Raw genomic sequence first — 198,811 nt, forward strand, 5'->3', positions numbered from 1 at the left:
GCCGCCTCTGACAACACAGTAGACTGTTGTTGGTAGGGTAAAGGTCACGGCGTAAACCCATCCATGGGGCCTTCGCTACGGCATCTATGCTGTAGAGAGTTTCCGAGGCGCACGAAGTCCTTCCTTCTAAACGTGCCATCGTACTCAGATAGTGATTAATCCCATCAGAAACGCGGCGTGAATCGATCAATGGAGCCTGTGCAGCTGCATCTATGCTGTGGGAGGTTGTAGATGGGGGATACTCCCTCTCTTGTAAATGCCAGCATCTACTATTGGTATAGTTGGGGATAACCCATCCATGAGGCCTCAGCCAAAGCACTTATACTGTCAAGAAGGTCATAACGGCAGGCCCATGTATCTGACAAATACGAGAATAAATCTCATTTGCATTGAGTCGCTGCGTAAAATCTGTATTATCTATCGCCTCGAAAGATTAAATAGCCATGAATAAGGAATAGCAAAACATTTATGCGCTTCTCATTAGGCAGTATTAGACAATGGCATTGGATAAGTGGGGCGTGGTGTCTTGTCGGCATATTACTGTTTTCCTTAACGGGTATAACCCTTAATCACGCTGCAGATATTCCTGCCAATAAAAAAGTGACTGAAATAGAAGCTACGTTGCCTGCATCTATAATAGATGACTTTGTGGCGTTGCCAGAGGGTGACGCTGTTATTCCTGATGTCTTGGTGGATTTCGTATCTGATAAGTATGGTGTTGCTATCCCTATTTCGGTGGTGGGTGAATGGGACGGTATTGAATATTATGCGTCGTGGCCTGGTCCGGGTACAGATAGTTGGGTGGCTGTAGATAGTGAACTTAAAATGGTCACTTTTGAAAGCGTGGATAGAGGATGGATTTCGTATTTCAACGATCTGCACAAAGGTAGAAATACGGGAGTAGTGTGGCCTTGGTTTATCGATATTTTTGCTGTTGCCTGCATTATTTTTAGTGTCACGGGTTTGCAGTTACTTATGCGACATGCACCCAGTAGAGCTTCAACTTGGCCTGTAACTGTTCTGGGCGTATTAATCCCATTTGTCATTTTGCTGTTATTTGTACATTAGCGGTTTTGGGGCGTGAACTTGAAAAGGAGTGAAAAAATGAAAGTGCGAAATGGTCTTGCGATAGCGTCTGGTGCGCTAGGGCTTATGTTAGCCTCGTCAGTCTCTATGGCTGCGCAGTCAGTAACGCTTGATATAGCCTTACCTCAGCTAGATGTGGCTGAGTATCATAAACCGTACGTGGCTGTATGGATTGAAAACAATAAGCGTAAATCGACTCAAGTGGCGGTGTGGTATGACGTCGATATGCGTGAGCACGAAGGTAAAGAGTGGCTTAAAGATCTTAGACAATGGTGGCGTCGTGGTGGTAGAAGTTTAGATTTACCTTTCGACGGTTTAACCAGCGCGACGAAAGGTCCTGGTACGCACCTCATCGATACTCAACTTAATAGCGCCTTAGCGAAGTTGAGTGACGGAGATTATACCCTTCGAGTAGAAGCATCACGTGAAGTGGGCGGCAGAGAAGTATTGTCTATTCCATTTAGTCTCCCTTTATCAGCGAAAATACTCCCCGTTACGGTGGAAGGCAAATCAGAAATTGGGCGCGTTTCATTGCGTCTGGAAGATGAATAAACTCTCAGAGAACATTATGAAAAAATTATCAATTACTACATCATTCGTTGCAATAGCCGCAACATTAGCAGTGTCATTTTCTGCCAGCGCTCACCGCGCATGGGTATTACCAAGTTCAACTGTACTATCGGGTGAGGAAGCGTACGTAACATTTGATGCCGCTATCTCAAATACTATCTTTCACCCAGATCATTTCGCAATGAATACTGACGACTTAGTCGTGACTGCACCAAACGGCGAAACAAAAGAGACTGAAAATAGCGCCCGTGGGAAATATCGCACCACTTTCGATGTAAAGCTGGAGCAGGAAGGCACTTATAAGATCACGTCTTTCAGTTCTGGTATACGTGCCTTTTGGAAAGATGACGAGGGTAAGCGCAAAATGTGGCCTGGTCGTGGTGAAGCTTATGTGGCTGAAGAGTTTGCTACATCAGTACCGAAAGAGGCAACAGATTTACGTATTACCCAAGGCTCTCGTCGAGTGGAAACCTTTGTAACCCTTGGTGAGCCTTCAGAAAAGGTATTTACACCAACTAACGAAGGCTTAGAGCTTATCCCAGTAACTCACCCGAATGATTTGTTTGCTACTGAAGCCGCTACCTTTACTTTGCTTATCGACGGCGAACCAGCAGTGGGTGCAGAGGTTGAAGTTGTTCGTGGTGGTATGCGTTACAGAAATGACCAAGAAACGATTTCGGTAACATCTAATGACGAAGGGCAGTTTGAAGTTACTTGGCCACAAGCAGGCATGTATTTTATCGAAATTGGTTATAAAGATGATAAAGCTGAAAAGCCAGCAACGGTAAGAACGGGAAGTTACTCAGGTACTTTCGAAGTGCTACCGCTATAAGCTTAAGCATTTACTGAGATACTTTAAAAGTACCATGACTGAAACTCACCGTTTACTTATTGCACTATCTAGCATCACGCTTTATGTGTTGTGGGTAGCGGTGATTTTTTATAGGAATAGGAAAAAGCGCTCCGTCACCGATCCTCTAACATACAATACACATGTAAATAGCCGCGATAGTAAAAATCAAACCCTTATTGTTTATGCCAGCCAAACCGGCACCGCAGAAAAGATTGCGCGGGCTAAAGCTGCAGCACTGGCTGAGCATGAAACGATTACTTTGGTTTCCATGGCGTCGTTAAACCTTTCGATGCTCGGCAATGTATCAAAGGCGCTGTTTGTAGTTAGCACTTATGGTGAGGGTGAGCCGCCAGATGCAGGCACTCGCTTTTATCATGCTTTGCAGCGAGCCAAAAAGAGTGGGGCCACACCTTTATCGAACTTGTCATACGAAGTTATCGGTTTGGGAAGTCGGGAATACAAACAGTTTTGCCGTTTTGCAGTGGCTCTTTATGAGAACGTAAGCTTACTGGGCGGCACGCCATTAACATCACTCACCACATTAGATAGTGGAAAAGGTGAACATTTAGTCCATCTTGATTCTTTAGCGACTGAATTATCTGAACAAATGCAACCTTGGGTATTAGAACACCGCAAACAGCTCAATCAAGACGATACCCGTGGTTTATATGCAATAACCTTAAAGCAGCCGCCATCAGCCCGTGAGGCTGGTAAAGTGCCACTAACTTGGGAAGCGGGGGATATCATTGATATCTACCCTGACATGACGCAAGGGTACCTTTCTTTACAAGAGCCCTCGAGCCGGAACTTAAAAGAGCCCTCGAGCCGGAACTTAAGAGAGCCTTCGAGCGAGAACTTAAAAGAGCTCTCGAGCGGACACTTAAAAGAACCCTCGAGCGGGCACCCAAGAAAACGAATAGGACGTTCGTACACCATTGCGTCGGCACCGCAAGAAAATGACTTGAAGCTGATAGTAAGAGAAGTACGAAAAGAGCATGGTGAACTAGGCTATGGCTCTGGTTTTTTAACGAGCAAATTGCCGATGAACCAGCCTGTTTATGCGCAAATACGTAAAAACACGAATGCGGTTATCACCGATACGCAGTGTCCATTAGTGCTTATAGCGGCCGGAAGCGGTATTGCAGGCGTTAGAGCGCAACTTGCTAAACGAGCCATGCTTAAAGATGGCGGCCCAGTGTGGATTTTTTACGGTGAACGAAGCCCAGAAAAAGATGACATTTTGCCCAAAGCACTATCTCCTTTTCACAATGCATCGTGTATTCATAAACGCTCTGTGATTTTTTCAAAGCCTTCTTTAGAGCCAAATATTGCACCAAATCAATATGTACAACACTTGATAGTAGAACAAGCTGATGCTTTGAAAGTATTCCTAGGTGTTAATGATAGTAGCGGTGTGAATTTTGAGGCTCGTCGCAACGCGCAAATTTATGTGTGCGGTCATTTTGAAGGAATGGGTAAGGGGGTTGATGCTGCCTTACAGGATGTACTTGGTAAACAGTACTACAGTATGCTTGTCGATAAAGGTCGTTATCACAGAGATCTTTATTAAAACTAAAAATCCGCTTATCACCGTCAACATCTCCTATGCGTTTATAACTATTAAAAGTTTACCTCCAAAATATACCTCCAAAATATGCCAGCCAATTGCGTCTTTAATAAACGCGTTACGAAAGTGTAGATAATACTATTGCGGATAGCTATGAGTAAAAATACACAGGGTTGATTGGTATAGAAGCATAAGGCATAACATAATGAGTTAACATTAAATTAACAAGCAAGTGTTATGGCTAAGATCCCACGAAGCAAATCCAATGACCAGAACTCCAGTGAGTACAGCACAGAGATGGCGGCAACTCGGCGTCAATTCGTGAAAGAAAAAACTGGCGCTGAAATGAATCATGTCGGTACATTTTCAATCGAGCCAGATACTTTGCCGGGCAATATAGAGCACTTCACCGGTGTCGCCCAAGTGCCTATTGGGTTAGCAGGTCCATTGATCATCGAGGGTGTAGATGCTCACGGGGAGTTTTATGTTCCAATGGCAACTACCGAAGGGACGCTAGTTGCCAGTTATAACAGGGGGATGCGGTTAACTGCTGAATCGGGGGGCGTTAAAACTACCGTTATTGATGATGCCATGCAGCGGGCTCCCGTATTTGTATTTGAAGATGCGCGCGCTGCACTAGCTTTCGGGAAGTGGGTAACTGACAACTTCGAACTAATTAAAGCCAAAGCAGAAGAAACGACTTCGGTAGGTAAGCTGCGTGATATCGAGCAGTATGCCGTATCAAAAATGCGTTGGTTACGTTTTAACTTTACCTGTGGCGATGCGGCAGGGCAGAACATGGTTAGCAAGGCCACGCGACATGCTTGCCAATGGATGCAAGCGCAACACATAGCTGGGCTTGAACACTTTGCCCTATCGGGTAATTTAGATACCGACAAAAAACACTCTTTTGTGAATTCGCTACATACCCGAGGTAAGCGCGTGGTGGCCGAGGCCACTATTCCTGCTGATTTAATGAAATCATTAATGCATTGCTCGCCTGAAGCGCTATTCAAGCAACGCCAGTTGTCTAACATGGGGGCATTTGTGGCAGGCAGCGTGAGCAATGGAGCCCACTTTGCCAATGGGATTACCGCACTGTTTATAGCCTGCGGCCAAGATGTCGCAAATGTAGCCGAATCATCAGCAGGGTATACCTACAGTGAAATTACGCCGAATGGCGATTATTATTTTTCTATTACTATCCCTTCACTCGTCGTAGCATCTTATGGCGGCGGTACAGGGTTAGCTACGCAGCGAGAGTGCTTAGAAACGCTAGGGTGTTATGGCAAAGGTGGCGTGAATAAGTTGGCTGAGATCATTGCTGCTACTGTATTATGCGGCGAGCTATCGTTAGGTGCGGCGGTAGTGGCAGATGAGTGGGTATCCAGTCATGATGAATATGGTCGCAATCGCCCATAGCTTTTTTCGTGCAAGCCACTCGCGTAACTATTAATAATAGTGATTATTGTTGAAAAGTAACAATATACGGGTGAGTCTATCGGTTATAACAATCTTGATAATATAAAAGCGTTTTACGCATGAACCTACTTACCTTTTCCTTCGCCTTTTTCATTTTGGTGGTATCAATGACCTTTTCGGCTTCTACATCTGGGGCTTCTACCCACAACACTGATACGGCCAGTGCGAGTAAACAAAAGGCCGATACAGTCAAAATCTCTAATGAATCTCCGTTAACCGTGCCAGCTAAAACGTTACCGCTGCCAAGTGCTTCAAGCGATGAACTTAAAAGCGCGATTTCTCAATACCCCATGCCGTCAGTTGATGAAGTCATTAACAACACGCCTCAATCTATAGAGCAGTGGCGTGAATTGATTCAAATAAGAAATGCAGATCAGAAAAAGAAAATCAAAAAAATGCGCAAGCAGTTTGATGTTGATGTGTCTTTGGAAAAAATTAATGGCGTACCGGTCAGGCGACTTACGCCAAAGACCATTGCCCCTGAATTTAAAAACAAGGTATTTATTGACGTACACGGTGGCGCTTACGTGTTTTTTTCCGGGCTGCCCAGCATAGAAGAAAGCTTGTTAATTGCCCATAGAGTGGGTATTACAGTGATTAGTATCGATTATAGCATGCCACCTCATGCGCCATTTCCAGCAGCACTTAACGATGTAGTGTCGGTTTATAGCAGCGTGGCTGCAGAACATGGCGCACAGAATCTTTTTATAGGTGGCACATCTGCAGGAGCAGGTTTAGTGCTTGCTGCCGTGCAAACGCTTATTGCTGACAAGCAACCGTTGCCAGCAGCAGTGTATGCGGGCACCCCTTGGGCTGATTTGACGAAAACCGGCGATACCCTTTATACCAATGAAGGTGTTGATCGTATTTTGGTGACATACCAAGGGTTTTTGGAAGCAGCGGCTAATCTATATGCTGGAAGCGAAAGCTTAACCCACTCCTCTATTTCCCCTCTTTATGGCAATTTTGATGGCTTCCCGCCTACGTTTTTAATATCTGGCACGCGAGATATGTTTCTAAGCGATACGGTGCGGGTGAATCGTAAGCTACGTGATGCACAAGTACGCACCCAGTTAGAGGTTTTCGAAGGGTTATCCCATGCCGATTACGTTGTTGCTTATGAAACCCCAGAATCTCACTCTGTATACCAAGAGCTTAAGCAATTTCTACTAAGCGTGTGTACTAAAAGTAGCGACTAACCGCCGATAATGACAGATAGCAACATAAACAGCCCGACATAGGTCGTGTCGTTATTGACTAAGCATCACAGGTAATGCGATACAAATACCAATCAGCACAACACACCAAGTAATGAGTGCCGCTATATTGGTTTTAGTGAGTACATCCTGGCGGGTGTTAATAAAGGGCTGTTTAACCTTTTTGTGACTAAGCCAATACACTCCCAGTGAAACACCAAGCGCGGTTGAAAAACCAATCACGTTCCACCAAAACCAAAATACATCTGGTTGGGCTAGCCACAGATAGATGTTTAAAAGCACGCCAGCAATAAGCCCAGTATTCACCTGCTTTGCCGAAAGGTGTTTTGTGCACACGCCTAGAAAGAATGTCGCAAGAATAGGCCCGTAACATACAGAGCCAATCTTATTGATGGCCTCAATAATAGTAGGGGCAATATCATCTACCACAAAGGACAAACCCAACGTAAGCAAACCCCAAAACATGCCAACATACTTAGCAACCTGAAGGGTACTCTCTGGTGACAGTGTTTTGCCCGCAACTCGACAATAATCTTCAACAGATACCGCCGCTAAGCTATTAATTGCTGAACTTAAAGAGGACATGGCCGCGGCTAAAATGGCTACTAACAACAAACCTAAAATTCCGTTTGGAAGGTAGTTAACTATAAAGATAGGCATCAGCCAATCGGGTTGGTCGTCAGGAATTTGAGCAAGAAATTCTGGGGTGGTCAGCGCTAATGTGCCAATGATTAACCCTGCAAAGCAGTAAATTAACGTGATAGGGAAACGTAAGAAGCTGGCAGCCATGATAATTTTCTTCAAATCAGCTAGGCTCTTGGCCGACAGCGAACGCTGGGCTTCTGATTGGTCGCAGCCGTAATACGAAGCGTATAACACGATGCCACCAAAAATCATGGGCAGCAGGCCGAAACCTTCACCATCAAACCCATAAGATGCGGTGTTTAATGTAGAGAGTCGTTCTGGCTGAACTTGCTCAAGAAAGCTTGTCCAACCGCCTATGTGATATAGCCCAAAGCCCAAACACACCAACGCCCCTGCGACTATCAATACCATTTGCACGGCGTCACCATACACAACGGCTTTCATGCCACCTTGTAAGGAGTAAATGAGGGTTATAACCCCAATTAACAGCACGCTTTGCCAGAACGCTAAGCCCATGGTGCTTTGCAGTATGATAGAAATCGCATAAATCATGACGGCGGTGGCAAAAGAACGGCTTATTTGAAACACCACGCTAATGAGCACCCGAGAAGAGCGGCCAAAGCGTTGCTCTAAAAAGTCATAGACGCTGACTACGCCTGAGCGATACAAGGTAGGCAAGATAAAATAGAGTAGGGCTAGCATGGCAAGGGGAAGGGCAAGCTCGTATGACAACCAAATAAGGCCACCATTTTCTCTTAGCCCCACAAAAGCAGGGGCCGAAATAAAGCTAACTGCAGATAGCTGCGTGGCCATAATGGAAAGGGAGAGAGGCTTCCAGCCCAGCTGCCGATTAGCAAGAAAGTAATCTTTTTTACTCACCTGTTTTCGAAACACAAACCCCATGATTAACAAACCCACGAGGTAGATAGCCACTACTGTGAAATCGACAAAGTTCATACACGCTCACCGTGCAGATGCGCTGCTACCTTTGAAGTGCGTTGTAACTCGAGTAAAGCCGAAGTGAGAGCACCTAATACAAGCGTGCTTACAGCGAAAAGATGGTTATAGTGGCGCGGCATAAATCTTCCCTGATAGTGAGCGTACGAGATCGTTACTATTCAGATACGTTACCACAGGGTTCAAGCATGTGCTAAAAAGTGTTCGAACCACACCACAGCGGTTCGAACACGTGAAGTTATGAGCCGAACATCACCACAAGTACAGCCACTACTGCACCTAATCCCGCTATTTTAAGCCCATTTTTATACATAGGCAGCTTAGGCATAAACATCAAAAATGCAGAGATGACGAAAAACAAAAGCGCAACGCCAAAGCTAATGTTCAACCAGAATAATGGGCTGTTATTCGTCGCCTTGTGAAGCTTAACCATTTTTGCCAGCACAAGAGGGTAGTCTTTACGAGTAATAGTAGCGACACCGTCTGTTTTGTTGTAGCTGCCCATATTTAACACAACTTGGCTGTCATTCTCTTCAACTACCTTTAAACCTTTTACCTTAATCTTCGAAGCTACCTGTTTTCCGTTCAAGTCTAGAGACAACTGACGAACTTCAGTTTTATCGAATTTCAGGAAATCGGTGGGGCGAAAAATGAGTAACACGCCACTGATAGCATAGATTGCCATTATGCCTGCTAAGAAAAAGCCTAACCATCGGTGATATTTACGGACGGCCATATGAAATTTTGGTGATGCCATAACTGCTTATTAATAGAATTATTTATTGATGAGCCTTTATAAACGAGACTGAGCGGTATTTGAAGGGTGTAGGTAAGATTAACGCTATATTTAGCAGCTATTTTCTTTAAGCCTGCTATTTTTGTTGTAAATGATTGGTAAAAGCCACAAAACTAGCATGGTACGAGCAGTGTAAAAAAGCTGCTACCACAATAGACTTTGGTCTAATATGGCGACGTGAAAAAGTAAATAATGTTTTAATGTTTAAATAAGCGTTTTTTAACGACAGAAAAGCGTTGTATATGCGTTCAAAAAAGAAATTGAATAATGCGGTGCAACATCGACACAGGACAATAATATGCAGTCAATAGCCATAGTATTACTCGGGATCGTGGGCATGCTCCTCGGGTGGTTCGTTTACTCGAAATTTATTGCCACGAAAATATTTAAACTAGACGATAACTTCACTACGCCTGCTCACGAGCTGCAGGATGGTAAAGATTTTGTACCTACTAATAAAGTGGTGCTCTGGGGGCATCACTTTACGTCAGTTGCTGGGGCTGCGCCAATTGTAGGGCCAGCTATCGCTGTGTACTGGGGCTGGGTGCCTGCCGTACTTTGGGTTATTTTCGGTACCATATTGTTTGCAGGTGTGCATGATATGGGGGCCTTGTGGGCGAGTGCGCGTCACAAGGGTAAATCGATGGGAGCTTTGTCTGAAAGTGTTATCGGCAAGCGTTCTCGTTCATTGTTTATGATTGTTATCTTTTTAGTACTGTTAATGGTTAATGCCGTGTTTGGCGTGGTGATAGCAAACTCGTTTGTCTCTCAGCCTAATGCGGTTTTCCCAGCCTGGACAGCCATTGCCGTAGCGCTTGTTATTGGCCAGCTATTAAAACGTAACTTTGGTTTAATTCCTCTTTGCCTTGTGGGTATCGTGGTGCTTTACGCCTCGGTTTATGCTGGTAGCTATATCCCGATTAGCTTGCCTGAAACCATGTTCGGTTTAGCTGACAAAGCGAACTGGATCGTTATCCTGTTTATTTACGCTGCCATTGCGTCTTTATTACCCGTGTGGATGTTGCTTCAACCCCGTGACTTTATTAACGGTATGCAGCTGTTGGTTGGCCTATTTTTACTTTATGGCGCGGTCTTCTTTGCTATGCCAGACATTACAGCGCCAGCTTTCAATACACAGACGGCCATGGACTCTCCTAGCTTAATTCCCTTATTGTTCGTCACTATAGCCTGCGGTGCAGTGTCAGGCTTTCATGGTATTGTGGCTTCAGGCACCAGCTCAAAGCAGTTAGACAAGGAAACTGATGTACGCTTCGTGGGTTATTTAGGGGCGATCGGTGAAGGTTCTTTGGCGTTAATTACCATTGTTGCGGTTAGTGGTGTGGCGTTTGCGGCCTCTCCAGAAGAGTGGCATGAAGTCTACAGTCACTTAGGTGCAGGTAGCGTAGGTGCGTTTATTAGCGGCGGCGCGGCGCTTATTCATCAAGGGTGGGGGCTGCAGGAAGCTTTCTCATCAACCATACTGGCGGTAATGGTCGTGTTGTTCGCGGGCACAACTATGGATTCTGGTGTTCGTCTTCAGCGCTACATTATTCAAGAGTGGGGCGATATTTATAAATTGTCAGCACTTAAAAATGGTGTGGTCGCCACTTTCTTAGCGGTTGCTTGTTGCTTACTGCTAGCGTTCGGCGCAGGTGGTTCTTCAGGCGGTGGCGGTATGATCATTTGGCCGCTGTTTGGCTCTACAAACCAAATACTGGCTAGTCTTACCTTGTTGGTTATTTCAGTCATGCTGATTAAGATGGGAAGACCAGCCCGTTACACATTAATACCCATGGTATTCGTTTTGGTCATGGCTTTCTTTGCTGGGCTAATTAAACTTAAAGAATATTATCTTGCTGAAAATTACCTATTAGTTTTCCTAGATGCTGTGGTGCTAGTGGTGTCTGTGTTGGTGATGCTCGAAGCATGGTCTGTTGTGGCTAAACTTCGTAGCGGACATCAAGACGAAGTGGGCGAGAAGGAATAGCAACAGCGGTAAAAATAGTAGCTAGCCGCTATCACAACATTGTTGAGCGCTAGCTTTATACAAAGCCGACGTAGAGCGTTATTCTCTGCGTCGGCTTTTTTGTAGGCAATCGGGTTATTCGATGAGGTGGATTACTTCTCGTTCATTCACGGTAGGCGCGTAAATTTGCTATCATACGCATTCGCCTGATTTGGTAGATTTACCGCCAAGTAAATTGGCACATTAAGCTGGAAGTCGGATAGCAAGTCGGCAAAGCAAATCAGCATGTGAAAAATATAAATGTTCAACGCGGTTCGTTTGGAGTGGTATGACTGACCTAATGCTATTAGTGCAAAATTTCATCAGCCTATTTATGGAGTCTGCTCCGTGGCTGTTACTTGGCCTGCTGGTGGCGGGTATTATGCACGAATTAGTGCCGGTCAGCTTTTTAGAGCGCCACATGGGAAGCAGCTCAACCGCCTCTATCACGAAAGCCGCGGTAATAGGTGCTCCATTACCTTTATGTTCTTGTGGCGTTATTCCCGCTGCGATAGGGCTGCGTAGAAGTGGCGCCTCTAAACCATCGACAATTTCATTTCTAGTTTCTACGCCTGAAACAGGGGTTGACAGTGTTTCTGTTTCTTACGCATTACTAGGCCCCCTGTACGCCATCGTTAGGCCAATAGCCGCTATTGCTAGCGCAATCTATGCTGGTCTTATGGTGAGATGGTTTGATGGCGCTAAGTCTCAGAAACCGGCACATTCACATACTCACTCTCATAAAGGCTCTCATCAGCACCCACATAAACACGCGGGCAGTGTATCTTGCTGTTCAAGTGAATCCTCTGTAGCTCCAGAGCAAGAAGAAGCCGCATCGTTGGATAAAGCGCAAACGAGTTGTTGTGCTAGTGAAAAGCCAACCACACGTTGTTGCGATGGCACGGCCACTACTCAGGGTGAATCAGTAAAACAAGCAAACAAACTTACCCAAGTGCTTCGTTATGCCTCGGGTAAATTGCTGGAAGATATTGTGGTATGGCTACTTATTGGCCTAGCCTTAGCCGCAGCCATCAAAACTTGGGTACCAACAGACTTTCTCACTCAATGGGGTGATGGGGTTATCGCTATGTTGGTCATGGCCATCATTGGCATTCCTATGTATATTTGCGCCACGGCATCTACGCCGCTTGCAGTGGGTTTTTTAGCTGCTGGGTTATCTCCTGGCGCGGTGCTGGTATTTCTCATGGCAGGGCCGGCTACTAATGTTTCTACCATGGGCATGATCAAACAAGAAATGGGTTTTAGAACCCTGTGTTTGTATTTGTTTAGTGTAATCACAGCCAGTATTGGGTTTGGCTATTTGCTTAATTACGCGGTGTCAGCATTGTCATTAGAAGGCTTAATTCATATGGAAAGCCAACTACACAGTCATGGTGCTAACATTCAAGCGCTCTATGCAGCGTGCGCTATTCTTCTTGCTGCACTAATGGCTCGATTGGGCGTTAAAAAAGTCAATGCTAGGTTGGCACAGCGTGAAGAAAACCATCAAGACTGTTGTGGTTAACACAAAGGTAATAATGGTTAGGTAATTTAGTATATGGATACCTGTATTTATGAGTAAATTACTCGGTATTCGTATTTAATTCACCTGCGCTCTTGTAAGTCCGGTTAAGGCTTGCATAATGGTCGTTTGCTTCATACTCCGATTATCGGAAAGGACTCATGTTTTTACTCATCGTTTATGTATTGATTGCCTTGGGCTTCTCTTTTTTATGCTCAATTGCTGAGGCAGTCATATTAAGTGTGTCCTCAGCCTATATCTCTGTTTTAGAAAAAGAGAATCGGCCTAGCGGCATATTGCTACGAAAGCAAACCGATAATATCAATACGCCGCTATCGGCAATTCTAACGTTGAATACCATTGCGCATACCATGGGTGCTGCTGGTGCGGGTGCACAGGCTGCTAGTGTGTTTGGCGAAGCATATTTAGGTGTGATTTCAGCGGTATTAACGCTGCTTATCTTGGTTTTTTCTGAAATAATTCCTAAAACCGTCGGTGCAACCTATTGGCGTGGATTAGCGCCAGTGACAGCCTATTTCCTCAAGTATCTAATTATAATTCTTAAACCTTTTGTGGTGATGTCTGAATTGCTTACCCGTGGTTTTAAAGATGACAGCCCACTTCGAGGGTTAAGTCGCGGAGAACTTCACGCCATGGCCGAGCTATCAGGTCAAGAAGGGCAGTTGGCCAACCACGAGGCGGTATTTTTACAAAGCTTGTTAAGCTTGCACGAATTAAAAGTAAAAGATGCCATAACACATCGTACAGTGTTGTTTTCAGTGGCAGAGTCGATGACGGTAGAAGTGTTTTTCCATAAACACGCGCATATTGAGTATTCACGAATTCCTGTTTATGAAGACAAAGATTCGGAAAACATCACCGGTTATGTCATGCGTTCAGATTTGCTTGTGGCGCAAGCGCGCGGGAATACCGATAAACCATTGTCAGAATATGCTAAAGACATGGTGACCATATTAGGCTCTATGCCTTTGTCGATAACCTTCGACCATTTTATCGATAAACATGTTCATATGCTTTTAGTGGTAGATGAGTATGGCGGGTTGGAAGGGGTGATTACTCTTGAAGATTTGCTAGAGCGCTTGCTGGGCGTAGATATTATTGATGAAAAAGACACAACGGTAAGTATGCGCAGATTGGCGAAAATGATGACGCGCCGCAAAGAACGAATGATGGTCAAAAACGTACCCGATGAGTCGCTCGATAAGTCGCTCGATAAGTCTAAATCTAATGGTAACGATGATTAGTTCTGTTCAGTCGATGCGGTAGGTAACTGCGAGCTGAAGCAGGTTTTCGTGGAAGGTTTCACTAGATACCGATGTAGCGTTTAAAAATCGTAGATTTTCTTGGCGGCCTCGATTCACTTGCCACTCGGCTGATATTGCTATTTTCGAGCTCATAGCATAAGTGTAATTAACGGTAATGGCTTCCCCTCTACTGTTGTTGGGGTCATCTATGGTGCTGTCGTTATCTATCACTTGATACCAATCTAAACGTGTAGAAAGTTGATGTGCTTCATGGGTATACGTTGCAGCAATGTAGGCCGCGTAAAAGTCGTTATTAACAATGTCTTCCCCCATCAAAGTGTCACCTATCAGCCCTTGCCCGAAAAAGGTGACATTGCGGTTACGCATATGACGAAGGGTTAATGCGTGAAATCGCGTGCGCCATGCGTATATTTTGTCAGGGTCGAAAATGAGTGGATTGGCGCGGTTGTCGTAATAATAATAACGTAACTCTGAACGGCGCTTATGGGCTAAATGCGCCCCCACGTAATAACCTGTTTTCGTATCAATTTCACGAAAGGGGTCTGTCCATGCTGGAGCACCGATCCCCGCTTCCGATACCACGCCAGGAATAGGAGTGAATTTTACTCTATCATTGTTCAGCGATTGCCTGTCGTGCAGCGCAAAGCCGCGCCATGATAACAAGGTGCCTGTGGTGTCGTTACCCTTAAATAGGCTCCCTATTACTTTCCATGACCAGTCACGTCTAACTTGCCTTCCGTTTTGTCTTAAGCTTGCCTCTACACCAAACGTTCTAAGCTCTTCGCCTATCCAGCTGTTAATGGCTGAATTAGATAAAAAGTGTGGTGACAGCCACCCCATGTCGGTGTTTTCAGCAGAAATTGCAGGGTAGAAAAAGCCGAGCTTAACTTCTGGTTTAATGGTGGATGCAGTGAGTGGTCGGTATTGAGTATAGAGTTGGCTAACCCCGAGTTTTTGTTCTCCATCGCTATATCCATTGGCCACAGCATGAAACTGCCAATTATCGCTTAACACTTTATTATACGCTAGCACCGCTTGAGATAACGCAACTGCGTTATTTTCAAAGCGCTGGTGGGAGGCGCCATTTGTTTGAAATGTGTCAGCATTATCTGCTGAAAGAATACTACCTCTAAGCAACAACCTTGTATCTGAAAAAGCGTGAAAATTGATGAAGCAAAAAACAACGAAAATACAACGGCTCAGCATTAATAATCACCGAAACCATCATCAAAATCATCATCGCTTGCTATCACTTTCGATAACGTTAGCGTGAAGTTTTTATCGCTGTTCAACTCAATTTCAGTTTCAATAAAGGGCGTTTCGTTTGGCGCGTTAGGGTGCCAAAACTCAACACTGTATTTGCCAGTGGGAAGTGAGATGTCAGCATTTCCGTCATCTGCGGTTTTTAAAAAATAAGGGCTATCAGCAATAACGATGTAACCTAGCATCCAATCGTGAATGTTGCAGCCAATATCCACAATTCCAGCTTGCTCAAAGAACAATGGTTCGGCAGTAAATTCTTTGTAGAGCTTTAGCTCAAACTGCTTGGTGGGTGAAAAAGAATAAACATGATGGAACACGTTATCGGCGTTAGGGAAGGTAACTTCTGTGTTCTTTTGTACTACAAGTACATGAGGGGCAAACTGCTTATTGATTTGATTCATAATCGCAGTTTTAGGTGTTGATTCTGCTTCTGAGTGGTTAGTTTCTGTGCTGGGTAAATCAAATAAGGGGGTGAAGATAACAACGCCGTCTTTAACCGGGGACTGCTCGGCGTCTAATAGCGTTATTGATGCGGTTACATTATTTGCTAGCGCATTAAATGGCGCCAGCATTGCAATAAAAGCTACAGAGGCAAGAGCGGCTAGCACAGCAAGCTTATTCACGTTTTTCGCCACGCGCTTAATCCAGCAAGTGTTAGGTGTAAAAAAGCACGTTCCACACATTATTTCATTCATCTAAGAGTAACCCTATCTTTTGCTAAAAGCTTTTTTTTCAGTCATATAGAGACCGGAGGTAAAGCTGGTTTATTTCACAGTATTCTAAGCGTCACATGTTAATGAGTTAGGAAAACGCTCAATAAAATACTATTGGCAAGATCGACACAGTCAAAACATACCTACAAGAATAACCTTGCGCAACGGGTAAGGTTTTGTCCAGTTTACACGATGGAGAATTTTCTAATGAGGTTGTGGTATACGTGATGAAGTTTATCGAGTTCTTCTCTGTTGGCTTTACCGCCTTGCACCAAAGACTGAATGCTTTGGTCTAGCTCATACAAGCTTTCACGAATAGTTTGGTCGCTAATCATGCTTTGCATCCACGTAATAGCGGCAATTCTCTCGCCGCGAGTTACCGGAGTAACCTTATGTAAACTTGAGGAAGGGTAGAGTACAGCGCTACCTAGGTTACCTTTGACTTTCTGCTCGCCGAACCCAGTCTGAATAACTAACTCTCCGCCTTCGTAATCGCTTGGGCTAGATAAAAACACCGTCATCGACATATCGCTACGCAAAACATCGGGGGTATTGGGAATGCGCATGATTGCGGCATCTACATGATAGCCGTAGGTTTGTGATTCACTGTAACGGTTGAAACAAGGAGGGAAAATGCGCTGAGGTAGCGCAGCAGAGACTACTTGCGGGTGGTTGCCGAGGCTTGCCAACAAGTTGTTGGCAAGGGCTTGAACCGTAGCGTGCTGCGCATCAGCTTGACCATTATTTTTAACCCCTGCTGCCATGCCCATTGCGGTCGCTTTTCCATCGTTAAATGGTACATCGGCTAAAGCAGCCCGATATTGCTCTACTTGGTCAGCGTCTAGTAGGTTATCAATAATGATCATTTTTTGCGTTTCTCTTTAAACTAACTTAGAACTCGTAGTTTACCGTACCGGTTACGTTACGGCCGTCACCAATGTACATGAAGGCACCAGAGCGATAAGCGGCAGTCCAGTATTCTTCATCGAACAAGTTACCGATATTAACACGGAACGTTAGTTTTTCAGACGCGTAGTAGTTCGCAAACAAGTTAAATACTTGATAGTCAGGAACGACAATTGAGTATTCACCCGTATCAGCATCGTAACCTGCCGCAGTGTCAGGTTGGCCACCAAACATTTCAGACTTGTACGTATAGTCACCACCAAAAGCGAACTTTTCATTGGGTTGATAACGCAGTTGTAAGTAGAAGCTTTCGTCAGCAAAGTTACTTAATGTAAGACCAATGTTAGATTCTGTGAATGAATCTAGTACTTCTGAGTCCATGAAGGCGGCTGAGGCTTGAACACTAAACTTCTCAGTAATATCACCGCTAACACCAAACTCAACACCTTCAACGCGGTTTTCACCCGTGTTTAATGTACCAATGGTTGAGTAGTCATCTTCACCGATACTTTCATGTACATCGCTTTTTGTAATACGGAAGATTGATGCATTTGCCATCAATTTTTCATCAAATAGCATCCATTTTGTGCCAATTTCGATGTTTTCAACATGCTCTGGATCAGCTTGCGCAGCTTGCTCAGGCGTACCACATAGTCCACCGTAACCACAGTTTGCGCCTAGGTCAGACTCGCCGCCATTAATGTTCGTTGCTGTGCTGTAAGAGGCGTAAACATTACCGTGTTCAGTAATGTCATATACTAAACCTAAGTGCCCGTTAAACAACTCATCAGAAAACTCATAAAGGTCGCTACTAGTTTGGTTGCTATAGTCGTAGCTATCCATACGTAGGCCAAAGAACACGTCTAACTTATCGGTTAACGCAAAGGTATCCATGGCGTAAATGGCATAGGTTTCAATATCGAAAAGGGCATCTTCATCACCACGTTCAATGGTTCTGTCCATTAATGACCCGATGTTATCGATAAGGTTTCCATCACCATCAAGGATACAATAGCTTTGTGATACGCCACGACGACCACCAATTGCACAGTTAGTATTTAGGTTTTCAATATCAAAAACACCGTTATCAACCGATTCATCGCTGTACTCAAAACCAAATACTAAACGGTGATCTAAGCCTGCAAATGACGTGTCCCAGAAAAGGTTAAATTGAGTCGTGAAGTAATCTACTTCTTGCCAGCCTTGGTGCGTGCTAAGTCGAAGTGTATCTACACCTGGTGCTGTTTCATCAGAATCATCACGGGTTGTTGCACTCATACCGGTCGTTACGTATTCGTTTTCAGTGTTACCTGCACGAGTCGCGTTATAAAAACGAACATTGTCGCTAATTTCGTATTCGGTACGGAAGGTAAAAGTGGTGACTTCTGAGTTTTGGAAGTCGTCATCTTGTGCATAAACAGGAATATCTTCTAACGGATAACCCGCGTCACGATCGTAGTAGCTCCCTAAGTCAGGCTTATCTTCTGCATTAAGGTAATAAACATCACCAATGAAAGACAGTCTGTCGTTAGGGTTTAGTACATAAGAAAGCTGAACACCATCACGTCCACGTTCAATGCCTTCGCGACCCGGCTTGTCTTCTTGAGACGTAAGTGCATTAACACGAATTGCACTGTTTTCCGTTAAGGTCTTATTCAAATCTACCGTTAAGCGCGTGTGCTCATCGGTACCAATGGCGGCATCAACACGACCAAAGTTATAGCTAGTAGAGGCTTTTTTCGTAATGCTGTTTACCGCACCGCCTGATGAACCGCGGCCAGCAAATGTTGAACTTGGGCCTTTAGTAATTTCAACACGTTCGGTGGCGAAACTTTCACGGGTAGTCATACCTGGGTCACGCAAACCATCAACAAAAACATCGCTGCGTGCTTCGTGGCCACGTATTACATAGCGATCACCAAAAGCATTACCATTCTCACCTGTACCAAGAGTTACACCGGCTTGCGCAGCAAGAATATCTTTAAGGTCAGTTTTACCACTTTCTTGAATTTGGTCTTGTGTAAGAACACTAATGGTTTGTGGTGTATCAACAAGGTCGGCTAAACGACGCGGGTCGCCAGACTTGTCATAGCGATAGATAGACTGCTGAACACCATGGATGCGAATTAGCTCAATTTCGTCTTGTTGCGCTTTACACTCCGCTTCGGTTTTATCTTTACAGATTTCAGTTTCTTGAGTTTGTGCAATTGCAGCGCCGTGTCCGAAAGCTAAGGCCGCAGCAATGGTTTGTGCACCCATCGTTAACGTTTTATTTTTCATTGTGTGTGTATTCCCTGTGTGTGTTTAGGAATCGAAGTGTATTCAAGTAGTAAATGAATGTAAATACTAATGAGAACAATTCTCACCCGTAATTTATTTTAGAGGTTTTTTAGAAAAACTTAAAGGACTGCGTTAAAAGGGGATATAACAGCAAAGGGACGGTGGTTTTCAAACCACCTCAAATAGCGTAGCGCATCAGATCTTTGGGAAGTTAACGGAAACAATCACTCCGCGTTTGTCATCTCGGTTGGCCAGGGCGAGCGTACCTTGATGAAAAGCGACAATAATGTCAGCGATATAAAGCCCCAAACCTAGATGTGGTGAACCTGCTGATTGCGCCGCCTCAGACTCAGGGCGAACCGATACCATTGATTGTACGAGTTGTTTTTTCATGCCTTCGGGCAATAGGGGCCCAGGGTTGCTCACAGTGAGGACAATTCTTTTGTCTTTGGTATAAACGGCTACATCTATGATGTCGTCGGGTTGACTAAAATCGACCGCGTTAGAAATAATTTTATCAAACATTTGCGCGATAAGGTCGGGGGCGCCCTTTAGCATCGCTGTGTCTTGTGAACAAGATAGTGAAAACTGCCTGTCTGTATAAGCATGTTGATACCCACCCACGCAGCCTTTAATTACGTCAATCATATTGAACGTGGTCACCTCTTCCTGCGCAATGGCTTGTTCTAATCGTGTGGCTTCACTCATGGCATTTAAAATAGAACTTAACCGGCTTATACCGGATTGGGCACGTTGAACGAAAACATCTTGTTGCGTATTCGCCTGAGCGCTAACTTGAGATAACGCATCAAGAGATGACTTCACTACGGCTATTGGGGTTCTAAGTTCATGGGAAAGCCGAGAAGCCATGTTCTCTAAATAGGAGTTATATTGCTGTAGTCGCAATAAAACATCAGAAAACGCTCGTGAAAGATCGCCAATTTCATCACCCTCTTTGGCAATAGGTAGTTTGCCTACAATTTTACCGTTAGCATCAATAATTGCCTCGGTGTTGTCTCGAAGCCGCCTAATACGATTTGATATTCTGCTAGCGAAAAGCAATAAACCTAGCGTGCCCAGTAACATTACTGCCAAAATAACGTGGAATAGCTGCTCTAAAGCCCGGTTTCTTAATGTGCGTATACCGTTAGTGGTTTGCTCCACCACCACTGCGCCCATTACCGCGCCCTCAATAAAGATAGGGTAAGCAGCAGACACTACCACGGCTTTGTTATCTGGCGTTAAGCGCCATAATGAATCCGGTTGACCATTAAGGGCTAAGCCTATATCTCGGCCAGCCAACGCATAAGCATCCTCTAGTTCATCCACAAAATCAGCCGGTGGCTTAGTGAGAATATGGTAATATAAGGGCAGTAGCCAATGGGTTTCTACCCAGCGCCATACCGGGTTTTCGCTTGCTTCTCTTTTGGCAGTATTTAGCCCTGAGGCCGTTTGTATATCGCCTGCTCGTGCCAATACCCGCTTGTGATTATCTATCACCCATACGCGTGAGTCGGCATATTTTAGCCCTGCTAATATGCGCTCAATTTCAGGTGACGGGGTTACCACCGTACCTAGTTCATCAATGTTGTTGGTGTTAGCGGTGCCAATGGCGTAGCGTTTTTGCCTAGTTACAGGGTCGTCCACATCGACAATGGCAAAGGCGAGAGCGCCAGAGGTCATGGAAAGGGGAAAGCGAAGTTCAATATTGTAGCCAGTAGCGGTTTCTTGCCAGCGACCTTGAATACTTAACGCATTTTCCACCGCGCGATTTGTTGTGCCCGATTCTGCTAATTTAAACGCATTTACCCAGCCACTTTCGTAAGGGGCTACTACGTATCGTGCTAATTGACCTGCTGGGGTTTGCATACCAATAAGTAAATGGTCACCCCGCTCCACACTTAAACTATTTGCCTGTCGCCATAACAAGGCGTCGTCACTAACGTTGAACATGGCATAGAGGAACTGATCGTATCGGCCTACCATATGCTCGAATGAGAGGCTAATCGCTTTATCTGTGCCTTTGTTCACGCTAGCTGCGCCCTGGTTTTCGTCGTTAGTATGAAGGTTAGTAAAGCGCTCAACAATTTCATTAGCGCCATAGTGGGTAAGCAAGTCGTCAACTTGTTGCCAATCGTTTAGTTCACCGTCAAGCTGAATAGGATAAGGAATGGGCGGGGCGTATAAATCAGTGCCCGGGCGTACGTCTTTTAAATAGGCAGACTCGCTGTCGAATAACGCAGGGCGTTCATGCAGCGCTGTTGCTACCGCCCTCGCCGTACCTATCATGGTTTGCTCTTGACCTGTGCGAAGGTATTGCTCTAGCTCCCATACGTAATTATAGCCAAGGTAGGGAATGGCAAAAAAGAACAGCGACAACACAAGCAGCTGTAAGCGTATGGAGAACCTTAACCGCATATTAGCAATACCCTACAACTGCCATCGATATCCCATACCGTAAACGGTATCTATGTGGTCGAATTGTGGGTCTAATTGAATGAATTTTTTACGCATACGTTTTATATGAGAAGTAATGGTGGTGTCGTCTACTACCATGCGCGACTCATCCATTAATTGTTGTCTGCTTTTAACGTGGCCTGGGTGTTTAATCAGCGCGTGTAGCATCCAAAATTCTGTCACTGTCAGGGCGACAGGTTCGCCGCTCCAACTTACTGTCATACGAGAGGCATCCACTTTTAACTCGCCTATACGAAGCTCGTCTTTTTGCTTGACAGGGGCTGACATTAAATCGCTTCGTCTGAAAAGCGCGGCGATACGGGCAAGTAGGTGAGCCATGCTGATATCTTTAGTTAAGTAGTCGTCAGCACCCATGCGAAGCCCGCTAATGGTATCTACGTCGTTGTCTCTGGCGGTAAAAAAGATTATAGGCAAGGTGGGCGACAAACCTCGCAACTGCTGACATAGCAAAAAACCGCCCTCCATTTCTTCTTTTAGACCAATATCAATGATGGCTAAATCTGGCAATGCTTCGTTAAACGCCTGAGTTGCCGAGGGTCGGTCTTCAAACGCATTAACCTTGTAGCCTTGCGCTCTTAGGGCAACAAGGTAGTTTTCTCTTATAGCGGCATCATCTTCTACTAGCGCAATTGTTTTAGGCATGGGATCTACTCTCAATCATTCTTGGCACTACTATACCTTGGCAAAAGCGCGCGTGCCTGAGTTCGACGCAAATTCCATAAAGTCGCCCGCTTTTCGCCATATTTGCCATTAAACAAAATAGCTTTTCCATTATTGTGCCCTGATATTGCCTTGTCTGCTTGGTTAACTATACCTGTGCTTGGGAAGACAGATTGACTCAAGTATGACTCACTTTGGTACGCCAACCCCTTGCACTGTGCCTAACCCCCAACTAGGTGCAGTGCTTTTTTATACCTCCCACCGTCGGTTCCGTCTTCTTTATCTCGTTCTCTTCTTATTTTTGCTTGGCCGCGAAAGTCCTTAGCACCCTGAATCGTCTGTGAAACAGTCGGTAAAAGACAGGGCAGAAATGTTCAATATCGATAAAAGAATGCATTGAGGCTTCAATAAAAAAATCGACAAAAACAGTAAAATAATCGGCAAGATAAGGAGAGTGGCAGGCAGATGGGATAATAAGTGTGACATAATTACCCCCTTTTATATTTCGTCTTTGAATTAGTGATAGCATGAGTGAAATGGGTGTTGAATACCCCTATTACGGCAAGGGTTGAATTACTAGCATATGCCAGCACTATGCTTAAAACACGCTTACGGTAGGTATACCGTCATAGTATTACCGTTGCCGGTGTATTATGGCAGATGGGTAGTCACGTCAACTGGCGGCAAACTGATTTAATAGATTATTTGATTTACAGGGCCCTCGAATTACAGGGCGCTCGATTTACAAAGCACTCGATTTACAAAGCACTCCATTTACGGAGGCATCAAATTACGAGCAACTTACGGGTAGCACATGAAAGCGTTGGATATATCAGGCTTAACCAAAACGTATAAAGGTGGCGTACAGGCACTTAAAGGCGTAGATCTCACTGTTGATAAAGGGGACTTTTTCGCTTTACTTGGGCCGAATGGCGCGGGTAAATCTACCACTATCGGTATTATCAGTTCTTTGGTTAATCAAACCGATGGCAAGGTATCGATTTTTGGTTACGACCTTCATACCCAAAAAGAGCAAGCCAAAGCATGTATTGGCCTAGTGCCACAGGAATTCAACTTCAATCAGTTTGAAACCGTGATGCAAATTGTGCTCAACCAAGCGGGTTATTATGGCGTGCCCCGAAATATTGCGAAAGAGCGGGCTCAGAAGTATTTAGCTCAGCTCGATTTATGGGAAAAACGCGATGCCAGAGCTCGCGAATTATCAGGTGGCATGAAACGCAGGCTAATGATTGCCCGCGCTCTTATGCACGAGCCTCGTTTATTAATACTTGATGAACCAACCGCTGGCGTAGATATAGAAATCCGTCGTTCAATGTGGGGCTTCTTAGAAGAGATTAACCGCCAAGGTATTACCATTATCTTAACGACACACTACCTAGAAGAAGCAGAAATGCTGTGCCGCAACATTGCCATTATTAACAAAGGCACCATTGTGGAAAACACCAGCATGAAGGCTTTATTGTCGAAGTTGAACACAGAAACCTTCGTACTGGACATTAACCTTGGTCAGCAAAAGCCGCTTTTGACAGGTTACGAAAGCCGTTTACTTGACGACCATACTTTGGAAGTCGATGTGGAAAAGGCAGAAGGGTTAAACCCTGTTTTTGCTCAATTAACCGAGCAGGGGGTACAAGTACTGAGTATGCGTAATAAATCAAACCGATTAGAAGAGTTGTTTGTGCGTTTGGTTGAAACGGCAAAGGCAGAGGGTTGAACATGAATTCACAAGCAAACACACAGTCGGAAGAAAAGATTGGCTGGTTCAAGCAAAACTATGTGGCGCTAACCACTATTTGGATAAAAGAGTGCACTCGCTTTTTACGCATTTGGATCCAAACCTTAGTGCCGCCCGCTATTACCATGAGTTTGTATTTCGTGATTTTCGGCAGCCTCATCGGTAACCGAATAGGCGAAATGGGCGGCTTTTCTTACATGGAGTTTATTGTTCCAGGTTTGATCATGATGTCGGTTATCACCAACTCATACGCAAATGTCTCGTCGTCTTTTTTCAGTGCGAAATTTCAGCGAAATATTGAAGAGTTATTGGTTTCTCCCGTGCCCACGTCAGTGATCATTCTAGGCTTTGTTGGGGGCGGTGTAGCAAGGGCTGTGCTAATTGGCATTATTGTTACTTTGGTATCGCTGTTCTTTGTTGATGTGCAAATACATCATATCGGTATCATTATTCTTACCGTACTACTGACCTCATCATTGTTTTCAACGGCAGGGCTAATTAACGCCATTTTTGCAAAAACTTTCGATGATATTAGTGTTGTACCCACCTTCGTATTAACGCCGTTAACCTACCTTGGCGGCGTATTCTATTCACTTAGCTTATTACCAGAGTTTTGGCAGTGGGTGAGCAAGGCCAACCCTGTTGTGTATATGGTGAATGGTTTCCGCTACGGGTTCTTAGGTGTTTCAGATGTTGACGTTACCTTATCGTTAGCACTACTAGTGGGCTTTAATATTGTGCTGTTCGCTGTTGCTTATTACCTACTGAAAACAGGCAAAGGAATACGTAGCTAATGGCTAGCGGCAACTCCCGAAGCATCACAACGAATCAAGAAGGTGTGCACGAAAAGCTCGATGATTTAGTAAAGCGTTATAAGTCGTCTGAAAATCAGCGCCCCATTGGCGAGCATACGCAGCTCGCCTTCAATGAAGCAACCGAATGGCTTGACGGGTTTACCGGCGATATTATTTTAGACTCTTGCTGTGGCGTGGGTGAAAGCACAGCAAATATTGCTAAAGCGAACCCTGATTGCCGTGTTATTGGCTTAGATAAATCGGCGCAGCGGGTGGACAAACATCAGCATTATTCAGCGGGGCAAGATAATTATCGGGTTATTCGCGCCGATGTGAATGACTTTTGGCGTTTGGTTAATAGGGCAAATTGGAAGGTAAGCCAGCATTGCTTGTTCTATCCAAACCCTTATCCGAAGAAAACCCAGGTGCAAAAGCGCTGGCATGGTAGTGCTGCCATGGCCGATTTAATGGCGATCACTCCGAATATTGAAGTGCGTAGTAATTGGTTGGTTTACTTAATGGAGTTTGCTCAAGCTGCTACGCATTACGGCTTGGTGTCGAATTTAACTGAAATTACGTCTGATAATGCCATGACCCCATTTGAACGCAAATATCGCGCTAGCGGCCAACACTGCTGGTCGCTTAATTGCTATTCAGAAGAGGCCGATGGCGGGGCGTAGAATAGTTGAGAACAGCTACCCGCGGCTAGTGATGGGGGGTATTCGGTTGCGGAGGGCTAAAGACATAACCTTGCGCGTACTGAATGGGCAGTTTGTTTACACTTTCAAGCAGTAAATCTGTTTCAATATGTTCTGCTACCACGCTAATAGCGCGCGCTTGGCACAGTTCGAGCAAATTATCGACGTAATCCTGCACCGCTTCGTCTTGTTCATAGTGGCTTATCAAGCCACCGGCTAACTTAATGCCTTTAATCGGCATATTTAATATTGCATTAATGTTGCCGGGGTTTTCACCCACATTATCTAAGAAAACGCCAAGCCCTGCCTCAGCGCTTCTCTCAACAAACGCTTGCATTAACGCTGGGTGGGTTAATGCACTGGCAGCACTTATCTCAATGCTGACTCTTTCTGGGTTTGGGTAATTTGTTAAATGGGAAAGTAGCGTGTCAGCCAGGTTGTCGTTTAGTAAATCTCGCGCGCTTATATTAATACTCCAAGGTACTTGTACATGGCGAAAGTAACGGGCACTTTGGCAGAACATGGCTTCGGTAAGTGCCTTAACGTGTTGCTCCCGTTCAATTAGGTAGAGAAATTCGCTAGGCAAAAAGGTTTTGTCTTCGGCAGTAATTAAACGCGCTAAGCACTCGTAACGCCACACACGCTTCGACCTTAAATCCATGATAGGTTGAAAGTAGGGTACGATATCATTAATAGACACGGTTTTACTTACGGCTCTTATTGGCACATTACAGCCTTTATTTTTATTCGTATGTATAGGCAAAATATAGCACTACCCGTCATAATTTGAGAAGTTTAGGTTACTTCACTGTATTGATAGTGAATTATCACCACAAAATATCTTGTACTGATACACGGTCAAATCATCGGGATACGCTTGGCGAAGTGGGCAATCTGAGGTAAAGTTCGTGACCCTGAAAGTATTATGATTGCTTTCAGCGTAAGCAACGAAGTTGGGTTGTATTTTCTTGAAAAAGAGTCATTTCAAAGTGAGGTCGGTTGAGTGGGTGAAGCGCAAGTTAGTCTAGAGCACTTGTTTAGGGTCTTTACCAAGCCTGAACACAAAGACTCAAAGATGGCTCAAATTGAACAGCATTTATCTGACAATATCTTAGATTTTTTGTCGCAGCACGTTGTTACCAAAAAAACCTCGCTAGAAGAAATTGAGAAAGACTTCTCAGATTCAAAAGTACCTGAATCGCCAGAGTTTGTTTCAACCCATGCTGAAAGCTTACTCGATAAATTGGTTGCCCATTCGGTAAATACCTATTCGCCTACGTTTATTGGTCATATGACCTCAGCGCTTCCCTATTTTCATTTGCCCCTGTCTAAGTTGATGGTGGGGCTTAATCAGAACCTAGTGAAAATAGAAACCTCAAAGGCATTCACGCCACTTGAGCGTCAAGTGCTAGGCATGATGCATAATCTCGTTTATGACGAATCGAAAGACTTCTACGATAGTCACTTACACAGCGCCAAACGCTCTTTAGGCGCCTTTTGTTCTGGTGGAACTATTGCCAATATTACCGCTTTGTGGGTCGCTAGAAATAAGATTTTGGGCCCGCAAGAGGGGTTTGCCGGTGTAGCAAAAGCAGGACTTGCTGCGGCTTATCGTTTCCACGATATTAATCATCTTGGCGTTATGTGTAGTAAGCGTGGGCACTACTCCTTATCAAAAGCGGTGGATGCGTTAGGGTTAGGTCGCGATCAATTATTATCATTACCTGCGCCGAATCAAACTCTCGACCCTGAAAAAGCACTCGCCGCGGGTAAACGTTATCAGGAAGAAGGCAATAAGTTACTGGCCATTGTTGGCGTTGGTGGTACTACGGAAACAGGGCATGTCGACCCGCTTAACGAATTGGCTGACGTAGCCAAAGAATTAGGATGCTGGTTCCATGTGGATGCCGCGTGGGGTGGGGCAACCTTGTTTTCATCGCAATATAAACACCGCTTGAAAGGCATTGAACGTGCTGACTCGGTCACAATTGATGCCCATAAACAAATGTATGTGCCAATGGGCGCAGGTATGGCGCTGTTCAAAAATCCTGAAGATGCCAATGCAGTGCGCCATCATGCACAATACATTCTGCGTGCAGGCTCTAAAGATTTAGGTGCGACTACGCTTGAAGGTTCGCGTAACGGCATGGCCATGATGGTATATTCTGCCATGCATATCTTTGGGCGCAGGGGCTATGAGCTATTAATCGACAGAAGCATCGAAAAAGCAGGCACCTTTGCCGATATGATTGCAAAGCACCCTGACTTTGAACTGACTACGTCACCTACACTCTCATTGCTAACGTATCGAGTTTGTCCCGCTGGCCTGCAAGAAAAGCTTAAACATGCGGATGAAGCCACTAAAGATAAGATTAACGAGAAGCTTGATAGGCTAACTGTAATTGTACAGAAGCAGCAACGGGAGGCAGGGAAGTCTTTTGTCTCTCGTACGCGCTTAGAAGCGCCAGAATACCCCACTAACTGTATTACTGTATTTAGGGTGGTGCTAGCGAACCCACTTACCAGCACACAGGATTTACGTAATATACTTAACGAGCAGCACGTCATTGCTACCGGCACTAAACTTTATAAAGAGTTGGTGAAGATGATAGAGACGATACCTGTTGCCTGATAAATCGGGCTGACTATTTAGGTTATTAGAAAGACGCATTACTAGCAGATAAAAACAGATACAAAAAAAGCCCCCGCATGTGAATACGGGGGCTTTTTTTGTGGTGGTAATTGATAACGTATGGTTTAAAGCGCGTTATCAATACCAGCGCCTATGTCTGAGCTTATACCTATGCTAACACCTATGCCTACACCGATACCTAAACGTGAATTTGGAGGTTATCGATAAGACGGGTGTTACCCAGAAACGCCGCCACTAAAATAACTAAGTGTGCATCGGTTTCTTTCGCAGGCTTTAGACTTTGAGCATTAACAATATGCACATAGTCATTTTTAAAGCCTGAGTCGGTTAGGATGTCTGCGAGGTCTGCCGCTAATGCGACATAGTTTCTTTCGCCTGCTTCTATACGGGCTTTCAGTGATGTCATTTCACTGTAAATAGTAGCCGCAGTATGACGTTGCTCATCAGTTAAATAACCGTTACGCGAGCTTAAGGCTAAGCCAGATACATCACGCTCGGTGGGGATGCCATGAATGGTTACGCCCATAGAAAGGTCGCGCACCATGGTGCGAATAACCTGCAATTGCTGAAAGTCTTTTTCCCCGAAAAAAGCATCATGGGGGTGAACCATATTAAATAATTTGCTCACTACCGTGGCTACACCGCGAAAATGCCCGGGACGACTTGCACCACATAGAATATCCGAAATGTCGGGTACTTCTACTACCGTTTGGTGTTCAACCCCGCCTGGATACATATCGCTAACGCTGGGTAAAAATACTGCATCAACACCCGCTTCAATAAGCTTGGCTTTGTCTTCTTCAATGGTACGTGGGTATGCATCTAAATCTTCATTAGCACCAAATTGCATAGGGTTAACAAAAATACTCACTACCACTCGGGAATTATGTGCCTTGGCGCGTTTAACGAGTTTTAAGTGCCCGTTGTGTAGGTTTCCCATTGTGGGAACAAACCCAACAGTGCTACCACTGAATTTCCATTCAGTAGTTAGTTTTCGTAATGACGCAATGTCGTCAACAACCTTCATATTTAAACCTCGTTACTCAAAGCTGTGCTCAGGGGACGGGAAGGCACCACTTTGTACTTCTGCAATATACTGCTGAACCGCCTTGCGCATATCGCCCGTCTCGGCAAGGTAGTTTTTTGAAAACTTAGGCATGTAGTTGGCACTAATACCAAACATGTCATGCATTACCAGTATCTGGCCATCTGTATCATTTCCAGCGCCAATACCAATTACCGGTATAGTCAATGCTTCGCTTACGGCTTTGCCTAATGAAGACGGTACGCACTCTAGCACGAGTAGCTGAATACCTGCAGCTTCAAGCGCTTTCGCTTCTGCTAGCAGTTTTTCTGCTTTGTCGGCTTCACGGCCCTGTATTTTAAATCCGCCAAAAACGTGGACCGACTGTGGCGTGAGCCCTAAATGACCACATACAGGCACGCCACGCAAATTCAAACCCTGAATGGTTTCGCATAACCAGCTACCGCCTTCCATTTTAATCATGCTCGCACCTGCTGCCATGAGCTTAGCTGCATTCATAAAAGTTTGTTCTGGTGTCGCGTAGGACATAAACGGCATATCTGCTAACACGAAGGCACGTTCGGTACCTTTCCTTACGCTGCGCGTATGGTACTCAATATCTTCGATGGTCACCGGTAAGGTGTCGCTTTCTCCCTGAAGGACCATACCTAGCGAATCGCCAATTAGTAAGGCATCAATACCTTGCTCATCAAACATTTTAGCAAAGCTGGCATCGTAAGCTGTTAGTGAGGTAATTTTTTCGCCGGCTTGCTTCTTCTTAAGCAAACCAGAAACAGTAATTTTCTTCATAGCAACCTTCCAGGGAAAGAGTAATGTGGCGAACTATACGGATTTTGAAGCTAAATGGAAGCGCGCAGGCGTTTAAGGCCATCAAGTGAGCATTTAGCAACCCAGTGAGAGATGGGTTTTCCGTCAGGCATGACCATAGTTTGAGCTATTTCAAAGAGAGGAACTAGCACAAACTCACGTTCAGACATGCCAATATGTGGCACGGTAAGATCAGGCGTAGAAATTGTTTGGCTACCGTAAAGTAAAATGTCCAAATCGAGCGTTCTTGCGCCCCATCGCTGCCCTTTACGTTCTCGACCAAAATCGTGTTCGGTACGCTGTAATGCACTTAGCAATTTATCTGGCGCTAGCGTAGTTTCAATTAGCGATACCGCGTTAATGTAATCCGGTTGGTCTTGCGGACCCATAGGCTTACTAGAATACAGTGATGAGCACGTAAGCACGCGAGTACCTTCAAGTAGACCCAGCGCAATAAAGGCGTCTTCAACATGTTGAACAGGGTCGCCTAGGTTGCTGCCAATACCAATATAAACGTGCTCTTTATGCATCAGTATTTCTCGATGCTGGACGGCGTTTACGCTTTCTTGGTTTGGGGCCATCACCTTCTTGGCGACGTAAGTCGTTTAACATTTTCTTTTGCTTACCAGGTTCGCCGTGCTGAAAATGCGTCCACCACTGGGCTAGCTCCAATAGGGCTCCGCCTTCAACTTGCCCGCGAACTAATAGAAAATCGTAACCGGCACGAAATTTAGGGTGGGTTAACAGCTGAAAGGCACGACGGCCAAAACGCTTAGGAAGGCGTTGCTGTAAAATCCAAATGTCTCGAATGACTGTGGAAAAACGCTTAGGGATCATAATGCGCTGGGTTTGCTTCGCAATCACTTCAGTTGATGCAAGGTTGAAAGCATCGTGGGCGCTTAGGCCAGACTCTGCCTGCATAATTTGCGCGCGTTCTTCTAACGGATACCAAAGTAATGCGGCATACAAAAATGCGGGTGTTACCCGTTGATCGTTATTAATTCTTTCATCAGTGTTTTGCAGTACTTTTCGTACAAACTGCATTTCACGGCTGTTTTCGTCTTCGATAAACGGCGCAAGTTGCGGGAATAAAGGTGCAATTAAGCCGTATTCTCGCAGCATCAAAAAGGTTTTCTCACCTTGACCAGATAAGAACAGCTTTAAGGTTTCTTCGAATAGTCGAGCGGCCGGAATATTATTTAGCAAGCTTGCGAGCTGCTTGATTGGTGCAGCAGTGTCGTCGCTTATACGCATTGAAAGCTTAGTCGCAAAACGCACGGCGCGAAGCATTCGAACTGGATCTTCACGATAACGAACTTCAGGGTCGCCAATTAAACGTACTTCACGCTTTTCAATTGCCTCTAGGCCATTCGCAAAGTCTTTTACCGTGAAATCAGCCACACTGTAGTACATGGCATTAAATGTGAAATCGCGGCGCTCGGCATCTTCTTCAATACTGCCAAAAACATTATCTCTGACCAGTTGCCCATGGGCATCTCGTTTCGACACTGCTTTGTTCTTCGGTACTTCTTTGGCCTCAGGCTCTTCGCTGTGATGGCCACGAAAAGTGGCTACTTCTATTACTTCACGACCAAATACAATGTGAGCGAGTCTGAAACGACGGCCAATTAAACGGCAATTTCTAAATAGCCCCTTAATTTGTTCCGGTGTGGCATTGGTGGCCACATCAAAGTCCTTTGGCTCATGTCCCATCAAAATATCGCGAACACAACCTCCGACCAAATAGGACTCGAAGCCTGCTCCGTTAAGGCGATACATGACTTTCAACGCATTAGGGCTCACGTCTTCGCGAGAGATGCCGTGCTCCCCACGAGTCATAACACGAGGCTCTAGTACATTGTCAGCGGTATGTTCCTTAGTAAAGGCTCGCTTAACAGAATTGAAAACACGATGAATGATGGTGAAGTCTCCGAAGGTTATAAAGGATGGCTATAATAAGTGGATTCGTGCTCGCCCACAATAATTTCGGCTATTTTAGGTACTAATTTCCTATCCCAGCGCGATATTGCCATAGTAAGCAGTTGTGTGGCATTTTCAAATTCGTTCGCGTGATAGTCACCTTGGCCTAAAAAAGACAGGCCATTAACGATATTTTCCAGCACATTCTTGTTGTTAATGGGGGCAGCATGATTTTGTTTACTCAACTTTCGCCCTGGCGTCACAGCCGCAACCGGAATATGCCCATATTGTGGCACATTGCAGCCTAATGAACGATAAATAGCGCGTTGGAGCGGGGTGACATTTAAAAGGTCGCTGCCTCTAATAATGTCTGTTACACCCTGATATTCATCGTCTAATGCTACTACAAAGTTATAGGCGAAAAGCCCATCGCTGCGTTTAATCACAACATCTTCTGGTGCTGCGCTTAATGGTGATACTTCGCCAGCGCTTATTGAGCCATCGTCGCTTCTGCTACTGCTTTTGTCTCTGTGTTGTTCCGCTTCGGCAAAGCTAGATGAAGTTAAATCAGTGGATGTTGAATGGGCTTTAGATATTGCCCCTGTTTTATCGACCCTGCCCATAATACCGTCATCGAAGGCACTTAAGTGGCAATCGAGTTTTAAACGAATTGCTAAGCCTCGGGTATTTGGCGCTGATTCGGACACTGCCTGAGCGGTTAGGCCTAGTTCTCGACAATAGTGATTATCGTGCCCGCCATTTGCTTTTATTTGCTTGCGAGTACAGGCACAAAAGTAGGCTGAGTTGTCTGCTAGCAGGCTATCAAGTTTTGCCTGATACCTTGCATGCTGCTGTTGTTGATATAAAACGGGACCATCCCAGTGAAGGCCATGGCATTCAAGAGTATGCAAAATATCGCTATCGACACCAGGTAAACATCGAGGTGCGTCAATGTCTTCCATTCTAACTAACCATTGCCCGTTAAAATAACGTGCATCGAGGTAGCTAGCGAGCGCGGTAACTAAAGAGCCGAAATGAAGTTGCCCTGACGGCGAAGGCGCGAAGCGGCCGACATATAGAGGTGAGGAGTCGATTTTAGAAGGCATTAATAGAAATACTGTTACACACCCCTATAGTAAACACTAAGAGGCGTGTAACTTACTACGAAGGTTTATTAACCCTGTAGTTGCTTTTCTTTGATTTCTGCCATGGTCTTACAGTCGATACATAAATCGGCGGTAGGACGAGCTTCTAAGCGACGAATACCGATTTCAATGCCACATTGGTCACAAAAACCAAAGTCATCTTCTTCAATACGCTTAAGCGTCTTCTCAATCTTCTTGATCAATTTACGTTCGCGGTCGCGAGTTCGTAATTCAAGACTGAACTCTTCTTCTTGCGCAGCGCGGTCTACCGGGTCTGGAAAGTTTGCTGCTTCGTCTTTCATGTGCGTAACGGTGCGGTCAACTTCTTCACGAAGTTGGTTGCGCCATGCTTTAAGCAGTAAACGGAAGTGCTCCATTTGCGGCTCGCCCATGTACTCTTCGTCAGCGGTAGCCTGGTACGGCTGCAATCCTGCTAGTGCTAATAGCCCTAGGGATTTTGTCTCTTTTCCTGTTGGCATCTGCCACATCTCCTACACTACGACATCCATCTTGTCCTGAATGAATCGATTAACTAAATCAAAGCCGTTCATTACAAGCAATTGCTCGTGTCTATGTAATTATTATGCTGATGATATTGATTATAAGTCAGCACTGTTACTAGTTTACGTATTTCACGTTCTTCCAGTAAAACAAGGCGCAAATATGAAGGCGAAATGAAAAAAATCAACCTATTTTTCACACGTTTACTGGTAGTGTTTGATTTATAACTATTTTTTGTTCATCAATTGAACAGCTTGCTGCGAGGAACTTAACTCCTGATGCGACCGCGGTATTTACGGCGTCGGCGTAAACAGGATCAATATCTCGCGCTACTTGTACAGAATGCACTCCCGTATGCTGAACACAAAATAATAAGCAGGTACTTATACCTTGTTGAGAGAGTTCTGCAAGTTCTAAACAATGTTTTGCACCTCTGGCGGTTACCGCATCAGGAAAATATCCTTGGTTTCCCCGCGCCAGAGTGACAGATTTCACTTCAACATACTCAAGAGCGTCATCTTGACCGCAGGCAAAGTCGAAACGACTATTACCGCCAGGCGGTGTTACTTCAGCTTTCCAATGATTAATATCAGAAAATGCAGACAAGACCTTGTTATTTAGTGCCTCTGCCACCAATTTATTAGCATTGTGAGTATTAATGCCAATGAAATCGCCTTCGAAGGTTTGGGCAAGCTCCCAAGTATATTTTAACTTTCGCTTAGGATTGTCTGACTCGCTCAAATAGACGGTGTAGCCGGGTTCGGCGCATCCTGTCATCGCCCCCGTATTAGGGCAATGTGCAGTCACTATTGAGCCGTCTTCAAGTTCTACGTCGGCAAGAAACCGTTTATAGCGTTTAATTAAGGTGCCACGTAGTAGTGATGGCGAAAAAAACATAACAATTGGCCTATAACGACATGAATTTACATGCATTGCGTTGCTAGAACTAAACATCTACCCCAGCAATGAAACGCAAAAATATATAAGGATTAAAACGTAATGGCAGAATTTACCGTAAGCTTATCCTCAGATAAAGCCAATAGTGCGTGGGGAGAAAATACTAAGCTCTCTTTTGCTGAAAATGGTGCAGTGATCCATCTATCTGATGGTGATAGCAGCCAGGCTGGAAAGAATGAACGTACCATTCAGCAAGTGGCGCGTAAGCTTGATGGGTTAAATATTCCCGAAGTGGCCTTAACAGGCGAGTGGACCAAAGAGCAACAATGGGCTTTCGCGTTAAGTTTTACCCGAGCGCGCAATCCTTCAACTATCAAATGGGCAGACAACGACGACAAGCAGTGGCTAGAGCAAAACTACGCTGCTTTACTATTTACTCGTCAGTTAGTGAACGATACGCCTGAAGATTTAAGCCCTGAAACCCTAGCTCAGCGTGCAGCAGTTTGGTTGTCTGAATTAGGTAAAGAGCATGTGTCTTATACCATGACAGTGGGTGAAGAATTAAAAGATGCTGGTTGGACAGGTATTTATAACGTGGGCAGAGGCAGTGAACGCCCGCCTGTGATGTTAGAGCTAGACTACAACCCAACGGGTGATCCTGATGCCCCTGTTGAAGCGGTTCTGGTTGGAAAAGGTATAACCTTCGACAGTGGTGGTTACAGCATTAAATCAAGTGAAGGTATGCTTGATATGAAATGCGATATGGGCGGCGCCGCTACCGTAACCGGTGCACTAGGCTTGGCCATTAGCCAAGGCATTAGTAAGCGTTTAAAGCTCATTTTATGCTGTGCAGAAAACCTAATTAGTGGGCATGCTTATAAATTGGGTGATGTACTTACCTATAAAAATGGTGTGACTGTTGAAGTCGTTAATACCGATGCGGAAGGACGTTTGGTATTGGCTGATGGGTTAATGGCAGCAACCGAAACGGGCGCGCCATTAATTATTGATGCAGCCACATTAACCGGGGCAGCAGTGGTGGCGCTAGGTTCTGATTACCACGCAGTATTTTCAATGGATGACCATGCCCGTTCGCAAATGCTAGCGGCGGCGACTGCTGAAAACGAACGTTTTTGGCCTCTACCGATTGAATCGTTTCATGCCGATCGTTGCCCATCTGCCTTTGCAGATACCGCAAACAGCCGACCAATGAAAGGCGGCGGTGGCGGCGGTGCCTCTAATGCGGCAGGCTTTTTATCACGGTTTGTAAACCCCGAAGGAAAAGGTTGGGTGCACTTAGATTTAGCGGCGGCTTATCATGGCGGCGCAACAGCAGAAATGCCAGTAGGTGCAACAGCCAAAGGAATTCGAAGCATTGCAAGAATGCTTCAAGACTTTAAATAAGTCGTAAACGGATGTCGCCACCCTAAGGTGGCGACATCACTTAATTCAGTTTATCTGTTCAGATAAATATTTGCGGGCAGTTAAATACCGCCTAAGCGCTCAGCAAGCACTTTGTAGCGCTCTACATCTGCGCTATCAAACAAGGCATTACCGTCAGTGTCTTTTTCTTTTGCCACCAATAGGCTTTCTCTTTCTAAGCGTTCTACTCTTACTTCCTGAACACCTAAATAGGCCGCTACTTCTTTTACAGTCATCAAACTCATTCTGCTGGTTCCCAACGTTATTTTTTAAATTTACTCTCGTTGTAAGCGCCGCTACCGCTGCGATACCTCGGTGCGCTCAATTATTGATGTACATAGTAATAATAAAATGACTCAATACAGAATTATGAGAATAGCTCAATTTTAAAGCTTTGCACTAGATGTATTTTTGTCCGTAACGTTTTCAAAGCGTTATAGTTAATATTTAAGCCTAAAATTGACAAATTACGAATGCTTTTTTGTACAATGCAGAAAATGATAGATATAAAAAGTATTCTTGCAGTCGGTGATACCCAGCAAGTTATTGGAGAATAAGAAAAAATGGATACTTGGTCAGCAGCCGTCATGTTATTCTTGATCATGGATCCTCTTGGCAATTTGCCTGTGTTCATGTCGGTTTTAAAGTTAATAGAGCCCCGAAGACGGCAAATGATTCTTATCAGAGAGTTACTGTTTGCTTTAGGAATTTTATTTTTATTCCTATTTAGTGGCCAGTCGGTATTAAATTTCCTCAATGTTGAACAAGAAACGGTTAGCATTGCTGGTGGTATTATCTTATTTTTGATTGCGCTTAAAATGATTTTTCCGTCAGCGGGTAACCCTAGCGGGCTCGCCGTTGGCGAAGAGCCGTTCTTGGTGCCGCTGGCTATTCCAATGATTGCAGGGCCCTCAACATTAGCGGCTCTCATTCTTCTGGCAAACCAAAACCCAGATCGTATGTCTGACTGGGCACTTGCGCTTGGCGCCGCATGGTTAATAAGTGCAGTAATTTTGATGTTTTCAAATGTGTTTCATAAGCTATTAGGCGAACGTGGTCTTATTGCTATGGAACGATTAATGGGGATGATCCTCGTCATGATAGCCATTCAAATGCTTCTTGATGGTGCTACTCAATACTTTATGCATGCCACCGGAGCTAATTAATGGCAAAGCAAAAACTTAATACATTTGGGCGTGTGCGCATGCTTGAAGGATACAAAGCAGTTGCGTTTAGCGCAGCCTTGCTTGAACGAATGATCCCTAATTACGAGCTGTTCTGTGACGTTACCGAATTTGGTGATAAAGAAGGTATTCGTAATTGTCTCAATCTTGTATGGGAGTCGGTTAAAGCACCTAAAAGTAAGTTCAATCTTGCAGTACAACTTGAAAAAGTGGAAGTGGCGACGCCCGATACTAGCGATTTTGATACCTATGGCGTGTATCCCGCGATTGATGCCGCAATTGGGTTGGCCGCTGTGCTTAATCTTATTGCCGGCGACGACCCACAAGGTGCGGTAGTTGTTAGTAAGCTTTCTCAAGGTAGCGTAGAAGCTTACTTGTTAGAAAGCGGCGAAGCCGATGATGAAACCGTAAAAGAGCACCCACTTATGGTGTTTGAAGTAGAAGTGCAAGAAGCATTGCTTGACTGTGTTGAAGCTGGAAAGTCACCTGCTAGCACGGCTGATGCGCTAAAAGCGATTGCGTTAGAAGAAGGTATTTCGAATATCGGTCTCGATTTGGCTTAATGTTCTCGTAGTAAGGGCTTAACGCGTTTATCGTGAGACAATGCAGTTTTATCACACAGCCTTTATCAAATAATAGCAAAGCGCCGATGTGCGCTTTTCTTTTATAATTTGCCAGTGGTCCGGCAGGGAAATAGGCGCGAGGTTCGCTTCGTGCTCTACGTATAACACACCGTCGTTTGACAATAAGTTATTAGTGGCAATAGCCGATAACGTTGGTGCTACCAACCCTTTGTGAAAAGGCGGATCGACAAACATTATATCGAAGCTTTTACCTGAAAAGGTAGGGAGTATTGCTAAGGCATCGCCCTGATGGACGCTAGCAGTTTGTGCATTATTAGCCGTCAATAACGCCAAATTCTTTTTTAACTGTGCACTTGCCGATTTATCTAATTCAATAAAATCACAAGAAAGGGCATAGCGTGACAGCGCTTCTAATCCCAAGCCCCCCGAGCCTGCAAATACATCTAAGCACTTTGCTTCATTCAAATAAGGCATAAGCCAATTGAATAAGGTTTCTTTATTTCGGTCGGTGGTGGGGCGTAAACCTTCTGCGTCGAGAACCGGTAGCTTTCTTCCCCGCCATTGACCGCTGATAATGCGAATATGTCCGCCTTTCGCTTTTGCGTGGGTAGAATAGGATTTTTTTGCAGTTGAAGATGCCCTGAGTGGGCGAGAAACTCGCTTCATAGTCGCTGACAATGGTATCATGGGGTTATTCAATATTCGGCAAGTGTAGCCGAAATTGCCCAGTATTTATAAGGATTTGTCTTAACAATGTCGAAACTTTTTGGCTGGTTCGGTAAGAACAAAAAAGCAAATAAGCAAAAAGCACAGGAAAACCAAGATCAAAAGTCAGTTGATCAAAACGCAGTTTTACCTGATGAATCACAAACTTCAGACGCCGAGCAGCCACCTAGCACTGCCGCGCCAGTGGTCAAAGACACTGCCGCGCCAGTGGTCAAAGACACTGCCGGTAGTGACCTATCGGAAGATGCCAATAGCGCTTCAATAGACCCTGCCCAGAGCGATTTAGCTGAAAGCGCAGCACCAGTAGCAAATGAGCCGGTGTCAGTACCTGTCGAGAAAGAAGACGCTGCGCCAGTGGGCGTGGTTCCTGACAAGTTAGATGCAGTTGAAATAGCCGATGAAGCTAGTTCGCCAGCGTCAGTAAATGATGGTGAAAATGCCGAGAAATCGCTTGAAACGCCATTTCAAGAACTTGAATCAAAGCAAGAAAGTGAAGCGCCTGCTGTTGAATTTCCAATTCAAACAGCTAGCGTTTTAGAAGCAGAAGCAGAAGCAGAAGCAGAAGCAGAAGCAGAAGCAGCCGACATTGCTAACGAGCCCGTTGTGGAAACTGCACCTGTAGTTGAGGCAGCACCAGCTCCAAAAGAGAAAAAATCACTATTCTCGCGCCTTAAAGAAAGCTTGTCTCGCACTAAAGCAAACTTAGGTAGCGGCCTAGTTAGCCTTTTCAAAGGCAAGGCAATTGATGATGAATTATACGAAGATTTAGAAACCCAATTATTGGTTGCTGATGTGGGAATGGATACCACGCAAAAAATCATTACCCACTTAACGGATAGTGCAAGCCGTAAAGATCTTAAAGACGCAGAAGCCTTGCTTGATATCCTGAAACAGCAAATGGCGGGCATGCTCTCGAAGGTTAACGAACCGCTGAGCGATGCCATTAACGCCCACAATAGCGATGAAGGCCCCTTCGTTATTCTCATGGTTGGTGTAAATGGGGTAGGTAAAACTACCACCATCGGTAAATTAGCTAAGCAGTTCCAGCAGCAGGGCAAAAAAGTAATGCTGGCAGCGGGTGATACCTTTAGGGCTGCTGCTGTAGAGCAATTGCAGGTATGGGGTGAGCGAAACAGTATTCCAGTTATTGCACAGCATACGGGCGCAGATAGTGCGTCAGTACTTTACGATGCGCTAGAAGCTGCAAAATCCCGCAAAACAGATATTCTTATCGCCGATACTGCAGGTCGCTTGCAGAACAAAGACAACTTGATGGAAGAGCTTGAGAAAGTGGTTCGCGTAATGAAAAAGCTGAACCCTAATGCCCCTCACGAAGTCATGCTTACCCTTGATGCGGGTACAGGGCAAAATGCTATTAGCCAAGCGAAGTTATTCAATCAAGCGGTTGGCTTAACTGGTATTACCCTTACCAAACTAGACGGTACCGCAAAAGGTGGTGTTATCTTCTCAATTGCGGATAAATTTGGTATACCTATCAGATATATAGGGGTTGGTGAAGGTATTGATGACTTACGCCAGTTCGACGGTCAAGAATTTATTGATGCGCTATTTAGCGAAATTGATAGCGGCGAGTAGACAGCATTAATAGCTAATTACGGGAATAGGGTAGTAGGGAACATGCATGATAAAGTTTGAGCAAGTAAGCAAAACCTACCCCGGTGGACAACGGGCGTTGAGTAAAGTCGATTTTCACATCGCCCCTGGAGAAATGGCTTTTCTTACCGGCCACTCTGGCGCAGGGAAAAGCACGCTGCTTAAACTTATCAGTATTATGGAACGCCCTACAGTAGGTCGTGTACTGATAAACGGTCATGACCTCAATGCTATTAGCCGAAGAGATATTGCCTACATTCGTCGCGATATAGGCATGATTTTCCAGAGCCATCAATTGTTGATGGACAAGTCGGTTTTCGACAATGTGGCGCTTCCACTTGTGATAGAAGGGTACACCCACAAAGAAATTGGCAAGCGTGTCGATGCCGCACTAGAAATGGTAGGGTTACGAGATAAAAGCCGCAACTTACCCATTATGTTATCAGGCGGCGAACAACAACGGGTTGGTATAGCACGCGCTGTTGTTAACAAGCCTCCCTTACTTCTTGCCGACGAGCCTACCGGAAACCTTGACCCGAAACTTTCTATGGAAATTATTCGCTTGTTTGAAGATTTCAACCAAGCCGGTGTATCTGTGTTCATCGCTACCCATGATTTAGGGCTAATTGCCCGAATGAAATATCGCACACTCACTTTAAAAGACGGCCAAATGATTACCGACGGGCTAACTGATGACTTAAATGGGAACTGGCAATGAGTATTCTATTTAAAGGTAGAAGCCAAGGCGCGTCGTCTAGGAAAATAGGGTTTGTACAATCTATTGTGATGTTCTTCGTAAGCCATATAAGGCAAGCCCTTTCAAGCTTAGGCGAATTATGGCGTCAGCCCGCGGCTTCACTGATGACTATTGGTGTGTTGGGCTTAAGTATTACCCTTCCTAGCACGCTTTACATTATGGTTAAAAATACCGAGAAAATTACCGCCGGGTGGGAACAAGCCTCAGAGATTTCTTTATTTTTGAAACCCGATATATCAGCCGCCAGTTCACAGCAATTGGTTGCTAGGTTAAATACTTGGGAAGAAATTGATTCTGTGGTGTTTATACCTGCAGATGATGCGTTAAAAGAGTTTCAGCATTTATCAGGGTTAGGAGATGCTATTGCGTATTTGCAAAGTAACCCGCTACCCGATGTTGTGTTAGTGACCCCCATTGATAAGCATGCCACACCGAATGCCGCTAAAACACTGCTCGATAAGCTAAAGCAGCAGCGTGAGGTTGATATAGGTAAGTTAGATATAGAATGGTTGGAGCGCTTGTATGCGGTTATTGATATTGCCAGCGACCTTGTCACCTTTATTGGCATTTTATTGTTCTTCGCTGTGGTGCTGATTATAGGTAACACTATTCGACTGAACATTCTTAATAAGCATGATGAAATAGTAGTGATGAAGCTAGTAGGGGCAACCGATGCCTTTATTCATCGTCCATTTCTATATACCGGTTTTTGGTACGGCTTACTAGGTGGGCTTATGGCTTGGTTTGCCGTTATAATAATTCTATGGTGGATGGATAGCAGTATTCAAACCTTTGCTGCTATGTATCAAAAAGACTTTAATATTACGGGCCTAACGGGAACGGCGTTATTAACGATGTTGGGGCTATCTATTACATTAGGGTTGCTTGGGTCGCTTATTTCAGTACAGCGTCATGTACGACAAATAGAACCCAAATAAGCGTTATCTTACTGTTTAGCTTTGATAGGCTTAGCTTTGAACAGGGGCGCGAGGGAAGTGCGTAGAAATAGCGCTTCTCACACCGTTACCCCACACAATGGCTTGATTGTAAAGGATATGAAGTTGCTTTTGATCGATATCCAGTACTTTTGCTTGTTTAATCACATTCATCCACAGCGCTCCTTCAAAAGCGCGTACTAGGCCCATGTAGCTGTTGAATTCTGCTGTCTTTCCTAAGATGGCGTCATTTATTTCTTCTGATAGCGGGAGTTGTTTAAGCACATCATCTATAGACTGATCTAATAACGCATCCAACAATGAAAATAACCCCACTAAAAAGCCGATAGGCGGGTTCGCTTTTAAGCCACGCTTTGCCGACAATAAATCGAAAAACTTGGCCCTAACCAAAGACATATGAATAATCTCTAACGGCTTATCATCACCTAAGTTGGTGAGGCTGAGTAGCGCGATAAACTTCTTCACCTCCACTTCACCCATATAATTAAGGGCGTGTTTAAGTGAGGTTATTTTATGGCGCTTATTAATCAGTGGGTTATTGATAAACTTAAGCAATAGGTAGCTTAGTGCAGCATCACGCTCAACAATTTGGCTCACTTTATCAATATCAAAATTATCGTTTGAGCACTCGCCGATAAGGTCGACGATGTTCATTTTAGAAGCCGGCAATTGGCGAAGTATGCGTGCTTCTGGCTGGGCAAAGAAATAGCCTTGGAAGAAATCAAACCCAAGATCCATGCTGGTCGCAAATTGGTCTTGCGTATCTACTTGTTCAGCTATGAGTTCAACGTTGGCATCTAGGAATCTTGGAATATTTTTCTCTATGTTTTCGAAACGAATTTGCGAGAGATCTACTTTTACGATATCAACAAGGGGTAGAATTTCATGCTTAGCACTAAGCATCATAGGGTCGTCAATAGCAATACGAAAGCCAAGGCGCTTTATGTGCTGACAAGCTTCTAACAAGCCCGTTTGAGCAAAAGGGTTGTCAGCCAATTCAACCACAACCGATTCTGGGTTCAGTGTGGTAGGGAAGCGAGAAATAATGGTTTCAGAGGAAAAGTTAATAAAAGAGGTCTTTTCACCGCTAATGTCATCTAGCCCTAATGGATGAAAGTGTTCAGAAATATATTGCGCTTTTTCAGGAGAGTGCTCGGGGTACGCGCCAGCCTTGCCATCTCGAAACAAAAGTTCGTAAGCAAATACATCCTTTGTTTTATCCAAAATCGGTTGGCGAGCGATAAATGCGAACATACAAGTTCCCTACTGGCACGTTGAACAATTATCAACGAATATTACTGTAATTTGCACCACCATAACATGCATTTACGAAAATCGCGTTAATTTGCGCATTACATTATGCAAGTCATATTAGTGAACGTACATTCCTGAATTACTTTTTCTCTACCTGCGCTGAAACATGTACGTGGTGAGCCCATTTCATCGCTTCATTATAGTAGCCATGAAGCAGAGTTTGCTGAATTTTGTATTTACCAGAAAACTTCTTAATACCTGCCCAGTTCGCCCGTTCAAAATACTTCGCTAAGGTAAGACAGTCTTTCAATACGCCAGGCTCACCACAAAGCGCGTCTTTTACATTATCGCTAATAGGTACCTTACTAACCAATTCGTCGATGTGTTGTTCCATCATGGCATCAAGCATAGATAAAAGACCGGTTAAAAAGCCGGTAAGTGGATTTTCGCTTTCTTTAAAAGAGATAAACACAAGCTCACAAAATTTTGCCCGTACAAGGGCCATCTGCATCAATTCTTGAGGCTGACCGTCATTTAAATTAGCCAATGCAAGTAACGCGATAAACTTCTTAACTTCAACTTCGCCCATAAAGTTAAGCGCATGCTTGAGGGATGTAATTTTATTTCGCTTATTAATAAGGGGATTATTGATGAAGCGTAATAGCAAATAGGTGAGGGATGGATCGCGCTCAATAATTCGATTTACTTGATCAAAATTTAGCTTGGGTTGGCTACTTAACGTGAGTAGTTCCATCATGGTAAGCGCGCTAGGGCCTAATTTGCGATGACGTACAATTTCTGGTTTAGCTAGGAAGTAACCTTGAAAATAGTCGAAACCCATTTCCTTAAACTTGTGAAATTCTTCGTAGGTTTCGATTTTTTCGGCCACAAGTTCGATATTGTGCGATTTGAAGCGTTTAACTAATGAGGGAATAGTTTCGTGAGCAATTTCAGTAATGTCTATTTTAACAATACTGGTAAAAGGAACGAAAGCGTCCCACTTATCTTCCATATCATAGTCATCAAGTGCAATGGGGTAACCTAACCCTCGTATGTGCTTGCATGCGGCAATAAGCGCGTCATCTACCTCAACGGTTTCAACAATCTCAATAACCACTTTACTTGCGTCTAATGAGGTAGGAAATCGGTACATCAAGGTATCGCGGTGAAAATTAATAAATGCTTTTTTATCACCTGTTATTTCTTCAATACCTAAGCTTAAATGCGTAGACGTTAAAATTTTTGAGGTCGCCTCATCGGGCGGAATATCTGGAAAGCAATTGTCTTCCCCTATTCGGAAAAGTAATTCGTAAGCGTAAACGTTCCTATTTACGTCGAATATGGGTTGTCTTGCTACGTATGCGAACATCGAGTGCCTCTTTGCTCTCGCCGCGTAAAAACGCGATTGAAGTCGGTAAAAAAATGAAAGTTTTTATTATTATTTTGTTATTTATTTTATTTTGTTATTTATTATAGCGCCGAGCGCTTTTAAGGCATAAATTTTATATCTCATTGTAAGTAAAAAAGCGATGCTAGCAATCGAAAAATTGTAATAGTCTGCGTATTCGAGAGCGGGTAAAGTAGTTTTGTTGATATATAACAAAAATACGACCGAATTTAAGTTTGATATAACTTTTTGAAAGATGAATGGCATGTTTTATATACATTTTGAATGTATAATGGGCATATACCGTGAATATCTGCTTCGATAAGCTGTTTCCTCTGGGTTCGCACTTATGTTTCTTTGAAGCTTCCGGTGATATTTATTGAGCGTTGTAGCGTAATGATAAATTCGTTTTGCAATGTTTGAGAAATTTGGAAAGAGATAGACACTAATTGAACTGTTTTTTGCAATTGTGGTCTTGATCTTTAGAAGATGGGTACTACATACCAATAACTGGTTTGGTTTCTCATCGCAATTAAGTCTCGCGCGGCTGATGTTACTTTGCTAATATCAAGTTGCAAAGAATGAGGTGAATAATGAGCAATAAATTGCAATCCCTAGCACTATCAGTTCCTCACAGCGGTAGCATTGAAGGCTACGTACAAGCTGTAAGTCGTATTGATATGCTAACTGCAGAAGAAGAGCGCGGATTAGCGGTGCGTCTTCGTGAAGATGAAGATTTAGAAGCAGCACGCAAGCTGGTTATGTCTCATCTACGCTTTGTTGTGCATATTGCAAAATCTTATTCAGGATATGGTTTGCCACAAGCTGACCTTATCCAAGAAGGTAATATTGGTCTAATGAAGGCAGTTAAGCGTTTCGACCCAACAGTGGGCGTTCGTTTGGTTTCTTTTGCCGTACATTGGATCAAAGCTGAAATTCATGAGTTCGTACTCAAGAACTGGCGTATTGTTAAAGTTGCTACCACAAAAGCGCAACGTAAATTGTTCTTCAACTTACGCAAAGCGAAAAAACGTCTTGGTTGGTTTACCCACGAAGAAGTGCAAACGGTAGCCAGCGAGCTGGGTGTGAGTACGAAAGAAGTGCTTCAAATGGAAGCGCGAATGAGCAGCCAAGATCAAGCATTCGATCTTTCTGCTGACGAGGACGAAACGGGCAACTTTGCACCGGTTCAATTTCTTGAAGATAAATCAACTGATGTTGAGATGGACGTTATTAATAACGATTGGGATACTAATGCGAGCAAGCGTTTGTACTCAGCCATTAAGACGCTAGATGACAGAAGCCAAGATATTATCGAGACTCGTTGGTTGGCTGACAGCAAAATTACACTTCAAGATCTTGCTGATAAGTACGAAGTATCTGCTGAACGTGTTCGTCAAATTGAAAAGAACGCGATGAAAAAGCTTCAAGCTGCCATGGTTGCGTAAGCAAGCGCCGCCCAAGCGTCTAAGCTAAACAAATATAATTGAAAAAAGCGCCTACTGGCGCTTTTTTTGTATGTGTCATTTACGAAAGTAAAAAACAGCGAATAATATACCTTTGCTCGTTAGGCCTCGGTTTGCTCTGGAAGCACCCAAAACACCCCTTCAAACTCTGCCACGGCATTATCGCCATCCAAGATATCTACGTTCAAAGCAAATCGTGCTTTCTCACCTTTTTCTAAAGGCTTAAATTTGCCCGATAAGGTTTCTATATTACAGATTGCACGAGGCTTCATAGTAATGGGCTTATGATAGTGAATATCGCCGTCGCCCAATACAATATCGCCTGTTAGCCCGCGCTCTTTTAGTTGTAAGTAAATCATTCCCCAACCAGTTAATGTGGCTAACGAAAAAATACTGCCGGCAAACATAGTGCCATGAACATTAATATTTTTATTAAGTGACGCTCGGGTTTCTAATGTTCTGCCTGTGTATTGGTATAATTTAATACCCATATGTTCTGTAATGGGAATGGTATCAGTCCAGGTTTGCTGTAATGATTTACACCATTTGGGATGCAGCACTAAGGTGTTATTTTCAGTTAGCTTTTTTACCATTTGCTGGCGTCTTAGCATGCCTAATTCGTTAGGCGCTTCACGTTCAACGACGAAGCCGCATGAACTAAAAAAGTCGATGGAAACTTCTCGGCTGTTGGTCACCGCGCGTATAGCACCCAATTCTTTCGCCACGTTCTCTAAAGCGTCCATTATCATCTGCCCAAGCCCTTTACGCAGATGATCAGGGTGTACGGCAATATGTCGAATTTGTGCTTCTTCAGCGGTATTTAAATGTACTCGTCCACAGGCAACAATGTCGCCTTTACCGTTCACTATGGTGCGGTGCTCTGCCACTTGTTCATATTCATCTTTCTCTGAACCAGGAGGAAAGTTCCATGGCTGGCGAAGGTGAGCCCAGCGAAAATGAAAATAGGCTTCGAATTCAGTATCGCTTTTAGGGGTTACAACCTTATACACAATAGAGAGGCCTCGTATGAAAGAATGAAAATCTATTTAACCTTACGCTTTTCAACTGCACAAGATTAATTCTAGTATGTTCATTATACCTGAAACTGGAATGTGGCGGGTCCGTCATTTACTAAAGCGACTTTCATTTCAGCACCGAATTGCCCAGTTTCCACCACAATGCCCTTTTGTCTAAGGGATTCTATAAATTGCAGATAAATAGCATTGCCATGTTCAGGTGTTGCTCCTCTAGAAAAGCCAGGACGATTACCCTTTTGCGTGTCGGCCACAAGAGTGAATTGGGACACCACTAATACTTTCCCCCCGATTTGCTCAACATTTAGGTTCATTTTTCCATCGCTGTCGGAAAAAATACGGTAGCGGCATAATTTGTTAGCAAGCTTTTCGATTTGTTCTGGGCCATCGTCTTTTTCAACGCCAAGCAGCACTAGCATACCTTGTTCAATTTCACCGATGATTTCATTGTTCACTGACACGCTAGCTTCAGACACTCGTTGAACCAACCCAATCATTACTTTTGCTCCTTTAAAAATCTTGCCATATCTCTGGTTGCGCGGCACAACGCATAAGCAATGCCCGGTTCAGACGTGCTATGGCCAGCATCAGGAATGATTTGAAGTTGGCTTCCCGGCCACGACTTATGTAATGATTCTGCCGCTTCAGTTTTACATATCATGTCATATCGACCATGAATGATAGTGCCAGGAATATCACTTATTTTATTTATATTATCAAGTATATAGCCTTCATCAATAAAGCATTTGTTGGTTAAGAAATGGCATTCAAGAGTGGCTAAGCTGGTGACAAGCGATAGGGGATATTGACTGGTGGAATCGCCAGTGCCAGGTGGTAAAGATACGCGAGAAAGTCGCTCTTCCCATTGATACCAGCGCTTTAACGCCGCATGGCGTTGTACCTCGTTATCGGCTTTCAATGTATTGAGATAATGCGTACAAATAGCAGCGGTACTTAGCGAACCGTCTATCCCTTTAACGAACTGGCGATAATATTCTGGAAAAAGCTGAGCGGCACCCCCTTGTGGCGACAAAAACCAGTCTCGGTCTTGTTGGCGTGCTAAAAATACGCCGCGAAGAATAAGGCCGCTGACATGATCAGCATACCTAAAAGCATAAAGAAGCGCTAAGGTTGAACCCCATGAGCCCCCAAACACTAACCAACTCGATACGTTGAGCTGGCGCCTTAATATTTCAATATCTTCTACATTTAGCCATGTATCGTTGTCTTTGATGCTGGCTAATGGTGTTGAACGACCACATCCCCTTTGCTCGAAACCGATAATACGGTATCGGTTACTGTCGAAGAAACATTTATAATTTGGCGGTAAACCAGCACCTGGACCACCATGAATAAAGAGTACTGGAATACCTTCAGGGTTGCCGCTCTGCTCGTAATATAGAGAGTGCCCACATCCCACCTCGATAAATCCATTTTGATAGCAGGTAACATCTGGGTAAAGTCGTTTCATTTTATTTCCGCGCGTTGTGCGGGTGCCTGTTTTAGTTTAGTTTATTCTTATGAAATACTACATAATCATATTCTGATAACAATTGCGAGGAAGTTTATATGTCAGGGCAAGGATCTGGCGGCAATGTGATTGCTGCAATCTGTAACTTTTTTATTCCAGGGTTAGGGCATTTAGTACAAGGGCGAATACTTGGCGCACTGTTTTATTTTATTGTGGTTGGAGTGAGCTATGCGCTTGCCGCAACCGTAGTATTAGCAATTGTATTTTGGCCACTTGGCGTTATTTTGCACATTATTTGTATTATTAGCGCGGCCCGCTATCGAGGGAGAGAGATGTTATGAGGCTAATAGCAACCGCTATTATTGCTATGTTGGTACTAACTGGCTGCCAATCTGCGTATTACGCGGCGTGGGAGAAAGTAGGCGTTGAGAAACGGGATATCCTTGTGGACCGTGTTGAAAACGCAAAAGAGTCGCAAGAAGACGCACAGGAAGAGTTTAGTTCTGCGCTGGAAGCTTTTAGTGCCGTGGTTGCCTTTGAAGGTGGCGAGTTAGAAGATGTTTATAACAAGCTTAACAGCGAGTATGAAAACAGCCTTTCTGCTGCCAATGATGTCACTGATCGTATCGATAAAGTTGAAAGTGTTGCAGAAGCACTTTTTGACGAATGGGAAGACGAGCTAGAAAAGTATCAAAATGCGTCGTTAAAACGCGAAAGCACTGAGAAGTTGCGTGATACAGAGCGCAGATACAGCGCGCTTATTAAAACCATGCGTAAAGCAGAAAGCAGAATGGCACCGGTATTAAGTGCGTTTCAAGACAATGTTTTATACTTAAAGCATAACTTGAATGCTAGCGCGATTGGCGCGTTGCAAGGTGAGCTTTCAACTATTCAAAATGATGTTGATCAACTCATTGAGCAAATGAATTCAGCTATAGCTGAATCTGATGCCTTCATTGCTGCCATGTCTAATTAATGAGTGCCCAACTAATAAGTGTGTCGCTTATCAGTCGTTAGCTTGTTTCTACTATTAACAAGCTAATACGATACTAAAAAGGCGTTGTAGTTTCGTTTCCTACAACGCCTTTTTTTATTCCTCTGGAATTTGCCTTGGCTCGGCTTCCGCTTTTCTATTTTCAAACGCTTGGCCCAGGCTACACGTAAACTCAGCGCCTAATAGCACTAAAATCCATGAGATATAGACCCACAAAAATAAGATAGGTACTACGGCTAGCGCACCGTATATCAACTCATAGGAGGGGAAATTAGTAATATAAAGGGCAAAGCCAGACTTCGTTAATTCGAACGCAACCGTCGCCAATATGGCACCTGAAATAGCGTGACGGGCAAAAACACGTCGGTTCGGAACTATCATGTACAAAATAAAGAAAGCCAGCATGGCAGCAAAGCTAGGTACAAGAGTAAGTAAAAACGTGCCTAACCCAGGGGTATATTCTTCGGCGAAAGCAGCTAGACCTGCTAAATAAGAACTAATTATCACGCTAGAGCCGATAAGCAAGGGCCCTAAGGTAATCACCATCCAGTAAATGGCAAAGGTATACACGATAGGACGATCGCTTTGTGTACGCCAAATACGGTTAAGGGTTTTATCAACGTTGGATATCAGCATTAGCGCCACAACAAGTAGCGATAGAATACCAATAGCGCCCATTTCTGAAGCGTTGCCAACAAAGTCAGACATATACTCATGAACTGTATCGCTAGCGGTAGGTACAAAATTATTAAAGATAAAGTATTCTAATTTACCTCTTACGGAAGCAAACGCAGGAAACGCCGACATGATGGTGAAAGTCACCATGATGAAAGGAACAAGAGAAAGTAGCGTAACGTAGGCTAGGTGGCCTGCGGAAATGGTAATATTGTCTTCACGGCAACGCTTGATGAAGATAGTGAAAAGATCGACAACTTGTGGTGCGAGCTTATGATAGATGGCTTTTACCCGATCCCAATTCACACTTTACTCCTAGTTATTACTCGCCTTGGCCATTCGCCGCTTACCTTGACCTTTTTACAGCGAAGGAAAGTGACAGCAAGGCAAACGAGTCGTTCAAATACCTGATAATAGGCAAATGGTATACTGGTCTGCCATATAGGAGCAAAGGTTTAATCGAAATTAACCTGCTCGCACACCTAGCATGTGGCAAATAGCGTAGCTCAACTCACTACGGTTAAGGGTGTAAAAATGAAAATGCTTCACGCCTTCTTTGGCAAGTACCTTAACCTGATCCATCGCGATGTTAGCACCAATGAGGTTCCGAGTAGCTTGATCGTCATCGTCAAGTCCATCGAACATTTTGTGTAAGAACCCAGGTACATGTACGTTGGTGAAACCGGCGAACTTTACCAAGGTCTGATAATTGGTTACCGGCAGTATGCCTGGCACCAAGTCTAGGTCGATACCTGCAGCTGCTGCTCGGTCACGAAAACGTAAAAATACACTGGTGTCAAAGAAAAACTGTGAAATTGCTTCGCTCGCACCGGCTTCTGCTTTGCGTTTAAGGTTTAGTAAGTCGAATTGGGCATTAGGCGCTTCAGGGTGTTTTTCAGGGTAAGCGGCCACTGAGATATCGAAATCGGCTACATCTTTTAGTAGCGCCACTAAATCAGAGGCGTACATTTCGGTATCTTTCACGCCTGGCGGTAAATCACCACGAAGAGCAACAATACGACGAATGCCAGAATCCCAGTAGTCTTGGGCAATCTGTCTAAGCTCGTCTCTGCTCGCATCAACACAAGTAAGGTGAGGCACGGCTGCAACGCCAGTTTGCTGCTGAATGCGTTTTACCACGTCATGAGTACGGTCACGCTCACCACTATTCGCGCCATAAGTTACCGACATATAGCTCGGTTTTAGCGGTGCTAAGCGCTCAACTGACTTCCACAAGGTTTGTTCCATTTTCTCTGATTTAGGCGGAAAAAACTCAAATGACACATCGATGTCACGCAGTTCCGAAAGGGACTGATTGAGTGCATCGACACCTTGTGCGTAAGAAACCATGGTAAAATTACTCTTTTATAGACGTTTAGACGTCTAAATTAAAGAATTTACGTCTAGACGTCAAGAGGTTTACACTGCTCAATTGACCTTTTCGTCAACTTGTTTAGAATTTCTCTTCATAACATAAATAAGATCAGACAGAGTTAGCATCATGGCAGAGTGGAACGGTAAGTATATTCATCCCTACGCAGAGCACGGTAAAAAGAGTGAACAGGTAAAGAAAGTCACCGTTTCTATTCCTATTAATGTGCTAAAAGCATTAACCGATGAACGTACGCGTAGGCAGATAAACAATTTACGTCATGCGACGAATTCAGAATTGTTATGTGAAGCGTTTCTTCATGCATTTACAGGTCAGCCGTTACCGGATGACGAAGATTTGAGAAAAGATAACCCTAATCGTGTACCTGCTGAGGCAAGGCGCATAATGGAAGATATGGGTATAGACGTTTCTATTGAGAACGAACAAGAAGATTAAAAAAACGGCAATGAAAATTGCCGTTTTTTTATAATCTTTACACTGAATTACACGCCAGTATATGCCTTATATTGCCTTCATTCGGCGCGGTTAGGCACTTCTGGAAGTCGTGCAACGCCAGATTCAATCGCCGCTTTTGACACTGCAGAGGCTATGCGTTCACAGAGGCGAGGGTCCATTGGTTTAGGAATAATGTATTCTTTGCCAAAGGTTAAGCTTTTGCTGTTGCTAGCCGCTAACACAGATTCTGGTACGGGCTCTTTGGTAATAGCACGAAGTGCTTCTACCGCGGCCACTTTCATTTCGTCGTTAATGGCCGTTGCGCGTACATCCAGCGCACCACGGAAAATGAACGGGAAACACAGCACATTGTTTACCTGATTAGGATAATCAGAACGCCCCGTAGCCATAATTAAATCATTTCGAACTTCATGAGCCAATTCAGGCTTAATTTCAGGATCGGGGTTTGAGCATGCAAAAACAATCGGGTTAGGGCTCATTAATGCTAGCGTTTCTGGCGGTAATACATCAGGCCCAGATACACCTACAAAAATATCCGCACCTTCCATCACATCTTCTAAGGTACGTTTATCAGTGTTATTAGCGAACAAGCGCTTGTGCTCGGTAAGGTCTTCACGGCGAGTGTGAATAACCCCTTTTCTGTCTAGCATGTAAATGCGTTCACGTTGCGCACCACATTTAATCAGTAATTCCATACAGGCAACGGCTGCCGCCCCTGCACCCATACAAACTATTTTAGCGCTCTCAATATTTTTACCCTGAATTTCAATGGCGTTCAACATGCCTGCGGCGGTAACAATAGCAGTACCATGTTGATCGTCATGGAATACTGGAATGCTGCAGCGCTTAATCAATTCTTGTTCTATTTCAAAGCATTCAGGGGCTTTAATATCTTCAAGGTTAATACCGCCAAAGGTATCTGCAATATTGGCAACGGTATTAATAAATTCTTCTGTTGTACGATGCTTTACTTCAATATCGATAGCATCAAGCCCTGCAAAGCGTTTAAACAGCAGTGCTTTACCTTCCATAACTGGTTTAGAAGCTAACGGCCCTAAATTACCCAAACCTAAAATAGCAGTTCCATTACTGATGACCGCTACCATGTTGCCTTTGGCAGTATATTTATAAGCATTATCAGGATCTTCAGCAATTTCTCGTACCGGCTCAGCTACCCCTGGACTGTAAGCCAGAGCAAGATCATCCACACTATCGGCTGGCTTTGAAAGCTCTACGCTGATTTTACCTGGCGTGGGTTTGGCATGATAATCTAGTGCACGTTGTCTGAAATCTGACATTAGTAAACATATCCTTCGATGTAGGGGTTAGGCAATCTTCGTTACCGTAAGGGCAATCTGCGTTCTAGCAGTAGAATGTCTTCGACTCTATCACAGGGTCATTTGAGTACATATCTGATCTGCCCTTTATATCTGTCAATTTAGGGCAGACTTGCTTGTATGACCAGTGACATCGTCGAATATTTGCCATTCATCATATTTATGACACCTGGCGAATTAATACATTATTTCTATTTTATAGCTGTGTGAATAGACGTGTGAATAGCCGTGTGTATAGAAAGTTATCAAATAGGTCTTTGCAAACAGGCACTAAGCCGACTGTTCAAGACGCTGGTGAGCGGAATAGGTATAATAATAAACATGAAGAAGAAGGCGTAACTTACCATGTCTGAAAAGAAACTGATTGAAGCGTTAACTACGGTGTGTGAGTGGGCAAAATCTGAGTCGGTTGGCTTTGAATGGCTTACGCATGAGGGTCACTGGCGCAGGCCAGAAATTATTGCGGTGTTTAAAACCGAAAAGCAAAAAAGCGAAGCACTTTCAACTAACTGGAACCAAGCATTCGAACATGAACTTGATAATGTATGCCCCGAATTGAAAGTGCACATCAAAGGAGTTCGCTACGACAGCGAGCAAGCATGCACTTTGCAAAGTAACGGCAACTGGGAACGACATCTAAAACGCCGGGCTTTTCACTAACAAAGCATTGCATTAGCCGAGCATTCCACTTCGCTGCTCTTTACTGGGCGAGCACGGTATTGGTTGAACCCAAATGAAGCGAGAATGAAAAGCGCAGATACGAAAAAATTCAAAACCCACTTACAAACTCCAGACACAAAAAAAGCGCCGATAGGCGCTTTTTTTAAAGAAACATCGTGTTTCTGAGTACTGAGCTTATTTAGCGCCCAAAGCACCGAAACGTTTCTTGAAGCGGTCAACACGACCACCGGTATCAACGTTACGTTGCTTACCAGTGTAGAATGGGTGACATGCAGAACATACGTCTAGGTTAATATCTTTACCTAGAGTAGAACGGATTTTCATTACGTTGCCGCAAGAACATGTTGCTGTCATTTCAGCGTATTCTGGGTGGATACCATCTTTCATTTTGGATTACCTTCAATATGAGGCCGTATCGCTATTTGGCCCGAAGCCAAACACCATACGCAACTTTAAATTCAATGACCAACCGCAGTAATTGCAGTCAGCCGCAAAAGAGCGGCGCATAATAAAGGAAGCAACTAAAGTGATCAAGCACTTTTTGTATGCGAAGTAAACAGGGGCGGCGTTAATCAAGCTCACGGGCTAAAATAAATTCCCTTCCCTTATTTGACATTATGTTTAAATGCCAGATCATTAGCGGTTCTGAATTTACGTTTACTCACTTTACGTTCATCAATTTTGGGGCATCAATTTTAATGGTATTCATTCAGGTGGCTGTACCTGTGCCGCTTCGCCAGCTATTTACCTATTCTCATACCGACACTTTACAACCGGGTGTGCGGGTAAAAGTGCCTTTCGGGCCACGTCAACTGGTAGGCATTGTGGTTGAATCCGGTGTAGACATAGATGATACCAGTAAGATAAAAGCCATTATTGAGGTGGTAGATAGCGCACCTGTTATCGACGAATCGCTAAGAAAAATGGCGCATTGGTTATGGCAGTATTACCACCATGCGCCTGGGGAAGTGATACATGCCATGCTTCCCGTACCACTTCGTAAAGGTGAGCCAGCCACGCCATCCCCCGCGCAATATATTCAAGTCACACCAGAAGGTGCTGATACCGATGTTAAAAGTTTAAGCCGTGCTCCAAAGCAAATGAGCTGCTTAAAAGCGGTTCAAACCACATCAATTATTGCTAGCGAAGCGCGTAAGCATTTTTCACCCGCAGTAGTGAAAGCGTTATTAGATAAAGCACTTATTGAGCTCGTAGACATTACGCCTGAACTTACTGCACAAGCGTGGTTGGATACCTTCGAAATTGGCGAAAAGCCCGTACCTGATAAAGAGCAAGGGGTCGCGATAGCGGCATTAAACCAGCAACATGGCACCTTTGCGATTAGCTTGCTTGAAGGGGTGACAGGTAGCGGTAAAACCGAAGTGTATCTGCAATCTATTGAACCTTTGCTTAAAGCCGGTAAACAAGTGCTTATTTTAGTGCCTGAAATTGGTTTAACGCCGCAAACCGTTTCGCGGTTTGAAAAGCGCTTCAATATTCCTGTAGGCGTATTGCACTCTCAATTAACAGACGCCGCGCGATTATCGGTATGGCAGCGGGCAAGGGCAGGCGAACTCGGTATTATCATTGGTACTCGCTCAGCGATTTTTACGCCCCTTAAAAACCCCGGCATGATCATCGTTGATGAAGAGCATGATGAGTCATTTAAACAACAAGACGGGCTTAGGTATCACGCCCGTGATTTAGCGGCTATGCGTGCCAAAGAGCACAGTATTCCTTTGTTGCTCGGCAGCGCTACCCCAGCGCTTGAAACGCTTAATAACGCGTTAAACGGCCGCTTTGCGCATTTGCAACTAACACGGCGCGCCGCAGGGGCGCAAAGTACCAAGCAGTATTTACTAGATGCCCGAGACCAACCTATTCATTACGGCATTTCAGAAGGCTTGCTGACAATTATGCGCCAGCATGTAAATGCAGGGAACCAGATTCTGGTTTTTGTGAATAGACGAGGTTATGCCCCTGCGCTTTTATGTCATCACTGTGGCACCACGGCAATGTGTAAGCGTTGTGATAGGCCTTATACCGTGCATAAAGGGCAAAACAGGCTGCAATGCCACCACTGTGGTGCTACCCGTTCAATGCCCAAAGAGTGTGAAGCTTGCCACAGCCATGAAATGGTAACGGCGGGGACGGGCACCGAGCAGGTAGAAGAAGGTTTAATGAAGCTCTTCCCCGATGCCAAACACGTGCGCATAGACAGTGATACGGTAAGAGGAAAAGACAAGCTACATCAAACCCTCGACGCTATTAACCGCCAAGAACACCAAATACTGGTAGGTACCCAAATTCTATCGAAAGGGCATCATTTTCCTCACGTTACATTGGTGGTGGTGTTAGATTGCGATGGGGCGCTATTTAGTGCTGACTTTCGAGCTCCTGAAAAGCTAGCGCAGCTCGTTACGCAGCTTGCAGGGCGAGCAGGGCGAGCCAGTAAACCCGGAGAAATGTGGCTGCAAACCCACAATCCTCACCACCCTTTATTACAAGATTTAGTGAACAACGGCTATGCCCACTTTGCTCGCCATGCGTTAATGGAACGAAAAGCGTCTGCATTGCCACCCTATATTAGTCAATTTGTGATTCGGGCAGAGGCAACCGAGAGCTCATCGGCCTATGCATTCCTGCAGCAGGCTAGGGGCGTGCTTTCAAACTCAAATACTGCAAACGCAAATTCTAAGGGCTTAGTACCGCAAATGAGTGGACCATTTCCCTGTTTAATTGAAAAACGACAAGGGCGTTTTCGCTTTATGCTGGTGTGCAGTCATGAAAAACGTGCGCCGTTACATAACGCATTGCGGCTAGCTCTGCCGTATTTACAAGGGTTACCGCAGGCGGCAAAAGTACGTTGGTCGGTAGATATCGACCCCACCGATTTCAGTTAGCACACAGGTTCCTATTACGGTAAAATCTTAACACTGATGTATACAAGTGTTTCAGGGTTGTGCACTATGTCTTCGTCTCATGGCATCACCCATCTAAAATAACGATAAGTAGTAGGAAAACTGCCGAATATGGCTCAACGCGATTATGTATCTCGTGGTAAAGCACCACAAAAAAAGAAGCCCGAAAATAAAAAGCGCGGTAAATCACAGGTGAAGAGTGGCCCCACTGCCTCATTCCCTATTGTTCGCCTTGTTATTGTGGTGATATTGCTTATCGGCTTTGCGGTTTTCTTATGGTCTATTAAAGATAACGCCAGCTCTGAGGTAGATACCGAAGTTGTACGCCCTGTAGCGCCTACCCAAGAAGCTTTGCCCGAATTGCCTAAAGAAGAGTGGGAGTATATTCGTACTCTGCCAGGGTATGAAGTGGAAGTAGACGTTGCCGAACAGGAAAAATCAGACAAACGTTACCTTATGCAGTGCGCGTCGTTCAGAACCCGCGCTCAAGCTGAAGAAATGAAAGCGAAAATTGCCTTTCAAGGTTTAGAAGCACTTATTCGTCAGAGTTCTGGCAGCAACGGCGAATGGTTCAGGGTTATTTTAGGGCCATTTGAATCGAAACGAGATGCAGAAAAAGCCAAGCACAGCCTTCGTAAAGTGAATATTGCGACCTGCCAAATTTGGTACTGGAATTTATAAGCGTAAACGCTTTTTGTTCACTATCTATTACTCATTATTCATTAATAAGGGCATTCACCGCATGATGTGGTGGATGCCTTATATTCACCTCATAATAACCATCTCATAATAGCCACCTCATACTCCTTTGTAGCGCTTAACGCTTTAATACGTACCCGTTGACTAAATACGTCTTCACTGCTTTTTCTTTTAACAGCCCCTTTTAGCTGCCCGTTTTAACTGCTCCCCTTGAAAACGAAAACCCTTCCCCCATTTCATAACAAAGTCTTTTTTCAGTTATCGCCCGAGTCTGCGATAGCGCCCACCTTAAACGGGGATTAAACGTGACAACGATTGTATCTGTAAGACGTGGAAATCAAGTTGTGATGGCTGGCGATGGTCAGGTGTCACTCGGCAATACCGTAATGAAAGGTAATGCACGTAAAGTGCGCCGCTTGTACCACGATAAAGTATTAGCTGGCTTTGCAGGCGGCACCGCCGATGCCTTCACCCTTTTTGAACGCTTTGAAGCAAAACTTGAAGCCCACCAAGGTCATTTGACCAAGGCGGCGGTCGAACTTGCCAAAGATTGGCGAACCGATCGCATGCTGCGCAAGCTAGAAGCCTTATTAGCCGTAGCCGATGAAACCGCGTCTTTCATCATTACCGGTAACGGCGACGTAGTTCAGCCAGAAAATGACCTGATTGCTATTGGTTCAGGCGGCAACTATGCCCAAGCTTCTGCTATTGCTTTGCTGGAAAACACCGAACTGACTGCAAAAGAAATTGCGGAGAAAAGTTTGACCATAGCCGGTGATATCTGCGTATTCACTAACCATAGTCAAACGGTAGACGTACTCGATTACTAAGTGGCTGTTTAACTAAAAATAAACAGCGACTTGTGCCTGCTATCGATGCAGTAGCACCAAAACAGAAAAGGGTTTATGCATGTCTGAAATGACACCTAGAGAAATTGTTCATGAGCTAGACCGACACATTATTGGTCAGCAAGATGCTAAACGTGCGGTATCGATTGCACTTCGAAACCGCTGGCGCCGTATGCAACTTGAACCAGAGTTGCGTCAAGAAGTAACGCCTAAAAATATTCTTATGATTGGCCCAACAGGTGTGGGTAAAACTGAAATTGCGCGCCGCTTGGCAAAATTAGCGCATGCGCCGTTCATTAAAGTTGAAGCCACTAAGTTCACCGAAGTGGGCTATGTGGGTAAAGAAGTAGAAACCATCATTCGCGACCTTGCTGACATTGCCGTGAAGATGACCAAAGAAACTGAAATGAAAAAGGTGAAATTCCGCGCTGAAGAAGCAGCGGAAGAGCGCATTCTTGACGTACTTATTCCTCCTCCTGAAGATGCATGGGGTAAGAAAGAAGACGTTGAAGATAGAGGCACACGCCAAGCGTTCCGTAAAAAGCTTCGCCAAGGCGATTTAGACGACAAAGAAATTGAAATTGATGTGGCACTTCCACAAGTAGGCGTAGAAATTATGGCGCCTCCTGGAATGGAAGAAATGACCAATCAGCTTCAAGGTATGTTCCAAAACTTGTCGGGTTCACAAAAGAAAAAGAAGAAGTTAAAAATTAAAGATGCACTGAAAATGCTGGTGGAAGAAGAAGCCGCACGTTTGGTGAATCAAGAAGACTTAAAAGAAAAAGCGATTGAGTCGGTTGAGCAACACGGCATTGTGTTCGTGGATGAGATTGACAAAATTTGTAAGCGTGAAGGCAATACGTCAGGCGATGTATCGCGTGAAGGTGTTCAGCGTGACTTACTACCCTTGGTAGAAGGGTCAACGGTATCGACCAAGCACGGCATGGTGAAAACAGACCATATTTTGTTTATCGCTTCTGGGGCGTTCCAAATGAGCAAGCCGTCAGATCTTATTCCTGAGCTTCAAGGTCGTTTGCCCATTCGCGTTGAGTTATCAGCCTTAGAAGTAGGTGACTTCAAACGTATTCTTACCGAGCCAAATGCGTCGCTTACCGAGCAATACAAAGCGCTTATGCTGACCGAAGGCGTGAATATCGATTTCGTGGAATCAGGCATTCAGCGTATTGCTGAAGCTGCATGGCGAGTGAACGAACGCACTGAGAACATTGGTGCGCGCCGTTTGCACACGGTACTTGAACGTCTAATGGAAGATATCTCGTTTGATGCGTCTGAAAAAAGCGGTGAGTCTTTCGTGATTGACGAAGATTACGTAAACAGCCACTTAGAGTCGCTTGTAGAAAACGAAGATCTATCGCGCTTCATTCTATAAAGCCCTAGGGCTAGTAACACAAAAGAGCCCATTTATTTAAATGCGCTCTTTTTTTATGTGGTTAATAATTTCACTAAACGGCCGGTAATATCAACACCAGTCTCGTTTTCAACAAACAAGAAGAAAGGGCAAGGGTTGGCTTCTAAGAAATAGTATTCACCCTTGGTATTTTTACGCCAATCGATAGCGCACCAATGCATGCCTAAGCCAGTGCATATCTTTCGTGATAAATCCTGCATTGGTTTAGGAAGGGGCGTCAGTAAAGGCCGTGCGTTTATATCTTCTCTGAAATCGAGGTTGTGAGAGTCTATTTGTACACTGACCACTTCATCGCCAAGTACGTAACTTCGAATATTTGTCCCTTCAATAAATGCCTGAAAAGTGACAGGGCGCTCTTTTAACAAAGCCTGTACTAAGCCGCGAGTATCATAGCCCTGTTGCACGAACTTCGCTGTTTCGCCGCCTTTAACGGGCTTATAGACCACCTCGCCTATGTTCGCACAAAACTGTAAAGCTACATCACTAGCGTTACCTATGTAGGTATATGGCACCTTAGCGCCTAGCTTTTTTGCCATTCGCAATTGAATCGGTTTGCAGTGATGGGCGCGAATGGCGTCAATACCATTAACCCACTTAGTTTCACTGAATAAAAACCAACATAACAAGGTGCTGGCATATTCCTGATCTAACCATTGTGAAGACACACTATCAGAGGGTTTCACCGAAGGGGGAATATATTGATGCCAATAGGCAGATGTGATGTCCGATAGAGGAATTCGAAACAGACCGTTGCGGGTAGGCTGGTTAAAATGTAACAGGCCATCATTAAAATCTGGGTCGTAGCTGAGCTGCCAGTGCTCACCAAAGTAGTTGGTATTGATAATACAGGGGTCGTTTTTATCGGCAATTAAGGTTTCAGCCACATGTAGAATTTGTGGGTCACTCTCGCTCCCTATTAATGCAATCTGCATTGAAATATCCTTTTTAAGTGGTAAAAGGAGGACTGCTTAACCTCCTTAATCTGCTATGACAATAAATCGGGTAACTGTCCGCCGTCCTCACCAATCGCTAGGGTGATGTAGACAGGTTGTTTAACAAAGCGAATGGGGTCTTTGTCTGCGTCTGCAGATACCCCAGACTTCCCGCCAGTGACTTGCAGTAGTTCTTGGGCTTTAAGGTGAAGGTCAGAGCCGTTCAATGTGTTTTTTTGCGTATTTTCTTGTGTATAGCTATGAATGTTATGTTGCATTTTTCGCTCCTTATATAAGCGTTTTAGTGTAGTTAAAAAGGGTAGCGGTTAGGCCAACCTTAGGGGGTGGTAAATCGATCGAAAGCAACTTGCGATGAGCGCGGTGCGGCTGCTTATTTTCAGTTTTTTGTAGATGTTGGCGCAGTGGAACTTAACGGTGCGTTCGCTAATAAATAGCTCTGCTGCTATCGCTTTATTCGACAAGCCCTCCATGATCTTTCGCGCAACCTGAAGCTCGCGTTTAGACAGGGTGTCGATAGGAAGGGCATTACTGTTTAAGTTATCTACATGCTTAACGATTTGTTGACGCTCAATATCGGTGAGCAAGGGTGTAGATTCTCTAACTTCGGGCGTTATCATTATGAATCTCCTAGTGGGGTATTATTATTTTCTTCTACTACTTCAGAAGCTGGGCTGTGCTGCAGAGTGCCGTCTACCAACTGATAGACAGTATCTGCAAGGGCAATCGTTTGAGGGCGATGGGCAACCATTATTCGGGTAATATTGAGCGCCTTTAAATGGGTATTGATAATGTGCTCGTTGTGAATATCTAAATGGCTACTCGCCTCATCAAGAAACAAGATGTCGGGCTCTCTGTATAGCGCTCGCGCAAGCAGTAGCCGTTGTTTCTGACCACCACTTAAGCTACTTCCCATATCGCCGACCAACGAGTGATATTGCATAGGCATGGCACAAATTTCGTCATGGATACAGGCTAATTGGGCGGCACGTATAACCTTTTCTTGATTCGGTATCTCATCGAAACAACTAATGTTTTCAGCCATAGAGCCAGAAAGGCACATGTCTTCTTGCAATACAGACGCAATGACTGGGGAATGATTTGATGAAATTGTATTGTGACTAACCGTTCCATCAAACGGTGCATACAGGCCCATCAGGCATTTAAGTAAGGTGCTTTTTCCACTGCCGCTTGCACCAACGATGGCAATTATTTCCCCTGCGCTAACCGATAAGTTGAGGTTTTCAAAAATACATTTACACCCCTCACCATAGCGATAACTAAGGTTGTGGGCTTTTAAGTGAATAACTGGTGTATTTGAAGCGATTTCATGGGAAGAGGTCGCACCTGAGACTGAAGGTACGTTTGTATAGGGGCTAGATTGTTGTGACAGTACTGTGGTTTCAGCAGGCTCTGTTAGTACAATATCGCTCAAACGAGAAAAGTGTACGGCCAGCATTCGCAATTCGATAAATTTCGACACTAGGCCGTCTACTGCGGCAGTGAATTTGGTTTTGTAAGCGATGAAGGCAAGCATCATTCCTACCGTCAGCATATTATCCATTACCAAAGATGCCGCAATAAAGATTACAACGATGTTTTCAATACCAAATAAAATCTGGTTTACCGCATCGCTTCCAATATTGAGTTTTCCCAGACTAATGTCTTTATTCAAAGTGGCGACTAACTTGTTTTGCCACTGACTATGGCGCTGGGATTCTTGATGGTAGACACGAATAGGCAGCATACCCCGAACACTTTCCATAAAGTGGCTTTGCTCGGTGGCGCCTAACGCAATTTTCTCTGTTGTGAGTCGCTTAGTGACAGGTATTAACGCGATGCGAAAAAGTAGATATATTGCCACTACTAGCACCACACACAATGTAAGCTTAACGGAATAAAGGGCCATCACGACGAGCGTGATAATGGCCAATACGCCATCGAGAAATGCAGTCACAAGCCCCGTAGTGAGGAACTCACGAATATGTGCGAGGGAACCAAATCGAGACACCACATCGCCCACGTGCCTTTTGGCGAAAAAATCCAGCGGTAGAGAGAGTAAATGTTGAAAGACGGAAGCCGACATTTGAAGTTGAAGCCTGCTTGATACAGCAAGGATCAGAAAGCGCCGCAACACTCTGGTGAAGATGCTTATCAGTAGCAAAAAAGTAAACCCAATAGCAAGCGCGGTTAATAATGCTTGGTTCCCTTGCAATAACACATCATCGACCACGGTTTGCACGTAATAAGGAGAGGCTAAAGCGAACAGTTGAAGTAATGCAGACAGCGCCAGCAAGGTCGCTAAATTACGTTTAAACCCTACCGTGCGAGTAAAGAAGTTTCTTAGCTTTAGTAAAGGCCTTGCGGGTGGTGGCGAAAAATTGTCTTTAGGCGTAATTTCTAACGCTATTCCCGTTAGGTGTTTACTCGCCTCATCAAAGGTGAAAGTGCGTTTGCCAATACTCGGGTCGTGTATGGTTAATCGCTCTTGCTTTACCTTAGTCAGCACAACAAAATGACGCATATCCCAATGTAGAATTGCTGGCAGGGTTAGTTGAGATAAATCTTGTGGCTCAACTTTTAGTGCGCGACATTGAAATGCCATTTGCTGCGCAATATCCATAATATCTTTAAGCGTGATACCGCGAAGTGAAACGCTAATGTGCTGGCGAAGGTGGGTCATATCCCGTTTGTCGCCATAATACTGCGCCACCATACTCACACAGGCCAAGCCACATTCAGCAGCTTCAGTTTGAAGCACTACCGGCACTTTGTTTTTAGGTGACAAAGCGCTGAGTACAGGTGAGGTAAATCCGTGAGCAATAGTCATAATTACAACCTTTTCGTGACGCTTAGCAGCGGCTCTAAAATCCATTCCAGTAAGCTACGCTGGCTAAGCGCTACGTCTGCTGAAAACGTCATTCCAGCCTTAAGCATGACCGGGTTTCCATAGGCAATAATGGCGTCGCTATTTACTCGAGCGGTAACCAAATAAGCCGGTTCGCTCACGGTTAAAGGCGCGTTCGCCCACTCACCTGGCAGTAAAATAGTTTCGGAGATGCTAGTTATCTGCCCTTCTTGCAAACCAAATTTCTGATAAGGAAAAGCATCGTATCGAATAGCGAGCTGTTGCCCATTAGCGATAAAGCCGGCGGCGCGCACGGGTACTAGCAATCGTGCTTCTATCGGAGAATTTTCTGGAAGTAAGCTGAGTAGTGGTCTGTTTTGATCGACCATTAACCCAGCGCTAGCTTGCAGGCTTGAAACCACACCATTTTGCGTTGCATAAAGAATGCGCTGCCGATCGCGATTTAATGTCAGCAACTGCTGATTGATATCACTTAGTTGGTTTTTGTGTACGGTACGCTCATTGGCTTGAATCTCGGGTAAACTGGCAATTTCATGTGTCAGCCGGCTTACTTCAGCTTCGCTTTTCAGGTTATTTCGCTCAGCTTGTTTCCATTGTTGCTGGCTACTTAAAAGCTCAAGCTTATAGCTATCGAAATCTGCGTTACTTACATGGCCAGCATTGCGTAACACTTCAAGTGACGTAAATTGATTGTGTGCTAACTGCCACTGTTGATAAGAAATCGCTAAAATATGGCGTATTGTTTCAGCATCTTTTTGCGCGTGTTGAAGTTGCTTTAATAACTGTGCATTGTTGCTTTTATGAATACTAATGGTGCGCGCCAACGAGTCACTTATCCGCTTTCTCTTAGCGAGAAGTTCTTGTTGTAGTTTTAGCTCTACGGTTTCGCCTTGTGGCTGCTGAACCCCGTATTCAATCGACAATAATGGCTCGCCTTTTTTTACTTTTTGGCCCTCGCTGACATACACTTGTGATATGCGGCCTTTTCGGGCGTCGGCGTACAACCTTAGTACGCCATGGGAGGGCTCTAACCATCCTTCTACAGTGGCTTTTCGGGCATAGCTACCCGTAGTGAGATATATCCCCACACCTACTATCCATAAAAGTAGTATTGCCGTTATCCCCATATGGGACGGTCGAGGCGTCATCAATAGATCGCCTTGAAATGGCGAGGTAGGCTGCATTGCCTGATGACGGAATAGTCCTTTTCTCATAACAGTTCATCCCATGAAATTAAAAAAATGGTATTCAGTTGCCATTTCCCTATGGACATAGCGCTTAATCAGCAATCGATGCTTTTTAAACAGCGAAAACCTGAATACCGACAAGTGGTCTTGGGTAAAGCCTTGACGATGTAAACGTTAGATGAAGGCGCTTCGGTATACCGAATAAAGCGAAGTCAGAGCGTTTGCTGCCCTTTATTCATAGGGTGTTGGCGCAAAATTTAATGAAGTTTTGATGAAATGGCTCAAATTTAAATGTGGATAAAAATTGATGGAAATGCAAAAGGTTAGTGATACTGTACAAAGGTTGTACTATAAAAAAGTAGTGTACTTAATTCACGCAGTGGCTTAACCAAAACGGAATAGGAACTCACATGTTTGTACCAAGTATTTTACTCAAGCAGCTATATACTCATGGAAGCCTAACCAAAACCGACAACGGCGTTTCCTTTGCACTTAAAAACCGTTTAAAAGATGCCACACTAAAAGAGCTGAAATGGATTTCATTTGATGGTGAGAAAGTCCCTAGTCACAAAATTTCTATTCAAAGTAGCAACGATAGCGATATCAGCTTCAAAGCACTTAACGGGGGGCATGCCATTTTCATTACGACAAGTCATTACCGTACACCTAGAACTAAATGAAGAAGTCAGCCCTGACAAACGTAAAATAGGTATTTGTTTTTCAGCGTCACCTTTTGGAAAGCTTAAATTTGAAGTAGAAGATAATGTGACTTCTCCTACCAATCGCTAGTTGCATATTCCCCGTGACGATCACGACGATTATGGCGATAAAATCATTAAGCAGCGTCAGTCATACTTTGAAAGTTTTACTGGCGCCAAAATCGATCATGTTGGCAAGTACTCGGTCGATCCAGACAAATTGAAAGGGAATATTGAGCATTTTATTGGTGTAGCTCAGGTACCCATTGGCATTGCAGGGCCATTAACTATTCACGGCGAACACGCGAAGGGCGATTTTGTTGTGCCAATGGCCACCACAGAAGGCACCTTGGTTGCCTCGTATAATCGGGGCATGAAGCTGCTTAATATGAGTGGTGGGGTAAAGGCTACGGTGGTAGATGATGCCATGCAGCGAGCTCCGGTTTTCATTTTTAGCGATGCCCGCGGGGCAAGAGATTTTGTTACTTGGGTAAACCAAAACATCAGCAAAATTCGCGAAGAGGCTGAAGCAACCTCTAGCATTGCCAAACTCACTTATATTGACCACTTCTTATCAAACAAATTTGCGTTTTTGCGTTTCAACTATTTAACCGGTGATGCGGCAGGGCAAAACATGGTGGGGCGGGCTACTTTTGCGGCGTGCGGGTGGATTCTAGATAATTACGAAGGGGTCGAGAACTTCTACTTAGAGTCTAACTTTGCCACCGATAAAAAAGCCTCACAAATAAATATTATGCGTACGCGTGGTAAACGAGTAACCGCAGAGGCCACGATAAAGCGCGAGCATTTACTGCAAATTATGCGAGTAGAGCCTAAGCAAATTGACTATCACGGCAGGGTTGCTGGGGTAGGCTCGTTTCTATCTGGGGTGAATAATACGGGTTTGCACTCGCCTAATGGTATTACCGCCATGTTTATTGCTACGGGGCAAGATGTTGCGAACGTAGCGGAATCATCGGCTGCTATCATGTATTCAGAGCTTACTGATGAAGGCGATTTGTATGTGTCTATCACCATTCCTTCGTTAATAGTGGCTACCTATGGTGGTGGCACTGGAATGGGCACTCAGCGTGAGTGCTTAGAACTTATCGATTGCTATGGCAAAAACAAGGTGTACAAATTCGCCGAAATCGTTGCCTCGGTAGCATTAGCGGGAGAAATCTCGTTAGCCTCAGCCATTAGCTCATCAGATTGGGTGTCGTCTCACGAACAATATGGACGCAACCGCTGAGGATGTTTTCCGCTCTAAGGGCAGAAAGCACCATGATAGACTCGCCGTAAACCCATCCATGGGGGCTCTGCCACCGCATCCATGCGGTGGAAGGTCTATCATGGTGCTTCCTAACCTCTGAGCTAAATCCGTGGTTGGCTTGAGGGGAGTGAAAGTCTATCGCCCCACGAGCCATACTCATCACCGACCATCGAAGACTTTTTAGAAGGGGAGGGGCTGCTTATTGTGTGCCCCACGCTTTTAATATAACCCTAGCTCCCAATAAACCCATCCATGGGCGTTCTGCCACCGCATTCGTGCGGTGGAAGGTTTGTCAGAGTGTTTCTACTCTCTGAGCTAAATCTACGGTTGGCTTGAGGGGAAGATGGGGGAGGTGGGAAACTAGGGGGATCTGTAAGCATAAAAAAGCCGGCGATTTACGCCGGCTTGATAAGTGCTAGTAACTCACTAGATTATTAGTGTTTCCAATGGAAGTGATGTGCTTTGGCATCAATGGCTTCCGCAGTGGTTCTTGGCATAAAGGTGGCGTTGTTTTCTTCGAAGAAGAAAGGGGAACGCTTGGTTTTACTGCCAACTTCGTTCATGGTGGCAGCTTCATATACGCGGCCGTTAAGTACGGTGAATTCCACATATTCACTGCGGCGTAAGTCTGCTAATACATCGCCGTCAATCACGACTAAATCAGCCAATTTACCTTTTTCAATACTGCCGATGTCGTTACCCATACCTAGATGCTTAGCGCCATCGATAGTACCGCCGCGTAATGCTTCCCATGCGGTGAAACCGCCTTGTTGCATTATCCACAGTTCCCAGTGGGCGGCTAAGCCTTCACGTTGCCCATGAGCGCCAATATGTACACTAACCCCATTATCGCGAAGCTCTTTGGCGTAGCTAGCTACGTTTTGGTGGTTGTATTGATTATCAGGCGCGGTAGGACGTCTTATAGAACGGCCATGCAACATGGTGGCTGGGGTGTAGCGAAGTAAGCGTGGGTTCTTCCAAACTTCGGTACGGTCGTACCAATATTCTTCACCCATCATACCGCCGTAAGAAACCACAAATGTAGGTGTGTAACCAAACTCGGTGGCTTTCCATAGCTGGGTTACATCACTATAACCGCGCTCTATAGGTAAGCTGTGTTCTAGTCCTGTATGGCCATCAACCAACATGGTTAGGTTTTGTTGTAACTTACCGCCACCCTCAGGCACGACCATCATGTCTTGGTTTTTCGACGCCCATAACACTTGTTGGCGTTGATCGCGTCGTGGTTGGTTGTAGCTTTTCACCGAAATTGCGCCGCTTTCTTTTAAGCGTTCTACGTGGAAGTACGCATCTTCGTAGTTATTGATGATGGCTTTGTAGCCTAGGCCTTCTGCGCCGTACAAAATAGTACCGGTAGAGTAAATACGCGGTGCCACTATGTCGCCTTTACGCTGAAGTTCAGAGGCGGCAAAAATCTCTGTGGTATCGTTTGATGGGTCATGAATGGTGGTAACACCAAAGGCCACATTCGAGTATTGGCTCCAGTTTTTATCTGGAATAATCTCATTCCTGCCTTGTGCGCCATGAGCATGAGTATCAACTAACCCGGGAATAATGGTTTTGCCACTGGCATCTATTTGCATAGCGCCTTCAGGAATAGCAATATCTCCGCGCTTGCCCACAGCTTCAATACGATTATCTTTAATGATAATAACGCCGTCTTCAATCACTTCTTGGGTGTTGTCGGCATCACGCATGGTCACGACCTTTCCACCAATTAAGGCTTTGTAACCGCTTGGTTTATCGGCATCGGTAGTGAACGATAAATTAATACCATCGGCCACAGGGTCGGGCAGGGTTTCTGGCGCGCCATCTACAAACGCAAAAGCTTCTTTAAGCGAGCGACTGTAGAACGTGGGGCCATTAAACCAGCTCACCGTTTCATTATTGGGCGACCATGTTAAGTACTCACCGGCTTTAGATGAAAGCTGAGTAACCGGCAGTGAAGTCATGTTAGGGCCAATAGTTACTTTCTTACCATTTTCCACAAACGGGGTGACGAAGGTTTTAAATTGGTAAACGAAAGCTACCCATTTTTTATCATGTGAAAGTTTGTACTCACTTACATCATCAGCGCCGTATAAATGCGTTCGCTTATCGTTTCCTTGCAAGTTAACACTTGAAAGTTGTGTTTCTCGATACGGCGTGCCGCCTACCGATTCGGTGAAATACACCCGTGAATTGTCGCCTGCAAAGTGTGGGTTAATACCCCCATCAGACACTTTCTTTTCGGTTTTTCTATCAAGGTCTGCTACATAAATACCAGGGTCCACCGAGTATTTAGGGTCAAGTAAATAGCCGCCAGTAAACTTGCGGTACACCACCTTTTCACGATCACTTGAGAACGATGGTTCTATATAATGGCCAGGTTGCTTGGTAATCACTTTACCTTTACCGCCACGGGCAGAAACAATGCGTACTGACCCTAATTCATCATCATTCCACGTGGTGTAAACAATGGCTTTACCGTCGTTAGAAAAACGCGGGTAATATTCGCCATGGTCATTTTGCTTAGTCAGGCGTTTCATCTTGCCCGACTTTACGTCTTTAACGTAAAGCTTTCCTAATGCTTGAAACAAGAGTGTCTTACCGTCAGGCGACATTTGCGACCAGCGAATCATGTTTACATCAAATTCATCCGGTGCCACATCTACATCAAAACGAAGTGCATCCGCATATTGAAGGGTAGCTTCTACGTTAATGTTAATATCTGAGATAGTCTTATCGTCGATATTGATGCTATGGAAAGTACCACCTGTCCAATACACAATGGCTGATGAATCTGGCATCCAGTCGAAGTAGGCGAAGTAACCTTCAGAGCCAAAACCTTCTTGCATGTCACGTTCAAGTTCTGTGGTAAGCGGTGTTTCTTCACCGGTTTTAATATCTTTTAAAAACAGAGCGGTTTTTTCTTTTACCCGGCGAACAAACGCAACGTATTTACCATCCGGAGATGGTGTAGGCACCACTGCACCGCCGGTGCCACTGATGTAACGGCTTTCATCACCATTTTCACGGTCGAATCGGGTAATAGCGAATATGCCACCTAAAGGATCACGGTTATAGTCGAAACGACTCCCAGGCACTGTGTTCTCTGTGAAGTAAATATATTTACCGTCGTGAGAAAAAACGGGGTCAGCTATGTTTTGCTGGTCTTTTTTACCATGATTACGGGCTTTAATTTGCAAGCCGTCGCCACCGGTATTGTGATACATCCAAATTTCACCTGCAGGAATGCTGCGGCTAGACATAATGCCTTTGGATACCAGCAAGTATTCACCATCGGGGCTCCATTTAGGAGAGTGAATAAGGTTGTTCTTTTCTTTGGTCACTTGGCGCAGGTTTTCACCATTGCTGTCCATTATCCAAAGATTATTAATGCCATCGCGGTCAGAAATAAACGCAATCTTTGAACCATCCGGTGAAATATTTGGGTGTATGTTCCATGCGAAATCTTGCGTGATCGGTGTGGCATCGCCGCCATCAATATTTACTTTGTAAATATCACCTAGCATATCGAACACCATATACTTACCATTCGGGGCTATATCCAAGCTAGACCAAGTGGTTTCGGTGGTGTTGATTGTAACTTCATTAAGTGCAAATGGCGGGTTACTAACATCCCATTTTTCTTCATTAATCGTTGCATCTTTTTTAATGTCGTCAGCTGCATGCGTAGAGTAGGTGGTGCTTAAGCCCAAGGCGCTCACAAGTGTGACGGCTAATAAGCTTTTTGTTGTTTTTATCATAATGAGTTTCCAATTGCTTGAAATGCGTTTTCTGTCTATTGATGAGTATGCCCGTGAGCGTCCCACCTAATTGTAAATTTGTAATTGTAAATTTGTCGTTAACTTTAACCTGAAATGGCGGGTTCTACCTTTCGTATGAGATTTCACGTATAAATCTAACGACCAAACTACAGTTTTACCACCCACCCGTCTATTTATCCATCACTCACGATGATGCTTGTCTATAAGATGGATAAACGCTAATTTTGCAACAAGCTGTTAACAAAATTTAGTGTGGGTGCTGTACATGGTTAATTCAGAGCAAAACGTGGCCAATTCAAAGCAAAGCGGGGTCAGCCCAAAACAAGAACTCCATTATTCAACCTGTACGCTGTGCGAAGCGATGTGCGGCATTGAAGTTGCCACACAGGGCAAGCGCATACTATCCATCAAGGGAGATAAAGATAACCCTTTTAGTGCCGGCCACATATGCCCCAAAGCCAGTGCCCTGAAAGATTTATATGATGATCCAGATAGACTAAAACGACCGGTCAAAAAGGTAGGTGACGAGTGGCAGGAAATACCGTGGAGTGAGGCCTTTGATTACGTTGCTGAAAAACTTCACCATATACAGTCTACATATGGAAAAGATGCCGTTGGCGTCTATCTTGGTAATCCGAATGCCCACAACATGGGGGCTATTTTGTTCGGCCCTTATTTTTATCGCGCACTTGAGTCACACAATAGATACTCTGCCACCTCGGTGGATCAGCTCCCTCATCATATTGTTAGTCGTAGGCTGTTTGGGCATATGTCGCAAATTCCTATTCCAGATATCGATCACACCCAACACTTTGTGATTATCGGTGGCAACCCCCTTGCTTCCAATGGCAGCATCATGACCGTGCCCAACGTTAAAAAGCGCTTGAAAGACGTACAAAAACGCGGCGGTAAAGTTGTGGTCATCGACCCTAAACGAACAGACACTGCTGATTTAAGCTGCGAGCATCACTTTATTCGCCCCGGCAGTGATGTATTGCTATTACTTGCTATGTTGCATGTAGTCTTTGATAAGCAATTGCACAATGCAGAAGCGCTCTTACCTTACGCCGAAGAACTGCTTGAAGTTGAAGGCTACGTAAGAGACTTTTCTCCCGAAAAAGTTAGCGAACAAACCGGTATTGAAGCGTCACAGGTAATCCAATTGGTTACCGATTTTTGCGAAGCTGAATCGGCTGTATGTTACGGACGCATGGGCGCGAGTGTGCAAGCATTTGGCACACTCACTCAATATCTCATCATGCTGTTTAACATGTTGACCGGAAACTTAGATAGACAAGGGGGGATGATGTTTACCCAGCCTGCTGCCGATATTTTACCGGTATCAAGCAGGGGCAGCATGTCAGGCTATAGTTCACGGGTAAGGGGTCTACCCGCTTTTGCTGGGGAATACCCTGTGGCGTGTTTAGCAGAAGAAATATTAACGCCTGGTGAAGGCCAAATTAAAGCCATGGTCATAGGTGCTGGAAATCCAGTGGTGACTACGCCTAATACCGAGCAGCTGGAGCGTGCGTTTTCACAACTCGATTTTATTGTGTCTGTGGACTTCTACATTTCTGAAACTTCTCGGCATGCAGATATTATATTACCTCCCGTTACGCCATTAGAGCGGGATCACTATGATGTGGTTTTTCATAATTTTGCGGTAAGAAACTACGCTACCTATTCTGAGGCAGTGGTAGACATAGACGATGATCAATTAACAGATTGGCAAATATACCTATCGCTGGCAGAGCGCCTAGATAAATTAAATGGCAAAAGTACCGCGCACTATCAAACACTATGGCAAAAACAGCCAAAAGGTGTGATAGACGATTTATTAAAAAGCGGTCAATACGGGGCCCATGCTAGTGCAAATATCAGTGCCAAGGAAAATGCTAACGGCATTGGTAATGAAGGCGACAACTTGTCGCTAGATAAGCTGAAAGCGCATCCACATGGCATCGACCTTGGGCCATTACAACCTGCACTGCCTGACGCTATTTTTCATGAGAATAAAAAAATAGACTTAAATTTTAATTACTTTATGTCAGATATTGCCCGCGTGAAGACGCATTTTTTCGACCAGAAGCGTAACGAAAATAAAATAGTATTGATTGGCAGGCGCCATATTAAAACGAACAATTCTTGGTTACATAATAGCCCTAGAATGGTGAAGGGAAACAATCGTTGTACGCTACAGTTACACCCCATAGATGCCGCTGAATATGATGTAAACGAAGGCGATAGGGTTAAAGTCACGTCAAGAGTGGGAGAGTTATTCGTAGAGGCAGAAATTACTGATTCTATTATGCCAGGCGTGGTCTCTATTCCCCATGGTTGGGGGCATAATAAGAAGGGAATAAAGCTGGGTGTCGCTAGCCAATACCCTGGCGTTAATACCAATATACTGACAGACGAAATGCAGGTAGATACTTTGTCGGGTAATAGTGTGTTAAACGGTGTGCCTGTTTCGTTAGAAAGAATGTAAAAGAAAGGCGATAATCAAAAAATTGATTATCGCCTTACATTCTATAAGTACGTTAAAAGTGCGCTAGCGTTTTACTAAGCTTGGCTAACCTAAGCGTAGTTGGACGACCTAGGTCATCGTAACGTATTCTTCAGCACTAGTAGGGTGAATGGCCACACATGCATCAAAATCGGCTTTGGTCGCGCCCATTTTTATGGCTACTGCAAAGCCTTGTAGAATTTCATCCATACCATGGCCAATACCGTGAAGGCCAACCACTTTTTCATCTTCGCCTGCACACACCAATTTCATTTTGGTCATTTGACGATGACGAGTTACTGCAGTGTACATAGAGGCGAAACTTGATGAGTACACTTTAACCTTATCCTCACCATATTCTGCAATGGCTTCAGGTTCAGTTAAACCCATGGTGCCAATAGGCGGGTGGCTAAACACGACGGTGGGGATCATGGTGTAATCCATGTGCGCGTCTTCTTGGCCGTTGAATAAACGTTCGCTCAGTAAGCGACCTGCTTTTACTGCCACAGGCGTCAATTCGGCTTCACCAGTAATATCACCCACAGCATAGATGTTCTTGGCCGTGGTGTTTTGGTACTTATCTACTTTCACGGTGCCATTTTCGGCAAGCTCTACATCGGTATTTTCAATCGCTATCACATCGGTGGATGGTTCGCGGCCAATGGCCCAAATTAGGCAGTCTGCTTCAAGGACTTCACCATTTGTAAGATGAATTGAAAGTTGCTTACCTTCACCACGTTCTACTTTTTCAACGCTGGTGTGGTTATGTAATGTGCAGCCTTCAGCGTGAATCATATCAACCAAGGTTTCATGGATGATAGGGTCGAAATGGCGAAGTGGTGCTTGCTTGCGAACAACTAAGTGAGTCTCTGTACCCAAACTATGCAGTACGCCAGCAAGCTCAACGCCAATGTAACCTGCACCTACTACAACCGCTTTTTTAGGTTGTTCTTTTAGTGCAAAGAAGCCATCTGAGTTAATACCGTGCTGAGCGCCAGGAATATCAGGTATGACAGGGCGGCCGCCGGTAGCAATAGTAATATGGTCTGCGGTATAGGTTTCACCATCGACTTCAATAGTGTTGTTATCAACAAACTTCGCGAAACCGCGAATAAGCGTTACGTCATTCGCGGTTAACGAGCGGTCATAGGATGCATGAATACGTTCAATATAGGCTTGGCGGCTGGCAATTAGGCTATCCCAGCTGAAGTGATTTACAGTGATATCAAAACCATATTCTGGTGCGTAGCGGTGAATAGCTTCGGCAACTTGTGCGCCGTACCACATGGCTTTTTTAGGCACACAGCCTACGTTAACGCAGGTGCCGCCAATATCTTTAGCTTCAATAATGGCTGCTTTTTTACCATGCTTGGCGGCACGGTTTGCAGACGCAATGCCGCCACTCCCGCCGCCTATGCAGATATAATCAAAATGTTTCATGTTAACCGCCTTATTATCCGTTAGGCCTAAAATTGTCATTTATTGTGACACGAAATTGAAGGAATACACACTGTATACGCGTTTAAGAGACCGAGGTGCAAGGTAGAAGATTTCATTATCGTGGGTATCTGTTACAAAAAAACAAAGAAGCACTAATTGCCTTAGTGCTTCTTTATTCCAGTTTTATGAGTACTGCCACAGATACACTTAAGATCACGTGTCTTGAGGCGCAGCCCCTTCTTCGGTTTCATCTAACGGCGTATCTGGCTCAATCAAAATACTGAATGCACGACGACGCTCTTCTTCAAATTGAGTCAGCTTTTGAATAGTGGCGTCGGTGAAAATATGCCCTTCAGGCAGTATAAGAATATGGCTGTCATTATATAAATTTTTAGCCAATACCATACCTGCTTTTAGCTGAGAGGCTTTCATCGTGTTGTAAATATATTTTGACGTGCTCACGTCGTCGTCTGCAAGTAAGAAGGATAGAATTTCACCGTCATACCGTGTGTTGGTATGCTTTTTCATTTCGGCTTTGGCATCCCGCGGTGTCATCTCTTCACCGCTCATGCGGCCAGTGACTAAGCGCCAGTAATCTCTAGCTATTGAGACTATACGGGCACCTATGGGAATTTCTTTTGCCACCACATTACGGGGGCCAGCACCGTTATAATGCTCGAATTGAAATTCAATCATGTCTGACACTGGCTGTAACTCAGTGGCTGGCGCGAGCATTAGCGCAGCTTGTTTAGTTTGATCTAAGTAGTTCTGTTGTTGTTGATACTTAAGCTTCGAGAACGGGGCTAGAAAATCGTCGGTATTTAGCCCTAGCAAACCCAGCTCACAGATTAAACCCGCATAGCTAATGCGTTTAACTTCTTCGGGAGGGAGTTGAAGATACTTCGCTAACTTAGCGGCAAGTTCGCTCACTTCAATGGCAAACTTTCCATCTATGTTCGGGTTAATGCTAATAACATTAAACAGTACTTGTTCCATTGCAAGATTATGTTTTTCAATCTTGTTCAGTGCCGCTTTAATCTGGCGAGTACGCTTATGTACCATTTGCTCAAGCGACGTGTTCACTTCTTTTAATTTACGATTTTGCAGACGTGTTAATTTTTGCAACCGAGTATTTTCATTTTTTAATTTTACGCGTTCTAACCCATCTTCAATGGCAGATATAAGCTCTTTGTTGTCCCAGGGCTTTTGCAAATAACGATGAATTTTTCCCTCGTTAACCGCTTTAATAGTAGATTCTATATCGGCATAACCGGTTAGCACCAACCGATAACTTTCAGGGTACAACTCTGCAACTTGCTGCAGTAATTCAGCGCCAGACATCTGTGGCATCTTCATGTCGGAAATGATCACATGAACCTCATTTTCTTTCATGATCTCTAGCGCTTTTGCGCCACTGTCAGCCAGCAATAAGTTGACCTTTAAAGAAAAGAGCGCGCGCTTAATGGCGCGAAGAATATTAGGTTCATCGTCGACAAATAAAACAGTGTACACGTCGGCGTTTTGGTCAGTGGTATCATTCATAGTGAATCGTCCTGAAAAGAATCTTCGGCGTTGTCATCTAACGGGTTATGTATTGGTAGGCATAACGTGAAACAGCTTCCTTCCCCATCTTTACTTGATGCATGGAGCGTACCGCCGTGCTCTTGAGCAATGCCGAAAGAAATAGAAAGTCCAAGTCCGGTGCCTTGGCCTTCTGGTTTAGTAGTAAAGAACGGATTAAATAATTTATCTAGATGGCTCGATTCAATACCGCAACCAGTGTCTTGTATACTTAGTTCAACGTTACCATCGAATTCACGCGTCGTAATGGTAATGGTGCCCTGTACGCCGGTGCTTTCGATGGCTTGGCCTGCATTAATAAGCAGGTTGGTCACCACTTGCGAAATTTTACCCATGTTCATCATGATATGGGGAATCGACCCTAAATGGGTTTCTACGCTGCATATGTATTTTAGCTGGTTGTTCACCATCGCTAGGGTGGTTCGAACGCAATCATTTAGGTTGTAAGATTGCATCTCATCACTGTCTACGCGCGAGAACAGTTTTAGCCCTTTAACTATTTCGGCCACCCGAATCAAACCGTCTTTCGAATCGGTGATGAGTTCAGAGATGTCGCTGTTGATAAATTCCATGTCTTGCTGCTGTATAATATTGCGCAGCTGTTTTATCGCTTCATCCTGATGGATAGCGGTGTCTTTTAAGAGCACATCATTAAGCTGTTGGAATATCATTTGATAGGTTGCTACATACTCACTGAGGGTATGCATATTACTATTCACAAACCCTATCGGGTTATTGATTTCGTGCGCTACACCCGCGGCCAATTGGCCAACTGATGCCATTTTTTCTGCTTGTAACAATTGAACCTGTGCTTCTTTTAGGTCTTTATTTGCTTCTTCAAGCTGGAAGTTTTTTTGATTTAACAACGAGGTACGCTGTTTTACTTTCACCTCCAACAAGCTATTTAGTTCTTTAAGTTCACCTTCAACGCGCTCGCGATGAATATTTTCGTCTTTTAAAAGCTCAACCAATTGATTGAAGGCTTCAGCCAGTTCGCTGAGTTCATCTTTGCCGCGCACTTTTACAGAGATGTTCTGGTAATTTTTATCTTTAACCGCCGCCCCTAAATGCCTAGCACCTGCACGTAGCTGCTTTAGCTGCGACATTAGGTAAGACCCAAGCAAGAATGAGCACAATGCAATAAGGCCCAGTTCTATGGCGGCAAGTGTTAATGTCCAAGTGCGTACCCGTTTTACCGACTGATTAATAGAATCAACATCAAGGCCTATTTCTACTCTGCCAAATAAGGTCTCGCCAACTTTAATATCAGCAGCGGTATCGTATATACCATCCACTGCACTCATTACATCGCTGTCTAGCTGAAAGGGGTGATTGAGCGCCTCTGGCTCACCTTTTTCCACATATACATTGTTGTTGTTATCGAGAACCCGAACATAACTGATATTAGGGTTTGAAAGCATTTCAGTTGCATCTGCCTCTAGCGAAGCGAGGTCGTAGCTTAAAAAAGCATTTTTTGCGGTGGACACAAACAGGTTGGTAGTAGTTTGAGCAGACGTATCAACACTGGTGTCGACTAAGTCATTTAATAGTTTAAATACGGTTGTGATAAGAATTAAAAACAAAATGGCAGCAATAAGTGCCACCCCAACAATAGTTTTGGTTCGTAGCGATAACGAGAGCAACGCTTCTTTTTTCACAATTGCGGCCTTGCTAATGAGGTAATGCCCAAGGCTCGTATGTCGTCCCAATCTTCATCTGCAGACGACATAAAGCCTTTAAAGCCAATATTTTTCAATAGCTGATGATTGTCTTTATCCTCTGACAGAGTAAGCAACGCATTCAATAGTGCCTCTCGCTGAGTGTCAGTTATTCGAGGGTGAGTTGCTACAGCATGAGGGGTGTAACCATCACTTTCCCATAAAATACGAAGGGCGCTTTGAGTACTGTCATCAATGTTATTGAAGGTTCTTATTATGCCGCCACCAGCGTTAAAAAAGCCGCGTTGCACATTAAGGTACACCGAGTCATGAGAATGTACATAACGTGGCGTAAAAAGAATGCCCTGCTGTTTCAAATATGCTCTAGGGATAATGGTGGCAGCGAATGCAGCAGGAGAGGGAAAGGCTATTTCTTTACCGTTAAGATCGTCAAGTGACGTAATAGTGCTATTGGCATTCACAACAATAATGCCTTTAATTCGCTTATCTTTTTGACGGGCCAGCGCGCGATAGCCAACCGAATCATGAAATACCACAAAGTGGTAAGGGTTCATGTAGGCAATGTCGTACTCACTCTCGGCCAGCCTTTGTTCGAAGGTAGGAATATCTTTGGCTGTTTTAAACACCACATCAATATCGGCATGTTCAGAGATATAGTTGATAAGGGGCTGCCAGGTTTCAGCGAGTTTCTTTGCAGACTGTTGAGGCACTATGCCAAGCGTTAACGTATTGCATGTACCAAAAGAGGCGAATAATGCGAGCGCTAAGAAAACACAAGTACGACGTGCAGCTTGAAACATTGATTTTTCCACTATGATTCACCCCAAACTCATTCATTTAAAGGCCCTAATAAAAAAACTGGCCAAGCTTACTTATAATGAACTTACTCAATCATGAACTTTTCGATGGTTTCGATAAGTTCGCTATTGGTAAATGGTTTTGAAAGTACTGCATTTGCGCCAAGTTCCATTGCCCGTTCTAGACTAATGTCGTCAAGAGCAGAGATGACAAGAATCTTTAAGTTTTTGTATTTAGGCTGTTCTCGAACAAACTGGATAACGCTGTAACCATCCATGCCAGGCATACTTAAATCGAGGGTCATCAACTTTGAATTATATTGGCTCAACATAATGCCAGCTTGAAACCCACCCGTAGCAATATGGCTTTCAAATCCACCCCGGCGTGCCACCCTTTGAATTGACTTTGCCACTGGCATTTCATCATCAACAATAAGGATGGAAGGTGAAATCTCACTTTGGAGGTCTTCAGGAATAGGGATGTTATGATGTTCAAGAAAGGAAACAAAGTCTGATACTAGCACGCGATTATTGCCGCGACCTGGCAGCTTAAACCCTTTGAGTTTTCCGCTTTCTATCCAGCGGATCACTGTACGAAGGTTTACATCACAATAAGTTGCGATTTCGCCTGATGTTAATGTCTTCATTGTTCAATTCCTATTGCCAACTTGTAACGTTATAGCACCGAATAGGGTTGTTCACAATTTAGACAAAAGTAGTGAATGTGACATTTGTGACACTTTTTTTTGGCGCTTTTAGCTGCCAAATTAGTGAGTTACTTGATTCACACAGCGCGTAAAAAAAGAAAGAATTAGTCAAAATTTGATCTGCACGCTTACCATTTACAGTAATCCTAGTATAGAACCTAGAAATATCCCTGTTGTGTTGAACATTTACAGTGCTTGTTTTTATTACGATCAACCCCAACATAACTTGCTATATGAACTGAAAAGAGTAGACGGATTATGACGACCCCAGCAATTGAATTGGTAGATGGCTTGCCTTTATTTTCATCTATTAAGCCCGCACAAATAAAGCCCGCCATCGAGAAAGCGATAGCTAAATGTAAGCTAGAAATTGATGAGGTGGTTGCATCTAAAGATTACTCTTATGCGAACTTAGTATTGCGTTTAGAAGAGGTAGACGACAATTTAAGTAAGATGTGGTCACCGGTTTCTCATATGAATTCAGTGGTGAGTAGTGACGAACTGCGAGAAGCTCATGATGCTTGCTTACCTTTGCTTTCAGAATACGGCACTTGGGTAGGTCAGCACGAAGGCTTATACAACGCTTATGTGGCGATTAAAGCTTCAGACGAATATGCCAACCTTGATGAGCAGCGTCAGAAAGTTATTGATAATGCTATTCGCGATTTCACCTTAAGTGGCGTGGCACTGCCTAGTGAGGAAAAGAAACGCTATGCAGATATTCAAGCGAAGTTAAGCGAACTGTCATCTACATTTTCAAATAATGTGATGGACGCCACCATGGGGTGGAGCAAACACGTTACCGATGAATCTATGCTAGCGGGTATGCCAGAATCTGCCCGCGATGCAGCTGCACAAGCGGCACATCAAAAAGACTTACAAGGCTGGCTATTCACATTAGATATTCCTTCTTACTTACCGGTTATGCTTTATGCTGACAATGCAGCGCTACGAGAAGAAATGTATCGCGCTTATGCGACGAAGGCGTCAGATCAAGGCCCCAACGCAGGTAAGTGGGACAACACCAACATTATTCAACAAACACTGGCCCTTCGCAGTGAAATTGCACAATTGCTCGGTTTTAGTAGTTATTCTGAACGTTCCCTTGCCACCAAAATGGCCGAATCGACTGATCAAGTTACCGGCTTTTTACGTGATTTGGCTGCTAAATCGAAGCCGCAGGCAGAAAAAGAGTTAGAAGAAGTACGAGCATACGCGAAAGATACCCACGGGGTAACAGAGCTTAACGCGTGGGACTTACCTTACTACAGTGAGAAGCTGAAACAGGAAAAGTACACCATTTCAGATGAAATGCTGCGTCCGTATTTTCCTGAAGACAGAGTTTTGTCGGGTTTGTTCGAAGTGGTGCATAGATTGTATGGCCTTAAAATCATTGAACAGCCAGGCATTGATACATGGCATAAAGATGTACGTTACTTCACTATTACCGATAGTGCAGATGCGCTGCGCGGTAGTTTTTACCTAGACTTATACGCTCGCGCTAAAAAGCGGGGTGGTGCGTGGATGGATGAGTGCCGTGTTCGCCGAGAAAAGTTAGACGGAGAATTACAGTTACCTGTGGCGTATCTCACTTGTAACTTTAATGCCCCAGTAGGGGATAAGCCTGCCTTATTCACGCACGATGAAGTGGTTACCCTTTTCCATGAATTCGGACACGGCATACACCACATGCTAACTAAAATGTCGGTGGCTGGTGTATCTGGTATTAATGGTGTGCCGTGGGATGCCGTAGAACTACCGAGTCAGTTTTTAGAAAACTGGTGCTGGGAAGAAGATGCACTTAACTTTATCTCGGGTCACTATGAGACGGGGGCACCCTTACCCGCTGATTTACTTGACAGAATGTTAGCTGCCAGAGATTACCAAGCCGCTATGCAAATGGTGCGTCAGCTGGAATTCAGTTTGTTTGATTTCTTATTGCATAGCGAGTCTGGCGACAATGTTGATGTACAAGCCATTCTTAACAGCGTGCGCGCTGAAGTCGCTGTTAATACACCTCCAGCATTTAACCGTTTTCAGCATAGCTTTGGGCATATTTTTGCTGGTGGTTATGCAGCAGGCTATTACAGCTATAAATGGGCAGAAGTGTTATCTGCCGACGCTTACAGTAAGTTTGAAGAAGACGGTATTTTTAACCAAGACACGGGTAAAGCATTTTTGGAAAATATACTTGAAATGGGTGGTAGCCGTGCGCCTATGGATTTATTCGTTGCCTTTAGAGGCAGGGAGCCAAACGTAGATGCCTTACTTCGCCATAGCGGCATTCGTGGCTAATTAGCATTAGGGTAGATAACCATGGGAATAGAATCTTTCTCCACCATTTACCAACGGGCATGTAAGCGAAAAGGTGGTGAAAAGGCGCTTGAAAGCATGCTTTCAGCGCCGCTTTCCTCTGAGCTCGTTGCCAAAATACCGGACGATCGGTTTTTAGCAGCCATGACGAAGCAAGTGTTTCAGTCAGGCTTTGTGTGGCGCGTTATCGAGAAAAAGTGGCCTGAGTTTGAAACCGTGTTCTTTGGTTTTGATATCGAAAAAGTGCTGCTGATGCCTGATGAGATGCTAGAACAAAAAGCGTCTGATAAACGTATAGTGCGTAATTACAAAAAAGTAATGACCGTTCGCGATAATGCCATGTTCATTAAAGACATTAGCCGTGAGCACGGCAGCTTCGGTCAGTTTGTGGCTAGGTTCGACGCCAGTAATATTACCGAATTGTGGACCACGTTAAAGAGACGTGGGTCGAGACTCGGCGGGAACACCGGCCCCTACATGCTGCGGGCGTTAGGCGTAGATACCTTCTTGTTTTCACGAGATGTTGAAGACTACTTAAGAAAGAACGATATTATCGATGGTGGCCTCACTAGCAAGAAAAGCTTAAGCGCTGCAAATGCGGCTTTTGCACAGTGGCATCAAGAAAGTGGCCGCACGTTACAAGAAATAAGCGTTATTATTGCGTTTAGTTGGGGCACAAACCAGTATTTAGCATAAGGTAAATACTGTTGCTAGGCGCTACAATCCGATACACTTCAGCCTTTACTATGAATCACTAATGCAGGAATGCCATGAGCGACAACCATAACTACACATCGCCCACTGAGGCATCGGATGCACCTACTACTCATTTCGGCTTTAAGCAGGTTGAGAAAAATCAAAAAGCGTCCTTAGTGGCCAATGTATTCGATTCTGTTGCCGCTAAATACGATGTCATGAACGATTTAATGTCGATGGGTGTGCACCGTTTATGGAAGCGCTTTGCCATTGATTGTTCAGGTGTGCGTGCAGGGCAAAAAGTGCTTGATATCGCTGGTGGTACTGGCGATTTAACCGCAAAATTCTCTCGTCTTGTTGGCCCTACGGGCAACGTAACCTTGGCCGACATTAACTTATCGATGCTGAAAGTTGGCCGCGATAAACTAAGAGATCGCGGACTAGTTAGCAATATCGATTACGTTCAAGCAGATGCAGAGGCGTTGCCTTTTCCTGATAACCATTTCGATGTAGTGACCATGGCTTTTGGTCTTCGAAACGTGACCGAGAAGCAAAATGCACTTAATTCAATTTACCGTGTGTTAAAGCCAGGCGGCCGACTGTTAGTGTTGGAGTTTTCAAAACCAACATCAGAGCAATTAAGTAAGCTTTACGACACGTATTCGTTCCATATATTGCCAAAAATGGGGCAGCTAGTGGCCAACGATGCCGAGAGTTATCAATACTTGGCAGAGAGTATTCGTATGCACCCTGATCAAGAGACCTTAAAAGGTATGTTCGAAACCGCGGGGTTTGACCAGTGTGACTACCAAAACTTAACCGGTGGAATTGTAGCACTGCACCGAGGCTATAAGTTTTAATGCCCACGTCAGCATTGGTAAGTGCCGTTATTGAAACGGCTGCGAATAAAATTTTAGCGTTAGATCCAGACAGCGTTGCCAGAATGGCTTCGCTGAAAGGCGCGCGGCTTATTGCTTATGTAGACCCCTTGCCATTTGCTGTAGTGCTTGTATTTTCTGAGCAGGTAGACGTGCTGACCCTACATGAGCCGTTCGAAGACACAATAGCTACGCTAAATCATAAAGACTGCTGTATTAAAACATCCTTAGATACCTTGCCTGAATTAAAGCACACCAATCAGCTAACCCGTCTTATTCAACAAAAAAAATTACAGGTTGAGGGCGAACTTGCTGTGGCTCAGCAGGTTAGCGGTTTGTTTCAGCAGCTAGATATAGATGTAGAAGAACTTCTGGCTGCCAAAACCAATGATGTGGTTGCCCATCAAACGATGAGCTGGTTTAGTGCTATTAAACGTAAAGCTACGGGTGCCCTGTCTGAGTTTAATAAAGTCGCTAGCAATGCCTTGATAGAAGAAAAGCAAATAGCAGCGCCCAAATTAGCGGTATTACATTTTAGTGATGAAGTGAACGCATTACGTGACGATGTAGCGCGATTAGATGCCCGCTTACTTCAGCTAGAACAAAAATCAATTTAAGAGACAAGCATGCGCATTGTTAGGTTGTATAAGATAAATAAGGTGTTGTTAGAGCATGGGTTAGACGACCTTATCCCTGCGAAATGGCTACCATGGTACGCACGCCTTATGCGTCACAGCATCTTTTGGATCCGTAATAAACACAAAGATAAGACTGCCGGTGAGCGCATTACGCTCGCACTGCAAAGCCTTGGCCCGGTTTTTATCAAGTTTGGCCAAATGCTATCGACCCGCAGAGACTTGCTCCATCCTGCTATTGCTAATGAACTTGCTCGGCTGCAAGACAAAGTGCCTCCGTTTTCGTCAGAAGCGGCACAACAGATTATTAAAACCTCCCTTGGTCTAACCCATCTATCTGAATTATTTAGTGAGTTTGATGAAGCGCCTCTGGCGTCAGCCTCTATTGCGCAAGTGCATGCTGCGAAATTAAAAGCGAATAATGAAGATGTGGTGGTTAAGGTTTTACGCCCCGATATTCGTGAAACAATTGTGGCCGACATGGAGCTGCTTTTTAGTTTAGCGTCAGTGCTGCAAAAATGGCTGCCAGATGGCAAACGCCTCCGCCCTGTTGAAGTGGTGGTGGAATATCGTAAAACCATAGTGGATGAACTGGACTTACTACGTGAATCGGCAAGTGGCATTCAATTAGGGCGGAATTTTGAAGGCTCAGATTCATTATACATACCTAAAATATACAGCGACTATTGTCACAGCAATGTAATGGTGATGGAGCGCATATACGGGCTACCTATTTCAAATATAGATGCCTTGCTAGCACAAAACACTAATATGAAAAAGCTGGCGGAGCGCGGCGTAGAGGTCTTCTTTACCCAAGTATTCCGCGACAGCTTCTTTCATGCTGATATGCACCCAGGTAATATTTTTGTTTCTACCGAGCATCCAGAAAACCCTAAATACATTGCTATCGACTTTGGCATTGTGGGCACGTTAAACCGGGAAGATAAGCGTTATTTAGCAGAAAATTTTATTGCGTTTTTTAACCGAGATTATCGCAAGGTAGCGCAACTTCACGCCGACTCTGGTTGGGTGCCGAACGACACCAATATTGATGAGTTTGAAATGGCGATTCGCACGGTCTGCGAGCCCATCTTTCAAAAGCCCCTTGCGGAAATATCGTTCGGTAATGTGTTACTGCAATTATTTAATACTGCCCGTCGATTTAATATGGTGGTGCAACCTCAGCTAGTTCTGCTTCAAAAAACGCTGCTTTATGTTGAAGGGTTGGGGCGTCAGCTTTATCCGCAATTAGATTTATGGAAAACCGCAAAGCCATTTTTAGAAAATTGGATGCGCGAGCAAATTGGTGTGAAAGCCATGCTGGGTAAGGTAAAAGCAAACCTGCCGTTTTGGTCTGAAAAGCTACCTGAAATGCCGGATTTACTTTACGACAGCCTACAGCAAGTTAAACGGCTTCCTTTGCAGCAACAACGCGCACAACTTGCTTTACTAGAACAGCAGAAAAAGAGCGCACAATCCATTCAGTGGGGCGTAACGGGTGCTACCTTTATTTTATTGTCTGCTATTTTACCACTGTACGATTTAAATTGGTGCTTTCCAGCGCTTTCTGCCAGTGTAGGATCCCTTTGTTGGGTATTGGCATGGCGTAAGAACCGGTAGCGACTGTTACGCTCGGGTGAAATTTTTATGAAATGCATTTTTTAGTGAATAAATTGTATATTAATCAGTTCGAAGAGTGTTATAGTTGCTTTGGCTTTAAGCCAAATGTCTTTGAATAGACGAGATATGAAATTATTTGCTATATGTAAAACCGCTCAAGTTACCTTGTGATTTGTAGTAAGTTGTTGCCCATTCGTAAGTAAGACCAACTCCGCCTATTAAAGACACTCGCTATACGCGCTTATTGCGCAATTTAATATGATATTTGAGGTCTATACGACATGTCTAAAGTTACAGGCACCGTTAAGTGGTTTAACGCTGATAAAGGTTATGGTTTTCTAACTCAAGATAACGGCGGTAAGGACGTATTCGTTCATTTCCGTGCTATCGTTTCTGACGGTTACAAAACTCTTCCAGAAGGTCAGCGCGTGGAATTTGAAGTAGAAGAAGGTCAAAAAGGTCTTCAAGCTGCTAACGTGCACGCCATCTAAGAAATTCAAAAACGGCGGTCTGAAAAGACCGCCGTTTTTCTTTCTTTTATAAACACTACATTCGTTAATATAGTTGGTTTTCCCGCTATTAAGTGCTTTACTGTTTCAGTAATAAACTTAATGAAAGGATTAGCTAATGTTAAGGATGAATAGTGTTTTTTTCGCTTTTGTTCTATCTACCACGTTTATATCTTCTTCGCCATTCGCGCAATCATCCAGTAATATACAAAATACTTCCCAAGGCACCCAAAATGCCAGCAGCGCCACTAGTAACCAAACCAGTAGTAACCAAGCTAATGCTATTGCCATGCTGTTTGGTGAACCGATTACCTTAGCTGACATTACTCCCGACCAAGACACTATTTCAAAAACTCGAAAGCAAGCGCCAGACAACGTTACGCAGCTTGTTACTCAGATGAGAGCTATTAACCTAGCGAACCAAATTATAGAAGCCGTGCTCAGCGACTATGCTAGCAAAAACAATATCAAGGTGGACGAGTCCTTGGTTGAAGCTTTTAAGCAAAAGTTTGGGTCAGAATATGAAAAAAACAATAAGAAAATAGCTGCTAAGAAAGATGCTCAGCAAGAAGATAGTGATTTGAAGGAAAGTACTAGCGCTGAAGATACTGCCAGTATTGATGAGATTGCATCAACCCAAGTAGAGCGCTGGCAAATAGAAAAACACCTATATAATACCTATGGAGGGGTAGTGATATTCGAGCAATCTAATCCTTCCATGCCAGTGGAAGCATACTTAACGCTAATGAAAGAATACGCGAGCGCAGGTAAGTTCAACGTGGTCGATGCAGCCTTGGCTGAACGCTTTTGGGCAGCCTTCGAACCGCCATACGAATTTGTAATAGCACCTGAAGATGTCGACTTTAATCAACCTTGGTGGCGTTAATGCATAAATGGCAGCCTTTGTAGGTTGCCGATAATCACGCCGTTACTCGCCGTTACTCGCCGCTACTCGCCGCTACTCGCAGTTAGTCGGCGAATAACGGGGTAGAAAAGTAACGCTCAGCGCCGTCGGCAAGAATGACAACGATGTTTTTTCCCTTATTGCTAGGCTGTTGAGCTAATTGAGCGGCAGCAAACAGAGCGGCTCCGGAAGATATCCCTACCGCTAAGCCTTCTACTCTAGCAATTTGCTGAGCGTAGGCTATAGCTTCATCGTCTTCTACCGTAATTATCTGATTTATCTGGCTTACATCAAGCACGTCAGGCACATGGCCTGAACTTAACCCCTGAATATTGTGCACGCCACCGTGTCCTTTGCTTAACACCGGACAACTTGCTGGTTCTACAGCCACTACTTCCAAATGAGGAATATGAGCTCGCATGCTTGTGGCTAAGCCAGTGAGCGTACCGCCAGTACCCACGCCTGCAACCACAATATCAATATGCCCATTAGTATCGCGCAGCAGTTCCTGAGCGGTAGATTGGGCATGAGCGTTAGGGTTAGCTTGGTTTGAAAATTGGGACAGACCCACTGCGTTTGGGTTTTGCTCGATAAGTGCAGCAGCTCGTTCTATAGCTCCTTTCGTTCCAAGGTCTTTCGGTGTAGTCACTACCTGTGCGCCATAGTGGCGTATTAGCTTTTGGCGCTCGATTGACATATGTTCTGGAATACATACTGTCAGCTTAATGCCGTAAATCGCGCAAAGCCAAGCACAGGCCACACCGTTGTTTCCTGATGATGCTTCAATTATTTCGGTTTTCTCATTAAAGGCAGCGCTTTCCATTAGGGCAGTAAGCATGGCCATTGCCGGTCTGTCTTTTATCGACCCTGCAGGATTGAAAAATTCCACCTTGGCTAAAAGCGTTGCATCTACGTTATGACGTGCAGCAAATTTACTCAAGCGTATTAATGGTGTGTTTCCTATGGTGTGGGTTATATCGTCAACCACACCAGGCATGGCATTTATCGCGTAATCAAGCATTTCAAAAAACCTATAAGTCAGTCTTACTCAATAATGACAGCTAGAAAAAGAGAAATTTACTCATTACTCCCCATTTGATAGGCTGGATTTGGTAAATAATTCTAATTTAGAGGAAGGTAATGAAAAATATTGCTCTTGATGGGGTTGATAAGGCTATATTGTTGCTGTTGCAGCAAAATGCCGACGTGCCGGTTGCAGATATTGCGGAGAAAGTGGGCTTAACGGCAACGCCTTGCTGGCGACGTATACAGCGGCTTGAAGCCCAAGGCGTTATCTCCCGTCGCGTAGCATTATTACAGGCGCACAAATTAGGCTTGGCAATGACGGTATTTGTGCAAATTAAAGCCGCACGTCACGACGGGAAGTGGTTAACAGATTTCGCCAAGCATGCTTCATCGTTTGAAGAAGTGGTAGAATTTTATCGCATGTCTGGAGAGTACGACTATTTGCTTAAAGTGGTGGTAACCGATATGGCTGCGTTCGATCATTTTTATAAAAGACTCGTTAATGGGATTGATCTTAACGATGTCACTTCTAGTTTTGCCATGGAGCAGCTTAAATATACCACTGCACTTCCGCTTACTCACCTTTAATAATTACCTAATAATGCTTACGTTTTTTGTGATTTACGAAAGTAAAAAGGCAGAGCTCGGGTCTAGGTTACTTATGGGTTGCTAAAGACACTATTATAAGTTTTTTATTGGTTTATGCTTCAAAGTGTCTACAGTAATACTTTACGTTAATTTTTTCCCCGAAGGCAGTATGCAATGTTAAACACTATAAAAGTAAGAATTTTAACGGGTTATGCAGGAATATTACTCGCAACCTTAATTGCTGCCGTGGTGTTAACATTGAACAACAAGCAGGTCACGCACCAAGTCGATACTTTTGTGAGTGAAACCTTACCCGCGTTAAGTACATTAGATAATGTGCAAAGTAACAGTAAGCAACTTGTGTTAATTGGCTTCTCACTTTATGGCACAACGTTATCGGGCAATGCCTTTGATGAACAAAAACAAGAATTAGAGCAAAACGTTGATGCTGGATTCAAAGCATTAGGCTATATGGCCGGTGATACCCTTAAATCTCAGTTCAATTCGCTAGTTTCAAGTATGGATTCACTTCAAGCAACTATGTCTGCCTCGCGGGTTGATTGGGATCGTGCCCGTGACGATTTACAGTTAGTTAATGAATTAGCCTCTGTTTTTGACAACGCATTAATTGAAGTAAGAAATCAGGTGGCAAGCAAAGCCGGTGAGCGTTCTCAGGCGATAGGAAGTCAGTTACAAACCAGTCAATTCACTATTTACTTTCTCGTGCTTATTCTAGCTGCTGTTGCCATGGCTGGTTACCATAGTGCTAAAAAACAAATTGCGCAGCCGATAGAAGGCATGGCTGAGAAGCTCGATAGTTTAGCGAAAACTAGGAACTTAGTAGCGCGCCTTCCAGAACAAAGCACCCATGAACTTTGTAGAATGACCAACAGTATTCATGGTTTGGTATCTGTGTTTCAGGCGGGTATGAAAGAAGTGAAAGGCGCCGTTTCTGGCATAGAGGGCGCGGTGAATTCTCTCTCTACAACTACAGAGCAGTCAAGTTCGTCGGTGGATAGTTTACTCACCGATATTACCGGCCTTGTAAACATTATGGACTCGTTAGAGTCAGACATGGTGGAAAGCCTTCAGCGTTCACAAACTGCAGCAAGTGCAGCCCAAGACAGCGCAAAACAGGTGGATGCAGGTCGTGTACAAGTAAAAGAGACCGCCGACGCTATTTCTGACTTGGCCAATGATATTGAGCAAACGGCGAGTATGCTAGAAACCCTTCAAGTTGAAGGGAACAATGTTTCAAGTGTAGTGAAGACCATTGCAGAAATTGCCGATCAGACAAACCTACTGGCATTAAATGCTGCTATTGAAGCGGCAAGGGCAGGGGATTCTGGCAGAGGTTTCGCGGTAGTTGCGGATGAAGTGAGAACACTAGCAGTAAGAACCCACCAGTCCACGGTTGAAATTAATACCATGCTTGAGAAAATTGTGGTTTCAATTACCTCTGCAGTATCTACTATGAGCTCAAATCAAAACAAGGCACATGACTCAGTGGGGTTAGCTAATGATTTGGTCTCAACCCTTGAAGCAGGAACGCAAAGCATTTTGGCGTTAGTGAGTGTTAGTGAAGAAGCGGCCGTATTGGCGAAACATTCACAGTTGCAGGCCAATGAAGCGAAAAATGGTGTTAATCAATTTAAGAATTTGGGAGATAGACTGTCTCAGAACAACAGTCAGGTAAACGATGCGGCTGAAGATTTGTCTGCACTTGCAAATGGATTAAGTGCTAATGTGAACCAATTTAAAATAGGCTAATGCAAGAAGGGCCCTGTTAGGGGCCCTTCGTTACTAATGCTGTTGTTCTTCAGTTTGCTTGCTAGCAAAAATCTTGGATTTCTTTTGGATCTTACATCCTAAAATATTTTGAGCATTTTTCCGACCTATATAGTAAGCCACTGTATAGGGGTGAGCACGCCTGAAGAACCTTGAAAATGATTTAACTACATTGTTCATAATGGTCTCCTTTTAATTCTGCCCAAAATAAGCATACGTATATTTAATTATTATGTCAACACTGTCACAAAAGAAATATATAAGAATTTTGTTTGATTTTTGGTGTAATTATTTGTTTACAAGTGTGTGAGGTCTAAATTAGAAAAAAAGTGATCTAGTGAAGTTGCAAGGAGCTGAATATGTTTCGGGTGAAAAAAAGGCTCCGAAACCAGGTGGTTAGGGGCCTATTATCTTTTTTAAGGGGGAACTGGTAGACAGGCGCTAATAGTAGCTAAGCTTTTCTGATTTACCTGAAAATATTTTGTATACCATCGCGGTGTAAGCCAGAATGCAAGGTACTACAATAACGACACCCACTAATAAGAAGCGAAGTGAGTTAGCGTCGCTAAGTGCATCTTGAACCGTAAGGTGTCCTGGTATGACAAACGGGTAGTAGCTTACCCCGAAGGCGGTGAAGCAAAGTACAAACACGGTTAATGCTATGGCAAAAGGCATCCATTCGCCTTTCCCGCCCGCATCAGGTAGCTTTTTCAATAACACGCCACATAAGCTAAGTAATAAAAAGCAGGCAACAGGAATAGCCATCAATACATAGCCAATAGTGGATGATAACCACAAGTCACGCACATCATCATGTAAGAATAAGTTTGCTAGGCTAACCGCGACTATCCCTATAGAAAGCGCAAACAACCCTCTGCGCGCCCAATAATAGGCTTTGGCTTGTAAGTCGTTCTCTGCTTTTAATATTAACCAGCAAGAGCCAATAAAAGCATACGCAGCCGTTACACCAATAGCAGACAATAAGGCAAAGCCTTGTGCCCATAAGTCGGTACGTAAACCTGTTACATAAATGCCTAGCATATAACCTTGCGCCAGCGTGGTAAGTAATGAACCGTACTTAAAGGTGAGATCCCACTTACGCTTATGCACTTGAACGACCTTCGCCCTAAAATCAAAAGAGACGCCACGTAAAATGAGCCCTAATAGCATTATAGTTGCGGGAATATAAAGGCTTTGAAGCACCTCACTGTGTGCTTCGGGAAAAGCAATCAGCAGAAGCCCAACGGCCAATACCAACCACGTTTCATTGGCGTCCCAATAGGGCCCAATAGACGCAATCATATCGTCACGAAACTTTTCTTCTCGGGGCGGTATTAAAACACCTACCCCTAAATCGTAACCATCTAAAATAGCGTACAGCAATACTGCCAGCCCAAGCAGGCCAACGTAAATATTCCCTAATGTTTCTGCTGATACATTTTCGAATAACATAGCTGCTCCTTAAGTGTTAGCCGGCGACATTTTGCTAGCTTTTGCCATTTCACGCTCTTCCGTAGAAATCTCTTCAATTTCAACGGCGCGGCGACACATCAACATGAGCGTTCCCATATAAGCGAACAGCAAAATTGTATAAATTGTGGCGTACATGGTGAACGAGAAAGCGATATTCGCAGGAGGAAGTGTTGTTACCGCTTCTTGAGTACGTAAAACACCACTGACGAGATAAGGCTGCCTCCCAATTTCAGTCACATACCAACCGGCTAAGGTTGCAATCCAGCCGCTGAATGCCATGCCAGCGAATACTCGCTTGAGCCAAAGTGGGAAAGATTTCCCTCTAAGTAAATAACTACTGCCAAGCCACGAAACCGCCAACATTAAAAAGCCCATGCCTACCATCACCCGAAACCCGAAGAATACAGGTGCTACTGGCGGATGCTCGCCTTCAAAGTCGTTTAGGCCTTGAATTTTGCCATCCATTTTATGGGTTAAAATTAGGCTCGCGCCGTTGGGTACCGGTATTTCGAAGTGATTTTCTCTGCTTTCTTCGTCGGGAATAGCAAACAACAGTAAGGGCGCACCCTCTGTGGTATCCCACAAGCCTTCCATTGCGGCAACTTTTTGTGGTTGATGCTCAAGGGTATTTAATCCATGCATATCGCCTGCAAAAATCTGCAAAGGAATAAGCACTGCCGCGGTATAGGTTGCGGTTTTAAGAGCAAGCTTTGGCGCTAGCTTGTCATCACCTTTCAACATACGGTAGGCCGACAAACCGGCAATTAAGAAACTGGCCGTCAAACCCGAAGCTAGCATCATGTGTACAAAGCGATACGGGAACGAAGGATTAAAAATAATTTCGCTCCAATTTACCGCATACACAACGCCATCTATAACTTCATGCCCCTGAGGCGTTTGCATCCAGCTGTTAAGCGCCAAAATCCAAAAGGCTGACATGGTAGTGCCCACTGCCACAATCAATGTTGAAAGGGTGTGTAACCAATTAGGGACTCGGCGAATACCAAACAGCATAATACCAAGGAAGGTGGCTTCTAAGAAAAACGCAGTAAGGACTTCGTAGCCCAATAGGGGGCCTGCCACATTACCCACCCGCTCCATGAAGCCGGGCCAGTTGGTACCAAATTGGAAAGACATGGTCACGCCACTTACTACACCAAGTGCAAAGCTTAGTGCGAATACGCGCACCCAGAAGCGGTACATACGCATCCAAACAGGGTGGCCGGTTACATTTGAGCGAAATTTGAAGTAGAAAAGGAACCATCCCATTGCCATGGTGATAGTAGGAAACAGAATATGAAAACTAATATTTAATGCAAATTGTAAACGAGACAGCAAAAACGCATCCACAGATAGTCTCCTTAATTAACGGAATTTTTTCCCGGAAGAATTTTGTCTTTCAGTTCTAACATACGGCCAACACCCGAGCCGAGTTTCATCAAGGTGTTAAGTTTATCGGGGCCTAGGTTTTGAAGCTCTTGTGACCATGCCGTTACCGACTCTAATAAGTCATGAATTTCATTCAGCTTATCTTGTGCGTTGGCTTCAGTTTTGTTGGCGGGCGTATCGAGTAATAAATCTCGCAATAAACTCATGGTAGGGTCTATTTCGCGTTTGCGGCGCTCTTCGAATACGCGGTTTGCTAGGGTCCAAATGTCACCGCCTGCAATAAAGAACTCTTTTCGTTCGCCAGGGACAAGGTGCTGTTTTACCAAGCGCCACGACTGAAGCTCCTTTAATCCCATGCTGGTGTTGCCGCGAGATATATTTAGCGCGTCGGCGATTTCTTGCGCTGAGATGGGTTCATCAGCAAGTACAATCAGCGCCAAAATTTGGCCCACAGTACGGTTAAAGCCCCAACGACTGCCCATTTCGCCGAAATGCATAACCGCGGAAGTAATAAGTGGTGTCATTTTCATGTCTATACCTGCTGAACTTTCAGAAATTACTGAAAGTTTATGCCGAAGTTTGATTGAGATCAACAAGTATCAGATGAAAATTATGTTAGGAGGAACTCGAAAACGACATAAATGGGCATGGTGAATCTTATGTTCGTTGATAAGTTGTCTCGTGACGTTTCGATTTATTGTTAAGTTTAAAAGATAGGTGCTATAAACAATATAGAATTAAACAGGAAACGCGATGTTGAGGTTTATTACTTTTAACACGCTAAAAATTAGGGATAAATTGTGAAAATATTTTCTGCGCTATTATGCGTGTTATTGATCGTGTCCAGCAGCTTCTCTTTTGCCAATGGTAACAGCAAAGAAGTTAAAGCCGCCAAAATAATAAAAAATGCTAATAAAGTGGAAGAGACCTTTACCTCGCGCGGAGGCATGGAAGGTTGGACAAGAGTTTCATTTATAATAGACAAAGACGGCACAACGAAAGATATCGTTGTTTTTGATTATTCAGGCAAAGACAGATATGTCAAAAAAGTCACTAAATACATAAGAAACCTTCAATATTCTCCTGCGCTCGTTAACAATAAGCCAGTAGCAAGTGCTCAAACTCTGTTTGTTAAACACACATACTCAGAGGCTGGCCATAGCGAAGGTAGCGTGACGCCTGCCTTTGCAAAAGAATACCAAGCTACCATAGATGCGCTTTCTAGCCCTACCGCAGATATGCTTAACATAAAAAAATCCATAGACAATTTGGTAGAAGACCATACTAAAAATTTAAACGAACATGCTTTGGCTGCGTGGTTAAAGTCTATCTATTATTATAAAAATGAAAATTTTTTAGAATATATGCGCCAATCCCAAATTACAGTAGATTTATACGAACACTTGCCTATAGCAATATTGGCTAAGTCGACGGTGAATCTTTTTCAGTCACAGCTTTATTTCGGCAATTTTAATGGTGCCGCCGAAACCCTTTCGCGAATGGGAAGTGTTAATGGCCTTAATTTATCTGAAGAAACCTATCAACAATTTGCAGATGCACTGAAGGCTGCTAAAGCGACTGGGTCAGCAAACGTCACTAAAGGTCAGCTGAGTCATTTAGGCGCGTGGTCTCAAACGTATGATCCCTCAACATTTAAAGTTGAAGTTTCTCAAGGGAATGTTGATTCAGTGGAGCTTAGATGCAACGATTATCAACAAAAATATATAGAAGGTTGGGAGAACAAAATAGAGTTTCCGGCGCAAACTTCCGATTGTATTTTGTTAATCAGAGGGGATGCTGGCTCAACATTTGATATTCTTGAAATCACTAGTTGAAAATTAAGAAAGCGAGAGCGGTTTCGCAAAATGATTGACTATAAGGGCGCTCTTCTACAGTGCTAGCAAAAGGCACTGCTAAAATCTGCTCCTAAAAAGCGCAATAAAAAGCGCAATAAAAAGCGCAATAAAAAGCGCAATAAAAAGCGCAGTTAAATAACTACCAGCGTCTAATCATGGTTTTATAAACATCAGGGTCGAGCAAACTTTCTCGCTCGGCCTTAACGCCATCAAGCATAGCCATCGCTTCAGCTTTCGTTTCAACGATAACACCATCAATAACGTAAATACTGCTATCACCAGGTAACGATTTATCGAGTGGGTAGGCGGTAAGTGTATCTGTGGGTACAAGGCTCACACTAGTTTCACCAATATAGTCGGCGATACCGTCGTTGTTAATGTCTTTGGATAGCCAAGGTAGCCCCAGAATTTTATTGTAACTGCCATCTTGTTGCATGACCTGAATGGTTTGTTCAAACGCTTCAATAGTGGCCTTAGCGTTAGGCGTACTTGTGCCAAGTGCCAAGGAAAAACCAGCGTTCATCAACGATGCTGAAGATACGTGTAAAAGCTCTTCACCGTCTTTATCAAGAAGTAAATTAAACTCTTCAATCAACAAGTGGGTAGTAATTAAATACGGCGCTCTGTCATCGGCTAGCTGCTTAAAAGCGTCGTACGTGCTGGGATTACGTGACCACTTGATTTCTTTTAGCATGCGGAACTTTGGCGTATTAGCAAAGCGGTTTTCTATCGCTACGCGGCTGTCTTTTAAATGCGGTATCAGCTTAATCTCTTCAACATCGTATTTTTTACCCGTGGCATATAAATAGATGGGAAGGTAGGGGGCTGAAAGGGTAACCGTGTCTTTTCTTTCACCTAAATCTATATAGGCGAACTCGCCATCCACCTTACCAGAACGTACTGCGCTACCTAAGAAAGCATCGCGCATAACCTGAAGCTCCAGGTCGGTTTGCATTCGCGAGAACGCCGCTTCAACGATAGACGTGAGTCTTGAAGGTTCGCCCTCATCGCTTACGTAAGTTTCAAATGGCGCTGCGGCAAGTGTGACACTGTTTGCCTTTAACGGCGCCACCACGGTGATAAAACTTAATAAAGCGATGACTCTCACCAACACGGGCGACATCTCCAAAACAACATTATTATTATCTATAGGCGCTATTACCTATCAACAGTATAACCGTTACTGGCCAAAACTGCCTGCAGCGCCTGGGAATACAACTGGGCTTTCAATGCCATCGTTGTTCACACTGGCAACCCCGAAAAAGTAGTTGTCAATTACTACGTTTTCTAACGTGGCTTCGTTCACCTTACCAACAAACTTACTAAATTCCCATTGCGGTGCATCGGTATGACGCCAGTAAACTTTATAGCCCGACAGTTGAGGGTTTTGCGCTGTATCTGCTATATCCCACATTAATGTGGTAGAAGGCTGAACGGCGCCTTTAATTTTTACGTTAGCTGGCGGGTTGGGCGCCCAAGCCATAGCCGCTAGCGATACTGCGTTTAAACCCGTTAGCTTGGCTGCGTAATCAAAATTCACACCGTCTAAGGTATCGCCATACTTGATACCATCTTCTTCTCGAAGATCCTGATGCTGGCGAGTGTAGTTTTCATTGGTTTCCATAATACGAATACCGGGGAAACCTAAATCGTTGAAGGGGCGATGGTGCCCGCCACGACCAAAGCGATCTAATCGATAAATGACCATGGTATCTAGATTCTCAATGTATTGGTCGGCAATGTTATCAATGTATCTTGCTAAGTTTCTGCTTGGTGAATCGACTTCTCCACCTGTGAAGCGGCGGGTGCGAGCTTCATCTGTGGTTTCGGTTACGCGAGTGCCTTCAGCAAATATGCGCGCCGTGGTGTTGTTGATAACCCCATTAACGCCCTCTATATTGCCAATCATGTCGTTGTTCAATACTGCTTTTAACCGCCAGCCATCTTTTTGAACTTGGTTTGCCATAATACGCCCACCAAACAGGCCTTGTTCTTCCCCTGCTAGTGCGGCGTACACAATGCTACCGTTAAATTTATATTTCGATAGTATGCGTGCGGCTTCCAGTGTTCCAGCTACGCCCGATGCATTATCGTTTGCGCCAGGTGAGTCTGATGTGAAATCCATCACATCAGATACGCGAGAATCTATATCACCAGACATCATCACGTAACGTTCTGGATCGGTACTGCCGCGTTGAATAGCAATAACGCTTACTACCTCGACAGGGTCGGGTATACGTTTTTCACCGCTAATGGTTTCAGACTGAAAATACACGTCTAAGCAACCACCACATTCGGCTGATATCTTTTCAAACTCAGACTTAATCCAGCGCCTTGCGGCCCCTATGCCTCGGGTATCTGATTCGGTTTCCGATAAGGTATGTCGGGTTCCAAAATTCACAAGGGTGGTGATATCGCTTTCAATGCGCTTGGGGGAAATGTCTTCGGCTATTTTGTACAAGGCTTGTTGTTGTTCATTTTGCGCTTGCGCTGTAAAGGTCAAGGAAAGTGGTAATACTGCTAACGCTGAAATTTTTACGAATGTAGGAATGCTTTTTATCATTGTTTTCTCCATCTCTTTTTTTATAACCATACTGGATACGAAAGAAAGCAACAAATGGGGTTAACGTGTGGAGAAGTTAATGGTCGAATTAAAAGGTGTATTAAGAATAGCCTCTTCAAAAAGAGGCTATTGACAAAGGTGAAAGCAAGTTGCTAACTATCTTGCTATATAAAGGGCACCAAATGAAGAATTACTCCAATCAGATAAAGATTCAAGATAATCAGTTGTATTTAGTACGTCTTCCGCTCGCAGATACAAGAACCCTGACTCTATTTCCTGTGTTATGTCTAAATCTAGTTCGAAAGGTAAAACAACATCATCAAAATTCAGCGTATCAAGAATGCTCATTGAACCTTGAGCGGGAGTGGTCAAGCTGAAAGAAAATTCACCATCTGAACTGAAATACAGGTAAACATTGTCGGCACCGGTATTGGAGAAATCATAATCGTCGCCTGAAAGCATATCTTGAGCGGCTTCAAGGAATGGGGTTGGTTCCATCACGGTAAAATCGACGACGCCTGCATAATCTGAATCGACCGAAACACCAGACACCATGTCCATCCAAACGAAACCTTCTATGTCATCAAAAAGTATCTCATCATAGGTTGTTTCTTGAAATGTAAGATAGGTTTCCAAGTTTTCGCTTTCGCTGTAAATAGGTAAACTTTGCGGTAAAAAGGCGAGTGAGTCAGCGCCTGTGTAAAAACCAAAAGAGTGTAAATCTTCAATCTGGCTAGAACTTGATACGCGGTAATTGCTTTCAGTAAATACAGGGGTATTGGTGACTAAATAAGGAACGTTCGTATTAAGGTGTGCATCTGATAGTGAAATATTATTCGTGCTATCAACGTCATAATCAGATATCTCGGTGCTGTACACCTCTATTTCTTGGTACGGCTGGCCGTTAATGGGAGTTGAAATAACGACTGCTAAACTAGGCCATTCGCCATCAACCGCTCTACACACTTCCGCTTCAGCCACGTCGTCAATGCTAGATAAATACGTTTGCTCATTAGTATTGGCCGCAGATGCACGCACGGTAACACCGCCTGATGAAGTAAATTCACTGATATCAAAAGTGACACTCTCGCATTCACATTGAGTCACATTATCATCGGCACCGGGAAAGGAAGTCATATCAAAAATTTTATCGGCGGTAACCGACACGTAGGTTTTTACTTCAGGAAAGCGGCCACTGTCGCCGATTGAGAAAGTAATTGAGCTGAAAGTGGCTACATCACCATAGTCTATCGTAATATCGCCATTTTCATCGGCTTCATAGACTTCTACAGCGTCGCCTGATGCATCATGCCGTACGATAACCGCTTCAGGTTGGGGAGTAATAGTGCCGCACTTCGATGTGTAAGAGGCGTTAACAATATATTCAAATGAAGAGTTTCCGCCACCAGATGGAGGCGTTTGTGTATCTGGGGTACCATCGCTACCACCGCAGCCAATCAAGCCCATGGCGACTGAAGCAACAAGAAGATTTTTGGTGTTATACATGATTTACTCCTACATACGTCAAGAAAAGGCGCAAGCAAAAGCAAAAACAAACAATTAAGGTGGCAATGCTTCTTGCTAGGCCAAAAAGGGCTATCCCGCCCTTTGGATACCGATTATAACAAAGCAACTCGTTGAGCAGTCAGTGGGAAGGTGCTCAACGCTTTGTTAATCAATTTTCATACTATCTCTGTATGTACAAAGTCACCATTTTAAAATGTAACAATATGTACGTATGTTTAAATAAACGCGAAGGCATCGCCAAATAGGTTTTCTACTTTTAAGCCGCGAACGGTAAAGTCTTCACGTACAGTTTTAGCCATTTCAAAACGCCCTGCTACATACACTTGCATGTGTTCGAAGTCTGTATGGTCGGCTAATACTGCATGGTGAACCCATCCTGTTCTACCTTTCCAGTCGTCTTCGGCAAATTCCACTACAGGTACAAAGGTAAAGTTATCGTGCTTGGCAGCGAGTGCATTTAGCGCTTCTGATAGATATAAATCACCGGTATGACGGCCTCCCCAATAAAGGGTAATAGGTGTTTTATCACCGCTGTTCAGGTGCTGCTGTAATATAGAGTAGGTGTAGGAAAAGCCTGTGCCGCCAGCGATTAGTACCATCGGCAAGCCATTTGATTGTAAAAAGGCTTCACCGTTATTTACGCTAAGACTAATTTCGCCTTCTTCTTTCATACGACTTAATACTTCGCCGGCGAAAGTATTGCCAGGCTCTGCGCCAATGTGAAGTTCAATGCGTGAATTATCATAGGCTGCATTGGCAATAGAGAAGGGGCGCTTGTCTTTTTCGCCCATATCAATAAGTGCGTACTGGCCTGCTTGAAAGGCAACTGGCGCGGGAGGTGTTAATTCAATTTTGTATACTACGTCGGTTAACGGCGTGATGCTGGCAACCTTACATTTAATTTCTGACATGTAATCTCTTCTTACGTTTGCTGTTAGCGTTTCGCCGTTGGTAAGTCCATGATACCAAGTTCATCCCAGATATCATCCACCCGTTTTTTCACGTCTTCGTCCATCACAATGGGTTCGCCCCATTCACGGTCGGTTTCGCCGGGCATTTTATTGGTGGCGTCCATCCCCATCTTCGACCCAAGGCCAGACACTGGCGAAGCAAAATCTAAATAGTCGATGGGAGTATTTTCAATCATAACCGTATCGCGTGCCGGATCCATACGCGTGGTAATGGCCCAAATCACATCGTTCCAGTCGCGGGCGTTTACGTCGTCATCGCACACTATCACAAACTTTGTGTACATAAACTGTCGTAAAAACGACCAAACCCCCATCATTACGCGCTTAGCATGACCCGGATATTGTTTTTTCATGGTAACCACAGCCATGCGGTAAGAACACCCTTCTGGCGGTAGATAAAAGTCTACAATTTCTGGAAACTGTTTTTGCAAAATAGGCACGAATACTTCGTTTAATGCTACGCCTAAAATAGCTGGCTCATCAGGCGGGCGACCGGTATACGTTGAATGGTAAATAGGATCTTTACGATGGGTAATATGGGTTACCGTAAACACAGGGAAGTCATCAACTTCGTTGTAGTAACCAGTATGATCGCCGTAAGGCCCTTCGGGCGCGACTTCGTCTTGTGCAATATAACCTTCCAGAACAATTTCAGCGCTTGCAGGCACTTGCAGGTCGTTACTTATCGATTTAACCACTTCAGTTTTATCGCCTCGCAACAACCCTGCAAAGGCATATTCGGAAAGGGTGTCAGGCACAGGAGTAACGGCACCTAAAATAGTGGCCGGATCGGCCCCTAGTGCCACGCTTACCGGATAGGGTTTTCCTGGGTGAGTTTGGCACCATTCACGAAAATCGAGCGCACCACCACGGTGAGATAACCAACGCATAATAAGCTTGTTCTTACCGATAACCTGCTGGCGATAGATACCTAGGTTCTGGCGGTTTTTATGCGGGCCTTTAGTCACACTTAACCCCCACGTAATAAGCGGCGCGGCATCACCGGGCCAGCAACGCTGGATAGGCAGTTTACCTAAATCGACATCATCACCGGTTAGTACGACTTCTTGGCAAGGTGCTTTTTTTACGACCTTGGCTGGCATATTCAGTACCTGTTTAAAAACAGGCAGTTTTTGCCATAAATCCTTTAGCCCTTTAGGTGGTTCGGGTTCTTTTAAATAGGCCAGCAATTCGCCCACTTCTCGAAGTGCCGCAACCGACTCTTGCCCCATTCCCATTGCCACACGTTCTGGTGTGCCAAATAAGTTGGCCAATACAGGCATGCTATGGTTTTTAGGGTTTTCAAATAATAGCGCAGGGCCACCAGCACGTAGTGTACGGTCGGCTATTTCGGTCATTTCTAAATCGGTATCGATTGGCTGGCTAATGCGAACCAATTCACCTTTGGCTTCCAACTGGTGAATAAAGTCACGTAAATCTTTGTACTTCATTTGAACAGGGGGTATCCGCAGACTAAAGTTAGGAACAAGAATATACTATTTCGACACAAAGTCCGATCAGTTCAGTGGGCTAAAAGGGTGGCTTATCAAGTTTTAGCGGCGTATGTTGATAAAATAATCTGGACACCCTACGTAAATGGTAGTCTGATAGCGTTAGTGCGGTTGAACTTCAAGTAGTTGAACTGTCTATATAAAAGAGTGAATAACAATAATACCCTTTTTTGCCTAAGGTGAGTGTATGACAATATTTGACCAGGACATGCTCGACGAACTTAACTTATTAGTTAAGTTTCCTACAGACAGTTTATTACAAGGCCTAAAGATACATCACGATGCCAGCCAATCAATGGTGAATGCCGCATCAAGACTTTATACAAAGGGTCTGATTACTCAGCCCGATGGCGGTTATCTTACCGATTTAGGAATAGATTTGGCCGATCATTCTCGTCATCTACAATCAGCGCTGTGTAATCGCAAAAGTAGCCACTAAAGAATACACGCTTGTAGCGGGGCTGCTGTTTAGCCTGCCCCGTTAAACAAACCCCGTTAAACTATCATTAAGTATTCGCTTTAATGGCCGATAATTAAACATAGCCATTAAGGTCTAGATGTAAATATCGTCATATTCATACCGTTATTTGTTTCTCGGCCTTTATACCTAACCGCTTAAGAAGCATGGTTTGAAGACATTAACCCCAGACTTTAACTTAAGACATTAACTCAAATCACCAACGTCTAAATAAAGAAGCCATTGATATGAAACTGTATTCACTGCCCACAATTTGTTTATTGCTTTCTACACTTTTCAGCGCCTTGGCGTTGGCTGAAGGGGAAACTATTGATGAAATTCGTGCGGTGCAGTTATACGATCAAAATGCGCTTATCGATATGATTAATGCCAATACTCACTTAGATAAAGTAGTCGCCGATAGATGTCAGCTAGTGCAAGATATAGAAGCCCGTGCGGATATACTTAAAGTGCCTGCTTATCAGTTTTTATGGGGGGACATGTTAGCGTGGGGGGTATGCGTTGATGCTGAACCTGCCAGGGGCATGACCCATATTGAAGATGCGGCGAACCAAGGTTTCCCTGCTGCGTTAGAACAGTTAGGTCGTTACTATGCGAACGGTACTTTAGTACAACAAAATAAAGAAAGAGCGGTAGTGTATTTGCGAGAAGCCGCAGCGCTAAAAAGTTTAAAGGCGCAATTGCAGTTAGTTGAGCTATTTCTTGACGGTTACGGCAGCCCTTACGACTATCAAGATGCCTATCATTGGTTACATAACTCAGTCACTAACGACAAAGCGCAGCATCAAAAAATAGCCAGTTACTTAAGCAAGCTTGAACAGCTAATGCATCCTAAAGCAGTACGCGCAGCAAAACGCCCACTAGACAGCTAATCTACTTAAGCTAGCAATCACTAGTAGCACGTTCGCTCGCCATTAAGCACGTTCGCTAAAAAGTATATGGCGCGCTCGAAAACTTCCCCCACTGCAACAATGCTTGAGCAAATTCACTTCGCCCGCAATTCACTTAAACCGCAATTCACTTAAAAAGTAATATAGTGCGACTTTAATAAATTAAGATCGCAAGAAAAAACGCCCAGCAGGCTAACAAGCGCTTCTTACCCCAAGCCATCACAGTCATGTGTAGTTATATACGTGTATGATAATTATTGGGTTTTGAAACATGTTGTCATAAAACTGCCTCTTACCTGTCACCTTCGCTTCATCATTTCGTCTTATAACAAGATTAGATTCATCTGCTTTGCAGAGCTCTGACCACTACTGCAATAAACCATGAAAAAACACACACAATTAAGCGCAGAACACACTAACGAGATATTCATTAAGGGACACACATGTTTTCAAAAACGCTATTAGCCAGCGCTATTTTTAGTGCATTGGCCGCCCCAACATTTGCCAATACAGATTCACCAGCAGATGAGAAAGACTACATTGAAGAAATTACCGTTACTGCTCAAATGCGTGAGCAATCAATAATGGATGTTCCGGTAACCATGGATGTTATTTCAGGCGACTTTTTAGAGCGCACAAACATTATGGAACTTGATGAACTTTCTCGCGTTTTGCCAAACGTTCAAATTCAAGAACAAGCGGTAAGCCTACCTTCATTTAATATTCGTGGCGTTACAGACGACGGCTCTTCCGTTTCGGCTACCCCACGTATCTCGGTATATCAAGATGGCTTCGATATCAGTAAGAAAACGGTATCAAGTGTGGCGCTTTACGATATTGCTCGTGTTGAAGTATTAAAGGGCCCGCAGCCCACACTATTTGGTGTTGCCGCGGCTAACGGTGCTATCAGTATTCACTCTCACTTGCCTACCAATAAAAAGGAAGCAACAGTTCAGCTAGGTTACGACACTGAGTCGGGCAAAGAAGCCGAGTTCATGGTCAATACACCTATTAATGACAATCATAGCGTGCGTATTGCCGGCTTATATCGTCAGATGGACGGTATTGTAGAAAACAATGCCTGCTCTGAAGACAGCTACTATGGCAACGCCGACATGATTGATCATTTAGGTAATACCGTGCCCTGTAACAGTGAAGATCTGCAAGGTATTTCAGTACAAGCCCTACGTGGTACATGGAAAGCCAGCTACGATAACTTTGAAATAATAGCCCGTGCTTCAATGGAGTATAACGACCAACCAGGTATTGCATTTAAATCAGGCTCGATTGCGCCTAATGGCGGCGATACCAGCCCGTTTACAGCGGCTGAATTTAGTATGGGCAGTGAGCTTGGTATTGAGCGTACACTGCAGGCCTACGATATTTCATTAGATTACGATATTAGCAACACCTTAATGTTTCATGGCGATGCGTATTATAAAGATGTAGAAGTGAGTGAAGGGTTTGATGCCGATGGTTCAGCCCTAAAAATTCAAGATGCCTACTTCGATAACGATGCAACACTAAGCGGTGGTTCTATGCGCTTGGTTTATGATTCGGGCGAAAAGCTGGTGGCTTTTGTGGGCGCCTCAGTAAGCCAAGATGATTCGATACTACCTTACTATGTGATGGTAGACCCGTTTGTACGCGGCACGTTCGATGCGGTAAAAGGCCAATTAGAAGCGTCTTCGAATATTCCGCTAAATCAAAACATTGCTACCGATGCCTCGCTTGAAGAAATTGAAGCTTTGCGCGCTATGTTAGTGTCTTCATTGTTTAATGCCGATGGCACGCCAATTTCAAGTGCAGACTTCCCCTCTACTATAATTCAAGGCCCGTACATCTTTGAAGCTGAGTTAGACATTACTTCTTATGTGGCAGAAGTTTCTTACTTTGTGACTGATAAAGTGAATGTGACCGCCGGCGTGCGCTACATTGATGAAACTCGCTATACCAAAAATACCTATACATTAGATTCAGGCACGTTTGAATTTGAGGGGGAAGGCGACTTTGACGATACGCTACCTCGTTTTGCTGTAAGTTATGACATGAACGATAACTGGAATCTCTATGCGAACTACGCCCGAGGCCGTCGCTCACCTGTAGTTAATGCCGACTTCTCTGGTGTATCGACGACTAAAGCTGAAATTGTTGATAGCTACGATTTAGGCGTTAAATATCAAAGTAACAATTTCACCTTCTCCGGTGCGGTTTTTACCTATGAATATAGCGATTATCAGCAGTCTTATACTGATCCTGAAACTTTACAATCCATTACCGTAACCGTGGGTGATTCAACCATGTCCGGTATTGAAGGCATGGGAACCTACCATTACAGCGATACCTTATCGATTACCGGTAGCATTGGTTTCTTAGACGCAGAATTTGCTGATGAAACGGCCGATGGTAGCCCATTTCAATATGCTGGCAATAAATTCCGCTTAGCGCCAGAAGTGAGCGGTGCGATAAACATCAATAAGGAATTTGAAGTTCAGAATTGGTTAGTAAATGTGAATTGGTTAACTAGCTTCCAGTCTGAAGTATTCTTTGAAAGCAGTAATTACCCGGGTTTATCGCAAGATACTCATTCTTTAACAGATATTTCAGTACAGTTCTCACAAGAAGCCAGCAGCTTTGCGTATGAAGTGTATTTAGAAAATGCCTTCGATAAAGAATATGTAATTGATGCTGGTAATACGGGTGGTGGTTTAGGTATTCCTACCTATGTTCGTGGTATGCCGCGCATTGCAGGCGTTCGCTTCTACTATAGCTACTAATATCGGTAGCTTTTAAATAATAAAAAATCCCGTTTCGCTTTTGGCGGTAACGGGATTTTTTTTGTCTTGGTGCTAGGTGGCAAGTAACGGGGCTAGCGCTTTACTCGTATCAATTCAGACTTTGCCCAGCCACTACTTACTTTTTTACTTAGCCTCTACTTGGCCACTAATCAGGCTTTCGTCAGCCCTCAATAACAAACTCATGACTATTTACTGTACTGGATGATGTGGATTTAATCGTATCTACATAACGCCACGTGGCAACCGCCTGTTTTTCAGTAAAAGATACCGTTAAATATCCCCGCTGATGCAAATTGCAATATGCTAAATCATCGATAAGCACAGGAAGATCCTCCGCCATAATTTTCGCAGTGTCAGCATCCATTTTTAAATAATGCTCCATACCCGGCGATGAAACACTGGATGTGGCAAGCTCCGTTGCCACCGCGGTGCCATCTTGCAAGGTTAAGGTGTTATGCCACGCATTGTGCGTGTCGCCCGCTAATGCGATCACTGGTTTATTTAATTGTTGCACTGCGGTTAGCAATTTTTCCCTTTCTACCGGATAGCCATCCCAGGCATCAAGGTTGTATGGCATGGCAGCGGCTAGCAGCTTTTCTTCTTGTGCTGAAATGGTTTCTCCGGCTAGCTTTCTGCGTTTGCTATTTGCAAGGGCGTGCACATGAGCAGGAATTTTTTCAAAAGGGACACCATTAAAGATAGAGGCAGGAAACATCATGCGGCCAATTAAAAGCTGCTGCCCTAATACTTGCCACTTCGCTTTGCTATCGTTCATGGCCGTGTTAAGCCATGTTCGTTGAGCATCCCCCAGTAAACCTCGTTCCGGCGCACTAATCGCTTTGGTGAAACCGGCTAAATCAAAAGCCTTGGAATTAGTAGCATCTGGGTCGCGAAAGTCGCTATAGGCTAATTGCTTATCTCGCGCTAGTACACGTGTATCTAGCATGTATAGGTCGACTAAATTGCCGAACGTAAACTGGCGATATATTTCTAATCTGCTTTCACCGAAGGTAGGTCGAATGGGTAGCCATTCATAATAAGCTTGCACCGCCGCGGCTCTACGGGCGTAAAAATCCCCTTCATCCTCTTGATGGTTTTCGGCGCCGTCTTTGTAGGTGTCGTTGGTGATTTCGTGATCGTCCCACACCACTATAAAAGGCTTAGCACGGTGTAAATCTAACAAGCCTTGGTCGGTACGATAGAGCGCATAGCGTTTACGGTAATCTTCAAGGGTATAAAGCTCGGTGTCGTTGTCTTCGGCAAACGTGCGGCCTAATTCTTTAGCATATTCGGTGGCATAGCCTTCGCCATCATATTCGTAAATGTAGTCGCCTAAATGCAATACAAAATCAATATTCTGTTGTGTTGCAGCATCAGCATAAGGCGTAAAAAAGCCCGCAGGGTAGTTAGAACATGAAAACACCCCGAACGTTACCTGGCTTACGCTTTCTTTCGGTAAGGTTAATGTTGTACCTACTTCGCTCATACTATTTGCGCTTTTAAAGCGATAGTAATAGCGGGTGGCAGGATTTAAACCGGAAACATCAACTTTAACGGTATAGTCTCGTGATTGCTGGGCCTGAGCAATATCACTGGCAACAAGCGTACTAAAATCTTTTGACTTAGATACTTCCCATAAAATATTGGCGTTTACTGCGTTTTTGTCGGGCAAAGCACGGGTCCAAAGAATAACGTTATTATGCAGAGGGTCGCCGCTGGCAACGCCATGAGTGAAGCTGGCACTATCTTGTGGCTTTTTAGTAGAAACACAGCCGGCTAAACCTGTTGCAATGGCAACACTGGCACCGGTAATAGAACTTAATTTAATAAAAGAACGTCTGTCCATAAGGCATGTCCGTAAGCGTTATTTTTTTAGTGATTGAGAACTAAAGATATATCGAAAGTGTATGACACTGGCATGGCAGTTTTATAACGTAATGTTTTGTGCAGATTGCTGTTATACTGTGCGTAAATCGAACGCTTTAAAATTGCTATGCGTAGAACATGGGCAACAGTGTTTGAAAAATGAATAAACTAACGAGGCGACAGAACAACTCTATGAGTGATGATCCGCATTATCAGCGCGAGAAAGAAAAGTACGAAAATCCGGTAGCAAGCCGGGAGTTTTTGATGAGTTTATTGAAAGAAGAAGACAGACCTATGTCTTTTCTTGAAATATGTACGGCAGTGAATGCCGAAGAAGAAGATGCTCGCATTGGCATTCAACGCCGCCTTCGCGCCATGGAGCGAGAAGGGCAAGTTCAGTTCACCCGTCAAAAGAAGTACATTCTTCAAGATCAAGATGAGTTGTTCCGCGGTAAAGTCATTGGCCACCGTGATGGCTTCGGCTTTTTACGCCCGGAAGATAAAAGCGGAGACCTGTTCATTAGTGCAGGCCAAATGAAACTGTTTTTGCATGACGATATTGTAGAAGCACGAGTAAGTGGCACTGACCGCCGCGGTCGTAAAGAAGCCTTTATTACGCAGGTGGTAGAGCCGCGTTCAGAGCCTATTGTTGGTCGCTACTTTGTAGAGCAAGGGTTTGGCATGGTTGTGCCAGATGACAGTCGTCTACAGTATGAAATTGTTATCCCTCCTGAACACGTACACGGCGCCCGTATGGGGCAAATAGTGGTGGTTGAGCTTACGCAGCGCCCACGTCGTAAAATGAGCCCAGTGGGTAAAATTGTTGAAGTACTAGGTGAACATATGGCGCCTGGTATGGAAATAGAGATGGCGCTTCGCACCTTTGATATTCCGCACCAATGGCCAAAAGGCGTTACCAAACAGGTTAAAAGCCTTACCGAGCAAGTGCCAGATGAAGCAAAAGAAGGGCGAATCGATTTACGTCAGCTTCCACTTGTTACCATAGACGGTGAAGACGCTCGCGATTTTGATGATGCCGTATATTGTGAACCGTTAGATGATGGTGGTTGGCAACTATGGGTAGCCATTGCCGATGTAAGTTACTACGTACGAAACGGCACAGCGTTAGACGATGAAGCCCAGCAGCGAGGCAACTCGGTGTATTTCCCTGAGCAAGTTATTCCTATGCTACCGGAAGTGCTGTCTAACGGCTTGTGTTCACTGAACCCAGAAGTTGATCGCTTGTGTATGGTGTGCGAGATGACGATTACCGCTCAAGGTAAGTTAGATACTTACCAATTCTATGAAGCCGTAATGAATTCTCACGCTCGTTTAACTTACACCAAGGTATGGCAAATACTGCAAGGCGACAAAGATCTTCATCAACGGTATGAAGCACAAGTGCCGCATTTGCGTCATCTTCACGATTTATATCGCTCGTTGAAAAAAGCGCGTCAGCACCGTGGTGCAATTGAGTTTGAAACCCAAGAAAGTAAGTTTGTATTTAACGCCCAGCGTAAAATTGAAAACATCGTGCCGCTTATCCGTAACGATGCCCACAAACTTATTGAAGAGTGCATGATTTTAGCTAACGTTAGTGCTGCACTAACACTGTCTGAAAATGAAGCGCCTACGCTATATCGTGTACACGATAAACCAGACGCCGATAGGCTCACAGCTTTCACCAGCTACTTAGCTGAAATAGGCGTGCCGCACAAAATTACCGATGAAGCCTTACCGGCAGATTTCACCGACGTGGTATTAAAAACCCGTGGTCGTCCTGACGAAGAGCTGATTCAAACCATGTTGCTTCGCTCAATGAAGCAGGCTATTTACGATGGCGATAACCTAGGTCACTTTGGCTTAGCCCTTGAAGCCTATGCGCACTTTACGTCGCCTATTCGTCGTTACCCAGACTTAGTGGTTCACCGCGCATTAAAAGGAGTTATTGCCAAGCAAAAAGGCAACAATACGGTTTCAGGTGCGAAGAATTACACGGTTGAAGAAATCGAACAGCTAGGCGAACAATGCTCGATGACCGAACGTCGTGCCGACGATGCAACCCGTGATGTTGCTGACTGGCTTAAATGTGAATTCATGCTTGACCATGTTGGCGATACCTTCGAAGGCGTAGTGAGCTCAGTGACAAACTTTGGCTTGTTTGTTCGCTTAACCGAATATCACATTGACGGCCTAGTGCACATTACCTCACTAGATGACGATTTCTATCACTACGACCAAGTTAAACAAATACTGGCGGGTGAGTCGGGTCATCGTCAATTTAGACTAGGCGATACTGTAGAAGTAAAAGTGGCTGCGGTTAACCTAGATGAAAGAAAGATTGATTTATTGCTGGATAAGTCTATGCTGCGCGGCCCCGGCGGCAAGAAGGTTAAAGTAGCCAGTGCGAAGAAGCCGCCTAGAAATGCTAAGCGAGGCCCTAAAAAGGGCGCGCCAAAAGGCAAAGGGGCACCATCGCGTTCGAAGAAAGGGGATAAGCGTTAATGGCACAGCAAGAATGGTTATATGGTTTACATGCAATGCAGTCGGTTTTAGAACAAGAACCAGAGCGTGTAATGGAAGTGATGGTATTAAAAGGCCGTAACGACGAGCGTTTGACTAATATTGTTAATCAAGCACGTCGATTTGGTATATCAGTACAGTTTTGTCAGCGTAAAGCACTAGACGACAAAGTTAACGGCGAACAGCACCAAGGCGTGGTCGCTAGAGCGAAACCCGCTCGTGTAATGGATGAAGCTGACTTAGATAGAATCTTAGACAAAGAAAGCAAGCCATTATTGCTTGTGCTTGACGGTATCACTGATCCGCATAATTTAGGCGCCTGTTTGCGTACCGCCGATGGCGCGGGTGTGCATGCAGTGGTAGTACCGAAAGATAAATCGGCCAGCCTTAACGGCACCGTGCGCAAAGTCGCGTGCGGAGCAGCGGAAGTTATCCCACTTATTCAAGTGACTAACTTGGCGCGTACGTTAAAGCACCTTCAAGATAAAGGTTTATGGATTGTGGGCACGGCGGGCGAAACCGACAAAACCCTCTACGATATAAAACTAGATGGCCCAACCGCACTAGTGATGGGCGCTGAAGGTAAAGGCATGCGCAGGCTTACCAAAGAGACCTGTGATGAATTAGTGAAGTTACCAATGGCAGGTAGTGTAAGTAGCTTAAATGTATCGGTTGCCACTGGTGTGTGCTTATACGAGATAGTGCGCCAACGTGGCTAACTAGCTTTTATTAAGTTGGTATATAACTATTAGCTACAAACTTATATTAGCTACAGACTGATTCGCAAAAGACAGAAGCCGTTAACGTATCCGTTAGCGGCTTTTTCGTTTCTGAAAAGCGTGAAATTAACAAGTGAATATTTAAGGTAATTTAAATTATAAATTAATATTTTCTTACAAATTGGCACTTTACATTCGAACCTCGCGCCATCTCTGCATTTACCAAAATTCCAACGCTACTTAAGCACAATTCAATCTACAACTTACGTATATATTTTCAACGTGAGGAACATTTCGTAATACTTAACTCATTGATTCTATGCTTAATAGTTAAATGGTGCGCATTTAATGTTTTACCCAATGCCACATCAAAAGGCAGGTGGGCCGTTTGCGAATTTGAGCATGGAGTGCTTTCGTAGGAAGTAGCGTTTGCCCTGAATGTCTATTAATAACAACGAAGTTTCAAAAGCGCTGTAAAGCGTTGAAACACGACAAGACAGATAACAGGAAATAAAAGTGAATATGAAACACACAAGTATATCAGCCATCGCCCTTGCAGTTTCTGTAGGGTTAGTAAGTCACGCTGCAACTGCAGCAATCACAAAAAACACGACAGCAACAAACACAACCAATGCACCAGTAAAAGTGGAAGAGCAAAAAGCATCGCTTCAATCTTTACTCGGTAAACGACTTGTTTTGAAAGGCGAGTCTGCACAAGAAGAACAGCGCTATATTATAAAATTCAAAGAAACATTAACGACAGATGTTATTAGCAATGCCAGTAGCAGCAAATCTGGCTCGGCTGAACTAGTTCAAGCCACAAAATCTATTGTGAAGCAACCTTTTGAAGTGCAATCAGCCCGCAGTGAAATACAGAAGGTGGGGGGAGAGGTTCGTAAAGAGCTTAGAAAGCATCGTATGATGGCGGCGTCTTTAAGCCGAAGTGCCCTCAATAAACTACGTAACAACGCAAATGTAGAAAGTATTGAAGTAGATGTAAAGCGCACACCTATGGCGCAAACCACGCCTTACGGTTACACCATGGTACAAGCTAATCAGCTTTCGCAAGCAGATACTACCGCTCGGCGTGTATGTGTTATCGACACGGGATACAACCTAGGGCATCCAGACTTACCTGGCACTAACAACGGAGTAACCGGTCAGGCGAATAATAGTGCCGTGGGGAATTGGTATAACGATGGCAATGGTCATGGTACGCATGTGGCGGGCACCATTGCCGCTTATGACAATAGCGAAGGGGTTGTTGGTGTTTACCCAGGCGTGAATTTGCATATCGTTAAGATATTCAATGACAGTGGTGATTGGACCTACGCCTCTGATCTTATTGATGCCATTTCACAGTGTCAAAGTGCCGGGGCTAACGTGGTTAACATGAGTTTAGGTGGCGGCAGCGCGTCTACAACCGAGCAAAACGCCATGCAAAGCTTTGCCGACGATGGCTTGTTGCTAGTAGCTGCGGCAGGTAATGCAGGTACGAGCGCGAAGTCATATCCTGCTTCGTACGATGCAGTCATGTCGGTTGCCGCTGTTGATTCAAATGAAAACAGAGCAAGCTACAGTCAGTACAATGACCAAGTTGAAATAGCCGCTCCGGGTAGTGCCGTTTATTCAACATACCCTACAGACACATATGCGTCTTTAAGTGGAACTTCAATGGCTACCCCTCACGTAGCAGGTGGCGCGGCCTTAGTATGGAGTTACTTCCCTCAGTGCTCAAACACGCAGATCCGAAATGCGTTAACATCAGCGGCTGAAGACAAGGGAGCAAATGGGCGAGACAACTTGTATGGTTTTGGCCTGATGCAACTTGAGGATGCCTACAGTTACCTGAATACCAATGGTTGCGGCGGCAGTGGCGGTTCAGATCCCGGTACTGACCCAACTGTTGAGCCGGTGTCAGGTCAACTTACCGGACTATCTGCATCACAAAGCAATTGGAATCGTTATACGTGGACTATTCCTGATGGTGTAACGACCATGACGGTACAAACGTCAGGTGGTAGTGGCGATGCCGATTTGTATATGAAATTTGGGTCACAGCCCGAAACCAGTGACTTTGATTGCCGTCCTTACGAGAATGGTAATAATGAAGTGTGTACGTTCCAAGCACCCGCTGCGGGTACCTGGCACATCGGAATTCGTGCTTACACAACTTACAGTGGCGTAACGTTATCGTATTCCTATGAATAGTTAACTTACAAATAAAATGCTCGCCCCTATTACCTTATAAACAGGTGATAGGGGCTTTTTTGTATAGAAAGACAAAATACTTTTGTAGTGAATTGTCAGCTTTGTAAAGGCTGCGTAAAGGTGTGAACTATAACAAGCTTTGTAGTGCCATACGGCAGTATAGTTCACGCCTTTCTGGGCAGTGTAACTCCCTTCAAAACAATCACGAATTTAGTAAGGACGTTCAGTATATGCAATTTCAATTTCCGGCTTGGTTACGAAACGTAGCTATCGGTCTGGTGGCAATTTCAGGGTTAGCTGCTTGTGGTGGCTCTGACAGCAGCTCCGATTACTCGTATGCTTATATACAATTCTATAATGCTTCGCCAAATGGTGCGAATGTAGAAATGCGAGAAGTCGATGGAGATAGCTTTGGCTCTGCGCAATATGGTGATACTACTGCGATGTACTCGATGGACAACGGTGAAATTGAACTTGAGTTCATTCGCACCGACTCAGATGACCAAGAAGTGCTTATCGATACTTACACGGTTAATCTTAAGAACGGTGACAAGCACCTTATCGTTATGAGTGGTGATTTTGATTCACCCATTATCAGCGAATACAGCTATACCCGTGAAACGCTAGAAGATCACTTCAGGTTATTCGCATTGTCTGTAACCATTGATGAAGGTTCTTACGACTTTTATTTAGCTGAGTCTGGCGACCCGTTTGAAGCGGCAAACTTCTTAGGTACGGTAACTGCATCAGAAATGATTGAGTTTGACTACTGGGATCCAGATGATGACAGCGACTACTTTGACGAAGATGAGTACACCATTTATTTAACCGAGCCAGGAAGTACTGAGGTTCTATTTGAATCACAGACACTAGACTTTGCTTACGAAACTGAATATCTGCTAACCATGCGTGATGTAAGTGGCGCAATTCAATCAGGTTTAGTTGTAGATACTATTTTGAATTCATCATCAGTGACGGCGCTAACCGATGTTGAAGCAGACTCACAGTACCGTATTTATAACTCGACAAATATAACCACTGCACTTGATGTGACTTTTGGCGGTAACACCGACGAAGAGGATGTTGCCTTTTCACTGGATGCAGGGGAATTATCTGAATTCACTGAAATTGGGTATGGCGATTACCGCGTAACAGTAACGGATACCTCTGGTGAAGCCGCAACGCTAAGCAATAAGCTTATCACTTTGAACCAAGGTGAAAGTAAAGCAATTCTAATCTACGAAAAAGCGGGCGCACTTGGCGCGGTAACATTCGTAGAAAGTGGACTGCCTCAAGCGTACGATAAAACAGTGAACTTCATTAACCTTGTCGAAGACTTTGATGATGTGGATTTCTATCTAGTTCGTAACGATGAAACTATCGATACCGCAGAATACGACCTACAAAATCTAGAGTTTGGCGAGACGGACAGTGAAGTATTACCGTCTGATTACTATGAAGTTATTGCCGTTTACGAAGATGATAACGAAGAACAAATTCTGCTAGATCGTACTGCCTTGTTCGGATTTAATGAAGAAGAGAACTATATTGTTACGGTAGAACCCGCAGATACCGCAACTGGCTATGAAATTAACATTTTGTATTAATCACTTATGTGAAAACTATACTAATTGCTAATGCCGGTATGCTTTAAATACCGAGAGTTTCAGTTACCTTTAGAAAAGACTATTACTTACCTGTAATAGTCTTTTTTGCCTTTAAGGCTTTTTAAAGGGGGGCTCAAATCCTCATGAGTGTAATTAAAGATCTTCACAAAATTACTACCGATGGCGGGCTATCCTTCAGTGAAAAAGTGGCTCGATTACTAGAAATTGGCACTGAGGTATTAGGCCTTGAAACTGGTATTGTTAGCTATGTGCATAACGGCACCTACACGGTGGTGCAGGCCATTTCACCGCTGAATGAAATTGTAAGCGGCGCTGAATTTCCATTATCTGATACTTATTGCGCTGACACCGTGAATGCAAATGGTATCGTGGCCTATAACGACATTGACGCAATGCCAGGCAATAGCCATCCGTGTTACGCCCTCTACACATTAAAAAGCTACTTAGCCACTCCTATACATGTAAATGCTGCCTTATATGGCACACTCAACTTCTCTTCCACTACGTCAAAGAGCGACAGTTTCACCGCTTTAGACTATGACTATTTACTGCTGCTTGCCGACTGGATAGGGGCAGAGGTGGCGCGTGAACAAGCGTTGAGCGAAATCATTTCTCAGAAAAATGCCTTAGAAGAACAAAACGCGCTTTTAAACCAGATTACTGAATTGGCGGGTGTTGGCACGTGGGAGCTTGATGTAGAAACAGGTGCACTCAAGTGGTCTGCGTCTTTGAAGCGCATGTTACAAATGAACGAAAAGCAAGACATCACCCCATCCCATGCACTTAACTTTATAGCGAATAAAAAAGTACGGAATGTTTACGAATCTAAAATGGAAGAAATTGCCATAAACGGCAATGATTGGGCTTACGAGTTCGAAGTTATTACCGATGGTGGTGAAAAACGGTGGTTGGAGAGTCGTGCACACCCCATTATGAAAAATGGAACCTGCCTTAAAATTATCGGTGCAACTCGAGATATAACTGAGCGATTTAACACCACCCAATCTTTGAAACAAAAAACCGCGATCGCAGAGCAAGCCCTTAAAGCGCGAAGTGAGTTTCTAGCAAACATGAGCCATGAAATACGAACCCCAATTCATGGTGTGCAAGGCATGCTCGAGACCCTTTGCAGTACATCGCTTAATGAAAAGCAAAAAGAGTATACCCATGTAGCTATGCGTAGCGCAGAATCCTTGCTCAATATTGTGAATGATATTTTAGATTTTTCAAAAATTGATTCAGGGCATATGACCTATGATGTTGAGCCTGTTAATTTAAAAGAGTTAATTGAGCAACAAATACCTATGTTTAGGCGTTTAGCCGATAAAAAAGGGATTGAATTTATCACCGAAACGGCGGCGGTTTCAGATACGTTATTTCTCGCTGATTCGTTAAGATTAAGTCAGATACTGATGAACCTTATGAACAACGCGGTGAAGTTCACTGATAAAGGTTCAATTAAAATTAGTACGCGATGTACCAAGTATGGTGCGGGGCGCTTTAGGGTTAAGCTAATTGTTACCGATACGGGGATTGGTATTAGTGATGAGCAGCAAAAAGTTATCTTTTCACCATTCCTTCAGGCCGAAGAGTCGACACAGCGACGCTTTGGCGGTACAGGTTTAGGCTTAGCCATTGTGAATAATATTGTTGAGCATTATGACGGCAACGTAGAAGTATCTAGCGCGATAGGGGAAGGGGCTCGATTCATCGTTACCATGACCCTCGATTGTGCAAATGCCGGTGTATTGAAAGAAAAAGCTATCGCAGCAAACAAGGTCACACCACTTTGCAAAAGAGTGCTGTCAGAATCGCGAGTGTTAGTGGTTGAAGATAACGAAATAAATCAGATAGTCATTAAAGAGCAATTAAAAGAAATTGGTGTGTCGGTAGAGCTCGCCAATAATGGTGCGTTAGGCCTCGCTAAGGTAACAAGTGCTATTGCGCGGAAAAAGCCATACGACCTTATCTTTATGGATTGCCACATGCCAGTGATGGACGGATTAGCTGCCACAAAAGAAATTAGAGCGCTAGGTGAAACCGTTCCTATCATTGCACTTACTGCCAACGCGCTGAGTGGCGAAAAGGAAAAGTGTTTACGAGCGGGAATGAATGACTTCATATCAAAACCTGTAGGCGTTTCGCGGTTAGGGGACTGTATTAACTTCCACTTGTCTTATAAACAGGAGAAGTTTAAAGATCCTGCTTGATAGCCAACTTTTGGCTATCTGCCCCGGCAATGCTGGGGCTTTTTTATGGATGTATTACGGGGGATATAAAATCACAAGACAAAATATAAAATCATGCGTATAATGTGCACCTGCTTCTGGCGCTATTCATGTCATGCGTCATGCGACCCCCTCGCATTTCAGAAACAATGTACTCAATTTCCCCATCGATTAAAAATAATCCAATTTAACGCTATCTCTAGCTCAAAATTTCTGTTATAGTTTCGCGCCCTTTTTATGGGGGTATGTATATAAATTCAACAATGTTTGTTGGGTTTAGCAGCAATAACGACTCGGCAGAGTCTCATAATAGAGCGGAGCACTAACATGATCCAAATGCAAACTAACCTGGACGTTGCAGACAACAGCGGCGCTCGCAGGGTTCAGTGTATTAAGGTTCTTGGTGGCTCGCATCGCCGTTATGCAGGTATCGGTGACATCATCAAAGTTACTGTGAAGGAAGCAATTCCTCGCGGTAAAGTTAAAAAAGGTGACGTACTGAATGCAGTGGTGGTGCGTACTAGAAAAGGCGTTCGTCGTGCAGATGGTTCATCCATTCGTTTTGACGGCAACGCAGCTGTTTTGCTTAACGCAAACAAGCAACCAATTGGTACGCGTATCTTTGGACCGGTAACCCGTGAGTTGAGAAGTGAAAACTTCATGAAAATCATCTCATTGGCCCCAGAGGTACTATAAGGAGTCACGATAATGGCTAATAAAATTCGTCGTGATGATGAAGTAGTCGTATTAGCGGGTAAAGACAAAGGCAAACAAGGCAAAGTCCTTAAAGTGCTTATTGCTGATAACCGTGTAATTATAGAAGGTGTTAATCTTATCAAGAAGCACACTAAGCCAAACCCACAATTGGGTGTAGCTGGTGGAATTGTTGAGAAAGAAGCTTCTATTCACGTTTCTAATGTTGCGATTGTTAACCCGGCAACGGGCAAAGCAGATCGCGTTGGTTTCCGTTTCGAAGATGAGAAGAAAGTTCGTTTCTTCAAATCTAACGGCGAACTTGTTTAATTATATTGGAGAGTACGATGGCGAAACTGCATGATTTCTATAAAGAAACAGTAGTAGCTGAACTTGCTAAGCAGTTCGGGTACAAAAGCGTCATGCAAGTCCCTCGGATTGAAAAAATCACTCTAAACATGGGTTTAGGTGAAGCAATTGCTGACAAGAAGGTGCTTGAAAATGCTCAAGCTGACATGGCGGCTATCGCCGGTCAGAAGCCGATTGTTACAGTTGCTAGAAGATCAGTAGCGGGCTTTAAAATCCGTGAAGGTTATCCGATTGGCTGTAAAGTAACCTTACGCGGCGAGCGTATGTGGGAATTCCTTGAGCGTTTGATTTCAATCGCTATCCCACGTGTTCGCGACTTCCGTGGTTTGAACCCTAAGTCATTCGACGGTCGTGGTAACTACAGCATGGGCGTGCGTGAGCAAATCATTTTCCCTGAAATCGATTTCGATAAAGTGGATAAAGTTCGTGGTATGGATATTACTATCACTACCAGTGCGGACTCAAATGAAGAAGCACGTGCTCTGCTGGACGCGTTCAACTTCCCATTTAAAAAGTAGGGTGTAGGGTTATGGCAAAAGAATCAATGAAGGCCCGTGAATTAAAGCGCGCTAAGCTAGTAGCTAAGTACGCAGAAAAACGTGCCGCACTTAAAGCGACTATCAGCGATGTTAACGTATCTGAAGAAGAGCGTTGGGACGCTGTTCTTAAGCTACAACAACTGCCACGTGACTCAAGTTCTTCACGTCAGCGTAATCGCTGCCGCGTAACTGGTCGTCCACATGGTTACCTTCGCAAATTCGGTCTTAGCCGTATCAAACTGCGTGAAGCAGCGATGCGCGGCGAAGTCCCTGGCCTTAAAAAAGCCAGCTGGTAAGGAGTAGCTGATAATGAGCATGCAAGATCCTATCGCGGATATGTTTACCCGCATCCGTAACGGCCAAATGGCAGAGAAAGTTTCTGTAGTTATGCCTTCTTCTAAACTTCGCGTAGCAATTTGTGAAGTATTAAAGTCTGAAGGTTATATTACTGACTTCGCTGCATCTGGTGACGTTAAGCCTGTTTTAGAAGTTACGCTTAAGTACTTCGAAGGCAAGCAAGTAATTGACACTATTGAGCGTGTAAGCCGCCCAGGTCTGCGAATCTATAAGAAAAAAGATGAGCTTCCTAAAGTAATGGGTGGATTGGGTGTCGCGATCGTGTCGACTTCTAAAGGTGTGATGACTGACCGTGCAGCGCGTAACGCTGGCATGGGCGGTGAGATCATCGGTTATGTAGCATAACGGAGGAGTTGAAATGTCACGAGTAGCAAAAGCCCCAGTAGACTTGGTTTCAGGTGTAGATATTTCTATCGCTGGCCAAGAAATTACCGCAAAAGGTAGTAAAGGCACTTTGACCCGCGTTTTTAACGACGCTGTAGAAGTTGTACAAGAAGAAAACCAACTGAAAGCACTTCCTCGTGAAGGTTTCGCTGACAGCTGGGCGCAAGCAGGTACTGCTCGCTCTCTTCTTAACGCAATGGTTCAAGGTGTTTCACAAGGTTTTGAGAAAAAGCTTCAGTTAAATGGTGTTGGTTACCGTGCGCAAGCACAAGGTAGCAAACTAAACCTGACGCTTGGTTTCTCTCACCCAGTAGTATACGAGATGCCTGAAGGCATTACCGTTGAAACGCCTACGCAAACTGAAATCGTCGTGAAAGGCGCCGATAAGCAGGTTGTAGGACAGGTTGCGGCGAACATTCGCGCTTACCGTCCACCAGAGCCTTACAAAGGCAAAGGTGTACGTTACGCTGACGAACATGTACGTCGTAAAGAAGCTAAGAAAAAGTAGGTGGGTGATACGATGGATAAGAAAACAGCTCGCATTCGTCGCGCTACACGCGCACGAGCAAAAATTCGTGAACTGGCCGCGCATCGCTTGGTAATTAACCGTACACCTCGCCACATCTATGCTCAGTTAATCGCTCCTAGCGGTTCTGAAGTATTAGCAGCGGCTTCTACTGTAGATAAAGAACTTGCAAAAGATCTTAAGTCAACAGGTAACGCTGAAGCAGCGGCGATAGTCGGTAAAGCAATTGCAGAACGCGCTAAAGAGAAAGGCATTGAAAAAGTGGCTTTCGATCGTAGTGGTTTTAAATACCACGGTCGCGTTAAGGCATTAGCTGATGCAGCTCGCGAAGCTGGCCTTCAGTTCTAGGAGTTTATAATGGCTAAACAAGAAGTTCAGAACGGTGAACTATTAGAGAAATTGATTGCTGTTAACCGCGTATCTAAAGTGGTTAAAGGTGGTCGTATCTTTAGTTTTACTGCATTGACAGTAGTGGGTGACGGTAATGGTCGCGTAGGTTTTGGTTACGGTAAAGCACGTGAAGTGCCTGCTGCAATCCAGAAAGCTATGGAAAAGGCACGTCGCAACATGGTTGACGTTGACCTTAACGGCCACACGTTACAGCACCCAATTAAAGGTCGTCACTCTGGCTCTAAAGTCTACATGCAACCAGCATCAGAAGGTACCGGTATCATCGCCGGCGGTGCAATGCGTGCAGTACTTGAAGTAGCTGGTGTACAGAACGTACTTTCAAAATGTTACGGTTCTACGAACCCAATCAACGTTGTTCGTGCAACAATCAACGCGCTGACAGAGATGAATTCTCCAGCGAAAGTTGCTGCGAAACGTGGATTGTCTGTATCAGAAATTTTGGGGTAATCAGACATGGCAACGATTAAAGTAAAGCAAACTAAAAGTGCGATTGGCCGTCTGCCAAAGCACAGAGCTACGCTTAAAGGTTTAGGCCTTCGTAAAATCAACCATGTTCGTGAACTGGAAGATACGCCAAGTGTACGCGGCATGATTCACCGTGTTAATTACATGGTCGAAATAGTCGAGGAGTAAGTTATGCGTTTAAATACTATTGCTCCTGCTCCAGGAGCTAAACATTCTGGTAAGCGTACTGGTCGTGGTATCGGTTCAGGTCTAGGTAAAACAGGTGGCGCAGGTCACAAAGGTCAAAAAAGCCGTTCAGGTGGCCGTGTTAAGCCAGGATTTGAAGGTGGTCAGATGCCACTTCAGCGTCGTCTTCCGAAATTCGGTTTCACATCACGTAAGAGCTTCGTTACTGACGAAGTAACTCTTGCAGAAATCGCAAAGGTTGATGGTGATACAGCATCTCTAGAAACTTTAAAAGCAGCTGGTCTTGTGAAAAAAGAGATCCAGTTCGTTAAAGTTATCAAGAGCGGTGAAGTATCACGCGCTGTTACAGTAAGCGGTTTAAAGGTTACTAAAGGCGCTAAAGAAGCGATTGAAGCTGCTGGCGGTAAAGTAGAGGAATAAGCTAGATGGCTAAACCAGGATTGGATTCAGGCGCGAAAAGCGGCTTGAGTGAGCTTAAAGCAAGATTGTTGTTCGTACTCGGTGCGATTGTTGTATTCAGATTAGGTTCTTACGTTCCTATTCCGGGCATCGATCCAGCTGTACTTGCTGACTTGTTCGAGCAACAGAAAGGTACCATTGTAGAAATGTTTAACATGTTCTCCGGTGGTGCGCTTGAGCGTGCATCCGTTCTGGCTTTGGGCATCATGCCATACATTACTGCATCAATTATAATGCAGTTGCTCTCGGTGGTTCATCCACCGATGATAGAGCTTAAAAAAGAAGGCGAAGCAGGTCGTCGTAAAATTAGTCAGTACACACGTTATCTAACGTTGGTATTGGCTATCTTCCAATCAATTGGAATATCGACGGGTCTGCCTAACCTAATTAATGGACTGGTATTGAACCCTGGCTTCGGATTCTACTTTACGGCAGTAGTGAGCTTGGTCACAGGAACGATGTTCCTAATGTGGTTAGGTGAGCAAATTACTGAACGAGGTATCGGTAACGGTATTTCTATATTGATATTTGCTGGTATTGTTGCCGGTCTACCAACAGCGATAGGTCAGACGGCAGAACAAGCAAGACAAGGCGACATTAACCTGTTGTTCTTGTTGTTGATGGCTGTGATTGTTATTGCGCTTACATACCTTGTGGTATTTGTAGAGCGCGGACAGCGCAGAATTGTGGTAAACTATGCAAAGCGTCAGCAAGGCCGTCAGGTTTTTGCCGCGCAAAGCACGCATTTACCACTGAAAGTCAACATGGCTGGTGTTATTCCACCCATCTTTGCTTCCAGCATCATTTTGTTTCCGGGTACTATCGCAGGATGGTTCGGACAGAATGAATCTACGGCGTGGTTGCAGGACGTAGCACTTATGCTATCTCCAGGTCAGCCCCTGTATGTGATGTTATACGCAACAGCGATAATCTTCTTCTGCTTCTTCTACACGGCGTTGGTTTTCAACCCGCGTGAAACAGCGGATAACTTGAAGAAGTCTGGTGCGTTTGTACCAGGTATCCGTCCTGGTGAACAAACATCACGTTATATCGATAAGGTAATGACTCGTCTGACTCTGGCAGGCGCGCTGTACATAACCTTTATTTGTTTGGTGCCTGAATTCATGCTAATTGCCTGGAATGTTCCGTTCTACTTCGGTGGTACGTCGCTTCTAATTATTGTGGTGGTTATCATGGACTTTATGGCACAGGTGCAGACACATTTGATGAGTAGTCAATATGAGTCTGTTCTGAAGAAAGCTAATCTTAAAGGCTACGGCCGTTAAGTTAGCCCCTTAATTTATAAGATAGGGGAGTGATGTAATGAAAGTTCGTGCATCAGTTAAAAAGATTTGCCGTAACTGTAAAGTTATCAAACGCAACGGTGTTGTGCGCGTAATTTGTACAGAGCCGAAGCATAAGCAAAGGCAAGGTTAATCTACGCGGTACTGAATACTCGCAAAGCCAATAAGCAGGGCCTGACTTATACTTATCAGGTTCTGCTGGTTTTGTTTAAAGTGTTCAGAACCTAAATATTTGCAATTTAGTTGACGGGTAAGTATCCTATCGGGCTTTTTAGGTCGTCAACAATAAATTAGAGGAGTGCTGTTAATGGCCCGTATCGCTGGCATTAACATTCCTGAGCACAAGCATGCTGTAATCGCTATCCAAGCGATCTATGGCGTTGGTCCTACACGTGCTAAAAGCATTTGTGTAGGTGCTGGTGTTGCAGAAGATACAAAGATCAAAGAGCTAGACGAAGCGACTATTGATAAGCTTCGTGACGAAGTGGCTAAATTTACCGTTGAAGGTGATTTACGCCGTGAAGTCTCTATGAGCATCAAACGTTTGATGGACCTGGGTTGCTTCCGTGGTATTCGCCACCGTCGTAGCTTGCCTCTACGTGGTCAGCGCACTAAAACAAATGCGCGTACCCGTAAAGGTCCTCGTAAGCCAATTAAGAAGTAAACGGGGAATAAGTTATGGCTAAAGCACCAGCTCGTAGTACGCGTAAGCGCGCTAAACGTCAGGTTGCAGACGGTATGGCTCATATCCATGCGTCTTTCAACAACACAATTGTGACTATTACAGACCGTCAAGGCAATGCATTAGCATGGGCGACATCTGGTGGTTCAGGTTTCCGTGGTTCACGTAAATCGACCCCATTTGCTGCACAGGTTGCTGCAGAGCGTGCAGGTGTTGCTGCACAAGAATACGGTCTTAAAAACCTAGAAGTGTTTGTAAAAGGTCCAGGTCCAGGCCGTGAGTCTGCGATCCGTGCTCTTAACGCTACTGGTTATAAGATCACAAATATTACCGATGTGACACCAATTCCTCACAACGGTTGTCGTCCACCGAAAAAACGTCGCGTTTAATCGACGGACAGTTGGAGAAAGATCATGGCAAGATATTTGGGTCCAAAACTCAAACTTAGCCGTCGCGAAGGAACTGATTTGTTCCTTAAGAGCGGCGTTCGCGCAATCGATTCTAAATGTAAAATCGATACAGCGCCTGGTCAGCATGGAGCCCGTCGTGGCCGTTTGTCTGACTACGGTGTTCAGCTGCGTGAAAAACAAAAAGTTCGTCGTATGTATGGCGTTCTTGAAAAGCAATTCCGTAACTACTATAAAGAAGCTGCACGTCTAAAAGGGAACACAGGTGAAAACTTGTTACAACTTTTAGAAAAGCGTCTTGATAACGTAGTTTATCGTATGGGATTTGCTAGCACACGTGCAGAAGCACGTCAGCTAGTTAGCCACAAGGCGATCATGGTAAATGGTCAAGTTGTGAACATTCCATCATTCAACGTTTCTGCCGAAGACGTGGTTTCTGTTCGTGAAAAAGCTAAGAAGCAAGCTCGTATCGTAGCTGCTTTGGAACTGGCTGACCAACGCGAGAAGCCAACTTGGATTGAAGTAGACAGCACTAAAATGGAAGGTACTTTTAAGCGCCTACCAGAAAGAACTGATTTGTCTGCGGAAATTAACGAACAGTTGATCGTTGAACTTTACTCTAAGTAAAGCTAACTAAAGAGGAAGCATTGTGGGTTCTGTGACTGAATTCCTTAAACCGAGATTAGTTGAGATCGAAAACGTTTCTCCTACTCGTGCCAAAGTAACTTTGGAACCACTAGAGCGCGGCTTTGGCCACACTCTAGGTAACGCCCTACGTCGTATCTTGTTGTCATCCATGCCAGGATGCGCAGTTACTGAAGTAGAAATTGATGGCGTTCTTCACGAGTACAGCACCAAAGAAGGTGTGCAAGAAGACGTAATTGAAATCTTGCTAAATCTTAAAGGTTTAGCGGTTCGCCTTGAAGGTAAAACTGAGGCAACCCTAACTCTAGTGAAATCTGGCGCTGGCCCTGTTGTTGCTGGTGACATTCAGCATGATGGCGACGTAGAAATTGTTAACCCTGACCACTTAGTTTGTACTTTAACTGGCGAAGCTGAAATCAGCATGCGTATTAAAGTAGAAATGGGTCGCGGTTATGTACCAGCTTCTACCCGTCGCTCCTCTGAAGAAGATGATCGTCCAATTGGTCGTTTGTTAGTTGATGCTTCATACAGCCCAGTAGAGCGTATAGCTTATAGTGTAGAGTCTGCCCGTGTTGAACAACGCACAGACCTAGACAAATTGATTATCGATATGGAAACGAACGGTACTTTAGATCCTGAAGAAGCGATCCGCCGTTCTGCGACTATCCTAGCTGAACAGCTTGATGCATTCGTAGATTTACGTGATGTGTCTGAGCCAGAAGCGAAAGAAGAGAAGCCGGAATTTGATCCGATTCTACTTCGCCCAGTTGATGACCTAGAGCTAACTGTACGTTCTGCTAACTGTTTAAAAGCAGAAGCTATCCAGTACATTGGTGACCTGGTTCAGCGTACTGAGGTTGAGCTACTTAAAACGCCAAACCTTGGTAAAAAATCGCTAACTGAAATCAAAGATGTTCTAGCATCACGTGGACTTTCTCTAGGTATGCGCCTAGAAAACTGGCCGCCTGAGAGCATCGCTGAAAAAGATTAATCAGGTTTTTAATAAACTGATTTGTAGAGAAGGATAAAACTATGCGCCATCGTAAGAGTGGTCGTCAGTTGAATCGCAACAGCAGCCATCGTCAAGCTATGTTCAAGAACATGGCCGGCTCTTTGGTCAAGCACGAAGTGATCAAAACGACGTTACCAAAAGCGAAAGAATTACGTCGCGTTATTGAGCCTCTTATCACTATGGCTAAGCAAGACAGCGTTGCAAACCGCCGTTTAGCTTTCGCCCGCACTGGTGATAAAGAAGTTGTTGGTAAACTATTCAACGAGCTTGGTCCTCGTTACGAAGCTCGCCCAGGCGGATACACTCGCATTCTTAAATGCGGACTCCGTGCTGGCGACAATGCCCCTATGGCATACGTTGAACTAGTAGACCGTCCAGTTGTTGAAGCTGAAGAAGAAGCAGTAGAAGCAACTGAAGAGTAATAAATACTCTTAATTCTGAGTTATCAGAATTATTAAAAAACCCGGCTTAGGCCGGGTTTTTTGTTTTTAGTACATTTCTTTTATTAAATAGAGACGAATAAGAGACGAGTAAGAGTTGAAAATGTTATTATGAAACAGCTCTTTTTAATATAAATAGGGCGAAAGGAAGCGATTAAGACAAAGAGATGAATCTGCAGCATGCTTAAAAATACTTCACTGAAAGAGTTTGGATATAATTTTCTGGGCCCTATTTTATCTGTTTATACCTCAAAATTAGTTGATAAACTGAAACCCATACCAGGTAAAACTAAAGTGTTTCACCTAGCTAGGGAAGGTTATGCATTAAAACAGGCGTTTAATATCGTTGATGAAAACAACACTTCTTCAGACTATCTCTACGTTTCTCGAACCTTTCTGTTTAGGATTACGTTGGATATAGAAAGTAGTTGGTCAATAAGTGTTAAGCATAGTTTCGATGGTTTGCTCGGAGAGTTTTTTAAATCTCGATATGCGTTCACATCAGAGCAAACTGAAGCGATATTATTAGGTTATGATAAAAGCTCAAAGATTAAACTGCCGCGAGACTATACGAAAGTCGTAGAAATCCTCAATGAAAAAAAGAGTGTTATCAGTGACATTGTTTCTACAACTCGTAGCATTTATCAAAACTATTTGTCATCAATAGGTTTCACTGACATAGAAATTACGCCGGTTGTTACCGATGTTGGCTATTCGGGTACGATTCAAAAGCTTCTTGCCTTGATAACCAAGCGTGAAATATACGGTGTCTATATGATCACTACTGCTTCCGGTGAAATAGATATCGATGGTTATACAGTTTCCATAGATCATGTATACAAGACAAATGTGAACATGGGGGGAGGGTATATGATGCTAGACCGCTCTATGTTTCTTGAGTCACTTCTAACGGCCCCAAATGGTCAATTTGTAGATATCCTCTTAGATAAAAATAGTAATAAATATCACTTTTGTTTTGGTAAAAGAACATATACACAAGAGAATTTTACAGATCTTGAGATGTTGCTATCAGGTGCACTAGAGTGCGTTTTTGATTGTCACGTCAATAACATTCAATATTCAATAGAAGAAGTTGAAACTATATTTAACGCCCATGTCACACAACGTAACCTTTTACCTCGTGCCTCATGGCCGTTGTTTGAATTAGATGATGCAATCTCTGGGCAAGGTAATTTGAATCCATTAGATTTCTTTGGGTTATAGAATGCGAAATAAACTAAGAAAAATTGTACGACGTGCTCAACAATCATTTGAAATGACAACTCGTCCAAAGGTTGCAAAGGCTTTTAAAAGAGCCGTCGCTGAGGGGTTATTCGATGTGGAGTGGTATCAAGAACACTATGGTACTTTTCCGCATCCGTTAGCAGCATTTAATGACTATAACGAAAAATCTAAATCTTCTAACATAAATCCGTCTGCACATTTCGATACCGAATTTTACTTACGCAGTAATGTAGATATTTACCTAGGTGGAGTTGAGCCTTTAACACACTATATGTACCACGGTAGATATGAACACAGAGCCTCTTCAGGTGTGATTAATCGGTGGTTACCATCTACCCAGTTGCTTGCTAAAGAAACGGGTAGCTGGAAGCAACAGAAAATAGCTATTGTTTTACACATTTTTTACCCTGACTTTGTTGAGAAGTTTGCAGCTTCTCTTAAGCGTTTCCCAACTGAAGTAGATGTGTTTGTTACAGCCGCTACTGAATCAATAAAAACTAGCTCTTTAAAAACGTTCAATGAGCTTCAAAATGTAAAAAAAGTGAAAGCAGTTTTATGTGAAAACCGTGGACGAAATTTTGGCCCTTTTCTAGTTAACTTCAGTAAAGAACTACTAGATTACGATTTAATGTGCCACTTGCATTCGAAAAAATCCTTGTACAGTGGACGAGAACAAACCCAATGGTTCGATTATCAGAATAATTACTTATTGAACGATAAGCATGTTGTGAAATCAGTTTTGCGCTTATTTGACGAACAAAAAGAGCTAGGAATCTATTACCCAACATCGTTTTGGATGATGCCAGCATGGGTAAACCATTGGACATGCAATAAAGGTTTTGCTGAAGGCTTTGTTAACAAATGGGGCATAGATATAAGTGATAATTTCTTAAATTACCCAGTTGGGGGAATGTTTTGGGCTAGACCTCAAGCCTTGGCGCCATTGTTGAACGAAAATTATACCTACAGTGATTTTCCAGAAGAGCTTCTTCCCAATGACGGTAGTTGGCTACATGCCCTAGAGCGAACATTAGGTTTGTTAGCTGAAAAGCAAGGCTACCAACAGTTTTTTTACTATCCACCTCAAGGCAAATTTACCACTGATAAATCATATATATCGTCAAGTTACTACAAGTCGCCTGAAGGATTGCAGTCGGATATACAAAATTTTGAGATCGTTTCGTTTGATATTTTTGACACGGTATTGAGAAGAGAATTTTCTGAACCCGATTACGCGAAATTTAAATTAGGTAAGGAGCTAGTAGTAGCAGGCTACTTTGTGTCTGAGTTGGATTTCATAACACAGAGAAATAACGCTGAGCTAGCGTGCAGAAAACAACGAAACTTCGAAGGTGATGTAAATATCTATGAAGCTTATGAAAAATTATCTGAGATATTAGACTTGGACAAAACGCTGACAGAAGATTGGGCTAATAGAGAATTTCATTTTGATTTATCAATGGCGTTACCAAAAGAAGAAATGGTCAAGATAGTCCAAGAGCTTTATGCAATGGGCAGAGAAATCTGGTTTGTTACCGACATCTACTACACCAAAGAGCAAATTGCCACCATGTTACGAAAGATAGGTATTGCGGTACCGTATAAATTATTCGTAAGTTCTGATTTACGAAAGAGAAAAGATGCAGGCACTATGTGGACCTTCATTAAGGGGTTAGTAGATGAATCTAAGAAAAGTTACATCCACGTTGGTGACAATGTTCGCTCTGATGCACAAATTTGCGGAGACTTTGGTCTGCAAAATGTACACATACTAAACCCCATGGATAAATGGGCAATCGCCGGATTTGAAACGCCCCTTCTTAACAATGAGAAGAGTATTCTCAAGTGGGGAAAACAAATTTCAAACTTTGGACGGTATCCGTTTTTCGGGGAATAGCACAAAAATATCTGGATATAGAATGATTAACGCAAGTTTTCTCAGTAAAGTTGGAAAGAGCAGTGGGCGCTCGGCCGATGATATACGCGTAAAACTAGTAGCTATAGCAAAAGACGAAGGCGCTTATTTTACTCAATGGGTACATCATCACTTATTTTTTGGCTTTGATGATATCGAAATATTTATCAATCGTACAACAGACAACTCTTCTGAAGTATTAGATGATATTTCGCGCTCATATCCAAGTGTGACTTGGGATAGCGCTGACTGGGTAGATATGTGCCCAGAAGAAGCAAAGAAGCAAATCCAGTTTGTTGTTTATAATAAAGTTTGGCATGAAGCTAAAAAAGACAATGAATTTACTCATATTATTTTTCTAGATATTGACGAATATTGGATCCCAAGACACTTTAATATATCGATAAAACAATTTTTGGCAGATTTTTCCGATGATGATGTCATATCGTTCGAGTGGTTGAATGACATGGGGACTTTGCCAAAACTATCACATGTACCCAGAACAATATCTGGGAATTTGTCTCCATTAGTCAAAACGATTTATCCGCTGCATGCACCTGTTAAGGAATTACGCCACCACGTGCCGCTTTTTTCAAAAAAAGTAGCTCATTTATTGGCTAATAAAGTAGATTTTCGACCAAGACCATCTCTTATTCAGGCCGTCTCTCCAGAGCTGCAAAGCTTGAAGGATGCCTTTATCTATCATCGAGCACACCGTTCAGCTGAAGAATATGTATCTCTATTACTGAGAGGCAGGCCTGGAGATGCTTTTCCTTATAAGACGAACAGATATGGTTTGCCTGTAAAAGATGATATGCATAGAGAGATAGAGTTGCCGCTAGATGCATTTTTAAAGTACGAACAAAGTTATGTGAATTTTGAAAGGAAAACTAATTACTTCAATCATAAACTATCAGCAGAATCATTTGTCGAAGAGCGCTACAAGGCTTCTTTAGCTAATTTAGCGAAGCATTCATTGGCGAACTATCCATTAATGATGCAGATGTTTAGGGGAGTAAAGCTACCAGAAGTTACAAAAACCTTTAAAGATGTCCGCAAAAATTTAATTAGTTTCAGGCCAGACGATTTCCGTTTTATCCGAGATTTAGCAATTGATGCTGCTTCTCAAAATATTGATGAAGCTATCGAATTGATGGAACAAGCTAGAGAGTTAAATCCTACTGGCTCCATTATTCTAAAAAAGCTTGATGAGTTTAGAGCATTAAAAGGCCAGTAATATTAAGCTGAATTGAAGGTTGTTAGGTGAGTAATAAACCCAAATTAATTATACATGTCGGGCCTGGAAAGACAGGCTCTTCTGTAATACAGGAGTGGTTGTCCAGCAATAGGAAATTGTTACTTGACGAAGGGTATCTATATCCTAAGCACAAAGTGGACAAAAATGGCATAAGCTCTGGTAATTTTAGAAGTATCTTTTCCGAGGATAAAAATGGTCGTTTTATTTTCGATGTTGATAAAGCCAGCTCACTTATTGAGCACGCTGAAAGGGACGGAGTCGAATATATTCTTCTGTCATCAGAAGCCTTTATAAATTTAGTAAAGCCTTTGGCTGAATATTTTGAAGATGTCCATTTCATTTTTTATCTGCGAAATCCAATTGAATCTAGTGAGTCATTATATAATCAATCTGTTAAACGTCATTTTAATACCTTATTAATCACTACACCTAAAGTCGTAAGTTTCAACAAGTTACTCAAGTTGCATGAATTAACGAAGAGTTTTGCTCATAGATTGAGTTTGCGTTTCTATGGAGATAACTTTTTTTCAGGTGGTAATATCGTTCAAGATTTCTTAGAGACCATTGGCCTTAGAAGAATAACTGTTACCAATGCAAAAGTTATCAACGGTTCATATTCGTTTGAAGCTCTAGAATTTAAACGTTTACTTAATCAGTTTCCCTTAATTGAGTTACATCAAGAACTAGATATTTTTCTGCAACAATATCAGGGGGATATATCATCATTTTCAGTATATTCAGAAGAGCAGTTTGAAGAGTATAAGGGCAAGGCTACAGTAGCACTAGAGAATATGTTCTCGTTATTAGGTTTAGAAAATTCTTCATTTCAGAAGGTAGTTGAGGAACAGACTCAGCGAGAGAGATTCTCTCAAGTATTGTCAGAGCCAGCAGCGTCGAAAATACTGCAATCAATGTATGAATATTCTCCATCACTATTTTCACAAGTACGAAATATTGTTTCTAGTAAATACCTTTCATTTTTAGATTTCAGCCCTTTAAATGATCAAATGTTTGATTATATTGCAAGACCAATCAGCCCTATGAAGCGTAGCCTTTCAACGCTAATGAGAAAATTAGTAAAGCCAGAGGTCTCCTACAGTCTTACTGGTAGTCCGACTCGTGAAAATATAGCTTCATTAATGCAGGCATTGAGAGTTAAGCGACATATGGATGAGGGGAAGTTTTTGAGAGAACTAGCGCTATACTTCGAAGCCGAAGGTGATATTCTTCAAGCGTTCAAATATATGAATAGAGCAAAATTCTTTAGACCCCAAGGTGAGCTGATAAATCGAAAACTCTGCGAATATGCAGATGTCATTAATACAATAAATATTAAGCAATTTGAATAATGTCTTTAAATAATATGAACTTAATCGTTTCACTAACCACTTACGCGAAAAGAGCTAACACTGTTCACAAGACTATTATTTCACTGTTAAATCAAACAGCAGAAATTGATAAAATCGTCTTGTGGCTAGATAAAGACGAATTTACGGATAATACTATTCCGGCTATGTTGGCTGACCTCCGTTCAGAAAGGTTTGAGATAGACTACTGTGAGAATATAAGAAGTTTCAAAAAGCTGGTACCAGCTATCAAAAAGTACCCAAACGCGACTATCGTGACAGTAGATGATGATTTTGAATATCCCCCGACACTCATAGAAAGTCTTTTAACGTACCATTCTTTGTATCCAAATTGTGTTATTGGCGCAAGAGGAAGGGTTATTCGAGTTGAAGATAAAGAAATAAAACCTTATCCCGACTGGCAATTTATACAACTAGAGCATGAATTAAAAAGTAAGCTAGCAATAATACCGATTGGTTATGCAGGCATCTTATATCCCCCTGGTGCCTTACATAAAGATGTAATTAAAGATTCGTTGTTTCAGTCATTGTGCCCAACAGCTGATGATTTATGGTTCAAGGCTATGGCCATGTTGAACGGGACGCCAACAGTAATTATCCCAATTTCTAGAACGGCTTCAATGCACCCTATAGATGGTACGCAAGAGGATGCATTGTATTTATCGCATAATGCGGGTGATGCTAATACGAAGCAAATGAAGGCAATAGTATCGCACTACGCGAAGCTCCAAAAACTTTTTGTGTCGGATTCATTTTCTGCTTGTGTCACTAACGGCTACGAATATGTTAAATTAATTAATTCTATTGCCAATGAACCGAAAGACATGAATTTGGGTTTACTGAGTAAGTTTGTAAACGAGTTAAGGGACGCAGCTATTCTATTAGAAGATAAGAATATTTTCCTTTCTAAAAAACTGATGGAGTTGGCTAAGAAAGGAAGGCCTACTGGTTCGCTTATCAATAAGAAACTTGCCGAATATGAACAGAAGATCAAGAAGTAATATCATGGACTCTCAAGACCGAAAAAATGTTGCGATGATGGGATGCTTTCGTAGCGGGACCAACTTTGCTAAAGCTCTATTAGAGCAAAACTATTATTGTAATGTTAAGAATAACGTTTTTGGTTGGAAACATGGTTTTCTTCCAATCATATCCTCTGACTCTAATGCCAGTTACTCTTTCGATTACGACAAGGCGTTTTTTATTACAAAAAACCCCTTTTCGTTTTTATTTTCCTTATTCAAATACCATCAAGAAGTTAAAAGAAACTTAAAAGCACCGTTGATCTTCAAAAACTTTATAAGGTCAAAGATTATAGTGTTTGATCAGGCTAATCCTCGCTCGCCCGAATTGAGGTTTTCCAGTCCCGTAGATTTTTGGAATGCTATGAATTGGAATTACGCTTCTCACAAAGACTTTGTTCATATTCGATATGAAATGTTGATTGAAAAGCCTGAATTTATCATCAATAAAGCGGCTGAAAAAATGTCTTTGGAACGGACTTCCGGCAATTTCTTTGTTCCAGAGAAAAAAGTTAAGCGCATAAATGATGGTGAAGTTTTATCTAAAGCTGATGATTATCAAACTAAAGAAGCCTTTGATAAATCGAGTTACCTATCTCACGACTATATGGCGTCTTTTGATAGTGATGATATTCGGTGTGTTATGAAAGAGCTAGATAGCGATCTTATATCAAGGTTAGGCTATAGTGAACTTATCGCATCCCTGAAGTCATAACCCTTCTTACTACCGTAAAGGCGCTATCTTTAATAGCGCCTTTAAAGCTTTACCCTGTGACTAGAAAAATAAAACCTCTTCTTTTCAGTGCTATAACCAGCAACGGTATACAAACCCTCAACGTTGGAATCAACAAACTAAGGAATATTCACCTTAGATAATTTAAAGTTTCATTTGCTATTGTCTATATTCTGTTCTATAAAAACTGTTCTTAAATCTTGTTAAGGACAATAGGATGAACAGGTACCTCACGTTATTCCTTTTCTGCTTATTTTTTTTATTACCGTCTTACGCCCAAGAAGTCGACGAGCGCTTTAAAGCGAGTCTAGAAAAATCGCAATTACCCGCATCAGAGAAGTTTTTGCTACAGCAGAAGCAAGCATTTGAAATCAAAAGGCTCAAGCTAGAAGAAAGAGCACGCAACGGAAATCCCGAAGCTTATAGAGAACTTGGTGATTTATTAAGCCGCCCGAGTCGGTTTTCGGACAAATCGAGAGCGCTAAAATATTATCAAAAAGCTGAGTCTTTAAACGTTTCCGATATAGATAGAAGAATTAAAAAGTTAACTAAACTTCCTAATTAATACAAAAAATTTCACTTTAAAAGGAATTCGGCAATGAAAAGTCGATTAATCAAAGGAACGTTCGCTCTTACCGCCTTCGGTATTGCAACCTCTTTTTGCGCATCAGCTGCGGAATTAAAGGGACAAGTTCATTACGACTATGAAACTTATCCAGATGCAACGGTAATCTTAATTAAAAACGGTGTACAGGTTGCCTCAGCTCAAACAGATCATGATGGTGTATATAGTATTTCTGGCGTCGATTTAGGCGAATATAGGGTACGTTTAGAGTCTTCTGATTTTTCATTTTCGCAATCTTTCACTGATATTTCTGGCCCTCAAAATATTCATAACGTTTGGTTACTAAGCGAAGTCGAAGTCGACACTTCCACTTACTTCGAAGTTAGTGGAAGTGTCCAAGATCTAAATGGGCGGATATATCCAAATGCTGAAGTTAGGTTCGTAAACAATTCAACATCTAATTCAGTCACCCTGTATACAAATGAAGATGGAACCTACTTGACGTCTCTAGAAGAAGGGACTTATACCGTTAATTATAGCTTCTATGATGATATAGATATTGACGACAATGGCGAAGTTGATCAATACGTAAATTTAAGTGTCAATGGCCAAGAAGTTATTGTAGAGAGTCAAACTGAAGAAGACTTAGTGTTCCCAGCGAAAAGGATACGTCTGAATGCCCTATATAATGGCGAATTAATTGATGCTAGTTCGCGTATAGATCAGAATACTGGGGAGTATGATGAAGTAACTGGGATTTATAAAAACGTTAGCCTATATTCTTATGGTTATAGTGTGAACGACACTGATATTCTTGCCTTAGCAGGAGAAAACATAATTGGCTCCCTTACCCCGCATGATAATAGCGATACAAACGTATTTATTACCAATATAGAATCATTAGAAACAACCGATGACAGCGCTAGGAACGTTTTTGAGCAAGAGTTATTAGATGAAGGTTTCATCGTTGAAGCTAGCGTCTACGATGTCGATAATATTGCTTTAAACGGTTCATGCCTTTCATTGGTTAACGAGAGTTACTCAATCAATGTTTACGAGTGTGCCAGTGGTGAAACACAACAAGTTACCCTTAAGGTACCAGAAGGTAATTATACCCTTAACTCATACAACTGGTCACCAGAATGGTCCGGTTCTAATAATGTAAGCAACTTTTATTATTTTTCTAACCTGGCAGAATTAGATTTAACGTTGGGTAGTGAGCGTGTGGAGGACTACCTCCTAGATGTCACGTTACCAGTTTATAAACAACGGGGGAGGGTGATAGACGAAGAGGGTAATAGAATTGAAGGGGCGGTAGTTTCCTTCAATGAGTACTTCCAAATCAGTACAGATGAGTTTGATACTTATACTAACGTTAACCACTATGGTGTAACCACCAACCATAATGGTATATTTGAAGTGTATATACCCATCAACCTACCACAATTCTATGTAGAGGCTCCGAATGATTCGGGATTAGCTAATATATACGCCGAGTATTTTTCATCTAAAAAAGGTCAGGTATTTACAATTACGTTACCCAATGAAGACGGTGGGGTAGTAGATCCCGAACCAGTAGATGGGGTTTTGATAACTGGTAAGTTAACTAACTTAGTCGATAATCCGCTCCTTCTAAAAGTGTCGCTTTATGATAAAGATGGAAACTTCATTGACGACACCCTAGTTGATTCTAACGGAAGATATTCGATAGAAGCTCCATACGACGGTCAGTATAGATTGGAAGCCCAATATAATGACTATTGGACTGCTGGCACATCATACAGTAGTAACTACCTAGTTAATCGGTCTGAGAGTTTCTCTGTTATTGGCGATAGTGAATTTAACCTTGTAGTCCCTGTAGTAAGCGCATCTTATAAAGTTGTTGATAGTGACGGTGACCCAATATCAGGATTGGTTATAAAGCTCTCAGGAAATTCAAGTCCAGCTGGGTTACACGATATTGATTATATGTACGCAAGCCATAGCGGAGTATCCAATTCAGAAGGAATAGTCACGCTCACGTCTCCAGTTGGTGATACATCGCTTCAACTTCAAGGAGACGTGCTACCTCTTGATTTATCGTTTTACAGTGAGGAAGCAGTAGTTACTAACACACATACTGATATTGTCTATCTAGCTCAATTTACAGTATCGGATAATGATGAAGATGGTGTACCAGACTTTTATGAGAATAGATTTGGTGATAACGAGGCCGGCAGTGATCTGGACCAGGATGGCTTAACGTTCTTAGAAGAGTTCCAAAACATGTCTTCGCCAAACTCTTCAGATACTGATGGTGACGGAATCCTTGACGGGGATGATGTAAATTCTCAAATGTTTGACGGTTTGGGTGGTTTTAATACCGATGACGACTCTGACTCTGACGGATGGGCGGATATTACTGAAGTATTATTTGGGTTAGATGAAACAAGTGCGACAAGTTATCCAGTTTTAATAGACGAAGCAGTATTTGAAAATACAGGCTTAGAGACTTGTCTATCCTACAGCATTTATGAATGGGAAAATTGGGGTGCTGAATACCTTCACGAAGTAAAAAACCTAAATTGTTATGAGGGGGCGATGGACGATTTAGACGGGATCAGTAAGTTTGTAAACTTACAGAGTCTAACGTTGTCTCAAACTAATATAACTGACCTAACACCGGTAGCTAAACTCACTCACTTGACGGCCCTTGATATATGGCCACTGAGGCCAACTAGCTTGGATTTCATAAGTGAATTAACAAAGCTAACAAAGGTTACAATCGACCTCACAGAATACCAAGGTAATCTTACAGAGCTTTCGAAGTTAACTAATCTAACTTCACTATGGCTAGCAAGCGGGGAAACTGTCTCTAACTTAGATTTTATAGAAGACTTAATCCTGTTGGAAACCTTAAGTCTACAAAGCTTCCCACTAATCACTAACGATTTACCTAAGTTAGCTAATTTGACTAAGTTAAGGTCCCTCACATTGGGCTCTACTCCATTAGGCGAATTGGATTGGATAACGGCATTAGTGGAATTAACTGACTTTAGCGTACGTAATCAAAACGATGTTGATTTTACTCCGTTGGCCCAACTGCCAAATTTAACTTGGTTAGATATTGAGAGTTCAAACCTGACTGATATTAGCTTTTTAGCAGGAATGAATCTTTATACTCTCCGCTTGGAGGGAAACAATATATCGGATATAAGCGTGTTAGAGAACATGACCTCATTGGTATATATATATCTAACTGGCAATTCGGCGTTAACGTGTTTAGAAAATACTGCATATTACATTTCGTATGACGAATTAGAGTATTTATGTTCTTTTAATCCGTTAGATACCGATGGCGATGGGTTAGCTGACGCTATCGATGAAGATGATGATAACGACGGAATTTTAGATATTGACGATACAAGCCCTCTTAGTTATGACGCGAACCTGCTTTCGGCTATGGCTATTCCTTACGTTTGGTCTCAAGACGATGGCTTAATCGCTTATGTTCGCGATATGTCAGGAGAGAATGAAATCAGTGTTGACGTTTACAGTCGAGCTAGCAGCGAGTTAATCACAAGTATTGAATGGCCACGAACGTATGCCGAACCTCAGGTATTTGTTTTAGATGATCTAAATACTAACGGTTATGCAGATATTGGCCTATTCGGTATTGTTGAAACAATACTGACAGACGGAAGCGTTGAACGTAAAGCTCAACTTTTTGTTAAAGATGCTTATACGGGGGAAACTATTAGAGCATTCAACTGGCCGGCAAATTGGACGGAAATGTCATTTGTGAAGCTTAATGATGTCAATAGTGATGGTATAGATGATTTTGGTTTGCAAGGCCGTTTCTATATCGAAAATCGCCCTCAACTTATTATTAAGGACGCAGCATCAGGCAGTACGCTAAAGACAGTTAGTTATCCTGATCTACTTAATACACCGGTCTACCATCAATTGTCAGACATGAATGGTGATGGACTGGGTGAAATTGGTTTGTTTGGTAGAATAAAATCTAACAACAAAATTCAGATAAAGATTGCCGATGGCGATGATACAGATGTCCGTTTACCAGCTTATAATTTTGCGGATAAATGGGAGGATGTATCGTGGCACGAGCTATTTGATATTAACTTCGACGGCGAGACTGATTTTGGTATGTTCGGTATCAGTAAGGATGATGGGCGTGTTCAACTGTTCACTAAAGATGGAACTGATCGCGTAGGAACATTAGGAATATTTAGTTGGCCAGAAGATCTAACAAGCCCTGATTTAACGGTTATTCCTGACATGACGCTCGATGGCGTGCCAGAATTAGCGGTATTCGGTTACCGCTCTTCAGTCGACCGCTACCAATTGATTATCAAGGATGGCTCTGACAGAGGTATAACCCTAGTGAGTCATGGGTGGAGAAATAATCTAAGTGATGTATCGATACACGTAATTAATGACCTTAACTTTGATGGGAAAGTAGAAGTAGCTATTTTAGGTCAGCGAAGTTCAGGGGCGTGGGAACTGAATATTAATGATGGCGCTACTGGTGATACATATCGTGTAGATGTTTTAGGCTTAGACTGGGCCGCTAAGCCAAGCCTATTGCCAGCTTCAAACAGCAACTTAAGTATTGCTGATGAGGTAATTATTTATGGAAATACATTGAGCGGCAATGAAGTTAAGTATTACTTAGAGCGCTAATAGGTAATATTGCTTATATATTTAGCCCCATTTCACACTGTGATTGGGGCTTTTTGTTAGGGATAGGAAGCAATAATAAATGGTAAACATAAAAAAAATGAAGGTTGCGGCAGGATTAATGCTAGCAATGGTGACAAGCTTTACTAATGCAAGTTCTCTTAGTGAAGTATTCACTAACAACGAGCGTATAATGATTGATGCGAGTCCAGACTTGCCAGAGTTTGGAAGAACTCCAAATATTATTATTCAGAAAAGTGGAGATAGTTCAGCTTTATTATCTTTAGGCAATGGGTATGACTTAAAGGAAAATACCCTTGCTAGTTTGGCTGTTTCTGATAGTGAAGTTAGCATACTCACCAACGATCCGGGTACGTATTCGATATCATATTTTTATTTCTATGGAGATGAAGATCTAGCTAGGTGGGGCGATGAAGTTGTAGCTTTTTTAGAAGAAGCTTATTCGGTAGCACAGACGGATAACCCAGCAATAATGGAAATTTATTCTGGTACGGAATCTATAACACTTTCAGAGCTCTCAGTAGTTGAAGGGGAGTTTCAAGTAAATGTTGTTGAAAGACGGTTTGAAACGCTGTTAATTCCTCAAACCATGATAGATAACGTGCCGGGTAATTGGAATATTAGCACTGAAAATACAATTTATTCATCAGTGTCTTATTTGGCCCGTTTAGTAAGTGCAGATGTAAGCCTGCTAGCCGATGTAGAAGAGTTTACGAGCGGGCAATGGGCGCTTCCCTTCGTTACTGATTATGAATCCATAAATTATGCTTCAGGGCCCAATATTGTAGCAGATCTTACTGGCAATATTTCTTCTGGATTAGGAATGACAGTCGCTAATCAGATAGAATTTGCGGCTTCTGAAGTTGACGAAAAAATTGTTCTTTCCACAGATGAATATAGGCATGAATATTTACCTTATGGAAGAGATGGTAAAGAATGGGAAGTACTTGTAAATGTTTATGATGGCAACGAACTTCGATATTCGTTTGCAGGGGTGATGATCAAAAAAGATGACAGTACGGAAAATTTTACTAAACACTTAACGACGCAGTTTCCTTTCATTCAGAATGGATTTCTCAATGGCAGAGCAGCCGAAGATGACGCCCTTTTAGATTGTATAGGTGTTTTTGGTTATGTATTCAATAACGACAATAGCCTAGACCGCGGTTTGACGTGTAGGTCTTATTCACCATATATATACACAGGTACTCGCGATTGGGAGTGGCATGTAGATAGTTCTGATACAGTAACCTTACAACTAACCAATACTAGCGGTTACTACAAAAGTAGAGTTCGCTACTGGTACCCTATTGCCACTGATTCAACTGGATTAACGCGTGTACTAGAGCATAGTTACGCGAGCATCGATAATGATGGAGATGGGTTTGCGGATACAGAAGGTAATTTTATAAAATCTAGAATAAATTCAATTGGTGTTCTAGATCTTAGTCGGTACGAAGATGAATATACAAGTGCTGGCTTTCAAGGCGATCACGATGGTGATGGAATCAATGATAGTCAAGACGAAGACGATGATAACGATGGAATGCCTGATTTATTCGAAAACTCATTTAGCCTGAATCACCTTGAAGCATCAGATGCTTCAGATGATATAGATGGTGATGGTTTAACAAATTATGAAGAATACTTATTAGGAACAGATCCCTCTAGTTTGGATAGCGATTCGGATGGCGCTTCTGATGGTGATGATCCATACCCATTGGATGCCAATATTAGTGCATCGAATCAAATTTTAGATGCTAAGAACTTATCTGATATAGATGGTGACGGAATAAATGACTGGTTTGTTGCACATCAGGGAATTGGCGAACTCATTGTAAAAGTATATTCGGGCGCTGATGGAACTCAGATCAGTAATTTGGTTTGGACTCAAAGCTTCACAAATATATCGTTTGAGATTATCGATGATACAAATGGTAATGGCGCACAGGAAATTGCGGTATTCGGTTATATAGAAGAAACCAATGGATTACCTAAATCTAGATTATTTGCGTTAGACGGCTTAACGGGAGATAGAACCATAGTCCACACTTGGCCAGCGAATTGGTCAGCCCCATCATTCTTACTTGTGGATGACGTAAGTGGTGATGGCATTAGAGACATTGCAGTGCAAGGAATTTTTAAAGAGGATAACAGGCCTCAACTTTTTGTTAAAGATAGCATCACAGGTGATAAGTTGGTGGTTCATTCATACCCCTCGATACAATCGGATACTGTCTATTTTCAGCACAGCGATTTTACTGGTGACAACTTTGGTGATATCGGACTTTATGGACGTCTTAAATCTAACAATAAAGTACAAATTAAACTATCTGATGGTGTAGATGGTGAAAAGTATACTTCGTACACCTTTCCTGATAATTGGTCTAATACGTCATGGCACAGACTTTCTGATATGAATAATGATGGAAGTGACGATTGGGGTTTATTTGGTACGCGCAGAGATGATGGTCGAAGTCAGGTCTTTACAAAAAGCGGGAAGGACAAAGCGGGAACATTAGGCATTTACAGTTGGCCGGAGACATCTAACTCCTCGTTTCATATTGTTGATGATATGAATAATGATAGTGTAAATGAACTCGCTGTAGCGGGCTACCGAAGTGATATTGACAAATATCAGATGGTAATTAAAGACGGAAAAGATAATAACATCACTCTTTCAAGTATAGGGTGGCCGGATAATTGGACCAATGAGACCGTAGAGTATTTAGGTGACCTAAATGGTGATAACGTTGCTGAAGTTGCTATTTTTGGGCAGAAAGAGGTCAATAATCGTTGGCAGCTAAATATCAAGTCGCTGGATGGCTCGTCATACGATCAATTTGAATTGGGTGCCGAGTGGGATGAGAAACCTGACTACATAGTAATTAATAGTGCTGTTGGTATGAGTGTTTTTGTATACGGCATGTCGGGCGGAACAAGCTTGTCTAAAATGTTCTAATAGTTTGAGGTAGGGTAGCGCTAGAAGGTATAGCGCTACCATACCAAATGTCACATCTTCTTTTGGATAAGTATGTCGTCTGCAGGTACAGTTAGTTGCTTAAAGTTGTAGTCTCCACTAACCGAAATATCAGATGGCAAGATGTTCACCGGCTTATTAAATGGGTTTGTGAAGACAATTCCATTTTCATACTCTCGATAACTTATTAAAACACTATTATTTATACTCAGCGCATTCAGTGACAACGCTTTGCCATCTGAACTAGCAAAACAGATTTCCTCCGATGTCATGTCATCCCAGTAGAACCAACTGGTAAACGCTTCACTACTAACTAAACTAAAGCGCGCATCCTCTTTATCAGGCTTAGCTATCAAAGTTGCAGTAGCTTCTTTTCCCCCCTGTTTTGTTGCATCGACACTAACAGTTACTGGTCCACCTTTAGGTGAAACACCAAAGCAATGCTCGCTAGAAACTTTATTATTTCTAAAGTTAAGTGTGGGAAACTCTAGATGCGCTTTTGATGGCTTACCTACTTTGGTCTTTACCGAGATAGAAGCGTCCGCGGCATAGTGCTTTAACTTGCCAATAGGCTTTCCCAAGTCTCGAAGTGACTTAAACTCTGGCCATTTTTGATAATGAATACCTCTAGGACGATGGCCGGGAACAATGACTGTATCAGTCATCATGGCTGCCACTACGGTTAATCTACGGATATTGTCTGGTGGAATTTTTCGCTTTCTATCTTCGGTCCAATATTCCGCTAATCTTACGTAATTTAAAGATGGTTTTTGAGAAAATTTAGACCAAAAAGTATAACGGTTTAGGCCACTTGACCAATGCTCTAACGTCCCATCTTCGTTATTTGGCCACCCTTCACTTTCCATACCGTTTAGTATGTGAACAGCCTTTTGATGAATATAACCACCATCCGCTAAAATAAGCTTGGTATCTTTAACCTTATTGCGTAAAGCGCTAAGAAATTGGTAAACGCCTTCTTTATGCCATAGATCGTAACTAATTTCATCTTTGTCAGGAAGGCCATCTTGGTTGGCGTCAATGGAGCCAGGGTAGCCACCAATCTTAGGTTGGTGGTATTCAGTTAATACGTCTAAAGTGATACCGTTGAAAAAGCTCATATCTTGCAATAAATATGTGCCTAGCTCATTACCCAAGCGATTGGAAAGTCCATACTCAGAGCTTTTTGTAATTCCTCCATAAAACCAATTATATTCCCATAATCGTTGTTTTACCGTTTTATCAAATGGGCCTTTGGCAGCGTGAAGTGCTATGTAAGCTTGGCCTTTATCAAAGGCTTGTTTTCCTTGCTTTAATAAATCACGTTTTATCGTAATTGTCTGTGTAGCTGGATCGACTTTGATAAGTTTCGCATGTTCATACTTATCCCAATTTAGGGTGCCATCGGTATTTTTATGAACAAGTACCACATCATCATATACACCATCCTGGATGGCACGATTACGTTTAAAAGCTTTGACATCACTTACACTAACCAAACTCGTAGAATCTTTATCGGATATAGAGGTAGTGTTAGTAGTACCGAGAAGATACAAGAAGTCGGAAGCTTTCATATTCTCGGGCGCAAACGTCGGTAGTCTAGAGCGCCCATTGAAATGTAACAACATCAACTGGTCGGGATATTGCTCTCTAAATAAAGATAGAGTAGTTCTAGTATTCTCTTCGAAAGGACGTACTTCTTCATTCAAAGCTTTAAGGACAATACCGCTAGCGGAACCCCACCGTTTGATCCAAGCAGCGGATTTCTGTGTTCGTAAACTGCCTTCCGCATACCTGAAATTTACAGTCGTAAGTTCACGCTCATCTTCAAGAACAAACGGAGGTAGCTCCGCTAGCGCACTAAAAGAGAGTGAAAAAAGAATTATCGCCGAGCAGGAAATTTTCATAAAGACTCCATTCTTTAATACAGGCCTAAATAGAGCTTACTTAATAAGCTCTTCAATCAAATTGATACGTTCAGTCGAAAACATTTGTCCACTTATTTTACCTTTTAAGTTTGCAAAAGCGGCCTTCGATTCAGGGATGGATTTAATGATAGATGTTACTATCTGCGTAAAGTCGACATTGGTTAATGTCTGTTCGTAATAGTTTTGTTGCTTCTTATTAGTTATATCTTCAATAAGTGAATCAAAGGATTCGATAGGGTAATCATCATTAAACGCCGTTAGGGCATCAATTGAACTTTGTTTGTGAGCCGCAAATTCGTCAACTGGAATTAAAGAATAACTTCGGGTTCCAGTAGAGATTGATTGCAGGTGCTTATCTATTTGTCGGCCAATGTTGGGCTCAATATCAAATTGATTTAACCACCTTCTTATCTCTAGAGCTTCTAGCGTATAAGAGGGGTTAACGCCTTTGACCGCGTCAATCTCAGCTAAATCGGATAGGGCGGGGTTGAGAGTATGTAAAAAGTCTTTTACCAAGGATTGACCAACGTAAGCCGAAGGAGAGTAAGCTCTTAGCGTAAATCGTTCCACCCCAATATCATTAATTAACGGGCGCAACATATCTAATTGCCACATGGCTGAACGACTGTTTTCACTAAATAATTTTGTTTCACCGTGTCGTTTGACGACTTGGTTATAATCGGATTCTAGTAATTCAAATGGAGGGCGAATATACCCAATAAACTGAGCGTTAGGGAAAAGAGTGGCAAGCTCGGGAAGCTTCCTCATAAACATTTCCGATGAAAGCAGTAGCGTATTACAGTTGTTTTCTCTACATTGCTCTTTTAGTTTAAGTTTATTCGGTCTGGCTTGTTTCAGCTTGTCGTCTTTCGGATTCTTAAAAATTGACATTGCATTACCTGAACTTATGCCATTTTTATCAGTACCATGTTCAGGGTAATATATACGTTTTGTTTTCAAAACATCTCTATTTTCCAGCAACCACTTCTGAATTGCAGATGTGCCAGTTTTAGGTGGCCCAAAGTGGATGAATACCTTCGCCATTTTATTCCTCTGTTTAACTATTAAGGTAAGCCGTTAAGCTACCATAAATTTTCGCTCTTGATGGAGCCTTAATGTCAAATTTATCCATGTTAGTCATTTTGGTAAGACACAAGTAGTCACAACAATAGACTTGGTTGAAAGGTGTGCTATCTTTAAGCATAACTAAGGAAAGTTATTCGAGATACTAAAGGTGAAGTTTTCAATGACTGTCCTAGTTTTCCATAATTAACTAAACGGTATAACAATGAAAACTAATAAAAAGTTCGCAGTATCAGCGCTTGGCCTATTATTTATGACTCACTCAGCCATATCTCAAGAAGTTATCCCTCATATATTTACCCCTTCTACACCAGCGAAGGCCTCTGAAGTAAATGAAAACTTTGATGTGCTGAATCAACGCTTAACCTCACTTGAACAGCATTCTTTAGGGTTAAAACTTAAAGATGGTTATGAAACAATCGAGTTAGATTGTACTGCAAACCCGGCAGCCCTTAATGAAACGTACTTAGCGAATTGGCAGCAAAAACAACTAATCTTTGAGATTGCAGGATCCTGCTACGGTGATATCGCACAGCCGCGTACAGAAGATGATCCTGAGGTCCAAGTCCGCGGTCAAGATGTGATAATCATCGGTAAAGACGAGACAGCTAAGATAATAGACAACGATATCTCCGGTAAAGTTGGTTTATTGGGTGGTTTTGGTGGTGGCTTATATCTTAGTGATTTAACGATAGAAACAGAATCTGATTTTCCCGTCCTTTATTCAAGAAACGGCCAGGGCTCTTTGACTAATATCACGATTAAAAAGATAAACGGTACACCGTATTCAGGCCTTTGGGTCCAAGAAGGCGCTCAGGTGTATGTGTCCGACCTCAGTATTGAAGGGTTCAATACTGGTATCTATGCTACAAATGGTGCTTTAGTAAGAATAGTCGGCGATGTTGCGATCACTGATGTAGAAAATGGAATTTCGTTGCAAAACGCATTCGTGCGAGCACAAGGAGATTTCAATATTAACGCTTCGCAAAGTGCAGTATCCATGGATATCGCATCAGGTTGGATCGGTTGGGATACATCAATAACTGCGGAATCTGGAAGAATTGATATTTCTCGAGGAAGTAGCATGGTGGCGGGCCTAATCGATATCCCTAGCTCTTCAGTTAACCTGTACAGCTCTACTTTTGAAGCATATTCATTAAATGCATCAACCTTTCTATCCGTATCCAGCGATAGCACATTGTCTAACGCCAATGTCTCTGTTTTCATGGATTTGCAGAGTGGTTCTAACATGAATATGAGTAACTCTGTTACTTCAAACATCATGGTTCAACATGCATCCACTCTAGGCGCATGGGGATCGACCATCAACGAGTTAGAGGCTAATAAGGGCGCATTTGTAGAATTTGGCAATGTTACTGTTCAAGGTAATGTTCGTATGTATGAAAATGCTTCATCTTATATTAATGAAACGATATTCGAAGAAGGCTCTTTCCTGAATATAACGGCAAATGCTCAAGTGAACATTTTTGGTAATAGCACTATCTCTGAAGGTCAGATCTCGTGTTTCGGTGGTTACGTCAATATTGAAAATGTAGACGTGAGTGATTTTAACAATGGCTGCCTCGATGCATTGGGTGTCCAAGAAATGATCAACGCTTTTAAGCAAAGTAGAGCGAACTAAGTAGGGGGAGCGGTCATGGAAAAAAGATATTGCTCAGTCATGGTGGCGTTGTGCTTTAGCAGTGCTATTGCAAGTGCGCAAGACTTACTATGGGACGGTGGAAGCTGGGATAGTGCAAATTGGCAGACAGGCGGAAATAACGACTACCTTGATACTGACGGAGACTTGTTTTTAAACATCAGGGATGAAGATGATGACAATGACGGTGTTGCCGATACTAATGATGCATTTCCTCTCGATCCACTAGATTTTCAAGATTCAGATAATGATGGGCTAGGTGACAATGCAGAGTTAGCACTAGGTCTAGATCCATTTAACGCTGATAGTGACGGGGATGGAATTACAGACGGAGAAGACCCATTCCCCTCCATAAATCAGCCCGTTAAAAGAGTACAGTATGCAACAAATATTAATGATGTAGATAATGACGGTGTTGCGGATCTCGCATTAGTTTATATCGATTCTATAGGTAAAATTTCAGCAGTAGTCATGAATGAGGTAACAGGTAGTCAGATTCATGAAATTGGCTATCCTGGGCGATACAACTCAGTAACAGTGCACAAGATTGATGATAAAAATGGTAATAACGCACAAGAGTTGGGCGTATTTGGAATTTACGAGGATGAAAATAGTCCAGCCGGCATGAAAGCACGGTACGTAGTTAAGGATTCACTAACGGGTGACACCTTAAATACTTACACTTGGCCAGGTAATTGGACAGGGATGGCGCTAGTCGAACTTAGCGATCTTACCGGGGATGGAGTACCAGAACTAGGCTTGCAAGGCCATTTTGTTGAAGAAAATCGCCCTCAGCTGGTGGTAAAAGACGGCGCTACTTCAGAATCGCTACAAACTTACAGCTTCCCAGATTTACTCCATGACCCCTTGTATACACAATTGAGTGATATGACTGGCGACGGTATAGACGAAATTGGGCTTTATGGCCGTCTTAAATCAAATAATAAGATACAAATTAAAGTGGTAGATGGTACCGACTCAACCAACCGTTTGCCAGCTTATAACTTTGCAGACCTTTGGGACGATGTTCAATGGTTAAAACTCTTTGACATAGATTATGACTCCCAAGTTGACTTCGGGATGTTTGGCCGTCGCAAAGATGATGGTAGGGTTCAAATTTTTACTAAAAGTGGAATAAGTCGTGTGGGCACGTTAGGTATATTTAGCTGGCCTACTGAAATGACGTCACCACAGGTTTTAGTTATTGAAGATTTAAATTTTGATGGTGTTGAAGAGCTAGCTGTTGGAGGATATCGAAATGATACGGAGCGTTACCAACTAGTCATTAAAAATGGCACCAATAGAAATGAACTTATGTATAACCTTAGCTGGTCTGGAAGCTTATCTGAGGTTGCTTTTTATGAATTGGGAGACATCAATAGTGATGGGGTTCATGACGTTGCAATAGACGGATTAAGAGCATCGGGTGCGTATGAGATTAACATTAAAGATTTGGATGGTAATAGCATTGATGTAAAAGTATTTGGAACAGACTGGCAAACAAAACCAACAATGTTTATATCACCAGATATTACAGGTGACGGCTACACTGACATAGTCATTTACGGTGAAAATCAGCAAGGTGAAAGCAAGTTAGTAGTCCATCCCCTTGTTTATTAAATAATATGATCAAACTTGGTAAATCTTGTATAGCTATTTTTAGCTTGTCTAAGGTTTTAAGTTAGATTACACGCACAAGAAGGGCGGTTTATCCGCCCTTTTCTCGTCTAAATCCCGCTATATTTTTCTTAGTGAAGATGAGTTGCTACAATTTTTCCGGTTGAACCACTGTATAGCGTAACAACCGCTTTCCCATCAATAGACAAACCAGTTAGAAGCAAATCTGAAATCATATCGCCATTAACATTCTTTACCTGTTTCAATTCAGGTGCTTCAAGCCAGTTACTACCGAAGCGGATAGTGCGAAGGCTAGAGGTGGAACTACCATCAACAATAAGTAGTTCGTTATTGCTAGTGGCTCTGTTGGTTCCTTGCAGTGCAAACTCAGGGTAGCCGTCATTATTCATATCATCGAATGAATGAAAAACCACATCATCCCATTTGTCAGCCCAGGTGTAGGTCGCTATTAGCGCGTTTCTATCTTGACCATCTTTAACTTGAATTTGATTACGCATGGTATCTGGGCGCCAGCCTGCGACAGCCAGTTCTGCAACATTATCTGCAGTTAAATCTGGTGTAATAAGTAGTTGTGGATTATCCATTTCAGGCCATGCATAAGAAGCAAGTAAACCTTTAATTTCTCTCGCGTCTTTGACCATTAGCATAATACGACTGTCTTCGTTGCTTTTACCGAACAGCCCCCAATCCGCTAGCCCATCACTGTTCATGTCGAAAAGTTTGTTCCAGCTGATATTGTCCCATCGGTCAGGATAGTTGTAAGCGGTAAACTTATTATCTGCGTCACGACCACTAATTAACTTTATCTGTATTTTGTTATTATGTTTTATACGACCAAAAATAGAGATTTCATCTACACCATCGCCATCAAAATCACCATGTTGAAAATATTGAGGTGAATTATAAATGTCTGGGAAGCTATAGGTTGCGTAGTCATCTCTAGTGTCGCCATTTAGAACCTTTAACTGTGGCCGAGAATCCTCTTTAAATTTACCTTCTAGTGCCACTTCCGGAATGCCATCTCCATTGAGGTCGGAGAGCACTTTAGCCGAACTGTATTTCCAGTTTGCTTGCCAATTAAAGGCTTTAATAGCATTACCGGTTACAGCATTCTTTACGAATAATTGAGCTTTACCAGCGTGTTCTTCATTTTGACGTATACCAAACAGAGCAATATCAATAGTGCCGTCTCCATCCATATCCGGCAGAATGTGCAGTCGAATAGTAGATTGAACGTAGGAATTAGCGGGCCAAATCACGGTATTTAATTCGTTGCCGTTAAGCGTATCGACAATTTTCAAGAATGGCGCATTATTTTCAATTGAAAATATGCCAACTTCATCTCTGCCGTCATTGTTAATATCGAATAGTTTATAAACAGAAACGATAATATCAGTATCAATGGTATCAGGCGCTAAGGGAGTATTATCTAGTTTATCATTTATCCCATCGCCATCAGAGTCTGCTACAAGTGGGTTTGTACCAAACTGAAACTCGTCAAAATTCGTTAAGCCGTCGTTATCCGAATCAATGGCTGCATCGTTAATAAGCGGGTTTAAACCTGCTGAAATTTCGTAGGTATCGGGCATGCCGTCGTTATCGTCGTCAAGGTCGCACGCATCACCTAAAGTGTCATCATCAGTATTGATCTGCTGTTCATTTGCAATAGAGGGACAGTTGTCGAAAGCATCATCTATGCCGTCGTTATCTTGATCAGTTTCTGGCGAAGAATCTCTGTAGCCTGAGAACATAATATTATCGACGTAAAGGCCATCCCCTGGCATTGCGCTGTGTAAGCGAAGCACGAGTTTGCCCGCCCCAAAAGTAATAGTAGGAATAGTGATAATAGAGCAGGTGTTTGCACTTACATTATATGGATATTCAACCACTTCTTGCTGAGTTAACGTGGCTAGAAGCGATGCTTGCTTATTGACTGAGGCATTGCAGACTTCAACAGAGATTTCAGATACTTGTTTTGGAATATAAAACGGGTTTATTACTACTGGCTTCGCACTATTTTCAAGATAAAGCTGTGTATCTCCACTAGCACTGACAACCCGCGTTGCTTTTGTTTCTCCAGTATCAACTAATTCAAACCCTGGCTTATGCTCTGTATTTTCAGTTAGCCCATATGTAGTTCTATTTAAGTTGCCATTAACTATCCCATGCCCCAAATTAAACCAATCAAAGGTGTTGGTAGATTGTCCCTCGGCCGAAAACTGATTATCAAACAAGTAATTATCAGAATTTCGTAAATTTTTAAGGCCACCGATATCTGAAAGGTTATAGCCATGCTCTCTTCTTTCGATTGCGTTAAAGTGGTACCAAGTAGACTCTACGGTATCGGAAAATAAATCTATGGTGCCATAGTACATTTCATGTACATCTGAATGCCCCATTTCATAAAGCTTTTTTGATGAGCTTCCGGAAATGTGCCGCCCCGTAAGCAGGAGATCAGAAGTTTGCCAGTAGTTATCTAGCCATGTTATTCCCTGCCAGTTAACCACACCATTGTCATTAAGTTCGGGGTTTACATCAAAATCTGAATATATCCTATCGATAAGCCCCCAATCGTGTGGGTCCAAGGTTGTCATTTGAGTTACAGGCATATCGGCACTTAACAATCGTTGCGCTAGTTCGCTGTTAACAACGGTTCCACGGCTGTGACCAATTAAATGAATAAAGTCAAAACTATCGATACTTACGTTTAATTGCAATTGCGCTATAGCGCCCATTAGTGACTGACTAGATGCCTCAGAGTATCCTGCGGATAAATTGTTCGATAGCTCTGCCCAGTTATGGACAACAATATGATGCTTTGCGCCTTCTAGTAATTCACCGGTTTCTGTAAGTGAACCCGAACTAGGGTTAAAGGTCCAAATTTGTGTATTGCCAACAAGATTCATCGACCTATTTTGAATAGCTTCAGCCATATCGCTAGGCCAATCTTCCAAAGTACCCGAGAAGGTATAGCCGTGGCTTATTACCGTTAAATAAGAGGTCGTGGAACCTAGTAAATTTACATCTACTGATGATTCAAACACATTATTTGAAGCCAGTTCATTTTCTACGTTAGGTGCAGATATACTCACTTTTAGGCGATGATTCCCTTTAGTAACAAAGCAATAGTTAGGGCAATGGCTAGCACTATAAGCTTCTTCAGGAACAGTAAGAGTTAAGGTTTCTTTTGCTGTAAGTGAAGAAATATTCCAAGTATATATTTCTACATTCTCAGTTGTATCAGTTAGCGTAACGCTAAAGGCACTGTTAATGGGTACTGTACTGTTATTTTTGATACCAACTTTAATGTTTGTATTTTCCCCAACAATCGGCAACGGAGTAAACTGTAATATGGCCCCTTGCTCTATGGCAGTAAAATCAATATCGGGAACGTCAGCTTTCAGCACAGTTAGTAAATCAGAGTCCCCCGTTCCCGAAGAGCTCGAAATACCTGAAATAACGGCATCAAAATAATACTCTGGATCGCCAGATGCATCATCTGTATACACCGCATTCCAGGTTGCCTGTGCGTATAGCTTATCGCTAGTAGCATCACTTTTTATTGTGGTTACTATAGATTGAATAGGGTCGTCACCTACTATGTCATCTTCATAAATTCGAAAGGTAATAGTAGTGCCTTCGTCAAACCCAATAACATCGGCAAACATACCGACACTATCACCCGCAAGCCTCTGCAAAGGTGCTTCCCAATATACATTGGTTATTTCTTGCTTGGCTGTAACTACTACTTCAACTAAGTCGGAGTTGTTGTTTTCAACAGACTCGTCAATTTTAAGGTTATAGTCGGCATACACTCCAAGGTAGTAGGTGCCTGCCTCGGCGGAATTAGGGATAGAAACATAAGTAGTTTCTGAATTAGTACTGCCAGCACCAATAGAAAACTGACTGTCTTCATCTAAACAGCTATCGCCTTGCGTAATAACCGTATCGGTAGACCAATAAACACAATGCTGAGAGCCGCTACCAGTAGATACCTGGCCCTGATTTTTAATAGTGTAATACACAGTTGCTGCATCGCCCGCTTCAAGGGTTAGGTTGCTTAGCGATAATGAAGAAACCACTAAATCTGGCTTTTTCTTCTTTACAGTGAAATGCCATGAATGTACTTCTTTTATCGTTCCATCTTCTATATAAGCGTGAAGCTCGTACTCTCCATCTGCAGTAATCGAGTAGTCGCAATCTGGAGTCCAATCGCCCCAAAAAGAAGTTTCACCCTTGCTGCTTCTAGACTCACATCCGGCAATAGCATTGCCGTTTTTATCTTCGAAATAATAGTGAGTACCATAGTCTGTATCTTCAACGCTAAAGTTGTGTTCCCCGTGATCAACATCGTAAGTTAGCGTAACGGCGCAAGAGGTCCATCCGTTTTCCTGAGGCCCACAATGCGTACCATTAATTGGAAGAGAGAAGTCTTGTGAAAACGCATGCAAAGGGAACAGAAGCACTAATAGCAATAAATAGCGCCTCATTTGCCAACTCCCTTTGCATCAAAAATGTCTATGTACATTTCCCACTGAGAATTTATATCGGTGCTGCCGTTACCGCCTTGCGTATTTGATTTCTCTTTCGCAATGGCCTCCCTTATTACATTTATTGAAACAGCATCACCGGAATTTACAGAAATTAACTGGTTGGCATTAGAGATAGCTTTTGCTATGCCGGTAGATATAGCCGAGCCTTTATCTTGAACTTCATCTGTAACTAAGGGAGCAAAATAGAGCTCTTTAGGTGAAACCATAACTACATTGTACTCGGCCTTATTAGCAGAGGAGGAAGTAGATTTTAAATACAGCTTTTCTTTATACACATGATGAGGAATACCAAAAAAACGGTCGAGCACCGGCTTTGTGCCGAGTGATGCAGAAACAATAATAGTGACTAAATCATCACGAAACCTTAAATTCCTTTCCAGCGCTTTTAGTTCTGCAACTGCTTCTTCCTGTATCTGTGCTTCAGTTTGAGTTTGAGCACTTTGATGTAGGGCTACTTCAACTTTTTGTTGTTTAAAACTATCAATTTGTTCGGTTGTTATTAAAAGTGTTTTTTTTGTTCCACCTAAGGCGTAGGCGAAGACATAAGCTACGGGGGCGCCATCCAAATCATAATAAACGTCTTTCACCATAAGCGTTTTGGTGTTGTGGTAATTCCACGCGGTTGTATCTGCTACGAATCTGGCAAGGCTACTTATGCTACTTTGCGAGTGCTCTTCCTTTAACGCATCTTCCACCTGGGCGTATGCGTTAATATTCACCAAGCCATAAATAGCGACATAAAAAAGAACGGAAGAAAGAAACTGTAAAATATTAGCGCTTTTAACGCTGCTGACTAGATGGAGAAGAATATTTTTCATATAAATGTACAGCGCTTTTTTGTCTATAAGATGGATTCGATCCATTGTTAGCAATGACGTTGCGCAAACATGAGAACATTCGTTGGATGACACGTCTAAACGCTAAAGGCGAATAGGGGAGGTAACAGCTCGTCCATGAATATACTGATGAAAGTGCGAAGAACAATCCTTGTCTTACAGGTGCTTTTTATTATTGAGAATTTAGCTAGATTATTAATTGAAATTAATTTGGGGTCAATTGTTTGAGGGAAGTTTATAGGGGTGGGAATCAATACATAGGACATCACATTTATAATTATTATTCACATGTCTAATGCAATTTAACTCTAAACTGATACTGTTGGCATTTATTATAAAAGAACTAGTTTCACAATGCCTATATCTAAAAAGTATTCTGCAATTTTTATTCATATCCCTAAGTGTGCCGGCACCAGTGTTGAAAGTGCCTTGGGCATGCATGGTGACCTAGATTTTATAGGCGTTAAGCCTTACTTGAATCAAGTTGCGAATAAAGAAACTTTATTCGGTGCTGGATTGCAGCATATGAGCGCGAATGAAGTAAAAGCAGAAATTGACGATACGTTTTACAAAGAAGCTTTTAAATTTACTATTGTTCGTAACCCTTGGGAGCGATTTATATCGCATGTAGCTTGGGGGGCTGGTAAATCTGGTAGGCCAAAATGGATCGAGGGCGAGCCTCTTGAGAAAGAAGAGGTAAGCAAGGCGGTAGCGCGAATTACCGCTAGGGGCAGTTTAGATAATAATCATTTAAGATCTCAGTCTAGTTATATTTACGACGATGAAGGTCGCTGCCTCGTCGACTTTGTAGGACGATACGAACAACTAGAAAGTGATTGGCAAGTAATATGTGCAAGATTAGGAGCCAAAGTTGATTTACCTGCTCGAATGAAATCTGTTCACATGCATTACTCAAATTATTTCTCTGATGAGGAGGCTGAGCAAGTCGGGCAATGGTACAAACAGGACATTGAAAGGTTTGGGTACGTATATTGATGAAAAATAAAACTATTTTCATGTATTGGCATACTGGCTTCGAGGACGCTCCAGATATTGTAAAAGCATCTCTGCGCTCTTGGAGGGAGCAAAATACTGAATGGGACGTAGTTAGTCTATGTGAAGAAACACTGAGTAGTGTTATTGATTTAAAAAATGAATGTAGCGTAAATACTCAGAACCTCACACTAGCGGCCTTTTCGGATGTATTACGAATAAATTTGTTAGCAAAGTATGGCGGTGTTTGGGTAGATGCGACCACTATTTGTAAAAAAGGATTAGATTTCTGGTTACCACCACTGTTAAAAAGTGAGTTTTTTGCGTTTCATAAACCAGGACAAGATCGAGAAATGGCAAGTTGGTTTATTGCTGCACAACCCAATTGCAATCTAATTCAAGAATGGAAGTTATTTCTTGATGCCCATTTGAATAAACCTAATCTAAAAATGGGAAATGCCCCTCAATATTTTGGGCAAGAAAGTGAATGGCTTTTCTCTAACTATTGGTTTAACAGGGAAGAATTGCCATATTTTTGGTTGCACTATAGTTTTGCTTATCTATTAAAAGTAAACAAAATTGTTCAAGTATGTTGGGATAAAACGCCTAAATATACAGCAGACTTACCGCATTTTTACGCGACCAACGGGTACAAGCCTATGCTCAGAAAAATAATGCAGAGGGAGTGGCGACATGGTATATCACCTTTATATAAGATGACCTACCGGAAATCACCCCTTAATATTCAAGGTATGAGATGCCCTGTAGATTTTATCTCAGGTAAAATTCTTAACTCGACTTCTCCCATTTAACTTAAAGTTTTTTATGAGTAATAAACCCGTAATTTTATGCACTGGCTTTCATCGAAGTGCTACTTCGGCTACTGCTAATTGGTTGCAGTTAGCTGGAGTCGATTTAGGAACTAATCTAGTTCCTCCACATATTTCTAATGTAAAAGGGCATTTTGAGGATGCAGAGGTAGTAAAGTTTCACGATAGGGTTCTTGAAAAAAATGGTACGAACTGGCAATACGCCGGTGAGTTTTCGCTTGCTGTCGACGATGAAGACTTGAAATGGGTACAGGATTTTGTTGCCAAACGTGACAGAGAGTGCGCTGAAACGGGCGTAATTTGGGGGGTGAAAGACCCCAGGCTTTGTTTATTTTTACCCTTGTGGCATGAAGTGTTGGGTGAGCGTTTAAAGCTAATAGGTATTGTAAGACACTGGGCAGCGTGTGTTGAGTCTTTGCATCATCGACATAGTAGAGAGATTGTAAGAAACCCCAAAATGCCACTTAGGTGTGATCACACACGGTTTTGGCTGGAGCCCAATCTCGGCGCGCGAATGTGGCTTGCTTACACAGAAGCACTAGTTACTTTTCACTCTGAAAATAAAAGTGACAGCATTCTTCTTTCACAGGGCTATATATTTTCAGGGGCTAATTTAATAAGTGAGCTCAACCGTTTCTTTGATACAAATTTGAATTCACAGTCTACTTGCCCCTTAGATAAACAACTTATAAGAAATTTTGCTTCAACATCTGTACGTACTAACCTAAGCGACTCACTTTTAGAGCTTTTAGAGAAAGCGTGGCATGCTTTACCCTTCGAGAAAAGTATCCTAGGGGAAAACGAAGTACATTGGGTAGAACCTGAAAGTAAACTGAGTGAAAAACCTGATGTTTCTGATGTGAAGGTCCACTACCCATTGGTTTTAAATTTTGAACATAAAAAAGGTGAGAAGGTTGAAGATACAAGGTTCTTATTATGCGAAAGCTTTGATGAATGGTTATTAAAACAAGAAAGTGTGGAGTGGAACGAAGTTAGCGCTAGTGAACTTACAAGAATGCTTCTAATCGGTGGGTTACTATCACGGCAGGATTTAGTAAAGTTCGCTCACTTTCTGAGGAAGAAAAAAATGACAACGCTTGCAGTGCATGTATTTGAAAAATTACAGGAGTCTTCAGAAGTCAGCGCGCAAATACTTTACTTTTTATCACTAAGTTATTATGAGTTAAAAGCCTACGATAGAGCAAAATCGACGAGCATACGGGCGATGGAAAAAAATCCAGACAATCAGAAAATTAATGATTTACATACTATTTTATTTAAAACTAACTACTCTTTTAATACTATTTCAGCAGTCGATGAGGATAGAATCAAAATATTTCTTAAAAAGCTCAGTTTTTTATTGCAACACAACAGTATGGAAGAGTTATTTATAAGAGTTAACTCTCATTTAAGAGTTATATGATGCGTGTGAGTCATACCAATAATTTGAGAGGAGCAATTAACATTGCTCCTCTTCAGGAACAGGCCTTCATAGGTTTTTAAAGAAACTCTTTTAAAGAGTCCACGTATGTTACGCTTTGCTCGTTACAAAATGCTATCCAATCCATTACCTCGGTCCATTCTCCAACAAAAACAAAATCCAAACCTGCGGCTGTTGACGATATGTAGTCATATTTACTGTCACCAATAAAAAGCGCTTTTCCGCAGATATTTTTATTGCCTAACTCACGAGCGAATATTTCATCTTTACTATCAGGGCTGCCAAATATTCCATTTGGGAAAAACTTCGCTAAATCTCTTTCTGCAAAAATTTCTCGTAATTCAGATTCCGCTCCCCCTGAGACTACGAGCCAATTTGCACTTTCATTAAGTTTTTTAAGCTCATTTAGTACAGGGTTAATCTTACAGGTGCGCAAGCCATGACTCACCTCCCTTGCATAGTTCTCTAGTAAAGTATTAAGTGTGCTTTGTTTATCAAGATGAGAGAGGTAATGCTTGAAAACCCACTCAAACTTCTTGAAGCGTGAGATACCACCATTTTCTACGTGATATTTCTTCAATGCGTGCGCGGCTTGTTCATCAAACTCAACGGTAGCATTATAAAATGCTTGCGTTTTAACCTTATTAGAATCAAGTATGACGCCATCACAGTCAAATGCGATGGTGTCATATTGTGTTATGTCAATCGTCATGAGGACATAGCCTTTGTTAATGCAGCCTCTACCACAGCAACATCTTCTGGAGTATCTACAGCATAACTTCCTGGCTTGGTCTCAATCATTTTTATGCCAACATTAAGCTCTAAGAAACGAAGAATTTCGATATCTTCAGAGTGTTCTAATTCACTTTTGCGACCGAAATCTTGATACTTCTTTAGTTCTTCTTTTGTAAAAGCATAAATACAAACTTGCTTTTTGTAGGTTGTTGGTGCGTTCGACTCTTCCTTATACCCGGGAAGCGCAACGCGCGACATATAGACCAACTTGTCATCTTCGGTTGTTATAACCTTAGGTATATTGATATTTCGTGGGTCTTCGCTCTCATTTAGATAACAAAAACCATTGATTACCATGCCTAAGCAAGCCTGTTTTTCAGCGATAATATTCAAAATGTCTTGCGGATCGGCCAGGGGTTCGTCACCCTGAACATTCACAATAATATCGGCATCTATGTGTTGTGCAGCTTCTGCTAATCGATCTGTGCCGGTAAGGGCTTTTCCTGTCATTACAACATTAAAACCTTGCGCTTCTACGACATCCTTTATACGAGTATCGTCGGTGGCAATGTATACATTTTCTTTACCAACAGCTTTTTCCGACAATTCGGCAACCCAAATTATCATTGGTTTACCAAGCAACGGAACAAGAGGCTTTCCAGGGTAGCGGCTAGAAGCAAATCTAGCCGGTATAACCACGGCAGAAGTTAATTTTTTGTTCATAACTACAACCCGTACACTGAAATCGAAGGAACATCGTATGTGGTGTTTGTTATTGATATCAGTGACTTACCTGTCGTTTCGGTAAACAAGTTGAATACTTTTTGCATTTCTAATGAACGATTGTCTGCGGCGCCAAAGCCGTCGAAACCTGCCAGATAGATTTGGTCACATTCGCCAGCAGCCGCAACGGCAAGTGCATAACTAATAACAAGAGAGTTAGGTAAAACAGCGCTTGTTTTGCTAACGGTGAATGTCCCTTTTTCTACCTGTAAACCGAAATCAAGGCAATGCTTGTTGCCCAGTGATTCAAGTACATCATCAGGAAGTGATTTTACTGGCGTAATGAGTGGTTGCGGTAGTAGCGCGTGCTTGTCACAATCTGCTAGAAGTCTTACTGGATGACTGGCTATGCGTAAATCTATTTTATCATCTGGCAAAATAGACTGGGTGTTCATAGCAATGACAACGGGTGAATAGTTATCAATGTACGATTGTACAGCATTGCTATGCTCTTCAAGACCTGGCCCAGCACCAAGAATAAGCACGCTTTTGCCTGAAAGCTCTGTTTTAGGTGACCAGCTTCCCTCAACTTTTTTTGAATAGAAGTTGCGTGTAGCATCTAGAGTATCTTTACTGAACTTTGAACCACCTTCAACGCGCAAATGCTCTAGCGTTGCAAGAATATCTTCTTCGTCAAATCTAGGATCTGCAAGCATTTCTTGAACAAAAGTAGGGTGAATACCATATTTCCCAGAAAGGAAGTAATATGGATTTGAGCCCCATCCACATTCATTTTTCAGTGGCTGGAAGTAACTCTTAATTACGGATAAAAGCGGTACAAGGTTGATTTGCTCGCCACGCATATTCGCAACTTCAATAGCAAGCTCTTCGGTTCTGGCATTGCCTGGGCCGCGCCCCATACCTGTTACCGTTGCATCTAACCAAGTTACACCCTCTTCTATCGCTGTTAGGGTATTTTGTAAAGCTTTACCCATGTTATCGTGGGTATGTATACCTAGCGCGCCTTTCCAGTGGGCGCGAAGCCATGAAATTATGTTCTTACATTGTTCAGGGCCCATACTTCCCATTGAATCAGCGAAATAAAGCGCATCTATTGGAAATTCCGACGCCGCACGTGCTAGTTCCTCAACTTCGTCTTGTGACCTTTCTGCTACCTGCATTAAATTATAGCCCACGACAAAGCCTTTGCTCTTCAACCACGAAGCCGCAGGTAACGACGCCGTAAACTCGTGGACATGGCAAGCAATACGAACGACATCAACAGGAGAGTCACTTGCGTTTAAAGGAAAAAGGCCTTCAAGTGCTTCTTCAACAGAGTTTGCAGCAACTAACTCTGCAGCATTGATCATTACAGCTACATCTAAATTTTTCGGTACATTTAAAGAGTCAATATATGAGTCAGTTGTGAAGGCGGAAGCGCCTTTAAAGCCTGTATTTTTGAGAGAGCGAAGTCCGAGTTCAACAATATCTATCTTTGCTGCAGCCATTGCCACAAGATAATTTAACACTACAGACTTTGGAAAATTCCAGCTGTTATAGTATCCGCCGTCCCTTAAGGTACAATCTAATATTTTCATTTACATTCCGTTTTCAGTTAATCTATCGAGTATAAATCAGCAAAATCAGGGTCGAATTTTGCCATGACGCTCAGTGTTTCTTTGAACCTCTCGTTCAATATATCAATAGTTTCTTGCTTCAACTCTCTCTTATATCTGCCAGGCATTACATCTGCACCAGCCCAACGATTTCCGATATAGTTTTTATTCTCTGACAAGTTTGAAACACGCTCTATTTCAAGCTTAGCCAGCATTTCAGTCGTCAGTGCTTTATTGAGATACTGTGCTACTTTTTCTAAAAACGAATCAAAGTCAAGACAGAGCCTTGCATAGGTAAGGACAGTATATTTTCTAGCATTTAAATCGGTTAATACGCTTAATAATTTCGAATAATAGCTAGGGTTTGCATTGCTTAAGACATATTCATCGATTGATATTTCCCTAGCTTTATTTAATTTTGCTTCCCGCTCTTGAATACTGAGATTTGGAGTTGGGTGGCTGAATTGCCAATGATAAACATTACAAAAGTGGTCTCGAGGATCTCGATAATTTACTAAAAACTGATGCTCGCCCTTTATCAATTGTGGGTTAAAAAAGGGTGGAAGGTTAAATCTATGAAGGCGACCGTCCTCTGGTAACGGTGATTGAATCAAATCTTTCGGTGAATGATCAACCAAAAATTTATCAATATATTTTGCTTCATCAAAGTTGAAACCGCCTATCTCACATAGGATCCGAAGAATCGAGTCTGTAGCTGATGTCTGTGTAGTTAGAAATATGTATGTCATTTGTATGCTAATCACTCATTATTATTAACTTGATATAATCTTTTTTAAGCGGCTTTGACTTATCATTTTTTCGATTGTGGCTAGGGCCTTTTCAGGTTCTGAAAACTCTATTTCTTGAGTACCCATGATGTGATAGTCCCACCAAGACAACTTTAAGAGACTTTCAATAACCTTTTCAGAAAATCGGTATTTTATTACTTTGGCAGGTACGCCGCCGACGATCGCATAATCGGGAACGTCACTCACAACAACCGCGCCCGCAGAAATTATTGCGCCATTGCCAATCGAAATACCATTTTTAATAAATGCGTTCGCGCCTATCCAAACATCATTTCCAATTACAGGAGGGGTTCCAGCTCTGAATTTCACAGGTGGCGAATGATAAGCTCCTGTTTGTTCAGTTACGTAGCTATCCCAATCATGAACCGCGTTTACATATTGAATCATCGAAGTAGACAACCAATTTGTCGGGTGTTCAGATGGGCCAATTGTCACATTGTCAGCGATCGAGCAATAACGTCCTATGTAGCACGAGTAAATGTTTGATTTTGTTCCATATATTCCCGTGTACGCACCGACCTTTACTAATGATTTTGGCTTTAATAATGGCTGAATAACACAAGGTTCTTCAAATATTGAATCTTTATGCAAATTCGGGGTTTTAGGGTGTAACTGAACGAAATTTTTATTTTTCATCCGAAACTCTTTGCTCAATAATTTTTTGATACTCGCTAAGTTTTTTCAGTATGAGTTCGCCTTTGGGCCTTTGATATTTCGCCAATGTCATGAAAAACATTGCGTTGTTAATATTACGACTTTCCCAGAGGAGCGCTGTGTTTCTAGCTAAATCCGCGTTGAGGTTAGCGAGGTCATCCTGAAAAAAATCATCAAGCAAATGACTTAGAGAGTTTTCTTGTGTTGTACTATTTAAGTAGTCATAACAAGCTCTCTTCATTGCTTTTGGTAAGCTCTTACTTTTAATGATGACAGCTTTTAAGAAATCTTCGCTAACAGATGAATGCTTATTGACAGGAAAATCAACATCTAAAAAATCTTCGCACTTTAACAATAAATCTAACGCCTTATTTTCATCCTCAAGATCCTTTTGAACCGTTGATAACTCGCTATCGGTGAGGTAAAACTTTCTATTATCGCAATTAAAGTCACTATTGAACTGGTGTACCCCACATCTTAGTGAGTTTAATTTACCATCGACGAAAACAGGTACTCTTTGATTAACGTAGTTTAACAATCTTGTTGTTTGATCCCCGATACCTTCGTTAGAGTTAATAATTCGAAAGTTTGAAGTATCAATATTGGCAAGAGATAAAAATTCCCTGACTAAACCTGCACTTGAGGATTTTAGTTTTGAGAATGCATGGAATCTAACATCTCCAAACACTAACATCAGCTTTTCTACCATAGAAGAAATCGCTACAATGTGGATGTTATTAAGACTTTCCAATCCGCCTTTTATATTTTGTTGAATCAATGAACAAAGTAAAGAGTATGGTTGGCGTAGAACACAGTGCACCTCTAATTCATGCCCAAATGATGTCAGATAGTCTTTGAGGCTTTTTAATCCTGATTCTGAGAGAATGCAAACATCTTCGCCAGACAATATAATAAAGTCTTTCTTTGCAAGCATCGTATCTAACTGTTCTTTATACAAAGCGTGCTGTGCAGGTATATCCACACTAAACCTAACGTTTATATGGTACTTATCAGGCGTTTCACAAAAAAGGCTATAAAGAGGAATACTGTGGTTGTCTATATTTCTTTTCCCCAATTTAAATATTGGGAAGTGTGCGCCTTGTGAGTCTAATAAGTCTAAATTATTCGCTAATGTTGATTGGATGGAGGAACTTGCTGTTTTATGCATTCCAACATGTAGCACGATCTTCTTCATTCGAGCTTTTCCTTTAGCTTTAGAATTTGAAGCATCCCAAAGCCAGCGTTCATGTGGGTATGATCATCTGGCTGCGCCTGAAACTCTGGAGCAGTGACTGCAACGTTCTTTATGAAGCTCTCTGTTGGTTGTGCTACGATTTCCACATTGAATTGAGCCAAATACTTAGAATTAAAATAGTTTAAACTCTCATTGTAGCAATTTTGGCTCATTTTTCTTGAGTTTCTTGTAGAGATAGGCTTCTCTAGCAAGCAAATTCGTTTACTGTAATTCTTTCTTATTTTGGAAATTAACACTGTAAACTGATTTGTACTTGAGTTACACAGATCTTCACTCAAGTCTTGCAGCATTCTTTCTGAAAACTCCCTATAATCGAATAGGCTTGGCTCTGTTCCAACTACTACAACAGAATCGTATTCCTCCAAGGTTAAGCTTCCCTTTTGGGCTTTTGAATCAGTGCAAAAAGATTTAAATTCTTTTTTATCTAATTCTAACCTATTAATCATGCCGTCAGCTATATTGATACCGATGACACCTCCTTTACCCATGCTACGGGAAATGAAGTCTATATTAGTATTATTAGATAAATCTAATTCTTTCACTGCGTTTATGATAGCTGCGACGTGGCTGTTACCGATAATAAGAAGCTTCATATCATTCTCCAAAAGCAGACAAGAGTTCTTCCTCACAAACCAACTCATCATTTCCATCATATGATTGAGTCATCGCTGATGTACTTAATCCAAATTTTTGGTTCATACACCTAAAGAAAGTTTCCATAACAAAACTTACTCCTCGTGAGTTTACTTGGCGAAGATTAGGTTCGAAAAATGTTCCTCTAAATACTGGCGAGTTTATGATCTCATATGACGGAAAGTAATCAACATAGTCAAGATTACCAGAAAGAAAGTCAGCAGCAGCGCGAAGAATCGATTTTGACTTCATTGTTGCAACCAATACATGCTCGTTGGTGTTAGTTGCAGTAAGTGGAACTGGTGACACTGTTAAAATGAACTTACATGAGGGGTTAATTTTTCTAATCTGATCAATTGCAGCACTCAGATTGCTAACTACAATATCATACGTTTGATTTACAAATTCATGTCGCGAGGACGAATATTCACCTGCAACAGTTCCAGGACAAAGAGGAAACTCTATTGAAGAGCCTTGATTAACCCAGCTTTCTGTCAGCCCCAAAGTAAAGACGAATATATCACTCTTCTTTAAAGCAAGTTTGAAGCTGCTTAGCGTATTAAACCTAGAATTTTCAAGTTCTGAAAGTGTAGAAAAGCCCTCAGGTTCAATGACTGGTCTAAACGGATCAATATACCTCCCGTCTTTTTCCCAGAATTTTAAATTATCTGGAAAAGAAGAGGGGTTCAAGCTCCAGTTTACCCACTGTTTTAATAGCGAAGTGGTGTAAATATTACCGGTCCTGGCAGAGAACACCTCGTAGTTATACTTTTTTCTCAATGCGGAACTTGAATTTAAAGGCGCCTTTTCCGTTATGAACCAATTAAAACCGTGAGCCCGCAATGCATTGCCTATATGCTGAGCAAAGCATGAACCAAAAGTAGTCACCCTATCGCTTCGCTCTATTTTAAATTTGGGGTCCCACAGATTCTCAATATCGTAAAAATGTCTCTTGGCTACAGCTGGCGACCAGAAGCTTTTTTGTGGTTTGTTTTTATATGGATTTAATTCGGATGACATTATTAGTCCTTGTAAAAAACTTAAAGTGCGATTCAGCACATCCCCTATTAGTAAGGGGTGACTCTATTCCTTTATGAAGCGCATCCCATAGCTCTCCCCCACCTTGTAAAGCCTTGAGTAAAACTGAAGCAAGTGACGAAGGATTTCGAGCACTGAAATGTAAGCCGTCTACATTATTGCGCACTTTCTCTTTCATGCCGCCAATGTCAGATACTATTAATGGTCGACCAGCTACAAAAGACTCTTGAATAACCATAGGGGAGTTTTCCCACCATATAGACGGCACCACTACCCAATCAATGGCTTTCATTCGGTCCATTTGCTCGTCGGGCCTATAAGGGCCAACCCAGCGTAAACAGCCCTCTTTAACAAGTTTAGAGGCTAGCTTTTCCACTATTTCTTTAAATTCACCGCTTTGCTGTTCTAAGTTAGCGCCGTGAATTTCAACAACTAGTTCTTTGCGCTCTTCCTTGGTCATGGTGTGCAACGCTTGAAGTAATATATCAATGCCTTTGTACGGGTTAACTTGCCCGAAATAAGCAAAACGGTTTCGTTTCTCACCTTCATTTAAGGGGCGTGGCTCAAGCTTTGGCAGATCAGCTTGCCCGTTTTCAATCATTATTATTTTATCTTCGGCTATGCCCCACTGAATGTAGCGCTGCCTTAAAAATTCAGAAGGTGAGATGAAGCCATCTATCATTTCAAAGTGCTTTTGAAAGTAATGTTTTCTTAACCAAAAATCTTCTGCGGTATTTTCTGGAAAGCAGTTTCGGCATTCATCAAACGACTCGCTGCTACACAGTTTATGCCCTTCGCCTGTTTTTACCATTTGGCCATTGTGTTTACAAATCGCCATATATTCATGAATAGTAAAAAATATACGTATATCAGGGTTTACTTGCTTAATTACACGAATAAATTCTAAACCCATGTGAGCGTAATGGTGCATATGAACAATGGTTGGGTTTAGCGCTTTGATAAAATCGGCAAACCACGTGGTAAGTGAGTTTTGTTCTACCGCTTTCATCATGTGCCAATTGTGAACGGCTTGTTCCCACAGGTATTCGTTGTCTCTGCGCTTTCTTATTTGCCCAGTTGCGCCTCGGCCGCGGTCAGCCCTTGCTAAAAACCAAGCATCTTCTACCTGCTCAGACTCTTTGTAAGCGTTGAATAAATTATACGCGGCTATTTCAGCACCGCCTAAGCTAAAATCTGGATGGCCGTGCGAGATAACCAAAATTCGTTCTTTCATACTACTTAATTCCATTTCTAATTTTGTTTACCTACTAATAAACCATTCCAGCGCTCTTGGTGGCGCACAGCGTTAAGAATAATTACTTTCATTCTGAAGTCGCCTGCTCCTGTCAGGTTAAACGACTGTCTTTCTAAATGCGTAAGCTCAACGGTAGGTACATAAACGCAGTTTTTGCCTCTATTTCTAAGCTTGAGGCAAAGGTCTGAATCTTCGAAATCACCTATAAGGTAGCCTGTATCCCAACCATTTATGGCGTCAAAGTCGCTTCTGCGAATTAGCATACATGCCCCCGTTACAGCTGGAAGAGCGGTTGACGAAGAGTTTGCATCTAATTCTGGTGTTAAGCCCATTTGTGGGTGGTGATTTATCCAAATGCCTAAGTCAGTTCGTTTTTTGAACTCGATGCCCGCATGCTGAATAGAGCCATCTGCAAAGGTGAGTCGTGGTGCTACAACGCCAATATCGTTAGATTTAAGTAATTCTTGTTTTAACGCCTCTAACCAGCCTTCTTGTTTAGGAAAAACATCGCTATTTAAGAAAAGTAGTAAGTCGCCATTCGCATGTTCTGCGCCAAGGTTGTTAGCTCCCGAGAACCCTCTATTTGTACTTCCCCAAACGGTTTTAAAAGGTACTTTATACAGGTTGTAAAGTTGCTCGGCAATGGTCGAAAGTTCGCTAAGTAATGCAGGGTCATCCACCACATAAATAATTTCGCAATTCTGGCTAACGAACTTATCGCTTGAAAAGCACACCATCTGGCTTTCAATAAAATCAATACGGCCATAAAGGGGTATAACAATACTCACCTCAGGTGCTTTCAGGTTTTTCCCGTAATGCTTTACTTCTTGATTAAGCGCGGAGTATTTCTTGCGTTGCTCTGCAATAATGGTTTCCATAATAGGCAGGTCAAGTTTGGTAAAACGTTCTGCTAAATTAGGTATAGCTGTAGGAATGCCAAACAGCCAGTGTGCCGCTTGCACTGGTGAGCTTCCAATGTTTTCTATATCTTTAGTGCCTAATATGTGCACACCTTGGTGAGAGAGCGCTTTAAGCGTCAGGCTGCCTGTTTGTGCCATATTATTAATGCGCTGGGCAAATCCAAGCTCTTCAGAAATACAATTAAAAGAAGACTTTAAAAAAGCTTGATGCACGTCTGCCCTGCGGGTGCGGTAGGCATCGTCTAGAAACCAAACGTGGCCTTTTGCATCTTCTGCCCATACTATGGGATCCCCTTCTGCAACAATCCAGCCTAGTACAATGCCCTCTTTTCCCCCTGCGAAGTTTACGGCAAATTCTAAATGAGCCTTAACAAATTCCGGCGCGCCATCAACGGTTTTCAATTTAGATGTCCAATTGACCCAGTTACGCTCTACTAAATCTTTAGAACTCTTAATCGCGTTGGCTACTTCATAAATGATTGAGCCTTCAAATTTTTCAGAGGCCTCTATAGGTGATAAGGCTTCAGGCGCGGTTTTGTGTTTAGAGCTGCTATAAAGCGGTCGCTTTTCACTAAGTCCGTCTGTTAGAAAATGGCTAAATGGCTCAACACCACTGTTTGCAACATCAAGATTGTTATTTAAATACTTTGACGTAGAGAACCAAATATTTGGATTGAAGCCTAATTTCCATCCATTTTTTAGATAATGCAATATCGCGTCGGAATTACTCGGGATGTTGTATTTCTCTAGATAAAATATCTCATCGAAATCTTTTTCTATTACGTGGGTTGCGTGTTGAAGTTCCGTTTCAGAATACGCAAATTTCTTTTGAGACACGCGAATGGGTCTATTCTCACCTTTACCTTTATCTAAATAGTGAAAAAAAGGGTTCAACTGTGTTTTTTTGACGTCGGGGTTTAGTTCTAAATATGCACTTACTGAAAACCATTCACAAGGATCTAAACCCTCTTGCCACCCATCGTCTAAAAAATGGGCTAGCGCATTTTCTTCACTATCAATATCAGCATGCTCTCTATAGAAATCCTCATCAAAAGCCTCTTCCACTACTTGTTTAACAAAATGCAGATCCTCGTCATTCATGGCGATGTTATGGCTTTGCTCTGCTCCTAAACTTTTATCCAATGTAGCGTCTGTGGAATGTTCTGTTAGTTCATTATCTTGTTGTGCCACTTATGATTCCTTTGCCTGACCGCTTTTTGAGTGACGAGCACTCAAATTCAAAAAACGTGCTTTTGCCTCGGTACTTTTTTTTGAATTTATGTGAGACTATAGCTTATAGTTATTATCTACTAAATGTGGCAAACATAAAAGAGCAGAACGAGTTGCAATTTCTGATCTGATTTCAAAGTTGTAACCATAAATGGGTAATGGAAGATTTGAAAATAGAAATAGATTTTGCCTTTGCAGTAGGTTCAAGACTGCTATTAGGAGGGTGGGCAGTTGTAGGCAGTAATATGTCAACGCACCCACTTCAGTTCGACGGTGAACCTGCCTCACAGCTTTTGCTCTACAAAAGAGAGGACGTAAGTCAGGTTATGCAGTGTCCTAGTGAGCACTGTTCCGGTTTTTTGGTTGTGCTTTCTGATGCAACGAACAAAAGCAGTGTAGATCTATCATGGGGGGATGATTACTGTAGTATAGAAATAACACCTTCTTTATACACAACTTTGCTCGCTGAAATTTCCCCGCTACCGCAAAACCTCATAAAAGATGCCACAGCACTGCTTGAAAGGAATGGTTTTTACTGGGGACAAAAGGCATTAGAATTCGACGAAAACACGCCCAATAATCTTTCTCTGTCTCACAAAGACAGTAAAATTCAAATAGATTATACCTATACCTTAGACGCAAATACCATTTTGTTAATAGGATGGGTGCTTGATGAGGCGCGTTTATTTAAGCGTATAAATCTACGCATTAATAATATTATTACCAACTGTATTTTAAAAGATGCGTTTTTTCACCCAAGATACGATGTTGCAGAGACGCTGAAATTACCGCTTAGCCAAGGTGAGAAAATTGGTTTTGCGTTTACCGTGTCGTTGCCTGAGCAGGTAAACCCCGATGTTGAGCTTATGTACAGTGTTGATGGGGTGTTTTTTCAAGGTCAAGCGCTAAAGGCCGAGCAATTTAAACGCGAAGAAACGTGGTTAACTGAAATACTACTGACTAACGTAGATATTACCAATACCGCTAAATTTCCAAAGCTTGCCAAGCATGTTAACTCGGCAATAGAGAAGTGCTGGCGTGGTAGGCTTGAAGCCCCTAATTCAGCCTTGATTAAACAGTTTGGTGCTTCGGTAGAAAACTCAGACTTGTCTCTTATTATTCCTATTTACGGCCGCTATGACTTTGTGCAAATTCAAATGTCTCAATTTAGCTTAGACCCTGATTTCGACAATATTGAAATAGTATATGTACTAGATGACCCAAGAATAAAGCACGCATTTATGGTTACTTGCCAGGGGGTATTCGAAACCTTTGGCGTACCGTTTAAAATTGTACTTAGCGAGCGTAATTTAGGTTATGCTGGGGCGAATAATTTAGGCGTTGCCCACGCTTCTGCCGAGTACATTGTGCTGCTTAATTCAGATGTAATCCCAAAGCAAATAGGTCAGTTTTCAGCATTGCTGAGTCAGTTTGTCGAAAATGATAATATGGGCATACTCAGTGGTACTTTGCTGTATGAAGACAATACCATTCAGCATCAAGGAATGGAGTACATGCAAGACCCTTCACATCCTGGTATGTGGATGAACTACCACCCACAAAAAGGGTTTCCACTATCGCTTACTGATGAGTTCGATATACGTGATGCCCAAGCGGTAACTGGTGCGCTTATGCTCATGACTAAGCAGCAATACATAGACGTTGGCGGTTTTGATATTGGTTACATACTTGGTGATTTTGAAGATTCAGATTTGTGCATGAAAGTACGAAACCAAAACAAGCGTATTGCAGTGTCAGGTGTGGTGCAAATGTATCATCTAGAACGCCTATCGCAGTCTTTGGTATCGGGCAACACGTGGAAACATACTCTGTCTATGTTGAATGGCCTAAGGCACACCAATAAATGGAACGATAGAATAGTAGAAGTGATGGCTGAAAATGGATAATAAAAAAATACTCATCATTGCCCACGGTCACCCAGATGTACACAAAGGTGGTGCAGAGCTGGCAGCTTATCAGCTATTTCAAGAGTATGAAGCGCAGGGCCTAAATGTTATGTTTTTGGCTAGAAGCGAAGAGCCGCCTCATGGCGGTGCGGCTTTTTCAATTCGTAATAAGCCCAACGAATTACTCTTTCATACTCGTCAAGACGACGACTTTATGTTTTCGAATATTCGTACAAGATATATTTGGTCAGAATTACGTGATTTACTAGCTCGTTTTAAACCAGATGTAGTGCATTTTCATCACTTCTTTTTGATGGGTATTGAAACCCTGTTAGAGGTAAGAAAAACACTGCCCGATGTAAAAATTGTTTTTACGTTACACGAATATTTAGCCATATGTCATCGTAACGGTTTAATGGTAAAAAATAAAACAAACGCCCTTTGCAGTAAGGCATCCCCTCGAGATTGCCATGGGTGCTTTCCAGAAAAGTCACCCGCCGACTTTTTTATGCGTGAAATGTATATTAAACGTGCTTTTTCTGTTGTTGATACATTTATATCCCCTTCACATTTTCTTAAGCAGCGCTACAAAGCGTGGGGGCTAGAAGAAAGTTCTATTCATGTTATCGAAAATGGTATCGCCAAAATAGATGAAAAAGGTGTGAAAGCAAAACAACATGAAGAGCTTATTCACTTAGCCTATTTTGGGCAAATTAATAGTTATAAAGGCTTAGATGTTTTACTTAATAGCCTGCTCTTATTAGACAGAAAAGATCGCAAAAGATTCGTATTAGATATTCACGGTGCTAACCTAGAGCATCAGCCGAAACGCTTTCAAAATGAAATTTTTGAAAATTTGGAAAAGTTGAAGGGCACGGTGTTTTTGCACGGAGCATATCAAAATGCTGACTTACCTAGTTTGCTCGATAGCGCACATTGGGCGGTAGTACCTTCAATTTGGTGGGAAAATTCTCCCATTGTCATTCAAGAGGCTTTTCGTTCCGGTGTACCGGTTATTGCCAGTAATATAGGTGGTATGGCTGAAAAAGTAGTCCACGAAGTTAATGGGTTACATTTTTCGGTGGGTAAAGTTATGTCGCTTAAAAATTCCTTGTTAAGGCTTATTCATGAGCCAGATTTATATAGCAAATGTTGCGAGGGAATTACAGCACCATTAACTATCGCAGACTCAGCCAAGCAAAATCTTGCATTATATTAGGAGCCATAAAATGAAGTGGTCGTATTTTATTGAGGCAGACAACACAGCTTCAATTATCCCCTTCGAAGGGCCCGCTATAGGTTTAACAACCTCGTCACTTTCGTTACAGCTATCCAAAGAGTTAGGCGATATAGATAATGTTGAAGTATCTATTGCTTCGCACTCTGCCTTGTTACATGGCGAGCAAAATCTATCGAACATCGAATTCGACAAATCAATCAATAAGGTTTCCTTAGGGTTAGAAAACCTTCCATCTAAAGTAGTAGTGTTAAAAGTTTTGGTTCACACTACATCATCGGTTGCGGTTTTTCATGTTGCGTTACTTCCCTCTTTTGATCTCCCTCAAGCAGTGTTTGTACTAGGTTCACCTAGAAGCGGAACTACCGTAGTGGGTAATATGTTACAACGAGGAATGGGCATTAAAAGTCATGGCGAATCCCATATGGCAGAGTTGCTAGCAACACTAGTAACCACAGCTACCGACTACGTAAAAAAATCTCCGGCATCGGGAAATAAAGGTACGCTTACTTGGGAAGTAGAGTCCATTTATGTGAAAGCGTTGCAAGTACAGCAATTTAGAGAGCTGTATAGCAGCTATTATCCGGGTAAAGTTTTTATCGATAAAACTCCTGGCATACCCATGCTGAATTCGTTACCAATTTTAATGTTAGCGTATCCGAATGCTAAAGTTATTTATTGCCAAAGGCGTGGTATTGAAAATATCGAATCGAGACTTCGAAAGTTTCCTCAAGTTCCTTTCGAGGGGCACTGCAGACAATGGCGCCAAGCAATGCTTTTATGGCGTAGAAATAAACAAGTGCTTTCCAGCCAATACTTTAAAGCGCAAAACTGGTTCATGGATGTAGAGCAGTTCCGTCTAGCAAAAAATCCTTCAGAAGTGATCAAATCATTAGCACAATTTTTAAATTTAGATAATTCGGCATATGAACGTATGTTGCATTATCAAGCTACCGAAACGCCTCAAAAAACAGGTAGTAGTGATTTTAGTGCTTCGTCTTTAGAATCTGTTAAGTGGAGTGAAGAGCAAAAAGCGGTGTTCAAAGATATCTGTAACGATGAAATGCAAAGGTCAGGATATTCCTTAGATAATACCTATTTTGTGTAATTCATTTTAGGCTGCCACGTGAATGCATTGGGTAGCTTAGTCACTGGAAAGGCTTGATCAAATATTAAACAGGTGTAAAGTGGTAAATAAGCACATTTAGTAATCTCTCTACAGGGAGTTTGAGAAGACTATGAGCGTCCACCGAAAAAGAGGAGTGGTTGCTTCTCGTAAACGTTTAGAAAAAGCTATGGTAGAAGCTGGTTTTAAAACGCAGATTGCGCTTGCTAAAGCTATCGCTAAACAAGAAGAATCGACCACTGTTCCAAAAGATCTCGTAAGTAAAGTTTTTAGAGGTGTTCCTGTTTCACCCTATAATCTACAACGTGTAGCTTCCGTATTAGGTGTAGAAGCCTATACGTTGTATCAAACATCTCAAGAGTCAGATAATAAAAAAGGAAATGCAGGCGACTCTTCTTCTGGTGATCCGATAGAAGAAAGTAAATTGGTAACTGGCGTTCTCGAAAAAGCGCATTTGGATACCGAATATTCTGCTCGCGAAACCGGTAATAGCTACAGCCAAACGGTTCCCTCTAGTGAATTTCACAGCACAGAATATTTACCGCAGAAAAATTTTTTCTGGATTTTCATAGTAAGCAGTTTCGGGTTAGGGCTGTTTTTCTCGGTTACATACTTATTACCTGAATTCATCAAGTCAGACGAGCCTCTAAACTTACTAGACGACCCCTCATTCGAACATTACTCCGCTATATTAACCGTTAATGATTCTATGCTTTCTTTTGCTGACGCTACAGCTAAGGCTATTGATAGCGATTTAGTTGCGCTAACTATTTTAGGTGAAAAAGCTTCTAAAACCGCACCTCTTCAACTTCTACAGCGCTATCGAGCCGATGCAGTTCTAGAAATAGTTACGCAAAGTGAGGGGCGATTTTGGAGCATCGCTTTAGTTGCTTGGACCAATAAAGGGAGTACCACACTTTGGAATACAAGCTTATCTAGCGGGCAATTCAATTTATATATGACCGATATTGCGAACGAAGTGGCAAAGGTTGTTTCATTATTTTTTAAGCAAGAGGCTATAACAATTAACCCCAAGTTTGCCTTCAACGTTTCTAATGAAGCATTAGCCTTCTATTTAGAGGGAAGGGCAAAGTTAGATACGACTTATCAAGATGAGCAGGCGATTCATGCACAAAGCAGATTTAGTGCTGCAATAAGGCGCGATAAAGATTTTGCTCAAGCGTATGCCGGCTTATGTGAAGCTCTCATTTTGGAAAGCTGGGCTGGAAACGAAAAAATTGTTCTAGAGGATGCCAGTAAAGCATGTGCACACGCACTGGAGTTAGCACCTTCATCTCCTTATGTGCTTGCAGCTAACCTGGCGCTATTTAGGAGTACTGCCTCATTAAAAAGCGCTTTATCTATGATGAAAAAAGCACTACAAAACGCAAAGTACAATTCGGCGCAAATGCTATATGAAATCGCTTTTTTAAAATTCGAATATTCGAAAGAAAGCAGTGAAAAAGCGCTATTGTTAAATGAAATCGAATTATTGAGTAGTAAAATTATTTCGACTTACCCTGCATTCTGGCGAATTCACCATCTCCTAAGTTTAGTTGATTTTCACAATGGAGATATTAGCTCAGCAATGAATCACATAGATGCGGCCACCCATATTAATAAAAACGTGCTGCTGTTAACAAACCTAGGTACGCTGCTATTTTGTCAGGGTGATATACCCGAAGCGAAAAGTAGATATCAAGAGGCAATACAATTTTTCCCATCATCGCCTCTTGGACATGAAATGTTGGGTAGAGTTTATTTTTTTGAAAATGAGCTTCATGCAGCAGAGAAGTCTATCAAGTGGTCGATATCGTTATCAGATGAAAATAACATTCACCAGACGTGGGGAAACTTAGCGGACGTGTATCGTCACATGGAACAGCTTGCTACAGCCAAAACCTATTACCAAAAAGCTTTGGATATTATTCATCAAGATGAGCTTTTAGGGCTTAGGTCGATAGAAATGGATATATATAGACTGTATTACGAAATAAGCATGCTCACAAGTACAGAACGCCTAAGTAAAATTGAATCTCACAACAAAAATTTAGAAGAATTGTATGCCGCTACTCAGTCTCACTTATCTCCCGCAACAGCGATCAGAATCGCGGTAATTGGTTTCTTACTTCGTAACGATGCCGTGGCTAAATCTAGCCTAAATACTGCGGTGTCGAGTTGCCCAGTATTTTGGAAATCGCCTGATATAGTCAAGCTTTCAAATGAACTAAAAATTACTATGCAGTAATTTATAACTTCTACGTACACCAGTTTTCAGCACAAAGGCAAATAAACTTCTGTTAAGTAAATTTATTTAAACAAAGTGAATATAATTCAGCATGCTATCTACGGCTATATTCTCTTAAGTGGCGTTAAATGACTACCTTAGTGTTGAAAAAAAAACCTACTTAATAGATTTTAGTTTTAGTAGGGAAACTATTGTGTCTGTCGCTTTTTTCGCGTTGATTACCGACTACCTGTTCTATTCGATAATATGAAAATAAGTTGTTCAAAAGCCTCCCATCCAAATAAAAACAGACGTATTTTTTAGACGGAGTTCATTATGCGTATTTCAGGATGTTTGTGGATAGAGCAGTCTCGAATCCAAGCAAGCGGTTATGTAATGTTATTACTGAGGAGTATAGCGTTTCTAACTGCACTAATTATTTCTATGTCAGTATCTGCAATTGAAGTGAAAAGCAGCTTGGAGAATTACCAAAAAGACAGCAACGGTAGGTTGGTTTACAAGGTCTTAATTTCTAATACCGATAATGTAACTCGAACAAATGTACGTTTAGACTTGAGTATTCCTTCTGGCTGGCGATTTTCCAGAGCGGAAGCGTCCATTCAAGCCTCAGGGTGTAATACATGCTCTTCTGGTAGCTCAACTTACTGGATATTTGACTCATTAGCTGCCGGAAAAAGTGTTGAATTAGTTATCCCTTTTTATTCAAGTAATTTAGCAGATCAAACAGGGAATTCTCTAAGTTTCATTGCTTCAGTTACTCATTCAGGAACTGCCAACGCAATAATAGATGAGATATCAACGCTAGCTGTGGCTGCACAAACTATACATATGTCGGTTTCCGCTAGTAAAAAAGTAGTTAAGGCAAATGATGTTGTTGACTACGAAATAACGTTTGGAAATGTAGGAACTTCAGGGTTTGTAGGACAATATATTTCAGCTGACATTCCTAGTGGTGCGACTTTCGTTTCCGCATCGGGTAACGGCGTGTTGTCTAATGGTAAAGTCGTTTGGGACAGTTCTAGTGTGCTAAACATAGGCGAAAGTGAAAGAAGATACTTTTCTGTTCAGTTACCTGCAGGTTCTGCGGGGTCAATTTATACCACTGAAGTATCTTGGGCACAGACGAGTTCGAGCGCAGTGCAACAAACTACGTCAGAAAATGTAGTTATAGGTGATGATAGTGGAGTAGAGCTTTCCGTTGCCGTATCCGGTGGGTTGCAAACCGATGCTACCAGCACTGACTATCGATATGTAATATCTAATAATGGTACAACAACACAATCAGCTATGACACTCTCGGTATTAATGGGCACCGGCAGCTACTTAGCATCCTATGAATCTATGCCTACATTTTACGGCAATAAGTATAATAGCAATTGGTTTTATTTTACGGTGGATGCATTAGCACCCGGCGAATCAGAGGTTATCTACGTTCCGGTTAGGCCATATAATGAAACAGATGGTAAGCCTTTCATTTCTCAAGCTATTCTAACAATTGATGAGTTAGATTCTTGGCAAGCAATTAAACCTACAGTTAGATACGATACAACCGACTCCTTGGCACTAACAATATCTTCAAGTAAGCAATCAGTTGCTGCAGATGAAGAGTTTAGATATGACGTTTCCTTAGGAAATTTACGAACAACTGCATTTCAAAATATAGATATAATTGCAGAGTTGCCAGAGAATGTAACAGTAGTATCGGCTGAAGGCGACGCCACCATCGTTGGTAATACCGTCACCTGGACTTACAGTACCCTAAACTCTGGTGTAAATAACAAGAGAAGCATCAATGTAGTTAGTGATGAGGGGCTTGAAAACGGAACGCAATTAAAAGCAAATATTACAGCGCAACTAGGCAATGAAATATTAAGTGATGGAAGCGAGATAGTATTCATCAACGATGATCAATCCCTTGGTTTAGACATTGCGTTAAGTACAGACGTTAATAGCGACAATCAAGCTACATGGGTTCGGTACATAATTTCTAACAATAGCGAACTAGCTAAAACCGATGTCACTTTATATTTAAAGCTGGCAAAAAATTCGATTGTAACGAGTTACGACGACTTACCTAGTAACTACGGAAACCGATACTATGGAAATTGGTTTAGTTACAGTTTAGGGCAGATTAATGCTGGAGAGACGAAAGCCGTTACCTTACCTATTCAAAGAAGTAACGCTATCGATGGTCAAATTTGGGAAACCACAGCTTTTCTTTCTGATGCCACGTCATTCTTCGTGCAGGGAACAAAACCTACCATCATAAATAAAATCGAAGATACGCTTATCGCCACATTGGTTGCGAGTAAAGAGGTTGTAGGCGCTGGTGATGTCTTTGAGTATGAAGTTTCTGTAGGTAATCCATCGTCTACAGCTACACAAAATGTAACAGTAGAACTAGATGTACCTCAAAACTTCACGGTTTCAGATATAAGTGATGGTGGAGTTTATGAAGGGAATACCATTTCTTGGAGTCTTAATACTGTAAATTCAGGAACAAGCACAAAGCGCTCCGTGAAAATGCATGTTCCAATTGGACTAGTAGATGGCACTACTCGAAAAGCGCATTTAACAACTAAGGTGGGCGGTGAGGCTGTCGCTCACAGTACGGTAATAAACTCAATTAATAATAATAGAGATCTTGAATTATACGTTAGTGTGACTGGTGATGTGAGTACACCTAATCAGCAGTCTTTTTACCGCTATAACGTCACAAACAATGGGCTATTGTCTAGAACAGACGTGAAACTATTTATTAGTATGGCGGGGTGGTCCTACTTGGGCTCTTATGAAAGCCTCCCTTCATTTTACGGCAACAAATATATGGCCGACTGGTTTAGCTATGATTTAGGCCAAATAGATCCTGGGCAATCAAAAACAGTAATTATTCCCTTTTTAACAACGGGACAAGTTACAGATGGCATGATTTTAGATTCACAGGCTGTATTGACCGACGGCAGTAGCAGCTACATTCAAGCAATGAGACCTACGGTTACTTATGACAGTAGTGCTAGCTTATTAACCTCAATATCCGCCGATAAGCAAACTGTTTCGGTTGGTGAAAAGGTTGAGTATGAAGCTACTTTCGCTAATTTAGCTTCTTCTGCAACACAAAATGTTGAATTAATTGTAGATATCCCGGATGAACTCTCGGTTACAGACATTAGCGATAATGGGTATTTCTCATCAGGTAAAGTTTACTGGGATATAGGAACCGTTAACTCACTTAATAATGGAAAGCGCTTTTTCACTGCAATTACAGATGACGAATTATCGGAAGGCGATGTCGTTCTTGTTAAAGCTACATTGAATACAGGAGGGGCAAGCATTTCACGCGCAAGTGAAGCGGTAGTTCTACAGAATAACATCGGTTTACAGCTTGCGGTAGCCACTTCAGGTACAAGTTGGGAAGAAGGCAATGAAGACGATGCACATTATCGATACATTATTTCAAATAATGGCGAAACGTCTAAGACCAACGTTCAAGTTGTTTTGTCTCCTGGTTATGGCAGCCGCGTAAGACCAAACAATGGTGCTCCAGCCATATCTTCATCCTATTATTATGTTAGAGACTGGTTAACCTATTCCTTTGATGAACTTCAACCGGGTGAATCTCGCACTATTTACTTACCTATTTACGCATCGAATGCGGTAGAGGGGAGTCCTTGGATTTCACATGTAATGGTTTCAGACCAAAGTGCTAGTTATACATTAAGTGCTAACCCAACCATTTTACGTGGAAGCGAATATGACGGCCTTAAGCCCCTAGTCAACATTGAAAGTGACGGAGCAATAAAAGATCCAGGAGACAATGTCACATTTTCGGTGGCCATCGGCAACCCGTCTGAGGATGTGGTAGAAAACGGAATGGTAATTACTCAAATACCAGAAAATATGGCATTTGTCAGCGCTTCAGGGTTGTACGAAGTTATTGATGATAAAGTGTACTGGCCTCTGGGTGATATACCAATAGGCACATGGAGGAAAGAGTCACTTACGCTAGCAATTTCAGCAAGTGCAACTAATGGAGAGCTCTTACATGTGGAAAGTAAATTGCTTAATTCATCCAACTTGGGTGCTATCAGCATAGCGTCAGATGTTGTTATTGTGCAGGAAAGTGCAGGGGTTGCTCTGTCAATTAATAATAGTTACACCGTTCCCATGGTGGAAGACAGTAAATATATATTGAACCTCGATGTAGTGAATGGCAGTGAAGTGCAAGTTGCAGATGTAAGCTTAAGTGTTAAGGCTGCAAGAAAAACCTACATGCCAGCTAGTGAGCACCCTACCGGTAGTTGTTCAAATGGAAGTTATTGTTACGAATATGATTGGATGAACTTTAGTTTAGGTAATATGGATGATGGAGAAAGCATATCATTCAACGCAAATACTTACCTTCGTTCAAGCAGTCAGGCCCCTGAAAGTGGCCAGTTGCTTTCTTCTATTGTAAGAGTGACGCATAGCTCTACACCCAGTTCAGATATTGTTATGACCTCTACGTTGGGCGCCGGTGGTAATTTCGATGTGGACTCGGAGCACGATAGTGATGGTGACGGAATACCAGATTACTGGGAACTTCAGTATTCAGGTTTTGCTAATTGGTTGGATGCAACTGATGCAGACGACGATTTAGATGGTGACGGCTATACGAATCTTGAAGAATATTTGAATGGCCTTGCGCCAGATAATAGTGACCCTAAGGACACTGATACTGACAATCTATTCGATAGTGTGGAAATAGCATTAGGTCTAGATCCTAATAGTAATGATACTGATGGCGACGGTATCATAGATAGATTAGATAACCGGCCAACGGTATTTAACTCTGCGCAAGATGGCTTATTGAAAGTGTTGGATAACATTGGAGATGTAAATAGCGATGGAATTGATGATGTTGCTATGGTGTACGTGGAATCTAGTGAACTAGCTTCTGAAGTTGCCATTCATGCAGGTATTGTCACTATCGATATTGTTAATATTGAAGACCTTTCATTAATCAAGCGTATAAAGTGGCCTACAGCGTACCAAGATATTCAGTTGTATGTACTGGATGATATTGACGAGAATGGATTCGTTAATATTGGTGTATTTGGTATGTATCTAACATCTGAAAACGATACCGACGTTATCAAACCTCAACTTTATGTACGTGATGCTCTTACAGGAGCGCGGATTGCCACATATAACTGGCCTGCAAATTGGCTTGAAGCTGGAATTGTCGTATTAGAAGATGTGACAGGCGACGGTATACAAGATGTGGCTTTAGAGGGGCGTTTTATCATTGAAGATGCTAGACCGCAACTTATGGTCAAAAATGGGGTTAATGGTAATTCTGAATTGACCTATAGCTACCCAAGTTTATTTGATAAGCCAGGCTATGTTCAACTAAGTGATTTTAACGGTGATGGCATTCGTGAAATTGGTTTGTTCGGAAAGTTATTACGAAACGATAAATATCAGATTAAAATTACTGACGGAACTGATAGCGAGGGTAAGCTACCAGCTTACAACTATCCAGATTACTGGGTAGAAAACAGTTGGCATGAGTTGTCGGATATAAATGGTGATGGAGAAAACGATTGGGGCATGTTTGGTATTCGAACTGACGACAACCGCCCGCAGTTATTAACTAAAAGTGGAACAGATATTTCCGGCTCGTTGGGAATATTTGCATGGCCAGAAGACCTAAATTCAGCCGATTTTCATATCATCCCTGATGTAACTGGCGACGGTATTGATGAAGTTGCAGCATCTGGTTATCGAGGTAGTCAGGACCGGAACCAATTCATTGTTAAAAATGGTGCAAACCGAGATGTTATTTATGCAAACATTGGCTGGGCCAATAAATGGACTCAAGTAACCTACCATGTATTGGGCGACTTGAATGGCGATGGTCAAGCTGAAATAGCGCTATATGGTCTTCGAACGACTGGCGTGTGGGAGCTCAATGTCAGGGATACACTTAATAACGATTATGGAGTGTTTGTTATTGGCAAAGACTGGGTTTCCAAACCCTTGATTGCAGTTGGAGATGACAAAGACGGTGACGGGCATCGAGATGTGTTGTTATATGGGCACGCCTTGGATGGTACGCCCCAAACTAGGTATATGAACGACTAACCACTAAGTATCAAAAAAAACCTGAATTTATTCAGGTTTTTTTTTGCTCCTTGCCAGGGCAAAAATAACAAACGAAAAATACAGTCTTACTCAATCAACGCTACAACCAGTAACCAAAGTAGTTTTGGCGTTTATGATTTTGTATGGGCTCTGTTACTTAGGCTAACTATTCGCTATCATATCAATTCTAAACTTAGTTTTATTAGAAGAGCATATAATGAGAAAAGGAATTATTCTGGCGGGCGGCTCAGGCACACGCCTACACCCGCTAACAAAAGTAGTCAGTAAGCAGTTAATGCCGGTTTACGACAAACCTATGATTTTTTACCCGCTTACTACACTCATGATGTCGGGTATAAAAGATATTCTTATCATCACTACTCCTCAAGAACAGCAGCGTTTTATTGAACTTATAGGTGATGGCAGCGCATTAGGTATTAATGTTCAATACGCCGTTCAACCTTCCCCAGATGGCTTAGCCCAAGCTTTTCTAATTGGCGAGGAGTTTCTTGCAGGGGAAAGCTGTACATTAGTACTAGGTGACAATATTTATTATGGTCACGACCTGAAGCTTTCACTTCAAAATGCTTTTAAACAAGAGCATGGTGCTACCGTGTTTGGTTATCATGTAAACGACCCCGAGCGCTATGGCGTGGTCGATTTTGATGACAACTGGAACGCGCTTTCAATTGAAGAAAAGCCCGAAGCGCCAAAGTCTAACTACGCTGTTACTGGGTTATATTATTACGATAATCGTGTGGTTGATTTTGCTAAAGAAGTGAAGCCATCACACCGTGGTGAGCTTGAAATTACCGACCTTAATAATCTTTATCTGCAAGATGGCAGCTTAAAAGTTGAATTAATGGGGCGTGGTTCTGCTTGGCTTGATACAGGAACGCTTGATTCTCTGTTAGATGCAGCAAACTTCGTAGCTGCTATTGAAAAGCGCCAAGGTTTAAAGGTGTGTTGCCCTGAAGAGGTGGCTTATCGAATGGGTTACATCGATGCAGCACAGTTAGAGCAATTAGCGGCGCCACTTAAAAAGAGTGGCTATGGCGATTACCTACTAAAAGTAATCAACGACCGCGTTAAGTAAGGCTACTAAGTGCCTTGTACTTTTCAAGTACACAGTATTACCAACGGAATTAAGTAAAACATGCAAGCAATAGCAACAGACATCCCAGACGTTAAAATCATTGAGCCAAAAGTATTTGGCGACGAACGCGGCTTCTTCCTTGAAACCTTTCGCACCGACTGGTTTAAAAAAGAATGTGCAGACGTTGAATTTGTGCAAGACAACCATTCAAAATCCAGCCAAGGAATCCTTCGTGGGCTGCATTATCAGTTGGAGCAGACCCAAGGTAAATTGGTTCGCGTAGTCAGCGGCGAAGTATATGATGTTGCTGTTGATATGCGTAAAGATTCACCTACGTATGGAAAGTGGGTCGGCGTTTTACTGTCGGCTGAAAATAAACGTCAACTATGGGTACCTGCAGGTTTTGCTCACGGTTTTTATGTAACCAGTGAGTCTGCTGAGTTCGTATATAAGTGTACTGACTACTATCACCCTGAGTCAGAAGTGTCGGTTAAGTTTAACGACCCAACTTTAAACATCGATTGGCCTTTAGTTAACGGTGAAAAGCCGTCTTTATCTGGAAAAGATGAAAATGGCGTCGCTTTCGTTGATGCCCCTACGTTTTAAGGATTAAACATGAGTATTGTAGTTATTGGCAATGCTGGCCAGTTGTCGTTTGAATTGGTTCGTATTCTAGGTGAAAACACTATATGTTTAGGCCCTGAAGATACTGACATTACCAACGAATCGGTATTATCTGAAACGCTAAGCAAACTAGCGCCAAGCGTCATTATTAACGCAGCGGCTTATACTGCGGTAGATAAAGCAGAAGAAGATTTCGATTTATGCCACGCGATCAACGCTACTGCCGTTGAAAATTTAGCAAAGTACTGTAAGCAGTCAGGTGCATTTTTAGTACATGTATCTACAGATTACGTATTTAACGGCCACAAAGGTTCGCCTTACCTCACTGATGACACTATTGAGCCTCAAGGGGTTTACGGTAAAACTAAAGCTGATGGCGAAAAAGCCTTGCTGGAATTACTTCCTAACTCAAGTTGCTTAATTCGTACTGCGTGGGTGTATTCATCACATGGCAATAACTTTGTGAAAACCATGCTGCGTTTAATGGCAGATAAGCCTCAATTGTCGGTTATTGATGACCAAATCGGCACGCCTACATGGGCAAAAGGGTTGGCAGAAGTGTGCGTAAGTGCAGCGCAAAATAAAACCCAAGGTGTATATCACTGGACTGATGAAGGCGTAGCTAGTTGGTACGATTTCGCGCTAGCCATTCAAGAGCTTGGCATTGAAAAAGGTTTGTTGTCTTCGGCTATCCCGGTATTGCCCATTCCTTCTTCTCAGTACCCCACACCGGCTTCACGACCGCATTATAGCGTGCTAGATAAAACCAGCACACGAGATACTTTTTCATCACTTAATCTTACACATTGGCGTACTCAATTGTCTGCCATGATGGATGAGTTAAAAGCATAATTATTGAGTAACACACGTATGAAAACAATTTTAGTAACAGGTGGTGCGGGGTTTATTGGCTCGGCAGTAGTTCGCCATCTTATTAATGATACAGAACATAAAGTCGTAAACTTAGATAAGCTTACTTACGCGGGTAATTTAGAGTCGCTTTTGTCTGTATCAGATAGCGAGCGCTATGCGTTTGAACAAGTCGATATTTGTGATGCCGACGGCGTCAAAGCCGTTCTTAATACCCATCAACCCGATATCATTATGCACTTAGCGGCAGAATCTCATGTAGATCGTTCAATTGACGGCCCAGGTGAGTTTATTCAAACCAATGTAGTAGGCACTTATACCTTGCTTGAGCAATCACGTGCATATTGGTCAACGCTTGATGATGTGAAAAAAGAAGGCTTTAAATTCCATCATATTTCAACTGATGAAGTATATGGTGACCTTCCACATCCAGATGAAGTTGAAGAGGGCGCTGAACTGCCGTTATTCACTGAAACTACGCCATATGCACCAAGTTCGCCTTATTCTGCAAGTAAAGCGTCTTCCGATCAGTTAGTTCGTTCATGGCTACGCACTTACAAGCTACCTACATTGGTAACCAACTGTTCGAATAATTATGGCCCGTATCACTTTCCTGAAAAGCTAATTCCGTTAGTTATTCTAAATGCCTTAGCAGGCAAGCCATTGCCTGTATACGGTAAAGGCAATCAAATTCGAGATTGGTTGTATGTGGAAGACCATGCCCGTGCATTGGTGCTAGTGGCTCTTGAAGGAAAAATTGGCGAAACCTATAACATAGGCGGCCATAACGAAAAGCAAAATATTGAAGTAGTGAATACAATTTGCGACATTTTGGATGATGTTCAACCTAAAGACAGTAAGTATTCAGAGCAAATCACTTATGTTGCAGACCGCCCTGGTCACGATATGCGATACGCGATTGATGCATCTAAAATTGAACGCGAGTTAGGGTGGTCACCCCAAGAGACCTTCGAGAGCGGTATTCGCAAAACCGTTGAATGGTACTTAAACAACGAAGGTTGGTGGAAAGCGGTACTAGATGGTAGCTATCAAGGCGAACGCTTAGGTGCTGGCAGTTAGTTTTTTAGTTTTTAAATCATGTTAAACTTGAAGGCCGCTTTATTAGCGGCCTTTTTCTGTTTATCCGGGGTACCTACGCAGTATGAAGAAGTTTGCAATGCTTACCGTGAAAGGTGCGGTAGGGCTTTTGCCTTTGTCAGTGAAACAAAAGCTTAAACAAAATGCTCAACTCACTGAGTTATATAGCCGTTCTCTACAGCGCTCAGGACTCTTCTATGGTTTCCCTAGTAAAAAGAAGCGCATGGCAATGTATAAGCATTACTTAAAGCTTCAGGATAGGGCTTTAAGCGATAAATACGAGAACCTTTCTGAAAGTAATAAAGAAAAAATTAATGTGGTAGTAGTAGGAACTGACTTTCTAGCCACCACACAAAAAGATTTGCAACGCTATTTAAGTCAAATTAAGAAAGTGTTCGTAGTTGGTAAAGTGACGGCTTCGCAATACGAAGATGTTGAAAGCGTAGCGTCTCTATCTGAAGCCCTCGGGGCATGCGATTCATCTCATTCTACTCTATTCATAAAATCCGGCGACACGCTTTCGAAGTTTGCACTAAATGAATTTATTGCAGTGGCAAAACAAACCGATATTGCTTATTGCGATACCGATGAAAAGAATCAGAAAGGGGTATTAACAAGCCCTAAGTTTCTACCTGATTGGAATCCAGATCTGCAACTCTCGACTGCTTATATAAATACGGGCGTGCTGATTTCGCCAGAGATATCAGATGTATTAGCCGTGAACAATGTTAGTACTATTGCTCAATTAGTTACCACTGCTTGGCAAAAGCAATCAACGGTTACTATCTCGCATATTCCATATACCTTGGTGCATTCAGAAAATTCGGTCAAACGTGAGCAAAACGAATTGCTTTCAATCTCTGATGATTTGAATTCACAGGGTAGTGCGGTGTCGAGCTTTTCAAAACATCAAAAAGTTAACTGCGTGCTGTGGAAAACACTTAACGAGCCATTGGTATCTTTAATAATCCCCACTAAAAATGGCAAAGAGTTAGTAAAGGCGTGTATAGATTCCATCCGTGAAAAAACCATCTACAAAAATTATGAAATTCTTCTCATTGATAATGGTTCCGATGAAGACGCGAGCATTCGTTATTTTGAAACATTAGCAGAACTCCCAGAAGTTCGCGTTTTAAACTACCCTGGACCTTTTAATTACTCAGCGATAAACAACTTTGGCGTAAAACATGCTAAAGGAGAAGTAGTAGGGTTAATAAATAATGATATTGAAGTTATTAGCCCTGACTGGCTAACTTATATGGCTGGCCATGTGATGCGTGAAGATATAGGTTGCGTAGGGGCTAAATTACTTTATTCAGATGGCCGTATACAGCATGCTGGCGTAGTTCTCGGCTACGGCGGTGGAGCAGGTCACGCTCATAAATATTTCCCACGCTATCATCCTGGGTATTTGAAACGACTTGCTGCAACACAAAATTACAGTGCGGTTACTGCGGCATGTCTGTTAGTAAAGCGTAGCCATTTTGGTGCAGTGGGTGGCCTAGACGAAGAAAATCTCGCGGTGGCCTTTAACGATGTCGACTTCTGTTTACGGGTAAGAGAGTTGGGGGTTAGAAACTTGTATTGTGCCGAGGCTGAGCTATATCATCATGAGTCGGTCAGTCGCGGTTTAGATATTTCGCCTGAAAAGGCGGCTCGGTTTAATCGCGAGCTTGAATATCTACAAACAAAGTGGTCTCATGTTATTAAACATGACCCTGCATATAACCCTAATTTAACGCTGAAACGCGAAAACTTTGCGCTTAAGACAAAAGAAGAGCAGAGTGTTTTATTAGCTTCATATTGATAATTTATAGTCATTGCTTCTAGTTACGGAGAAAACGAAATTATGGAAAGCACACCACAAAGCATGAAAATAGCCGTTGCAGGCACAGGCTATGTAGGTTTATCGAACGCAGTTTTATTGGCACAGCACAACGAAGTTATTGCGGTTGATGTAGTACCAGCGAAAGTGGATCTTCTGAACGACAAAAAGTCTCCTATTGAAGATAAAGAAATTACAGACTATCTAAATAACAAGCAGCTTAACCTTAAAGCAACGTTAGATACTGAACTTGCTTATAAAGATGCCGAGTTTGTCATTATCGCAACGCCTACAGACTACGATGCACAAACCAATTACTTTAATACCAGTTCAGTAGATGCGGTAATTAAAGAGGTTATGCGAGTAAACCCTAATGCGGTAATGGTGGTTAAGTCTACCGTTCCAGTAGGTTTTACTGTTGAAGCAAAAGAGCGCCATGGCACTGAAAATATTATCTTCTCACCAGAGTTCTTACGTGAAGGTAAAGCCCTTTACGATAACTTGTACCCAAGCCGTATCATTGTGGGTGAGCAAAGCGAACGCGCAAAGAAATTCGCAGCATTGCTAGAGCAAGGTGCTATTAAAGAAGACATTAATGTACTTTTCACTCACAGTACCGAAGCTGAAGCTATCAAGCTTTTCGCTAACACTTACTTAGCTATGCGTGTTGCTTACTTCAACGAACTAGATAGCTATGCAGAGCGTAGTGGTCTTAACACGAAACAAATCATAGAAGGTGTTGGATTAGATCCACGTATTGGCGATCACTACAACAACCCAAGCTTTGGTTATGGTGGTTACTGCTTACCTAAAGACACTAAGCAGTTGTTGGCAAACTACAGTGAAGTGCCTAACAACATGATTCAGGCTATTGTTGATGCCAACCGCACCCGTAAAGACTTTATCGCCGATTCTATCGTGAGTCGACAGCCTAAAGTGGTGGGTATCTTCCGTTTAATCATGAAGTCTGGGTCTGATAACTTCAGAGCAAGTGCCATTCAAGGCATCATGAAGCGTATTAAGGCGAAGGGTATTGAGGTAGTGGTTTACGAGCCAGTAATTGCCGAAGACGATTTCTTTCACTCTCGCGTAATTAAAGATCTAGAAGAGTTTAAATCTATTTCTGATGTAATTGTTGCTAACCGCGTAACAGAAGACATTGAAGACGTATTAGATAAAGTGTACAGCCGTGATTTATTCGGTGCTGATTAACAGTAACTAGCTTTCGAACACGAAAAAAAACCAGCTATGTAGCTGGTTTTTTATTTTTAACTCAAGTCAGTTGAATGACTCTTTGCTTATTTTGGGCTTCGGCCATATCTATCCGAAAAGCGAACAATATCGTCTTCATCTAAATATGCGCCTGATTGAACTTCGATAAGTTCAAGGGGGATCTTGCCAGGATTTTCCAACGAATGCACTGCGCCGATTGGAATGTAGACTGATTGGTTTTCAGTTAATAAATTCACATTATCATCTACCGTGACATTGGCCGTGCCAGACACTACAACCCAATGCTCAGCTCTGTGATGATGCATTTGAACCGAAAGCTTTTCACCTGGTTTTACCGTAATACGTTTAACTTTAAAGCGGCCACCATTGTCTATTGAGTCGTAACTTCCCCAAGGCCTGAATACTTCTCGGTGAAATTCAAACTCAGGGCGTTTATTTGACTTAAGATGATTAACTACGTTTTTAATGTGTTGTGAGTCGTTCTTATTCGCTACCATCACGGCATCTTTTGTTTCTACCACCACAACATTTTCCAATCCAATAACGGAAACAAATCTGTGCTCTGAGTTTACATAGCTGTTTTTGGTGTTTTCCAATAAGGTATCGCCAACCACAACGTTGCCGCTTTCATCTTTCTCACCTGTTTCCCATAAAGATGACCAACTTCCTACATCAGACCAACCGGCGTCTAATGTAACCATTACTGCACTCTCGGTTTTTTCCATTACAGCGTAATCGATTGAGTCGTCAGGGCATGTTTTAAAAATATCTTCTTGAATTCTAATGAAGTCTAAATCGCGTTGAGTCTCTGATGTGGCTTTCTTACATATAGCTAAAATTTCGGGGTTGTACTTTTTAAGCTCTGTAAGGTATGTACTTGCTTTAAACATAAACATACCGCTATTCCAGAAATATTCCCCAGAATCAATATATTGCTTTGCGGTAGGTAAATCTGGCTTTTCCACAAACTGGCGAACTTTAAATCCCAAGTTAACACTGTCACCAGATTTGATGTATCCGTATCCAGTATGTGCTTCGGTAGGTACTATACCGAAAGTAACAAGCTTGCCTTCTAAAGCGAGTTTTTCAGCATCTTTAATTTTGGCCTGAAAGGTTTTTGAATCTTTTATGAGGTGATCGGCAGCAAGTACCAACAGTACAGGGTCCTCACCATTTTCCGTAGCGTTAAGTGCAGCAAGCGCAATAGCGGGAGCAGTGTTTCGTCCCACTGGCTCTAAGATAATATCGCTGTCTTCAATATCTATCTGGCGCATTTGTTCTGCGACAAGAAAGCGGTGAGCTTCGTTGCAAATAATAATAGGAGCGTCATGACTTAAGCCGTTTAGCCGTGTAACGGTTTCCTGAATCATTGTCTTATCAGAGGTAAGTGATAGAAATTGCTTAGGGAGTGCTGCGCGAGACTTAGGCCATAACCGGCTTCCAGTGCCTCCAGCGAGAATAACTGGCTTCATTGAGCTTTCCTTGGTTTTGAGTATTTTTCACAAGTATACTAAGTTGTTAGAAGATTGAAATGGTAGAGTAACTTACATCGCAGACTTTAGCTTTAGGATGCCATCATTTTCAGTCTACTTAGCCTTATCAAGTATATGCTTCGCGGCCTGAATAGCAGATTCAATACTAGTAAAACCTACACGACCTTGCCCCGTAATTGTTGCTAACCGCGTAACAGAAGACATTGAAGACGTATTAGATAAAGTATACAGCCGCGATTTATTCGGCGCTGACTAACACTAATTAGCTTTCGAACATGAAAAAAACCAGCTGTTAAGCTGGTTTTTTATTTCCAATTTAAACAGTACCTTACGCTTCTTACCTATATCTCTATCAGTGCCATTCATTTACATTCCATTTACTTAGTAATGCATTTCGAATTTTCATAAGCTATTATGCGTTGGAAATTAAATGGTATTGTTATAAAAACTATAAAAATTGATAAGGACGTTGAGTAATGAAACATAGCATTATTGCGCTTGTTGTTAGTGCAACTTTTCTTTCTGCCTGCGGCGGTGGTTCAGACGAAAAAAACCAAGCTCCCCTTCTAACTGCTGATGCTGCATCCACGTTGAACGATTCAGCAGTTACTGTTGACGTGTTAGCGAATGACAGCGATCCAAATGGTGATGCGCTTACTATTTCTGCAGTCGGCACGCCTGATATCGGCGAAGTCACTATTACAAACAATACATTGGTTTATACGCCTTCAGCGCAAGCAATGGGCGATGTGAGCTTTTCGTATGAAGTTACCGATGGTGAATTGTCATCAAATTCAACGGTTACGATCACTAACCAGCAGTCTGTCACAATCACTGGTATTGCGACCGATGCGCCTTTAAATAATGGAGAGGTTACTGCTACTAACAATAATGGTGACGTTCTAGCGACTGCAACTATTGATAGCAATGGCAGATATTCACTTCCAATTCTTGCAAATGAAAACCCTGGTTACTTAGTGCTTAACGCTAACGGGGTGGGTGATCAAAGCCACGTAAGTTTGGTGTCGCGGGTGGGTAATTTCTTAGATTTAAGAGCGCTTGCAAGTGAGAACGATACTAACGAGCTTTCAGATGCACTGCTCTTAGAAAGTAAAATTACCCATGTAAGCACCGCGCTTTCTATTATGTACACTGAGTATGTAAACGATGGCGGGGAAGCAAGCTTTGACGTATACGTCGCTGAAGCCGATTTTGAGAAAGTGTTAGGCCTTGCAAGCTTTATAAAGGTACTTGCTGACAATGAAGATTTTTCGTTACCTGATGGTACGGATACGGTTTCATTCTTTGCCGACAGTGAAGAAAACATTCTCACTACCATTCGTGCCTATTTAAATGATTTAGGGCTGATAAACGAAGACGGTACTTATGCCGATGCGTACGCCGATGCAATTAACACAGCCCGTGTTGAAACATTAGAAGATGACACGCTTCAACAAAGCTACAGTGAATCATCGATAGCAGGCAAAACCTTTGCAACCTATAACGCAGGAGCGTACCTAGCGACTAAAGGTTCGGCGGTTTATACATTCAATGACGATGGAACAGGAAGCAAATCGTCAGCCGAAAACTACTACAACATTTTTTCAGATAGTGTTAGTTGGTCGGTAGATGATGGGGTACTTGTAGTGGTGAACACCGATGCAACACCAAGCCTTGAATTTCCGCCAAGCCCATCGAACTACCTTGAATACTTCGATGAAGAAACAGTATTGCAAATTCTTGCAGCAGATGAAGAAGGTTACTCTGCACAATGGAGAATAGAAAAAAGCCCAGTTTCTGAGAGTTTCGAATTAGTGTACGAAAATGGTGGCAATGCGATTGCCTACGTATCACAAGTTATAGAGCTAACGATAACGCCAGCGGTTGATGAGAGTTATGGAGCACCTAAGTTTGTCACAGAGTATCCTCAAACTTATACCTCCATTTACAGTGATACTTCTGAAGCCATTTCGCTTTCTCGTGAAGATGTGTTGGCATCGCCTTGGGTAGTCGCTTACAACAGTGAGTTTGAGTACAGCTTAAACGACCCTGAAGGTAACCCGATTACTCTAGAAGGTATGGTAAGCGATTACCTTACTTTTAACGATGACAACACAGTCAATTCTCGTTTGTTTGGTACTCAGGGCAGTTGGTCTTTCGACAGCGGTACAATTAGCTTATCTGTAAATGGTAAATCATTTACCATAACACCGTTCAAAAAGCAGAATGACTACTTTATTGCTGTGTATGAATATGAAGAGGCCGGAAACGTAATAAAGTATGCGGCTGATATGCATAGTATCGACTTCAGTTTACCTGAGAGTTTTGATGTAACGTCTACGCCACCAATGGTTTGGGCTTCTACCTTGAGCGCTTCGCTTTTTGTTAATGATTTACCACTAGCGGAAGATTTGTGGAGTTACTACTTTGATAGTGATGGTACTGCCGGTAGGGTTTTTGCCGAGATAGATTATTCTGAGCCAGATTTACCTGTTTCTCGTTTTGTGGATGACAGTGCGCTCTATAACTTTCAGTGGCAGCAAGAGGGGGACCTTTTAACGCTAGATGGTCTTAGAGAGAACAGTGCTTTTGTCTTTCAGCGTCGTTTTAAGTGGGAACTACTTGGTGTAACAGATTCAGGGTTAATGGCTACCATTGAATATCAAGTAGGTACTATCAACTATAGCGACGGGTACAGCGACGAACCAATTGGTACAGTTCCAAGACTTAACTTCTATATGCCACTAAACCTAGAGGAAGCTTACCCAGAGATTTGGGGAAATACGGAAATTAATGGTCTTAATAGCCTAGACTCACAAAACAACAGCTCAGTTTCATCACTAGAGCTTGATCAATAACGTATTGTTGTTATCGGAACTATGACTCAAGCCGAGCACATGCTCGGCTTTCTTTTGTATTGAAAATCGCAAAGTTCATTCCAACTAAGCATCTATAAGCTTTTGTGAGTAACCTAAGATAATTCGTGCCGCATTAATAATAGATTCAGTAATAGTAAAATCTACTCGACTTTTCCCCGTAATCGCATAGTACCTTTCATTCAGCGAGTGAGCCTGCCCAATACAATACACACCATATTGTGCTTCCACATGATTTGATATGGCCGACGGCGCACAAAACACGCCGAAGTCCTCGCTACCAAATAGCTTTAGCAGTGCGGTATCATCAAACTCTGCTACTATCTTTGGGTAGAGTTGCTCTGTTTCTAGCCAACTCATTAACGCGTGGTGAATACCGGATGTATTACCCTGAATCAGTAATGGCATATGATTTAAACAATCAGGGAATGTCTGACTGTTGGAAAGGGGCGCTTTGGCAAAAAAGCTTAGCGCGCTTTCTCCAAGAAAGTGACTGTTAGCATTCACCTGTGAGCCCGGAGCAATCCCCCTATCGGCCACAATGAAATCAATTGCATTAATTGCGAGTTCTTTAAGTAATCCATCGAAGCTATCTTCTTTAATAACATATTTAACGTTAGCAAAATTGCGCATAGTGTCATGGACGAAGTCATAAAAAAGCACTTTAGGTATACCATTAGTAATACCAATCACAAATTCTTTAGTATTTACTTCATCACCGGCGTTTAGTATTTCTGCTAGCTGATGGCCTTTATGAAAGATCTCACTGGCATATTGAAAGCTTACTTTTCCTTTATCATTCAAATATAGGCGTTTATTAACCCTATCGAAAAGCGGGTAACCAATTTGATTTTCAAAAGTACTTAGTTGCCCACTAACGGTTTGAGGAGTAACGTGAAGTAATTTAGCGGCTTGCGCAATGCTGCCTTCGCGAGCCACTAAATAGAAGTAGTAGAGATGATGATAGTTGAGGTGATGCATAAGTAAGGTTTTTACGATGAACTAATAAGAATATAACAGGTTTAGTATTCTTTTATTTGAATTACACTAGATAAAATGCGAAGTATCACTCGGCGCTATTGAAGGAATTATGGGAAAAGTCATTAATTTACACGCAACGAGGAAAACCTTGTTTGCTATTTTGAAGCCAGAGTCAGGTTTTTTCTGGGTTGCCATAGCTTATGGTGTTGCTATTAGTTTAATGACATTAGCTGTGCCTATTGCGGTACAAACATTGATTAATAGTATTGCTAATATTGGCTCTGTTCGCTCGGTTGTCATACTTGCTATTGTGCTGTTTCTAACACTCTTCGTATCGGGTATTTTTAGTGCGCTTCGAATGCGCATTATGGAATATTACGAACGCAAAGTTTATGCACGCCTTACCGCTATGATCAGTTTAAAAACCATTATGGCGGAGCATCGTTTTTTTGAAGGCAGACAAAATACCAATATTACTCAGCGTTACTTCGACATTATGACCTTTCAGAAGAATGTGCCTTCACTTATGGTGGATGGGTTCGCGTTGGTATTGCAAATGCTGGTGGGCTTTACGCTAGTATCATTTTATCACCCCATGTTATTTGCGTTTAACTTAGTGCTTATATTAGTGATGTATGCCATATGGAAAATATGGGGTACGGGGGCCAAACGCTCTGCTATCGAGCTGTCTCATGCAAAGTACGATTCGGCCAAATGGCTAAACGACATTGCTGCGGCCCATGAATTTTTTAAATCGGCTGACCATGTTGAATATGCGGGTAGAAGTACCGATAACTTTATTAATAATTACATCACCAAACACAAAAGCCACTTTCACTATACGTTTGCCCAAGTGGCAATGTTTTTGTTGCTCTATGCATTTGCCAGTGCGGCGTTGTTAGGTATTGGCGGTGTGCTGGTGGTACAAGGCCAGCTATCTATCGGTCAGTTGGTGGCTGCAGAATTAATAATGTCTGCGGTATTCTTTGGGCTGTCGCGTTTTACGCAATATTTAAAGCTTTACTATGAATTGTATGGCGCCGCTGAAAAGATAGGTTCTGCCCTGGTTATTCCGCAAGAAGTCGTTAATGAAAAAGCAGATCGGGTGCCAAACTCTTCGCAGTTAATTTTTAATAAGTTACACCTCACCCATGGTAGCGATACCTGTTTAATAGATTTGCAAATTGAAGCGGGTGGTAAGTACTTCATTACTACGAATAAGAGTTGGGTTCAAAAGCAACTTATTGGGCTAATGAAGCGCTATGAAAAGCCGCAAAAAGGTGAGCTACTGCTTGGTGACTTAAGCTTGTATGATTTCGATACCTATGAATTACGCCAAGCAATTAATACGCTAGACCGCTCTCTTATCGTTGAATGTTCCATCGAAGAGTATTTACGATTGGCAAACCCAAGAGCGAGCTTTGCTGAAATTAGAGCTGCTTTGGCGGCTGTTGAATTAGATACCGTTATTGATGCGCTGCCTAACGGGGTTGATTCTAAAGTGTCGGTATTAGGGGCGCCATTGCAGCCGCTAGAATTCCTAGTGTTAAAGCTGGCCGCAGTTATTATTGAAGAGCCCAAAGTGCTTATCATTAATCAACATTTCGACGCTATTCCGCTAGCACTGCGCCTACGATTGTTAAACCGTTTGTCTGAACTTAGTTGTACGGTACTTTATTTTACCAACACACCTGAAGCTCATTGTTTGGACGGTGTTATTTATCTAAAAGACAGTGCCGAGGTAGTGGCAGCTGAACCTGCAAAAGAAAGCGTTCTTAGCCAAAACGTGTCGCAGGAAGGAGCAAATGATGAATAGTGCAGAAAAGCGATTTTTAGATAATGTCAGTTCTTTATCTTCACTACATGTTCCGAAGCTTCATAAAGTGGTGTGTGGATTGGTGTTAGCGATGGTGGTGTGTGCTTCGCTTATTCTGTGGTTTACACCATGGATGCAAACGGCCTACGGCACAGGAATGGTCGACTCTTTAGATCCCGTCGATAGAACGCAAGCGATTAGTGCTTTAGTTGATGGGCAAATAAAGCAATGGCATGTGCGAGAAGGTATGCAAGTAAAGGCGGGCGACCCTATCGTCACATTAATTGATACCGACGCTGGCCGATTAGAGAAATTGCAATCTCAACTAGCGGCGGCAAAAGCTGGGCATCAAGCTAATGAAACAGCAGTAGCTAACGCTGAAAATAATTTAGCACGTCAAATGGGGTTACAAGAGCAGGGGCTAGTGTCTCGCAAAGATGTAGAAGCAGCGCAAATAAAGGTGCAGGAGTTAAAAGCTAAGGCGGCAAGCTCTCTATCTGCCATCAATGATGTAAGCATGAGTTTATCGCGTCAGTCTATTCAAACAAAAGTGGCGCCAGTAGATGGCACTATTATTAGGCTTTACTCTGGTGGAGTCTCAACATTTGTAAAAGCAGGGGCGGTGTTAGGGCAGTTTATCCCTTTGAACGCCAAACGTAGTATACGTATAACGGTAACAGGGCTAGATGCGCCACTAGTTAAAAAGGGCGCCAAGGCGCGTTTACAGTTTGAAGGCTGGCCAGTGTTTCAATTTAGCGGGTGGCCGGGTAGTTCTATAGGCACATTCGGTGGCGAGGTGGTTTACGTTGAGCCGGTGGCAAGTACCGCTGGTACGTTTCAGGTGTGGATAATGCCTGATGCAGATGACGTACCATGGCCTAAAGAAAGCGCTACGCGGTTAGGAAGCCGCGTTAAAGCGTGGGTATTGTTAGAGGAAGTGAAGTTGGGCTATGAACTGTGGCGACAACTGAATAACTTTCCTCCCCAGCAAACCGCTGATCCCGAATCATCTCAAACTAAAACGTCGAGTTGGTAAGGGATAGCATGAGAAAACTACATGTTGTTACGTTTGCCTTTGCATTGACCGTTTCTGTGATGAGCTGCGCAGTCGCCGCAGCTCTGCCAACGGTAACTGAGCTTATCGAGTCAATGCAGTATCACCATCCTTATACTCAGGCCATTGCTGAAGGTGAAATTCAAAGCGGTGCAGATATCGATATTGCGCTTAGCGAGTTCGACCCTTTTATCGAGCAACAAACATCTAGCAGAGTAAGTGGTTATTACGATGGTTTGGCACTACAGCAACGCGCGATAAAGCCGCTTCAGTCGTTGAACGCTTCAGTTTATACAGAGTACCGTGTGTCTGATGGTGACTTTCCTGTTTACGAACAAGAATATGAAACCCTCTCTGGCGGGGAGGCCAGCGTAGGAATTTCACTTTCGTTATTAAAGAACCGAGAAGTCGATAAACGAAGAGTAGGGGTAAGAAATGCAAGGTTAGCTGCACAGCAATGGCAGTCTGAAGCGCAAGACTTGCTGAATAGCTTTTTACACAAAGGGTTAACCGAGTATTTGTTATGGTATGAGAGCGCGTTGCAGGTGATATCGGTGGAATCATTATTGAGCCGCGCTGCTGAACGTGAACGTGCACTATCTACTCGGGTTGAAAAAGGCGATCTAGCACGGGCCACGCTTACCGAGTTTAAAGCGAATATTTTAGAACAGCGTTTATTAGTGGCTAAGTTGAAGCAAAAACGCAACGCACATGCCCGAACGTTGTCTTACTATTGGCGCGATACTCAAGGTGAAATGATTCCGATAACAGAAACTAAATTATCGGAAGATATTCATTGGCCTTTTAGCGTAAGTACTTCGCAAATAAGTCAGCTACGCAAACAAATTACTCAACATCCTCAGTTAGCGTTATTGCGCATGAGTAAAACGGTGGTTCAGAACAAGCAAGTCTTGGCTAAAAATGCGTTGCTGCCGAAACTTGACCTGAAGGCGTCTTTGGCACGAGATATCGGGAGCGGACCTAATTCACTTGACGGTACAGAGAGCAAAGTGGCCTTGGCGTTTTCCTATCCGCTAGGTAATAGAAAGGCAAAAGCTGAGCAAGTTAAACTTGTGTCGAAGGGACGAGAGCTCGAACACAAGTATGTATCTAGCAAGCAATCCATCGAGCAAGCATTCGAAAAAGCTTATGAGTATTGGGTGCAAGCAAAAGAGATCGCTAGTTTACAGCAACAAAATGCAGAACTCGCCAAGGTACTATCAAGTATGGAGCTTCAACGTTTCGACGCGGGCGACAGTGATATGTTTACGCTAAACGCTAGGGCATCCAATGAGATAAAGGCGCAAATGAAAGCGATAGAAACCAATGTCGATTTGTTGAATGCTGAGCTTATGCTTTATCGTGTCGTTGCTGCATTGCACACGGTTAATCACTAGTTCAGTAGGTGGCCAAAACCTGTTTAATCTTAATGTTCTATTTTACCTTTAAAGATGGCTTGCAACTAGACGAGGGCGCTTATTGACCTGAGGCATATACTCGCGCTTGGTTATATTGCATTAAGGTAGGTATAAGTGCGGCTGCTAACATGTAGTTGGTTTCACTAAACCACCGGTCGTCATATCGTATTTCCGCTTTACGTGTTACACAATTTCGCATGGGATTGCCGAACAACACATGATGTGTCGATTTTCCTAGGCTTTCGTTATGTGGTGTTTTTGGCAACGCTAAAAAGTCGTAAACGTTGTCTAGCGTTTCACTGGGGTTGAAACAAAACGGTTCGTAACCTACCACTTCGAAGGGCAAAGCGAGTTCGTTTAAGAGAGATTCTCTTTTCTTATTGTCACTTAGCCATCGCATCATCTGATACCAATAGTGGCCCTTTACCTTCTTTAATCCTTTGCGAGGCTGCGACCGGGCTAATCTTGCCTGCGAGCTTGCGTAAGAGCGAACATCTCTGATCAAAAATAGCGCTCTAACATCAATAGTCTTAGAACCTGCCAGCAACGTTAGATGTTTTACACCCTTAGAGGTATCTATGGGTTGATAGTCGTTACCATATAATGTAGAAAATTGAGAGAGCAAAGTAGCGTAAGCATCTGGATAATAATTTGGCTTTGCGGGGTTTAAGATATCTAGGCTTCGCATTTGTGATAATACAGGTTGCCAAAATTCGCACTTATCAGCGGGGGCGCCGCAACTGCAAAGATGTGCTTGCTTGTTTAGCCAATAGGTCGGGCCCATCCGTAAAACTTGATATATTTCTCCAAGCGATATGAGGTTCTCATGACACGCTAATGCCATTGAGAATACCGTAGACCCAGAATGAGATAGGCTGGTTAAACAAACGATGGGTTGTTTAGATGGGGAGAAGTCGTCATTGTTTTGCGTCATGGCTTATCGTTAGTCAGAGTAAATATGGAATTACCTACTCTGACTTACAAAAGTGACGAAGGGTCTTATCTTTACGTATTATTTACGTAAGATTGAAAGATTGTTTAGTTTTGCTGAATTAGTTATTGATAGCTGAATCAAAGTCTTCTTCAGATAACCCGGCAGCCAAAGCATATTCTTTTAGCTTATCGTCTTGAACACCCGCATGTTGGGCAGTGGCTAATATACGAATAACTTGCTCACGTTGCTGAGACGACTCTCTAACGGCCGTTTCTACTACGGTTTTTGCATCGTTCGGAAATACAGCTAACAGTGCATCTACTACATATTCACCAACAAAAGGCACTGCATTAAGTGCGCTCGTCATGATATCGACAATTTTGTTTGGGTGTTCTTGAGACAAAGTCTGAACAATACTGTCTGCTGCATCAGGTTGCGTTAGCACGGCAACGCGAACAATCTCGCTCAGTTCTTCAGGCGTTGCAACAGCAGCAGCATGAACAACGAAGTCGACATAAGTAGGTTCTGCCATTATCGCCAACTGAACGATGTTAGGGCATGAACTTACTTCTTTCTCTATAGCCAACTGTACTATTTCTTCAGTAGAAGAAGGCTGAGACGATATAGCAGCAAAGATAATTTCACGATACTGATCAGGATATGTATCTAATGCGATATCAACAATAGAAACTACATCTTGAGGATAATGACTTGCTATAGAACTAATAGCACGCCCAACAGACATGTTTTGATCAACCTGGCGTTTTAAGAACGAGGTTTGAAAATGATTTGATTGATTAGAGGTAGCTTCTTCCGGTGAAACAGTTCCATCCTTTGCGCTCATACCTATCGCTGGTGTACTTACTGCAAGTACCAGCACTGCCGATGAAAGCAATGAAGTAATACGAAACATATATCCACCTTATATTTATTGCGTAGTCTATTACCACTAACGGACTACTACTTTATAGGAATTATAGTCCCATCCTATTAGTAATTAGTCCATATTGTCTACTTATTATCTCATCTGAGTGAAAATTAACCGAATGGTTCAGTTTATTACACTTTTCTTAAAACAAGGGTTGACGCAGGCTCAGAAATCTCTAGAATGCGCATCCGCTTCGACAGGAAAGTGAAATAACTTACACTGACAAAGCAAGTCACTACTTACCTTTAAGGCCAAGTATGACGGGGTTTTAAAGAAAACGCTTCAGAAAATAAATTTTCAAAAAGTGTTGACACTGAAAGCTTCAAGCGTATAATGCGCACCTCACTCGAACAGGGTGAGTCACGAAGAAGCAATGGCTTCTAGTGAATTGCGACAACCAAGGTTGTCCGCTAGCAAGGAAAATGAATCAACTGAGAGTAATGTTGGTCCTCCTTGCGCAGAAGTCACGACAAAAAGCGTCGAGATTCTGCACTATGTTCTTTAACAATTTATAACAAGACAATCTGTGTGGGCACTCATTAAGAGTGTCACACAACGACGATTCATATTCGATAT

162 protein-coding genes are annotated in these 198,811 nt (G+C 42.8%); 95 read left to right on the forward strand and 67 right to left on the reverse strand.

Features of this window, described 5'->3' with window-relative positions; all coding sequences use genetic code 11:
• Positions 1 to 468 precede the first annotated feature (468 nt).
• From C7Y69_RS02560 to C7Y69_RS02585, 6 genes are all read left to right on the forward strand, one after another.
• Positions 469 to 1,068, forward strand: coding sequence for a PepSY-associated TM helix domain-containing protein (locus C7Y69_RS02560; protein ID WP_126871712.1), 600 nt, complete (start codon positions 469 to 471; stop codon positions 1,066 to 1,068).
• Positions 1,069 to 1,104: 36 nt separating this feature from the next.
• A complete protein-coding gene (locus tag C7Y69_RS02565) occupies positions 1,105 to 1,638 on the forward strand; it encodes a DUF2271 domain-containing protein (protein WP_126871713.1) in 534 nt (177 codons plus the stop codon).
• Positions 1,639 to 1,654: 16 nt separating this feature from the next.
• Complete coding sequence (locus C7Y69_RS02570; RefSeq protein WP_126871714.1) at positions 1,655 to 2,488, forward strand: DUF4198 domain-containing protein; 834 nt, start codon at positions 1,655 to 1,657, stop codon at positions 2,486 to 2,488.
• Positions 2,489 to 2,522: 34 nt separating this feature from the next.
• Entirely contained in the window at positions 2,523 to 4,079 is a 1,557-nt protein-coding gene (locus tag C7Y69_RS02575) for an NADPH cytochrome P450 oxidoreductase family protein (RefSeq protein ID WP_126871715.1), read from the forward strand.
• A 234-nt stretch (positions 4,080 to 4,313) separates the two neighbouring features.
• Positions 4,314 to 5,498, forward strand: a complete 1,185-nt coding sequence (locus tag C7Y69_RS02580; RefSeq protein WP_126871716.1) for a hydroxymethylglutaryl-CoA reductase — start codon at positions 4,314 to 4,316, stop codon at positions 5,496 to 5,498.
• A gap of 119 nt (positions 5,499 to 5,617) precedes the next feature.
• Complete coding sequence (locus C7Y69_RS02585) at positions 5,618 to 6,757, forward strand: alpha/beta hydrolase (RefSeq protein ID WP_126871717.1); 1,140 nt, start codon at positions 5,618 to 5,620, stop codon at positions 6,755 to 6,757.
• Positions 6,758 to 6,808: 51 nt separating this feature from the next.
• On the opposite strand, the gene C7Y69_RS02590 is transcribed toward C7Y69_RS02585, so the two are convergent.
• Together C7Y69_RS02590 and C7Y69_RS02595 are read right to left on the reverse strand one after the other, a co-directional pair.
• Entirely contained in the window at positions 6,809 to 8,377 is a 1,569-nt protein-coding gene (locus C7Y69_RS02590) for a sodium:solute symporter (RefSeq protein WP_126871718.1), read from the reverse strand.
• A gap of 238 nt (positions 8,378 to 8,615) precedes the next feature.
• The gene (locus C7Y69_RS02595) at positions 8,616 to 9,134 is read right to left on the reverse strand and encodes a hypothetical protein (protein ID WP_126871719.1); all 519 of its coding nucleotides are present in this window, start codon (positions 9,132 to 9,134) and stop codon (positions 8,616 to 8,618) included.
• A gap of 337 nt (positions 9,135 to 9,471) precedes the next feature.
• Here C7Y69_RS02595 and C7Y69_RS02600 point away from each other — a divergent pair, with 337 nt between their 5' ends.
• The 3 genes from C7Y69_RS02600 (at position 9,472) to C7Y69_RS02610 (ending at position 13,965) form a co-directional block, all read left to right on the forward strand.
• Positions 9,472 to 11,160, forward strand: coding sequence for a carbon starvation protein A (locus tag C7Y69_RS02600; protein ID WP_013786318.1), 1,689 nt, complete (start codon positions 9,472 to 9,474; stop codon positions 11,158 to 11,160).
• 307 nt (positions 11,161 to 11,467) lie between these two features.
• Entirely contained in the window at positions 11,468 to 12,703 is a 1,236-nt protein-coding gene (locus tag C7Y69_RS02605; protein WP_013786317.1) for an SO_0444 family Cu/Zn efflux transporter, read from the forward strand.
• Positions 12,704 to 12,861: 158 nt separating this feature from the next.
• Positions 12,862 to 13,965, forward strand: a complete 1,104-nt coding sequence (locus tag C7Y69_RS02610; protein ID WP_126871720.1) for a CNNM domain-containing protein — start codon at positions 12,862 to 12,864, stop codon at positions 13,963 to 13,965.
• A gap of 6 nt (positions 13,966 to 13,971) precedes the next feature.
• Here the strand turns inward: C7Y69_RS02610 and C7Y69_RS02615 are convergent, their stop codons facing one another.
• The 6 genes from C7Y69_RS02615 to pdsR all read right to left on the reverse strand — a co-directional run bounded on the left by C7Y69_RS02615 (position 13,972) and on the right by pdsR (position 22,268).
• Positions 13,972 to 15,192, reverse strand: a complete 1,221-nt coding sequence (locus C7Y69_RS02615) for a hypothetical protein (RefSeq protein WP_013786315.1) — start codon at positions 15,190 to 15,192, stop codon at positions 13,972 to 13,974.
• Positions 15,192 to 15,872 carry a methylamine utilization protein gene (locus tag C7Y69_RS02620; protein WP_260563413.1) on the reverse strand — a complete coding sequence of 227 codons (681 nt, stop codon included), beginning with the start codon at positions 15,870 to 15,872 and terminating at the stop codon, positions 15,192 to 15,194. The genes C7Y69_RS02615 and C7Y69_RS02620 overlap by 1 nt, the downstream gene beginning before the upstream one ends.
• Positions 15,873 to 16,147: 275 nt before the next feature.
• Complete coding sequence (locus tag C7Y69_RS02625; protein ID WP_013786313.1) at positions 16,148 to 16,828, reverse strand: Fe2+-dependent dioxygenase; 681 nt, start codon at positions 16,826 to 16,828, stop codon at positions 16,148 to 16,150.
• A gap of 25 nt (positions 16,829 to 16,853) precedes the next feature.
• On the reverse strand, positions 16,854 to 19,148 hold the full coding sequence (locus C7Y69_RS02630; RefSeq protein ID WP_013786312.1) for a TonB-dependent receptor: 2,295 nt from the start codon (positions 19,146 to 19,148) through the stop codon (positions 16,854 to 16,856).
• Between the two features lie 195 nt (positions 19,149 to 19,343).
• Positions 19,344 to 21,566 carry a proteobacterial dedicated sortase system histidine kinase gene (pdsS, locus tag C7Y69_RS02635; protein WP_013786311.1) on the reverse strand — a complete coding sequence of 741 codons (2,223 nt, stop codon included), beginning with the start codon at positions 21,564 to 21,566 and terminating at the stop codon, positions 19,344 to 19,346.
• 12 nt (positions 21,567 to 21,578) lie between these two features.
• On the reverse strand, positions 21,579 to 22,268 hold the full coding sequence (pdsR, locus tag C7Y69_RS02640; RefSeq protein ID WP_013786310.1) for a proteobacterial dedicated sortase system response regulator: 690 nt from the start codon (positions 22,266 to 22,268) through the stop codon (positions 21,579 to 21,581).
• A gap of 832 nt (positions 22,269 to 23,100) precedes the next feature.
• Here pdsR and C7Y69_RS02645 point away from each other — a divergent pair.
• From C7Y69_RS02645 to C7Y69_RS02655, 3 genes are read left to right on the forward strand one after another with little or no spacing between them, the layout of a single operon-like run.
• Entirely contained in the window at positions 23,101 to 24,021 is a 921-nt protein-coding gene (locus tag C7Y69_RS02645) for an ABC transporter ATP-binding protein (protein WP_126871722.1), read from the forward strand.
• 2 nt (positions 24,022 to 24,023) lie between these two features.
• Positions 24,024 to 24,836 (forward strand): ABC transporter permease, encoded by an 813-nt coding sequence (locus tag C7Y69_RS02650; protein WP_126871723.1) that lies wholly within the window; start codon positions 24,024 to 24,026, stop codon positions 24,834 to 24,836.
• Entirely contained in the window at positions 24,836 to 25,516 is a 681-nt protein-coding gene (locus tag C7Y69_RS02655) for a tRNA (guanine(46)-N(7))-methyltransferase TrmB (RefSeq protein WP_126871724.1), read from the forward strand. The genes C7Y69_RS02650 and C7Y69_RS02655 overlap by 1 nt, the downstream gene beginning before the upstream one ends.
• 25 nt (positions 25,517 to 25,541) lie before the next feature.
• On the opposite strand, the gene C7Y69_RS02660 is transcribed toward C7Y69_RS02655, so the two are convergent.
• Complete coding sequence (locus tag C7Y69_RS02660; protein ID WP_126871725.1) at positions 25,542 to 26,261, reverse strand: EAL domain-containing protein; 720 nt, start codon at positions 26,259 to 26,261, stop codon at positions 25,542 to 25,544.
• Positions 26,262 to 26,537: 276 nt separating this feature from the next.
• Between C7Y69_RS02660 and panP the strand changes: the two genes are divergently transcribed.
• Positions 26,538 to 28,166 (forward strand): pyridoxal-dependent aspartate 1-decarboxylase PanP, encoded by a 1,629-nt coding sequence (panP, locus tag C7Y69_RS02665; protein WP_126871726.1) that lies wholly within the window; start codon positions 26,538 to 26,540, stop codon positions 28,164 to 28,166.
• 199 nt (positions 28,167 to 28,365) lie between these two features.
• Here panP and panC read toward each other — a convergent pair whose 3' ends face one another.
• The 7 genes from panC to sfsA form a co-directional block, all read right to left on the reverse strand.
• Positions 28,366 to 29,214, reverse strand: coding sequence for a pantoate--beta-alanine ligase (gene panC / locus C7Y69_RS02670; RefSeq protein ID WP_013786304.1), 849 nt, complete (start codon positions 29,212 to 29,214; stop codon positions 28,366 to 28,368).
• A 12-nt stretch (positions 29,215 to 29,226) separates the two neighbouring features.
• Positions 29,227 to 30,021 carry a 3-methyl-2-oxobutanoate hydroxymethyltransferase gene (gene panB / locus C7Y69_RS02675; protein ID WP_126871727.1) on the reverse strand — a complete coding sequence of 265 codons (795 nt, stop codon included), beginning with the start codon at positions 30,019 to 30,021 and terminating at the stop codon, positions 29,227 to 29,229.
• A 50-nt stretch (positions 30,022 to 30,071) separates the two neighbouring features.
• On the reverse strand, positions 30,072 to 30,569 hold the full coding sequence (gene folK / locus C7Y69_RS02680; protein ID WP_013786302.1) for a 2-amino-4-hydroxy-6-hydroxymethyldihydropteridine diphosphokinase: 498 nt from the start codon (positions 30,567 to 30,569) through the stop codon (positions 30,072 to 30,074).
• Positions 30,562 to 31,878, reverse strand: coding sequence for a polynucleotide adenylyltransferase PcnB (gene pcnB / locus C7Y69_RS02685; protein WP_013786301.1), 1,317 nt, complete (start codon positions 31,876 to 31,878; stop codon positions 30,562 to 30,564). The genes folK and pcnB overlap by 8 nt, the downstream gene beginning before the upstream one ends.
• A gap of 98 nt (positions 31,879 to 31,976) precedes the next feature.
• A complete protein-coding gene (locus tag C7Y69_RS02690; protein WP_126871728.1) occupies positions 31,977 to 33,065 on the reverse strand; it encodes a glutamate--tRNA ligase family protein in 1,089 nt (362 codons plus the stop codon).
• Positions 33,066 to 33,133: 68 nt separating this feature from the next.
• Entirely contained in the window at positions 33,134 to 33,583 is a 450-nt protein-coding gene (gene dksA, locus C7Y69_RS02695) for an RNA polymerase-binding protein DksA (protein WP_013786299.1), read from the reverse strand.
• Between the two features lie 217 nt (positions 33,584 to 33,800).
• On the reverse strand, positions 33,801 to 34,502 hold the full coding sequence (gene sfsA / locus C7Y69_RS02700) for a DNA/RNA nuclease SfsA (RefSeq protein ID WP_013786298.1): 702 nt from the start codon (positions 34,500 to 34,502) through the stop codon (positions 33,801 to 33,803).
• Between the two features lie 102 nt (positions 34,503 to 34,604).
• Between sfsA and pepB the strand changes: the two genes are divergently transcribed.
• The gene (gene pepB, locus C7Y69_RS02705) at positions 34,605 to 35,906 is read left to right on the forward strand and encodes an aminopeptidase PepB (protein ID WP_126871729.1); all 1,302 of its coding nucleotides are present in this window, start codon (positions 34,605 to 34,607) and stop codon (positions 35,904 to 35,906) included.
• Positions 35,907 to 35,986: 80 nt separating this feature from the next.
• Here pepB and C7Y69_RS02710 read toward each other — a convergent pair whose 3' ends face one another.
• Entirely contained in the window at positions 35,987 to 36,169 is a 183-nt protein-coding gene (locus C7Y69_RS02710) for a MerR family transcriptional regulator (protein WP_013786295.1), read from the reverse strand.
• Positions 36,170 to 36,487: 318 nt separating this feature from the next.
• On the opposite strand from C7Y69_RS02710, the gene C7Y69_RS02715 reads away from it, so the two are divergent.
• Positions 36,488 to 37,090: a YhgN family NAAT transporter gene (locus C7Y69_RS02715; RefSeq protein ID WP_126871730.1), complete on the forward strand. Its 603-nt coding sequence runs from the start codon at positions 36,488 to 36,490 to the stop codon at positions 37,088 to 37,090.
• The gene (locus C7Y69_RS02720) at positions 37,090 to 37,671 is read left to right on the forward strand and encodes a YjaG family protein (protein ID WP_013786293.1); all 582 of its coding nucleotides are present in this window, start codon (positions 37,090 to 37,092) and stop codon (positions 37,669 to 37,671) included. The genes C7Y69_RS02715 and C7Y69_RS02720 overlap by 1 nt, the downstream gene beginning before the upstream one ends.
• Before the next feature lie 51 nt (positions 37,672 to 37,722).
• On the opposite strand, the gene rsmD is transcribed toward C7Y69_RS02720, so the two are convergent.
• On the reverse strand, positions 37,723 to 38,379 hold the full coding sequence (gene rsmD, locus C7Y69_RS02725; protein WP_013786292.1) for a 16S rRNA (guanine(966)-N(2))-methyltransferase RsmD: 657 nt from the start codon (positions 38,377 to 38,379) through the stop codon (positions 37,723 to 37,725).
• A gap of 66 nt (positions 38,380 to 38,445) precedes the next feature.
• Here rsmD and ftsY point away from each other — a divergent pair, with 66 nt between their 5' ends.
• The 3 genes from ftsY to ftsX are packed head-to-tail and all read left to right on the forward strand — an operon-like array spanning position 38,446 to position 41,727.
• Positions 38,446 to 40,014 (forward strand): signal recognition particle-docking protein FtsY, encoded by a 1,569-nt coding sequence (ftsY, locus tag C7Y69_RS02730; RefSeq protein WP_126871731.1) that lies wholly within the window; start codon positions 38,446 to 38,448, stop codon positions 40,012 to 40,014.
• Between the two features lie 46 nt (positions 40,015 to 40,060).
• The gene (gene ftsE, locus C7Y69_RS02735) at positions 40,061 to 40,750 is read left to right on the forward strand and encodes a cell division ATP-binding protein FtsE (protein WP_013786290.1); all 690 of its coding nucleotides are present in this window, start codon (positions 40,061 to 40,063) and stop codon (positions 40,748 to 40,750) included.
• The gene (gene ftsX / locus C7Y69_RS02740; protein ID WP_013786289.1) at positions 40,747 to 41,727 is read left to right on the forward strand and encodes a permease-like cell division protein FtsX; all 981 of its coding nucleotides are present in this window, start codon (positions 40,747 to 40,749) and stop codon (positions 41,725 to 41,727) included. The genes ftsE and ftsX overlap by 4 nt, the downstream gene beginning before the upstream one ends.
• 30 nt (positions 41,728 to 41,757) lie before the next feature.
• On the opposite strand, the gene C7Y69_RS02745 is transcribed toward ftsX, so the two are convergent.
• Together C7Y69_RS02745 and C7Y69_RS02750 are read right to left on the reverse strand one after the other, a co-directional pair.
• Positions 41,758 to 42,999 carry an EAL and HDOD domain-containing protein gene (locus C7Y69_RS02745; protein WP_126871732.1) on the reverse strand — a complete coding sequence of 414 codons (1,242 nt, stop codon included), beginning with the start codon at positions 42,997 to 42,999 and terminating at the stop codon, positions 41,758 to 41,760.
• Positions 43,000 to 43,138: 139 nt separating this feature from the next.
• Positions 43,139 to 44,368 carry an EAL and HDOD domain-containing protein gene (locus C7Y69_RS02750; protein WP_126871733.1) on the reverse strand — a complete coding sequence of 410 codons (1,230 nt, stop codon included), beginning with the start codon at positions 44,366 to 44,368 and terminating at the stop codon, positions 43,139 to 43,141.
• A 611-nt stretch (positions 44,369 to 44,979) separates the two neighbouring features.
• Here C7Y69_RS02750 and rpoH point away from each other — a divergent pair.
• A complete protein-coding gene (rpoH, locus tag C7Y69_RS02755) occupies positions 44,980 to 45,834 on the forward strand; it encodes an RNA polymerase sigma factor RpoH (RefSeq protein WP_126871734.1) in 855 nt (284 codons plus the stop codon).
• Between the two features lie 119 nt (positions 45,835 to 45,953).
• Here rpoH and C7Y69_RS02760 read toward each other — a convergent pair whose 3' ends face one another.
• From C7Y69_RS02760 to pip, 3 genes are all read right to left on the reverse strand, one after another.
• Positions 45,954 to 46,862: a bifunctional GNAT family N-acetyltransferase/hotdog fold thioesterase gene (locus C7Y69_RS02760; protein ID WP_126871735.1), complete on the reverse strand. Its 909-nt coding sequence runs from the start codon at positions 46,860 to 46,862 to the stop codon at positions 45,954 to 45,956.
• A gap of 83 nt (positions 46,863 to 46,945) precedes the next feature.
• A complete protein-coding gene (gene dtd / locus C7Y69_RS02765; RefSeq protein WP_013786284.1) occupies positions 46,946 to 47,383 on the reverse strand; it encodes a D-aminoacyl-tRNA deacylase in 438 nt (145 codons plus the stop codon).
• Positions 47,383 to 48,357, reverse strand: coding sequence for a prolyl aminopeptidase (gene pip, locus C7Y69_RS02770; RefSeq protein WP_013786283.1), 975 nt, complete (start codon positions 48,355 to 48,357; stop codon positions 47,383 to 47,385). Before pip ends, dtd begins: the two co-directional genes overlap by 1 nt.
• Before the next feature lie 98 nt (positions 48,358 to 48,455).
• Between pip and C7Y69_RS02775 the strand changes: the two genes are divergently transcribed.
• Together C7Y69_RS02775 and C7Y69_RS02780 are read left to right on the forward strand one after the other, a co-directional pair.
• On the forward strand, positions 48,456 to 48,698 hold the full coding sequence (locus tag C7Y69_RS02775) for a hypothetical protein (protein WP_013786282.1): 243 nt from the start codon (positions 48,456 to 48,458) through the stop codon (positions 48,696 to 48,698).
• Positions 48,695 to 49,333: a DUF2959 domain-containing protein gene (locus tag C7Y69_RS02780; protein ID WP_126871736.1), complete on the forward strand. Its 639-nt coding sequence runs from the start codon at positions 48,695 to 48,697 to the stop codon at positions 49,331 to 49,333. The genes C7Y69_RS02775 and C7Y69_RS02780 overlap by 4 nt, the downstream gene beginning before the upstream one ends.
• Before the next feature lie 114 nt (positions 49,334 to 49,447).
• Here C7Y69_RS02780 and C7Y69_RS02785 read toward each other — a convergent pair whose 3' ends face one another.
• Positions 49,448 to 50,332: a virulence factor BrkB family protein gene (locus tag C7Y69_RS02785; protein WP_013786280.1), complete on the reverse strand. Its 885-nt coding sequence runs from the start codon at positions 50,330 to 50,332 to the stop codon at positions 49,448 to 49,450.
• 159 nt (positions 50,333 to 50,491) lie between these two features.
• Positions 50,492 to 51,376 carry a methylenetetrahydrofolate reductase gene (gene metF / locus C7Y69_RS02790; RefSeq protein ID WP_013786279.1) on the reverse strand — a complete coding sequence of 295 codons (885 nt, stop codon included), beginning with the start codon at positions 51,374 to 51,376 and terminating at the stop codon, positions 50,492 to 50,494.
• A gap of 151 nt (positions 51,377 to 51,527) precedes the next feature.
• Between metF and metJ the strand changes: the two genes are divergently transcribed.
• Complete coding sequence (gene metJ, locus C7Y69_RS02795; RefSeq protein ID WP_013786278.1) at positions 51,528 to 51,854, forward strand: met regulon transcriptional regulator MetJ; 327 nt, start codon at positions 51,528 to 51,530, stop codon at positions 51,852 to 51,854.
• A gap of 77 nt (positions 51,855 to 51,931) precedes the next feature.
• Here the strand turns inward: metJ and C7Y69_RS02800 are convergent, their stop codons facing one another.
• Positions 51,932 to 53,173, reverse strand: coding sequence for a malic enzyme-like NAD(P)-binding protein (locus C7Y69_RS02800; protein WP_013786277.1), 1,242 nt, complete (start codon positions 53,171 to 53,173; stop codon positions 51,932 to 51,934).
• A gap of 384 nt (positions 53,174 to 53,557) precedes the next feature.
• Here C7Y69_RS02800 and C7Y69_RS02805 point away from each other — a divergent pair, with 384 nt between their 5' ends.
• Entirely contained in the window at positions 53,558 to 53,872 is a 315-nt protein-coding gene (locus tag C7Y69_RS02805; protein WP_126871737.1) for a hypothetical protein, read from the forward strand.
• Positions 53,873 to 54,067: 195 nt separating this feature from the next.
• Here C7Y69_RS02805 and rpmE read toward each other — a convergent pair whose 3' ends face one another.
• Positions 54,068 to 54,280, reverse strand: coding sequence for a 50S ribosomal protein L31 (gene rpmE / locus C7Y69_RS02810; RefSeq protein WP_013786275.1), 213 nt, complete (start codon positions 54,278 to 54,280; stop codon positions 54,068 to 54,070).
• A 311-nt stretch (positions 54,281 to 54,591) separates the two neighbouring features.
• On the opposite strand from rpmE, the gene priA reads away from it, so the two are divergent.
• From priA to hslU, 4 genes are all read left to right on the forward strand, one after another.
• A complete protein-coding gene (gene priA, locus C7Y69_RS02815; RefSeq protein ID WP_013786273.1) occupies positions 54,592 to 56,796 on the forward strand; it encodes a primosomal protein N' in 2,205 nt (734 codons plus the stop codon).
• 129 nt (positions 56,797 to 56,925) lie between these two features.
• Positions 56,926 to 57,495 (forward strand): SPOR domain-containing protein, encoded by a 570-nt coding sequence (locus C7Y69_RS02820; RefSeq protein WP_013786272.1) that lies wholly within the window; start codon positions 56,926 to 56,928, stop codon positions 57,493 to 57,495.
• A gap of 323 nt (positions 57,496 to 57,818) precedes the next feature.
• Positions 57,819 to 58,343, forward strand: coding sequence for an ATP-dependent protease subunit HslV (hslV, locus tag C7Y69_RS02825; protein ID WP_013786271.1), 525 nt, complete (start codon positions 57,819 to 57,821; stop codon positions 58,341 to 58,343).
• Positions 58,344 to 58,422: 79 nt separating this feature from the next.
• The gene (hslU, locus tag C7Y69_RS02830) at positions 58,423 to 59,751 is read left to right on the forward strand and encodes an HslU--HslV peptidase ATPase subunit (protein ID WP_013786270.1); all 1,329 of its coding nucleotides are present in this window, start codon (positions 58,423 to 58,425) and stop codon (positions 59,749 to 59,751) included.
• A gap of 53 nt (positions 59,752 to 59,804) precedes the next feature.
• Here the strand turns inward: hslU and C7Y69_RS02835 are convergent, their stop codons facing one another.
• From C7Y69_RS02835 to C7Y69_RS02855, 5 genes are read right to left on the reverse strand one after another with little or no spacing between them, the layout of a single operon-like run.
• Positions 59,805 to 60,722 carry a RimK family alpha-L-glutamate ligase gene (locus C7Y69_RS02835; RefSeq protein ID WP_013786269.1) on the reverse strand — a complete coding sequence of 306 codons (918 nt, stop codon included), beginning with the start codon at positions 60,720 to 60,722 and terminating at the stop codon, positions 59,805 to 59,807.
• Positions 60,723 to 60,775: 53 nt separating this feature from the next.
• Complete coding sequence (locus C7Y69_RS02840; RefSeq protein ID WP_013786268.1) at positions 60,776 to 61,000, reverse strand: hypothetical protein; 225 nt, start codon at positions 60,998 to 61,000, stop codon at positions 60,776 to 60,778.
• A gap of 48 nt (positions 61,001 to 61,048) precedes the next feature.
• Positions 61,049 to 61,360, reverse strand: a complete 312-nt coding sequence (locus tag C7Y69_RS02845; protein ID WP_013786267.1) for a helix-turn-helix domain-containing protein — start codon at positions 61,358 to 61,360, stop codon at positions 61,049 to 61,051.
• Positions 61,360 to 63,570, reverse strand: coding sequence for a peptidase domain-containing ABC transporter (locus C7Y69_RS02850; protein ID WP_013786266.1), 2,211 nt, complete (start codon positions 63,568 to 63,570; stop codon positions 61,360 to 61,362). Before C7Y69_RS02850 ends, C7Y69_RS02845 begins: the two co-directional genes overlap by 1 nt.
• A 2-nt stretch (positions 63,571 to 63,572) precedes the next feature.
• Positions 63,573 to 64,823, reverse strand: coding sequence for an HlyD family secretion protein (locus C7Y69_RS02855; protein ID WP_260563414.1), 1,251 nt, complete (start codon positions 64,821 to 64,823; stop codon positions 63,573 to 63,575).
• A 383-nt stretch (positions 64,824 to 65,206) separates the two neighbouring features.
• Between C7Y69_RS02855 and C7Y69_RS21700 the strand changes: the two genes are divergently transcribed.
• Both C7Y69_RS21700 and C7Y69_RS02860 read left to right on the forward strand, forming a co-directional pair.
• Complete coding sequence (locus C7Y69_RS21700) at positions 65,207 to 65,476, forward strand: hypothetical protein (protein WP_221885321.1); 270 nt, start codon at positions 65,207 to 65,209, stop codon at positions 65,474 to 65,476.
• A 109-nt stretch (positions 65,477 to 65,585) separates the two neighbouring features.
• Positions 65,586 to 66,746 carry a hydroxymethylglutaryl-CoA reductase gene (locus C7Y69_RS02860; RefSeq protein ID WP_221885322.1) on the forward strand — a complete coding sequence of 387 codons (1,161 nt, stop codon included), beginning with the start codon at positions 65,586 to 65,588 and terminating at the stop codon, positions 66,744 to 66,746.
• A 455-nt stretch (positions 66,747 to 67,201) separates the two neighbouring features.
• Here the strand turns inward: C7Y69_RS02860 and C7Y69_RS02865 are convergent, their stop codons facing one another.
• Entirely contained in the window at positions 67,202 to 70,537 is a 3,336-nt protein-coding gene (locus C7Y69_RS02865; RefSeq protein WP_126871738.1) for an amidohydrolase family protein, read from the reverse strand.
• A gap of 286 nt (positions 70,538 to 70,823) precedes the next feature.
• Between C7Y69_RS02865 and C7Y69_RS02870 the strand changes: the two genes are divergently transcribed.
• On the forward strand, positions 70,824 to 73,046 hold the full coding sequence (locus tag C7Y69_RS02870; protein ID WP_126871739.1) for a molybdopterin oxidoreductase family protein: 2,223 nt from the start codon (positions 70,824 to 70,826) through the stop codon (positions 73,044 to 73,046).
• 108 nt (positions 73,047 to 73,154) lie between these two features.
• Here C7Y69_RS02870 and gorA read toward each other — a convergent pair whose 3' ends face one another.
• The 5 genes from gorA to C7Y69_RS02895 all read right to left on the reverse strand — a co-directional run bounded on the left by gorA (position 73,155) and on the right by C7Y69_RS02895 (position 79,208).
• On the reverse strand, positions 73,155 to 74,504 hold the full coding sequence (gene gorA / locus C7Y69_RS02875) for a glutathione-disulfide reductase (RefSeq protein ID WP_126871740.1): 1,350 nt from the start codon (positions 74,502 to 74,504) through the stop codon (positions 73,155 to 73,157).
• A gap of 213 nt (positions 74,505 to 74,717) precedes the next feature.
• On the reverse strand, positions 74,718 to 76,046 hold the full coding sequence (locus C7Y69_RS02880) for a response regulator (RefSeq protein WP_126871741.1): 1,329 nt from the start codon (positions 76,044 to 76,046) through the stop codon (positions 74,718 to 74,720).
• Positions 76,043 to 77,743: an ATP-binding protein gene (locus C7Y69_RS02885; RefSeq protein WP_126871742.1), complete on the reverse strand. Its 1,701-nt coding sequence runs from the start codon at positions 77,741 to 77,743 to the stop codon at positions 76,043 to 76,045. The genes C7Y69_RS02880 and C7Y69_RS02885 overlap by 4 nt, the downstream gene beginning before the upstream one ends.
• A complete protein-coding gene (locus C7Y69_RS02890; RefSeq protein ID WP_126871743.1) occupies positions 77,740 to 78,564 on the reverse strand; it encodes a phosphate/phosphite/phosphonate ABC transporter substrate-binding protein in 825 nt (274 codons plus the stop codon). The genes C7Y69_RS02885 and C7Y69_RS02890 overlap by 4 nt, the downstream gene beginning before the upstream one ends.
• An 83-nt stretch (positions 78,565 to 78,647) precedes the next feature.
• Entirely contained in the window at positions 78,648 to 79,208 is a 561-nt protein-coding gene (locus tag C7Y69_RS02895; protein WP_126871744.1) for a response regulator, read from the reverse strand.
• A 318-nt stretch (positions 79,209 to 79,526) separates the two neighbouring features.
• Here C7Y69_RS02895 and prlC point away from each other — a divergent pair, with 318 nt between their 5' ends.
• The 7 genes from prlC (at position 79,527) to C7Y69_RS02930 (ending at position 86,805) form a co-directional block, all read left to right on the forward strand.
• On the forward strand, positions 79,527 to 81,563 hold the full coding sequence (prlC, locus tag C7Y69_RS02900) for an oligopeptidase A (RefSeq protein WP_126871745.1): 2,037 nt from the start codon (positions 79,527 to 79,529) through the stop codon (positions 81,561 to 81,563).
• A 21-nt stretch (positions 81,564 to 81,584) separates the two neighbouring features.
• Positions 81,585 to 82,277 carry a DNA-3-methyladenine glycosylase I gene (locus C7Y69_RS02905; RefSeq protein ID WP_013786256.1) on the forward strand — a complete coding sequence of 231 codons (693 nt, stop codon included), beginning with the start codon at positions 81,585 to 81,587 and terminating at the stop codon, positions 82,275 to 82,277.
• Positions 82,278 to 82,351: 74 nt separating this feature from the next.
• Positions 82,352 to 83,137 carry a bifunctional demethylmenaquinone methyltransferase/2-methoxy-6-polyprenyl-1,4-benzoquinol methylase UbiE gene (ubiE, locus tag C7Y69_RS02910; RefSeq protein WP_126871746.1) on the forward strand — a complete coding sequence of 262 codons (786 nt, stop codon included), beginning with the start codon at positions 82,352 to 82,354 and terminating at the stop codon, positions 83,135 to 83,137.
• Positions 83,137 to 83,772, forward strand: coding sequence for an SCP2 domain-containing protein (locus tag C7Y69_RS02915; protein ID WP_013786254.1), 636 nt, complete (start codon positions 83,137 to 83,139; stop codon positions 83,770 to 83,772). The genes ubiE and C7Y69_RS02915 overlap by 1 nt, the downstream gene beginning before the upstream one ends.
• A 9-nt stretch (positions 83,773 to 83,781) precedes the next feature.
• Entirely contained in the window at positions 83,782 to 85,410 is a 1,629-nt protein-coding gene (gene ubiB / locus C7Y69_RS02920; RefSeq protein ID WP_013786253.1) for a ubiquinone biosynthesis regulatory protein kinase UbiB, read from the forward strand.
• Positions 85,411 to 85,691: 281 nt separating this feature from the next.
• Positions 85,692 to 85,901, forward strand: coding sequence for a cold-shock protein (locus C7Y69_RS02925; RefSeq protein WP_013786252.1), 210 nt, complete (start codon positions 85,692 to 85,694; stop codon positions 85,899 to 85,901).
• A gap of 136 nt (positions 85,902 to 86,037) precedes the next feature.
• The gene (locus tag C7Y69_RS02930) at positions 86,038 to 86,805 is read left to right on the forward strand and encodes a hypothetical protein (RefSeq protein ID WP_013786250.1); all 768 of its coding nucleotides are present in this window, start codon (positions 86,038 to 86,040) and stop codon (positions 86,803 to 86,805) included.
• Between the two features lie 82 nt (positions 86,806 to 86,887).
• Here C7Y69_RS02930 and cysK read toward each other — a convergent pair whose 3' ends face one another.
• Entirely contained in the window at positions 86,888 to 87,844 is a 957-nt protein-coding gene (cysK, locus tag C7Y69_RS02935; protein WP_126871747.1) for a cysteine synthase A, read from the reverse strand.
• A 119-nt stretch (positions 87,845 to 87,963) separates the two neighbouring features.
• Here cysK and C7Y69_RS02940 point away from each other — a divergent pair, with 119 nt between their 5' ends.
• Both C7Y69_RS02940 and C7Y69_RS02945 read left to right on the forward strand, forming a co-directional pair.
• Complete coding sequence (locus C7Y69_RS02940) at positions 87,964 to 88,437, forward strand: Lrp/AsnC family transcriptional regulator (RefSeq protein WP_013786248.1); 474 nt, start codon at positions 87,964 to 87,966, stop codon at positions 88,435 to 88,437.
• Positions 88,438 to 88,611: 174 nt separating this feature from the next.
• Positions 88,612 to 90,207, forward strand: a complete 1,596-nt coding sequence (locus tag C7Y69_RS02945) for a methyl-accepting chemotaxis protein (protein ID WP_126871748.1) — start codon at positions 88,612 to 88,614, stop codon at positions 90,205 to 90,207.
• A 33-nt stretch (positions 90,208 to 90,240) separates the two neighbouring features.
• Here C7Y69_RS02945 and C7Y69_RS21495 read toward each other — a convergent pair whose 3' ends face one another.
• The 4 genes from C7Y69_RS21495 to C7Y69_RS02960 all read right to left on the reverse strand — a co-directional run bounded on the left by C7Y69_RS21495 (position 90,241) and on the right by C7Y69_RS02960 (position 93,617).
• The gene (locus C7Y69_RS21495) at positions 90,241 to 90,405 is read right to left on the reverse strand and encodes a hypothetical protein (protein WP_167347530.1); all 165 of its coding nucleotides are present in this window, start codon (positions 90,403 to 90,405) and stop codon (positions 90,241 to 90,243) included.
• 261 nt (positions 90,406 to 90,666) lie between these two features.
• Positions 90,667 to 91,677 carry a cytochrome d ubiquinol oxidase subunit II gene (locus C7Y69_RS02950; protein WP_126871749.1) on the reverse strand — a complete coding sequence of 337 codons (1,011 nt, stop codon included), beginning with the start codon at positions 91,675 to 91,677 and terminating at the stop codon, positions 90,667 to 90,669.
• Between the two features lie 9 nt (positions 91,678 to 91,686).
• Positions 91,687 to 93,048 carry a cytochrome ubiquinol oxidase subunit I gene (locus tag C7Y69_RS02955; RefSeq protein ID WP_126871750.1) on the reverse strand — a complete coding sequence of 454 codons (1,362 nt, stop codon included), beginning with the start codon at positions 93,046 to 93,048 and terminating at the stop codon, positions 91,687 to 91,689.
• Positions 93,049 to 93,059: 11 nt separating this feature from the next.
• Positions 93,060 to 93,617, reverse strand: a complete 558-nt coding sequence (locus C7Y69_RS02960) for a GbsR/MarR family transcriptional regulator (protein WP_013786244.1) — start codon at positions 93,615 to 93,617, stop codon at positions 93,060 to 93,062.
• 270 nt (positions 93,618 to 93,887) lie between these two features.
• Between C7Y69_RS02960 and C7Y69_RS02965 the strand changes: the two genes are divergently transcribed.
• Positions 93,888 to 94,922, forward strand: coding sequence for an energy transducer TonB (locus C7Y69_RS02965; protein ID WP_013786243.1), 1,035 nt, complete (start codon positions 93,888 to 93,890; stop codon positions 94,920 to 94,922).
• A 160-nt stretch (positions 94,923 to 95,082) separates the two neighbouring features.
• Here the strand turns inward: C7Y69_RS02965 and C7Y69_RS02970 are convergent, their stop codons facing one another.
• The 5 genes from C7Y69_RS02970 to ubiD form a co-directional block, all read right to left on the reverse strand.
• On the reverse strand, positions 95,083 to 96,057 hold the full coding sequence (locus C7Y69_RS02970; RefSeq protein ID WP_013786242.1) for a substrate-binding periplasmic protein: 975 nt from the start codon (positions 96,055 to 96,057) through the stop codon (positions 95,083 to 95,085).
• 66 nt (positions 96,058 to 96,123) lie between these two features.
• On the reverse strand, positions 96,124 to 97,506 hold the full coding sequence (locus tag C7Y69_RS02975; protein ID WP_013786241.1) for a M28 family metallopeptidase: 1,383 nt from the start codon (positions 97,504 to 97,506) through the stop codon (positions 96,124 to 96,126).
• 156 nt (positions 97,507 to 97,662) lie between these two features.
• Positions 97,663 to 99,012 (reverse strand): hypothetical protein, encoded by a 1,350-nt coding sequence (locus C7Y69_RS02980; protein ID WP_013786240.1) that lies wholly within the window; start codon positions 99,010 to 99,012, stop codon positions 97,663 to 97,665.
• Positions 99,013 to 99,248: 236 nt separating this feature from the next.
• Entirely contained in the window at positions 99,249 to 99,944 is a 696-nt protein-coding gene (gene fre / locus C7Y69_RS02985; RefSeq protein ID WP_013786239.1) for an NAD(P)H-flavin reductase, read from the reverse strand.
• Positions 99,945 to 99,967: 23 nt separating this feature from the next.
• Entirely contained in the window at positions 99,968 to 101,455 is a 1,488-nt protein-coding gene (ubiD, locus tag C7Y69_RS02990; RefSeq protein ID WP_013786238.1) for a 4-hydroxy-3-polyprenylbenzoate decarboxylase, read from the reverse strand.
• A 247-nt stretch (positions 101,456 to 101,702) separates the two neighbouring features.
• Here ubiD and C7Y69_RS02995 point away from each other — a divergent pair, with 247 nt between their 5' ends.
• The 3 genes from C7Y69_RS02995 (at position 101,703) to C7Y69_RS03005 (ending at position 105,660) form a co-directional block, all read left to right on the forward strand.
• Positions 101,703 to 101,954 carry a TIGR02647 family protein gene (locus tag C7Y69_RS02995; protein WP_126871752.1) on the forward strand — a complete coding sequence of 84 codons (252 nt, stop codon included), beginning with the start codon at positions 101,703 to 101,705 and terminating at the stop codon, positions 101,952 to 101,954.
• A 266-nt stretch (positions 101,955 to 102,220) separates the two neighbouring features.
• Positions 102,221 to 102,865, forward strand: coding sequence for a tetratricopeptide repeat protein (locus C7Y69_RS03000; RefSeq protein ID WP_126871753.1), 645 nt, complete (start codon positions 102,221 to 102,223; stop codon positions 102,863 to 102,865).
• 461 nt (positions 102,866 to 103,326) lie between these two features.
• Positions 103,327 to 105,660 carry a TonB-dependent receptor gene (locus tag C7Y69_RS03005; protein ID WP_126871754.1) on the forward strand — a complete coding sequence of 778 codons (2,334 nt, stop codon included), beginning with the start codon at positions 103,327 to 103,329 and terminating at the stop codon, positions 105,658 to 105,660.
• A 181-nt stretch (positions 105,661 to 105,841) separates the two neighbouring features.
• Here the strand turns inward: C7Y69_RS03005 and C7Y69_RS03010 are convergent, their stop codons facing one another.
• Positions 105,842 to 107,527: an alkaline phosphatase D family protein gene (locus C7Y69_RS03010; protein ID WP_126871755.1), complete on the reverse strand. Its 1,686-nt coding sequence runs from the start codon at positions 107,525 to 107,527 to the stop codon at positions 105,842 to 105,844.
• A gap of 212 nt (positions 107,528 to 107,739) precedes the next feature.
• Here C7Y69_RS03010 and rnr point away from each other — a divergent pair, with 212 nt between their 5' ends.
• The 31 genes from rnr (at position 107,740) to C7Y69_RS03165 (ending at position 141,503) form a co-directional block, all read left to right on the forward strand.
• Positions 107,740 to 110,052 (forward strand): ribonuclease R, encoded by a 2,313-nt coding sequence (gene rnr / locus C7Y69_RS03015; RefSeq protein ID WP_126871756.1) that lies wholly within the window; start codon positions 107,740 to 107,742, stop codon positions 110,050 to 110,052.
• Positions 110,052 to 110,789: a 23S rRNA (guanosine(2251)-2'-O)-methyltransferase RlmB gene (gene rlmB / locus C7Y69_RS03020; protein ID WP_013786232.1), complete on the forward strand. Its 738-nt coding sequence runs from the start codon at positions 110,052 to 110,054 to the stop codon at positions 110,787 to 110,789. Before rnr ends, rlmB begins: the two co-directional genes overlap by 1 nt.
• Before the next feature lie 522 nt (positions 110,790 to 111,311).
• A complete protein-coding gene (locus C7Y69_RS03025) occupies positions 111,312 to 113,000 on the forward strand; it encodes a S8 family serine peptidase (RefSeq protein ID WP_126871757.1) in 1,689 nt (562 codons plus the stop codon).
• 230 nt (positions 113,001 to 113,230) lie between these two features.
• Positions 113,231 to 114,607, forward strand: a complete 1,377-nt coding sequence (locus C7Y69_RS03030) for a DUF4397 domain-containing protein (protein ID WP_126871758.1) — start codon at positions 113,231 to 113,233, stop codon at positions 114,605 to 114,607.
• Between the two features lie 143 nt (positions 114,608 to 114,750).
• Entirely contained in the window at positions 114,751 to 116,838 is a 2,088-nt protein-coding gene (locus C7Y69_RS03035) for a PAS domain-containing hybrid sensor histidine kinase/response regulator (protein WP_126871759.1), read from the forward strand.
• 345 nt (positions 116,839 to 117,183) lie between these two features.
• Complete coding sequence (rplN, locus tag C7Y69_RS03040) at positions 117,184 to 117,552, forward strand: 50S ribosomal protein L14 (RefSeq protein ID WP_013786228.1); 369 nt, start codon at positions 117,184 to 117,186, stop codon at positions 117,550 to 117,552.
• 12 nt (positions 117,553 to 117,564) lie between these two features.
• The gene (rplX, locus tag C7Y69_RS03045; protein WP_013786227.1) at positions 117,565 to 117,879 is read left to right on the forward strand and encodes a 50S ribosomal protein L24; all 315 of its coding nucleotides are present in this window, start codon (positions 117,565 to 117,567) and stop codon (positions 117,877 to 117,879) included.
• A 17-nt stretch (positions 117,880 to 117,896) separates the two neighbouring features.
• The gene (rplE, locus tag C7Y69_RS03050; protein WP_013786226.1) at positions 117,897 to 118,436 is read left to right on the forward strand and encodes a 50S ribosomal protein L5; all 540 of its coding nucleotides are present in this window, start codon (positions 117,897 to 117,899) and stop codon (positions 118,434 to 118,436) included.
• 11 nt (positions 118,437 to 118,447) lie between these two features.
• Positions 118,448 to 118,753: a 30S ribosomal protein S14 gene (rpsN, locus tag C7Y69_RS03055; protein ID WP_126871760.1), complete on the forward strand. Its 306-nt coding sequence runs from the start codon at positions 118,448 to 118,450 to the stop codon at positions 118,751 to 118,753.
• 13 nt (positions 118,754 to 118,766) lie between these two features.
• Positions 118,767 to 119,159, forward strand: a complete 393-nt coding sequence (rpsH, locus tag C7Y69_RS03060; RefSeq protein WP_013786224.1) for a 30S ribosomal protein S8 — start codon at positions 118,767 to 118,769, stop codon at positions 119,157 to 119,159.
• 13 nt (positions 119,160 to 119,172) lie between these two features.
• On the forward strand, positions 119,173 to 119,706 hold the full coding sequence (rplF, locus tag C7Y69_RS03065; protein WP_057795824.1) for a 50S ribosomal protein L6: 534 nt from the start codon (positions 119,173 to 119,175) through the stop codon (positions 119,704 to 119,706).
• A gap of 12 nt (positions 119,707 to 119,718) precedes the next feature.
• On the forward strand, positions 119,719 to 120,072 hold the full coding sequence (gene rplR / locus C7Y69_RS03070) for a 50S ribosomal protein L18 (protein WP_041453128.1): 354 nt from the start codon (positions 119,719 to 119,721) through the stop codon (positions 120,070 to 120,072).
• 9 nt (positions 120,073 to 120,081) lie between these two features.
• The gene (rpsE, locus tag C7Y69_RS03075; RefSeq protein WP_013786221.1) at positions 120,082 to 120,582 is read left to right on the forward strand and encodes a 30S ribosomal protein S5; all 501 of its coding nucleotides are present in this window, start codon (positions 120,082 to 120,084) and stop codon (positions 120,580 to 120,582) included.
• 6 nt (positions 120,583 to 120,588) lie between these two features.
• Positions 120,589 to 120,768, forward strand: coding sequence for a 50S ribosomal protein L30 (gene rpmD / locus C7Y69_RS03080; protein WP_013786220.1), 180 nt, complete (start codon positions 120,589 to 120,591; stop codon positions 120,766 to 120,768).
• Between the two features lie 3 nt (positions 120,769 to 120,771).
• Positions 120,772 to 121,206: a 50S ribosomal protein L15 gene (rplO, locus tag C7Y69_RS03085; RefSeq protein WP_013786219.1), complete on the forward strand. Its 435-nt coding sequence runs from the start codon at positions 120,772 to 120,774 to the stop codon at positions 121,204 to 121,206.
• A gap of 5 nt (positions 121,207 to 121,211) precedes the next feature.
• On the forward strand, positions 121,212 to 122,531 hold the full coding sequence (gene secY, locus C7Y69_RS03090) for a preprotein translocase subunit SecY (RefSeq protein WP_013786218.1): 1,320 nt from the start codon (positions 121,212 to 121,214) through the stop codon (positions 122,529 to 122,531).
• A gap of 37 nt (positions 122,532 to 122,568) precedes the next feature.
• A complete protein-coding gene (gene rpmJ / locus C7Y69_RS03095) occupies positions 122,569 to 122,682 on the forward strand; it encodes a 50S ribosomal protein L36 (protein ID WP_013786217.1) in 114 nt (37 codons plus the stop codon).
• A 174-nt stretch (positions 122,683 to 122,856) separates the two neighbouring features.
• Positions 122,857 to 123,213 carry a 30S ribosomal protein S13 gene (gene rpsM / locus C7Y69_RS03100; RefSeq protein WP_013786216.1) on the forward strand — a complete coding sequence of 119 codons (357 nt, stop codon included), beginning with the start codon at positions 122,857 to 122,859 and terminating at the stop codon, positions 123,211 to 123,213.
• Between the two features lie 14 nt (positions 123,214 to 123,227).
• Positions 123,228 to 123,620: a 30S ribosomal protein S11 gene (gene rpsK, locus C7Y69_RS03105; protein WP_013786215.1), complete on the forward strand. Its 393-nt coding sequence runs from the start codon at positions 123,228 to 123,230 to the stop codon at positions 123,618 to 123,620.
• Between the two features lie 24 nt (positions 123,621 to 123,644).
• Positions 123,645 to 124,265, forward strand: a complete 621-nt coding sequence (gene rpsD, locus C7Y69_RS03110) for a 30S ribosomal protein S4 (RefSeq protein ID WP_013786214.1) — start codon at positions 123,645 to 123,647, stop codon at positions 124,263 to 124,265.
• 19 nt (positions 124,266 to 124,284) lie between these two features.
• A complete protein-coding gene (locus C7Y69_RS03115; protein WP_041452624.1) occupies positions 124,285 to 125,274 on the forward strand; it encodes a DNA-directed RNA polymerase subunit alpha in 990 nt (329 codons plus the stop codon).
• Between the two features lie 41 nt (positions 125,275 to 125,315).
• Entirely contained in the window at positions 125,316 to 125,717 is a 402-nt protein-coding gene (rplQ, locus tag C7Y69_RS03120; RefSeq protein WP_013786212.1) for a 50S ribosomal protein L17, read from the forward strand.
• 198 nt (positions 125,718 to 125,915) lie between these two features.
• Positions 125,916 to 126,959 carry an HAD family hydrolase gene (locus C7Y69_RS03125; protein ID WP_126871761.1) on the forward strand — a complete coding sequence of 348 codons (1,044 nt, stop codon included), beginning with the start codon at positions 125,916 to 125,918 and terminating at the stop codon, positions 126,957 to 126,959.
• Between the two features lies 1 nt (position 126,960).
• A complete protein-coding gene (locus C7Y69_RS03130; RefSeq protein WP_126871762.1) occupies positions 126,961 to 128,877 on the forward strand; it encodes a rhamnan synthesis F family protein in 1,917 nt (638 codons plus the stop codon).
• A gap of 22 nt (positions 128,878 to 128,899) precedes the next feature.
• Positions 128,900 to 130,132, forward strand: a complete 1,233-nt coding sequence (locus tag C7Y69_RS03135) for a glycosyltransferase family 92 protein (RefSeq protein WP_185864131.1) — start codon at positions 128,900 to 128,902, stop codon at positions 130,130 to 130,132.
• A gap of 26 nt (positions 130,133 to 130,158) precedes the next feature.
• Positions 130,159 to 131,502, forward strand: coding sequence for a hypothetical protein (locus C7Y69_RS03140; RefSeq protein ID WP_126871764.1), 1,344 nt, complete (start codon positions 130,159 to 130,161; stop codon positions 131,500 to 131,502).
• The gene (locus C7Y69_RS03145) at positions 131,502 to 132,521 is read left to right on the forward strand and encodes a glycosyltransferase (protein WP_126871765.1); all 1,020 of its coding nucleotides are present in this window, start codon (positions 131,502 to 131,504) and stop codon (positions 132,519 to 132,521) included. The genes C7Y69_RS03140 and C7Y69_RS03145 overlap by 1 nt, the downstream gene beginning before the upstream one ends.
• 4 nt (positions 132,522 to 132,525) lie before the next feature.
• Positions 132,526 to 133,257, forward strand: a complete 732-nt coding sequence (locus tag C7Y69_RS03150; protein ID WP_126871766.1) for a hypothetical protein — start codon at positions 132,526 to 132,528, stop codon at positions 133,255 to 133,257.
• Positions 133,258 to 133,492: 235 nt separating this feature from the next.
• Complete coding sequence (locus C7Y69_RS03155) at positions 133,493 to 133,840, forward strand: hypothetical protein (RefSeq protein ID WP_126871767.1); 348 nt, start codon at positions 133,493 to 133,495, stop codon at positions 133,838 to 133,840.
• 33 nt (positions 133,841 to 133,873) lie between these two features.
• Positions 133,874 to 138,523: a hypothetical protein gene (locus C7Y69_RS03160; protein ID WP_126871768.1), complete on the forward strand. Its 4,650-nt coding sequence runs from the start codon at positions 133,874 to 133,876 to the stop codon at positions 138,521 to 138,523.
• 79 nt (positions 138,524 to 138,602) lie between these two features.
• Positions 138,603 to 141,503 (forward strand): hypothetical protein, encoded by a 2,901-nt coding sequence (locus C7Y69_RS03165; protein WP_126871769.1) that lies wholly within the window; start codon positions 138,603 to 138,605, stop codon positions 141,501 to 141,503.
• 50 nt (positions 141,504 to 141,553) lie between these two features.
• Here the strand turns inward: C7Y69_RS03165 and C7Y69_RS03170 are convergent, their stop codons facing one another.
• Positions 141,554 to 143,425 carry a hypothetical protein gene (locus C7Y69_RS03170; protein ID WP_126871770.1) on the reverse strand — a complete coding sequence of 624 codons (1,872 nt, stop codon included), beginning with the start codon at positions 143,423 to 143,425 and terminating at the stop codon, positions 141,554 to 141,556.
• Positions 143,426 to 143,461: 36 nt separating this feature from the next.
• The gene (locus C7Y69_RS03175) at positions 143,462 to 144,490 is read right to left on the reverse strand and encodes a hypothetical protein (protein ID WP_126871771.1); all 1,029 of its coding nucleotides are present in this window, start codon (positions 144,488 to 144,490) and stop codon (positions 143,462 to 143,464) included.
• 244 nt (positions 144,491 to 144,734) lie between these two features.
• On the opposite strand from C7Y69_RS03175, the gene C7Y69_RS03180 reads away from it, so the two are divergent.
• Both C7Y69_RS03180 and C7Y69_RS03185 read left to right on the forward strand, forming a co-directional pair.
• Positions 144,735 to 146,171 (forward strand): hypothetical protein, encoded by a 1,437-nt coding sequence (locus tag C7Y69_RS03180; RefSeq protein WP_126871772.1) that lies wholly within the window; start codon positions 144,735 to 144,737, stop codon positions 146,169 to 146,171.
• A gap of 15 nt (positions 146,172 to 146,186) precedes the next feature.
• Positions 146,187 to 147,809, forward strand: coding sequence for a hypothetical protein (locus tag C7Y69_RS03185; protein ID WP_126871773.1), 1,623 nt, complete (start codon positions 146,187 to 146,189; stop codon positions 147,807 to 147,809).
• A gap of 128 nt (positions 147,810 to 147,937) precedes the next feature.
• Here C7Y69_RS03185 and C7Y69_RS03190 read toward each other — a convergent pair whose 3' ends face one another.
• Both C7Y69_RS03190 and C7Y69_RS03195 read right to left on the reverse strand, forming a co-directional pair.
• A complete protein-coding gene (locus C7Y69_RS03190) occupies positions 147,938 to 152,317 on the reverse strand; it encodes a CARDB domain-containing protein (protein WP_126871774.1) in 4,380 nt (1,459 codons plus the stop codon).
• A complete protein-coding gene (locus C7Y69_RS03195; protein ID WP_126871775.1) occupies positions 152,314 to 153,198 on the reverse strand; it encodes a hypothetical protein in 885 nt (294 codons plus the stop codon). The genes C7Y69_RS03190 and C7Y69_RS03195 overlap by 4 nt, the downstream gene beginning before the upstream one ends.
• A 372-nt stretch (positions 153,199 to 153,570) precedes the next feature.
• Between C7Y69_RS03195 and C7Y69_RS03200 the strand changes: the two genes are divergently transcribed.
• The 3 genes from C7Y69_RS03200 to C7Y69_RS03210 are packed head-to-tail and all read left to right on the forward strand — an operon-like array spanning position 153,571 to position 156,462.
• On the forward strand, positions 153,571 to 154,212 hold the full coding sequence (locus C7Y69_RS03200) for a sulfotransferase family 2 domain-containing protein (protein ID WP_126871776.1): 642 nt from the start codon (positions 153,571 to 153,573) through the stop codon (positions 154,210 to 154,212).
• Complete coding sequence (locus C7Y69_RS03205) at positions 154,212 to 155,021, forward strand: capsular polysaccharide synthesis protein (RefSeq protein WP_126871777.1); 810 nt, start codon at positions 154,212 to 154,214, stop codon at positions 155,019 to 155,021. Before C7Y69_RS03200 ends, C7Y69_RS03205 begins: the two co-directional genes overlap by 1 nt.
• 13 nt (positions 155,022 to 155,034) lie before the next feature.
• Positions 155,035 to 156,462, forward strand: a complete 1,428-nt coding sequence (locus tag C7Y69_RS03210) for a hypothetical protein (protein WP_126871778.1) — start codon at positions 155,035 to 155,037, stop codon at positions 156,460 to 156,462.
• A 76-nt stretch (positions 156,463 to 156,538) separates the two neighbouring features.
• Here the strand turns inward: C7Y69_RS03210 and C7Y69_RS03215 are convergent, their stop codons facing one another.
• From C7Y69_RS03215 to C7Y69_RS03260, 10 genes are read right to left on the reverse strand one after another with little or no spacing between them, the layout of a single operon-like run.
• Positions 156,539 to 157,192: an HAD family hydrolase gene (locus C7Y69_RS03215; protein ID WP_126871779.1), complete on the reverse strand. Its 654-nt coding sequence runs from the start codon at positions 157,190 to 157,192 to the stop codon at positions 156,539 to 156,541.
• Positions 157,189 to 157,938, reverse strand: a complete 750-nt coding sequence (locus C7Y69_RS03220; RefSeq protein WP_126871780.1) for a 3-deoxy-manno-octulosonate cytidylyltransferase — start codon at positions 157,936 to 157,938, stop codon at positions 157,189 to 157,191. The genes C7Y69_RS03215 and C7Y69_RS03220 overlap by 4 nt, the downstream gene beginning before the upstream one ends.
• A gap of 2 nt (positions 157,939 to 157,940) precedes the next feature.
• Entirely contained in the window at positions 157,941 to 159,536 is a 1,596-nt protein-coding gene (locus C7Y69_RS03225; protein ID WP_126871781.1) for an aldolase catalytic domain-containing protein, read from the reverse strand.
• Positions 159,537 to 159,553: 17 nt separating this feature from the next.
• A complete protein-coding gene (locus C7Y69_RS03230) occupies positions 159,554 to 160,303 on the reverse strand; it encodes a sulfotransferase domain-containing protein (RefSeq protein ID WP_126871782.1) in 750 nt (249 codons plus the stop codon).
• 24 nt (positions 160,304 to 160,327) lie between these two features.
• A complete protein-coding gene (locus C7Y69_RS21770) occupies positions 160,328 to 160,999 on the reverse strand; it encodes a CatB-related O-acetyltransferase (protein ID WP_126871783.1) in 672 nt (223 codons plus the stop codon).
• The gene (locus C7Y69_RS03240; protein ID WP_126871784.1) at positions 160,989 to 162,212 is read right to left on the reverse strand and encodes a hypothetical protein; all 1,224 of its coding nucleotides are present in this window, start codon (positions 162,210 to 162,212) and stop codon (positions 160,989 to 160,991) included. Before C7Y69_RS03240 ends, C7Y69_RS21770 begins: the two co-directional genes overlap by 11 nt.
• The gene (locus C7Y69_RS03245) at positions 162,209 to 162,865 is read right to left on the reverse strand and encodes a hypothetical protein (RefSeq protein ID WP_126871785.1); all 657 of its coding nucleotides are present in this window, start codon (positions 162,863 to 162,865) and stop codon (positions 162,209 to 162,211) included. The genes C7Y69_RS03240 and C7Y69_RS03245 overlap by 4 nt, the downstream gene beginning before the upstream one ends.
• Before the next feature lies 1 nt (position 162,866).
• Positions 162,867 to 163,925 carry a GSCFA domain-containing protein gene (locus C7Y69_RS03250; protein ID WP_126871786.1) on the reverse strand — a complete coding sequence of 353 codons (1,059 nt, stop codon included), beginning with the start codon at positions 163,923 to 163,925 and terminating at the stop codon, positions 162,867 to 162,869.
• Entirely contained in the window at positions 163,900 to 165,177 is a 1,278-nt protein-coding gene (locus tag C7Y69_RS03255) for a glycosyltransferase family 4 protein (RefSeq protein ID WP_185864132.1), read from the reverse strand. Before C7Y69_RS03255 ends, C7Y69_RS03250 begins: the two co-directional genes overlap by 26 nt.
• A 17-nt stretch (positions 165,178 to 165,194) precedes the next feature.
• Positions 165,195 to 167,309: a glycosyltransferase family 2 protein gene (locus C7Y69_RS03260; protein WP_126871788.1), complete on the reverse strand. Its 2,115-nt coding sequence runs from the start codon at positions 167,307 to 167,309 to the stop codon at positions 165,195 to 165,197.
• Between the two features lie 197 nt (positions 167,310 to 167,506).
• Here C7Y69_RS03260 and C7Y69_RS03265 point away from each other — a divergent pair, with 197 nt between their 5' ends.
• The 11 genes from C7Y69_RS03265 (at position 167,507) to C7Y69_RS03315 (ending at position 186,714) form a co-directional block, all read left to right on the forward strand.
• Positions 167,507 to 169,255, forward strand: a complete 1,749-nt coding sequence (locus tag C7Y69_RS03265; protein WP_126871789.1) for a glycosyltransferase family 2 protein — start codon at positions 167,507 to 167,509, stop codon at positions 169,253 to 169,255.
• Complete coding sequence (locus tag C7Y69_RS03270; RefSeq protein ID WP_126871790.1) at positions 169,248 to 170,474, forward strand: glycosyltransferase family 4 protein; 1,227 nt, start codon at positions 169,248 to 169,250, stop codon at positions 170,472 to 170,474. Before C7Y69_RS03265 ends, C7Y69_RS03270 begins: the two co-directional genes overlap by 8 nt.
• Positions 170,475 to 170,484: 10 nt before the next feature.
• A complete protein-coding gene (locus C7Y69_RS03275; RefSeq protein WP_126871791.1) occupies positions 170,485 to 171,600 on the forward strand; it encodes a sulfotransferase family protein in 1,116 nt (371 codons plus the stop codon).
• A 130-nt stretch (positions 171,601 to 171,730) separates the two neighbouring features.
• Positions 171,731 to 173,866 (forward strand): tetratricopeptide repeat protein, encoded by a 2,136-nt coding sequence (locus tag C7Y69_RS03280; protein ID WP_126871792.1) that lies wholly within the window; start codon positions 171,731 to 171,733, stop codon positions 173,864 to 173,866.
• 315 nt (positions 173,867 to 174,181) lie between these two features.
• Entirely contained in the window at positions 174,182 to 179,989 is a 5,808-nt protein-coding gene (locus C7Y69_RS03285; RefSeq protein ID WP_126871793.1) for a DUF11 domain-containing protein, read from the forward strand.
• 217 nt (positions 179,990 to 180,206) lie between these two features.
• Complete coding sequence (gene rfbA, locus C7Y69_RS03290) at positions 180,207 to 181,085, forward strand: glucose-1-phosphate thymidylyltransferase RfbA (protein ID WP_013786183.1); 879 nt, start codon at positions 180,207 to 180,209, stop codon at positions 181,083 to 181,085.
• A gap of 60 nt (positions 181,086 to 181,145) precedes the next feature.
• On the forward strand, positions 181,146 to 181,691 hold the full coding sequence (gene rfbC, locus C7Y69_RS03295) for a dTDP-4-dehydrorhamnose 3,5-epimerase (protein ID WP_013786182.1): 546 nt from the start codon (positions 181,146 to 181,148) through the stop codon (positions 181,689 to 181,691).
• 9 nt (positions 181,692 to 181,700) lie between these two features.
• Positions 181,701 to 182,561, forward strand: coding sequence for a dTDP-4-dehydrorhamnose reductase (rfbD, locus tag C7Y69_RS03300; protein WP_013786181.1), 861 nt, complete (start codon positions 181,701 to 181,703; stop codon positions 182,559 to 182,561).
• Between the two features lie 18 nt (positions 182,562 to 182,579).
• Positions 182,580 to 183,659 (forward strand): dTDP-glucose 4,6-dehydratase, encoded by a 1,080-nt coding sequence (rfbB, locus tag C7Y69_RS03305; protein WP_126871794.1) that lies wholly within the window; start codon positions 182,580 to 182,582, stop codon positions 183,657 to 183,659.
• 82 nt (positions 183,660 to 183,741) lie between these two features.
• Entirely contained in the window at positions 183,742 to 185,484 is a 1,743-nt protein-coding gene (locus C7Y69_RS03310; RefSeq protein ID WP_041452622.1) for a glycosyltransferase family 2 protein, read from the forward strand.
• Between the two features lie 42 nt (positions 185,485 to 185,526).
• The gene (locus C7Y69_RS03315) at positions 185,527 to 186,714 is read left to right on the forward strand and encodes a nucleotide sugar dehydrogenase (protein WP_083820169.1); all 1,188 of its coding nucleotides are present in this window, start codon (positions 185,527 to 185,529) and stop codon (positions 186,712 to 186,714) included.
• 86 nt (positions 186,715 to 186,800) lie between these two features.
• Here the strand turns inward: C7Y69_RS03315 and C7Y69_RS03320 are convergent, their stop codons facing one another.
• Positions 186,801 to 188,207, reverse strand: a complete 1,407-nt coding sequence (locus C7Y69_RS03320; RefSeq protein WP_126871795.1) for a mannose-1-phosphate guanylyltransferase/mannose-6-phosphate isomerase — start codon at positions 188,205 to 188,207, stop codon at positions 186,801 to 186,803.
• Between the two features lie 497 nt (positions 188,208 to 188,704).
• Here C7Y69_RS03320 and C7Y69_RS03325 point away from each other — a divergent pair, with 497 nt between their 5' ends.
• The gene (locus C7Y69_RS03325) at positions 188,705 to 191,086 is read left to right on the forward strand and encodes an Ig-like domain-containing protein (protein ID WP_126871796.1); all 2,382 of its coding nucleotides are present in this window, start codon (positions 188,705 to 188,707) and stop codon (positions 191,084 to 191,086) included.
• An 84-nt stretch (positions 191,087 to 191,170) separates the two neighbouring features.
• Here the strand turns inward: C7Y69_RS03325 and C7Y69_RS03330 are convergent, their stop codons facing one another.
• Positions 191,171 to 192,085, reverse strand: a complete 915-nt coding sequence (locus tag C7Y69_RS03330) for a LysR family transcriptional regulator (protein ID WP_126871797.1) — start codon at positions 192,083 to 192,085, stop codon at positions 191,171 to 191,173.
• Between the two features lie 109 nt (positions 192,086 to 192,194).
• Here C7Y69_RS03330 and C7Y69_RS03335 point away from each other — a divergent pair, with 109 nt between their 5' ends.
• The 3 genes from C7Y69_RS03335 to C7Y69_RS03345 are packed head-to-tail and all read left to right on the forward strand — an operon-like array spanning position 192,195 to position 196,352.
• Positions 192,195 to 193,901 carry an ABC transporter transmembrane domain-containing protein gene (locus C7Y69_RS03335; RefSeq protein ID WP_126871798.1) on the forward strand — a complete coding sequence of 569 codons (1,707 nt, stop codon included), beginning with the start codon at positions 192,195 to 192,197 and terminating at the stop codon, positions 193,899 to 193,901.
• Positions 193,894 to 194,937 carry an efflux RND transporter periplasmic adaptor subunit gene (locus C7Y69_RS03340; RefSeq protein ID WP_041452620.1) on the forward strand — a complete coding sequence of 348 codons (1,044 nt, stop codon included), beginning with the start codon at positions 193,894 to 193,896 and terminating at the stop codon, positions 194,935 to 194,937. Before C7Y69_RS03335 ends, C7Y69_RS03340 begins: the two co-directional genes overlap by 8 nt.
• A gap of 8 nt (positions 194,938 to 194,945) precedes the next feature.
• Entirely contained in the window at positions 194,946 to 196,352 is a 1,407-nt protein-coding gene (locus C7Y69_RS03345) for a TolC family protein (RefSeq protein ID WP_126871799.1), read from the forward strand.
• A gap of 79 nt (positions 196,353 to 196,431) precedes the next feature.
• Here C7Y69_RS03345 and C7Y69_RS03350 read toward each other — a convergent pair whose 3' ends face one another.
• Together C7Y69_RS03350 and C7Y69_RS03355 are read right to left on the reverse strand one after the other, a co-directional pair.
• Entirely contained in the window at positions 196,432 to 197,307 is an 876-nt protein-coding gene (locus C7Y69_RS03350) for a hypothetical protein (protein ID WP_126871800.1), read from the reverse strand.
• A gap of 118 nt (positions 197,308 to 197,425) precedes the next feature.
• Positions 197,426 to 198,151 carry a hypothetical protein gene (locus C7Y69_RS03355; protein ID WP_409513413.1) on the reverse strand — a complete coding sequence of 242 codons (726 nt, stop codon included), beginning with the start codon at positions 198,149 to 198,151 and terminating at the stop codon, positions 197,426 to 197,428.
• Positions 198,152 to 198,811: the final 660 nt, after the last annotated feature.

The sequence above is a fragment of the Alteromonas sp. KS69 genome, assembly GCF_003989595.1.
In the GTDB taxonomy this organism is placed as follows: domain Bacteria; phylum Pseudomonadota; class Gammaproteobacteria; order Enterobacterales; family Alteromonadaceae; genus Alteromonas; species Alteromonas naphthalenivorans.

Excerpts from the sequence above, each read along its gene's own strand:
- priA (WP_013786273.1), top strand. The coding sequence starts at position 54,592 with ATGGTATTCATTCAGGTGGCTGTACCTGTGCCGCTTCGCCAGCTATTT.
- rfbA (WP_013786183.1), top strand. The coding sequence starts at position 180,207 with ATGAGAAAAGGAATTATTCTGGCGGGCGGCTCAGGCACACGCCTACAC.
- C7Y69_RS03035 (WP_126871759.1), top strand. The coding sequence starts at position 114,751 with ATGAGTGTAATTAAAGATCTTCACAAAATTACTACCGATGGCGGGCTA.
- C7Y69_RS03265 (WP_126871789.1), top strand. The coding sequence starts at position 167,507 with ATGGAAGATTTGAAAATAGAAATAGATTTTGCCTTTGCAGTAGGTTCA.
- rplF (WP_057795824.1), top strand. The coding sequence starts at position 119,173 with ATGTCACGAGTAGCAAAAGCCCCAGTAGACTTGGTTTCAGGTGTAGAT.
- C7Y69_RS02630 (WP_013786312.1), bottom strand. The coding sequence starts at position 19,148 with ATGAAAAATAAAACGTTAACGATGGGTGCACAAACCATTGCTGCGGCC.
- C7Y69_RS02950 (WP_126871749.1), bottom strand. The coding sequence starts at position 91,677 with ATGTTATTCGAAAATGTATCAGCAGAAACATTAGGGAATATTTACGTT.
- C7Y69_RS02690 (WP_126871728.1), bottom strand. The coding sequence starts at position 33,065 with ATGCCTTCTAAAATCGACTCCTCACCTCTATATGTCGGCCGCTTCGCG.
- pdsS (WP_013786311.1), bottom strand. The coding sequence starts at position 21,566 with ATGCGGTTAAGGTTCTCCATACGCTTACAGCTGCTTGTGTTGTCGCTG.
- folK (WP_013786302.1), bottom strand. The coding sequence starts at position 30,569 with ATGCATAAAGAGCACGTTTATATTGGTATTGGCAGCAACCTAGGCGAC.
- C7Y69_RS03170 (WP_126871770.1), bottom strand. The coding sequence starts at position 143,425 with ATGAAAATTTCCTGCTCGGCGATAATTCTTTTTTCACTCTCTTTTAGT.
- rpmJ (WP_013786217.1), top strand. The coding sequence starts at position 122,569 with ATGAAAGTTCGTGCATCAGTTAAAAAGATTTGCCGTAACTGTAAAGTT.
- C7Y69_RS21770 (WP_126871783.1), bottom strand. The coding sequence starts at position 160,999 with ATGAAAAATAAAAATTTCGTTCAGTTACACCCTAAAACCCCGAATTTG.
- ftsX (WP_013786289.1), top strand. The coding sequence starts at position 40,747 with ATGAGTATTCTATTTAAAGGTAGAAGCCAAGGCGCGTCGTCTAGGAAA.
- rlmB (WP_013786232.1), top strand. The coding sequence starts at position 110,052 with ATGGCACAGCAAGAATGGTTATATGGTTTACATGCAATGCAGTCGGTT.
- rplR (WP_041453128.1), top strand. The coding sequence starts at position 119,719 with ATGGATAAGAAAACAGCTCGCATTCGTCGCGCTACACGCGCACGAGCA.
- C7Y69_RS02590 (WP_126871718.1), bottom strand. The coding sequence starts at position 8,377 with ATGAACTTTGTCGATTTCACAGTAGTGGCTATCTACCTCGTGGGTTTG.
- C7Y69_RS03000 (WP_126871753.1), top strand. The coding sequence starts at position 102,221 with ATGAAACTGTATTCACTGCCCACAATTTGTTTATTGCTTTCTACACTT.
- pepB (WP_126871729.1), top strand. The coding sequence starts at position 34,605 with ATGGCAGAATTTACCGTAAGCTTATCCTCAGATAAAGCCAATAGTGCG.
- C7Y69_RS02720 (WP_013786293.1), top strand. The coding sequence starts at position 37,090 with ATGGCAAAGCAAAAACTTAATACATTTGGGCGTGTGCGCATGCTTGAA.
- C7Y69_RS03005 (WP_126871754.1), top strand. The coding sequence starts at position 103,327 with ATGTTTTCAAAAACGCTATTAGCCAGCGCTATTTTTAGTGCATTGGCC.
- ubiD (WP_013786238.1), bottom strand. The coding sequence starts at position 101,455 with ATGAAGTACAAAGATTTACGTGACTTTATTCACCAGTTGGAAGCCAAA.
- C7Y69_RS02605 (WP_013786317.1), top strand. The coding sequence starts at position 11,468 with ATGACTGACCTAATGCTATTAGTGCAAAATTTCATCAGCCTATTTATG.
- C7Y69_RS03255 (WP_185864132.1), bottom strand. The coding sequence starts at position 165,177 with ATGAAAGAACGAATTTTGGTTATCTCGCACGGCCATCCAGATTTTAGC.
- C7Y69_RS02580 (WP_126871716.1), top strand. The coding sequence starts at position 4,314 with ATGGCTAAGATCCCACGAAGCAAATCCAATGACCAGAACTCCAGTGAG.
- rplO (WP_013786219.1), top strand. The coding sequence starts at position 120,772 with ATGCGTTTAAATACTATTGCTCCTGCTCCAGGAGCTAAACATTCTGGT.
- C7Y69_RS03135 (WP_185864131.1), top strand. The coding sequence starts at position 128,900 with ATGATTAACGCAAGTTTTCTCAGTAAAGTTGGAAAGAGCAGTGGGCGC.
- C7Y69_RS03150 (WP_126871766.1), top strand. The coding sequence starts at position 132,526 with ATGGACTCTCAAGACCGAAAAAATGTTGCGATGATGGGATGCTTTCGT.
- C7Y69_RS02820 (WP_013786272.1), top strand. The coding sequence starts at position 56,926 with ATGGCTCAACGCGATTATGTATCTCGTGGTAAAGCACCACAAAAAAAG.
- C7Y69_RS02750 (WP_126871733.1), bottom strand. The coding sequence starts at position 44,368 with ATGTTCGCATACGTAGCAAGACAACCCATATTCGACGTAAATAGGAAC.
- C7Y69_RS03185 (WP_126871773.1), top strand. The coding sequence starts at position 146,187 with ATGGAAAAAAGATATTGCTCAGTCATGGTGGCGTTGTGCTTTAGCAGT.
- rpsM (WP_013786216.1), top strand. The coding sequence starts at position 122,857 with ATGGCCCGTATCGCTGGCATTAACATTCCTGAGCACAAGCATGCTGTA.
- C7Y69_RS02960 (WP_013786244.1), bottom strand. The coding sequence starts at position 93,617 with ATGAAAATGACACCACTTATTACTTCCGCGGTTATGCATTTCGGCGAA.
- C7Y69_RS02585 (WP_126871717.1), top strand. The coding sequence starts at position 5,618 with ATGAACCTACTTACCTTTTCCTTCGCCTTTTTCATTTTGGTGGTATCA.
- rpsE (WP_013786221.1), top strand. The coding sequence starts at position 120,082 with ATGGCTAAACAAGAAGTTCAGAACGGTGAACTATTAGAGAAATTGATT.
- C7Y69_RS03025 (WP_126871757.1), top strand. The coding sequence starts at position 111,312 with ATGAAACACACAAGTATATCAGCCATCGCCCTTGCAGTTTCTGTAGGG.
- C7Y69_RS02655 (WP_126871724.1), top strand. The coding sequence starts at position 24,836 with ATGGCTAGCGGCAACTCCCGAAGCATCACAACGAATCAAGAAGGTGTG.
- C7Y69_RS03355 (WP_409513413.1), bottom strand. The coding sequence starts at position 198,151 with ATGAGCGCAAAGGATGGAACTGTTTCACCGGAAGAAGCTACCTCTAAT.
- C7Y69_RS03315 (WP_083820169.1), top strand. The coding sequence starts at position 185,527 with ATGGAAAGCACACCACAAAGCATGAAAATAGCCGTTGCAGGCACAGGC.
- C7Y69_RS02645 (WP_126871722.1), top strand. The coding sequence starts at position 23,101 with ATGAAAGCGTTGGATATATCAGGCTTAACCAAAACGTATAAAGGTGGC.
- C7Y69_RS03195 (WP_126871775.1), bottom strand. The coding sequence starts at position 153,198 with ATGAAAAATATTCTTCTCCATCTAGTCAGCAGCGTTAAAAGCGCTAAT.
- C7Y69_RS02575 (WP_126871715.1), top strand. The coding sequence starts at position 2,523 with ATGACTGAAACTCACCGTTTACTTATTGCACTATCTAGCATCACGCTT.
- rsmD (WP_013786292.1), bottom strand. The coding sequence starts at position 38,379 with ATGATACCATTGTCAGCGACTATGAAGCGAGTTTCTCGCCCACTCAGG.
- C7Y69_RS02625 (WP_013786313.1), bottom strand. The coding sequence starts at position 16,828 with ATGATCATTATTGATAACCTACTAGACGCTGACCAAGTAGAGCAATAT.
- C7Y69_RS02865 (WP_126871738.1), bottom strand. The coding sequence starts at position 70,537 with ATGATAAAAACAACAAAAAGCTTATTAGCCGTCACACTTGTGAGCGCC.
- C7Y69_RS03345 (WP_126871799.1), top strand. The coding sequence starts at position 194,946 with ATGAGAAAACTACATGTTGTTACGTTTGCCTTTGCATTGACCGTTTCT.
- C7Y69_RS03280 (WP_126871792.1), top strand. The coding sequence starts at position 171,731 with ATGAGCGTCCACCGAAAAAGAGGAGTGGTTGCTTCTCGTAAACGTTTA.
- C7Y69_RS03180 (WP_126871772.1), top strand. The coding sequence starts at position 144,735 with ATGAAAACTAATAAAAAGTTCGCAGTATCAGCGCTTGGCCTATTATTT.
- ftsE (WP_013786290.1), top strand. The coding sequence starts at position 40,061 with ATGATAAAGTTTGAGCAAGTAAGCAAAACCTACCCCGGTGGACAACGG.
- C7Y69_RS02610 (WP_126871720.1), top strand. The coding sequence starts at position 12,862 with ATGTTTTTACTCATCGTTTATGTATTGATTGCCTTGGGCTTCTCTTTT.
- ftsY (WP_126871731.1), top strand. The coding sequence starts at position 38,446 with ATGTCGAAACTTTTTGGCTGGTTCGGTAAGAACAAAAAAGCAAATAAG.
- C7Y69_RS03200 (WP_126871776.1), top strand. The coding sequence starts at position 153,571 with ATGCCTATATCTAAAAAGTATTCTGCAATTTTTATTCATATCCCTAAG.
- C7Y69_RS03250 (WP_126871786.1), bottom strand. The coding sequence starts at position 163,925 with ATGTCATCCGAATTAAATCCATATAAAAACAAACCACAAAAAAGCTTC.
- C7Y69_RS02835 (WP_013786269.1), bottom strand. The coding sequence starts at position 60,722 with ATGCAGATTGCATTAATAGGGAGCGAGAGTGACCCACAAATTCTACAT.
- rpsK (WP_013786215.1), top strand. The coding sequence starts at position 123,228 with ATGGCTAAAGCACCAGCTCGTAGTACGCGTAAGCGCGCTAAACGTCAG.
- panB (WP_126871727.1), bottom strand. The coding sequence starts at position 30,021 with ATGAAGAAAATTACTGTTTCTGGTTTGCTTAAGAAGAAGCAAGCCGGC.
- C7Y69_RS03310 (WP_041452622.1), top strand. The coding sequence starts at position 183,742 with ATGAAGAAGTTTGCAATGCTTACCGTGAAAGGTGCGGTAGGGCTTTTG.
- rpmE (WP_013786275.1), bottom strand. The coding sequence starts at position 54,280 with ATGAAAGATGGTATCCACCCAGAATACGCTGAAATGACAGCAACATGT.
- C7Y69_RS03145 (WP_126871765.1), top strand. The coding sequence starts at position 131,502 with ATGTCTTTAAATAATATGAACTTAATCGTTTCACTAACCACTTACGCG.
- sfsA (WP_013786298.1), bottom strand. The coding sequence starts at position 34,502 with ATGTTTTTTTCGCCATCACTACTACGTGGCACCTTAATTAAACGCTAT.
- C7Y69_RS03175 (WP_126871771.1), bottom strand. The coding sequence starts at position 144,490 with ATGGCGAAGGTATTCATCCACTTTGGGCCACCTAAAACTGGCACATCT.
- C7Y69_RS03335 (WP_126871798.1), top strand. The coding sequence starts at position 192,195 with ATGGGAAAAGTCATTAATTTACACGCAACGAGGAAAACCTTGTTTGCT.
- rplQ (WP_013786212.1), top strand. The coding sequence starts at position 125,316 with ATGCGCCATCGTAAGAGTGGTCGTCAGTTGAATCGCAACAGCAGCCAT.
- C7Y69_RS02560 (WP_126871712.1), top strand. The coding sequence starts at position 469 with ATGCGCTTCTCATTAGGCAGTATTAGACAATGGCATTGGATAAGTGGG.
- metJ (WP_013786278.1), top strand. The coding sequence starts at position 51,528 with ATGGCAGAGTGGAACGGTAAGTATATTCATCCCTACGCAGAGCACGGT.
- C7Y69_RS03215 (WP_126871779.1), bottom strand. The coding sequence starts at position 157,192 with ATGACGATTGACATAACACAATATGACACCATCGCATTTGACTGTGAT.
- C7Y69_RS03210 (WP_126871778.1), top strand. The coding sequence starts at position 155,035 with ATGAGTAATAAACCCGTAATTTTATGCACTGGCTTTCATCGAAGTGCT.
- rpsD (WP_013786214.1), top strand. The coding sequence starts at position 123,645 with ATGGCAAGATATTTGGGTCCAAAACTCAAACTTAGCCGTCGCGAAGGA.
- secY (WP_013786218.1), top strand. The coding sequence starts at position 121,212 with ATGGCTAAACCAGGATTGGATTCAGGCGCGAAAAGCGGCTTGAGTGAG.
- rplN (WP_013786228.1), top strand. The coding sequence starts at position 117,184 with ATGATCCAAATGCAAACTAACCTGGACGTTGCAGACAACAGCGGCGCT.
- rpoH (WP_126871734.1), top strand. The coding sequence starts at position 44,980 with ATGAGCAATAAATTGCAATCCCTAGCACTATCAGTTCCTCACAGCGGT.
- C7Y69_RS03010 (WP_126871755.1), bottom strand. The coding sequence starts at position 107,527 with ATGGACAGACGTTCTTTTATTAAATTAAGTTCTATTACCGGTGCCAGT.
- dksA (WP_013786299.1), bottom strand. The coding sequence starts at position 33,583 with ATGCCAACAGGAAAAGAGACAAAATCCCTAGGGCTATTAGCACTAGCA.
- C7Y69_RS02745 (WP_126871732.1), bottom strand. The coding sequence starts at position 42,999 with ATGTTCGCATTTATCGCTCGCCAACCGATTTTGGATAAAACAAAGGAT.
- rplE (WP_013786226.1), top strand. The coding sequence starts at position 117,897 with ATGGCGAAACTGCATGATTTCTATAAAGAAACAGTAGTAGCTGAACTT.
- C7Y69_RS03125 (WP_126871761.1), top strand. The coding sequence starts at position 125,916 with ATGCTTAAAAATACTTCACTGAAAGAGTTTGGATATAATTTTCTGGGC.
- fre (WP_013786239.1), bottom strand. The coding sequence starts at position 99,944 with ATGTCAGAAATTAAATGTAAGGTTGCCAGCATCACGCCGTTAACCGAC.
- hslU (WP_013786270.1), top strand. The coding sequence starts at position 58,423 with ATGTCTGAAATGACACCTAGAGAAATTGTTCATGAGCTAGACCGACAC.
- rfbB (WP_126871794.1), top strand. The coding sequence starts at position 182,580 with ATGAAAACAATTTTAGTAACAGGTGGTGCGGGGTTTATTGGCTCGGCA.
- C7Y69_RS02945 (WP_126871748.1), top strand. The coding sequence starts at position 88,612 with ATGTTAAACACTATAAAAGTAAGAATTTTAACGGGTTATGCAGGAATA.
- metF (WP_013786279.1), bottom strand. The coding sequence starts at position 51,376 with ATGGTTTCTTACGCACAAGGTGTCGATGCACTCAATCAGTCCCTTTCG.
- C7Y69_RS02715 (WP_126871730.1), top strand. The coding sequence starts at position 36,488 with ATGGATACTTGGTCAGCAGCCGTCATGTTATTCTTGATCATGGATCCT.
- C7Y69_RS02805 (WP_126871737.1), top strand. The coding sequence starts at position 53,558 with ATGTCTGAAAAGAAACTGATTGAAGCGTTAACTACGGTGTGTGAGTGG.
- C7Y69_RS03190 (WP_126871774.1), bottom strand. The coding sequence starts at position 152,317 with ATGAGGCGCTATTTATTGCTATTAGTGCTTCTGTTCCCTTTGCATGCG.
- pdsR (WP_013786310.1), bottom strand. The coding sequence starts at position 22,268 with ATGCCTAAAACAATTGCGCTAGTAGAAGATGATGCCGCTATAAGAGAA.
- rpsH (WP_013786224.1), top strand. The coding sequence starts at position 118,767 with ATGAGCATGCAAGATCCTATCGCGGATATGTTTACCCGCATCCGTAAC.
- C7Y69_RS02995 (WP_126871752.1), top strand. The coding sequence starts at position 101,703 with ATGACAATATTTGACCAGGACATGCTCGACGAACTTAACTTATTAGTT.
- C7Y69_RS02840 (WP_013786268.1), bottom strand. The coding sequence starts at position 61,000 with ATGCAACATAACATTCATAGCTATACACAAGAAAATACGCAAAAAAAC.
- rfbD (WP_013786181.1), top strand. The coding sequence starts at position 181,701 with ATGAGTATTGTAGTTATTGGCAATGCTGGCCAGTTGTCGTTTGAATTG.
- C7Y69_RS02975 (WP_013786241.1), bottom strand. The coding sequence starts at position 97,506 with ATGATAAAAAGCATTCCTACATTCGTAAAAATTTCAGCGTTAGCAGTA.
- C7Y69_RS02980 (WP_013786240.1), bottom strand. The coding sequence starts at position 99,012 with ATGTATAACACCAAAAATCTTCTTGTTGCTTCAGTCGCCATGGGCTTG.
- C7Y69_RS03330 (WP_126871797.1), bottom strand. The coding sequence starts at position 192,085 with ATGCATCACCTCAACTATCATCATCTCTACTACTTCTATTTAGTGGCT.
- C7Y69_RS02595 (WP_126871719.1), bottom strand. The coding sequence starts at position 9,134 with ATGGCATCACCAAAATTTCATATGGCCGTCCGTAAATATCACCGATGG.
- C7Y69_RS03205 (WP_126871777.1), top strand. The coding sequence starts at position 154,212 with ATGAAAAATAAAACTATTTTCATGTATTGGCATACTGGCTTCGAGGAC.
- C7Y69_RS03165 (WP_126871769.1), top strand. The coding sequence starts at position 138,603 with ATGGTAAACATAAAAAAAATGAAGGTTGCGGCAGGATTAATGCTAGCA.
- C7Y69_RS02850 (WP_013786266.1), bottom strand. The coding sequence starts at position 63,570 with ATGACTATTGCTCACGGATTTACCTCACCTGTACTCAGCGCTTTGTCA.
- pcnB (WP_013786301.1), bottom strand. The coding sequence starts at position 31,878 with ATGACTCGTGGGGAGCACGGCATCTCTCGCGAAGACGTGAGCCCTAAT.
- rnr (WP_126871756.1), top strand. The coding sequence starts at position 107,740 with ATGAGTGATGATCCGCATTATCAGCGCGAGAAAGAAAAGTACGAAAAT.
- C7Y69_RS02600 (WP_013786318.1), top strand. The coding sequence starts at position 9,472 with ATGCAGTCAATAGCCATAGTATTACTCGGGATCGTGGGCATGCTCCTC.
- C7Y69_RS02870 (WP_126871739.1), top strand. The coding sequence starts at position 70,824 with ATGGTTAATTCAGAGCAAAACGTGGCCAATTCAAAGCAAAGCGGGGTC.
- ubiB (WP_013786253.1), top strand. The coding sequence starts at position 83,782 with ATGCGCATTGTTAGGTTGTATAAGATAAATAAGGTGTTGTTAGAGCAT.
- prlC (WP_126871745.1), top strand. The coding sequence starts at position 79,527 with ATGACGACCCCAGCAATTGAATTGGTAGATGGCTTGCCTTTATTTTCA.
- C7Y69_RS03285 (WP_126871793.1), top strand. The coding sequence starts at position 174,182 with ATGCGTATTTCAGGATGTTTGTGGATAGAGCAGTCTCGAATCCAAGCA.
- C7Y69_RS03155 (WP_126871767.1), top strand. The coding sequence starts at position 133,493 with ATGAACAGGTACCTCACGTTATTCCTTTTCTGCTTATTTTTTTTATTA.
- C7Y69_RS02570 (WP_126871714.1), top strand. The coding sequence starts at position 1,655 with ATGAAAAAATTATCAATTACTACATCATTCGTTGCAATAGCCGCAACA.
- C7Y69_RS21700 (WP_221885321.1), top strand. The coding sequence starts at position 65,207 with ATGTTTGTACCAAGTATTTTACTCAAGCAGCTATATACTCATGGAAGC.
- C7Y69_RS03325 (WP_126871796.1), top strand. The coding sequence starts at position 188,705 with ATGAAACATAGCATTATTGCGCTTGTTGTTAGTGCAACTTTTCTTTCT.
- C7Y69_RS02905 (WP_013786256.1), top strand. The coding sequence starts at position 81,585 with ATGGGAATAGAATCTTTCTCCACCATTTACCAACGGGCATGTAAGCGA.
- C7Y69_RS02565 (WP_126871713.1), top strand. The coding sequence starts at position 1,105 with ATGAAAGTGCGAAATGGTCTTGCGATAGCGTCTGGTGCGCTAGGGCTT.
- C7Y69_RS21495 (WP_167347530.1), bottom strand. The coding sequence starts at position 90,405 with ATGAACAATGTAGTTAAATCATTTTCAAGGTTCTTCAGGCGTGCTCAC.
- C7Y69_RS02845 (WP_013786267.1), bottom strand. The coding sequence starts at position 61,360 with ATGATAACGCCCGAAGTTAGAGAATCTACACCCTTGCTCACCGATATT.
- rpsN (WP_126871760.1), top strand. The coding sequence starts at position 118,448 with ATGGCAAAAGAATCAATGAAGGCCCGTGAATTAAAGCGCGCTAAGCTA.
- C7Y69_RS03220 (WP_126871780.1), bottom strand. The coding sequence starts at position 157,938 with ATGAACAAAAAATTAACTTCTGCCGTGGTTATACCGGCTAGATTTGCT.
- C7Y69_RS02925 (WP_013786252.1), top strand. The coding sequence starts at position 85,692 with ATGTCTAAAGTTACAGGCACCGTTAAGTGGTTTAACGCTGATAAAGGT.
- C7Y69_RS03240 (WP_126871784.1), bottom strand. The coding sequence starts at position 162,212 with ATGAAGAAGATCGTGCTACATGTTGGAATGCATAAAACAGCAAGTTCC.
- C7Y69_RS03130 (WP_126871762.1), top strand. The coding sequence starts at position 126,961 with ATGCGAAATAAACTAAGAAAAATTGTACGACGTGCTCAACAATCATTT.
- pip (WP_013786283.1), bottom strand. The coding sequence starts at position 48,357 with ATGAAACGACTTTACCCAGATGTTACCTGCTATCAAAATGGATTTATC.
- ubiE (WP_126871746.1), top strand. The coding sequence starts at position 82,352 with ATGAGCGACAACCATAACTACACATCGCCCACTGAGGCATCGGATGCA.
- C7Y69_RS03340 (WP_041452620.1), top strand. The coding sequence starts at position 193,894 with ATGAATAGTGCAGAAAAGCGATTTTTAGATAATGTCAGTTCTTTATCT.
- panC (WP_013786304.1), bottom strand. The coding sequence starts at position 29,214 with ATGAAGGTTGTTGACGACATTGCGTCATTACGAAAACTAACTACTGAA.
- C7Y69_RS02615 (WP_013786315.1), bottom strand. The coding sequence starts at position 15,192 with ATGCTGAGCCGTTGTATTTTCGTTGTTTTTTGCTTCATCAATTTTCAC.
- rfbC (WP_013786182.1), top strand. The coding sequence starts at position 181,146 with ATGCAAGCAATAGCAACAGACATCCCAGACGTTAAAATCATTGAGCCA.
- C7Y69_RS02930 (WP_013786250.1), top strand. The coding sequence starts at position 86,038 with ATGTTAAGGATGAATAGTGTTTTTTTCGCTTTTGTTCTATCTACCACG.
- C7Y69_RS02895 (WP_126871744.1), bottom strand. The coding sequence starts at position 79,208 with ATGAAGACATTAACATCAGGCGAAATCGCAACTTATTGTGATGTAAAC.
- C7Y69_RS03350 (WP_126871800.1), bottom strand. The coding sequence starts at position 197,307 with ATGACGCAAAACAATGACGACTTCTCCCCATCTAAACAACCCATCGTT.
- C7Y69_RS03270 (WP_126871790.1), top strand. The coding sequence starts at position 169,248 with ATGGATAATAAAAAAATACTCATCATTGCCCACGGTCACCCAGATGTA.
- C7Y69_RS02650 (WP_126871723.1), top strand. The coding sequence starts at position 24,024 with ATGAATTCACAAGCAAACACACAGTCGGAAGAAAAGATTGGCTGGTTC.
- rplX (WP_013786227.1), top strand. The coding sequence starts at position 117,565 with ATGGCTAATAAAATTCGTCGTGATGATGAAGTAGTCGTATTAGCGGGT.
- C7Y69_RS02890 (WP_126871743.1), bottom strand. The coding sequence starts at position 78,564 with ATGTTTCAAGCTGCACGTCGTACTTGTGTTTTCTTAGCGCTCGCATTA.
- C7Y69_RS03245 (WP_126871785.1), bottom strand. The coding sequence starts at position 162,865 with ATGAAGCTTCTTATTATCGGTAACAGCCACGTCGCAGCTATCATAAAC.
- rpmD (WP_013786220.1), top strand. The coding sequence starts at position 120,589 with ATGGCAACGATTAAAGTAAAGCAAACTAAAAGTGCGATTGGCCGTCTG.
- C7Y69_RS03225 (WP_126871781.1), bottom strand. The coding sequence starts at position 159,536 with ATGAAAATATTAGATTGTACCTTAAGGGACGGCGGATACTATAACAGC.
- C7Y69_RS02880 (WP_126871741.1), bottom strand. The coding sequence starts at position 76,046 with ATGAATGATACCACTGACCAAAACGCCGACGTGTACACTGTTTTATTT.
- C7Y69_RS03275 (WP_126871791.1), top strand. The coding sequence starts at position 170,485 with ATGAAGTGGTCGTATTTTATTGAGGCAGACAACACAGCTTCAATTATC.
- gorA (WP_126871740.1), bottom strand. The coding sequence starts at position 74,504 with ATGAAACATTTTGATTATATCTGCATAGGCGGCGGGAGTGGCGGCATT.
- cysK (WP_126871747.1), bottom strand. The coding sequence starts at position 87,844 with ATGCTTGATTACGCGATAAATGCCATGCCTGGTGTGGTTGACGATATA.
- C7Y69_RS03320 (WP_126871795.1), bottom strand. The coding sequence starts at position 188,207 with ATGAAGCCAGTTATTCTCGCTGGAGGCACTGGAAGCCGGTTATGGCCT.
- C7Y69_RS02800 (WP_013786277.1), bottom strand. The coding sequence starts at position 53,173 with ATGTCAGATTTCAGACAACGTGCACTAGATTATCATGCCAAACCCACG.
- C7Y69_RS03030 (WP_126871758.1), top strand. The coding sequence starts at position 113,231 with ATGCAATTTCAATTTCCGGCTTGGTTACGAAACGTAGCTATCGGTCTG.
- C7Y69_RS02915 (WP_013786254.1), top strand. The coding sequence starts at position 83,137 with ATGCCCACGTCAGCATTGGTAAGTGCCGTTATTGAAACGGCTGCGAAT.
- C7Y69_RS02775 (WP_013786282.1), top strand. The coding sequence starts at position 48,456 with ATGTCAGGGCAAGGATCTGGCGGCAATGTGATTGCTGCAATCTGTAAC.
- C7Y69_RS02855 (WP_260563414.1), bottom strand. The coding sequence starts at position 64,823 with ATGAGAAAAGGACTATTCCGTCATCAGGCAATGCAGCCTACCTCGCCA.
- C7Y69_RS02940 (WP_013786248.1), top strand. The coding sequence starts at position 87,964 with ATGAAAAATATTGCTCTTGATGGGGTTGATAAGGCTATATTGTTGCTG.
- C7Y69_RS02710 (WP_013786295.1), bottom strand. The coding sequence starts at position 36,169 with ATGAGTTTGATGACTGTAAAAGAAGTAGCGGCCTATTTAGGTGTTCAG.
- C7Y69_RS03160 (WP_126871768.1), top strand. The coding sequence starts at position 133,874 with ATGAAAAGTCGATTAATCAAAGGAACGTTCGCTCTTACCGCCTTCGGT.
- C7Y69_RS03230 (WP_126871782.1), bottom strand. The coding sequence starts at position 160,303 with ATGACATACATATTTCTAACTACACAGACATCAGCTACAGACTCGATT.
- dtd (WP_013786284.1), bottom strand. The coding sequence starts at position 47,383 with ATGATTGGGTTGGTTCAACGAGTGTCTGAAGCTAGCGTGTCAGTGAAC.
- C7Y69_RS02780 (WP_126871736.1), top strand. The coding sequence starts at position 48,695 with ATGAGGCTAATAGCAACCGCTATTATTGCTATGTTGGTACTAACTGGC.